This is a genomic window from Streptomyces sp. NPDC044003 (assembly GCF_056435185.1).
In genome coordinates this window covers 337,111-557,795 of record NZ_JBWKFA010000006.1, presented here as the reverse complement: position 1 = coordinate 557,795, position 220,685 = coordinate 337,111, and the positions used below count along the sequence as shown (strand labels likewise).

General features: G+C 72.6%; 210 protein-coding genes, 2 tRNA genes and 2 pseudogenes (1 of these 214 running past the window's edge). 76 read left to right on the top strand and 138 right to left on the bottom strand.

Translation table 11 applies throughout. The features are described 5' to 3' along the window. Window positions 1-460: 460 nt before the first annotated feature. A complete protein-coding gene (locus AC07AW_RS26050; RefSeq protein WP_478817848.1) occupies window positions 461-1,507 on the bottom strand; it encodes a GlxA family transcriptional regulator in 1,047 nt (348 codons plus the stop codon). Between the two features lie 45 nt (window positions 1,508-1,552). On the opposite strand from AC07AW_RS26050, the gene AC07AW_RS26045 reads away from it, so the two are divergent. Next, a complete protein-coding gene (locus AC07AW_RS26045) occupies window positions 1,553-2,140 on the top strand; it encodes a cysteine hydrolase family protein (RefSeq protein ID WP_478817847.1) in 588 nt (195 codons plus the stop codon). A 1-nt stretch (window position 2,141) separates the two neighbouring features. Here the strand turns inward: AC07AW_RS26045 and proC are convergent, their stop codons facing one another. The 5 genes from proC to AC07AW_RS26020 all read right to left on the bottom strand — a co-directional run bounded on the left by proC (window position 2,142) and on the right by AC07AW_RS26020 (window position 5,709). Continuing rightward, window positions 2,142-2,951 carry a pyrroline-5-carboxylate reductase gene (gene proC, locus AC07AW_RS26040; RefSeq protein ID WP_478817846.1) on the bottom strand — a complete coding sequence of 270 codons (810 nt, stop codon included), beginning with the start codon at window positions 2,949-2,951 and terminating at the stop codon, window positions 2,142-2,144. An 84-nt stretch (window positions 2,952-3,035) separates the two neighbouring features. Beyond that, entirely contained in the window at window positions 3,036-3,773 is a 738-nt protein-coding gene (locus AC07AW_RS26035) for an ABC transporter permease (RefSeq protein WP_478817845.1), read from the bottom strand. Then, the gene (locus AC07AW_RS26030; RefSeq protein WP_478817869.1) at window positions 3,770-4,627 is read right to left on the bottom strand and encodes an ABC transporter ATP-binding protein; all 858 of its coding nucleotides are present in this window, start codon (window positions 4,625-4,627) and stop codon (window positions 3,770-3,772) included. Before AC07AW_RS26030 ends, AC07AW_RS26035 begins: the two co-directional genes overlap by 4 nt. Before the next feature lie 202 nt (window positions 4,628-4,829). Further along, the gene (locus tag AC07AW_RS26025) at window positions 4,830-5,330 is read right to left on the bottom strand and encodes a hypothetical protein (protein WP_478817844.1); all 501 of its coding nucleotides are present in this window, start codon (window positions 5,328-5,330) and stop codon (window positions 4,830-4,832) included. Window positions 5,331-5,364: 34 nt separating this feature from the next. Next, complete coding sequence (locus AC07AW_RS26020; protein ID WP_478817868.1) at window positions 5,365-5,709, bottom strand: SH3 domain-containing protein; 345 nt, start codon at window positions 5,707-5,709, stop codon at window positions 5,365-5,367. Between the two features lie 76 nt (window positions 5,710-5,785). Between AC07AW_RS26020 and AC07AW_RS26015 the strand changes: the two genes are divergently transcribed. Continuing rightward, window positions 5,786-7,957, top strand: a complete 2,172-nt coding sequence (locus AC07AW_RS26015) for a protein kinase domain-containing protein (protein WP_478817843.1) — start codon at window positions 5,786-5,788, stop codon at window positions 7,955-7,957. A gap of 77 nt (window positions 7,958-8,034) precedes the next feature. On the opposite strand, the gene ilvD is transcribed toward AC07AW_RS26015, so the two are convergent. From ilvD to AC07AW_RS25995, 4 genes are all read right to left on the bottom strand, one after another. After that, on the bottom strand, window positions 8,035-9,888 hold the full coding sequence (gene ilvD / locus AC07AW_RS26010) for a dihydroxy-acid dehydratase (protein WP_478817842.1): 1,854 nt from the start codon (window positions 9,886-9,888) through the stop codon (window positions 8,035-8,037). 145 nt (window positions 9,889-10,033) lie between these two features. After that, entirely contained in the window at window positions 10,034-10,645 is a 612-nt protein-coding gene (locus tag AC07AW_RS26005) for a TetR/AcrR family transcriptional regulator (protein WP_478817841.1), read from the bottom strand. Further along, the gene (locus AC07AW_RS26000) at window positions 10,642-11,481 is read right to left on the bottom strand and encodes a sugar phosphate isomerase/epimerase family protein (protein WP_478817840.1); all 840 of its coding nucleotides are present in this window, start codon (window positions 11,479-11,481) and stop codon (window positions 10,642-10,644) included. Before AC07AW_RS26000 ends, AC07AW_RS26005 begins: the two co-directional genes overlap by 4 nt. A gap of 77 nt (window positions 11,482-11,558) precedes the next feature. Beyond that, on the bottom strand, window positions 11,559-12,491 hold the full coding sequence (locus AC07AW_RS25995) for a Ppx/GppA family phosphatase (RefSeq protein WP_478817839.1): 933 nt from the start codon (window positions 12,489-12,491) through the stop codon (window positions 11,559-11,561). Window positions 12,492-12,668: 177 nt separating this feature from the next. Here AC07AW_RS25995 and AC07AW_RS25990 point away from each other — a divergent pair, with 177 nt between their 5' ends. Together AC07AW_RS25990 and AC07AW_RS25985 are read left to right on the top strand one after the other, a co-directional pair. Then, entirely contained in the window at window positions 12,669-13,886 is a 1,218-nt protein-coding gene (locus AC07AW_RS25990) for an RNA-guided endonuclease InsQ/TnpB family protein (protein WP_478817838.1), read from the top strand. Window positions 13,887-14,018: 132 nt separating this feature from the next. After that, the gene (locus AC07AW_RS25985) at window positions 14,019-14,822 is read left to right on the top strand and encodes a DUF3109 family protein (protein ID WP_478817867.1); all 804 of its coding nucleotides are present in this window, start codon (window positions 14,019-14,021) and stop codon (window positions 14,820-14,822) included. Here the strand turns inward: AC07AW_RS25985 and AC07AW_RS25980 are convergent. Beyond that, a complete protein-coding gene (locus tag AC07AW_RS25980) occupies window positions 14,819-16,597 on the bottom strand; it encodes a hypothetical protein (protein WP_478817837.1) in 1,779 nt (592 codons plus the stop codon). The genes AC07AW_RS25985 and AC07AW_RS25980 overlap by 4 nt on opposite strands. A gap of 172 nt (window positions 16,598-16,769) precedes the next feature. Between AC07AW_RS25980 and radA the strand changes: the two genes are divergently transcribed. Then, the gene (gene radA / locus AC07AW_RS25975; RefSeq protein WP_478817836.1) at window positions 16,770-18,176 is read left to right on the top strand and encodes a DNA repair protein RadA; all 1,407 of its coding nucleotides are present in this window, start codon (window positions 16,770-16,772) and stop codon (window positions 18,174-18,176) included. Window positions 18,177-18,405: 229 nt separating this feature from the next. Further along, window positions 18,406-19,464: a DNA integrity scanning diadenylate cyclase DisA gene (disA, locus tag AC07AW_RS25970; RefSeq protein ID WP_478817866.1), complete on the top strand. Its 1,059-nt coding sequence runs from the start codon at window positions 18,406-18,408 to the stop codon at window positions 19,462-19,464. Between the two features lie 120 nt (window positions 19,465-19,584). Here the strand turns inward: disA and AC07AW_RS25965 are convergent, their stop codons facing one another. After that, a complete protein-coding gene (locus AC07AW_RS25965; protein ID WP_478817835.1) occupies window positions 19,585-20,427 on the bottom strand; it encodes a hypothetical protein in 843 nt (280 codons plus the stop codon). Window positions 20,428-20,651: 224 nt separating this feature from the next. Here AC07AW_RS25965 and AC07AW_RS25960 point away from each other — a divergent pair, with 224 nt between their 5' ends. The 6 genes from AC07AW_RS25960 to cseC all read left to right on the top strand — a co-directional run bounded on the left by AC07AW_RS25960 (window position 20,652) and on the right by cseC (window position 25,917). Continuing rightward, the gene (locus AC07AW_RS25960) at window positions 20,652-21,335 is read left to right on the top strand and encodes a phosphatase PAP2 family protein (protein WP_478817834.1); all 684 of its coding nucleotides are present in this window, start codon (window positions 20,652-20,654) and stop codon (window positions 21,333-21,335) included. A 33-nt stretch (window positions 21,336-21,368) separates the two neighbouring features. Beyond that, window positions 21,369-22,295 (top strand): HhH-GPD family protein, encoded by a 927-nt coding sequence (locus tag AC07AW_RS25955; RefSeq protein ID WP_392160277.1) that lies wholly within the window; start codon window positions 21,369-21,371, stop codon window positions 22,293-22,295. A 175-nt stretch (window positions 22,296-22,470) separates the two neighbouring features. Then, window positions 22,471-23,043, top strand: coding sequence for a SigE family RNA polymerase sigma factor (locus tag AC07AW_RS25950; protein ID WP_369144891.1), 573 nt, complete (start codon window positions 22,471-22,473; stop codon window positions 23,041-23,043). After that, window positions 23,031-23,771, top strand: coding sequence for a hypothetical protein (locus AC07AW_RS25945; protein WP_478817833.1), 741 nt, complete (start codon window positions 23,031-23,033; stop codon window positions 23,769-23,771). Before AC07AW_RS25950 ends, AC07AW_RS25945 begins: the two co-directional genes overlap by 13 nt. A 115-nt stretch (window positions 23,772-23,886) precedes the next feature. After that, window positions 23,887-24,588 (top strand): two-component system response regulator CseB, encoded by a 702-nt coding sequence (cseB, locus tag AC07AW_RS25940; protein WP_478817832.1) that lies wholly within the window; start codon window positions 23,887-23,889, stop codon window positions 24,586-24,588. Window positions 24,589-24,600: 12 nt separating this feature from the next. After that, the gene (gene cseC / locus AC07AW_RS25935; RefSeq protein WP_478817831.1) at window positions 24,601-25,917 is read left to right on the top strand and encodes a two-component system sensor histidine kinase CseC; all 1,317 of its coding nucleotides are present in this window, start codon (window positions 24,601-24,603) and stop codon (window positions 25,915-25,917) included. A 183-nt stretch (window positions 25,918-26,100) separates the two neighbouring features. Here cseC and AC07AW_RS25930 read toward each other — a convergent pair whose 3' ends face one another. Beyond that, window positions 26,101-27,687, bottom strand: a complete 1,587-nt coding sequence (locus AC07AW_RS25930; RefSeq protein ID WP_478817830.1) for an MDR family MFS transporter — start codon at window positions 27,685-27,687, stop codon at window positions 26,101-26,103. 101 nt (window positions 27,688-27,788) lie between these two features. Here AC07AW_RS25930 and AC07AW_RS25925 point away from each other — a divergent pair, with 101 nt between their 5' ends. After that, complete coding sequence (locus tag AC07AW_RS25925; protein WP_478817829.1) at window positions 27,789-28,346, top strand: TetR/AcrR family transcriptional regulator; 558 nt, start codon at window positions 27,789-27,791, stop codon at window positions 28,344-28,346. Between the two features lie 10 nt (window positions 28,347-28,356). Here AC07AW_RS25925 and AC07AW_RS25920 read toward each other — a convergent pair whose 3' ends face one another. Further along, a complete protein-coding gene (locus AC07AW_RS25920) occupies window positions 28,357-29,070 on the bottom strand; it encodes a M23 family metallopeptidase (RefSeq protein WP_478817828.1) in 714 nt (237 codons plus the stop codon). A 475-nt stretch (window positions 29,071-29,545) separates the two neighbouring features. Between AC07AW_RS25920 and AC07AW_RS25915 the strand changes: the two genes are divergently transcribed. Next, the gene (locus AC07AW_RS25915) at window positions 29,546-32,662 is read left to right on the top strand and encodes an NACHT domain-containing protein (protein ID WP_478817827.1); all 3,117 of its coding nucleotides are present in this window, start codon (window positions 29,546-29,548) and stop codon (window positions 32,660-32,662) included. 75 nt (window positions 32,663-32,737) lie between these two features. On the opposite strand, the gene AC07AW_RS25910 is transcribed toward AC07AW_RS25915, so the two are convergent. Next, window positions 32,738-35,260: an ATP-dependent Clp protease ATP-binding subunit gene (locus AC07AW_RS25910; protein ID WP_392160293.1), complete on the bottom strand. Its 2,523-nt coding sequence runs from the start codon at window positions 35,258-35,260 to the stop codon at window positions 32,738-32,740. Between the two features lie 460 nt (window positions 35,261-35,720). On the opposite strand from AC07AW_RS25910, the gene AC07AW_RS25905 reads away from it, so the two are divergent. Further along, entirely contained in the window at window positions 35,721-36,308 is a 588-nt protein-coding gene (locus AC07AW_RS25905; protein WP_478817826.1) for an SCO3374 family protein, read from the top strand. Here AC07AW_RS25905 and AC07AW_RS25900 read toward each other — a convergent pair. The 11 genes from AC07AW_RS25900 to AC07AW_RS25850 form a co-directional block, all read right to left on the bottom strand. Next, window positions 36,287-36,622, bottom strand: a complete 336-nt coding sequence (locus AC07AW_RS25900) for a histone-like nucleoid-structuring protein Lsr2 (protein WP_365224095.1) — start codon at window positions 36,620-36,622, stop codon at window positions 36,287-36,289. The two genes, AC07AW_RS25905 and AC07AW_RS25900, sit on opposite strands and share 22 nt — an antisense overlap. Before the next feature lie 154 nt (window positions 36,623-36,776). Further along, entirely contained in the window at window positions 36,777-37,292 is a 516-nt protein-coding gene (locus AC07AW_RS25895) for an amino-acid N-acetyltransferase (protein ID WP_478817825.1), read from the bottom strand. A gap of 15 nt (window positions 37,293-37,307) precedes the next feature. Then, on the bottom strand, window positions 37,308-37,727 hold the full coding sequence (locus AC07AW_RS25890; RefSeq protein WP_478817824.1) for a BlaI/MecI/CopY family transcriptional regulator: 420 nt from the start codon (window positions 37,725-37,727) through the stop codon (window positions 37,308-37,310). A gap of 115 nt (window positions 37,728-37,842) precedes the next feature. Further along, a complete protein-coding gene (locus AC07AW_RS25885) occupies window positions 37,843-38,013 on the bottom strand; it encodes a hypothetical protein (RefSeq protein ID WP_478817823.1) in 171 nt (56 codons plus the stop codon). A 14-nt stretch (window positions 38,014-38,027) separates the two neighbouring features. Next, entirely contained in the window at window positions 38,028-38,600 is a 573-nt protein-coding gene (locus AC07AW_RS25880; protein ID WP_478817865.1) for a hypothetical protein, read from the bottom strand. A gap of 253 nt (window positions 38,601-38,853) precedes the next feature. After that, window positions 38,854-40,182 carry a hypothetical protein gene (locus AC07AW_RS25875; protein ID WP_478817822.1) on the bottom strand — a complete coding sequence of 443 codons (1,329 nt, stop codon included), beginning with the start codon at window positions 40,180-40,182 and terminating at the stop codon, window positions 38,854-38,856. 71 nt (window positions 40,183-40,253) lie between these two features. After that, on the bottom strand, window positions 40,254-41,060 hold the full coding sequence (locus AC07AW_RS25870; protein WP_392160302.1) for a type III pantothenate kinase: 807 nt from the start codon (window positions 41,058-41,060) through the stop codon (window positions 40,254-40,256). Further along, complete coding sequence (gene nadC, locus AC07AW_RS25865; protein ID WP_478817821.1) at window positions 41,060-42,079, bottom strand: carboxylating nicotinate-nucleotide diphosphorylase; 1,020 nt, start codon at window positions 42,077-42,079, stop codon at window positions 41,060-41,062. Before nadC ends, AC07AW_RS25870 begins: the two co-directional genes overlap by 1 nt. Next, on the bottom strand, window positions 42,080-43,774 hold the full coding sequence (locus AC07AW_RS25860) for an L-aspartate oxidase (protein ID WP_478817820.1): 1,695 nt from the start codon (window positions 43,772-43,774) through the stop codon (window positions 42,080-42,082). It lies immediately after the preceding gene. Next, window positions 43,771-44,841 (bottom strand): pantoate--beta-alanine ligase, encoded by a 1,071-nt coding sequence (panC, locus tag AC07AW_RS25855; RefSeq protein ID WP_478817819.1) that lies wholly within the window; start codon window positions 44,839-44,841, stop codon window positions 43,771-43,773. Before panC ends, AC07AW_RS25860 begins: the two co-directional genes overlap by 4 nt. Beyond that, entirely contained in the window at window positions 44,838-45,818 is a 981-nt protein-coding gene (locus AC07AW_RS25850) for a Rossmann-like and DUF2520 domain-containing protein (RefSeq protein ID WP_478817818.1), read from the bottom strand. The genes panC and AC07AW_RS25850 overlap by 4 nt, the downstream gene beginning before the upstream one ends. A gap of 126 nt (window positions 45,819-45,944) precedes the next feature. On the opposite strand from AC07AW_RS25850, the gene AC07AW_RS25845 reads away from it, so the two are divergent. Continuing rightward, complete coding sequence (locus AC07AW_RS25845) at window positions 45,945-47,117, top strand: threonine aldolase family protein (protein ID WP_478817817.1); 1,173 nt, start codon at window positions 45,945-45,947, stop codon at window positions 47,115-47,117. Window positions 47,118-47,234: 117 nt separating this feature from the next. Here AC07AW_RS25845 and AC07AW_RS25840 read toward each other — a convergent pair whose 3' ends face one another. Next, window positions 47,235-47,441 (bottom strand): hypothetical protein, encoded by a 207-nt coding sequence (locus AC07AW_RS25840; protein WP_478817816.1) that lies wholly within the window; start codon window positions 47,439-47,441, stop codon window positions 47,235-47,237. A gap of 132 nt (window positions 47,442-47,573) precedes the next feature. On the opposite strand from AC07AW_RS25840, the gene AC07AW_RS25835 reads away from it, so the two are divergent. Continuing rightward, the gene (locus AC07AW_RS25835; RefSeq protein WP_478817815.1) at window positions 47,574-48,662 is read left to right on the top strand and encodes a DUF5937 family protein; all 1,089 of its coding nucleotides are present in this window, start codon (window positions 47,574-47,576) and stop codon (window positions 48,660-48,662) included. A 10-nt stretch (window positions 48,663-48,672) separates the two neighbouring features. Here AC07AW_RS25835 and AC07AW_RS25830 read toward each other — a convergent pair whose 3' ends face one another. Continuing rightward, a complete protein-coding gene (locus tag AC07AW_RS25830; protein ID WP_478817814.1) occupies window positions 48,673-49,347 on the bottom strand; it encodes a response regulator transcription factor in 675 nt (224 codons plus the stop codon). A gap of 22 nt (window positions 49,348-49,369) precedes the next feature. Beyond that, window positions 49,370-50,572 carry a sensor histidine kinase gene (locus AC07AW_RS25825; protein ID WP_478817813.1) on the bottom strand — a complete coding sequence of 401 codons (1,203 nt, stop codon included), beginning with the start codon at window positions 50,570-50,572 and terminating at the stop codon, window positions 49,370-49,372. A gap of 97 nt (window positions 50,573-50,669) precedes the next feature. On the opposite strand from AC07AW_RS25825, the gene AC07AW_RS25820 reads away from it, so the two are divergent. After that, window positions 50,670-51,650, top strand: a complete 981-nt coding sequence (locus tag AC07AW_RS25820; RefSeq protein ID WP_478817812.1) for an SAM-dependent methyltransferase — start codon at window positions 50,670-50,672, stop codon at window positions 51,648-51,650. A 391-nt stretch (window positions 51,651-52,041) separates the two neighbouring features. Continuing rightward, window positions 52,042-53,184, top strand: a complete 1,143-nt coding sequence (locus AC07AW_RS25815) for an NADH-quinone oxidoreductase subunit D (RefSeq protein WP_478817811.1) — start codon at window positions 52,042-52,044, stop codon at window positions 53,182-53,184. A 21-nt stretch (window positions 53,185-53,205) separates the two neighbouring features. Here the strand turns inward: AC07AW_RS25815 and AC07AW_RS25810 are convergent, their stop codons facing one another. The 4 genes from AC07AW_RS25810 to AC07AW_RS25795 form a co-directional block, all read right to left on the bottom strand. Continuing rightward, window positions 53,206-54,222 (bottom strand): hypothetical protein, encoded by a 1,017-nt coding sequence (locus AC07AW_RS25810; protein ID WP_478817810.1) that lies wholly within the window; start codon window positions 54,220-54,222, stop codon window positions 53,206-53,208. Between the two features lie 130 nt (window positions 54,223-54,352). Continuing rightward, window positions 54,353-55,351: an ABC transporter substrate-binding protein gene (locus AC07AW_RS25805; protein WP_478817809.1), complete on the bottom strand. Its 999-nt coding sequence runs from the start codon at window positions 55,349-55,351 to the stop codon at window positions 54,353-54,355. A 5-nt stretch (window positions 55,352-55,356) separates the two neighbouring features. Beyond that, complete coding sequence (locus AC07AW_RS25800) at window positions 55,357-56,031, bottom strand: ABC transporter permease (RefSeq protein ID WP_478817808.1); 675 nt, start codon at window positions 56,029-56,031, stop codon at window positions 55,357-55,359. 1 nt (window position 56,032) lies between these two features. After that, entirely contained in the window at window positions 56,033-56,719 is a 687-nt protein-coding gene (locus AC07AW_RS25795) for an ABC transporter permease (RefSeq protein ID WP_478817807.1), read from the bottom strand. Window positions 56,720-56,862: 143 nt separating this feature from the next. Between AC07AW_RS25795 and AC07AW_RS25790 the strand changes: the two genes are divergently transcribed. Continuing rightward, window positions 56,863-57,858 carry an ABC transporter ATP-binding protein gene (locus tag AC07AW_RS25790; RefSeq protein WP_478817806.1) on the top strand — a complete coding sequence of 332 codons (996 nt, stop codon included), beginning with the start codon at window positions 56,863-56,865 and terminating at the stop codon, window positions 57,856-57,858. Here AC07AW_RS25790 and AC07AW_RS25785 read toward each other — a convergent pair. Then, window positions 57,855-58,967, bottom strand: coding sequence for an alpha/beta hydrolase (locus AC07AW_RS25785; protein WP_478817805.1), 1,113 nt, complete (start codon window positions 58,965-58,967; stop codon window positions 57,855-57,857). The two genes, AC07AW_RS25790 and AC07AW_RS25785, sit on opposite strands and share 4 nt — an antisense overlap. 165 nt (window positions 58,968-59,132) lie before the next feature. Between AC07AW_RS25785 and AC07AW_RS25780 the strand changes: the two genes are divergently transcribed. The 6 genes from AC07AW_RS25780 (at window position 59,133) to AC07AW_RS25755 (ending at window position 63,951) form a co-directional block, all read left to right on the top strand. Further along, on the top strand, window positions 59,133-60,968 hold the full coding sequence (locus tag AC07AW_RS25780; RefSeq protein ID WP_478817804.1) for a phosphatidylglycerol lysyltransferase domain-containing protein: 1,836 nt from the start codon (window positions 59,133-59,135) through the stop codon (window positions 60,966-60,968). 28 nt (window positions 60,969-60,996) lie between these two features. Continuing rightward, window positions 60,997-61,857, top strand: a complete 861-nt coding sequence (gene folP / locus AC07AW_RS25775; RefSeq protein WP_478817803.1) for a dihydropteroate synthase — start codon at window positions 60,997-60,999, stop codon at window positions 61,855-61,857. Continuing rightward, window positions 61,854-62,342, top strand: a complete 489-nt coding sequence (locus tag AC07AW_RS25770; RefSeq protein ID WP_478817802.1) for a nuclear transport factor 2 family protein — start codon at window positions 61,854-61,856, stop codon at window positions 62,340-62,342. The genes folP and AC07AW_RS25770 overlap by 4 nt, the downstream gene beginning before the upstream one ends. A 121-nt stretch (window positions 62,343-62,463) precedes the next feature. Further along, complete coding sequence (gene folB, locus AC07AW_RS25765; RefSeq protein ID WP_478817801.1) at window positions 62,464-62,823, top strand: dihydroneopterin aldolase; 360 nt, start codon at window positions 62,464-62,466, stop codon at window positions 62,821-62,823. After that, window positions 62,820-63,419, top strand: a complete 600-nt coding sequence (gene folK / locus AC07AW_RS25760; RefSeq protein WP_478817800.1) for a 2-amino-4-hydroxy-6-hydroxymethyldihydropteridine diphosphokinase — start codon at window positions 62,820-62,822, stop codon at window positions 63,417-63,419. The genes folB and folK overlap by 4 nt, the downstream gene beginning before the upstream one ends. Window positions 63,420-63,468: 49 nt before the next feature. After that, window positions 63,469-63,951, top strand: coding sequence for a DUF3180 domain-containing protein (locus AC07AW_RS25755; protein WP_478817799.1), 483 nt, complete (start codon window positions 63,469-63,471; stop codon window positions 63,949-63,951). Between the two features lie 15 nt (window positions 63,952-63,966). Here the strand turns inward: AC07AW_RS25755 and AC07AW_RS25750 are convergent, their stop codons facing one another. The 7 genes from AC07AW_RS25750 to dacB form a co-directional block, all read right to left on the bottom strand. Then, window positions 63,967-64,494 carry an SMI1/KNR4 family protein gene (locus AC07AW_RS25750; RefSeq protein ID WP_478817798.1) on the bottom strand — a complete coding sequence of 176 codons (528 nt, stop codon included), beginning with the start codon at window positions 64,492-64,494 and terminating at the stop codon, window positions 63,967-63,969. 47 nt (window positions 64,495-64,541) lie between these two features. Continuing rightward, the gene (folE, locus tag AC07AW_RS25745) at window positions 64,542-65,147 is read right to left on the bottom strand and encodes a GTP cyclohydrolase I FolE (RefSeq protein WP_478817797.1); all 606 of its coding nucleotides are present in this window, start codon (window positions 65,145-65,147) and stop codon (window positions 64,542-64,544) included. Between the two features lie 102 nt (window positions 65,148-65,249). Further along, window positions 65,250-67,268: an ATP-dependent zinc metalloprotease FtsH gene (gene ftsH / locus AC07AW_RS25740; protein WP_478817796.1), complete on the bottom strand. Its 2,019-nt coding sequence runs from the start codon at window positions 67,266-67,268 to the stop codon at window positions 65,250-65,252. Between the two features lie 172 nt (window positions 67,269-67,440). Then, a complete protein-coding gene (gene hpt / locus AC07AW_RS25735) occupies window positions 67,441-67,980 on the bottom strand; it encodes a hypoxanthine phosphoribosyltransferase (protein WP_030219931.1) in 540 nt (179 codons plus the stop codon). A 41-nt stretch (window positions 67,981-68,021) separates the two neighbouring features. Further along, window positions 68,022-69,020: a tRNA lysidine(34) synthetase TilS gene (tilS, locus tag AC07AW_RS25730; RefSeq protein WP_478817795.1), complete on the bottom strand. Its 999-nt coding sequence runs from the start codon at window positions 69,018-69,020 to the stop codon at window positions 68,022-68,024. Window positions 69,021-69,228: 208 nt separating this feature from the next. After that, window positions 69,229-70,368 carry a zinc-dependent metalloprotease gene (locus tag AC07AW_RS25725; protein ID WP_478817794.1) on the bottom strand — a complete coding sequence of 380 codons (1,140 nt, stop codon included), beginning with the start codon at window positions 70,366-70,368 and terminating at the stop codon, window positions 69,229-69,231. Window positions 70,369-70,427: 59 nt separating this feature from the next. Further along, entirely contained in the window at window positions 70,428-71,825 is a 1,398-nt protein-coding gene (gene dacB / locus AC07AW_RS25720; protein WP_478817793.1) for a D-alanyl-D-alanine carboxypeptidase/D-alanyl-D-alanine endopeptidase, read from the bottom strand. Window positions 71,826-71,927: 102 nt separating this feature from the next. On the opposite strand from dacB, the gene AC07AW_RS25715 reads away from it, so the two are divergent. Together AC07AW_RS25715 and AC07AW_RS25710 are read left to right on the top strand one after the other, a co-directional pair. Then, window positions 71,928-72,419 carry an inorganic diphosphatase gene (locus tag AC07AW_RS25715; protein ID WP_015034462.1) on the top strand — a complete coding sequence of 164 codons (492 nt, stop codon included), beginning with the start codon at window positions 71,928-71,930 and terminating at the stop codon, window positions 72,417-72,419. Window positions 72,420-72,551: 132 nt separating this feature from the next. Next, a complete protein-coding gene (locus AC07AW_RS25710) occupies window positions 72,552-74,204 on the top strand; it encodes a threonine/serine exporter family protein (protein ID WP_478817792.1) in 1,653 nt (550 codons plus the stop codon). Between the two features lie 9 nt (window positions 74,205-74,213). On the opposite strand, the gene AC07AW_RS25705 is transcribed toward AC07AW_RS25710, so the two are convergent. Then, entirely contained in the window at window positions 74,214-74,915 is a 702-nt protein-coding gene (locus AC07AW_RS25705) for a DedA family protein (RefSeq protein WP_478817791.1), read from the bottom strand. A gap of 152 nt (window positions 74,916-75,067) precedes the next feature. On the opposite strand from AC07AW_RS25705, the gene AC07AW_RS25700 reads away from it, so the two are divergent. Beyond that, window positions 75,068-75,436 carry a YbjQ family protein gene (locus AC07AW_RS25700; RefSeq protein ID WP_478817790.1) on the top strand — a complete coding sequence of 123 codons (369 nt, stop codon included), beginning with the start codon at window positions 75,068-75,070 and terminating at the stop codon, window positions 75,434-75,436. 17 nt (window positions 75,437-75,453) lie between these two features. Here AC07AW_RS25700 and AC07AW_RS25695 read toward each other — a convergent pair whose 3' ends face one another. Beyond that, the gene (locus AC07AW_RS25695; protein WP_478817789.1) at window positions 75,454-76,215 is read right to left on the bottom strand and encodes a MerR family transcriptional regulator; all 762 of its coding nucleotides are present in this window, start codon (window positions 76,213-76,215) and stop codon (window positions 75,454-75,456) included. Between the two features lie 137 nt (window positions 76,216-76,352). Between AC07AW_RS25695 and AC07AW_RS25690 the strand changes: the two genes are divergently transcribed. After that, window positions 76,353-77,639 (top strand): ion channel protein, encoded by a 1,287-nt coding sequence (locus AC07AW_RS25690; RefSeq protein ID WP_478817788.1) that lies wholly within the window; start codon window positions 76,353-76,355, stop codon window positions 77,637-77,639. Between the two features lie 24 nt (window positions 77,640-77,663). On the opposite strand, the gene AC07AW_RS25685 is transcribed toward AC07AW_RS25690, so the two are convergent. The 6 genes and pseudogenes from AC07AW_RS25685 to AC07AW_RS25660 form a co-directional block, all read right to left on the bottom strand. Then, a complete protein-coding gene (locus tag AC07AW_RS25685) occupies window positions 77,664-78,725 on the bottom strand; it encodes a beta propeller repeat protein (RefSeq protein ID WP_478817787.1) in 1,062 nt (353 codons plus the stop codon). Window positions 78,726-78,975: 250 nt separating this feature from the next. After that, window positions 78,976-79,109, bottom strand: a pseudogene (locus AC07AW_RS25680) (ABC transporter permease); the annotation flags it as partial. After that, the gene (locus AC07AW_RS25675; RefSeq protein WP_478817786.1) at window positions 79,109-79,723 is read right to left on the bottom strand and encodes a PadR family transcriptional regulator; all 615 of its coding nucleotides are present in this window, start codon (window positions 79,721-79,723) and stop codon (window positions 79,109-79,111) included. The pseudogene AC07AW_RS25680 and the gene AC07AW_RS25675, both read right to left, overlap by 1 nt. A gap of 23 nt (window positions 79,724-79,746) precedes the next feature. Further along, on the bottom strand, window positions 79,747-80,289 hold the full coding sequence (locus tag AC07AW_RS25670) for a DinB family protein (RefSeq protein ID WP_478817785.1): 543 nt from the start codon (window positions 80,287-80,289) through the stop codon (window positions 79,747-79,749). 105 nt (window positions 80,290-80,394) lie between these two features. Beyond that, entirely contained in the window at window positions 80,395-81,852 is a 1,458-nt protein-coding gene (locus AC07AW_RS25665; RefSeq protein ID WP_478817784.1) for an aldehyde dehydrogenase family protein, read from the bottom strand. Between the two features lie 62 nt (window positions 81,853-81,914). After that, window positions 81,915-82,787, bottom strand: a complete 873-nt coding sequence (locus AC07AW_RS25660; protein ID WP_478817783.1) for a helix-turn-helix domain-containing protein — start codon at window positions 82,785-82,787, stop codon at window positions 81,915-81,917. A 340-nt stretch (window positions 82,788-83,127) separates the two neighbouring features. On the opposite strand from AC07AW_RS25660, the gene AC07AW_RS25655 reads away from it, so the two are divergent. Beyond that, on the top strand, window positions 83,128-83,628 hold the full coding sequence (locus AC07AW_RS25655; RefSeq protein WP_478817782.1) for an ATP-binding protein: 501 nt from the start codon (window positions 83,128-83,130) through the stop codon (window positions 83,626-83,628). Window positions 83,629-83,739: 111 nt separating this feature from the next. Here AC07AW_RS25655 and AC07AW_RS25650 read toward each other — a convergent pair whose 3' ends face one another. The 4 genes from AC07AW_RS25650 to rpmG all read right to left on the bottom strand — a co-directional run bounded on the left by AC07AW_RS25650 (window position 83,740) and on the right by rpmG (window position 85,718). Next, window positions 83,740-83,952: a DUF397 domain-containing protein gene (locus AC07AW_RS25650; RefSeq protein WP_063992029.1), complete on the bottom strand. Its 213-nt coding sequence runs from the start codon at window positions 83,950-83,952 to the stop codon at window positions 83,740-83,742. A gap of 208 nt (window positions 83,953-84,160) precedes the next feature. Then, window positions 84,161-85,291 (bottom strand): CobW family GTP-binding protein, encoded by a 1,131-nt coding sequence (locus AC07AW_RS25645; protein WP_478817781.1) that lies wholly within the window; start codon window positions 85,289-85,291, stop codon window positions 84,161-84,163. Then, a complete protein-coding gene (locus AC07AW_RS25640) occupies window positions 85,291-85,545 on the bottom strand; it encodes a type B 50S ribosomal protein L31 (RefSeq protein ID WP_478817780.1) in 255 nt (84 codons plus the stop codon). The genes AC07AW_RS25645 and AC07AW_RS25640 overlap by 1 nt, the downstream gene beginning before the upstream one ends. Window positions 85,546-85,553: 8 nt before the next feature. After that, entirely contained in the window at window positions 85,554-85,718 is a 165-nt protein-coding gene (gene rpmG, locus AC07AW_RS25635) for a 50S ribosomal protein L33 (RefSeq protein ID WP_478817779.1), read from the bottom strand. A 74-nt stretch (window positions 85,719-85,792) separates the two neighbouring features. On the opposite strand from rpmG, the gene rpmB reads away from it, so the two are divergent. Both rpmB and rpsN read left to right on the top strand, forming a co-directional pair. Continuing rightward, window positions 85,793-86,029 (top strand): 50S ribosomal protein L28, encoded by a 237-nt coding sequence (rpmB, locus tag AC07AW_RS25630; protein WP_478817778.1) that lies wholly within the window; start codon window positions 85,793-85,795, stop codon window positions 86,027-86,029. After that, a complete protein-coding gene (gene rpsN, locus AC07AW_RS25625; protein ID WP_478817777.1) occupies window positions 86,029-86,334 on the top strand; it encodes a 30S ribosomal protein S14 in 306 nt (101 codons plus the stop codon). Before rpmB ends, rpsN begins: the two co-directional genes overlap by 1 nt. 403 nt (window positions 86,335-86,737) lie before the next feature. Here rpsN and AC07AW_RS25620 read toward each other — a convergent pair whose 3' ends face one another. Together AC07AW_RS25620 and AC07AW_RS25615 are read right to left on the bottom strand one after the other, a co-directional pair. Beyond that, window positions 86,738-88,804 (bottom strand): FUSC family protein, encoded by a 2,067-nt coding sequence (locus tag AC07AW_RS25620; RefSeq protein WP_478817776.1) that lies wholly within the window; start codon window positions 88,802-88,804, stop codon window positions 86,738-86,740. 336 nt (window positions 88,805-89,140) lie between these two features. Further along, window positions 89,141-90,256 (bottom strand): DUF2786 domain-containing protein, encoded by a 1,116-nt coding sequence (locus AC07AW_RS25615; protein WP_478817775.1) that lies wholly within the window; start codon window positions 90,254-90,256, stop codon window positions 89,141-89,143. Between the two features lie 158 nt (window positions 90,257-90,414). Between AC07AW_RS25615 and AC07AW_RS25610 the strand changes: the two genes are divergently transcribed. Beyond that, window positions 90,415-91,227, top strand: coding sequence for an ABC transporter ATP-binding protein (locus AC07AW_RS25610; protein WP_478817774.1), 813 nt, complete (start codon window positions 90,415-90,417; stop codon window positions 91,225-91,227). After that, a complete protein-coding gene (locus tag AC07AW_RS25605) occupies window positions 91,221-93,320 on the top strand; it encodes an ABC transporter permease (protein WP_478817773.1) in 2,100 nt (699 codons plus the stop codon). The genes AC07AW_RS25610 and AC07AW_RS25605 overlap by 7 nt, the downstream gene beginning before the upstream one ends. Window positions 93,321-93,677: 357 nt before the next feature. Here AC07AW_RS25605 and AC07AW_RS25600 read toward each other — a convergent pair whose 3' ends face one another. Further along, window positions 93,678-94,238 carry a GNAT family N-acetyltransferase gene (locus AC07AW_RS25600; protein ID WP_478817864.1) on the bottom strand — a complete coding sequence of 187 codons (561 nt, stop codon included), beginning with the start codon at window positions 94,236-94,238 and terminating at the stop codon, window positions 93,678-93,680. 21 nt (window positions 94,239-94,259) lie between these two features. Further along, a complete protein-coding gene (locus tag AC07AW_RS25595) occupies window positions 94,260-95,186 on the bottom strand; it encodes an NADP-dependent oxidoreductase (protein ID WP_478817772.1) in 927 nt (308 codons plus the stop codon). A gap of 170 nt (window positions 95,187-95,356) precedes the next feature. Between AC07AW_RS25595 and AC07AW_RS25590 the strand changes: the two genes are divergently transcribed. Together AC07AW_RS25590 and AC07AW_RS25585 are read left to right on the top strand one after the other, a co-directional pair. Beyond that, window positions 95,357-96,601: a helix-turn-helix transcriptional regulator gene (locus AC07AW_RS25590; protein WP_478817771.1), complete on the top strand. Its 1,245-nt coding sequence runs from the start codon at window positions 95,357-95,359 to the stop codon at window positions 96,599-96,601. A gap of 124 nt (window positions 96,602-96,725) precedes the next feature. Further along, a complete protein-coding gene (locus AC07AW_RS25585; RefSeq protein WP_478817770.1) occupies window positions 96,726-98,417 on the top strand; it encodes a bifunctional 3'-5' exonuclease/DNA polymerase in 1,692 nt (563 codons plus the stop codon). Between the two features lie 122 nt (window positions 98,418-98,539). Here AC07AW_RS25585 and AC07AW_RS25580 read toward each other — a convergent pair whose 3' ends face one another. After that, window positions 98,540-99,823: a hypothetical protein gene (locus tag AC07AW_RS25580; RefSeq protein WP_478817769.1), complete on the bottom strand. Its 1,284-nt coding sequence runs from the start codon at window positions 99,821-99,823 to the stop codon at window positions 98,540-98,542. 40 nt (window positions 99,824-99,863) lie between these two features. Further along, complete coding sequence (locus AC07AW_RS25575; RefSeq protein ID WP_478817768.1) at window positions 99,864-100,373, bottom strand: SigE family RNA polymerase sigma factor; 510 nt, start codon at window positions 100,371-100,373, stop codon at window positions 99,864-99,866. Between the two features lie 141 nt (window positions 100,374-100,514). Here AC07AW_RS25575 and AC07AW_RS25570 point away from each other — a divergent pair, with 141 nt between their 5' ends. After that, window positions 100,515-100,895, top strand: a complete 381-nt coding sequence (locus AC07AW_RS25570) for a DUF6479 family protein (RefSeq protein ID WP_478817767.1) — start codon at window positions 100,515-100,517, stop codon at window positions 100,893-100,895. A gap of 146 nt (window positions 100,896-101,041) precedes the next feature. Here the strand turns inward: AC07AW_RS25570 and AC07AW_RS25565 are convergent, their stop codons facing one another. The 8 genes from AC07AW_RS25565 to AC07AW_RS25530 form a co-directional block, all read right to left on the bottom strand. After that, a complete protein-coding gene (locus AC07AW_RS25565) occupies window positions 101,042-101,758 on the bottom strand; it encodes a pyridoxamine 5'-phosphate oxidase family protein (protein WP_478817766.1) in 717 nt (238 codons plus the stop codon). 43 nt (window positions 101,759-101,801) lie between these two features. Next, a complete protein-coding gene (locus AC07AW_RS25560; protein WP_478817765.1) occupies window positions 101,802-103,139 on the bottom strand; it encodes a lysine N(6)-hydroxylase/L-ornithine N(5)-oxygenase family protein in 1,338 nt (445 codons plus the stop codon). Between the two features lie 27 nt (window positions 103,140-103,166). Continuing rightward, window positions 103,167-104,393, bottom strand: coding sequence for an APC family permease (locus AC07AW_RS25555; protein WP_478817764.1), 1,227 nt, complete (start codon window positions 104,391-104,393; stop codon window positions 103,167-103,169). A 369-nt stretch (window positions 104,394-104,762) separates the two neighbouring features. Further along, window positions 104,763-106,880, bottom strand: a complete 2,118-nt coding sequence (locus AC07AW_RS25550; protein WP_478817763.1) for an FAD-dependent oxidoreductase — start codon at window positions 106,878-106,880, stop codon at window positions 104,763-104,765. 1 nt (window position 106,881) lies between these two features. Then, window positions 106,882-108,486, bottom strand: coding sequence for a class I tRNA ligase family protein (locus AC07AW_RS25545; RefSeq protein ID WP_478817762.1), 1,605 nt, complete (start codon window positions 108,484-108,486; stop codon window positions 106,882-106,884). After that, window positions 108,483-109,022, bottom strand: coding sequence for a cupin domain-containing protein (locus tag AC07AW_RS25540; protein ID WP_478817761.1), 540 nt, complete (start codon window positions 109,020-109,022; stop codon window positions 108,483-108,485). Before AC07AW_RS25540 ends, AC07AW_RS25545 begins: the two co-directional genes overlap by 4 nt. Window positions 109,023-109,098: 76 nt before the next feature. After that, entirely contained in the window at window positions 109,099-109,983 is an 885-nt protein-coding gene (locus AC07AW_RS25535) for a beta/alpha barrel domain-containing protein (RefSeq protein WP_478817760.1), read from the bottom strand. A gap of 5 nt (window positions 109,984-109,988) precedes the next feature. Further along, on the bottom strand, window positions 109,989-110,186 hold the full coding sequence (locus AC07AW_RS25530; RefSeq protein WP_392159311.1) for a hypothetical protein: 198 nt from the start codon (window positions 110,184-110,186) through the stop codon (window positions 109,989-109,991). A gap of 208 nt (window positions 110,187-110,394) precedes the next feature. On the opposite strand from AC07AW_RS25530, the gene AC07AW_RS25525 reads away from it, so the two are divergent. The 4 genes from AC07AW_RS25525 (at window position 110,395) to AC07AW_RS25510 (ending at window position 114,984) form a co-directional block, all read left to right on the top strand. Continuing rightward, window positions 110,395-111,648 carry a LuxR C-terminal-related transcriptional regulator gene (locus tag AC07AW_RS25525; protein ID WP_478817759.1) on the top strand — a complete coding sequence of 418 codons (1,254 nt, stop codon included), beginning with the start codon at window positions 110,395-110,397 and terminating at the stop codon, window positions 111,646-111,648. 122 nt (window positions 111,649-111,770) lie between these two features. Further along, window positions 111,771-112,532, top strand: coding sequence for a signal peptidase I (lepB, locus tag AC07AW_RS25520; protein ID WP_478817758.1), 762 nt, complete (start codon window positions 111,771-111,773; stop codon window positions 112,530-112,532). Between the two features lie 89 nt (window positions 112,533-112,621). Then, window positions 112,622-113,548: a hypothetical protein gene (locus AC07AW_RS25515; RefSeq protein WP_478817757.1), complete on the top strand. Its 927-nt coding sequence runs from the start codon at window positions 112,622-112,624 to the stop codon at window positions 113,546-113,548. Continuing rightward, window positions 113,545-114,984 carry a hypothetical protein gene (locus AC07AW_RS25510; RefSeq protein WP_478817756.1) on the top strand — a complete coding sequence of 480 codons (1,440 nt, stop codon included), beginning with the start codon at window positions 113,545-113,547 and terminating at the stop codon, window positions 114,982-114,984. The genes AC07AW_RS25515 and AC07AW_RS25510 overlap by 4 nt, the downstream gene beginning before the upstream one ends. 86 nt (window positions 114,985-115,070) lie before the next feature. On the opposite strand, the gene AC07AW_RS25505 is transcribed toward AC07AW_RS25510, so the two are convergent. The 6 genes from AC07AW_RS25505 to AC07AW_RS25480 form a co-directional block, all read right to left on the bottom strand. Beyond that, entirely contained in the window at window positions 115,071-115,874 is an 804-nt protein-coding gene (locus tag AC07AW_RS25505) for a phosphatidate cytidylyltransferase (protein WP_478817755.1), read from the bottom strand. Next, window positions 115,871-117,634, bottom strand: coding sequence for an aminotransferase class I/II-fold pyridoxal phosphate-dependent enzyme (locus tag AC07AW_RS25500; protein WP_478817754.1), 1,764 nt, complete (start codon window positions 117,632-117,634; stop codon window positions 115,871-115,873). Before AC07AW_RS25500 ends, AC07AW_RS25505 begins: the two co-directional genes overlap by 4 nt. Before the next feature lie 163 nt (window positions 117,635-117,797). Beyond that, a tRNA-Thr gene (locus AC07AW_RS25495) sits at window positions 117,798-117,871 on the bottom strand. Between the two features lie 80 nt (window positions 117,872-117,951). Continuing rightward, window positions 117,952-119,502, bottom strand: coding sequence for an alpha/beta hydrolase (locus AC07AW_RS25490; RefSeq protein WP_478817753.1), 1,551 nt, complete (start codon window positions 119,500-119,502; stop codon window positions 117,952-117,954). Window positions 119,503-119,564: 62 nt separating this feature from the next. Then, window positions 119,565-120,767, bottom strand: a complete 1,203-nt coding sequence (locus AC07AW_RS25485; RefSeq protein WP_478817752.1) for a DNA polymerase III subunit delta' — start codon at window positions 120,765-120,767, stop codon at window positions 119,565-119,567. Between the two features lie 81 nt (window positions 120,768-120,848). Then, a complete protein-coding gene (locus tag AC07AW_RS25480) occupies window positions 120,849-121,022 on the bottom strand; it encodes a hypothetical protein (RefSeq protein WP_478817751.1) in 174 nt (57 codons plus the stop codon). Between the two features lie 170 nt (window positions 121,023-121,192). On the opposite strand from AC07AW_RS25480, the gene AC07AW_RS25475 reads away from it, so the two are divergent. Further along, on the top strand, window positions 121,193-122,377 hold the full coding sequence (locus tag AC07AW_RS25475; protein WP_478817750.1) for a sensor histidine kinase: 1,185 nt from the start codon (window positions 121,193-121,195) through the stop codon (window positions 122,375-122,377). After that, entirely contained in the window at window positions 122,365-123,009 is a 645-nt protein-coding gene (locus AC07AW_RS25470; RefSeq protein WP_478817749.1) for a LuxR C-terminal-related transcriptional regulator, read from the top strand. The genes AC07AW_RS25475 and AC07AW_RS25470 overlap by 13 nt, the downstream gene beginning before the upstream one ends. 104 nt (window positions 123,010-123,113) lie before the next feature. On the opposite strand, the gene AC07AW_RS25465 is transcribed toward AC07AW_RS25470, so the two are convergent. The 14 genes from AC07AW_RS25465 to AC07AW_RS25400 form a co-directional block, all read right to left on the bottom strand. Then, window positions 123,114-125,540, bottom strand: coding sequence for an FtsX-like permease family protein (locus tag AC07AW_RS25465; RefSeq protein WP_478817748.1), 2,427 nt, complete (start codon window positions 125,538-125,540; stop codon window positions 123,114-123,116). Continuing rightward, complete coding sequence (locus AC07AW_RS25460) at window positions 125,537-126,313, bottom strand: ABC transporter ATP-binding protein (RefSeq protein WP_478817747.1); 777 nt, start codon at window positions 126,311-126,313, stop codon at window positions 125,537-125,539. Before AC07AW_RS25460 ends, AC07AW_RS25465 begins: the two co-directional genes overlap by 4 nt. An 85-nt stretch (window positions 126,314-126,398) precedes the next feature. Then, window positions 126,399-129,686 (bottom strand): dTMP kinase, encoded by a 3,288-nt coding sequence (gene tmk, locus AC07AW_RS25455; protein WP_478817746.1) that lies wholly within the window; start codon window positions 129,684-129,686, stop codon window positions 126,399-126,401. A gap of 173 nt (window positions 129,687-129,859) precedes the next feature. Beyond that, the gene (topA, locus tag AC07AW_RS25450; protein ID WP_478817745.1) at window positions 129,860-132,703 is read right to left on the bottom strand and encodes a type I DNA topoisomerase; all 2,844 of its coding nucleotides are present in this window, start codon (window positions 132,701-132,703) and stop codon (window positions 129,860-129,862) included. 261 nt (window positions 132,704-132,964) lie between these two features. Then, entirely contained in the window at window positions 132,965-133,162 is a 198-nt protein-coding gene (locus AC07AW_RS25445) for a hypothetical protein (RefSeq protein ID WP_351177238.1), read from the bottom strand. A 198-nt stretch (window positions 133,163-133,360) separates the two neighbouring features. Then, window positions 133,361-134,179 carry an ABC transporter permease gene (locus tag AC07AW_RS25440; protein WP_478817744.1) on the bottom strand — a complete coding sequence of 273 codons (819 nt, stop codon included), beginning with the start codon at window positions 134,177-134,179 and terminating at the stop codon, window positions 133,361-133,363. Window positions 134,180-134,193: 14 nt separating this feature from the next. Further along, on the bottom strand, window positions 134,194-134,979 hold the full coding sequence (locus AC07AW_RS25435) for an ABC transporter permease (protein WP_478817743.1): 786 nt from the start codon (window positions 134,977-134,979) through the stop codon (window positions 134,194-134,196). Beyond that, window positions 134,976-135,992, bottom strand: coding sequence for an ABC transporter ATP-binding protein (locus tag AC07AW_RS25430; RefSeq protein ID WP_478817742.1), 1,017 nt, complete (start codon window positions 135,990-135,992; stop codon window positions 134,976-134,978). The genes AC07AW_RS25435 and AC07AW_RS25430 overlap by 4 nt, the downstream gene beginning before the upstream one ends. Before the next feature lie 207 nt (window positions 135,993-136,199). Continuing rightward, window positions 136,200-137,204 (bottom strand): ArsR/SmtB family transcription factor, encoded by a 1,005-nt coding sequence (locus AC07AW_RS25425; RefSeq protein WP_478817741.1) that lies wholly within the window; start codon window positions 137,202-137,204, stop codon window positions 136,200-136,202. Continuing rightward, entirely contained in the window at window positions 137,201-138,766 is a 1,566-nt protein-coding gene (locus AC07AW_RS25420; protein WP_478817740.1) for a DUF7059 domain-containing protein, read from the bottom strand. The genes AC07AW_RS25425 and AC07AW_RS25420 overlap by 4 nt, the downstream gene beginning before the upstream one ends. Before the next feature lie 96 nt (window positions 138,767-138,862). Continuing rightward, window positions 138,863-139,537 carry a small secreted protein gene (locus AC07AW_RS25415; RefSeq protein ID WP_478817739.1) on the bottom strand — a complete coding sequence of 225 codons (675 nt, stop codon included), beginning with the start codon at window positions 139,535-139,537 and terminating at the stop codon, window positions 138,863-138,865. A 151-nt stretch (window positions 139,538-139,688) separates the two neighbouring features. Beyond that, window positions 139,689-142,010: a sodium-translocating pyrophosphatase gene (locus AC07AW_RS25410; protein ID WP_478817738.1), complete on the bottom strand. Its 2,322-nt coding sequence runs from the start codon at window positions 142,008-142,010 to the stop codon at window positions 139,689-139,691. Between the two features lie 318 nt (window positions 142,011-142,328). Further along, complete coding sequence (locus AC07AW_RS25405) at window positions 142,329-142,787, bottom strand: ATP-binding protein (RefSeq protein WP_392159333.1); 459 nt, start codon at window positions 142,785-142,787, stop codon at window positions 142,329-142,331. 15 nt (window positions 142,788-142,802) lie between these two features. Beyond that, on the bottom strand, window positions 142,803-143,156 hold the full coding sequence (locus tag AC07AW_RS25400) for an STAS domain-containing protein (RefSeq protein ID WP_015034520.1): 354 nt from the start codon (window positions 143,154-143,156) through the stop codon (window positions 142,803-142,805). 80 nt (window positions 143,157-143,236) lie between these two features. Between AC07AW_RS25400 and AC07AW_RS25395 the strand changes: the two genes are divergently transcribed. Further along, window positions 143,237-145,870: a DEAD/DEAH box helicase gene (locus AC07AW_RS25395; RefSeq protein ID WP_478817737.1), complete on the top strand. Its 2,634-nt coding sequence runs from the start codon at window positions 143,237-143,239 to the stop codon at window positions 145,868-145,870. A gap of 43 nt (window positions 145,871-145,913) precedes the next feature. On the opposite strand, the pseudogene AC07AW_RS25390 reads toward AC07AW_RS25395, so the two are convergent. The 7 genes and pseudogenes from AC07AW_RS25390 to ssd all read right to left on the bottom strand — a co-directional run. Continuing rightward, window positions 145,914-146,198, bottom strand: a pseudogene (locus tag AC07AW_RS25390) (Rv3654c family TadE-like protein); the annotation flags it as partial. Beyond that, window positions 146,195-146,527, bottom strand: coding sequence for a TadE family type IV pilus minor pilin (locus AC07AW_RS25385; RefSeq protein WP_478817736.1), 333 nt, complete (start codon window positions 146,525-146,527; stop codon window positions 146,195-146,197). The gene AC07AW_RS25385 and the pseudogene AC07AW_RS25390, both read right to left, overlap by 4 nt. A gap of 10 nt (window positions 146,528-146,537) precedes the next feature. Next, window positions 146,538-146,801, bottom strand: coding sequence for a DUF4244 domain-containing protein (locus AC07AW_RS25380; RefSeq protein WP_478817735.1), 264 nt, complete (start codon window positions 146,799-146,801; stop codon window positions 146,538-146,540). Between the two features lie 50 nt (window positions 146,802-146,851). After that, window positions 146,852-147,619 carry a type II secretion system F family protein gene (locus AC07AW_RS25375; protein WP_478817734.1) on the bottom strand — a complete coding sequence of 256 codons (768 nt, stop codon included), beginning with the start codon at window positions 147,617-147,619 and terminating at the stop codon, window positions 146,852-146,854. Beyond that, window positions 147,616-148,488 (bottom strand): type II secretion system F family protein, encoded by an 873-nt coding sequence (locus AC07AW_RS25370; RefSeq protein WP_478817863.1) that lies wholly within the window; start codon window positions 148,486-148,488, stop codon window positions 147,616-147,618. Before AC07AW_RS25370 ends, AC07AW_RS25375 begins: the two co-directional genes overlap by 4 nt. A 2-nt stretch (window positions 148,489-148,490) precedes the next feature. Continuing rightward, window positions 148,491-149,678, bottom strand: a complete 1,188-nt coding sequence (locus AC07AW_RS25365) for a TadA family conjugal transfer-associated ATPase (RefSeq protein ID WP_478817733.1) — start codon at window positions 149,676-149,678, stop codon at window positions 148,491-148,493. Then, the gene (ssd, locus tag AC07AW_RS25360; RefSeq protein WP_478817732.1) at window positions 149,675-150,748 is read right to left on the bottom strand and encodes a septum site-determining protein Ssd; all 1,074 of its coding nucleotides are present in this window, start codon (window positions 150,746-150,748) and stop codon (window positions 149,675-149,677) included. The genes AC07AW_RS25365 and ssd overlap by 4 nt, the downstream gene beginning before the upstream one ends. Before the next feature lie 576 nt (window positions 150,749-151,324). Here ssd and AC07AW_RS25355 point away from each other — a divergent pair. Next, window positions 151,325-152,191 carry an HAD family hydrolase gene (locus AC07AW_RS25355; RefSeq protein WP_478817731.1) on the top strand — a complete coding sequence of 289 codons (867 nt, stop codon included), beginning with the start codon at window positions 151,325-151,327 and terminating at the stop codon, window positions 152,189-152,191. 490 nt (window positions 152,192-152,681) lie between these two features. On the opposite strand, the gene AC07AW_RS25350 is transcribed toward AC07AW_RS25355, so the two are convergent. Beyond that, window positions 152,682-153,524, bottom strand: coding sequence for a Fic family protein (locus AC07AW_RS25350; RefSeq protein ID WP_478817730.1), 843 nt, complete (start codon window positions 153,522-153,524; stop codon window positions 152,682-152,684). 102 nt (window positions 153,525-153,626) lie between these two features. On the opposite strand from AC07AW_RS25350, the gene AC07AW_RS25345 reads away from it, so the two are divergent. After that, complete coding sequence (locus tag AC07AW_RS25345; RefSeq protein ID WP_478817729.1) at window positions 153,627-154,613, top strand: ATP-binding protein; 987 nt, start codon at window positions 153,627-153,629, stop codon at window positions 154,611-154,613. A 91-nt stretch (window positions 154,614-154,704) separates the two neighbouring features. On the opposite strand, the gene AC07AW_RS25340 is transcribed toward AC07AW_RS25345, so the two are convergent. Further along, window positions 154,705-156,009 (bottom strand): polysaccharide deacetylase family protein, encoded by a 1,305-nt coding sequence (locus AC07AW_RS25340; protein ID WP_478817728.1) that lies wholly within the window; start codon window positions 156,007-156,009, stop codon window positions 154,705-154,707. A gap of 301 nt (window positions 156,010-156,310) precedes the next feature. Here AC07AW_RS25340 and AC07AW_RS25335 point away from each other — a divergent pair, with 301 nt between their 5' ends. The 6 genes from AC07AW_RS25335 (at window position 156,311) to AC07AW_RS25310 (ending at window position 164,386) form a co-directional block, all read left to right on the top strand. Further along, on the top strand, window positions 156,311-158,785 hold the full coding sequence (locus tag AC07AW_RS25335; protein WP_478817727.1) for a SulP family inorganic anion transporter: 2,475 nt from the start codon (window positions 156,311-156,313) through the stop codon (window positions 158,783-158,785). A 193-nt stretch (window positions 158,786-158,978) separates the two neighbouring features. Beyond that, a complete protein-coding gene (acs, locus tag AC07AW_RS25330) occupies window positions 158,979-160,934 on the top strand; it encodes an acetate--CoA ligase (RefSeq protein WP_478817726.1) in 1,956 nt (651 codons plus the stop codon). 233 nt (window positions 160,935-161,167) lie between these two features. Next, complete coding sequence (gene nhaA / locus AC07AW_RS25325) at window positions 161,168-162,556, top strand: Na+/H+ antiporter NhaA (RefSeq protein WP_478817725.1); 1,389 nt, start codon at window positions 161,168-161,170, stop codon at window positions 162,554-162,556. A gap of 75 nt (window positions 162,557-162,631) precedes the next feature. After that, window positions 162,632-163,117: a phage holin family protein gene (locus AC07AW_RS25320; protein ID WP_478817724.1), complete on the top strand. Its 486-nt coding sequence runs from the start codon at window positions 162,632-162,634 to the stop codon at window positions 163,115-163,117. Beyond that, window positions 163,114-164,049 carry an alpha/beta fold hydrolase gene (locus tag AC07AW_RS25315; protein ID WP_478817723.1) on the top strand — a complete coding sequence of 312 codons (936 nt, stop codon included), beginning with the start codon at window positions 163,114-163,116 and terminating at the stop codon, window positions 164,047-164,049. The genes AC07AW_RS25320 and AC07AW_RS25315 overlap by 4 nt, the downstream gene beginning before the upstream one ends. Window positions 164,050-164,194: 145 nt before the next feature. Further along, the gene (locus tag AC07AW_RS25310; RefSeq protein ID WP_369145012.1) at window positions 164,195-164,386 is read left to right on the top strand and encodes a hypothetical protein; all 192 of its coding nucleotides are present in this window, start codon (window positions 164,195-164,197) and stop codon (window positions 164,384-164,386) included. A gap of 17 nt (window positions 164,387-164,403) precedes the next feature. Here AC07AW_RS25310 and AC07AW_RS25305 read toward each other — a convergent pair whose 3' ends face one another. From AC07AW_RS25305 to nth, 3 genes are all read right to left on the bottom strand, one after another. Then, complete coding sequence (locus AC07AW_RS25305; RefSeq protein ID WP_478817722.1) at window positions 164,404-165,603, bottom strand: MarP family serine protease; 1,200 nt, start codon at window positions 165,601-165,603, stop codon at window positions 164,404-164,406. A 79-nt stretch (window positions 165,604-165,682) separates the two neighbouring features. Continuing rightward, window positions 165,683-166,387, bottom strand: a complete 705-nt coding sequence (locus AC07AW_RS25300; RefSeq protein WP_478817721.1) for an NUDIX hydrolase — start codon at window positions 166,385-166,387, stop codon at window positions 165,683-165,685. A gap of 107 nt (window positions 166,388-166,494) precedes the next feature. After that, window positions 166,495-167,367, bottom strand: coding sequence for an endonuclease III (nth, locus tag AC07AW_RS25295; RefSeq protein WP_478817720.1), 873 nt, complete (start codon window positions 167,365-167,367; stop codon window positions 166,495-166,497). A gap of 305 nt (window positions 167,368-167,672) precedes the next feature. On the opposite strand from nth, the gene AC07AW_RS25290 reads away from it, so the two are divergent. Further along, complete coding sequence (locus AC07AW_RS25290) at window positions 167,673-168,347, top strand: Crp/Fnr family transcriptional regulator (protein ID WP_015034542.1); 675 nt, start codon at window positions 167,673-167,675, stop codon at window positions 168,345-168,347. Between the two features lie 71 nt (window positions 168,348-168,418). Here the strand turns inward: AC07AW_RS25290 and AC07AW_RS25285 are convergent, their stop codons facing one another. The 5 genes from AC07AW_RS25285 to AC07AW_RS25265 all read right to left on the bottom strand — a co-directional run bounded on the left by AC07AW_RS25285 (window position 168,419) and on the right by AC07AW_RS25265 (window position 171,911). Then, window positions 168,419-169,303 carry a prohibitin family protein gene (locus tag AC07AW_RS25285; RefSeq protein ID WP_478817719.1) on the bottom strand — a complete coding sequence of 295 codons (885 nt, stop codon included), beginning with the start codon at window positions 169,301-169,303 and terminating at the stop codon, window positions 168,419-168,421. Window positions 169,304-169,456: 153 nt separating this feature from the next. Then, entirely contained in the window at window positions 169,457-170,287 is an 831-nt protein-coding gene (locus tag AC07AW_RS25280) for an MBL fold metallo-hydrolase (RefSeq protein WP_478817718.1), read from the bottom strand. Further along, on the bottom strand, window positions 170,284-171,189 hold the full coding sequence (locus AC07AW_RS25275) for an NUDIX hydrolase (protein WP_478817717.1): 906 nt from the start codon (window positions 171,187-171,189) through the stop codon (window positions 170,284-170,286). Before AC07AW_RS25275 ends, AC07AW_RS25280 begins: the two co-directional genes overlap by 4 nt. 96 nt (window positions 171,190-171,285) lie before the next feature. Next, window positions 171,286-171,756, bottom strand: coding sequence for a RidA family protein (locus tag AC07AW_RS25270; protein ID WP_478817716.1), 471 nt, complete (start codon window positions 171,754-171,756; stop codon window positions 171,286-171,288). Further along, on the bottom strand, window positions 171,753-171,911 hold the full coding sequence (locus AC07AW_RS25265) for a Sp36 family protein (protein WP_015034547.1): 159 nt from the start codon (window positions 171,909-171,911) through the stop codon (window positions 171,753-171,755). The genes AC07AW_RS25270 and AC07AW_RS25265 overlap by 4 nt, the downstream gene beginning before the upstream one ends. A gap of 122 nt (window positions 171,912-172,033) precedes the next feature. Between AC07AW_RS25265 and bagA the strand changes: the two genes are divergently transcribed. Beyond that, a complete protein-coding gene (gene bagA / locus AC07AW_RS25260; protein ID WP_478817715.1) occupies window positions 172,034-172,996 on the top strand; it encodes an ATPase BagA in 963 nt (320 codons plus the stop codon). Then, entirely contained in the window at window positions 172,993-174,339 is a 1,347-nt protein-coding gene (gene bagB / locus AC07AW_RS25255) for an ATPase BagB (RefSeq protein ID WP_478817714.1), read from the top strand. Before bagA ends, bagB begins: the two co-directional genes overlap by 4 nt. A gap of 78 nt (window positions 174,340-174,417) precedes the next feature. On the opposite strand, the gene AC07AW_RS25250 is transcribed toward bagB, so the two are convergent. Beyond that, window positions 174,418-174,762 carry a WhiB family transcriptional regulator gene (locus AC07AW_RS25250; protein WP_015034550.1) on the bottom strand — a complete coding sequence of 115 codons (345 nt, stop codon included), beginning with the start codon at window positions 174,760-174,762 and terminating at the stop codon, window positions 174,418-174,420. Window positions 174,763-175,177: 415 nt separating this feature from the next. Between AC07AW_RS25250 and AC07AW_RS25245 the strand changes: the two genes are divergently transcribed. Further along, window positions 175,178-177,409 carry a transglycosylase domain-containing protein gene (locus AC07AW_RS25245; protein ID WP_478817713.1) on the top strand — a complete coding sequence of 744 codons (2,232 nt, stop codon included), beginning with the start codon at window positions 175,178-175,180 and terminating at the stop codon, window positions 177,407-177,409. A gap of 177 nt (window positions 177,410-177,586) precedes the next feature. On the opposite strand, the gene AC07AW_RS25240 is transcribed toward AC07AW_RS25245, so the two are convergent. Then, window positions 177,587-178,051, bottom strand: a complete 465-nt coding sequence (locus AC07AW_RS25240) for a GatB/YqeY domain-containing protein (protein ID WP_478817712.1) — start codon at window positions 178,049-178,051, stop codon at window positions 177,587-177,589. 74 nt (window positions 178,052-178,125) lie between these two features. On the opposite strand from AC07AW_RS25240, the gene AC07AW_RS25235 reads away from it, so the two are divergent. From AC07AW_RS25235 to AC07AW_RS25220, 4 genes are all read left to right on the top strand, one after another. Then, the gene (locus tag AC07AW_RS25235; RefSeq protein WP_478817711.1) at window positions 178,126-179,064 is read left to right on the top strand and encodes a metallophosphoesterase; all 939 of its coding nucleotides are present in this window, start codon (window positions 178,126-178,128) and stop codon (window positions 179,062-179,064) included. An 18-nt stretch (window positions 179,065-179,082) separates the two neighbouring features. Then, window positions 179,083-179,820: a Pr6Pr family membrane protein gene (locus AC07AW_RS25230; protein ID WP_478817710.1), complete on the top strand. Its 738-nt coding sequence runs from the start codon at window positions 179,083-179,085 to the stop codon at window positions 179,818-179,820. Window positions 179,821-179,858: 38 nt separating this feature from the next. After that, a tRNA-Pro gene (locus tag AC07AW_RS25225) sits at window positions 179,859-179,932 on the top strand. Between the two features lie 167 nt (window positions 179,933-180,099). Beyond that, window positions 180,100-180,891, top strand: coding sequence for a hypothetical protein (locus AC07AW_RS25220; RefSeq protein ID WP_478817709.1), 792 nt, complete (start codon window positions 180,100-180,102; stop codon window positions 180,889-180,891). A gap of 29 nt (window positions 180,892-180,920) precedes the next feature. Here the strand turns inward: AC07AW_RS25220 and AC07AW_RS25215 are convergent, their stop codons facing one another. The 12 genes from AC07AW_RS25215 to AC07AW_RS25160 all read right to left on the bottom strand — a co-directional run bounded on the left by AC07AW_RS25215 (window position 180,921) and on the right by AC07AW_RS25160 (window position 187,901). After that, window positions 180,921-182,084 carry a site-specific integrase gene (locus tag AC07AW_RS25215; RefSeq protein ID WP_478817708.1) on the bottom strand — a complete coding sequence of 388 codons (1,164 nt, stop codon included), beginning with the start codon at window positions 182,082-182,084 and terminating at the stop codon, window positions 180,921-180,923. Beyond that, window positions 182,084-182,263 carry a helix-turn-helix domain-containing protein gene (locus AC07AW_RS25210; protein ID WP_478817707.1) on the bottom strand — a complete coding sequence of 60 codons (180 nt, stop codon included), beginning with the start codon at window positions 182,261-182,263 and terminating at the stop codon, window positions 182,084-182,086. The genes AC07AW_RS25215 and AC07AW_RS25210 overlap by 1 nt, the downstream gene beginning before the upstream one ends. Before the next feature lies 1 nt (window position 182,264). Next, entirely contained in the window at window positions 182,265-183,662 is a 1,398-nt protein-coding gene (repSA, locus tag AC07AW_RS25205) for a replication initiator protein RepSA (RefSeq protein WP_478817706.1), read from the bottom strand. Between the two features lie 5 nt (window positions 183,663-183,667). Then, window positions 183,668-183,850: a hypothetical protein gene (locus tag AC07AW_RS25200; protein WP_478817705.1), complete on the bottom strand. Its 183-nt coding sequence runs from the start codon at window positions 183,848-183,850 to the stop codon at window positions 183,668-183,670. A 92-nt stretch (window positions 183,851-183,942) separates the two neighbouring features. Beyond that, the gene (locus tag AC07AW_RS25195) at window positions 183,943-184,491 is read right to left on the bottom strand and encodes a GGDEF domain-containing protein (RefSeq protein WP_478817704.1); all 549 of its coding nucleotides are present in this window, start codon (window positions 184,489-184,491) and stop codon (window positions 183,943-183,945) included. Between the two features lie 4 nt (window positions 184,492-184,495). Next, window positions 184,496-184,735 (bottom strand): hypothetical protein, encoded by a 240-nt coding sequence (locus AC07AW_RS25190; protein ID WP_478817703.1) that lies wholly within the window; start codon window positions 184,733-184,735, stop codon window positions 184,496-184,498. A 1-nt stretch (window position 184,736) separates the two neighbouring features. Beyond that, window positions 184,737-185,051 (bottom strand): SpdD-like protein, encoded by a 315-nt coding sequence (locus AC07AW_RS25185; RefSeq protein WP_478817702.1) that lies wholly within the window; start codon window positions 185,049-185,051, stop codon window positions 184,737-184,739. An 11-nt stretch (window positions 185,052-185,062) separates the two neighbouring features. Continuing rightward, entirely contained in the window at window positions 185,063-185,218 is a 156-nt protein-coding gene (locus AC07AW_RS25180) for a hypothetical protein (RefSeq protein ID WP_093874849.1), read from the bottom strand. A 20-nt stretch (window positions 185,219-185,238) separates the two neighbouring features. Next, window positions 185,239-185,427 carry a mobile element transfer protein gene (locus AC07AW_RS25175; protein WP_478817701.1) on the bottom strand — a complete coding sequence of 63 codons (189 nt, stop codon included), beginning with the start codon at window positions 185,425-185,427 and terminating at the stop codon, window positions 185,239-185,241. Window positions 185,428-185,446: 19 nt separating this feature from the next. Beyond that, window positions 185,447-186,133 carry a DUF2637 domain-containing protein gene (locus tag AC07AW_RS25170; protein WP_478817700.1) on the bottom strand — a complete coding sequence of 229 codons (687 nt, stop codon included), beginning with the start codon at window positions 186,131-186,133 and terminating at the stop codon, window positions 185,447-185,449. A gap of 80 nt (window positions 186,134-186,213) precedes the next feature. Continuing rightward, window positions 186,214-187,566: an FtsK/SpoIIIE domain-containing protein gene (locus AC07AW_RS25165; protein ID WP_478817699.1), complete on the bottom strand. Its 1,353-nt coding sequence runs from the start codon at window positions 187,564-187,566 to the stop codon at window positions 186,214-186,216. Between the two features lie 2 nt (window positions 187,567-187,568). Further along, window positions 187,569-187,901 (bottom strand): SCO3933 family regulatory protein, encoded by a 333-nt coding sequence (locus AC07AW_RS25160; RefSeq protein WP_478817698.1) that lies wholly within the window; start codon window positions 187,899-187,901, stop codon window positions 187,569-187,571. Window positions 187,902-188,054: 153 nt separating this feature from the next. Between AC07AW_RS25160 and AC07AW_RS25155 the strand changes: the two genes are divergently transcribed. Both AC07AW_RS25155 and AC07AW_RS25150 read left to right on the top strand, forming a co-directional pair. Continuing rightward, a complete protein-coding gene (locus tag AC07AW_RS25155) occupies window positions 188,055-188,921 on the top strand; it encodes a GntR family transcriptional regulator (RefSeq protein WP_478817697.1) in 867 nt (288 codons plus the stop codon). Further along, entirely contained in the window at window positions 188,908-189,600 is a 693-nt protein-coding gene (locus tag AC07AW_RS25150; RefSeq protein ID WP_478817696.1) for an HAD family hydrolase, read from the top strand. Before AC07AW_RS25155 ends, AC07AW_RS25150 begins: the two co-directional genes overlap by 14 nt. A 531-nt stretch (window positions 189,601-190,131) precedes the next feature. Here the strand turns inward: AC07AW_RS25150 and AC07AW_RS25145 are convergent. Beyond that, a complete protein-coding gene (locus AC07AW_RS25145) occupies window positions 190,132-190,635 on the bottom strand; it encodes a hypothetical protein (protein WP_478817695.1) in 504 nt (167 codons plus the stop codon). A 618-nt stretch (window positions 190,636-191,253) separates the two neighbouring features. Then, the gene (locus AC07AW_RS25140; RefSeq protein WP_478817694.1) at window positions 191,254-192,132 is read right to left on the bottom strand and encodes a glycosyltransferase family 2 protein; all 879 of its coding nucleotides are present in this window, start codon (window positions 192,130-192,132) and stop codon (window positions 191,254-191,256) included. A 210-nt stretch (window positions 192,133-192,342) separates the two neighbouring features. On the opposite strand from AC07AW_RS25140, the gene AC07AW_RS25135 reads away from it, so the two are divergent. Further along, entirely contained in the window at window positions 192,343-193,461 is a 1,119-nt protein-coding gene (locus AC07AW_RS25135; protein WP_478817693.1) for a serine/threonine-protein kinase, read from the top strand. A 180-nt stretch (window positions 193,462-193,641) separates the two neighbouring features. On the opposite strand, the gene AC07AW_RS25130 is transcribed toward AC07AW_RS25135, so the two are convergent. Beyond that, the gene (locus AC07AW_RS25130) at window positions 193,642-193,923 is read right to left on the bottom strand and encodes a hypothetical protein (protein WP_478817692.1); all 282 of its coding nucleotides are present in this window, start codon (window positions 193,921-193,923) and stop codon (window positions 193,642-193,644) included. A 170-nt stretch (window positions 193,924-194,093) separates the two neighbouring features. On the opposite strand from AC07AW_RS25130, the gene AC07AW_RS25125 reads away from it, so the two are divergent. Then, the gene (locus AC07AW_RS25125; RefSeq protein WP_478817691.1) at window positions 194,094-195,932 is read left to right on the top strand and encodes an alkyl/aryl-sulfatase; all 1,839 of its coding nucleotides are present in this window, start codon (window positions 194,094-194,096) and stop codon (window positions 195,930-195,932) included. Window positions 195,933-195,953: 21 nt separating this feature from the next. Next, complete coding sequence (locus AC07AW_RS25120) at window positions 195,954-196,088, top strand: hypothetical protein (protein ID WP_478817690.1); 135 nt, start codon at window positions 195,954-195,956, stop codon at window positions 196,086-196,088. 49 nt (window positions 196,089-196,137) lie between these two features. Here AC07AW_RS25120 and AC07AW_RS25115 read toward each other — a convergent pair whose 3' ends face one another. Further along, window positions 196,138-197,574 carry a tetratricopeptide repeat protein gene (locus tag AC07AW_RS25115; protein ID WP_478817689.1) on the bottom strand — a complete coding sequence of 479 codons (1,437 nt, stop codon included), beginning with the start codon at window positions 197,572-197,574 and terminating at the stop codon, window positions 196,138-196,140. Between the two features lie 116 nt (window positions 197,575-197,690). Between AC07AW_RS25115 and AC07AW_RS25110 the strand changes: the two genes are divergently transcribed. Both AC07AW_RS25110 and AC07AW_RS25105 read left to right on the top strand, forming a co-directional pair. Then, window positions 197,691-198,725: an Lrp/AsnC family transcriptional regulator gene (locus AC07AW_RS25110; RefSeq protein WP_478817688.1), complete on the top strand. Its 1,035-nt coding sequence runs from the start codon at window positions 197,691-197,693 to the stop codon at window positions 198,723-198,725. Between the two features lie 32 nt (window positions 198,726-198,757). Continuing rightward, complete coding sequence (locus tag AC07AW_RS25105; RefSeq protein WP_478817687.1) at window positions 198,758-199,045, top strand: DUF6191 domain-containing protein; 288 nt, start codon at window positions 198,758-198,760, stop codon at window positions 199,043-199,045. Window positions 199,046-199,051: 6 nt separating this feature from the next. Here AC07AW_RS25105 and AC07AW_RS25100 read toward each other — a convergent pair whose 3' ends face one another. Further along, window positions 199,052-199,882, bottom strand: coding sequence for a class I SAM-dependent methyltransferase (locus tag AC07AW_RS25100; protein ID WP_478817686.1), 831 nt, complete (start codon window positions 199,880-199,882; stop codon window positions 199,052-199,054). Window positions 199,883-199,944: 62 nt separating this feature from the next. On the opposite strand from AC07AW_RS25100, the gene AC07AW_RS25095 reads away from it, so the two are divergent. Further along, complete coding sequence (locus tag AC07AW_RS25095; protein ID WP_478817685.1) at window positions 199,945-201,771, top strand: S9 family peptidase; 1,827 nt, start codon at window positions 199,945-199,947, stop codon at window positions 201,769-201,771. A 24-nt stretch (window positions 201,772-201,795) separates the two neighbouring features. Continuing rightward, window positions 201,796-202,536: an SURF1 family protein gene (locus AC07AW_RS25090; RefSeq protein WP_478817684.1), complete on the top strand. Its 741-nt coding sequence runs from the start codon at window positions 201,796-201,798 to the stop codon at window positions 202,534-202,536. 205 nt (window positions 202,537-202,741) lie between these two features. On the opposite strand, the gene AC07AW_RS25085 is transcribed toward AC07AW_RS25090, so the two are convergent. The 4 genes from AC07AW_RS25085 to AC07AW_RS25070 all read right to left on the bottom strand — a co-directional run bounded on the left by AC07AW_RS25085 (window position 202,742) and on the right by AC07AW_RS25070 (window position 207,299). After that, a complete protein-coding gene (locus tag AC07AW_RS25085) occupies window positions 202,742-203,986 on the bottom strand; it encodes a hypothetical protein (protein WP_478817683.1) in 1,245 nt (414 codons plus the stop codon). Then, a complete protein-coding gene (locus AC07AW_RS25080; protein WP_478817682.1) occupies window positions 203,983-204,711 on the bottom strand; it encodes a SigE family RNA polymerase sigma factor in 729 nt (242 codons plus the stop codon). The genes AC07AW_RS25085 and AC07AW_RS25080 overlap by 4 nt, the downstream gene beginning before the upstream one ends. Window positions 204,712-204,963: 252 nt before the next feature. Next, window positions 204,964-206,031, bottom strand: a complete 1,068-nt coding sequence (locus AC07AW_RS25075; RefSeq protein WP_478817681.1) for an aspartate-semialdehyde dehydrogenase — start codon at window positions 206,029-206,031, stop codon at window positions 204,964-204,966. After that, on the bottom strand, window positions 206,028-207,299 hold the full coding sequence (locus AC07AW_RS25070) for an aspartate kinase (protein WP_478817680.1): 1,272 nt from the start codon (window positions 207,297-207,299) through the stop codon (window positions 206,028-206,030). The genes AC07AW_RS25075 and AC07AW_RS25070 overlap by 4 nt, the downstream gene beginning before the upstream one ends. 333 nt (window positions 207,300-207,632) lie before the next feature. Here AC07AW_RS25070 and AC07AW_RS25065 point away from each other — a divergent pair, with 333 nt between their 5' ends. Then, entirely contained in the window at window positions 207,633-208,031 is a 399-nt protein-coding gene (locus tag AC07AW_RS25065) for a hypothetical protein (RefSeq protein WP_478817679.1), read from the top strand. On the opposite strand, the gene AC07AW_RS25060 is transcribed toward AC07AW_RS25065, so the two are convergent. The 3 genes from AC07AW_RS25060 to AC07AW_RS25050 form a co-directional block, all read right to left on the bottom strand. Beyond that, complete coding sequence (locus AC07AW_RS25060) at window positions 208,021-208,689, bottom strand: DUF5063 domain-containing protein (protein ID WP_478817678.1); 669 nt, start codon at window positions 208,687-208,689, stop codon at window positions 208,021-208,023. The two genes, AC07AW_RS25065 and AC07AW_RS25060, sit on opposite strands and share 11 nt — an antisense overlap. Before the next feature lie 35 nt (window positions 208,690-208,724). Then, window positions 208,725-209,324, bottom strand: coding sequence for a recombination mediator RecR (gene recR / locus AC07AW_RS25055; protein WP_132915978.1), 600 nt, complete (start codon window positions 209,322-209,324; stop codon window positions 208,725-208,727). Between the two features lie 66 nt (window positions 209,325-209,390). Further along, entirely contained in the window at window positions 209,391-209,726 is a 336-nt protein-coding gene (locus tag AC07AW_RS25050) for a YbaB/EbfC family nucleoid-associated protein (RefSeq protein WP_086825272.1), read from the bottom strand. Between the two features lie 281 nt (window positions 209,727-210,007). On the opposite strand from AC07AW_RS25050, the gene AC07AW_RS25045 reads away from it, so the two are divergent. Further along, the gene (locus AC07AW_RS25045) at window positions 210,008-210,712 is read left to right on the top strand and encodes an SLATT domain-containing protein (RefSeq protein WP_478817862.1); all 705 of its coding nucleotides are present in this window, start codon (window positions 210,008-210,010) and stop codon (window positions 210,710-210,712) included. A gap of 75 nt (window positions 210,713-210,787) precedes the next feature. On the opposite strand, the gene AC07AW_RS25040 is transcribed toward AC07AW_RS25045, so the two are convergent. The 3 genes from AC07AW_RS25040 to AC07AW_RS25030 form a co-directional block, all read right to left on the bottom strand. Continuing rightward, window positions 210,788-211,438 (bottom strand): hypothetical protein, encoded by a 651-nt coding sequence (locus AC07AW_RS25040; protein ID WP_478817677.1) that lies wholly within the window; start codon window positions 211,436-211,438, stop codon window positions 210,788-210,790. 115 nt (window positions 211,439-211,553) lie between these two features. Beyond that, window positions 211,554-212,249, bottom strand: a complete 696-nt coding sequence (locus tag AC07AW_RS25035) for a GntR family transcriptional regulator (protein WP_478817676.1) — start codon at window positions 212,247-212,249, stop codon at window positions 211,554-211,556. 68 nt (window positions 212,250-212,317) lie between these two features. Next, window positions 212,318-213,679, bottom strand: a complete 1,362-nt coding sequence (locus tag AC07AW_RS25030; protein ID WP_478817675.1) for an aminotransferase class III-fold pyridoxal phosphate-dependent enzyme — start codon at window positions 213,677-213,679, stop codon at window positions 212,318-212,320. A gap of 36 nt (window positions 213,680-213,715) precedes the next feature. Between AC07AW_RS25030 and AC07AW_RS25025 the strand changes: the two genes are divergently transcribed. Further along, window positions 213,716-214,699: a hypothetical protein gene (locus AC07AW_RS25025; RefSeq protein WP_478817674.1), complete on the top strand. Its 984-nt coding sequence runs from the start codon at window positions 213,716-213,718 to the stop codon at window positions 214,697-214,699. 5 nt (window positions 214,700-214,704) lie between these two features. On the opposite strand, the gene AC07AW_RS25020 is transcribed toward AC07AW_RS25025, so the two are convergent. Continuing rightward, on the bottom strand, window positions 214,705-215,499 hold the full coding sequence (locus tag AC07AW_RS25020; RefSeq protein WP_478817673.1) for a DUF2785 domain-containing protein: 795 nt from the start codon (window positions 215,497-215,499) through the stop codon (window positions 214,705-214,707). A 45-nt stretch (window positions 215,500-215,544) separates the two neighbouring features. Continuing rightward, window positions 215,545-215,958: a hypothetical protein gene (locus tag AC07AW_RS25015; RefSeq protein WP_478817672.1), complete on the bottom strand. Its 414-nt coding sequence runs from the start codon at window positions 215,956-215,958 to the stop codon at window positions 215,545-215,547. Between the two features lie 157 nt (window positions 215,959-216,115). On the opposite strand from AC07AW_RS25015, the gene AC07AW_RS25010 reads away from it, so the two are divergent. Together AC07AW_RS25010 and AC07AW_RS25005 are read left to right on the top strand one after the other, a co-directional pair. After that, a complete protein-coding gene (locus AC07AW_RS25010; RefSeq protein WP_478817671.1) occupies window positions 216,116-216,952 on the top strand; it encodes a helix-turn-helix domain-containing protein in 837 nt (278 codons plus the stop codon). Further along, complete coding sequence (locus AC07AW_RS25005) at window positions 216,949-217,125, top strand: DUF397 domain-containing protein (protein ID WP_478817670.1); 177 nt, start codon at window positions 216,949-216,951, stop codon at window positions 217,123-217,125. The genes AC07AW_RS25010 and AC07AW_RS25005 overlap by 4 nt, the downstream gene beginning before the upstream one ends. Before the next feature lie 6 nt (window positions 217,126-217,131). Here AC07AW_RS25005 and AC07AW_RS25000 read toward each other — a convergent pair whose 3' ends face one another. The 3 genes from AC07AW_RS25000 to AC07AW_RS24990 form a co-directional block, all read right to left on the bottom strand. Next, window positions 217,132-218,022: a glycoside hydrolase family 19 protein gene (locus AC07AW_RS25000; protein WP_478817669.1), complete on the bottom strand. Its 891-nt coding sequence runs from the start codon at window positions 218,020-218,022 to the stop codon at window positions 217,132-217,134. Between the two features lie 139 nt (window positions 218,023-218,161). Further along, window positions 218,162-218,785 (bottom strand): FMN-dependent NADH-azoreductase, encoded by a 624-nt coding sequence (locus AC07AW_RS24995; RefSeq protein WP_478817668.1) that lies wholly within the window; start codon window positions 218,783-218,785, stop codon window positions 218,162-218,164. Between the two features lie 99 nt (window positions 218,786-218,884). Continuing rightward, complete coding sequence (locus AC07AW_RS24990) at window positions 218,885-219,826, bottom strand: NADP-dependent oxidoreductase (RefSeq protein ID WP_478817667.1); 942 nt, start codon at window positions 219,824-219,826, stop codon at window positions 218,885-218,887. A 170-nt stretch (window positions 219,827-219,996) separates the two neighbouring features. Between AC07AW_RS24990 and AC07AW_RS24985 the strand changes: the two genes are divergently transcribed. Then, a protein-coding gene (locus tag AC07AW_RS24985) for a substrate-binding domain-containing protein (protein WP_478817666.1) crosses the window boundary here: on the top strand, window positions 219,997-220,685 show its beginning. 838 nt of this gene lie beyond the right edge of the window; only the first 689 of its 1,527 coding nucleotides appear in the window; the start codon lies at window positions 219,997-219,999; its stop codon lies off the right edge, out of view.

The window sequence follows — 220,685 nt, the reverse complement described above, 5'->3', positions numbered from 1 at the left end:
GCACGCTGTTGAGTTCTCAAGGTGCGGACGCTTCCTTCGTTCCTGTTTCCAGGCCCTCCGGGCGCTTCCTTCGTTTCCGACTCTATCAGATCTTTTCGATCCGATTTCCTCGGTGCTTTCCGGTCCCTTTCGCTTTCGCTCCGGGCCCTTCCGGCGTTTCCGACTCTATCAGATCCTTTCGGCGTCTGATTCCCAGTCAGCGGGGTTTGTCTTTCCGGCTGTTGGGCCGTTCCGACGAGTGAGACTTTAGCGGATTCCTTGCCCCCGACGCTAATCGGGCGGCCTGCGCTCAAACCTTCGAACGCGGATTCCTCATTTCGCAAAAACGCACGGAAAGCACGACGGCGCGACAAAGCATCGTCAGCTTCAGTGGATCTTGCGGAATGGCTGTCCGGGGCCGACCGGAGTCGGTGCTCACGTCGGACAACTCGGAGAACCTTACGGATCGGGGGGATCCGTGTCAACCCTGGTCCGCGGGCGTTCCTCTGCCCGGGTGACGGAAGGCGTGGCGGTAGTCGCGGGGGCTGGTGCCCAGGTGGGAGGCGAAGTGCTGGCGCATCGTGACCTCGCTGCCGAAGCCCGCGCGGCGGGCCACCTCGGGGAGGGGGTGGTCGGTCCGTTCGAGGAGCTTCTGGGCGGCCGCGACGCGCTGGGTGATGAGCCAGTGGAGGGGGGTGGTGCCCGTCGTGGCGTGGAAGTGGCGGGCGAAGGAGCGGGGGGACATCCCGGCGTGCGCGGCCAGGCTCGCGACCGTGTGGGGTTCGGCGAGGTGGGCCAGGGCGTGGGCACGTACGGCAGCGAGTGCGTCGGCGTCCCGGTCGGCGCGGGGCGTGGGGTGTTCGATGAACTGGGCCTGGGTCCCCGTACGGAAGGGGGCGGTGACCATCGAGCGGGCGACCGTGGCGGCCGCTTCGGCGCCGTGGGCGGTGCGGACGAGGTGCAGGCAGAGGTCGATGCCCGCGGCGGTGCCGGCCGAGGTCCAGATGCCGGTGTCCTCGACGAAGAGGGCGTCCGGTTCGACCTGGACGGCCGGGTGGAGGGCGGCCAGGGTGCTCGCCAGGTGCCAGTGGGTGACGGCTCGGCGGCCGTCGAGGAGGCCCGCGCGGGCGAGGACGAAGGCGCCGGCGCAGAGCGAGGCGACCGGGATGCCGGCGGTGTGGGCGCGGCGGAGGGCGTCGAGGACGGGGGCCGGGAGGTCGGCGTAGGGGTCCTCGATGCCGGGGACGACGACCAGGTCGGTGGGGGTGAGGTCGTCGAGCCAGGTGAGCGGGCGGTCGGGGGTGAGGGTGAGGCCGCCGCGCAGGGGGATGGGGGTGTGCGGGTCGGCGGCGGTGCGGCGGAGTTCGAAGGGCGGGACGCCGCGGAGGGTGCGGTCGCTGTCCCAGACCTCGGTGATGACGGAGATGTCGAAGGCCCGGACTCCGGGGAAGGAGACGAGGGCGATGCGCTGGGGGCGGGGCGTGGGCTTCCTTGGCACGTCTGGCAGTAAAGCATCGATCGCTGGCATTCGTACCCCTGGGAGTCCGGGGTCTGCGGCGGGAGGATCGTTGTCATGGAGATCAACGAGAACGCAGCGCTGGTGGTCATCGACGTGCAGAAGGGCTTCGAGCAGGAGTTCTGGGGGCGCCGGAACAATCCTGAGGCCGAGGCGAACATCGCGGCTCTGATCGACGCCTGGCAGGAGACGGGGCGGCCGGTCGTCTTCGTACGGCACGACTCGCCGCGGGCGGGGTCGCCGCTGGAGCCGGGGACCGAGGGGAACGAGTTCAAGGACTTCGTGGAGGAGCGGCGGGGGAAGGGGGCCGGTCCCGAGCTGTTCGTCACGAAGTCCGTGAACTCGGCGTTCTACGGGGAGCCCGATCTGGATGCCTGGCTGAAGGGGGCCGGCGTCGAGCAGTTCGTCGTCGTGGGGATCCAGACCAACATGTGCAACGAGACCACCGCCCGGATGGGCGGGAACCTCGGGTACGACGTGCTGTTCCCGCTGGACGCGATGCACACCTTCGACCTGGCCGGGCCGTTCGGGTGGACGCAGAGCGCCGAGGAGCTGACCCGGGCGACGGCTGTGTCGCTGCACGGTGGGCGGTTCGCCCGGGTCGTGAGCACGGAGGACGTGCTGAAGGCCGCCGGGGCCGTGTGACTCAGCTGTTGCCGGAGGCGAGCTCGCGGCTGCGGTCGCGGGCCGCTTCCAGGGCGGCGATCAGGGCGGCCCGTACGCCGTGGTTCTCCAGCTCGCGGATGGCGCTGATGGTGGTGCCGGCCGGCGAGGTGACGGCCTCGCGGAGCTTGACCGGGTGCTCGCCGCTGTCGCGGAGCATCACGGCGGCGCCGATGGCGGCCTGGACGATGAGGTCGTGGGCCTGGGCGCGGGGCAGGCCGAGGAGGATGCCGGCGTCGGTCATGGCCTCGACGAGGAAGTAGAAGTACGCGGGTCCCGAGCCGGAGAGGGCGGTGGCGGCGTCCTGCTGGGACTCGGGGACGCGGAGGGTCTTGCCGACGCCTCCGAAGATCTCCTCGGTGTGGGCGAGGTGCTCGGGGGTGGCGTGGCTGCCGGCCGAGATGACGGACATGCCCTCGTCGACGAGGACGGGGGTGTTCGGCATGACGCGGACGACGGGGGTGCCGGCGGTGAGGCGCTCCTCGATGAAGGAGGTGGGGATGCCCGCCGCGGCGCTGATGACCAGGCGGTCGGCGGTGACGTGCGGGGCGAGCTCGTCGAGGAGGCGGCCCATGTCCTGCGGCTTGACGGCCAGGATGAGGGTGTCGGCGCGCTTGGCGGCCTCGGCGTTGGTGACGGTCTCGACGCCGTAGCGGGTGCGGAGTTCCTCGGCGCGTTCGGCGCGGCGGGCGGTGACCAGGAGGTTCGCGGGGCGCCAGCCGGCACGGATCATGCCGCTGAGGAGTGCTTCACCGATCTTGCCGGTGCCGAGGACTGCGACGGTCTGGGTCATGGGTCTGTTCACCTCGCCGGAGGGGGCCTTTTCGACATCCTTTCACCGGTGGGGCCCGGGGTGCGTGGTGTGTCCGAGGGGCGGTCAGGCGGTGCGGCGGCGGAGGGTGGCGGCGCCGAGGCCGAGGACCAGGACGGCGCAGCCCGCGACGACGAGGGCGTCGCGGACGAAGGCGCCGGTGACGTCGGGGTGGTGGAGGACCTGGTTCATGCCGTCGACGGCGTACGACATGGGGAGGACGTTCGAGATCGCCTCCAGGGCGGGGGCCATGCGGTCGCGCGGGGTGAACAGGCCGCAGAGCAGGAGCTGGGGGAAGATCACGGCCGGCATGAACTGGACGGCCTGGAACTCGGACGCGGCGAACGCGGAGACGAAGAGGCCGAGGGCGGTGCCGAGGAGGGCGTCGAGGAGGGCCACCAGGAGGAGGAGCCAGGGGGAGCCGATGACGTCGAGGCCGAGGAACCAGAGGGCGAGGCCGGTGGCCAGGAGGGACTGGAGGACGGCGACGAGCCCGAAGGCGAGGGCGTAGCCGGCGATGAGGTCGGCCTTGCCGAGGGGCATGGCGAGGAGGCGTTCCAGGGTGCCGGAGGTGCGTTCCCTGAGGGTGGCGATGGAGGTCACCAGGAACATCGTGATGAGCGGGAAGATGCCGAGGAGCGAGGCGCCGATGCTGTCGAAGGTCCCCGGGCTGCCGTCGAAGACGTAGCGGAGCAGGAAGAGCATCAGGCAGGGGACGAGGAGCATCAGGGCGATCGAGCGCGGGTCGTGGCGCAGCTGGCGCAGGACGCGGGCGGAGGTGGCGAGGGTGCGGTTCGCGTTCACGGTCGCTCCTGGGGGGTGGCGTCTGCGGCTCGGGTGGCGTCTGCGGCTTGGGCGGCGTCTGCGGCTTGAGCGGCGTCTGCGGCTCGGGCGGCTCGGGTGTCGGCCGCGTCCACGAGGTGGAGGAAGGCCTCTTCGACGGTGGCCGTGTCGTTGCGGCGGCGGAGGTCGTCGGGGGTGTCCTCGGCGAGGATCTCGCCCTCGCGCATGAGGAGCAGCCGGTGGCAGCGCTCGGCCTCGTCCATCACGTGGGAGGAGACGAGGAGGGTGGTGCCCCGGTCGGCGGCGAGGCGGTGGAAGAGGTTCCACAGGTCGCGGCGGAGGACGGGGTCGAGGCCGACGGTGGGTTCGTCGAGGACGAGGAGTTCCGGGGTGCCGAGGAGGGCGACGGCGAGGGAGACGCGGCTGCGCTGGCCGCCGGAGAGCCGGCCGGCGAGGGAGTCGGTGTGGTCGGCGAGGTCGACGTCCTCGATGGCCCGGTCGACGGCGGTGCGGCGGTCGTGGCGGTGGGCGCGGCCGGGGAGCAGGACGGCGGCGAAGTAGTCGAGGTTCTGGCGGACGGTGAGGTCGTCGTAGACGGACGGGTCCTGGGTGACGTAGCCGATGCGGGAGCGGAGGGTGGGGTCGCCGGCGGGGCGGCCGAGGACCTGGAGGGTGCCGGCGACCTTGGCCTGGGTGCCGACGATGGCGCGCATGAGGGTGGTCTTGCCGCAGCCGGAGGGGCCGAGGAGGCCGGTGACGCGGCCTGACGGGACGGTGAAGTCGAGGTCCCGCAGGGCGGTGCGGGTGCCGCGGACGACGGTGAGGTGGTGGGCGGTGATGGCTGCGTCTCCGGGCCCGCCCGCCGGATTATTCATCATGTGATGAATATTGGGCATGGGGGTGCCGGCCGTCAAGGACCTGGGCGAGGCTGACGGCGCCGCGCTGGTGGTGCGGGTCAGGGCGCGGAACGCGGAGGCGCCGCTGAAGGGCGCCGCCCCGTGTGCCCACCCGTCCCGCCCCAGCGGGACGATTGCCCACACGGGGGGGGTGGGTGGGGGCACCGCCCAGCCGGGCGTCTTACTTGCGCTTCGGCTTCTTGCGGGTGGACGGGTTGCCCGTGCGGGAGGAGCGGCGCTTCTCGTACTGCTGCACCGCCGTCTCGTGTTCCGTGCGGTGCAGTTTCTCGCCCGGGGCCTCCACGAAGCAGCGGGCCGCGTAGGCGAGGAGGGAGCCGATGAAGCCGATCGCCTTCAGGCTGCGGAGGGACTCCTCGCGGGCCGGGTCGGCCGGGCGGCGGACGAAGCCCTCCCAGGTCTTGGCGAAGGCGATGGCGCTGCAGATCGCGAACATGAGGACGACCAGCGTGTTGACGATGCCGCCGACGTCGGCGATCTGCAGGCCCTCGTAGGCGAAGCGCAGCACGAAGCAGGCCGCGACGGCGGCGGCGAGCGCGCCGGCGGCAAGGCCGGCGCGGCGCAGCGCGTAGTGGCCGCTGTGGTCGACCCAGGTCGTGCCGAAGAAGCGGATCTCCTCCGGCTGCGGGCCGGTCCTGGTGGGGGGCTGCTCTTCGTCGCTCACAGGGTCGATTATCCCCGGGGCGACGGTGACGAGGTCAGGAGCAGCGCGGTGCGACCATCTCGTCGCTGCCCGTGTGCACGTACGCGTCGGCGATGTACTCGCCCGGCGCTATGTTGTCCCAGATGTTCGTCGTGCCGTACGGGCCGCTGATCCACTCGCCGTACTTCTGGCAGTAGATCGCGACGGTGGCGCCCAGCGACAGCACCCGGACGATCGGGTACTTGGTGCTCGGTCCCGAGCGCACGTTGACCCGGTAGCCCGGTGCGACCTCGTAGCGTGTGGTCATGATGTCCTCCCCCTGTGGCACGAACGGTGGCGCAAAAGCGCTCCGCCGAGTTTCACTCTCCGCGACGCGCAGGCTAGCAAGCCCCACCGACATCGCGGGCACCATGGACTAGGCTCCGTGCGTCGCGCACGTGCGCGCGATGTGACGGGGACTCACACGGGGGTGGGCGATGCCACCGTTGCGCGGCACCGGAGCCGAACGGTTTGCGGAGGAGCCCGAGTACGCGGGCGACTACCGCCTCCAGGCATGTCTGGGGGCCGGCGGCATGGGCGTCGTGCACCTCGCGGCCTCCGCCTCCGGGCTGCGGCTCGCGGTCAAGGTCGTGCACGCACGGTATGCGGAGGACCCCGAGTTCAGGGCGCGTTTCCGCCAGGAGGTCGCGGCCGCCCGCCGGGTCAGCGGGGCCTTCACCGCGCCGGTCGTGGACGCCGACCCCGATGCCGTGCGCCCCTGGATGGCGACCCTCTACGTGCCCGGCCCCACCCTCGCCGACCAGGTGAAGCGGAACGGCCCGCTGTCCCCGGCCGAACTGCGCCGGCTCACCGCCGGACTCGCGGAGGCGCTGCGGGACATCCACCGGGCCGGAGTCGTCCACCGGGACCTCAAGCCCAGCAACGTCCTGCTGAGCGACACCGGCCCGAAGGTCATCGACTTCGGGATCTCCCGGCCGGTCGACAGCGATCTGCACACGGAGACGGGCAAGCTCATCGGCTCGCCGCCGTTCATGGCGCCCGAGCAGTTCCAGCGGCCGAAGGAGGTCGGGCCGGCGGCGGACGTCTTCGCGCTGGGCTCCGTGCTCGTGCACGCGGCCACCGGGCACGGCCCGTTCGACTCGGACAGCCCGTACATCGTGGCGTACCAGGTCGTCCACGACGAGCCGGACCTGACGGGGGTGCCGACGGACCTGGCGCCGCTCGTCGCCCGCTGCCTCGCCAAGCAGCCGGCCGACCGGCCGACCCCGGCCGAGATCATGCAGGCGCTGCTGCCTCCCTCGTACGCGGCCGACGCCTTCATACCGGCACAGCGGCGACGGCCCACCCTGCCGGAGGGCGACAGCCCCGCGCCCGCGTGGGACGCGGACACGCCCGTAAGGGCCGCCGCACCGGCCCCCTCCCGCCGCGGGCCGCGCTTCGGCGGGCGGATCCGGCCGCGCCCGACGATCGCCGTCGCCGCCGCGCTCGCACTGACCGCGGCGGGCCTGTACGCGGCGCTCAGCCGGCCGGCGCACGACGGGCCCGCGGCTCCCACGCGCCCGGAGGAGGTGGCCACCGCCTTCGCCGGCTGGCACACCGCGCTCCAGAAGCACGGGCAGGCGGCCGCGCCCGCCTGCACCCACGACGCGGGCGCGCTGTACTGCGCGGCCCGGGGCGTCGGCATGGCCCGGCTCGACCCGGTGACCGGGCAGGTCCTCTGGTCGCGGACGGCGCCCGTCGAACAGGGGCCCCAGGACGCCCCCGTACTCCTCGCGGACGGCCTGGTCGGGGCCGCCGCTCCGACGGCTCCCCTGCAGGCGTACGCGGCCGGGGACGGCGCCCCCGGCTGGACCGCCGGGACGGAGCTCCCCGAGGCGTACCGGCCGGCCGGCTCCGCCGTCGTCCTCTCCGACGGCGCCGGCGGCATCCGGGCGGTCGACGCCCGGAGCGGCAAGGAGCTGTGGCGGCACGGCCTGACCGGCTTCGGGGTGCCGCGCCCCGGACCGTACGACGCGCCCTCCGGGCTGCTCACGGTCTCCGAGGCCTCGGGGGACGCGGCGCACACCCGGGTCGGCGCGGTCCGGCCCGCCACCGGCGAGGTGGTCCGGCAGTGGAACCTGGACGGCAACCTCGCCCCGCTGGGCCGCACAGGGGACGGCACGCTGGTCCTCGGGGCGCTCTACGGCGCGGACGCGACGCTGGTCGACGCCCTCGTCCTCCTGGGACCGGGCGGCGACGACAGCGCCGTCCGCAGGCTCTCCCTGCCCTACCGGATGGACCTGCGGGGCATCGCCGTGAGCGGCGCCGTCGTCCATCTGCTCGACGCGGTCGGACATCTCACCGCCTTCGACACCGCCGCGCCGAAGGGCCGGGTGCTGTGGGAGCTGGAGACGGCCGCGGGCAATGTCTCCGCGCCGGTCCTCGGACCGGGCGACCGGCTGTACTTCTCCGTGCAGGACGGCCGACTGCTCGCCGTCGACGCCGCGCGCGGGGCGATGATCGGCCAGACCAGGCCGCGGATGCAGAACGGCCGCCTCGGGTACGCGCCCCTGGTCCCCGCGCCCGTCGTCGCCGGGGACCGGGTGTTCGGGACGGCGCCGGACGGCTCCGTGTTCGCGGTGGACGCGCGCGATCCGGCGTCCTGGTGAGCGCCTGAGGCGTACGTACGAGTGAGGGGAGCGGGTTCGAGAACCCGCTCCCCTTCGTCGTAGGTACTCCGCCGGGCTCAGCCCAGCTTCGTCACGTCCCGGACCGCGCCCTTGTCGGCGCTCGTCGCCATCGCCGCGTACGCCCGCAGCGCCGCCGACACCTTGCGCTCCCGGTTCTTCGGCGCGTACACGCCGCCGAGGGCCTCGCGGCGGGCCGCGAGGGTGGCGTCGTCCACGAGCAGCTCGATCGAGCGGTTCGGGATGTCGATGCGGATGCGGTCGCCGTCCTCGACGAGCGCGATCGTGCCGCCCGAGGCCGCCTCCGGCGAGGCGTGGCCGATGGAGAGGCCTGAGGTGCCGCCCGAGAAGCGGCCGTCCGTGACGAGGGCGCAGGTCTTGCCCAGGCCCCGGCCCTTGAGGAAGGAGGTCGGGTAGAGCATCTCCTGCATGCCGGGGCCGCCGCGCGGGCCCTCGTAGCGGATGACGACGACGTCGCCGTCCTTGACCTGCTTGTTCAGGATCTTCTCGACGGCCTCCTCCTGCGACTCGCAGACGACGGCCGGGCCCTCGAAGGTCCAGATCGACTCGTCGACGCCGGCGGTCTTCACGACGCAGCCGTCGACGGCGAGGTTGCCGTGCAGGACGGCGAGGCCGCCGTCCTTCGAGTAGGCGTGGGCCGCATCGCGGATGCAGCCGTTCGCGGCGTCCGTGTCGAGGGTGTCCCAGCGCTCCGACTGGGAGAAGGCGGTCGCCGAGCGGACGCAGCCGGGGGCCGCGTGCCACAGCTCGACGGCCTCGTCCGAGGGGGAGCCGCCGCGCACGTCCCAGGCCTCCAGCCACTCCTTGACGGAGGGCGAGTGGACGGTGCGGACGTCCTCGTTCAGCAGGCCCGCGCGGTAGAGCTCGCCGAGGATGGCGGGGATGCCGCCGGCCCGGTGCACGTCCTCCATGTAGTACGTGCGGTCCTTGGCGACGTTCGGGGCGACCTTGGCCAGGCAGGGCACCCGGCGCGAGACCTCGTCCATGTCCGGCAGGCCGTAGTCGAGCTCGGCCTCCTGGGCGGCGGCGAGCAGGTGCAGGATCGTGTTGGTGGAGCCGCCCATGGCGATGTCGAGCGCCATCGCGTTCTCGAAGGCCCCGCGGGTCGCGATCGAGCGCGGCAGGACGGAGTCGTCGTCCTCGTCGTAGTAGCGACGGGTGATGTCGACGACCGTGCGGGCCGCGTTCTCGTACAGCGCCCTGCGGGCGGTGTGGGTGGCGAGGACCGTGCCGTTGCCGGGGAGGGAGAGGCCGATGGCCTCGGTCAGGCAGTTCATCGAGTTGGCGGTGAACATGCCGGAACAGGAACCGCAGGTCGGGCAGGCGTTCTCCTCGATGCGGGAGATGTCCTCGTCCGAGATCTTCGGGTTCACGGCGTCGGAGATCGCGTCGACCAGGTCGAGCGTGCGGACCGAGCCGTCGACGAGCGTGGCGCGGCCGGACTCCATCGGGCCGCCGGAGACGAAGACCGTCGGGATGTTGAGGCGCAGGGCCGCCATCAGCATGCCGGGGGTGATCTTGTCGCAGTTGGAGATGCAGATCAGGGCGTCGGCGCAGTGCGCCTCGACCATGTACTCCACGCTGTCCGCGATCAGGTCGCGGGAGGGCAGGGAGTAGAGCATGCCGCCGTGGCCCATGGCGATGCCGTCGTCGACGGCGATCGTGTTGAACTCGCGGGCGATGCCGCCGGCGGCGGTGATGGCCTCGGAGACGATCCGGCCGACCGGCTGGAGGTGGGTGTGGCCCGGGACGAACTCCGTGAAGGAGTTGGCGACGGCGATGATCGGCTTCCGGCCGATGTCCGCGCCGGGTACACCGGAGGCGCGCATAAGGGCGCGTGCGCCCGCCATGTTGCGGCCGTGGGTGACAGTGCGGGACCTCAGCTCGGGCATCGTCGCTCGCTCCTCGTGATGGGTGTGCTTGCTTTCGAGCGTACGGCCTCGCTCCAAGATCTGGACAGGCCGTCCGGAATGCGGGACGCGTGTTCAGGTCGCGGACGGTCCGGCCCGCTGCCGTCAGGCTTCCGGCCCGCTTCCGTCAGGCCTCCGTCAGGTACCGCTGGAGGGTCGGGGCCACCTGTTCGACGATCCGCTCCGGGTCCGCCGAGGCCAGCGGCTCGACCTGGATCACGTACCGCATGATCACGATCCCGATCATGTGGGAGGCGGCCAGCTCCGCGCGGAAGCCCGGGTCCGGCACGTCCAGCTCGGCCGCGATCCGCTCCAGGAGCCGGCGCAGCACGAAGGTCCGCAGCACCTTGGCCGCCGCCTCGTGGGTGAGCGCGGAGCGCACGATCGCGAGGAGCGGGGCGCGGGAGACCGGGTTCTCCCAGACGCCGATGAAGAAGCGCGCGAGCCGTTCGCCGATGGCCTCGCGGGGGCCGCCGAGGATCGCCGGGAGGACGGCCGCGGGCTCGAAGGAGACCTCGATCGCCGCGGCGAAGACCTCGTCCTTCGTCCCGAAGTAGTGGTGGACGAGCGCCGGGTCCACCCCGGCGGCCTTGGCGATGCCGCGCACCGAGGCCTTGTCGTAGCCGCGCTCGGCGAACTGGGCGCGGGCCGCCTCCAGGATGCGTGTCCGCGCGTCCGGACCGCTCTCCTCCTCGGTACGGGACGGGCGGCCGCGCCGGCGCGGGGCCGGGTCGGTCATGGGCGGGGGGCCCGTTCGGTCGGGCGAGCGGCGGCTGAGGCGAGGTGGAGACGGGTGAAGGCGAGGGCCTCCGCGAGATCGGCCTCGCGTTCGGCGGCTGACATCGCGCGCCGGGTGTTGACCTCGATGACGACGTGCCCGTCGAAGCCGGTGAGCGCGAGCCGCTCCAGGAGCTCGGCGCAGGGCTGGGTGCCGCGCCCCGGGACGAGGTGCTCGTCCTTGGCGGAGCCCTTGCCGTCCGCGAGGTGGACGTGGCCGAGCCGGTCGCCCATGCGGTCGATCATCGCGAGGGCGTCGGTGCGGGCGGTCGCGGTGTGCGAGAGGTCGACGGTGAAGTGTCGGTAGTCGTCCTTGGTGACGTCCCACTCGGGGGCGTACGCGAGCATCTCGCGGTCCTTGTACCGCCACGGGTACATGTTCTCGACGGCGAACCGGACGTCCGTCTCGTCCGCCATCCGCCAGATGCCGGTCACGAAGTCCTTGGCGTACTGGCGCTGCCAGCGGAACGGCGGGTGGACGACGACCGTCGACGCGCCGAGCCGCTCGGCGGCCGCCTGCGCGCGCTGCAGCTTGACCCACGGGTCGGTGGACCAGACGCGCTGCGTGATGAGGAGGCAGGGGGCGTGCACGGCCAGGATCGGGACCTGGTGGTAGTCGGAGAGCCGGCGCAGTGCCTCGATGTCCTGGCTGACCGGATCGGTCCACACCATGACCTCGACGCCGTCGTAGCCGAGGCGCGCGGCGACCTCGAAGGCCGTCGCCGTGGACTCCGGATAGACCGAGGCCGTCGACAGGGCGACCTTCGCATCCGGGATGCGCACCACTGGTTCTGCCACGGGGAACAGCGTACGGGGCGGGCCGGGGGGCCGGAGGGTGGTTCCGGTCACGCCCGACCCCTTCCTCGTACGGCCCGTCAGTGCTCCGGCAGGTGGTCCAGGCGGCGCAGGATGACGCCCTCGCGCAGGGCCCAGGGGCAGATCTCCAGCTCCTCGACGCCGAGCAGGTCCATCGCCCCCTCCGCGACGAGCGCGCCCGCGAGGACCTGTCCGGCGCGGCCCTCCGAGACGCCGGGCAGGGCGGCCCGCTCGGGCACGCTCATCGCGGCGAGGCGCGGGACCCACTCCTCCAGGGCCTTGCGGGACAGGATCCGCTGGACGTAGAGGCCCTCCCCCGAGCCGGGCGCGCCCGCGATCCTGGCGAGCTGCTTGAAGGTCTTGGAGGTGGCGACGACGTGGTCGGGGCGGCCGAAGCGGCTGAACTCGCCGACCGTACGGGCGATCTGCGCGCGGACATGGCGGCGCAGGGCCTTCACGTCGTCGGTGTCGGCCGGGTCGCCGGGCAGCCAGCCCGCCGTGAGGCGGCCGGCGCCGAGGGGCAGGGAGACCGCCGTGTCCGGGTCCTCGTCGATGCCGAAGGCGACTTCGAGGGAGCCGCCGCCGATGTCGAGGAGGAGGAGCTTGCCCGCGGACCAGCCGAACCAGCGGCGGGCGGCGAGGAAGGTGAGCCGGGCCTCCTCCTCGCCGGTGAGGACCTGGAGGTCGACCCCGGTCTCGTCCTTCACGCGCGCGAGGACCGCGTCGGCGTTGCTGGCCTCGCGCACCGCGGAGGTCGCGAAGGGCAGCACCTCCTCGCAGCCCTTGTCCTCGGCGGCCAGGAGCGCGTCCCGCACGGTCGCGATGAGCCGCTCGACACCGCCGGGCGCGATCGCGCCCCGCTCGTCGAGCAGCTCGGCGAGCCGCAGCTCCGCCTTGTGCGAGTGGGCGGGCAGCGGCCGGGCGCCGGGGTGGGCGTCCACCACGAGCAGGTGCACTGTGTTCGAACCGACGTCGAGGACTCCGAGTCTCATGGGCGGAACGCTACCCATGACTTGGCCGGTTCTGTTGCCGCATGAACCGCCGGATTCGAGTGCACTTACACAGCACAGGACGGTGCTGCCACACGAGCGATTCGGGTCTCTGTGAGCTGCTTCACAGCACCGAAGTGCTATCCACAGAGCACACTCACGACTACTTACAGTGATTCCGTGCAGCTTCGGTACTCATTCCGCTTGTACCCGACCGCTGGCCAGCGCGAGGCGCTGGCGAGGGCGTTCGGGTGCGCGCGGGTGGTCTACAACGACGCTCTCCGGGCCCGTGAGACCGCCCGCGCCGAGGGGGCGCCGTTCCCGAAGATCGGGGACCTGTCGAAACTGCTGGTCACCGAGGCGAAGAAGACCGCTGGACGTGATTGGCTCGGTGAAGTGTCCGCCGTAATCCTCCAGCAGTCGTTGCGGGATCTGGACACCGCGTACCGGAACTTCTTCGACGGGCTGAAAGGGAAGCGCGCGAGGATGGGCGCGCCCCGGTTCAAGTCACGGAAGGACAGCCGACAGGCGATCCGGTTCACCGCGAATGCGCGGTGGAAGATCACGTCGGGCGGGAAGCTGCGTCTGCCGAAGATCGGGGATATGCGGGTCAAGTGGTCGCGAGCCCTGCCGTCCGCGCCGTCGACCGTGACGGTGATCAGGGATGCGGCCGGGCGGTACTACGCCTCGTTCGTCGTCGAGACCGACCCCGTCCCGCATCCCGAGGTGGAGCCGGTAGTCGGTATCGATCTGGGGTTGGGGCACTTCGCGGTCCTCTCGGACGGGACGAAGATCGACGCTCCGCGTTTCCTGCGCCGGGCGGAGAAAAAGCTCAAGAAAGCCCAGCGGAACCTGAGCCGCAAGGCGAAGGGGTCGAAGAACCGGGACAGGGCCAGGATCAAGGTCGCCCGTGCGCATGCGCGGGTGGCCGACGCGCGGCGCGAGTTCCACCACCAGCTCTCCACACGGATCATCCGCGAGAACCAAGCGGTGGCGGTGGAGGACCTGGCGGTGAAAGGACTCGCCCGTACACGGCTGGCCAAGTCCGTCCACGACGCGGGATGGGCTGCGTTCGTCGCACTGCTGGAGTACAAAGCCGCCCTGTACGGACGGACCTTCATCAGAATCGGACGCTACGAACCCACCAGCCGGCTTTGCTGCGTCTGCGGGACCCAGGACGGCCCCAAACCCCTGCACCTCCGCGTCTGGGAGTGCCAGGGCTGCGGGACGGTCCTGGACCGGGACATCAACGCGGCGATCAACATCGCCAGGGCCGCCGGACTGGCGGTGTCAGCCTGTGGAGCGCAGGTAAGACCGGTACGTGTACCGGCACAGTGCGGCGAAGCAGGAACCCACCGAGACGGTCAGCCGACCGTGGCAGGAACCCTCACCCGATAGGGCAGAGGCGGAGGTCAATGCGCCGACCCGCATACGCTTGGTGTTGTGCCAAAGACGAAGAAGGCGAAGCCGGGCAAAGAGAGCGACGGCTCGCGTGTGAAGGACGCCAGGACCGCGCATGCGGCGAAGGCCGTGAAGGCGGTCAAGGTCGGGAAGCAGAACCGGGGCAAGGCCGAGGAGCCCGACGAGAAGGGCCTCGACTTCGCGCGCGCGTGGGTCGAGTTTCCCGATCCGGCCGACGAGGAGCAGGTCTTCCGCTGTGACCTGACCTGGCTGACCTCCCGCTGGACCTGCATCTTCGGCAACGGCTGCCAGGGCATCCAGGAGGGGCGCGCCGACGACGGCTGCTGCACGCTGGGCGCGCACTTCTCCGACGAGGACGACGAGAAGCGGGTCGCCGGGCACGTGGCGCGGCTGACGCCCGAGCTGTGGCAGTTCCACGACGTCGGTACCGAGTCGGGCTGGGTGCAACTCGACGAGGACGGCGACCGGCAGACCCGCCGCTGGGAGGGGTCCTGCATCTTCCAGAACCGGCCGGGCTTCGCGGGCGGCGCGGGCTGCTCGCTGCACATCCTGGCCATGAAGGAGGGTCGGGAGCCGCTGGAGACGAAGCCGGACGTGTGCTGGCAGCTGCCGGTGCGGCGGACGTACGACTGGATCGACCGGCCCGACGACACCAAGGTGCTCCAGGTGTCGATCGGCGAGTACGACCGGCGTGGCTGGGGTCCGGGCGGTCACGACCTGCACTGGTACTGCACGACGGCGTCGTCGGCGCACGTCGGCGGTGAGCCGGTCTACGTCTCGTACCGGCCGGAGCTGGTCGAGATGATGGGCGAGGAGGCGTACGGGGTCCTGGCGGGGCTGTGCGAGGCGCGGCTCGCCTCGCAGCTGCCGCTGGTGGCTCCGCATCCGGCGGATCCGCCGGGCAGGCCCTAGGAGGGCGACGGGGGCGGTTCCTCCGTCGACGACGGGGGTGTGCCCGGGTCCGAGGTCGTGGGCGGTGGTTCCTCGGTCGTCGGCGGCGGGGTGGTCGGTTCCGTCGTCGGCTCCGTGGTCGGCGGCGGGGTCGTGGGCTCGGTCGTCGGCGGCGTCGTCGGTTCCGTCGTGGGCGGGCTCGTGGGCGGCGTCGTCGGTTCGGTGGTGGGCGGGCTGGTCGGCGGGGTCGTCGGTTCCGTCGTCGTGACCGGCGGGGGCGTGATGACCCGGCCGGTCGGCGGCTTGGCCTGGCGGTAGCCGTCGATCCGCACCTCCGCGCCCGAGGGGTTCACCCCCACGCGCGCGCTCCAGGAGCCGAAGGGTTCGCGGGCGTGGTCGACGCGGACGGCGATCGTGATCTTCTCGCCGGGGCGGAGTGTGCCGGAGGCCCGGCTCACGTACAGCCAGGGGGCGTCCGTCCACAGCGCCCAGTCGACGGGCGAGCCGCCGGAGGCGGTGAGCGTGAGCAGGGTGAGGTCGCCGCGGCCTGTGGCGGTGACCGTGATCCAGCCGGCGGCGGGTTCGCCGGGCCGGGCCGTTTCGGTGGGGCCGCCGGGGCTGACGACCTCGACGGAGACGTCGGGGGCGCGGCTGCCCTGGGTGAACCGGGGCTCGGGGGTGGTGCGGGCGTTCCCCGCGTTCTCGTAGCGGTCGCCGTCCGGGTCCACCGGTTCGTCCGCCTCGCGCGCGCTGATCCTGGCCCCCTCGTGGCCGGCGGTGTCGGCGTCCGGGGTGCCCCGGTAGGAGGTCCACAGGGCCAGGACGGGGGCGGCGACGACGGCGGCGACGACGGTGGTGGTCACCGCGCGGGCCCGCATCCGGTCGCGGCGGGCGACATGGTCCTTGGGGTCCATGGGAAAGCCGGTCGGCGCGAAGCGGGGGGCGCCGGCACGCGCGCGCGGGACGTGCAGCATCGCCATGTACGCGGCGGCCCTGGGTGCCTCGACGAGCGGCAGCCGGTCCGCGGGGAGGGCCGAGGCGCCGGGCCAGGGGCCCGCGGCGCCGACGCGTTCGGCGGCGCGGCGGCAGCGGGGGCAGTCGTCGACGTGCCGGACGAGTTCGGCGCGCAGGGCGGCCGAGAGGAGCACCTGGTGGTCGCCGGTGAGCCGGGCGACGGTGGGGCAGCTGCCGGTGTCGACGACGGCGAGGGCGGCGCGGGTGCGCTCGACCTCGCAGCCGGCGGTGGCGAGGAGTTCGCGGGCGGCGAGCGGGTCGAGGGAGAGCACGGCGGCGACCTGGCGGTGGCTGAGGCCGTGCCGCACGGCGAGCTCCAGGGCCTCGCGCTGCTCGGGCGTGGTGCCGGCGGCCTCGGGCCAGGCGAGCAGGGCGAGCTCGGCGCGGCGGCGCTCGGCGGTCTCCTCGGAGACCCGGGGCGGCTCGGGGGCGGTGACGGCCGGGCGGCCGGTGTGGGCGCCCTGGCGCTTGCGGCGCTGCTCGCCGAGGCTGCGCAGGCAGGCCCAGCGGGCGAGGGCGTACAGCCAGGCGGTGCGTCCGTCCTCGTCGGAGGGGCAGCGGCCGTGGTGGCGCTCGGCGACGGCGAGGACGTCGCCGAGGACGGCGGTGGCCGTGTCGTGGTCGCAGAGCACGGAGAGGCAGTACGTGAAGAGGCCGTCGAGGGCGGCCTCGTAACGGGCGGGGGGACGCCGGCCGAGCGTGCGCGGTCCCTGGTCCGTGGCGCGGTGCGCCCGGTGTGCGCCGGTGGTGCGTCCGTGGGATTCCAGCCTGCTGCTCGTCACTGGGCGACCGTAGGCAGGGCGGTGGGCACTCTCGTGCCGGTTGCCCCATTCTCATTCTTACGGGTGAAGGTATCGCTCGAAAGGGGACAGGAGCCCGGCGTTCCGGTGCCGTGGGGCCGCCCCTGTGGACGATCCCGGCCCGTTGTCGGTGGCGGCGGATACGGTGTCGCTCATGGCTGCCCGTACGAAAACCGCCAAGGACCGACCGTCCTACCGCTGCACCGAGTGCGGCTGGCAGACGGCCAAGTGGCTCGGCCGCTGCCCCGAATGCCAGGCCTGGGGGACGGTCGAGGAGTACGGCGCGCCCGCCGTCCGGACGACCGCGGCGGGGCGCGTCTCCAGCGCCGCGCTGCCCATCGGCCAGGTCGACGGCCGGCAGGCGACCGCCCGCTCGACCGGCGTCGACGAGCTGGACCGGGTCCTCGGCGGGGGCCTGGTGCCCGGCGCCGTCGTGCTGCTCGCGGGCGAGCCCGGCGTCGGCAAGTCCACGCTTCTGCTCGACGTGGCGGCCAAGGCGGCCAGCGACGAGCACCGCACGCTGTACGTGACGGGCGAGGAGTCCGCGAGCCAGGTCCGGCTGCGCGCCGACCGGATCAACGCGCTCAGCGACCATCTGTACCTGGCGGCCGAGACCGATCTGTCCGCCGTCCTCGGGCACCTCGACGCCGTGAAGCCCTCCCTGCTGATCCTGGACTCGGTGCAGACCGTCGCCTCCCCCGAGATCGACGGCGCGCCCGGCGGCATGGCCCAGGTCCGCGAGGTCGCGGGAGCCCTCATCCGCGCCTCCAAGGAGCGCGGCATGGCGACGCTCCTCGTCGGCCACGTCACCAAGGAAGGGGCCATCGCGGGCCCCCGGCTCCTGGAGCACCTGGTGGACGTCGTCCTGAGCTTCGAGGGCGACCGGCACGCGCGGCTGCGCCTGGTCCGGGGCGTGAAGAACCGGTACGGGGCGACCGACGAGGTCGGCTGCTTCGAGCTGCACGACGAGGGCATCACGGGGCTCGCCGACCCCTCCGGGCTCTTCCTGACCCGGCGTGACGTGGCGGTGCCCGGCACCTGTCTGACGGTCACCCTGGAGGGCAAGCGGCCGCTGGTCGCCGAGGTGCAGGCGCTGACGGTCGACTCGCAGATCCCCTCGCCGCGGCGGACGACCTCGGGCCTGGAGACCTCCCGGGTCTCGATGATGCTGGCGGTCCTGGAGCAGCGCGGCCGGATCAGCGCGCTGGGCAAGCGGGACATCTACAGCGCGACCGTCGGCGGCGTGAAGCTCACCGAGCCCGCCGCCGACCTGGCGATCGCGCTCGCGCTGGCGTCGGCCGCGAGCGACACCCCGCTGCCGAAGAACCTGGTCGCGATCGGCGAGGTCGGGCTCGCGGGCGAGGTGCGGCGGGTGACGGGCGTGCAGCGGCGGCTCGCCGAGGCGCACCGGCTCGGCTTCACGCACGCACTGGTCCCTTCGGACCCGGGGAAGGTGCCGGCCGGGATGAAGGTGACGGAGGTGGCGGACGTGGGGGACGCGCTGCGGGTGCTGCCGCGGAGCCGGCGCGCGAAGGGCGCGGAGGAGGCGCCGAGCCGCTGATCGAGGGGGGTCGTCGGGGGCTCCGTACAGGCGTCGGAGCCGCCTCCGCGGGGGTGTGCCCACCTGTCCCGCCCGGGGGTCCGCCGGGCGGAGTCCGGGGGAGGAACGTATGCCCACACCGCAGTAGCAAACGCCCTCCGGGGTGGTGTCGCTAGACTTTGCCCTGGTCTCGCCCATCCGTACGAGCCGGAGGAGTGCAGTGGCAGCCAAGGACGGGAACGAAGCGCTGATGCGCGCGGCCCTCAGCGCGGTCGCTCCCGGCACCGCGCTGCGCGACGGCCTGGAGCGGATCCTCCGGGGAAACACGGGCGGTCTCATCGTGCTCGGCCTGGACAAGACGGTCGACTCGATGTGCACCGGCGGCTTCGAACTGAACGTCGAGTTCACCGCCACGCGCCTGCGTGAGCTGTGCAAGCTCGACGGCGCGCTCGTCCTCGACAAGGACATCACCAAGATCCACCGCGCGGGTGTGCAGCTGGTCCCGGACGCCTCCATCCCCACCGAGGAGACCGGAACCCGCCACCGCACCGCGGACCGGGTCTCCAAGCAGTGCAAGTTCCCGGTCGTCTCCGTCTCCCAGTCGATGCGTCTGATCGCGCTGTACGTGGACGGTGAGCGCCGGGTCCTGGAGGAGTCGGCCGCGATCCTGTCCCGCGCCAACCAGGCGCTCGCGACCCTGGAGCGGTACAAGCTGCGGCTCGACGAGGTGGCCGGCACGCTCTCCGCGCTGGAGATCGAGGACCTGGTCACGGTCCGGGACGTCACCGCGGTCGCGCAGCGCCTGGAGATGGTCCGCCGGATCGCCACCGAGATCGCCGAGTACGTGGTCGAGCTCGGCACCGACGGACGGCTCCTCTCGCTCCAGCTCGACGAGCTGATCGCGGGCGTGGAGCCGGAGCGCGAGCTGGTGATCCGGGACTACGTGCCGGAGCCGACGGCGAAGCGTTCGCGGACGGTCGCCGAGGCGCTCACCGAGCTGGACGCACTCACCCACACCGAGCTCCTCGAACTTCCGGTCGTGGCGCGGGCCCTCGGGTACAGCGGTTCGCCCGAGACCCTCGACTCGGCGGTCTCGCCGCGGGGCTACCGGCTGCTGGCGAAGGTGCCGCGGCTGCCCGGCGCGATCATCGAGCGTCTGGTGGAGCACTTCGGCGGGCTGCAGAAGCTGCTCGCGGCGAGCGTGGACGACCTCCAGACCGTCGACGGCGTCGGCGAGGCCCGTGCCCGCAGCGTCCGCGAGGGCCTGTCGCGGCTCGCGGAGTCCTCGATCCTGGAGCGGTACGTCTAGGTCCTGTCCGACCATCCCGGTCGGATCGGGCCGGGGCGTCCGGTGCGTGCCGTCGGATCAGGCCCCAGCAGCCGTACGTCTCAGGCCCCAGCCGTACGGATCAGGCCCCAGCCGTACGGATCAGTCCTTCGCCAGCCGGAACGAGGCCGGGGGCACCTTCGCGCCCGGCATCGTGGCCTCCACGAGGTACGTGCCGGGGCCGGCCTGGCCCGCCGGGGCGCTCGCGCACTGCGGGGCGCTGCGGCCGCGGTCCCACTCCACGGTGTGGGTGATGGTGGTGTGCGCGGGGACGCGCAGCAGGACCGGGTTGCCGGGACTCGGGCAGTCGGCGGTGGACCAGACCTCGTCGTCCCGGTCGTCGCTGATCGTCAGAACCGCGCTGCGGGGCCCGAAGTCGGCCTTGCATGCGGTGTTCGAGGTGTTCTTGGCGACGAGGTGGAAGCGGGGCTTCTCCCCCGTCTCGTAGGCGAGCTTGCTGGTGCGGAGCGTCAACTGCAGTGCCCCCGCAGGGCAGTTCGGGAGCGGGGAGTCGGCCGGGACCTGCTGGCCCGCGCCGGCGCCCGCCGAGCCGGCTCCGTCGGTGTCGCCGTTCTTGCCGATGCCTCCGGTTCCGGAGCCGCCGCCCGCGTCCGTACCGGCGTCGGTTCCGGCGTCGCCGCCCGCGCCCTCGTCCGTACCGGGGCCCGCGGAACCGCCGTCGTCGCCGGAGTCGCCCGACTCGTCGCGTCCGCCGGGCTGTTGGCTGATCGCCGGGCCGGTACCGGAGGGGCCCGGGGTGATCGAGGGCGGGGTCGGCGAGGAGCCGTTGGCCCCGTCGTTCGTCTTCTTCCCGCCGCCGTCACCGGAGGTGAAGGCCCAGGCGGCGAGCAGCGCGAGAAGCGCCACCAGGCACAGCGCAACCGCCCTCCGTCGCCAATAGATGGTGGAGGGAAGCGGCCCGACCGGATTGCGCAAAGATCCCACGACCCGAACCTTACGAGAGATCCGGCCCAACTCCCGCCCCACCCGCCGCCCGAGACCTCAAGTTTTGCCGATGATCACATCCGTCGGTTCCGGGAACTTTTCCCGGAACCCCGCCGGAAACCGTAGAGAACCGGCGCGAATCGCAGCCCCCCACTTTCGTCAGGGGTCGCTCTGGCCGTTGGCCCGGGGCGGCGGACTCCGGATTCCGGTTAGCGTCATGCACCATGAACACCCTCCTCGACCTCTCCGACCGTCTGTATCTCGACGTCGCCGACTTCGCCCACTCCACGCCCCACTGGTTCCAGTGGCTCGCCGAGGTGTGGACGGAGCTCGGGCTGCTGCTCTTCGGTGTGCTGTTCCTCGCCGGCTGGTGGCGCTCCCGGGAGGGGTCGAGCCGGGCGATGGCGCTCGCGCTGCTCGCCCCGGTCGCCACCGGTTTCGGCTATGTGGTGAGCGAGGCCCTGAAGTCGCTGGTCGACGAGGAACGTCCGTGCCGCGCGGTCGCCGGAGCGCCCGTCTCGCTCGTCGCCTGCCCGCCGCACGGCGACTGGTCCTTCCCCAGCAACCACTCGGCCATCGCGGGCGCCGCCGCGATCGCGCTCGCCCTGTCCTGGCGCGGGATCGTCTGGCTGACCGTGCCGATGGCGCTGCTCATGGCCTTCTCCCGGGTCTTCGTCGGGGTCCACTACCCGCACGACGTGACCGTCGGCCTGCTGGTCGGCGCCCTGGTCGCCTTCCTCGTGATGCGGGTGGCGGAGCGGCCCGTACGGGCCCTCGTGGAGACGGCACGGTCGAGCCGTAACTCGTCCGTGGTGTGGTGCGCGGGGCGCGGGCCGAGTGCGCACGCCTCCGCGCACGCCCCCGCGCACTCCGAGCGGCGCTCGCGGGCACGCCACGGCGCGTACTGATCCCGCCGGGGACGTGCCAGGATCGGAGGTGCCATGACTTCCATCGACACTCCCCCGACATCCGAGGCCCCCGTCCCCCCGGCGCTCCCCGCCGAGCTGCACGGGCCCGTCCTCGCCTGGTTCGACCGGCACGCCCGTGACCTGCCCTGGCGCCGCCCCGAGGCCGGTGCCTGGGGCGTCATGGTCAGCGAGTTCATGCTCCAGCAGACCCCGGTCGTCCGGGTCCTCCCGGTGTACGAGCAGTGGCTGGCGCGCTGGCCGCGCCCGGCCGACCTGGCGGCCGAGGCCCCCGGCGAGGCGGTCCGCGCCTGGGGCCGGCTCGGCTATCCGCGCCGGGCCCTGCGGCTGCACGCGGCGGCCGTCGCCATAACGGAGCGGCACCACGGCGACGTCCCCCGCGACCACGGTCAGCTGCTCGCGCTGCCCGGCATCGGCGAGTACACGGCGGCGGCGGTGGCCTCCTTCGCGTACGGGCAGCGGCACGCCGTCCTGGACACCAATGTGCGCCGGGTCTTCGCGCGGGCGGCGACCGGCGTCCAGTACCCGCCGAACGCGACCACGGCCGCCGAGCGGCGGCTCGCCCGCGCGCTGCTGCCGGAGGACGAGTCGACGGCATCCCGGTGGGCGGCCGCCTCCATGGAGCTGGGCGCCCTGGTGTGCACGGCGAAGAACGAGGACTGCGGGCGCTGCCCGATCGCCGAACGGTGCGCCTGGCGGCTCTCGGGGAAGCCGGCGCACGACGGTCCGCCGCGGCGGGGCCAGACGTACGCCGGGACCGACCGGCAGGTGCGCGGCCGGCTCCTCGCCGTGCTGCGGGAGTCGGCGGAGCCCGTGGGGCAGGCGGCCCTGGACGCGGTCTGGGACGAACCGGTCCAGCGGGCCAGGGCCCTGGACGGCCTGGTCGCGGACGGTCTCGTCGAGCCGCTGGACGGCGGCCGGTACCGGCTCCCGCTGTCCTGAGGCCCGCTCTCCCCGGAACCGAGCGCCGAAACCTTCTCCTCCCCCGCTGTTACACAACCGATGGGTAGCCGTGCGCCGACCGACGGCTGCCCCGCACAGCCCCGTGACAACCGCTCCGTAGCGTCGTCGACGACACGAGGAACGAAGCAGGTCACGGGGATCGGAGGCGGTTCGGATGAGGCACGGCGAGGTGCTCGACTTCGAGGAGTACGTACGCACGCGGCAGGACGCGCTGCTGCGCAGTGCCCGCCGTCTCGTGGCCGACCCCGTCGACGCCCAGGACCTCCTCCAGACGGCCCTGGCCCGGACGTACGGCCGCTGGGACGGCATCGCCGACAAGTCCCTCGCCGACGCCTACCTGCGCCGGGTCATGATCAACACCCGGACCGAGTGGTGGCGCTCCCGCCGGCTCGAAGAGGTGCCGACCGAGCAGCTGCCCGACGCGAGCATCGACGACCCGACCGAGCAGCACGCCGACCGCGCCCTTCTCATGGACGTCCTGAAGGTCCTCGCGCCCAAGCAGCGCAGCGTCGTCGTCCTGCGGCACTGGGAGCAGATGAGCACGGAGGAGACGGCGGCGGCGCTCGGCATGTCGACCGGTACGGTGAAGTCGACGCTCCATCGTGCGCTCGCCCGGCTCCGCCAGGAGCTGGAGAGCCGTGACCTCGACGCCCGTGCACTGGGGCGGACCGGGGAGCGGGCGACCGTACGAGGTGACGAAGGGGGGCGGGAGCGGTGCGCGGCCTAGACGGCGAACCCGACGGCAGACCACACGAAGACCACCACGGTGTGAGCGGCGGCGACGACCGGTACGAGACCGGACGCCGCCGCCCGCGCCGTACCGTCAAGGCGGCGAGCGTCACGGCGACGGCCGGGCTCGTCGCCGTCGGGCTGTCCCTGGCCGCCTGCTCCACCGGCGGCACCGGTTCCCGCGACGAGGGCGCGGCTCGCACCGACGAGATCACCGCCGCGGCGCCCACCCCCTCCGTCTCCGCCACCGCCGGTCCGCAGTCGGCCGAGCGGGTGGATCCGATCGCGCTCCTGAAGGCCGATCCGAAGATCGGCGAGCGGTTCAAGAGCGATCTGAAGCCGTGCGTCGCCGACTCCTACCCGGTGGACGCCTCCTACGGCAGCATCACGAACTCCACCGCCCCCGACGTCGTCGTCAACGTGATGACCTGCGGTGACGCCGTCGGCATCGGCACCTACGTCTACCGCAAGCAGAGCGACCGGTACGAGAACGTGTTCATGACCGAGGACGCGGCGGTCTACGCCACGATCGACCGGGGCGATCTCGTCGTCACCAAGCAGGTGTACGCGAAGGGCGACCCGGTCGCATACCCCTCGGGCGAGGACGTGATCACCTACCGCTGGTCGGGGAACAGGTTCACCCAGCACGACTGGGTGCACAACGACTACAGCCAGGCCGTCGGCGACGGCGCGGAGCCCGTGCCGAGCGCGTCCCCCGCCGACTGAACCGTGGACCGAGAGGCCCGACCGGGCCTCGATCAAGTAGTCCGACCCAGCCTCGACCGAGTGGCCCACCGCGCCGTGGACCGAGAGAACGCACCGACCCCGAAGGGCACGCACGATGGCCGAAACCCATGTCCTGTTCGTCGAGGACGACGACGTCATCCGTGAGGCCACCCAGCTCGCCCTGGAGCGGGACGGCTTCCGGGTGACCGCCATGCCCGACGGGCTCTCCGGCCTGGACGCCTTCCGGGCGCAGCGGCCCGACATCGCCCTCCTCGACGTGATGCTGCCGGGCATGGACGGCGTCAGCCTCTGCCGCCGCATCCGCGACGAGTCGACGGTGCCCGTCATCATGCTCTCGGCGCGCGCCGACTCGATCGACGTCGTGCTCGGCCTGGAGGCCGGGGCCGACGACTACGTCACCAAGCCCTTCGACGGCTCCGTCCTGATGGCCCGCATCCGGGCCGTGCTGCGCCGCTTCGGGCACGCGGGCGGGGCCGGCGCCGGTGAGAGCGAGGAGCCGGCGGACGGCGGCGGGCTGCTCTCCTTCGGCGACCTGGAGGTCGACACCGACGGCATGGAGGTCCGCAAGGGCGGGACGCCGGTGGCACTGACCCCGACCGAGATGCGGCTGCTCCTGGAGTTCTCGTCGGCGCCGGGCACCGTACTGTCCCGGGACAAGCTCCTGGAGCGGGTCTGGGACTACGGCTGGGGCGGGGACACCCGGGTCGTGGACGTCCATGTGCAGCGGCTGCGCGCCAAGATCGGCCAGGACCGGATCGAGACCGTGCGCGGCTTCGGCTACAAGCTCAAGAACTAGGTCAGTGAGCCGGTGAATTTTCTGCCCTTGCGGACCGGGGTCCGCTGGAAGATCGCCGTCGCCATCGCGGCGGTCGGCGCCCTCATCGCGGTCACCCTGAGCATCGTCGTGCACAACGCCGCCCGCATCTCGATGCTCGACAACGCGCGGGAGGTGCAGAAGGAGCGGCTGCTCTTCGCCCAGCGGATGTACGAGACGTCCAAGCCCAAGGAGCCCCGCTTCGGCACGAAGATCAACGACCCGGCGCTGCCGCCGCAGCTCGACCAGCTGATGCGGGACCATCGGCGCGGGACGTATGTGCAGGAGCACCGGCGCGGCGGGCCGCCGGACGTGTGGGCGGCCGTGCCGCTCGCCAACGGCGACGTGCTGTCGCTGCACATCCCCTTCGCCGACCGCAGCGCGACGATCATGAACGACCTGGACCGGGCCCTCGTCATCGGCTCGGTGTCGGTGGTCTTCGGCGGCTGCGCGCTCGGCGTGCTCATCGGCGGCGGGCTCTCGCGGCGGCTGCGGAAGGCCGCCGTCGCGGCCGGCCGGGTGGCCCAGGGCAATACGGACGTACGGGTGCGGGACGCCGTCGGCGGAGTCGTACGGGACGAGACGGACGACCTGGCGTGGGCGGTGGACGCCCTGACCGACGCCCTGAACGAGCGGATCGAGGCCGAGCGCCGGGTCACCGCCGACATCGCGCACGAGCTCCGCACCCCCGTCACGGGGCTGCTCACGGCGGCCGAGCTGCTGCCGCCGGGGCGTCCGACCGAGCTCGTACGGGACCGGGCGCAGGCCATGCGGACGCTGGTCGAGGACGTCCTGGAGGTGGCCAGGCTCGACAGCGCCTCGGAGCGGGCCGAGCTCCAGGAGATCGCCCTCGGCGAGTTCGTGGAGCGGCGGGTGCGGGCCCTGGACCCGGAGATCGAGGTCCGGGTCGTGCACGAGTCCTGGGTGAACACCGACCCGCGCCGCCTGGAACGGGTCCTGGGCAATCTCCTCGCCAACGCGGCCAAGCACGGAAAGCCGCCGGTCGAGGTCACCGTCGAGGGCCGGGTGGTCCGGGTCCGCGACCACGGCCCCGGCTTCCCCGAGGCGCTCCTCAAGGAGGGCCCGAGCCGGTTCCGTACGGGGACGAGCGACCGCGCGGGCCAGGGCCACGGCCTCGGCCTGACGATCGCGGCGGGCCAGGCCCGGGTCCTCGGCGCCCGGCTGACCTTCCGGAACGTGGCCGCGGAGGGGTCTCCGGACGGGGTGGGCGGCGCGATCGCGGTGCTCTGGCTGCCGGACCACGCGCCGACGAGCACGGGCAGCTTCCCGATCCTGCGGCTGCCGGAGTAATCCAGCGGCAGCCGGAGTGAATCCTGCGGCTGCCGGAGTGAATCCTGCGGCTGCTGGAGTGAACCTGCGGCAGCCGGAGTGAACCCTGCGGCTGCTGGAGCGCATCCCGCGGCTGCCGGAGTGAGGGGTACGACGGAGGGGCCGGGTCCATGCATGGACCCGGCCCCTTTTTCGTACGCCTGATCAGACCGTCTCGGCGACCTTCGGCGCGTCGTCGCCGGACTCCGCCTTCGGGGCCGCGGCCGGTCCGGCGCCGCGGAGCGCCACCTCCTTGACGAAGAAGGCGAGGACGAAGCCGAGGACGGCGACGGCCGAGGCGACGAGGAAGGCGCCGTGGGTGCCGGTGGCGACCGCGTGCTGGTAGGCCTCGCGGAGCGCGGCCGGCAGCTTGGCGAGGCTCGCCGCGTCGAGCTGTGCGGTCCGCTCGGTGAGCCCGCCCCCGCCGCGGGACGCCATCTCGTCCTGGACGCGGCTGGTGAAGAGCGCACCCATGATCGCGACGCCGAAGGAGGAGCCGAGCGTCCGGAAGAGGGTGGTGGAGGAGGAGGCGACGCCCATGTCCTTCATCTCCACGCTGTTCTGGGCGACCAGCATGGTGATCTGCATCAGGAAGCCCATGCCGGCGCCGAGGACGGCCATCCAGATCCCCGAGACGAGGCGCGAGGTGCCGGTGTCCATCGTGGAGAGGAGGAAGAGACCGGCCACCATGAGCGCGCTGCCCACGATGGGGAAGACCTTGTACTTGCCGGTGCTGGTGGTGAAGCGGCCGACGAGCAGCGAGACGACCATCATCGACAGCAGCATCGGCAGGAGCAGCAGGCCGGAGTTGGTGGCCGAGGCGCCCTGGACGGACTGCTGGAAGATCGGCAGGTAGAGGACCGCGCCGAACATCACGAAGCCGGTGATGAAGCCGATCAGGGACATCACGGTGAAGTTGCGGCTGCGGAAGATGTGCAGCGGCATGATCGGGTCGCTCGCCCGGGTCTCGACGAAGAGGAAGGCGGCGAGTGCGGCGGCGCCGCCGATCGTGAGGCCGACGATGGTGGCCGAGCCCCAGGCGTACTCCGTGCCGCCCCAGGTGGTGACGAGGACGATCGCGGTGATGCCGACGGTCAGCAGCGCGGCGCCGAGGAAGTCGATCCGGGTGCCCGTGGCGCGCTGCTTCTTGGGCAGGTGCAGGACGGCGGTGAGCATGGCGAGGGCGACGACGCCGAGCGGCAGGTTGATGTAGAAGGACCAGCGCCAGCCCCAGTGGTCGGTGATGGTGCCGCCGACGAGGGGGCCGCCGATCATGGCGAGGGCCATGATTCCGGCCATCATGCCCTGGTACTTGCCGCGCTCGCGGGGCGGGATCAGGTCGCCGATGATCGCCATGACGCCGACCATGAGGCCGCCGGCGCCGAGGCCCTGGATGGTGCGGAAGCCGATGAGCTGGCCCATGTCCTGGGCCATGCCGCTGAGCGCCGAGCCGATCAGGAAGATCACGATCGAGGTGAGGAAGACGCCCTTGCGGCCGAACATGTCGCCGACCTTGCCCCAGAGGGGGGTGGAGGCGGCGGTGGCCAGGGTGTAGGCGGTGACGACCCAGGAGAGGTGCTCAAGACCGCCGAGCTCACCGACGATCGTCGGCATCGCGGTACCGATGATCATGTTGTCGAGCATCGCGAGGAGCATCGCGATCATGAGGGCGAGGAGAACGACGCGTACGCTGCGCGGCTGCGGGTCCGCGGCCTCCCCCTGTACTGCTTGAACGTTCTGTTTCGTCGCCATGCCCATCCCTTACTTGCCGCCCGGCTAGTTACTACACTGAGGACGGTAGGCCGGTAACTAGCCGGGCGTCAAGTAAGTTTTCTGGAAACCGGAGACCCGTCATGGCCCGAGGCAACACCCGCCAGCGCATCCAGGACGTGGCTCTCGAACTCTTCGCCGAGCAGGGCTACGAGAAGACCTCGCTGCGGGAGATCGCGGAACGCCTGGACGTCACGAAGGCGGCGCTCTACTACCACTTCAGGACCAAGGAAGACATCATCATCGGGATCTTCCAGGACCTGACGCGCCCCATCGACGAGCTGGTCGCCTGGGCGGGCGAACAGCCGCGCACCCTGGAGACCAAGCGGGAGATCCTGCGCCGCTACCAGAAGGCCCTGCTCGCCGCGGCCCCACTGTTCCGCTTCATGCACGAGAACCAGGCGACCGTGCGCGACCTGAGCATCGGACTCACCTTCAAGGAGCGCTTCATCGCGCTCAACGACTTCATCCAGGAGCCCGACGCCCCGATGAAGGACAGGGTCCGCGCCGTGAGCGCGGTCTTCACGCTGCACGCCGGGACCTTCTTCATGGAGAACGCCGAAGGCGACCCCGAGGAGAAGCACGAAGCCGTCCTCGAGGTCGCCCTCGATCTCATCGACCAGGCCCAGAAGGACCGATAGCCGGCAGGCGTCAGACGCCGACGCCGTGGGCCCGGAGGAACGCCATCGGGTTGACGGCGGAGCCGTAGTTCGGGGTCGTACGGATCTCGAAGTGCAGGTGGGGGCCGGAGGAGTTGCCGGTGTTGCCCGAGAGGGCGATCTGCTGGCCGGCGGCGACCTTCTGGCCGATGTAGACCTTGATCTTCGACAGGTGGGCGTACTGCGAGTACGTGCCGTTGGCGTGCCTGACGACGATCGCGTTGCCGTACGCGGGGCCGTCGCCGCCGCCGTTCGGGCCGGCCTTCACGACGGTGCCCGCACCCGCGGCCTTGACCGGGGTGCCGACCGGGACGGCGAAGTCCTGGCCGGAGTGCTTGTGGGCCCACATGGCGCCGCCCTGATTGAAGCTGGCGCTGAGGGTGTACGAGGTGACCGGCTTGACCCAGGCCGGGGCCGCCTTCTTGACGGCCTTCACGGGGGTGGCCTTCGCGACGGCGGCCTTCACGGCGGCAGCCTTGGCGGCAGCGGCCTTCGCGGCGGCGGCCTTCACCTGGGCGGCGGCGTGAGCCTGGGCGTCGGCCTGAGCGGCGACGGCGGCGGACGCGGTCAGTGCGACCGGGGCGGCGGCCTTGCCCTCGGCGGCGAAGGCGGACCCTGCTCCGGCCACCAGCGACGCTCCCAGACCCGCGGTGACGAGAGCAACGGCGGTGATACGGGCGGCGGGGTTCATGACGCGCTTCGACATACGGGGGAAAACCTCCGGGACGTACGGGACCCGACGCGGACGGTCGCTGCGTCGGGCTTGCTCATCCTTGGTAACCCGGACCCCCAGCCATCCCAAAACACCCCATCTACGACATGACGTCGTAGCGATCTCCCGGGAAGTTCACCCCTTGACGACCCCGGAGAGGGTGCGCGAAATCGGACATACCGACACAAGAGATTCGGTTTATGCGCACGTCGCGGGGGCCCGGAACCGCCCGAAACGCCGCCCGGCGCCCGGTTCGGGACCCCCGGGGACCTAGGTCCCGGTGGTTCACACCTGAACGTCCCGAATCGACACCAAAGGTCGCCACTATTCCGGTTAGTACCCCTCGAAACGCCTGTGCGCCTTGTCACCAGCGCCCCGCCCCGAATGGGACCTGGGTCACGCAACCGAGCCGCCCGGAACCCCGTCCCGCACTACGCTGACCGCTTCGGGAATCCACGGGGAGACACACATGGAACCGGCACTCATCGGCACCCGCCTCGCCTCGGCCGCGATCGGCCCTCTGCTGAAGAAACTGCTGGTCAGCGATGGTCCAGGGGCGGGCCTCACCGGGTCTTCGAAGGTCCGGCTCTCCGCCCTGGTCTCCTTCCGGGGCGAGAAGCGCACGCTCACGGAGAAGGACGTCCGGAAGCTCGCCGCCACCCTCGTCGGACGCTCGACGGGCGGCCCCGGCGAAGCCCCCTTCCCCGCCGACGAGACCGAGGCCGTCACCGACACCCTCGCCACGACCCTCCTCTCCCTCGGCGACCTCGACATGGACGACGTCCAGGCCGTCCGCCTCGGCCACCGCGACCTCGCCCGCCGCCTGCGGGCGGCGGCCCCGGCCCCCGACGGCCTCTCCACGGACTCGGTCCTCTACCTGGAGTCCCTCACCGAGTGGGCCTGCCTCCACCTCCTGGAGTTCTTCACCCAGCGCTCGACGTTCATCGCCCGCAGCCTCGTGGAACAGGCCCGGGCCCAGGCCGAGCTCATCGCGAAGGTCGACGAGATCGTCCGCCGGACGCCACGGGCGGACGGTCGGGACGCGGAGTTCGAGCGCCGGTACCTGGAGCACCTCGCCAAGAAGCACGGCCGCCTCACCATCTACGGCATCGACCTGCACCACTCCCCGGACCGGTGGCCGCTGGACCTCGCCTATCTGTCCCTGGAGGCGACCGGCGAGACCCCCGGGCCCGGCATGCCCGACGAGGCGGAACACCTCGCCCCGCACCAGCGGGAACAGGCCGTCCGCGCCGACCTCGCCCTCGCCCGCCACGACAGGGTCCTGCTGCGCGGCCTCGCCGGCTCCGGCAAGACGACCCTGGTCCAGTGGCTGACGGTCTCGGCGGCGACCGAGGGGCGCGCGGGCCTTACGGCGACCGAGGGACGCGCGCACGACACGACCACCGGGGAGCGCACGGACCGCACGACCACCGAGGGGCGCACGGGCCGTACGGCGACCGAGGGGCGCGGGGACGGCATGGCGTACCTCCGGGGCCGCATCCCCTTCGTCCTGCCCCTGCGCGCCCTCACCCGCCACGGCGAGCGGCTCCCGGCCCCCGACCGCTTCCTGCCCGCCGCCGGCTGCCCGCTCACCCCGCCCGACGGCTGGGCCGACCGGGTCCTCGCCGCCGGCCGTGGCGTCGTCCTCGTCGACGGCATCGACGAGATCCCCGAGGCGGAACGCGGCCGGGCCCGCGAGTGGCTCCGTGCCCTCCTGGACACGTACGAGGGCAACCGCTGGCTCGTCACCTCACGCCCCACCGCCGTACGCGACGAATGGCTGGCCGGCGACGGCTTCACCGAGCTGACCCTCTCCCCCATGACCCGCGCCGAGGTCGCCACCTTCGTCCGCCGCTGGCACCGGGCCGCCGGGCCGGAGGCGGAGCCGTACGAGCAGCCGCTCCTCGACGCGCTGCGCACCGCCGAGCACGTGGCCCAGCTCGCCACCAACCCCCTGATGTGCGGGCTCATCTGCGCCCTCCACCGCGACCGGCGCGGCTTCCTGCCCCGCGGCCGCAAGGCCCTCTACGAGGCCGCCCTGTCGATGCTCCTCGCGCGCCGCGACCGCGAGCGGGACATGGGGGCCCCGTCGGGCATCGCCCTCGACGAGGCCCCGCAGATCCAGCTGATCCAGCGGCTCGCGTACTGGCTGACGCTCAACGGCCGCACCCAGCTGGACCGGGCCCGCGCGGAGTCGCTCGTCCGGGAGGCGGTGCCGGCGGTCCAGGAGGCCGCCCAGTATCCGCCGGAGACGGTCTTCACCCACCTCCTCCACCGCAGCGGCCTGCTGCGCGAGCCGACGGAGGACACCGTCGACTTCGTCCACCGCACCTTCCAGGACTACCTGGCCGCCAAGGCCCTGGTGGACCACTGGGACATCGGCGTCCTGGTGCGGCATGCCGCGGACGACCAGTGGGAGGACGTCATCCGCATGGCGGTGGGCCACGCGCGCCCGCACGAATGCGCGGAGATCCTCCGCGAGCTCCTGAAGGCGGCGGACGCGGCCGAGGACCGCTCGGTCCGGCTCCGCCTGGTGCTGCTGGCGGCGACGGCCCTGGACCACGCGACGGAGGTCTCCCCGGAGGTCCGGGAGGAGGTGCTGCGCCGCACGTCGGAGGTGATCCCGCCCCGGACGACGGCCGAGGCCAGGGCGCTGGCCGTGGCCGGAAGGATGATCTTCGACCTGCTGCCCGGCCCGGACGGCCTGGACGACGACGCGGCCCGCCTGGCGGTGGTGGCCGCCTCCCACGTCCAGGACGACGCCGCCGTCCTCTACCTGTCCCGGTTCGTGTCCCATCCCCTGCTCGCCGTCCGGTCCCAGATGATCTGGGCCTGGCACCGGTACGAGACGCGCTCCTACGCCGAGGAGATCGTGGCGCGGCTCGACCCGACCGGCCTCTACTACAGCGTCCAGGACGACACCCAGGCCCACGAGCTCATCCGGCTCGGCCTGCGGCCCCGGCTGCTGCAGGTCCACGGGGAGGTGTCCCCCGGGGCGCGGGACGCGCTCCTCGGGCACGGCGACCCCCGCCGACTCACCCTGGAGGTGTTCGAGTCGCGGCCGGACCTCGCCCCGCTGACCCGCCTGACCCGGCTGAACCGGCTCTCGCTCGCTCTCCCCCGGGACGCCGACTGGTCGTCCGCCGACCTTCCCGCGTCGCCTCTCCGCCAGCTCTCGATCACTCCCCTCCCCCGGGACGGGCTTGAGCCGCTGTCCCGGCTCCGGCACCTGCGCGAGCTGCACCTGTGGGCGGCGGAGCCCCTCTCCCCCTCGCTCTGGCAGGAGCTCACCGCGCTGCCCGGCATCGAGACCCTCGCCCTCACCGGTACGGACCTGGACCGCTGCCCCGCCGGGACCGTCCTCCCCGGAGTCACCTCGCTCCACCTGGCGGCCCAGGCCGACACGGCGGGCCTTCGGCGGCTCGTGGAGATCTTCCCGTCCGTGCGCCGCCTCCACCTCGCCCCCGGCAGCCACGACCTGACCCCCCTCGCGGCACTCACCGAGCTCGTGTCGGTCCGCGCGATCGGGCGGCGGATCACCGGCACCGAACACCTCGCCGCCGACGTGGAGATCCTCCCCACCTGACCGAGCGAAAGGGGCGGCCCCGGAACCATCAGGTTCCGGGGCCGCCCCTTCGTCGCTACAGGCTCAGCGCCTGCGTCACGCGTCCTTCGACAGGTTCGGGCCCGTGCCGCCCGTCGCCTCGATCGGCGGGGCGTCCGGCAGGGCCGTCTTCTCCTCGCCGCGGAAGGTGAACTTGCGCTCCTCGCCCTCGCCCTCCGTGTCCACGACCACGATGTGACCGGGGCGCAGCTCGCCGAAGAGGATCTTCTCCGAGAGCGTGTCCTCGATCTCGCGCTGGATCGTCCGGCGCAGCGGCCGGGCACCCATCACCGGGTCGTAACCCTTCTTGGCGAGCAGCTCCTTCGCGGACTGGGAGAGCTCGATGCCCATGTCCCGGTCCTTGAGGCGCTCGTCGACGCGGCTGATCATCAGGTCGACGATCTGGAGGATGTCCTCCTGCGTCAGCTGCGGGAAGACGATGATGTCGTCCACACGGTTGAGGAACTCCGGGCGGAAGTGCTGCTTCAGCTCGTCGCTGACCTTCGCCTTCATCCGCTCGTAGTTGGACTTCGTGTCGCCCTGGGCGGCGAAGCCCAGGTTGAAGCCCTTCGAGATGTCCCTGGTCCCGAGGTTGGTGGTCATGATGATGACCGTGTTCTTGAAGTCCACGACCCGGCCCTGGGAGTCGGTCAGGCGACCGTCCTCCAGGATCTGGAGAAGGGAATTGAAGATATCGGGGTGGGCCTTCTCGACCTCGTCGAAGAGGACGACGGAGAACGGCTTGCGGCGCACCTTCTCGGTGAGCTGGCCGCCCTCTTCGTAGCCGACGTATCCGGGCGGCGAACCGAAGAGGCGGGAAACCGTGTGCTTCTCGCTGAACTCCGACATGTCGAGGGAGATCATCGCGTCCTCGTCGCCGAAGAGGAATTCGGCGAGCGCCTTCGAAAGCTCGGTCTTACCGACACCGGACGGGCCGGCGAAGATGAACGAGCCACCGGGGCGCTTCGGGTCCTTCAGACCCGCACGGGTACGGCGGATGGCCCGCGAGAGGCCGATGACGGCGTCCTTCTGGCCGATGACGCGCTTGTGGAGCTCGTCCTCCATGCGGAGCAGACGCGAGGACTCCTCCTCGGTCAGCTTGAAGACCGGGATGCCGGTGGCGGTCGCGAGGACCTCGGCGATGAGCTCGCCGTCGACCTCGGCGACGACGTCCATGTCGCCGGCCTTCCACTCCTTCTCGCGCTTGGTCTTCGCGGCGAGGAGCTGCTTCTCCTTGTCGCGCAGGGACGCGGCCTTCTCGAAGTCCTGCGAGTCGATCGCGGACTCCTTGTCGCGGCGGACGCCGGCGATCTTCTCGTCGAACTCGCGGAGGTCCGGCGGCGCGGTCATCCGGCGGATGCGCATCCGGGAGCCGGCCTCGTCGATCAGGTCGATCGCCTTGTCCGGGAGGAAGCGGTCCGAGATGTACCGGTCGGCCAGGGTCGCGGCCTGGACGAGGGCCTCGTCGGTGATGGAGACCCGGTGGTGGGCCTCGTACCGGTCACGCAGACCCTTGAGGATCTCGATGGTGTGCGGCAGCGACGGCTCGGCGACCTGGATGGGCTGGAAGCGGCGCTCCAGGGCCGCGTCCTTCTCCAGGTACTTGCGGTACTCGTCGAGCGTGGTGGCGCCGATGGTCTGGAGCTCACCGCGGGCCAGCATCGGCTTGAGGATGCTGGCGGCGTCGATCGCGCCCTCGGCGGCGCCCGCACCCACGAGGGTGTGGAGCTCGTCGATGAACAGGATGATGTCGCCGCGGGTGCGGATCTCCTTGAGGACCTTCTTCAGGCGCTCCTCGAAGTCACCGCGGTAGCGGGAGCCGGCGACCAGCGCGCCGAGGTCCAGGGTGTAGAGGTGCTTGTCCTTGAGGGTCTCGGGCACCTCGCCCTTGACGATGGCCTGCGCCAGGCCCTCGACGACGGCGGTCTTGCCGACGCCGGGCTCGCCGATGAGGACCGGGTTGTTCTTGGTGCGGCGGGACAGCACCTGCATGACCCGCTCGATCTCCTTCTCGCGCCCGATGACCGGGTCGAGCTTGGATTCGCGGGCCGCCTGGGTGAGGTTCCGGCCGAACTGGTCGAGGACCAGGGACGTCGAGGGGGTGCCCTCGGCAGGACCGCCGGCCGTGGCGGCTTCCTTGCCCTGGTAGCCGGAGAGCAGCTGGATGACCTGCTGCCGCACCCGGTTGAGGTCGGCGCCCAGCTTCACGAGGACCTGGGCGGCGACGCCCTCGCCCTCGCGGATCAGGCCGAGCAGGATGTGCTCGGTGCCGATGTAGTTGTGGCCGAGCTGGAGGGCCTCCCGGAGCGACAGCTCCAGGACCTTCTTGGCACGAGGGGTGAAGGGGATGTGCCCGGACGGGGCCTGCTGGCCCTGGCCGATGATCTCCTCCACCTGCTGGCGGACCGCCTCGAGCGAAATCCCGAGGCTCTCCAGGGCCTTAGCGGCGACACCCTCACCCTCGTGGATAAGGCCCAGAAGGATGTGCTCGGTGCCGATGTAGTTGTGGTTGAGCATCCGGGCTTCTTCCTGAGCCAGGACGACAACCCGCCGCGCGCGGTCGGTGAACCTCTCGAACATCGTTAATCGCTCCTCAGAGCGGTCAGTCAGTTAGGGGTCGATCCCCTCCCTGTCCTTCCGCAGCTTAGTCCCGCAAGCGGGGACCGCTCATTCCAACTGCCGACATCCGTCCGGATCACCCCCTCTTCAGCGGGGAGACTGCTGCCGAACAGCCGACAAATGCTCCAACCCGATGGTGCGAGACGATGTTCCCGCAGGCCAAGTAGTTACCCGCGCCATCAGTACGCCGATGGCGAACGTGAGACGCCGAAGCCCGCGAGTCGCCCCTCTCCACTAGGAATGTCTTACCCGTAAGCACTGACACTCCATGCGGCGCACCCCGGTTCCCTCCGCTACCAGCGAACACCCTTGCGCTGCCGAATGCACGCTTACGCCCCATCCCGGACACCTTGCGCGTTCACCGGGGGACGGTGTGTCACCGCGGGCGTAACCAATGGGCCCCCGCGGGAGTTCCCCGGACATGGCTTTCACCGTCCCGCTCCCCCGCACGCCGTCCGACGGCGGGATCGCGCGGTGGTACGAGGACGAGCTCGGCTGGGCCGCGGTGGTGGGCCCGCCGGCGGAGCTGGTCACGGGGCTGCGCTTCGACGTCCTGGAACTGCCCGCCGCGGCCGGCCGGGGTGTGCTGCGCCGGATGGGCGCGACGACGGGGCCGGTGGCCCTGATGGGGCGCCGGATGGGGCTGCTCGTGGCCGCGGGGAGCGCGGAGGAGCTACCGGGACTGCTCGACTGGCTGGAGTGGGGCGGGATCTCTCTGGATCTCGCGATCCGCGGTGCCGGCGGCCGGACGACCGCACCCCTTCCCCCGGGGTGGAGCGGTTCCGGCGCGCCGGGCGCCACGGTGTGGCTGCGGGCGCCCGCACCGGGTCGCGAGGTCGAGTCCTCGCTGCCGGCGCTGCGGTCCGCACCCTGGGGCGTTGCGGACGCCCCCTGCCTGGTGCGTCTCGTGGCCGCCGCCGCGGCGGAGTGCCACCGGGTGCGGCTGCTGAGTGCCCGTACCCGTGGGGCGGCTCAGCAGCTGTCGCCTCAGCGGTTCGCGTCCTCGTAGGCGGCCTTGATGTCGGCGGGGACACGGCCGCGGTCGTTGACGTTCATGCCGTTCTCCTTGGCCCACGCGCGGATCTTCGCGGTGTCCTGGCTGCCCGTCGCCACGGCGCGGCCCTTGCCGCGTCCGCCGGTGGTGCGGCCGCCGGTGCGACGGCCACCAGCGGTGTACGGCTCGAGCAGGCCACGGAGCTTTTCCGCGTTGGCGGTGGTGAGGTCGATCTCGTAGGTCTTGCCGTCCAGCGCGAACGTCACGGTCTCGTCCGCCTCGACGCCGTCGAGGTCGTCGACAAGAAGGACCTGAACCTTCTGTGCCACCGGATTTCCTTTCATCGAAAATGCAGTACGCGGAAAGGAAACCGCTTTTCCCGGAAAAACACAAACCCCTGGGAGAGGTTCAGAACCCCGGCAACGCGGGAAACGTGCGCGATTCGGACATAGGGTTCCGTGAGAGGATCGCCGGGCTTCCCTGTCACAGGTGCAGAAGCATCCGACTGTTGCCCAAGGTGTTCGGCTTCACTCGTTCGAGACCGAGGAACTCGGCGACTCCCTCGTCATAGGAACGCAGGAGCTCGCTGTAGACATCTCCGTCGACCGGGGTCTCGCCGATCTCGACGAAGCCGTGCTTCGCGAAGAAGTCGACTTCGAAGGTCAGGCAGAATACCCGCCGCACCCCGAGCCATCGGGCGGTGTGCAACAACTTGTCCAGCACCTGATGTCCGACGCCGGCCCCCTTGAAGTCGGGATCGACGGCGAGAGTGCGGACTTCGGCGAGGTCTTCCCACATGACGTGGAGTGCGCCGCAGCCGACGACGACGGCGTCCTCGTCGCGTTCCGCGACCCAGAACTCCTGGATGGACTCGTAAAGCGTCACGGTCGCCTTGTCGAGCAGGATGCCGCGCTGCACGAAAGGATCGACGAGACGGCGGACCGCGGGCACATCGCTGGTGCGGGCCCTGCGTACGGTGACGGCTTTGGGGGTCGACATGGGGGGACGCTATCGCTACGGGCGGGGCGTCCCCTCGTCACCCTCGGCCTCCCGCGGGGCGGCGGGAAGGGGGTTGTCGCGCTGGACGATCCGGATCGCGTCGTTCAGCGACTCCCGCTGTTCCGGCGACATCATGCCGAAGAAGGCGACGAGTGCGGCGGCGGGGTTGTCGCTCTGCGCCCAGGCCTCGTTCATCAGCGCGGCAGAGTAGGCGGCGCGGGTGGAGACCGCCGTATATCGATAGGCGCGGCCTTCGACCTCCCGGCGGACCCAGCCCTTCTGATGGAGATTGTCCATGACGGTCATGACGGTGGTGTAGGCGATGGACCGTTCCTGCTGAAGGTCCTCCAGGACTTCCCGGACGGTGACCGCTCGGTTCCATTGCCAGACGCGCGTCATGACGGCGTCTTCGAGTTCTCCCAAGGGGCGGGGCACAATGCCACACTAGTGGGAGAAACGCCAATAAACGTCTATTGCCGCCCATGAAGGACGAAAAGGGTGCACGACCGGAAGCGGTCGCACACCCTTGGCGCTGCTGTACGGGGCGGGATCAGTCGCCGTCCGCCTGACGGGCGGCCTCGGCGCGGGCGAGGGCGGCGTCCACGACCGCGTCCTCCTTGGCCTTGTTCGGGCCGCCCTGGCTCTTGACGATCACGGTGACGAGGGCGATGAAGAACGCGGCCATCACCACGGGAGGCAGGAGCGCGGATACGTAGTCCATGCCGTCCAGAGTAGCTATCCGGCGACCCGCTCCTCGGGCGGGGGCGGCGGAACGGGCCGCCGGCGTGGCGGGAAGACCTCGGAGGGCTTGGGCACCGGGCGCTCGACGGGGGCGGGCGGCTTCGGCTTGGGCTCGTCGGCCGCCGCGCGCCCGCCGGGCAGGGCGAGCAGCCGGGCCCGGGGGGCGGAGGGCGCGGTCGAGACGGTGGCCTGGGAGACCCGGGCCAGGCGCGCGCGTACGGAGCGCTCGGCGAGGACCTGGCAGCGGGCGAGGAGCTCGGCGGCGGCCTGGTTGCGGCGCAGCGCGCGCAGGGCGGCGAGGTCGTCGGCGCCGGGGTCGTAGCCGGCGGCCAGCGCGTCCCGGAGCAGCTCCAGATAGCCGCCGAGGGACCCGGGCAGCGCCTCGCGGTACCGGGCCAGGTCGTCGAGGAGGAAGGTACGCAGCCGGCCGGCCTCGCGTACCGCCTCGTCCACGGATTCGGCCAGGCGCAGGCAGTCCTGGACGTCCTCGTCCTGAAGGGGGGCAGGGTGGAGGGCGATGGCAAGGGCGCGACGGAGCACACGCAGCTCGTCCGCGCTGAACGCCATGCCGCCGCGGGATCCGTATGGCGTGGGCATGGGGCGACGATACGCGCTAATCGGACAATTTTCTCTTAGCGATCATCCTCGGCGCGGCGTGGATCCCCCGCGCCGATCATGCCCACGGCCCCTGTCGTCGCAGTTCAGGCCGACCGGGCCCACCCCCGCCTCCTCCGCCGCCACCGGAGGCCGAGCCGGAGGAGCCGGACGCTCCCGGGGTGCCGGACGAGCCCGAGGAGCCCGAGCCGCCGGAGGTGCCGGACTAGCCCGACGTGCCGCCGGTGGAGGCGTCGGCGGTGATGTCCGTCTTGATCGGCGCGGTGTCGTTCTCCGGGTTGGGGTCGACCACCCCCACGGTGGGAAAGACGGTGACGGTGCCCTCGGCGCCGTCGACCTTCCGGTCGATGTGGGCCCGCAGGAAGCCCCAGTCCGCCGCGGCGCAGATGATCTCCTGGCCGCGGAGACCGCAGGGCGACCCCTCCGAGGCGAAGGAGCCCGGTTCCGCCTCCACCAGCGAGATGCCCTCCGGAAGCTTCAGCCTCACCTGCCCGCCGTAGCCGAGGCGGACGTCGACGTCCACGGTCTGGCCGACCTTGCCGCGGATCGTGAAGCCGTCGGCAGCCCGGTCCGGGACGGTGCGCTTCACCCCGAAGGCGAGGGAGCCCGTCCCGGTGAGGGTGGACAGCTCGACCGGCTTCAGACCGAGCGGCCGACCGTCGCCCTTCCTGAAGGAACGGTCGTTCCGGTAGTCCGTCCCCTCCGGGTGGAAGGTGTCGGTGCTCCCGACCGAGTAGGAGTAGGAGGCGCCGCCGGCCTCCGAGTTTGCCGCCAGGGAGGCCCGGAGCGGCCCGTCCGTCTCGAACGCCTGCCCCGGCTTGAGACCGCCGGGAAACTCGCAGAACGCGTCCTTGTCGTCCGACGCGTAGGAGCAGTTGCTGTAGCGGACGCCGTCGAGCCAGGCCCCGGAGACGGACAGGTGGAGGACGGTGTCGCCCCCGAGCGCCAGGGGGCCCGTGTTGCCGAAGGCCGGGAAGATCGGCGGTGCGCTTCCGCCCTCGGCCTCCGGGATGACGTACGGCTCGTGGGCACCCAGCCGGATCCCGGCCTCACCGATGAGGATCTTCGTGGACGCCGTGGCGGCCGTCGCGTCGGTACTGGTGGCCTTCATCCGGATCGTGCCGGCCTCGCCGAGCGCGGCACCCTTCACCGGGGTCAGGCGGAAGGCGAGATGCGGCTCCCTGCCCATGACCGTGTCCGCCGGGCAGGTGACGACGTAGTCCTTCCGCGTGCACCGGTATGCCGGCTGCGAAAGGGTGACCTTGCCCTTGAGGGAGGAGGCGTCGTAGACCACCGAGACGTTGTCGGCCTGTGCGGAACGGGCATCCCCGGTGGTCGCCTCGACGGCGACGAGGAACTTCCCCCGGCCGTAGTCCTCCGGGTGCGCCGGCGAGACGAACTGGGACGCGCTCGCCCGCAGGGTCAGCCTCACCTCGTCCGCGTCGTCCGCCACGTTCGCCGGTCCGGACGACGCCAGGGCGAGGAGCGCCGTCGCCGTCACGGCAGCGGACGCCAGAGCCGCTGTGCGTCTCATCGGTGAACCTCGTCTCCGTCGCGGAAGGCGTACGGAACGGAGACTTCCGAGACGGGCCGAGGGTTGCGCTCCTACATGCGCGCGACGTTCCGCTCGTACACCAGCCGCAGGCCGATCAGGGTCAGCCACGGCTCGTGCTCGTCGATCTCCTTCGAGTCGGCGAGGACCATCGGAGCCAGGCCGCCGGTCGCGATGACCGTGACGTCGGAGGGGTCGCCCTTCGGGCCGACGAGTTCCCGCTTCATCCGGGCCACCACGCCGTCGACCTGGCCCGCGTACCCGAAGACGATGCCCGACTGCATGGCCTCGACCGTGTTCTTGCCGATCACGCTGCGCGGGCGGGCCAGCTCGATCTTGCGGAGCATGGCGCCCTTGACGCCCAGGGCCTCCACCGAGATCTCGATGCCCGGCGCGATCGCCCCGCCCGCGTACTCGCCGCGCGCGGTGATCGCGTCGTACGTCGTCGCCGTGCCGAAGTCCACGACGATCGCCGGACCGCCGTACAGCTCGACCGCCGCGACCGCGTTGATGATGCGGTCGGCGCCGACCTCCTTGGGGTTGTCCGTCAGGATCGGCACCCCCGTCTTGACGCCCGGCTCCACGAGGACCGCCGGCACGTCCCCGTAGTACCGGCGGGTCACCTCGCGCAGCTCGTGCAGCACCGAGGGGACCGTCGCGCAGATGGCGATCCCCTCGATGCCGTCGCTCAGCTCGACGCCGAGCAGCGGGTGCATGCCCATGAGGCCCTGGAGCAGGACCGCCATCTCGTCGGCGGTACGGCTCGGGTCCGTGGAGATCCGCCAGTGCTCGATGATCTCCTCGCCGTCGAAGAGACCGAGCACCGTGTGCGTGTTGCCGACGTCGATGGTGAGCAGCATCAGGAGCGCACCTCGCGCAGGTCGAGGCCGATGTCGAGGATCGGGGAGGAGTGGGTGAGGCCGCCGACCGCCAGGTAGTCGACGCCGGTCGACGCGTACGCCGCCGCGTTCTCCAGGGTCAGCCGGCCCGAGGACTCCAGGACGGCGCGGCCCGCGACCAGGGCGACGGCCTCCTCGGTCTCGATCGGGGTGAAGTTGTCGAGCAGGATCAGGTCGGCGCCCGCGTCCAGGACCTCGCGGACCTGGTGCATCGTGTCGACCTCGACCTCGATCGGCACCTCCGGGAACAGCTCGCGGACGGCCTTGAACGCCTGGGCGACGCCGCCGGCCGCCACCACGTGGTTGTCCTTCACCAGGGCGGCGTCGGAGAGCGACATGCGGTGGTTGACGCCGCCGCCGCAGCGGACCGCGTACTTTTCCAGGGCGCGCAGGCCCGGCGTCGTCTTGCGGGTGTCGCGGACCCTGGCCTTCGTGCCCGCCAGAGCGTCCGCCCACGCGCGCGTGGCGGTGGCGATGCCGGAGAGGCGGCACAGGATGTTGAGCGCGCTGCGCTCGCCGGTGAGCAGGTCGCGGGTGCGGGCGGTGACGCTGAGCAGCACCTGCCCGGCCTCGACGCGCTCGCCGTCCTCGACGTGCCGCTCGACCTCGAACTCGTCCGTGCAGACGATCGACAGGACGGCCTCGGCGACCCGCAGACCGGCCACGACACCGGCCTCGCGGGCGGTGAAGTCGGCCGTGGCGACGGCGTCCTCGGGGACGGTCGCCACGGTCGTGACGTCCACTCCGCCGTCGAGGTCCTCGGCGATCGCGAGGTGGGCGATGTCCTCGACCTGGACGGGGTCGAGACCGGCGTCGGCGAGCAGCTGCGCGAGGGCGGGGTCGAGCCCGCACTCGAACTCCTCGCCGTCGCCGCAGCCGCAGCCGTCGCCGCAGCCGCCGGCCTCCTCGGAGGAGACCGTGTTGATCTGGATGAGAGGGACGTCCACGGGCTCGGGACGGGCTTCCTCGGGCGTGCTCACTTACGGCTCCCTGGGGGCGTCGAGGGTGGGGGGAAAGTCAAAGGTGTCGGTGGTGCGGAGGTCGAGGCTCCGCTCCGGGGTCAGCTGGACGACGAGGTGCCTGCGCCAGTCCGCGTCGTCCCGTTCGGGGTGGTCCTCGCGCCAGTGGCAGCCGCGGGTCTCCTCGCGGCGGCGGGCCGCGGCGACCAGGACCCGGGCGACGCACAGCAGGTTCGTGGTCTCCCAGGAGTCCACGCCCGGCTCGCCCGCCTTGCTGTCGTCGTCGCCTCCCGCCACGGCGTCGCTGTGCAGCGCTTCGAGGGCCTGGGCGGCCTCCCGCAGGGTGGCCTCCGAGCGGAGCACGCCCGCGCCGGCCGTCATGATCCGCTGGATACGGGTCCGGGCGCCGGACACCGGCAGCGGCAGGGTCACCGGGGCCGGGTGCGGCACCGGGGCGCCCGGCACGCGCGGGGCGGCGGCCGTGATCTCCTCGGCGATCCGCTCGGCGAAGACCAGGCCCTCCAGGAGCGAGTTCGAGGCGAGCCGGTTGGCGCCGTGGACGCCCGTGCAGGCGACCTCCCCGCACGCGTACAGGCCCGGCACGGTGGTCCGGCCGCGCAGGTCCGTGCGGACGCCGCCGGAGGCGTAGTGGGCGGCGGGGGCGACCGGGATCGGCTCCGTCACCGGGTCGATGCCGTGGGCGCGGCAGGCCGCCAGGATCGTCGGGAAGCGCTCCGCCCACATCTCGGCGCCGAAGTGGCGGGCGTCGAGGTACATGTGCTCGGTGCCCTGCTCCAGCATCCGGCGGGTGATCGCCTTGGCGACGATGTCCCGGGGCGCGAGCTCGGCCAGCTCGTGCTGCCCGAGCATGAAGCGGACCCCGTCGGCGTCGACGAGATGGGCGCCCTCGCCGCGCACCGCCTCGGAGACCAGCGGCTGCTGGCCCTCGGAGCCGGCCCCGAGGAAGAGCACCGTGGGGTGGAACTGGACGAACTCCAGGTCGGAGACCTCGGCCCCGGCACGCAGCGCGAGCGCGACGCCGTCGCCGGTGGAGACACCCGGGTTGGTGGTGGCCGAGAAGACCTGGCCCATGCCCCCGGTGGCGAGGACCACCGCGGGCGCGTGGACGGCGCCGACGCCGTCGTGCTGCCCCTCGCCCATGACGTGCAGGGTCACGCCCGCCGTGCGGCCCTCGGCGTCCGTCAGGAGGTCCAGGACGAGGGCGTGCTCGATGAAGCGCACGCCCCGGTCCCGTATCGCCTCGACCAGGGCGCGGGAGATCTCGGCGCCGGTCGCGTCCCCGCCCGCGTGGGCGATCCGGCGGCGGTGGTGGCCGCCCTCCCGGGTCAGCGCGATCTCGCCGTCGGAGGTCTTGTCGAAGTCGGCGCCGGTCGAGATCAGCCGGCGGACGGCGTCCGGGCCCTCCGTGACCAGGGCCCGCACGGCCCGCTCGTCGCACAGCCCGGCACCGGCGACGAGGGTGTCGTCGAGGTGCTGCTCGGGGGTGTCGCCCTCGCCGAGCGCGGCCGCGATGCCGCCCTGGGCCCAGCGGGTGGAGCCGTCGTCGAGCCGCGCCTTGGTGACGACGACCGTACGGAGCCCGGCGGCGGTGCACCTCAGGGCGGCGGTGAGGCCCGCGACCCCGGAGCCGACCACGACGACGTCGGCGTCGATGGCCCAGCCCGGCGCGGGCGCGTGCAGCCGTATTCCGGTCACTTGGCGGCTCCGAAGGTCAGGGGGATGTTGTCGATGAGCCGCGTGCTCCCCACGCGCGCGGCGACGGCGAGGACCGCCTCCCCGTCGTGGTCGTCGGCGACGTCGGTGAAGTCGGCCGGGTCCACGAGGGCCAGGTAGTCCAGAGTGAGCGGCGGCTCGGACTTGGCCGCCTCGTCCAGGACGGAGCGGGCCGCGGCCCGTACGGCATCGGCGCAGCCGCCCTCGGCGGCCTGCGCGACCGCGTGGGCGTCGGCGGCGGCCCGGGCCTCGCCGATCCGCGACAGCGCCTCGGCACGGTTCTCGGCCCGGCCCTGGGCGCCGGGCAGCGAGGCGGCACGCGCGCGCAGCGCCTCCTGCGCGGCGAGCCGCTCGCGGGCCGCGAACAGCGCGCGGGACAGCGACAGGGCCGTCCGCCGCTCCCCTGCCGACAGGTAGCGGTTGCGGCTGGACAGGGCCAGGCCGTCGGTCTCGCGGACGGTCTCCACGCCGACGATCTCGACGGGGAAGTTCAGATCGCGGACCATGCGGCGGATCAGGGCCAGCTGCTGGGCGTCCTTCTGGCCGAAGAAGGCCAGGTCGGGCGCGGTGAGGTGGAGCAGCTTGGCGACGACCGTCAGCATGCCGTCGAAGTGGCCGGGCCGGGAGGCGCCTTCGAGCCGCTCGCCCATGGGCCCGGCGGTGATCCGGACCTGGGGCTCTCCGCCCGGGTAGACCTCGTCGACGGAGGGCGCGAAGACGGCGCTCGCGCCCGCCTCGAAGGCCAGCTCCAGGTCGGCGTCGAGGGTGCGCGGGTAGCGGTCGAGGTCCTCGCCCGCACCGAACTGCAGCGGGTTGACGAAGACGGTGACGACGACGAAGCCCTTGGCACCCACGCGCTCGCGTGCGGCCCGGATCAGCGTGGCGTGGCCCTCGTGGAGGGCGCCCATGGTCATGACGACGGCGTTGCGACCGGGGGCACCGAAGTGGGCGACGGCGTCCTCGAGGTCCTCGGCCGTACGGAAGAGCTCGGCCGGCTGGTGGCGGACGGTCCGGCCGTCCTTGGCGCGGTCACGGGCGAACGGGCTCATCGGTCGTCTCCTTGCGGCCCGTCGGTGGGGTCGGCGGGGCGGGCGTCTCCGCTCACCGGCTCGGCGAGCACGCCCAGCAGGTCCTCGGCCAGCTCGGGCTTGAGCAGACCGTGCGCGAGCGCCCGGTCGGCGGTCGTGCGGGCCATCGCCAGATAGCCGGCGACGGTGCCGGGCGCGTGCTTGCGCAGCTCGGCGACGTGGGCGGCGACCGTACCGGCGTCACCGCGCGCGACGGGACCGGTGAGGGCCGCGTCCCCGGACCGCAGGGCGTTGTCCAGGGCGGCGCCCAGGAGCGGGCCCAGCATGCGGTCGGGGGCGGCGACACCGGCCTTGTGGAGCAGCTCCATGGACTGGGCCACCAGGGTGACCAGGTGGTTCGCGCCGAGGGCCAGGGCCGCGTGGTACAGCGGCCGGGCCTCCTCGGCGATCCACTCGGGCTCACCGCCCATCTCGATCACCAGCGCCTCGGCGGCGAGCCGCAGCTCCTCGGGCGCGGTCACCCCGAAGGAGCAGCCGGCGAGCCGCTGGACGTCGACGGCGGTGCCCGTGAAGGTCATGGCGGGGTGCAGGGCGAGCGGCAGGGCGCCGGCCCGGCGGGCGGGGTCGAGCACCCGCGCCCCGTACCGCCCGGAGGTGTGCACGAGCAGCTGTCCCGGCCGTACGGCTCCGGTGTCGGCGAGGCCCTCGACCAGGCCCGGCAGCGCGTCGTCCGGCACGGTCAGGAGGACCAGGTCGGCGAGGGCCAGGACACGGGCGGGCTCGACGACGGGGACGTCGGGCAGGAGCTCGGCGGCGCGCCGCCGGGAGGCGTCGGAGACCGCCGAGACGGCGACGGGGCGGTGCCCGGCGAGCCGGAGCGAGGCGGCGAGGGCGGGGCCGACCCGGCCCGCGCCGACGACTCCGACGCTGAGCCGGGCGGGTCGGTCCTCGGCCCGGGGTTCGGGGCCCCGGGGCTCTGGCGCTGCTGGTGCGTTCACGGTGGGGACGGCCTTCCGTTCCAGTCCTCGGCGGGTACCGGACGATTTCTGGTCATGCTACGCCAGCGTTTCGCGGCGCTCCGTGGCCTGTCCACAGGGTGTGGGCGGTGGTGTGATGATCGGCCCATGAAACCTGTGACTCCTGCGGAGACTCCTGTGGACGAGGAAGCGGCCCGGCTCCACCGGGCGAAGGTGTGGGGCGGCGCCGAGCGCCGTCTGTGGGACACCTCGGTCGACGGCACCGTCGGCTCGCGGCTGCGCGAACTGGCCGCCTGGGCGGCGGCCGCGGGCCACGAGGAGGCCCCGCTCGACACGTACGGCAACGGGCTCGTGGAGGAGCTGGAGCGACGCGTCGCCGAGGAGCTCGGCCTCCCCGCCGCCGTCTTCTTCCCGACCGGCACCATGGCCCAGCAGGTGGCGCTGCGCTGCTGGGCGGGGCGCACCGGCAGCCCCGTCGTCGCCCTCCACCCGCTCGCCCACCCCGAGGTCCACGAGAACGGGGCGTTCGGGGCCGTCTCCGGGCTCCGTACGGTCCACCCGACCGACGCGCCCCGGCTGCCGACCGCCGAGGAGGTACGGGACCACCCGGAGCCCTTCGGGACGCTGATGCTGGAGCTGCCGCTGCGGGACGCCGGCTTCGTGCTGCCGTCCTGGGAGGAGCTGACCGAGGTCGTGGAGGCGGCCCGGGAACGGGACGCGGTGGTCCACTTCGACGGGGCCCGGCTGTGGGAGACCACGACGCACTTCGGCCGCGGGCTCGCGGAGATCGCGGGGCTCGCCGACAGCGTGTACGTCTCCTTCTACAAGTCCCTCGGCGGCATGTCCGGGGCCGTGCTCGCCGGCCCCGACGACGTCATGGAGGAGGCCAGGATCTGGCGGCACCGGTACGGCGGGATGCTCTTCCAGCAGTACCCGGCGGCGCTCTCCGCGCTCCGGGGCCTGGACGTCGAGCTGCCCCGGCTGCCCTCGTACGTGGCGCACGCGCGCGTGGTGGCCGACGCGATCCGGGAGGCGTTCGCGGAGGCCGGCGTCGGCTGGTCCCGGGTCCACCCCGAGACCCCGCACACCCATCAGTTCCAGGTCTGGCTGCCGTACGCCCCGGACGTCCTGACGGCGGCGGCCCTCGCCCAGACCGAGGACACCGGCACCGCCTTCTTCCGCCGCTGGTTCGCCCCGGGCGCGGGCGGCCCGCCGGGGGTGGCGGCCACCGAGCTGACGGTCACGGCGCCCGGCCTGGAGTGGACGGCGGAGGACGTGAAGAAGGCGGTACGGGACTTCCTGGCGCGCGTGGAGGGCTGACGCACGGGGATCCGGGCCGGGCCGGCAGCCGGGCGTCAGGTCCGCCGCGGGCGCAGGGCGGCAGTCGGCCGGGGGGGGCAGGAACGCCGCCCGCGCAGGGCGGCAGTCGCCCGGGCGTCAGGTCCGCCGCGCGCGCAGGGCCGCACGGAGTCGGCGGAGCGGTCCGCCGCCGGCCCTGCGGCCCGCCGTCGCCCGCTCCAAGCGGCGGCGGTCGCGGACGGCCCGGAACACGGCGACGTCCTGGGTGCCGGGCGCCGGCGGCATCGGTTCGCCGAGTTGGGCGGCGCGGTAGGTGTCGAAGAGGTACTGGTGCAGCGCGTTCATGGCGTCACCGTGCGCCGCGCCGCCGCGGCGAGGCCCCCGGATTGACGACCCCCGTCAATCCGGGGCCCGCCGATTGACGACCCCCGTCAAACGGGACGACAACTCCCCCGCCCCACCCCGCACCATGGACGGGTGAGCGTGACCATCGACATCACCGGACTGCCGCACGAGCGGATCACCTTCTGCCCCTCGCCGCTGGCCGAGCTGGGCGCCGCCCTGCACGCCCTCGCCGAGCCCACGCACCACCCCCGGCTGCACGCCTGGACCACCACGACGACCGCGGCCCTGAAGCCGGAGCTCGCGGACCGGCTCCACGAGGCCGACTTCATGTGGAACTCCACCCGCTCGGACATCCTGCTGCCGGCGCACCCCCGGGAGACCCTCGCGGAGGAGCTGGACGACCTCGACCGCATGGACGACGAGAAGTTCGTCGGCTCCGCCCTGGAGATCTCCTGCAACAGCCACTACACGGACGGCGCCCCCTCCCCCCTCGTCGACGAGCGGATGCGCCGCCGCGCCCAGGACCTGGCGGCCGCGCGCGGCCCGCGCCAGGCCGCGTTCGTGGAACGGATGCTGACCGACCCGCCCGGCACGCGCGCGTGGATCCGGCGGCTCATGGAGGACTGCGACGAGGCCTTCTTCGCGGACACCTGGGGCCGCGTCCGGATCCAGCTCGCCGCCGACGCCCGCCACAAGACGGAGCTGATGCGCCACAAGGGGCTGGCCGAGGCCGTCGCCGACGCCTCCGCCGCGATGAGCCTGGAGGAGGACGAGAAGGGCTCCCGGATCGTCGTCGACAAGCTGATCCAGGGCCGGACCAGCGCCGAGGGCTCCGCCCTGACGCTCCTGCCGACGGCCTTCGGCTGGCCGCACCTCTTCGCCCTGTACACCCCCGGCTGGCAGCCCGTCATCCAGTACCCGATCCCCGCCCGCGACCTCGGCGGCGCGGCCTCCGTCGAGGCGGTCAAGCTGCGCCTGGAGGCCGTCGCCCATCCCATGCGGATGCGGCTCTGCCGCAGCCTGGCGCGCGGCGCCAGCACGACGAGCGAGCTGGCCGACGCGTACAACATCACGGCCCCCGAGGTCTCCCGCCACCTCGCGGTCCTGAAGAAGGCCGGGCTGATCGTCACCCAGCGCCGCGGCCGGTACGTGCTCCACCAGCTCGACGTGGCCGTCGTCGCCCGGCTCGGCAGCGACTTCCTGGAGTCGGTGCTCCGCTAGGACCGGAGCTCTACAGCGCGCCGCCGCCCGCCCGGACCAGGCCCGTCTCGTACGCCAGGACCACGACCTGGACCCGGTCGCGCAGACCCAGCTTGGTCAGGATGCGGCCCACGTGCGTCTTCACCGTCGCCTCGGAGAGGACGAGCCGGGCGGCGATCTCGCCGTTCGACAGGCCCTGCGCGACCAGCATCATCACCTCGCGCTCCCGGTCCGTCAGCCGCCCCAGCCCCTTGTGCTCGGGGTCCTTGCCCGAGGACGGCAGCATCGGCGAGAAGCGGTCCAGGAGCCGGCGCGTGGTCGACGGCGCCACCACCGCGTCGCCGCTGTGCACCGAGCGGATCGCGCCGAGCAGCTCCGCCGGCGGCACGTCCTTCAGCATGAAGCCGCTCGCACCCGCCTTGAGACCCGAGAACGCGTACTCGTCGAGGTCGAACGTCGTCAGGATCAGCACCTTCGGCGCGTCCGGCTCCGAGCAGATCCGCCGGGTCGTCTCCACCCCGTCCAGCTTCGGCATGCGCACGTCCATCAGGACGACGTCGACCGGTGTGGAACGCAGCACCTCCAGGGCCTCGACCCCGTCGCCCGCCTCCGCCACGACCTCCATGTCCGGCTGGGCGGCGAGCACCATGCGGAAACCGGTCCGCAGCAGCACCTGGTCGTCGACGAGCATCACGCGGATGGACATCAGGTCAGTTCCTTAGGGGTCGTCAGTGAGCGGGCTTGAGAGGGAGCAGGGCGCTGATCCGGAAACCGCCGCCTGGACGCGGCCCCGCGTCCAGGGTGCCGCCCACCATGCCGACCCGCTCCCGCATGCCGATCAGACCGTGGCCCCGCCCGTCGGCGCCCCCGTCCTCGTACATCTCCTGCGGAGCGCCCCGGCCGTCGTCCTCGACGAGCAGCCCGAGACCGTCGTCGAAGTAGACGAGCCGCACGCTGGCGCCGACGTCCGGCCCGCCGTGCTTGCGCGTGTTGGTGAGGGCCTCCTGCACGATCCGGTACGCGGTGAGCTCGACGCCGCTGGGCAGCGGGCGGGGGCTCCCCTCGATCGCGAAGTCGACGGTGAGGCCGGCGCCCCGCACCTGCTCCACCAGGTCCTCGATCTGCTGGACGTCGGGCTGCGGCACGTACTCCCCGGCCTCCTGGTGCTCGCCGGTGCGCAGGATCCCCAGGAGTCTGCGCATCTCGGCGAGCGCCTGCCGGCCCGTGGTGGAGATCGTCTCCAGGGCCTGCCTGGCGGTCTCCGGGGAGGAGTCCATGACATAGGCGGCGCCGTCGGCCTGGACCACCATCACCGACACGTTGTGCGCGACGACGTCGTGCAGCTCGCGGGCGATCCGGGCGCGTTCGGCGGCGACCGCGACCTTGGCCTGGGCCTCGCGCTCCTGCTCCAGGCGGGAGGCCCGCTCCTCCAGCTGCGCGAAATAGGCGCGGCGGGTGCGGAGCGAGTCGCCCAGGACCCAGGCGAGGGCGAACGGCACGGTCATGATGATCGTGAAGAAGACCTGGGCGGCTCCGGAGCTCTGGGCCTCCAGGGGCCATCTGAGCTGGGAGAGCGTGGAGGCGCTCAGTCCGCCGATGAGCGCGAGCCGGGACGCCCAGCGGGGGCCGTCGTGCGCCGCGACCGTGAAGATGATCACGAGCATGGCGAAGTCGGCCATGAACGGCATCAGGCCGAGGGCGAGCTGGGTCAGCCCCAGCCCGACCGCGAGCAGCAGCATCTTCTCCGGCGCCCGTCGCCGCAGGGCCACGACCAGGGAGAGGAGCAGGGCGACGAGGACGTACCCGAGGGCGCTGCCGCTCGCCGCGCCCGCCGACACCACCCACAGCAGGGAGAACCCGAGGAGGACGACGGCCCAGAAGGTGTCGACGCCCGTCGGGTGTCTGCGGATGAAGTCGTAGAGGCTCTGCACGTCACCCAGAGTAGGGAAGACCGATAGGTGCAGGGATCAACCGTGGGGTCGATCCTTGGCGCGGGACCCGTACTCCCCGAGGTGGAGACTGGGGCACGTGACGGATGAGACGTGTCAGTGGCAGGGGTGGCGGGAGGCCACGGAGCGGGCGCTGTACGGCCCCGGGGGCTTCTATCTGCGCCCCGAGGGCCCGGCGGGGCACTTCCGCACCTCGGTACACGCCTCCCCGCTCTTCGCGGGGGCCGTGGCCCGGCTGCTCGGCGAGGTCGCGGAGGAGCTGGGGACGGGCGAGGTCGACCTGGTGGACGTGGGCGCGGGCCGCGGTGAGCTCCTGACGGCGGTGCTCGCGGCCGTCGGGTCCTCGCTCTCGGTACGGGCGTACGCGGTCGAGCGCGCGGCCCGCCCGGACGGGCTCGACCCACGGGTGGAGTGGACGGACCGGGTGCCGGAGGGCGCGCGGGGGCTGCTCTTCGCGAACGAGTGGCTCGACAACGTGCCGGTGGACGTCGCCGAGGCGGACGCGGCGGGCACGGTCCGGTACGTGGAGGTCGCCCCGGACGGCACCGAACGGCTCGGCGCCCCCGTCTCCGGGCCGGACGCCGACTGGCTGGCCCGCTGGTGGCCGCTGCGGGAACCGGGCACGCGGGCCGAGATCGGGCGGCCCCGCGACGAGGCCTGGGCGGCCGCGGTCGGCTGCCTCGCGGCGGGGCGCGCGGTGGCCGTGGACTACGCGCACGTACGGGCCTCCCGGCCGCCCTTCGGTTCCCTGACCGGCTTCCGCGCGGGCCGCGAGGTCCCGCCGGTCCCGGACGGAAGCTGCGACGTGACGTCCCATGTGGCGCTCGACGCGGTCGGCGGTCTCCCGGCGGGCCTCCCCGCGGCCGAGCTGGTCACGCAGCGGGAGGCCTTGCGGCGGCTCGGGGTGTCCGGGGAGCGGCCGCCGCTCGGGCTCGCCTCTACGGATCCGGCCGGGTATGTCCGGGCGCTTGCCTCGGCGGGCGAGGCGGCGGAGCTCACCGCGCGGGGCGGTCTCGGCGACTTCCTGTGGCTGACCCAACGAGTCCCGCCCACGGACTGACCGGCCCACCCCCGGTGCGGGCCGCGCCCGCCACCCACCCCCCGTGTGGCCGCGCGCCTGCGGGGCGGTGCCCTTCGCCCACCCCCGTGTGGGCAATCGTCCCGCAGGGCGGGACGGGTGGGCACACGGGACGGCGCCCCTCGGCGGCGCCTCCGCCTTCCGCGCCTGGACCCGCACCCCAAGCGGCGGCGCACAACGCGGTGCGGGTCAGGGCACTGAAGCCTCGGGCGCCGGCAGGGCGCGGGTCCGTTGTGCCCACCCGTTCCGCCCCAGCGGAACGATTGCCCACAACGGGGTGGGGGTGGGCACCGCCCTGGCGGAAGGCATTGCCCACAACGGGGGTGGGTACCGCCCCGGCGGAACGTCTGCCACAACGGGGGATACTGGCCGCATGACGGAGACGACGGTCGGAATCGGTGGCGCGGCGGAGAGCACCGACATGGTGCTGAACATCGGCCCGCAGCACCCCTCGACCCACGGCGTGCTCCGGCTCCGGCTCGTGCTCGACGGCGAGGTCGTCCGGCACGCCGAGCCGGTGATCGGCTACATGCACCGGGGCGCCGAGAAGCTCTTCGAGGCGCGGGACTACCGGCAGATCATCATGCTGGCCAACCGCCACGACTGGCTGTCCGCCTTCTCGAACGAGCTCGGCGTCGTCATGGCCGTCGAGCGGATGCTCGGCATGGAGGTCCCGGAGCGGGCCGTGTGGACGCGGACGCTCCTCGCCGAGCTGAACCGGGTCCTCAATCACCTGATGTTCCTCGGCTCGTACCCGCTGGAACTGGGCGGGATCACGCCCGTCTTCCACGCCTTCCGGGAGCGCGAGGAGCTCCAGGCGGTGATGGAGGAGGTCTCCGGCGGCCGGATGCACTACATGTTCAACCGGGTCGGCGGCCTCAAGGAGGACCTGCCCGCCGGCTGGCTCGGGCGGGCGCGGCAGGCCGTCGCGGACGTGCGGTCGCGGATGGACGTGTACGACCGGCTGGTCCTCGGCAACGAGATCTTCCGGGGCCGTACGCGCGGGGTCGGCGTCCTGAGCCCGGAGACCGTCCACGCGTACGGGGTGTCGGGGCCCATCGCCCGCGCCTCGGGTGTCGACTTCGACCTGCGCCGCGACGAGCCGTACCTCGCGTACGGGGAGCTCCAGGACACGTTGAAGGTCGCCTTGCGGCAGGAGGGCGACTGTCTCGCCCGGTTCGAGTGCCTGCTCGACCAGACGCACAACTCCCTGGACCTGGCGGACGCCTGCCTGGACCGGATGGCCGAGCTGCCGCCGGGGCCGATCAACCAGCGGCTGCCGAAGGTGCTCAAGGCGCCGGAGGGGCACACGTACGCCTGGACCGAGAACCCGCTCGGCGTCAACGGCTACTACCTGGTGTCCAAGGGCGAGAAGACCCCGTACCGGCTGAAGCTGCGCTCGGCGTCGTTCAACAACATCCAGGCGCTGGTGGAACTGCTGCCGGGGACGCTGGTCGCCGACATGGTGGCGATCCTGGGCTCGCTGTTCTTCGTCGTCGGCGACATCGACAAGTAGCCCACACGGGCGCGGGCGACGTCAGGAGCTGACCGCGCCCCGGAGTTCCGCCACGTCCAGCTGTTCCGTCTCGTCGTGGGCCGTCAGGTCGATGACCTGGCCGATCGCCCGGCGCGCCACCGGGGTGAGCAGGGGTGCCGCGGAGGCCAGGACCTCCTCGCCCACGACGTCGGCGAGGTCGGAGTTCTGCACGGCCTCGATGACCGCCGCCTCCTTCTGCGTACCGAAGAAGTCGAAGCCGCCCTCGGGCCGCGGGACGGGCCTGCGCGCCGCGTACGGCACGATCGCGGACGCGACCGGCACCGCCGGCAGCGCGGTGGAGGCGGGCGGGAGCGCGGGAGCGGTGGCGGCCGTACGGGTGTGCTGCTCGGTTCCGGCGGCCGCCGCGTGCTTCCCCTGCGGCTCCTCCGTCTCCCTGGCGCGCTCGGCGAGGTCGCGGGCGCGGGCCGCCTCGGCCGTACGGCGGGCCTGCTGGGCCGCGGCGTTGCGCGGGAGGTCGCGCAGCGCCCGGGCGGCGCGGCGGTAGGCCTCCGGGGTGGGCGTGGAGCCGGCGGCCGGCAGCGCCTTCGCGTCGCCGGCGGCGCTCGTCTCCAGGGCGAGGACGCGGCGGCCCTCCAGGGCGCTGGCCCGCTCGGTCTCCGCGGTGGCGTACCGGCGGAGCAGGTCGGCGTGCTCGCCGCGCAGCCCGGCCAGCTCCACGCGCTTGGCGCGGAGTTTGGCGTCGAGCCGGGCGCGGAGCGCGCGGGACTCCTCCAGGTCGGACTCCAGCTCGGCGGTCCGCTCCTCGGCCTTCCACTGGTCGGCGGTGCGCGCCCGGTCGAGCTCGGCGACCTTCAGACCGGCGCTCCGGTCCCAACTGCGCATGAGGACGGCACCGGTGACGGCGGCGGCCGCCGCCGCGGCCGCGAGCAGCCGCGCGATCACCGGGTCGCCGGGCAGCCAGGCGGCCGCGGCGCACACGACCGCGGCGCCGGCGACCGCGGAGGGCGGCAGCAGCTTGTGCAGAGGCGGGGAATGGCGGTGGCGTCCACGTGGCATGGCCTGAAATTTACCGTGCGTAGGCGCCATGTGGGGCGTCGGCCCGGCAATCTCTTGGCCACTTCTCGCCATCAGAAGTGGATATCGATGGTTCCGGTTCCGTTTCGGGCCGACTCCCCTCCCCCGCCGCCTACTTCTTGAGCAGCCCCTTCGTCTCCAGATACTCCTTGGCGACGTCCTCCGGCTTCGCCCGCTCGGCGTCCACCTTGCGGTTGAGTTCGGCGAGATCCGCTGTGGTCAGCACCTTGGTGATCTTGTCGAGCGCGGCGGCTATCTCGGGAGAGCCGGCGTCCTTGGCGTTGACCACGGGCACCACGTTGTCGGCGTTCTGCAGATGCTTGTCGTCCGTGAGGAAGACGAGGCCGTACGTGTCGATCGTGGCGTCCGTGGTCGTGGTCAGGACCAGCTGGTCCACGCCGTCCTTCACCGCCTGCTTGGCCTGCGGCGTACCGACGCCCTTGGGGTCGATCCCGGCCACGTCGATCCCGTACGTCTTCTTCAGACCGGGCGCGCAGAAGGGGCGCACCGCGCATTCGTCACCGGCGGCGATCTTCACCTTCAGCTTCGCGCGGCCCAGATCGGAAAGCGTCGTCAGCTTGTTCTTCTCGGCGAATTCCTTCGTCACCGCGAAGGCGTTCTGATCGACGGCCTCTCCGGCCGCGAGCACCTTCAGACCGCGCGGTTCGGCGAGCTTCCGCAGCGCTTCGACGGTGGCCGTCGCGTCGCCCGAGGCGACCGGCTTGTCCTCGGGCGCCTTCGGCCCGTTCACCTTCGCGTTGAGGAATTCCGCGATCGTCGCCGCGTATTCCGGGACGACATCGATCTCGCCGTTCTCGAGGGAGGGTTCGTACAGCTCGCGATTCTTCACCGTGGTGATGGACACCGAGTATCCGGCGGCCCTCAGCGACTGCGCGTACAGCTCGGCGAGGACCTTGGCCTCCGTGAAGGCGGCCGCGCCGACCACCAGCGAGCCCTTCTCCCCGCCCCCGGAGCCGCCGGAGCTCCCGGAGTCCTTCTTCTTGCCTTCCTCCAGGCTGTCACCGCCGCACGCGGCGAGGGCGACGGTCAGCGCCGCCGTCCCCAGCAGCGCGCCCGCGATACGCGAGACCTTGTTCACCAGATCACCCATCCCAGTCAGCGTTCGGTAAGTCTTCTGTTCCGTGCGAAAAGGCGGTCCGCGGCCACCAGGACGCCCTCCACCAGGAGGGCGAGCAGCGCCACGAGCACGGCGCCCGCGACGACCTGCGCGGTGTCGTACGTGGCGAAGCCGGCCGTGATGATCCGGCCCAGGCCGCCCTGTCCGACCATCGCGGCGACCGTCGCCGTGGCGACCACCTGCACCGCGGCCGAGCGGACCCCGGTCATCACCACCGGCCGGGCCAGCGGGAGTTCGACCCGCAGGAAGAGCTGACCGCCCGTCATCCCCATGCCCCGCGCGGCCCGCACCGCGGCCCGGTCCACCTCCCGCACCCCCACGTACGCGTTGGTGAGGAGCGGGGGTATCGCGAAGAGCACGAGGGCCACCACCGTCGGCACATAGCCGGCGTTCCGCAGGGGCGACACCATGAACAGGGCCAGCACCGCGAAGACGGGGATCGCCCGCCCCACGTTCGACACGTTCACCGCGAGCGCCCCGCCCCGGCCGAGGTGGCCGAGCCACAGGCCCAGCGGCAGCGCGAGCGCCGCCGCGATCAGGAGCGCGGCCCCGCTCACGTACACGTGCTCGGCGAGCCGCTGCCCGATGCCGTCCTCGCCCGTCCAGTGCGCGCCGGTGGTGAGCCAGCCCCAGGCGTCCGTCACGATGCCCATCTCACCCACCTCCCGGCGCGGTCCGTATCCGGGTCCACGGCGTCAGCAGCCGCTGGAGGCCCAGGAGCAGCAGGTCGGCGGTGACGGCGAGCAGCACGCACAGCACCGAGGCGGCGAGCATCTGCGCCTTGAAGAAGGTCGGCAGCGCGTCCTCGATGAGATTGCCGAGGCCTCCGCGGCCGACGACCGAGCCGACCGTCGTCAGCGCGATCGTGGAGACCGTCGCCATCCGCACGCCGGCCATCAGCACCGGCAGCGCCAGCGGGAGTTCGACCTGCCAGAGCATCCGCAGCGAGCCGTACCCCATGCCCCGGGCGGCCTCCCGCGTCTCGGCCGGCACGGCGGCGAGCCCCGCGAGGGTGTTCCGCACGAGGATCGTCAGCGCGTACAGCACGAGGCCGGTCACGACGAGCGCCACCGAAAGCCCGAAGAGGGGGAGCAGCAGCGAGAACATCGCGAGCGACGGCACCGTGTAGAGCAGGGTGGTCAGACCGAGGACCGGTCCGGCGAACCGGGGCCGGGCGCGGACGAGCAGCGCGAGGGGCACCGCGACGGCGAGCGCGATCAGCACGGACGCGACGGTGATTCCCACATGCTGGAGCAGCGCGTCCGTCAACTCCTCGCCGCGCGTGCGCAGATACTCACCGCAGATCCAGTCGTTCGTGACCAGACAGTTCGGCGCGCTCATCGTCCCTCCCCCCGGCTCGTCCGCCCTCCCGAACGCTTGTGTGACGACCCTAACCCCCGCCACCGACAATCCCCGAGACCCGCCACAATGCGGCAACACGCCCTTCACACGCCCCCGGTGCCCAGGGGACAGAATGGGGAACCATGATCCGGTTCGAGCACGTGACCAAGCGGTACGACGACGGCACGACGGCGGTGGACGACCTCTCCTTCGAGGTCGCCGAGGGCGAACTCGTCACCCTGGTCGGCCCGTCCGGCTGCGGCAAGACGACCACGATGATGATGGTCAACCGGCTCGTCGAGCCGACCTCCGGCCGTGTCCTCGTCGACGGGAAGGACATCGCCGACGTCGACCCGGTCGCCCTGCGCCGCAAGATCGGCTACGTCATCCAGCAGGTCGGGCTCTTCCCCCACCGCACGGTCCTCGACAACACCGCGACCGTCCCCGCCCTGCTCGGCTGGAAGAAGGCCGCCGCACGCGCGCGTGCCGCCGAACTCCTCGACCTCGTCGGCCTCGACCCGGCCGTGTACGGCTCCCGCTACCCCGCCCAGCTCTCCGGCGGCCAGCGCCAGCGCGTCGGTGTCGCCCGCGCCCTCGCCGCCGACCCGCCCGTCCTCCTCATGGACGAGCCCTTCGGCGCCGTCGACCCGGTCGTCCGCGAGCGTCTCCAGAACGAGTTCCTCGCGCTCCAGGCCACCGTCCGCAAGACCGTCCTCCTCGTCACCCACGACATCGAGGAGGCCGTCCGCATGGGCGACCGCATGGCCGTCTACGGACACGGGCGCATCGAACAGTTCGACACGCCCGCCACCGTCCTCGGCTCCCCCGCCACCCCGTACGTCGCGGACTTCGTCGGCAGCGACCGCGGCCTCAAGCGGCTCGCGGTCACCCCCGTCACCGAGGCCGACCTCGACATCTGGAAGGGAAGCCGCGAAGGGTACGCCGGCGGCCCCGAGGAAGACGAGGACGGCACCCGTGTACCCCTCGGGACCTCCCTCAAGGACGCCCTCGCCGAGCTCCTCCAGCACGACACCGGCCGCCTCACCGTCACCGGCGACGACGGCCGGCCGCTCGGCGTCCTCACCCCCGCCGGCGTCCACCGCGCCCTGCGCCGCGCCTCCGCCCCCGAAGCCGGTTAGTTCGCGCTGAGCCGCTCACCCATCCAGACCAGGCCCGGCGCGATCTCCCGGTTCCACGTGTTGAAGTTGTGGCCGCCGCTGTCCAGGACGATCGACGAGACCTGCGCCGGGCTCTTCACCTTCCGGATGAACTCCCGCGTGCTCTTCAGGTTCCCCTCGCCCTTCTTCGACGTCGTCACCAGGAACGACGTACTCCCCAACTGCCCGTGGTCCAGGCTCCACAGCAGGTCGCCCCGCCGGCGCAGCGCGGTGTCCCCGTGGAACAGGTCCCCGGTCGTGACGTCCTCCGCCGCCTTGTAGTACGCGGAGAGGCCCGCCCCCGCCGCGAACCGGTCCGGGTGGTGGAGGGCGATCTTCAGCGCACAGTAACCGCCCGTCGAGTTCCCCATGAACCCCCAGTTCCGGGCCTTCGTCCCCACCCGGTACATCCCCGAGACCGCCTTCGGCAGGTCCTCCGCGAAAAACGTTTCCGCCTGCGGGCCCCCGGGGATGTCCACGCACTCGGTGTCCCGCGGCGGCGCCACCGTCGGACGCAGCATCACCAGGATCATCGGCTGCATCCGCCCCGCCCTCGCCTGGGCGTACGCCTTCCCCGGATAGTCGAGCGCCTTGATCAGGTTCTCCGCCGTCCCCGGATACCCCGTCAGCACCACCGTCGCCGGGAACTTCCGCTTCGCGTACCGCGCCTGGAAGTACTCCGGCGGCAGATACACATAGGCCGGCGAGGCGATCCCCGACCGCTCCCCCTCCACCACGACCTTCTGCACCTGCCCGCCGACCGACGGACGGCTGCCGCCCGGCACGTCGAGCGCCTGCGTCCCCACCACCCGCACGTCCTTCGAGCCGGCCGCGTGGTCGACGACCACCCCCAGCTCCTGCTCCTGACCGAACAGGTCGGCCCACGAGCCGTAGAAGAGGAACGACCGGTTCGCCCCCAGGCCCACCGCCGCGAACAGCGCCAGCTGCGTCACGAGCAGCAGCCCCACCCGCCCCGTGACCGGCCGCCAGCCACGCCGCGAGAGCCTCGGCCACAGCCAGACCGTGGCCCCGAACAGCACCACGGCCAGCACCACGGCCGACACGAGGACTTTGTCACTGGTGAGACCCATGAGACGACCGAGCCTTCTTTCCGAGATTTTCCTGTGCACGAATGAACCCGACCCCGTACACCTCCGTCATAGAAGGCGCACCAGCCGGAACGGCCCGCCGAACGCGCCGCAGGGCCCGACCGGAGTCAAAGACCCTGCGCAGGACCACGGGAAGTACGGGAAGCCATGTCTGTCACGGTAGATGGGGACAAATCGGGATTGGTTCCGGTTCGGGTGCGGCGGATTCTCCGCGGCCCCCGTCCCGAGAAGGTCCCGGCCCTCGTCGGCACGGCCTGCACCCTCATCGGCCTCATCGACATCGCCGCCGGGGTCTTCCCCCGCTTCCGCGCCAGCCGCATGCACGCGGTCGCCGAAGTCCTCCCCGGCACCCTCGGCCCGCTCTCCGCCGCCCTCTCCCTGAGCGCCGGCGTCCTCCTCCTGCTCCTCGCCCACGGCCTCAAACGGAACAAGCGCCGCGCCTGGCGCGCCGCCGTCGTCCTCCTCCCCCTCGGCGCCGCCGCCCAGTTCGTCTGGCGGCACTCCGTCCTAGGCGCCGTCCTCTCCCTCGTACTCCTCGCCCTCCTCGTACGCCACCGGGGCGAGTTCGCCGCCCTCCCCGACCCCCGCAGCCGCTGGCGGGCCCTCGCCAACTTCGTCGTCATGGGCGCCGGATCCATCGCCCTCGGCCTCGTCATCGTCAGCGCCCACCCCCGCCGCGTCGTCGGCAGCCCCAGCCTCGCCGACCGCCTCGAACACGTCCTCTACGGACTCCTCGGCATCGAAGGCCCCGTCGCCTACACCAAGGGCGTCGACTGGACCGTCGGCTACTCCCTCGGCGCCCTCGGCATGCTCACCGCCCTCACCACCATCTACCTGGCCTTCCGCCCCGAACACCCCGCCGCCCGCCTCACCGACGAGGACGAGATCCGGCTCCGCGCCCTCCTCGACCAGCACGGCGGCCGCGACTCCCTCGGCCACTTCGCACTCCGCAGCGACAAGGGCGTCGTCTTCTCCCCCAGCGGCAAGGCCGCCGTCTGCTACCGCGTCGTCTCCGGCGTCATGCTCGCCAGCGGCGACCCCATCGGCGACGTCGAAGCCTGGCCCGGCGCCATCGAACGCTTCATGGACGAGGCCAAAGCCCACTCCTGGACCCCCGCCGTCATGGGCTGCTCCGAGACCGGCGGCCAGGTCTGGACCCGCGAGACCGGCCTCGACGCCCTCGAACTCGGCGACGAGGCGGTGGTCGACGTCGCGGATTTCTCCCTCTCCGGCCGGGCCATGCGCAACGTCCGCCAGATGGTCAAACGCATCGAGCGCAACGGCTACACCACCCAGGTCCGCCGGGTCCGTGACCTCGACGACGAGGAACTCGAACGCGTCCGCCGCGCCGCCGCCGACTGGCGCGGCACCGACACCGAACGCGGCTTCTCCATGGCCCTCGGCCGCATCGGCGCCCCCGGCGACGGCGACGCCGTCATAGCGACCGCCCACAAGGACGACGACACCTCGCCCTACGGCGACCTCAAGGCGATCATCCACTTCGTGCCCTGGGGCCCCGACGGCATGTCCCTCGAACTCATGCGCCGCGACCGCTCCGCCGACCCCGGCATGAACGAGCTCCTCATCGTCGCCGCCCTCCAGGCCTCCCCCGACCTCGGCATCGCGCGCGTGTCCCTCAACTTCGCCATGTTCCGCGCCGCCCTCGCCCGCGGCGAGAAGATCGGCGCGGGACCCGTCCTGCGCGTCTGGCGCGGCCTCCTCGTCTTCCTCTCCCGCTGGTTCCAGATCGAGTCGCTCTACAAGTTCAACGCCAAGTTCCGGCCACGCTGGGAACCCCGCTTCGTCGTCTACCGCAAGAGCCGCGACCTCCCCCGCATCGGCTTCGCCGCCATGCAGGCCGAAGGCTTCGTGAACCTCTCCCTGCCCCGCCCCTTCACCCACCGGCGCCCCGCCCCGGCCCCCCGCCCCTGCGCCCACATCGTCCCCGCCCAGACGGCCGACCGAGAGGTCCGCGCGGCCTGATATCACCCCTGGGCCCTACGCTGGACACATGAGTACGACGATCGACCGGGGCACGGCCCAGGGCCTGCCGGAGTGGGACCGCTGCGCGGTCATGGGCGTGGTCAACGTGACCCCCGACTCCTTCTCCGACGGCGGCCGCTGGTTCGACACCACGGCCGCCGTCAAACACGGCCTCGACCTGGTCGCCGAGGGCGCCGACCTCGTCGACGTCGGCGGCGAGTCCACCCGCCCCGGCGCCACCCGCGTCGACGAGGACGAAGAGCTCCGCCGGGTCATCCCCGTCGTCCGCGGCCTCGCCGCCGAAGGCGTCACCGTCTCCGTCGACACCATGCGCGCCGCCGTCGCCGCCCGCGCCGTCGAAGCCGGCGCCGTCCTCGTCAACGACGTCAGCGGCGGCCTCGCCGACCCCGGCATGATCCCCGCCGTCGCCGCCGCCGAAGTCCCCTTCGTCGTCATGCACTGGCGCGGCTTCAGCGAGAACATGAACAGCCTCGCCGTGTACGACGACGTCGTCGGCGAGGTCGTCGCCGAACTCCGCACCCGCATGGAGGCCGTCGTCGACGGCGGCATCGCCCCCGAACGGATCGTCATCGACCCCGGCCTCGGCTTCGCCAAACTCGCCCCCCACGACCTGGCCCTCGTCGCCCACCTCCCCGAACTCCGCGCCCTCGGCCGCCCCCTCCTCGTCGCCGCCTCCCGCAAGCGGTTCCTCGGCCACGTCCTCACCCGCGAGGGCGCCACGCCGCCCCCCGCCCGCGAGCGCGACGCCGCCACCGCCGCCGTCTCCGCCATCGCCGCCCACACGGGCGCGTGGGCCGTCCGCGTCCACGAGGTACGGGCCACCGCCGACGCCGTACGGGTCGCCCGAGCCGTCGAGGGAGCCGCGTGAGCCGCACGGACCGCGGCACCGACGAGGCAGCCGTCGAAGCCGCCAACACCGCCTTCTACGAGGCCATGGAGACCGGCGACTTCGAGAGCCTCTCCGGACTCTGGCTCGACGACGGAGCCACCCCCATCACCTGCGTCCACCCCGGCTGGCCCGTCCTCACCGGCCGCGGCGAGGTGCTCCGCTCGTACGCCCTGATCATGGCGAACACCGACTACATCCAGTTCTTCCTCACCGACCTGCGGATCTCCCTGGCCGGCGACACCGCCCTCGTCACCTGCACCGAGAACATCCTCAGCGGCGGCCCCGCCGAGGACGGAGCCGAGCTCGGCCCCCTCGTCGGCCAGCTCGTCGTCGCCACCAATGTGTTCCGCCGCACACCCGGAGGCTGGCGGATCTGGTCCCACCACGCCTCTCCCGTCCTCGGCGACACCGAGGAGACAAGCGGCCCCGAAGACGGCGCCGAGCCTTCGGAACCACCCTCCTGACCCGCCCACGGCCCCCCAAGGGCAAGCGCTGTCGGTCCCCGCAGGTAGATTCGAAGTGGACACCCGGCCGTCCGCACCCGGCTGCGTGGCCACCCGAACTACGACAGCAGGAGTGATTCGCGTGGATCGTGTCGCGCTGCGCGGCCTCAAGGCCCGAGGCCACCACGGCGTCTTCCCCAAGGAGCGCGAGGAGGGCCAGACCTTCATCGTGGACCTGGTTCTCAGCCTGGACACCCGCCCGGCGGCCGCCGAGGACGACCTCACGAAGACCGTGCACTACGGCATCGTCGCCGAAGAGGTCGTCGACGTCGTCCAGGGCGAGCCCGTCGACCTCATCGAAACCCTCGCCGAGCGCATCGCCCAGCAGTGCCTCAGCCACGCCGGGGTACAAGAGGTGGAGGTCGTCGTCCACAAGCCGGACGCGCCCATCACCGTGCCCTTCGACGACGTGACCATCACGATCACCCGGAGCCGACGATGAAGCCGATGCAGAGCGACCCCACCGTCCAGCCCGTGCCGGCCTCCGTCGTCGAGACCGTCGACGCCGCCGACACCACCCTCTCCAACCCCCGCTGGGCCGTCATCGCCCTCGGCGCCAACCTCGGCAACCGCCTGGAGACCCTCCAGGGCGCCGTGGACGCCCTCGGCGACACCCCCGGCCTCCGCGTCAAAGCCGTCTCCCCCGTCTACGAGACGGCCCCCTGGGGCGTCGAGCCCGGCAGCCAGCCCTCGTACCTCAACGCCGTCGCCCTCGTGAAGACGACGCTGCCGCCCTCCTCCCTCCTGGAGCGGGCCCACGCCGTCGAGGAGGCCTTCCACCGCGTCCGCGAGGAGCGCTGGGGCGCCCGCACCATCGACGTCGACATCGTCGCCTACGCGGACGTGGTCTCCGAGGACCCCGTCCTCACCCTCCCGCACCCCCGCGCCCACCAGCGCGCCTTCGTCCTCGCCCCCTGGCACGACGTGGACCCCGACGCCCAGCTCCCCGGCCACGGCCCGGTCGCCGACCTCCTCGCCGCCCTCGGCCGCGAAGGCGTCACTCCCCGTGTCGACCTGGAACTCCGTCTCCCGGAGTAGTCGTTACGCTCGTGCCAGACCGCCCCAGCGACGACCCGAAGGACACCCGGTGAAACAACTGCGGCTGAAAGTACTCACCGGACTGTTCCTGGTCGCCGGCATCCTCTCCTGGGGCGCCGCCCGGCTCTGGGACGCGTTCGGCACCCTCCCCAGCGTGCCGCTCGCCGCGCCCATCGTCCTCGCCGTGATCGCCGTCGTCCTCACCGCGACCGCCCTCTCGATCCGCGCCCGCCTCAAGGCCCAGCGCGAGCGCCGCCCCGGCGCCAAGGGCGTCGAACCCCTGATGGCGGCCCGCGCGGTGGTCTTCGGCCAGGCGAGCGCCCTGGTCGCCGCCCTCGTCGCCGGCATGTACGGCGGCACGGGCGTCTTCCTCCTCGGCTCCCTCGACGTCCCCGCCCGCCGCGACCAGGCCCTCTACGCGGCCTTCTCGGTCGCGGCGGGCATCGCCGTCATCGCGGCCGCCCTCTTCCTGGAGCGCGTGTGCAAGCTCCCGGAGGACGACGACGAAGGCCCGGGCAAGGCCCGGGTCTAGGTCTGCGGGCGGGGCTCAGCGGCAGAGCTCGTCGAGGTCCTCGGAGAAGCCGGCGAACTCGGCCTGCGCCTCGGTGACGATCTCCCGGGCAGCCCGGCGCGGCGTGGTGGCGTGCCGCTCGGCGAGCTCGGCCAGGGCGGCGTCCGGGCGCGCCGCCCGCTCCCTGTACAGCGCGGCCTCCATCGGCCCGAAGCCGTCGGCCAGCACCCACAGGAAGTCGGACAGGTTTCCGGCGACCACCCCGCGCTCGCCCTCCGAGCCCATGAAGACCACGGGCTGCGCGGCGAGCGGCAGCCCCGGCCGCGCGCACCAGATCGCCGCGAGCCCACCGGCCCCGTCCTGCCCGAAGACGCGGTAGGCGTCCCCGTCGAGTTCGTGGTTGCCGGTCCAGTGCCGGATCCAGTCCGTGGTCTCCGCGGCGGTCTCGAAGTCCTCGTACGGCTCGAAGTCGACGCCCGCGCCCTCGGCGTAGTCGAACGCGGCGCGGGCGACAGCGGCCAGCGCGGGCGGGAAGCGGCGGTCTTCGCAGGTCGTCTCGATCATCCGCGCAGGCTAACCGCTCCCACCGACATCGCCCCGGTACCGGCGGACTAGCGAGCCAGTATCAGGGACATGGCCTCGGCACGGGTGGTGGCGTCACGGAGCTGGCCGCGCACCGCCGAGGTCGTCGTCTTCGCGCCCGGCTTGCGGACTCCGCGGAGAGCCATGCACATGTGCTCCGCCTCGATGACGACGATCGCGCCGCGCGCCTCAAGGATCCTCATGAGCGAGTCGGCGATCTGCGTCGTCAGACGCTCCTGCACCTGCGGGCGCCGGGCATAGACGTCGACCAGACGGGCCAGCTTCGACAGACCGGTAATCTTGCCCGTTTCCGCCGGAATGTAACCAATGTGAGCTACGCCATGAAATGGCAGCAAATGATGTTCACACTGACTAGTCAGTTCAATGTCCTTCACCAGGACCATCTCGTCGTGTCCCAGGTCGAACGTCGTCGTCAGAACGTCCTCGGGCTTCTGCCACAGCCCCGCGAACAGCTCCCTGTACGCCCGCGCCACCCGCGCCGGCGTCTCCTTCAGCCCCTCGCGGTCCGGGTCCTCGCCGACCGCGATGAGGAGCTCCCGTACGGCGTTCTCGGCGCGCTTCTCGTCGAACTCGCCGATCGTGCCCTCGCCGTCCAGCGTCACCGGGTCGGTCATCCTGTGCCTCGTTCCGTCTGACTGTGTGCGCGCGAAATAGCCGCGCCCCCACAGGCTAGAACCTGTGGGGGCGCGGCTTCCATTCCGGGGGTGCCGGGACGGTCAGTCCTCGGGGGCGTCCACCGGGGCGATGTCGATGCCCTTGGTGGTGTCCACCGCCGTGGTCGCCGTGCCGTTCGCGCTGTTCGTCAGGGCCAGCTCCTTGGGGGAGAGGACCGGCGGACGCGTGGACGGGGTGCGGCGGGCCGAGCCCGTCCAGGCCGGGCGGGCCGGGCGCTTGACGATGGGGGCGAAGATCTCGGCGATCTCCTCCTTGCCCAGCGTCTCCTTCTCGAGGAGGGCGAGGACCAGGTTGTCGAGGACGTCACGGTTCTCGACGAGGATCTCCCAGGCCTCGTTGTGCGCGGTCTCGATGAGCTTCTTGACCTCTTCGTCGACCAGCGCCGCGACCTCTTCCGAGTAGTCGCGCTGGTGCGCCATCTCACGGCCGAGGAAGGGCTCGGTGTTGTCGCCGCCGAACTTGATCGCGCCGAGCCGCTCGGTCATGCCGTACTGCGTGACCATGGCGCGTGCCGTGCCCGTGGCCTTCTCGATGTCGTTCGCGGCGCCCGTGGTCGGGTCGTGGAAGACGAGCTCCTCGGCCGCGCGCCCGCCCAGCATGTACGCCAGCTGGTCGAGCATCTCGTTGCGCGTGGTCGAGTACTTGTCCTCTTCCGGGAGCACCATCGTGTAGCCCAGGGCGCGGCCGCGGGACAGGATGGTGATCTTGTGGACGGGGTCGGCGTTCGGCGAGGCCGCCGCGACGAGGGCGTGGCCGCCCTCGTGGTACGCGGTGATCTTCTTCTCCTTGTCCGACATGATCCGGGTCCGCTTCTGCGGGCCCGCGACCACACGGTCGATCGCCTCGTCCAGAGCCGTGTTGTCGATCAGCTTCTGGTCGCCGCGAGCGGTGAGGAGCGCCGCCTCGTTGAGGACGTTGGAGAGGTCTGCACCGGTGAAGCCGGGGGTGCGACGGGCGACGGCGCCGAGGTCGACGTCCGGGGCGACCGGCTTGCCCTTCTGGTGGACCTTGAGGATCTCCAGGCGGCCCTGCATGTCCGGGCGGTCGACGGCGATCTGCCGGTCGAAGCGGCCGGGGCGCAGGAGCGCGGGGTCGAGGATGTCGGGGCGGTTCGTGGCGGCGATCAGGATGACGCCGCCCTTGACGTCGAAGCCGTCCATCTCGACGAGGAGCTGGTTGAGGGTCTGCTCGCGCTCGTCGTGGCCGCCGCCGAGGCCGGCGCCGCGGTGGCGTCCGACGGCGTCGATCTCGTCGACGAAGACGATCGCGGGAGCGTTGGCCTTGGCCTGCTCGAAGAGGTCGCGGACCCGGGAGGCGCCGACGCCGACGAACATCTCGACGAAGTCGGAGCCGGAGATCGAGTAGAACGGCACGCCGGCCTCGCCGGCGACGGCGCGCGCGAGGAGCGTCTTGCCGGTTCCGGGCGGGCCGTAGAGCAGGACGCCCTTGGGGATCTTGGCGCCGACGGCCTGGAACTTCGCGGGCTCCTGGAGGAATTCCTTGATCTCGTGGAGTTCCTCGACGGCCTCGTCCGAGCCGGCGACGTCGGCGAACGTGGTCTTCGGCGTGTCCTTGGTGATGAGCTTCGCCTTGGACTTGCCGAACTGCATGACGCGGGAGCCGCCGCCCTGCATCTGGTTCATCAGGAAGAGGAAGACGACCACGATGAGGACGAAGGGGAGGAGCGAGAGCAGGATCGAGACGAAGGGCGACTGCTTCGTCGGGGAGACGGTGTAGCCCTTCTCGATCTGCCCGGCCTCGAACTTGTCCTGGAGCTTGTCGGCGAGGTCCGCGCCCTGGGTGCCGATGTAGCTGGCCTGGACCTTGCTGCTCTTGTCGATCTTCTGGCCGTCGATGAGCTCGATCTTGATGATCTGCTCGTCACCGGTGGTGAGCTTTGCCTGCTTGACCTGGTTCTTGTCGATCGCCTGGACGACCTGGCCGGTGTCCACCGTCTTGTAGCCCTCGGACGAGCCGACGACCTGCATCAGCACGACCACGGCGAGGACGGCCAGCACGATCCACATGACCGGCCCACGGAAGTATCGCTTCACGTCCATCCATACGGAGCGAGTACGCCCCGTCCCTCCTGCCCGTAGGAAAATGCTGCTGTGAGAGCTGCTGTGTGAAAAAGCTGTTCTTCGGACGGTACCTCAGCATCGTCGCCCGCGACCGCCTTCCCACGGTTCAACGGGGGGAAGGCGGTGCGGGTTCCCCGTACGGGGGCGGGGTTCAGCCGCCGTAGACGTGCGGAGCGAGCGTGCCGACGAACGGAAGGTTCCGGTACTTCTCGGCGTAGTCGAGGCCGTAGCCGACGACGAACTCGTTGGGGATGTCGAAGCCGATCCACTTGACGTCGATGGCGACCTTCGCGGCCTCCGGCTTGCGCAGGAGGGTGCACACCTCGAGGGAGGCGGGCTCGCGGGAGCCGAGGTTCGACAGCAGCCAGGACAGGGTCAGGCCGGAGTCGATGATGTCCTCGACGATCAGGACGTGCTTGCCCTTGATGTCGGTGTCGAGGTCCTTGAGGATCCGGACGACGCCGGAGGACTGGGTGCCGGCGCCGTAGGAGGAGACGGCCATCCAGTCCATGGTGACGGGGGTGGACAGGGCGCGAGCCAGATCCGCCATGACCATCACCGCGCCCTTGAGGACACCGACGATGAGCAGGTCCTTGCCCGCGTATTCCGCGTCGATCTTCGCGGCCAGCTCTGCCAGCTTGGCGTCGATCTCTTCCTTGGTGATGAGCACCGACTGGAGGTCGGTGCCCATGTCCTTCTCGTTCACCCGGGTCACTTTCGTTGCAGCGTGCGTCAGCCTTGCCGGATGACCAGTCTGCCACCCTGACGGCGCGCTTCGACTCGGCCGGGCAGGTTGATGGCCCCTTGGCCGCGCCATCCGGTGATGAGCCGGTCGACTTCTTCGATGTGGCGGGCGAAGAGGGAGCCGGCGGGAGCGCCCTCGGCGATCACGGCGCGGCGCAGGACTCGGCGGCGTACGGCGGGGGGCAGCCCGAAGAGCTTGGCGCATTCGAGGGCGCCCGCCTCGTCGCGTACGGCGGTCTCTGCGTCGGCGGCCCAGGTGTCGAGGGCGTCGGCGTCGTCGCGGGAGAGCTGGGCCGTTCGGGCGAGGGCTTCGACGACGCCCTTGCCGAGGGCCTTCTCGAGGGCGGGGAGGCCCTCGTGGCGGAGCCGGGAGCGGGTGTAGGCGGGGTCGCTGTTGTGCGGGTCGTCCCAGACGGCGAGTTCCTGGGCGATGCAGGCCTTGCGGACGGTCTGGCGGTCGAGCTGGAGGAACGGGCGCCGGTAGCGGCCGGAGGCGCCGGAGACGGCGGCCATGCCGGAGAGCGAGCGGATGCCGGAGCCTCGGGCGAGGCCGAGGAGGACGGTCTCGGCCTGGTCGTCGCGCGTGTGGCCGAGGAGGATCGCGGCGGCGCCGTGGCGCTCGGCGGCGGCGTCGAGGGCGGCGTACCGGGCGTCGCGGGCCGCGGCCTCGGGGCCTCCTTCCCGGCCGACGGTGACCGTGTGGGACTCGACAGGGGTGAGTCCGAGGGCGGTCATGCGTCCGGCGACCTCGGCGGCCCGGGTGTCGGAGCCGTCCTGGAGGCCGTGGTCGACGGTGATGCCGCCGGCGCGCACGGGAAGTTTGCGGGCCTCGAAGGCGAGGGCGGAGGCGAGCGCCATGGAGTCGGCGCCTCCGGAGCAGGCGACGAGCACCAGCGGTTCGTCGCCGGTGGTGTGGTCGGTGAGGACGTCGTGGAGTACGCGGCGGACCGCCAGGCGTATCGCCGCGACCGCAGGATGGGGACCCATGTCCGGTGCCCTTCGTGATGGGAGTGGGGTGCCTCGGTCGGAGTCTTAACGGTCGGAAAGGGGGGTTCGGTCACTCAGAGTGCGTCGATGGTGACAGAAACCCGGCCGTTACCCGAGCATTGCACGCCTCACCCCATGCCCAGGGTCCCTCGGATGGGTGATTGGTGGGGCGTTTCGACGTGTTCCTGTGTCGTGTGCCGCTCCTGTCTCAGGAGTCTGCCTTACGGTGCACCCTCGCGATCCAGTCGGTGGGGGCGGCGATCTCGGTCTTGGTGGGGAGCGTGTTGGGCGAGGTCCAGACGCGGTTGAAGCCGTCCATGCCGACCTGGTCGACGACGGCGCGGACGAAGCGCTCTCCGTCGCGGTACTGGCGGAGCTTGGCGTCGAGGCCGAGGAGCCTGCGCAGGGCGAGGTCGAGGCGGGAGGCGCCGCGGGCGCGGCGGGCCTGGAACTTCTCGCGGATCTCGGCGACGGAGGGGACGACCTGGGGGCCGACGCCGTCCATGACGTAGTCGGCGTGGCCTTCGAGGAGCGACATGACGGCGGTGAGACGGCCGAGGATCTCGCGCTGTTCGGGGGTCTGGACGAGTTCGACGAGGGAGGGGGCGGGTTCGCCCTCCTCGCCTTCGGGGCGGCCGCCGGCGAGGGTCTGGGCGGCTTCGCGGAGGCGTTCGACGACGGTGCCGGGGTCGACGTCGGTGGCGGCGAGGAACGACTGGATTTCGCCCTGGAGGTGGTCGCGGAGCCAGGGGACGGCGGTGAACTGGGTGCGGTGGGTCTCCTCGTGGAGGCAGACCCAGAGCCGGAAGTCGTGCGGGGAGACGTCGAGTTCGCGTTCGACGTGGACGATGTTGGGGGCGACGAGGAGGAGGCGTCCGCCGCCGTTCGCCCCGGTGGGGAGGTCGCGGCTTGCGGGGGCGAAGGTCTCGTACTGGCCGAGGATGCGGGAGGCGAGGAAGGACAGCAGCATCCCGAGTTCGACGCCGGTGACCTTGCCGCCGACGCTGCCGAGGACGGCGCTTCCGGCGTTGCCGGAGCGGCGTTCCTGCATCTTGCCGAGGAGCGGGGTGAGGAGTTCGCGGAAGCCGGCGACGTTGGCCTTGATCCAGCCGGCCCGGTCGACGACGAGGACGGGCGTGTCGCGTGGTTCGGTGCCCTCGGGGATCATCCGGGTGTAGGCGCGGACGTGTTCCTCGGACGCCTTGGCGTGCCTGCGGAGTTCGGCGACGACCTCACGGGCCTCGTCGCGGCTGACTTCGGGTCCGGGCCGCACGAGGCGGGTCGCGGTCGCGACCGCGAGGTTCCAGTCGACCATCCCGGATGTGCCTGCGCCACCGATGCTCGTCATGCGTCAACCGTACGGGCTCGACGCCTGTTCGGTGAGGGTTCGAAGGGGCGCGCGTGGGGTCACTTCAGGCCGGCGAGGGCGGCGGAGAGCCGGTCGAGGGCGGGCTGTGCCTCGTACGGGGAGAGGGTGCGGCCGGCGAGGAACGCGAAGGCGAGGAGACGCCCGTCGGGGGTGACGACGGTCCCGGCGAGCGTGTTGACGCCCGTGAGGGTGCCGGTCTTGGCGCGGACGAGTCCGGCGCCGGCGGGGGCGGCTCCGAAGCGGCCGGTGAGGGTCCCGGTGAAGCCGCCGACGGGCAGTCCGGTGAGGACGGGGCGCAGGGCGGGGCGGGCGGGGTCGGCCGCCCGGGTGAGGAGTCCGGTGAGGAGGGCGGCGGAGACGCGGTCGCGGCGGTCGAGTCCGCTGCCGTCGGCGAAGCGGGCGCCGGCGACGGGGGCGCCGAGCCGGGCGAGCTCGTCGCGTACGGCCTTCTCGGCGCCCTGGAAGCTCGCGGGCTGCCGGCGGGCGAGGGCGGTCTGCCGGGCGAGTGCCTCGGCGAGGTCGTTGTCGCTGTTCGTGAGGGTGCGCTCGACGAGGTCGGCGAGGGGGGCGGAGTCCGTACGGGCGAGGGGGGCGGCCTTGGGGGTGCGGCCGGGCGCGGGGTCGCCGGTGATCCTGACGCCGGCCTCGGTGAGGAGGTCCGCGAAGGCGGCGGCGGTGTCGCCGGCCGGGTCGGCGGTGCGGGGGGCGGGGCCGCTGCGGCTGTCGTCGAGGCGTCCTTCGCGGGTCATGAGGGCGACGACGGGCGCGAGGTTCTCGTTGGGGCCGATGGGGTGGAGGGCGGGGCCCCGGTAGAGACTCGTGTCGTAGGCGAGGCGTACGGAGGTGTGGCCGCGGGCCTTGAGGGCGCGGGCGGTGTCGGCGGCGAGGGCCTTGAGGCGGGCCGGGTCGAGGGTGGGGTCGCCGCCGCCGGTGAGGGTGACGCTGCTGCCGTCGGGGGCTGCGGTGACGGTGGTGGGGATGCGGTGGTCGGGGCCGAGGGCGGAGAGCGCGGCGGCGGCGGTGGCGATCTTGACGGTGGAGGCGGGCGTCATGGGGGTGCCCGCGGCCTCGCCGTAGAGCTGTTTCCCGGTGGTGGTGTCGACGACGGAGGCGGTACGGAGCGGGCCGAGGCCGGGGTCGGCGAGGAGCGGGACGAGGAGGGCGGCGAGGTCGGCGGCGCGACCCTGGGGGGCCGGGGCGTGCAGGGCGGTGAGGACGCTCGGGGCGCTGGGGGCGGGCGCGGGGCGGCGGGGCGCGGCGGGGGCCGGGGGCGGGGCGTGATGCGTGCCACCCGTCGCGGGGGCGGCGGCGCGGGCCCGCTCGGCCGTACGCTGGCCTCCGTCCCATGGTCCGGCCGCGGTGACCGCCGCGGCGGCCAGGACGAGACCGAGGGCGGCGGAGCCCGCCGTGAACTGCCACGTCCTCGGCTCCGGCATTGCTGACCAGCCCCTTTCGCGATCACACACGTGCGTGAGGGACACTTAATCACCGCGCGTCGTCGCGAGCATTCACTTGTGTTGATTCAGGAGGAGCCACCCGTGGAGTTCGACGTTCTCATCGAGATCCCGAAGGGATCGCGGAACAAGTACGAGGTCGACCACGAGACCGGTCGCATCCGCCTGGACCGTCGCCTCTTCACGTCGACGGCCTACCCGACCGACTACGGCTACGTCGAGAACACCCTCGGCGAGGACGGCGACCCGCTGGACGCGCTCGTGATTCTCGACGAGCCGACCTTCCCGGGCTGCCTGATCAAGTGCCGCGCCATCGGCATGTTCCGCATGACGGACGAGGCCGGCGGCGACGACAAGCTGCTGTGCGTGCCGGCGACGGACCCGCGCATGGAGCACCTGCGCGACATCCACCACGTGGCCGAGTTCGACCGCCTGGAGATCCAGCACTTCTTCGAGGTCTACAAGGACCTGGAGCCGGGCAAGTCCGTCGAGGGCGCCGACTGGGTCGGCCGCGCCGAGGCCGAGGCCGAGATCGAGAAGTCGTACGCGCGCGCCAAGGAGCAGGGCGGTCACTGAGCCCCTGCCCCTCCGATCGCGTGAGGGCTTGATCGACTGAAGGCGGTGCACCTCTTGGGGTGCACCGCCTTTCGCGCATCCGTCACACCTTCATACTGGAATCCACGATTCCCTGGGGATGAGGCGGAGAGAGTGGTGGCGGAGCCGGAGGACGGTGCTCCTGAGGACCGGAAGCCGCAGTCGGACGAGGCGCGGAGCGCGTTCGTGGCGCCGGCCGGGGTGGAGCAGCCCGCGCCGCCCGAGGAGGAGCATCCGACCTCGGAGTTCGCTCTTCCCCCGGGGACGACGACGGAGCCGCCGGCGGAGCAGGAGGGTTCTGCGTTCGCGACGCCCGCGACGTACTCGGCCAAGACCTCGCCGCCCGCGTTCACCCCGGCGTACGGGGTGCCGCTGGTGCGGCTCCCGCAGGACGCTCCGTGGCAGGACCGGATGCGGACGATGCTGCGGCTGCCGGTGGGTGAGCGGCCGGTGCCGGAGGCGCCGCGCAAGGAGGACGAGTCCGGGCCCTCGGTGCCGCGTGTGCTCGACCTGACCCTCCGGATCGGTGAGCTGCTGCTCGCGGGCGGGGAGGGCGCGGAGGACGTCGAGGCGGCGATGTTCGCGATCTGCCGCTCGTACGGTCTGGACCGGGTCGAGCCGACGGTGACGTTCACCCTGTTGTCCGTCACCTATCAGCCTTCGCTGGTGGACGACCCGATCACGGCGAACCGGACGGTACGGCGCCGGGGTACGGACTACACGCGGCTCGCGGCCGTGTACCAGCTGCTTTCGGACATCAACGCGCAGGCGCACGAGGTGACGCCCGAGGAGGCGTACCGGCGGCTCGCGGAGATCCGGCGGAACCGGCACCCGTACCCGGGCTGGGTTCTGACGGCGGCGGCGGGTGTCCTGGCCGGTGCGGCCTCGGTGCTGCTCGGCGGCGGTCCGACGGTCTTCTTCGTGGCGGCGCTCGGCGCGGTCCTCGGCGACCGGCTCGCGTGGCTGTTCGCGGGGCGCGGGATGCCGGAGTTCTACCAGTTCCTGGTGGCGGCGATGCCGCCGGCGGCGATGGGCGTGCTCCTGACGATGCTGCACGCGGACCTGCGTCCGTCGGCGGTGATCACCGGTGGCCTGTTCGCGCTGATTCCGGGGCGGGCGCTGGTCGCGGCCGTGCAGGACGGTCTGACCGGTTTCTACATCACGGCCTCGGCGCGGCTCCTGGAGGTCGCGTACTTCTTCGTCGCGATCGTGGTGGGCGTGCTGTCGGTGCTGTACATCGCGGTGCAGTTCGACGCGCAGCTGAACCCGGAGGGGGCGCTGCGGGCGGTGGAGCGGCCGGTGACGCAGATCCTGGCGTCGATGGTGCTGTGCGCGACCTTCGCGATCCTGCTGCAGCAGTCGCGGGGGACGGTGCTGTTCGCGACGCTGAACGGCGGGGTGGCGTGGGTGGTCTACGCGTCGATCTCGGTGACCGCCGGGGGTTCGGCGGTGATGGCGACGGCGGTGGCGGCCGGTCTGGTGGGCCTCTTCGGGCAGCTGATCGCCCGCTATCACCACACCTCGTCGCTGCCGTACGTGACGGCGGCGATCGGGCCGCTGCTGCCCGGTTCCGCGACGTACTTCGGGGTGCTCGCGATCGCCCAGAACAACCTGGACCAGGGCTTCGCCTCGCTCGCGAAGGCGGCGGCGCTCGCCCTGGCGATCGCGATCGGCGTGAACCTGGGAAGCGAGCTGGCCCGCCTCTTCATGCAGGCCCCGGGCGCGGCGGCGGCGCGGCGCGCGGCGAAGCGCACCCGGGGTTTCTAGCTCCGGGTCCTACCGCTTGGCGTGGCGGCCGCGGGAGGACTGCGGGTTCACGGTGCCGGGGGCGTCGTGGTCGCTCTGCGCCGGGTTCTTCTTCGACTGGGAACGCGCCCGGAGGAGCTCGATCACGACCGGGATCACGGAGATCAGGACGATCCCGACGAGGATCATCTCGATGTGCTTGTGGACGAACTCGACCTTGCCGAGGGAGGCGCCGAGCAGGGTCACGCCCGCGCCCCAGAGCACGCCGCCGATGACGTTGAACGTGATGAACGAGCGGTAGTTCATCCTGCTGACGCCCGCGATGATCGGCGTGAACGTCCGGATGATCGGGACGAAGCGGGCCAGGATCAGCGACTTCGGGCCGTGCTTCTCGAAGAACTCGTGCGCCTTCTCGACGTTCTCCTGCTTGAAGAGCTTGGAGTCGGGGCGCTTGAAGAGGGACGGGCCGACCTTGCGGCCGAAGAGGTAGCCGACCTGGTCGCCGATGATGGCGGCGGCGGCCACCAGGGTGCACACCAGCCACAGCGGCGTGTCCAGCTTGTTCGTGGTCACGAGCAGGCCGGTGGTGAAGAGCAGCGAGTCGCCGGGCAGGAAGAACCCGATGAGGAGGCCGGACTCGGCGAAGACGATGGCCAGGACACCGATCAGACCAAAGGTCTGGATCAGATAGTCCGGGTCCAGCCAGCTCGGTCCGAGGGCAAGCGTGTTCACGGGGTTCCGGGCTCCTGCGGTCGGTGGGGGCTTGGGGGACGGCTGGCCCCAAGCTATCAACGCGGTCCAGAGGCGCCCGGTTCCACCCGGCTCCCACGGGATGCGGACCCGGCCCGCCGGCCCGAGGCTTGGGGGTCAGGAGGTGCATGCCGATGGGCATCGACGAGTACGGGGGCGGCCAGGGGCCGCACCCCGAGGTGCTGGTCGTGACGACGAACGACGTGCCGGGCTACGAGGTCCGGCAGGTGATCGGTGAGGTCTTCGGGCTCACCGTCCGCTCCCGCCATCTGGGCAGCCAGATCGGCGCCGGCCTGAAGTCGATGATCGGCGGCGAGCTGAAGGGCCTGACGAAGACCCTCGTGGAGACCCGCAACCAGGCGATGGAACGCCTGGTGGAGCAGGCCAAGGCGCGCGGCGCGAACGCCGTGCTCATGTTCCGCTTCGATGTGACGGAAGCGGCGGACGTGGGCACGGAGGTGTGCGCCTACGGCACGGCGGTGGTGATCGGACCGCGCGCCTGAGGCCGCGCGCCTGGGGCTCAGGCCGCCCGGCGTGCGGCGTTCGCCCGGACCGCCTCCCGCAGGTGCTCGGGGAGGCCCGGGTGGATCGACTCGTAGAACGCGTGGAAGTTCTCGTCGGCGACGTACATCTCGGCGAGCTCCACATGGGTCCTGGGGTGGCAGTCGAAGAACCAGGTGGTGAGGTGGCGGCGGTGGGCCTCGGCGAGGTCCATGGCCGCCTCGGACCCGGGGTCCGCGCCCGCGGCCATCAGGGCGGCGTAGGCCGCGCCCCAGGCGTCCACCTCGTCCTTCATCCGCTGCCACTCCTCCTTGCCGTACCCGGCGGCGCGCGCCTGGGCCTGCTCGTGGGAGTGGGAGCCGCCCCAGCGTCGGGCGGTCTCCTCCGCGAACCGTTCGGGGTCCTTGTCCCCGAAGACCTCGAACTTCTCCTCGGGGGTGAGGTTGATTCCCATCTTCTTCGCCTCCATGGCGTGCTCGACGGCCGCCGCCATCCTCCGGAGCTCGCCGATCCGCGCGGTCAGCAGCGTGTGCTGCCGCCGCAGGTGCTCCTGCGGATCGGCGTGCGGGTCGTCGAGGAGGACGGCGACCTCTTCGAGGGGGAAGCCGAGCTCCCGGTAGAACAGGATCTGCTGGAGCCGGTCGAGGTCCGCGTCGTCGTAGCGGCGGTGCCCCGCCGTACTGCGGCCGCCCGGCGAGAGCAGCCCGATCGCGTCGTAGTGGTGCAGGGTGCGCACCGTGACCCCGGCGAAGCCGGCCACCTGTCCCACGGAGTAGCCCATCGGCCGTCCGCCCTTTCTCTGTCGGTACGCCGTTCAGCCTGGGTCCTGACGCGACGTGAGGTGCAAGTGCCGACCCGGGCGTTGCCGTTCGCGCTTTTCGGGGTGTTGTGTTCCTTTTGCTCACATATGGTGGGTCGGTGGCCACCGATCATGCTCCGCCTCCCGCCGCTCCCCCGGAGGCGTCCGCCCGGCTCCTGCTCCCGCAGATCCTGCCCGCGATCGTCGTCGGCGTGGGGGCGAGCCTGCTCTTCCTCGGGATCAGCGCCCTCGCGGAGGAGTTCCAGCATGTGCTCTGGAACAACCTGCCGGACGCGCTCGGCATCGGGAACTACTCCTCCCTCTGGATGATCGTCATGCTCACGGCGACAGGCATCGCCGTGGGTCTCGTCGTGTGGAAGTTCCCCGGACACGCCGGGCCCGACCCGGCCTCCGAAGGGCTCGGCGGACCACCGCACACCCCCGGGATGGTGCCGGGGCTGCTGCTCGCGAGCACCCTCGCACTGGCGGGCGGCGTCAGCCTCGGCCCCGAGAACCCGATCATCGCGTCCAGCATCGCCCTCACCTACTGGCTCGGCCGCAAGGTGGCGCCCTCCGCGCCGGGCGCGGCCTGGATCGCGCTCGCCTCGGCCGCCACCATCGGAGCCCTCTTCGGCACACCGGTGGCGGCCGCCCTCGTGCTCTCCGAGGCCCTCACCGGCCAGCCCGGCCGCGGCTCCCTCTGGGACCGGCTCTTCGCCCCGCTCGTCGCCGCCGGCACCGGCGCGCTGACCACCCAGCTGATCTCCGACCCCAGCTTCGACATCGGGCTTCCGCCGCTGACCGACCCCGGCTTCGACGACATCCTCGCCGCGCTGGTGATCGCCTCCCTCGCGGCCGTTCTCGGCCTCGTCGCCTGCTACCTCTTCCCCTACGTCCACAACGTCTTCCGGCGGCTGCGGCACCCCATGGTGATGCTGCCCCTCGGCGGCCTCACCCTCGGCCTCCTGGGCGCCCTCGGCGGGCATCTGACGCTCTTCAAGGGCCTGGCCGAGACCAAGGAGCTCGCCAGTTCGATCGGCAGCTGGTCCTCGGGCGAGCTGATGAAGATGGCCGTCGTCAAACTCGTCGCCCTCCTCGTCGCCTCCGCCTGCGGCTTCCGCGGAGGCCGGATCTTCCCCGCCGTCTTCATCGGCGCCGCCTTCGGTCTGTCCGCCCAGGCCCTCGTCCCCGAGATCCACCCGGCCGTCGCCGTCTCCGCCGCCGTCCTCGGCGTCCTGCTCGCCACCACCCGGCAGGGCTGGATCAGCCTCTTCACCGGTGCCGTCCTCGCCTCCTCCTCCCCCTCGATGCTCGCCATCCTCTGCCTCGCCTCCCTCCCGGCCTGGCTGATCGTCACCGGCCGCCCCCAGCTCGAACTCGACCACGAGGGCCACTCCCTGCACTGACCCCGCCCGGCCGCGCCCGCTCGCTCAGGGCTCCTCGTCCCCGCAGGCGAGCCGGAACTCCGACCACCTCACCCCGTCCGCCGTCAGCGCGTACCGGCAGCGGGACCCCTCGCTCAGCAGGCCCAGCGGGGTGCGGCGGACGAAACGGGTGCCGTCCTTCAGATCCGCGAAGGAACGACCGCCGTCCACGCTCCCGTACCCCGACAGCTCCCCGGGGATCTCCACCCGGCCGCCGGGCCCCGGCACCGGCAGCCCCATCAGACTGCGGGGCTCCCCGACCGGCCCCGTGGTCCACACCCGGCGCCAGCTCCGGCCCCCGTCCACCGAACGGTGCAGCGCCCGCATCCCGTTCTTCACGGGATCACCGCCCGTCAGCTCCCCCATCTCCGCCGCGTACACCGCGTCCTGACCCACCGCCACCGCCGTGTACCGCCCGGGCCCCTTCGCCACGCTCGGCAGCCGGGCCACCGTCCAGCCACGGCCCCCGTCCCGGGAGACGGCGACCGCCGGCCCACCGGACAGCGGGTCCGTGCCCGAGACCCACCAGGACCCGTCGGGCTCCGACTGCTCCGCCGGCCGGGGATGCGCCCCGAGCAGCGGCCCCCGGACGAGGACCCGGCGCCGCCCGTCCTGCGGCGAGACCACCACGAGCCGCTCCCGCTCGCACACGTCGGGCAGGGCCCCCGCCGGGGCGGCGCAGTCGGTGGTGAGCACCGCCCCCGCGGGTATCTCCGGGACCCTGCCGACCGTGCGCCGGTCGCCCGCGCGCCAACTCCGGCCGCCGTCCCGGGTGAACCAGGTCCGCCCGCCCGGCCCGGCCGCGCCCTCCTCCACCAGTGCCCGGCCCGGTCCGAGCACCAGCAGATTCGCCGAGACGCCCTCGTCCGCCGGTATCTCGGGCAGCGGGGAGCGCCGCAGCACCCACTCCTCCGCCCCGGCGTCCCGCACCGCCACGTGCTGCCGGCAGAAGCCGCTCCCCGGCGCCGCCGGCTCGCTCACGCACGCGGCGAGCAGCGCGAACCCGCTGCCGTCCCGCGCGAACCCCAGACCGTGCACCCCGCCGGGCAGCCCCGGCCCGGACGGCATCCGGGGCGGCGCCCCGAACACACCCGAGGACCCCCGGCCTTCCGGGACGGCCGCCCGGGAAGGCCCCGGCGCCCCCGACGACCCCGTCCCCGTACACCCGCTCAGTACCGCCCACACCAGCGCCACGACGGCGCCGGCCGCTCCCGCGAGCCTGCGCATCGCTCGATCCCCCTTGCCCCTCGGGCGGTCCGCGGTGAACCGCTGCTATCGATACACCGCTCGCCACCCCCGGGTTCCCACCTCCGCGCCACTACTTGCCGAGCCGCCCGAACTTCCGTACCGCCAGCGGGAAGAACACCCCGGCAGCACCAGCGGCCACACCTCCGCCGCCGCGAGGTGCCCCGGCTCGCCGCCCGGGTCGCCGCGGAGCTCACGCACCGCCGTCACGTCGCGTACGGGTTCTCCTGGCCCTCCGCCAGCACCCCCACGAACGGGTCGCCCTCACCCGCGAACACGTACGCCCCGCCCTCGATCCGCTCGATCAGGCCGAGCGTCCACTCCTTGCCCGCGTCCGCCGAGTGGACCCACATGTGCATGATCTCGCCGATGTGCCCGAGCTGCTCCGGGCCGCCCTCCGGCGTGTAGTACTCCGTGACCGACGCCCGCCACTCGTCGAGCGCCGACACCCTCCGGCGCAGCAGCTCCGCGGCCTCCTCGCGGGGCAGGTCCACCATGAAGCCGATCGCCGCCGACAGGACGTCCGTCTTCTGGTCGTACGTGGTCAGCGCCTCGCGCAGCAGCGCGAAGTACTCCTCCGTACCGCGCTCCGTCAGCTCGTACTCCACCCGCGGCGGCCCGCCCACCGTGCTCGGCGCGACCTCGTGCGCGTGCAGCATTCCCTGCTTCGCCATCTGCTTCAGCGCGTGGTAGATCGAGCCGGGCTTCGCGTGGGACCACTCGTGGGCGCCCCAGTACTCCAGGTCGTTGCGCACCTGGTAGCCGTGGGCGCGGCCGTGCTGCTTGACCGCGCCCAGGACGAGGAGTCGGATCGCTGACATGCCTCGATGTTAGTCAACCTTGACTAGGCGGCGCCGTTCTCCAGCGCGATCAGGTCGAAGGATCCCTTGCCGTCCAGCGACTCGCGGATCACGTCCGCGTGGCCGGCGTGGCGGCCCATCTCCTGGACCAGGTGCAGCAGCATCCAGCGCACCGACACCCGCCCGTCCTTCGGGAACCAGGGCGCCTCGGGCAGCGGGAAGGTGTCGTCCAGGCTCGGCACGGAGCGGATGAACTCCTCGGTCTGCTTCGCCACGTCCGCCCAGAACTCGATGACGTCGGGGATCGTCTCGTCGTCCACGAGCCGGAAGGCCTCGCCCCAGGTCTCCTCGGTGCGCTGCCGCTCGTTCGGCCGCTGCTGAGCCAGCCGCAGCCAGTTGAGCTCGACCTCGGCGACATGCTTGACGAGCCCGGAGAGGCTGAGCTCGCTGGCACTGGGGCGGCTCGCCGCCTGCTCCTCGGTCAGGCCGAGGAGCGAGCGGCGGAGCGCGGCGCGCTGGGCGTCGACGAAGTTGAGGAACGCGCCGCGCTCGTCGCCGGGGGTCTCCGAGGGAACAAGGGCAACCATGATCTCCGCCTTACTTAGCTGTGGCTTTCTTCGACACAGATCACGCTACGGACCCTTGCGGACAACTTCTGTCCTCAAGGGTCCGCGGACGGGAAGGGAGGGCGATCAGAACGGGAACCGGCTCCGGCCGTGCTGGATCGAGATCCACTTCTGGGTGGTGAAGGACTCCACCATCGCCTCGCCGTTGAGCCGCCCCACGCCCGAGTGCTTCTCGCCGCCGAAGGGCACGATCGGCTCGTCGTGCACGGTGCCGTCGTTGATGTGGATCATGCCGGTGTGGATGCGCTTGGCGACCCGTACACCCCGCTCGACGTCCCCGGTGTGGACGGCGCCGCTGAGCCCGTACGGGGTGTCGTTGGCGATCCGTACGGCCTCCTCCTCGCCGTCGAAGGGGACGATCAGCGCGACCGGGCCGAAGATCTCCTGGCTCAGGACCGGGGCGTCGGCGGAGATGCCGGTGAGGACGGACGGGGAGACGAGGTTGCCCTCGACCGTGCCGTGCAGCAGCGCCGTCGCGCCGGCCGCCACCGTCTGGTCGACGACCGCCGAGACGGCCTCCGCCTGCTGGGAGTTGATGAGGGGACCGATGTGGGTGGCGGGGTCGGCGGGGTCGCCGACGCGCAGGGTCTTCACCTTCGCCACGAACTTCTCGGTGAACTCCTCCTCCAGGGTGCGGTCCACCAGGATGCGGTTGGCGGCCATGCAGACCTGGCCCTGGTGCACGAAGCGGCTGAAGACGGCCGCGTCCACCGCGTAGTCGACGTCGGCGTCGTCGAGGACGATCAGGGCGCTGTTGCCGCCGAGTTCGAGGACGGCGTGCTTGAAGTTCTGCGCGCAGACCGTGGCGACGTGACGGCCGACCTTGTCGGAGCCGGTGAAGGAGATGACCTTCGGGACCGGGTGGGTCAGGAGCGCATCGCCGATCTCGGCGATGTCGGTGACGACGACGTTCAGCAGGCCGGCCGGCAGACCGGCCTCCTCCAGGACCTTCGCGACCAGCGTGCCGCCGCAGATCGGGGTGTTCTGGTGCGGCTTGAGGACGACGGCGTTGCCGAGCGCGAGCGCGGGCGCCACCGACTTGATCGAGAGGAGGAAGGGGAAGTTGAAGGGGGAGATGACGCCGACGACGCCGACCGGCACGCGGTAGACGCGGTTCTCCTTGCCGTCGACCGGGGAGGGCAGGATGCGGCCCTCGGGGCGCAGCGCCAGCTGGATCGCCTCGCGCAGGAACTCCTTGGCGAGGTGCAGTTCGAAGGCCGCCTTGAGACGGGTGCCGCCGAGCTCGGCGACGATCGTCTCGGCGATCTCCTCCTCGCGGTCCTCGATGATCCGCAGCGCGCGCTCGAAGACGAGCCGGCGCGTGTACGGGTTGGTCTCGGCCCAGGCGGTCTGGGCGCGCTCGGCGGCGCGGTAGGCGCGGTCGACCTCATCGGCGGTGGCGACGGTGATCGACGCCAGCTTCTCCCCGGTGTACGGGTTGAAGTCGATGATGTCCCACGAACCGCTGCCGGGCTTCCACTCGCCGTCGATGTACTGGTGGGCCAGGTCGGTGAAGTGCGACATGGTTGAGACCCCTCTACCCGCTACCTGCAGTGCGACTGATGTGGCGTCATCGTACTGATGTATCAGGAGAGTTGAAGGAGACCTCGGAGAAGGTCCCGGCTTTCGGCCGGATCCGGACCGTCCTTCTGCAACTTCTCCATCACCCGCTGGTACTGGGCGACTTCCTCGCGCTTGTCGAGGTAGAGGGCGCTGGTGAGCTGTTCGAGGTAGACGATGTCGGAGAGGTCGGACTCGGGGAAGCTCAGCATCGTGAAGGCGCCGCTCTCGCCGGCGTGGCCGCCGAAGCTGAAGGGCATGACCTGGAGCGTGACGCCCGGGTGTTCGGAGATCTCGATGAGATGCCTCAACTGCCCCTGCATGACCGACCGGTCGCCGTAGGGGCGGCGCAGCGCGGCCTCGTCGAGGACGGCGTGGAACTGCGGGGCGCGCTCGGAGACGAGGATCTTCTGGCGCTCCAGACGGAGGGCGACGCGGCGGTCGATCTCGGCGCTCGGGGCGTCGGGCATGCCCCGGGTGACGACGGCCTGGGCGTACGCCTCGGTCTGCAACAGGCCGTGGACGAACTGGACTTCGTAGACGCGGATGAGGGAGGCGGCGCCTTCCAGGCCGATGTACGTCTGGAACCAGCCGGGCAGGACGTCGCCGAAGCTGTGCCACCAGCCGGCGACATTGGCCTCACGGGCGAGTCCGAGGAGCGCGCCGCGCTCGGTCTCGTCCCCGACCCCGTAGAGGGTGAGCAGATCCTCGACGTCCCTGGCCTTGAAGCTCACCCGTCCCAACTCCATACGGCTGATCTTGGATTCGGACGCACGGATCGAATATCCGGCAGCCTCACGGGTGATCCCACGCGACTCGCGCAGCCGCCTCAGCTGGGAGCCCAGCAGGATGCGCCGCACCACGCTCCCGCTCGCTCCGCTCGATTCGCCTGCGGTCACGGCTCTTCGCCTCCCCTTTACGGTGTCGAGCCCCCGTCGAGCCCCGGATTCTGCCATCAAACGCTTCAGCGCGTACACATTCGATTACGGAAAGGCGGCGAGTTCCGGGCATCGACGCGCACATCACGGGCACAGTGCGTGCGGATCCGGGGAAGTTCCCCTCATCGTGTGGACGACTTATGCACAGATTCGGCACGTGGGCGGACAGGTCCGGCGCGTGCACGTGCATCTGCCCTTGCATCCAGTGGACGCATTCGGAACCATGGAGCCCGCGCAGCCGCGTACTCGTTCGTGTTGTCGTGTTGTCGCACCACAGTCGCGATTCCCGGGAGTGCCTCGCATGGGGACGAATGGATCGACCGTGCTCGAGCCGTTACGGCAGGGCCTTCCGCCGATCGATCCCGGCGCCGTCTCCACCTCCGCCTCCTGCGCCCTGCCCGCCCGGTACGAAGCCGTGCGCGGGGCCCGCAAGTTCACCAGCACCACGCTCGACCGCTGGGAACTGACGGAGCGCTTCGACGACGTGGCCCTGGTCGTCTCCGAGCTCGTCACCAACGCGCTGCGTCACGCGGTGCCCGCCGACGCGCCTCAGGAGGACGGCCAGAACCCGCCGGTCCGGCTGCACCTGATGCGCTGGGCCTCGCGCCTGGTGTGCGCCGTGCGGGACCCCAGCCGGGAGAGCCCGGAGGCGCGCGGCGGCGAGGAGGACTTCGCCGCCGAGTCGGGGCGCGGTCTGTTCCTGGTGGACTCCTTCAGCGACAGCTGGGGCTGGCACCCGCTCGCCGGCACGCTCCAGGGCAAGGTGGTGTGGGCGCTGTTCCGGATCGGACCGGAGCAGTGACCGGAGCGGTACGAGACACACCGGAGTAGTACGGGAGACACCGGAGTAGTTCGAGACATGAGAAGGGCCCCGACGGCAACCGTCGGGGCCCTTCTCGCGTCTCATCCACCGTCACACCAGGTGATCGAACTCCCCGTCCTTGACACCCAGCAGGAGAGCCTCGATCTCCGCGGGCGTGTAGACGAGCGCGGGCCCGTCGGGGTGGCGCGAGTTGCGTACGGCGACGTCGCCTCCCGGCAGCTTGGCGAACTCCACACAGGATCCCTGGGAGTTGCTGTGCCGGCTCTTCTGCCACACGACTCCTCGCAGCTCCGTTGCCGCCATGCCGTTGTACGCGTGATGCGCATGATGCACTGGTAGCTCCCCGAGTTGCTTGTTGCAGGTGTCAACTTCCTCGGATCATAGCTGTGTTCATATGCCGATGCATGAGCAGATGCACGTGCACAAGGGGTGGCGTAGCGACTACGCGACAGAGCGTGCCACCACCGGGTACGGCCCGCCCCGACCACGCCTGACACGCCATCAGTGGAGGTCAGGCATCCAGGAACGTGTCGAAGGCCGAAGCGAGCCCCTTCCAGGAGTCACGGCCCGCCGCGTACTCGGCGTCCGTCAGGAGGCAGGAGTCGAGCAGCTCGGCGAGGCCGTCACGGTCCAGGCCGGGCGAGGTGAAGACCAGGTGCTGGCAGCGGTCGCCGTGCTCCGGGTGCCAGTCGAGGGCCGCCGCCGCCCTCCGTACCGGCAGAAGCGTCTCCCAGGCCGCGTCGGGCAGCGAGGCCAGCCAGGGCCCCGCGCTCTCGACGCAGAGCGCACCGCCCGCCGCGTCCCAGGCGAGCAGGGTGTCGGGCCGGTCGGCCAGGTAGAAGCGGCCGCGGCTGCGGGCCGCGGCGCAGGTGAGACCCTCCAGGGCGGCGTACAGCCGGCCGGGGTGGAAGGGCCGGTGGTGATGCCAGACGTAGGTGGCGACCCCGTGTTCGTCCGCCTCCTGCGGCAGCAGCGCGCAGGCCGGGTGCTGGGCGGCGGCCGCGGCCTCCACGTCGAAGCCGGCGAAGACCGCCCGCGCGAGGGCCGCGCCGTCCTCGACGGGGACGCGCAGGGCGGTGGGGTGGAGCTGGGCGAGCAGCGCCCGGTCCTCGGCGTCGGCCTCCGGGGACTCGGCGACGGCGAGCACGGGCGCGTACTCCAGCTGGCGCGCCCAGGTGTCGGCGATCGTGCGCCGGTCGGTGGCGGCCGCGGCGAGGCCGGCGTCGGCGAGGTCGTCGCCGTTGCCCAGGTACGGCAGGAGGAGCGCCGGGTCGACGGCCGTGACGACGGCGCCGATCCGGAACCCCGCGGCCGCCACGACCTCGGCCATCGCCTTGGGCTCGACGGAGTCCCAGAGCTCGACGACGGCGAGCCGGGTCAGCCCGGCGGCGCGGAGCCGTTCGAGCTCGGGCACGAGGTCCTCGCGCAGGGCGCAGCAGGCGCAGTCGTCGACGAGCGGGGCCTCGCCGGCGGAGAGGAGGCCGGTGGCGTCGCGGACGGTACGGGCGACGGTCCCGGTCTCCGGGGCCGTCGCGAGGTCGTGGTGGAGCGCCACGCTGCCGGGGACGACGGCCAGGAGCCGGTCCACGGCAGCGTGGCGGGCGTCGGAGTGCAGGCCTCCGACGAGGGCGACGGAGAACATCAGGGCGCCTCGCGCCGTCCGTAGCGCTTCTCGAAGCGCTCGACGCGGCCTGCGGTGTCGAGCACGCGCGCGGTGCCGGTGTAGAAGGGGTGGCTCGCCGAGGAGATCTCGACGTCGACGACGGGGTAGGTGCGGCCGTCCTCCCACTCCACGGTCTTCTCACTGGTGAGCGTGGATCGGGTGAGGAAGGCGAAGCCGCCGGCCTTGTCGCGGAAGACGACGGGCGCGTACGTGGGGTGGATGCCGGGCTTCATGGGGTGGTTCAGCGCTCCTCTCGGAAGTCGACGTGCTGGCCGGCGACCGGGTCGAACTTGCGCAGGGTGAGCCGGTCGGGGTCGTTGCGGCGGTTCTTGCGGGTGACGTAGGTGAATCCGGTTCCGGCGGTGGAGCGGAGCTTGACCACGGGGCGGAGTTCGTTGCGTGCCATGGTGTGTAGAGTAAATGAAAATGAATCCCATTGCCAACAACTCTGGGACGACCCCGACGAGAGGTAGGTCACCCTTGTCCGCCCACTGCCAGCTGACCGGAGCGCAGCCCGGATTCGGCAACCGGATCTCGCACTCCCACCGGCGCACCTCGCGCCGCTTCGACCCGAACGTCCAGAGCAAGCGGTACTGGCTGGCGAGCGAGCGCCGGTACGTACGCCTGACGCTGAGCGCCCGGGCGATCAGGACCGTCGACACCATCGGCGTCGAGGCCGCCGTGGCCCGCATCCGCGCGCGCGGAGGGAAGGTCTGATGGCCAAGCGCAGCAAGATCGCCCGCAACGAACGACGGAAGACGGTCGTGGCGCGGTACGCCGAGCGGCGGGCCGAGCTGAAGGAGATCATCCGGCGCCCCGCCACGCCGGCGGCCGAGCGCGAGGCGGCGGTACGCGAACTGGCCCGCCAGCCCCGGGACGCGAGCGCGACCCGCCTCCGCAACCGGGACGCGGTGGACGGCCGCCCCCGAGGCCACCTGCGGAAGTTCGGCCTGTCCCGGGTACGCGTGCGGCAGCAGGCACACGCGGGGTTCCTGCCGGGGGTACGGAAGGCGTCCTGGTAGCAGGCGCGGGGGGGGGGGGGGGGGGGGGGGGGGGGGCGTCCTGGTGGCACGCGAGGTTCCCGCCGGGGTACGGAAGGCGTCCTCGTAGCACGCGCACGGGGGGCCCGCCGGGGCGCGGAAGGCGTCCTGGTGGCACGCGCACGCGAGGTTCCCGCCGGGGCAGGGAGGACGTCCCGGTGGCAGGACGCCCTCGTCAGCCCGGGAACTGGGCGAGGAGCTTGCCCGCGCGGTCGTAGAGCGTGACCCCGGCCCCCCCCGTCCCCGGGGCCGGTGCGCGCGAACCAGACACCCCAGCCGGGGCGGCCCGGCAGTTCGAGCAGGGTGGCGAGGACTGTGCGGCCCCCGGCACCGGTGAGCTCGACACGGCCCGGCCCGTCCGCCCCTGGATGACACGCCGTCGAAATCAGTGGCCGCGTCTCGACTCCGTCAGGGCCGTCGTCAGCTCCTCCAGGGTCTCCAGGAGCAGGACGGCGCCCTTGTCGAGCAGGAAGTGGTCCGGGGGTTCGGCGGACCAGGCGGTGACCGTCTCGCGCAGGTCGTCCCAGTGCGGCTCCCTGCGCTCCCGTACCTGCTTCGCGCCCCGCTCCGTCGACCGGTGCAGGGACTCCGCGAGGGTCGCGGCGGCGGGTACGGGCGGGGCGCCGCGCTCCGGCAGGTGTGCCTCCAGGAGCATCGCCACCCGGCCGAACTCCGCGAGCGCGTGCTCGGACTGTTCCACCGCCGCGTGCGAGAGGCCCCGGTGCCGGACCGGTTCATGGGTCGCCCGGGCCACCGCCTCCTGCCAGGCGACGCGGGCGGCGCGGGTCTTCAGGAGCGCTTCCCGTACGTCGGGGCTGGCCGGCCCTGCCGGGTCGGCGTACCGCGCGGCGACGACGGCCGCGTACGCACCGACCGACGCCAGCCAGTCCGCGAGCCGGCCGCGCAGCCGGGGCGTCTCCCAGGCCGGGTAGACGGCGTACGACAGCATCGCGAGGACCCCGCCGAGGAGGGTCAGCAGGACCCTTTCCCGTACGGTCTGGGTCAGGCCCGCGCCGTCCATGCCGAGCAGGAAGACGACGTACGCCGAGACGAAGACCTGGCCCGCCGCGTACCCCGTCCGCATCAGCAGGTACATCCCGAACGCGCAGACCACCGCCAGCGCGGCGGACAGATACATGCCCGGGTGCGCCGACTGCACCACCGCCGTCGCCAGGGCCACGCCGACGAGGGTGCCGCCGAAGCGGGCCACCGAGCGCGCGTACGTCTGCGAGAAGTCCGGGCGCATCACCATGACCGAGGCCATCGGGGCCCAGTAGCCGTGGCCGAAGGGAAGCCAGCTCCCCAGCAGGTAGCCGGCGGCCGTGACCACCGAGACGCGGACCGCGTGCCGCAGGACCGGGGAGTCGGGGCGCAGTTCGGCGCGCACCTTCGCGAGGACGAGGGGGGCGAGGCGGGGCAGGGTCGGGCGGGTGCGGGCCCCTTGGGCGTAGGGCTCCGACGTCTCCGTACGCGGCTCCGCCGTCTCGACGACGTCGCCGAGCAGCGCCGCCAGGCGGAGCGCCGCCCGGCGGGACGGGCCCTTGAGGATCGCGCCGGTGTCCGGGGTGCGGAGGACGGAGAGCGCGGGCGGGGGCAGGGTGACCGGTTCGCCGTGCCGGATCGCGTGCGCGGCGGCGTCCAGGACCTCGGCCGCCGCGCCGAGCAGCTCCCGCACCCGGGCCCGCTCCGGCCCCTCCTCCGGCACGCCGACCGCCGGGTCCGCGAGCGAGGCCAGGACCGGACGGATCCGCTCCGCGAGGCCCCGCGCCCCGTGCAGCTCCGCCGGGCGGGTACGGGCCTGGCGGGGCGTCACGGCGGCGGCGTTGCGGGCCGTCATGAGCGGTACGGGGTCGAACGGGGCGACCGGGTCGTGGCGGAGCCGGCGGGCGTAGTCCGCCTCGGCAGCGAGCGCGTCCGCGAGGGCGTCGCGCTGGGCGCCCCAGCGGCGGACCGGGAGAAGGACCACCAGGGCCGCCTGCACGACACCGCCCGCGAAGATCATGACGGCGTGGCCGGCGGCGGTGGCGACGGAGGTCGGGAGGGTGACCGTCACCAGCATGATCGCCACGTTGGAGGAGGCGATGATGCCGGCGGTCGGTCCCGCGGCCCAGGCGAGTCCCGAGAGGAACGTCCAGAGGAGGAGCAGGGCGAGGAAGAGGGCCGTGTGGGCGCCGGTGAGATAGCCGAGGAAGGTGGACACGGCGAGGCTGGCGCCGGAGGCGAGGGCGAGGGTGGGGCGGGGACGCCAGGAACGCTGGAAGGTGGCGATGGCCGCCTGGAAGGCGCCGAAGGCGGAGGAGGCGGCGACGGCGGGGCCGAAGAGGGCGAGCGAGAATCCGACGACGAGGGCGAGGCCCAGGGCGCCGCGGGCCGCGACGGCGGGTTCGAGGCGTCGCCGCTCTACGGTGAGCCCGGAACGGGCGGTCTCCTTCAGCGCCCGGAGCCAGCTCATGCGGAGAGCGTATCCGCGAACCTGTCTCAACCGGGCATTTCCCCCCACCGCCCCCCGTTGTGGGCATGCGTTCCGCTGGGCGGTGCCCACCCACCCCGTTGTGGGCAATCGTTCCGCTGGGGCGGAACGGGTGGGCACAACGGACCCGCGCCCTGCCGGCGCCCGAGGCTCCCGTGCCCTGACCCGCACCACGACGTGCGCCGCCACTTGGAGTGCGGGTCCAGGCTCGGAAGGCGGGGGCGCGGCCAAGCGCGCCGTCCCGTGTGCCCACCCGTCCCGCCCCAGCGGGACGATTGCCCACACGGCGGTGGGCGGGGGCGCCGCCCCGTCGGGGTGCTACGGCAAGCGGGGGCGGTTCGGGTGGAGGCCCGCCTGGTCGGCGGCCGTTGCGCCGTGGGTCCAGCCCGCTTCGTCCCAGGCCGCCCGGACCCGTGTCGTGCGGGTCTCCGGGAAGAGTTCGTCCGTGCGGGCGGTGACCGCCACCTCGCGCGAGGCGAGCGCGGGCAGCAGCGTCGGGGCCTCGGCCGTCACCCGGCGGGACGTCGCCGCGAGCCGGGCGCCGAGCCGGTTCGCGTACGCCAGGAGGAAGGACTGCCGGAAGGACTTCGTGCGCTTGCGTCCGCCCGCCCGCTGCTCCGCCTCCGCCCGCGTCATCGCCGCCGTCCCCTGCACCAGCAGCGAGGTGTACAGCAGCTCCACCGGGTCCAGGTCCGCCTCGAAGCCGACCACCGTCGAGAAGCCGTACGCCTCGTTCCACACCGCCCGGCAGTGGTTCGCCGTCGCCACCGCGTCGAGCAGGATCGCCTTCGCCTGCTCGTACGGCGGCTCCACCCCGATCCGGATCGCGCCCGGCGTCTCCGGGGACGGCGCGCCCGCCGCGAGCATCGCCTCGTCCATGCTGTGCCGGGCCATCAGCTCCTGGGCCTTGGCCGTCAGCGCCTCCGCCTCCTCCGGGTACCCCGTCGCCTCCGCCTTCGCGAGCAGCGCCCTGATCCGGGTCAGCATCCGGGGCTCGCCCGCCACCGCCGGCGGCAGGGCCTCCCCCGGCACCGGGCCGACCGCGTCCAGGCGCGGCAGCCGGACCAGCAGCCGGTACAGCTCCAGGACGGTCGTCGCCCGCGAGAAGCGGTCCGTCGGGCGCCCCTCCTCCGTGTCCAGTTCGTCGAGCTGCGCCTGCCAGCGGTGCGGGAGCCGCCCGTAGGCCGCCGTCTCCGTCCTGATCAGGCCGGCGAGGAGCCGTACGTGATCGTCGGCGAGCTCGCGCCGGGCCGTGCGGGCCAGGTCCGCCGGCTGCCAGCCTCGCGTCCACAGCGTCCGTACGAACTCCTCGCCCCGCCGTGCCAGTTCGGCGTCCGCGCCCGGGGCGGCGGCCAGCAGTGAGGCCGCCATGTCGAGGGAGCCGTCGTCGCTCGCGTACAGCGCCTCGAAGGCCTTGTCGATGGTGGTGCTCACGCCGTACCCCTCGCGTCCCGTTCCTCGCCCTGGTCTCGATGGTCTCAGCCGTCACGCCCCCTGGGGGAATCCATGCTGCTCGGGGTAGGGCCAGGCCTACCTTCGGGACGCCCGGTGGTGGTCGTGATCGGCGCGGGCCGAAACGGTTCGCTTGAGCCATGACCTCGACAGCCGCCGTACGACTCCGCCACCTGACCCGGCACCACCGTGACGTCCGCGCCCTCGACGGCGTCGACCTCGACTTCGCCGCCGGGACCTTCACCGCCGTCATGGGGCCGTCCGGCTCCGGCAAGTCCACGCTCCTCCAGTGCGCCGCCGGACTCGACCGGCCCACCTCCGGGACCGTGGAGGTCGGCGGCACGGCCCTGGAGGGGCTGAGCGAGCGGCGCCTCACGCTGCTGCGGCGGGACCGGATCGGGTTCGTCTTCCAGTCCTTCAACCTGCTGCCCTCCCTGACCGCCGCGCAGAACGTGGCCCTGCCGCTGCGACTCGCCGGCCGCCGCCCGTCCCGTACGGACGTACGGGAGGCACTCGCGCGCGTGGGGCTCGCCGGCCGGGAACGGCACCGGCCCGGCGAGCTGTCCGGCGGCCAGCAGCAACGGGTCGCGATCGCCCGGGCGTTGATCACCCGGCCCGCCGTCCTCTTCGGCGACGAACCGACCGGCGCGCTCGACTCGACCACGAGCCGCGAGGTGCTCGACATGCTGCGGGACCTGGTCGACCGCGACGGCCAGACGATCGTCATGGTCACCCACGACCCGGTGGCGGCGTCCCGCGCGGACCGGGTGGTCTTCCTGGTCGACGGCCGGGTCACCGCCGAACTGACGGACCCGACGGTGGAGACGGTCGCGGCGCGGATGACGGCGCTGGAGACGGGCGGGCGCGGGGGTCGCCCTGCGGGCGACCGCCCTGCAGGCGGCCGCGCCGCCGGTGCCGGTGCCCGCGTCTCCGCCGGGAGGTCCTCGTGCTGATCGTCGTCCTCTCCGGGCTCCGGGACCGCTGGGCCTCCTTCCTCGGCGGGTTCGTCGCGCTCGCACTCGGTGTCGGGCTGCTCGCCACCATGGGGCTCGGCCTCTCCGCGACTTTTCACGCGCCCGAGCGTTCTCCCCAGCGGTTCGCCTCCTCGCCCGTCGTCGTCCAGGGCCAGGACCGGCTCACGCTCGACGTGCGGCGCGGGCCCGACACCGTACCGGTGGAGCAGCGGCTCGACCGTCCACAGCCTGTGGACGACGGACTGCTCCGCGAGCTCCGCGCCCGCTGGACCGTCACCGCCTCCGGCGGCCCCGACGCCGTCGGCGTCGACGCGCCCGCCGCCGAGGTCCGGGCGCTCGTCGGCGACCGCGCCCGGGTCCTCACCGGGGGCGAGCGCACCCAGGCCGACCCCGACCCCGAGCGGGACGCCCGCGCCCTCGTCGGCCTCAACGCCCTCCTCGGCACCTCCGGCGGCGTCACCGCCTTCGTCTCCGTCTTCGTCGTCGCCTCCACCTTCGCCTTCGCCGTCGCCCTGCGCCGACGCGAGTTCGGGCTGCTCCGGACCGCCGGGGCCACCCCCGGCCAGATCCGGCGGCTCCTGCTCGCCGAGGCCGCGGCGCTCGGCGTGCTCGCCTCCGCCGCCGGGTGCGCGCTCGGCGCCCTCGGCGCGCCCCTCCTCGCCCGGACGCTCGTCGACGGCGGCCTCGCGCCCGCGTGGTTCACGATCGGCGGACCGTCCTGGCCCTATCACGCGGCCTTCTGGACGGGGGTGACGGTGGCTCTCGCCGGGGCCGTCGCCGCGTCCCGGCGGGCCGGGAAGGTCGGTCCGACGGCGGCGCTGCGGGAGGCGGACGTCGACGCCGACGTCCTGCCCCTCGGCCGGGCCGTCCTCGGCACGGGCCTGCTCGTGGCCGGGCTCGGACTCCTCGTCTGGACCTGCGTCACCGAGCCGTCCGCGCTCCTCAAGCGGAAGACGTACACGACCCTGCCGATGCTCCTGATCACCGGCGTCGCGCTGCTCTCCCCGCTCCTCGTCCGGCCTGTCACCCGTCTCCTTCGGGCGCGCGGGGCGGTGGGGACGCTCGTACGGGAGAACAGCGCCGCCGCCGTCCGCCGTACCGCCGCCGTCGCCGCGCCCGTCCTCGTGACCGTGGCGCTCGCCGGGACCCTGTTCGGCTCGGCGACGAGCGTCACGCGCGCGAAGGAGGTCGAGGCGCGGGAGCAGACGGCCGCGGAGTACGTGGCGGGCGGCGAGGACCTGCGGCCGGTGACGGCTCCGCCCGGGGCCGTGGTGTCCGCCACCGGGGCGACGTCCGTCTTCGTACGGGACGGGGACGAGGCCGTCGTGAAGTACGGGGCGCGGGCGGTCGCCGACCCTGCGGCCTTCGCGGAGCTGGCCCGGCTGCCGGTGACCGCCGGGGACCTGCGGGACCTGGACGACCGGTCGATCGTCGTGAGCGAGGAGTTCGAGCGGCACCGGGTCGGCGAGACGGTGGAGGTGTGGCGGGCGGACGGGAGCGGTCCGGTACGGCTCCGGGTCGCGGCCGTCCTCGCACTCGGGACCGGCGACAACGGGCCGTACGTCACCCGGGCGAACGCGCCGGGCGCCGCCCTCGACCGGATCGACGCGCGCGGGGGCGGGGCGGGGACGGTGCGAGCTCTTGAGGCGAGCGGGGGAACGGTCCGGTCCGCTCCCGAGCGGCAGGCGGCGGGGAACCCCCAGAACCGCCTGGGCATCGCCCTGGTCCTGGGCATCGCCCTCGTCTACACGACGATCGGCCTCGCCAACACCCTGCTGATGGCGACGTCGGTACGAGGCGGGGAACTGGCCTCGCTCCGGCTCGCCGGAGCGACCCGGACCCAGATCCTGCGGGTCGTGACCGGCGAGGCGACGCTGGCCGTCGCGATCGGGGCGCTGCTCGGGCTCGTGGTGACGGCGGTCGTCCTGGGCGCCCTGGGAGCGGGCCTGGCGGCCCTCTCCGCCCCCGTGGCCCTGGTGCTGCCGTGGGCGCCGGTCGGCGCGGCGGCGGGCGTGTGCGGGGTGGTCGCGGTCGCCGCGTCGGGGGTCCCCGCGTGGCGGCTCACGCGCTGAGCGGCGATGGTGGGACGACGGGGCGGTGACCGGGGTCGGAGCCGGGTCACCGCCCCGTCCGTTGCCGCGGAGCGGTGCCGGCCCACCCCCGTGCGACCGGCACCGCTCCGCGCCCCCCGTTGTGGGCATGCGTTCCGCTGGGGCGGAACGGGTGGGCACAACGGACCCGCGCCCTGCCGGCGCCAGAGGCTTCCGTGCCCTGACCCCGCACCGACTCGTGCGACGCCGCTTGGGGTGCGGGTCCAGGCACGGAAGGCGGAGGCGCCGCTAGAGGGCGCCGTCCCGTGTGCCCACCCGTCCCGCCCCAGCGGGACGATTGCCCACACGGCGGCGGGCGCGGGCCCACACGGGCGGGGCTCAGGCTCCGGTCGCCGGGGCGTGCCAGTCGTGGGACAGGATCGACCAGATCTCCTCGTCGTGGCGCCTGTCCCGGTAGTGGTAGCTCTCCCGGAGCACGCCGTCCCTCGTCATGCCCAGCCGCCGCGCCACCGAGATGCTCGGTTCGTTGTCCGAGGAGACCACCCACTCCACCCGGTGGATGCCCCGCACCGAGATCGCCCAGTCGATCAGTGCCCGCGCCGCCCGTGTCACCAGGCCCTTGCCGACGCCCGCCGGCTCCAGCCAGCAGCCCGCCTCGGCCGTGCCGTCCGTCGGGTCGAACTTCCGGAGGATCACCGCGCCGACGAGCGTGCCCTCGGACCAGATGCCGTGGATGCGTCCGGTGTCGGCCGCCGCCCTCTCCGCGTACGCCCGGAGGAAGGCCCGGCTCGACTCCAGGTCCGTGACGACGTCGGGGAGCCCGTTCCGCGCGCCGATGAACTCCCGTCCCCGGTCCATGTGCGCGAGGAACTCCTCGGCCTGCCACGGTTCGAGCGGGCGCAGCTCCGCGCCGTCGTCACCCAGGGACATCGCGTACATCGGCATCGCCTTCCTTCAGCGCTACGGGATCAGGACGATCTTCCCCCGCACATGGCCCGACTCGCTCAGTTCCTGCGCCCTCGCCGCCTCCTTCAGCGGCAGGGTCTCCGCCAGGCGGACCGTGAGCGCGCCCTCCGCCGCCAGGCGGGCCTGGGCCGTGAGCCCCGCCCGTACCGCCTCCGGCTCTCCCGTGACGCCCGAGAAGACGATGCCGTGCTCCTCCGCGTCCGTCGCCGCGATCGTCACGATCCGCTCCTTCGCCGCGTCACCCCCGCCGAGCAGCTCGATCGCGACCGGCAGGACGCCGTGCCCGGCCGCGTCGAAGACCGCGTCGACGCCCTCCGGGGCGGCGGCGCGGACCCGGTCGGCCAGTCCGTCCCCGTACGCGACGGGGATCGCGCCGAGTTCGCGCAGGTAGGCGTGGTTGGACTCGGAGGCGCTGCCGATCACCGTGATCCCGGCCGCGACCGCGAGCTGGACGGCGACCGAGCCGACGACGCCCGCCGCGCCGTGCAGGAACAGCGTCTCGCCCTCCCGGACCCGGAGCAGGTCCAGGACGCGCTGGGCGGTCTCGCCGGCCACCGGGAGGCTCGCGGCGGCCTCCCAGGAGAGCCCGGCGGGCTTGGGGGCGACGGTGCCGGCGATGGCGTACTCGGCGTAGGCGCCGGTCTCCGTCCAGCCGAGGACCTCGTCGCCGACGGCCAGGCCGGTGACGCCCTCGCCGAGCGCGTCGACGGTGCCGGCGAACTCCAGGCCCGGGACGGCGGGGAAGGTGGTCGGGTAGAACGCCTCGACCCAGCCGTAACGCCGCTTCCAGTCCACCGGGTTGACCCCGACCGCCGCCACCTTGACCCGTACCCCGCCGGGGCCCGGTTCCGGCTTCGCGACGCCGCTCTCGTGGCGCAGCACCTCGGGGCCGCCGAACTCCTCGTACACGATCGCTTCCATCTCAGCCTCCGCCGCTGCCTGTTCGCTCTTCGATCACGTCGATCACATCGATCGCTTCGACGTGCTCAAGCCTGCGCCTCCCGACCCCGTCCCCCCGCCCTCCCAACGGCCAGTCCCACCTGGCCGAAAGACGGGCCGTCACCTGACCGGCCCTGACTAGGCTGAGCCGCATGGACGCGCTCACCCTGACCACCGCGTACGAGATCATCCGGCAGCCGCTCGGGGAGATCCTCCCCAAGGTCTCCGCCGCCCTCGAACCCCTGGTCCCGCACGTGGACGCGGCCGAACTCTCCACCCACTGCGCCCACTCCCCCTTCAAGACACTCGGCGGTACGGAGCTGATGACCGCCGCCGAACTGACCCCGCTGCTCGCGGCCGGCGTCCCCGGCGAACCCTGGCAGGGCCGCGCGACGATCGGCGGCCGGGAGCGCGAGGTCGTCGCCGTCACCAGCCACGCGACCCGCCGCGGGGCGGTCCTCGTGCTCGTACGGGAGGACGACGCCGCCCCGGCCGACGCGACCGCGCTCACCGTGGCGCAGGCGCTGTGGGACCTGGTCGCCGCCCACTTCGACCGGTTCGCGACGGAGGCGATGCCGGGCGCGCTGGCCCGTTCACGGGCGGCGGCGGACACACGCGCCCGCGTGATCGCCGAACTCACCGGCGCGCACGCGGCTGCGTTCTCCGGGGTCCTCGGAGTGCTGCGCAGCCGGGCCCTCGACGACACGACGGCCCGGACCACCGCCACCGACCTGGCCGCGTCCGCGCTGATCGAGATGCGGGCCGAACAGCGGCGGGACCGGGCGCTCGCGGAGGAGCCCGCGGAGGACGCCTTCGAGCGGCTCGCGGGCGAACTGCGGCCGATGCTCCGGCACAGCAAGGTCCGGCTCGACCTGGGGGCGCCCGACTCGACGCGCTCGCTCGCGGCCGACGTCGCGCACAGTGCGCGGGCCATCGTCCGCTCGCTGCTCCTCATCGTCCTGGAGCAGGACTCCGTCGACCGGGTCCACGTCGGCTGGCAGCTGACCGAACACGAACTGCGGGCCTCGGTGCGCGACGACGGCGCGGGCGCGCTCGCCCCCTGCGACCTGGGCGCCGGCACGATCCGCGACCGGCTCGACGTGCTCGGCGGGCGGCTCGACATGGACGCCGTCCCCGGCTGGGGCACGACGATCACGGCCGTCATCCCCCTGGCCACCCCGGAGGCCCCGGTCGAGGCGGCCCACCCGCTGACCGGGCTCGGCGAACGGGAGGTGGAGGTCCTGCGGCACCTGGCGCTCGGGCACCGGAACCGGCGGATCGCGGAGGAGCTGCACATCAGCGAGTCGACGGTGAAGTTCCACGTCGCGAACATCCTGAACAAACTGGGCGTCGACTCCCGCGGCGAGGCCGCGGCCCTCTTCCACGCGGCCGCGTAGGAGTCGAGCGCTGTGCCGCGTGGGAGTCGCATGAGGTGCCGCGCAGGAGTCACGCGGGAGTCACGTAGGAGTCGCCTGATGTCGTGACACGGCACTGTCAGTGCCGGGTGTCAGACTCGCGCACATGAGCGAGAGGTGGGCCCTGGCGGCCGAGGCGGAGGGGGACGGTGCGCAGCTCGTGCCCCTCGGGCCCGACGGACAGCCCGCCGGGCCCGTGCGGCGCGAGCCGGACCTCGTGGCGGCCGTGCGGGCGCGGCCCGAGGTGGCCCGCTGGGTGTGGCGGTCGACGGCCGAGGTCTATCCGCGCCTCCTCGCCGCCGGCGTCCGCGTCGAGCGCTGCTACGACATCGAGGACGCCGAGCAGCTCCTCCTCGGTCACGAGGGCCGGCTCGGCGAGCCGCGCAGCGCCGCAGCCGCCTGGGCGCGCCTGCGGAACGCCCCCGTGCCGCCGGACCCGCCGCAGCGCGCCGCGGAGCCCGGTTCCCAGGACTCGCTCTTCGAGCCCCGCCCCACCGCCTCCGTGCCCTTCGAAGGGCTCCTCGCGGTCTACGCGGAGCAGCTGCGCCGCCACGACCGGGCCGAGCACCCCGGCCGGATGCGGCTGCTCACCGCCGCCGAGTCGGCCGGGATGCTGGTGGCCGCCGAGATGCACCGGGCCGGGCTGCCGTGGCGGGCGGACGTGCACCGGGAACTGCTGAACGAGCTGCTCGGCGAGCGGTACGCGGGCGGCGGCGAGCCCCGCCGGCTCGCGGAGCTCGCGGACGAGGTGTCGGCGGCGTTCGGCCGCCGGGTCCGGCCGGATCTGCCCGCGGACGTGGTGAAGGCCTTCGCACAGGCCGGGATCCGGGTCAGATCCACGCGCCGCTGGGAGCTCGCCGAGATCGACCACCCGGCGGTGGAGCCGCTCATCGCGTACAAGAAGCTGTACCGGATCTGGACGGCCCACGGCTGGTCCTGGCTGGCCGACTGGGTGCGCGACGGCCGCTTCCGGCCCGAGTACCTGCCCGGGGGCACCGTCAGCGGGCGCTGGACGACCAACGGCGGCGGCGCCCTGCAGATCCCGAAGGTGATCCGGCGGGCGGTGGTCGCCGACGAGGGCTGGCGGCTCGTGGTCGCCGACGCCGACCAGATGGAACCGCGCGTGCTTGCGGCGATCTCCCGCGACCCGGGTCTGATGGAGGTCGCGGGGCACCCCGACGACCTCTACACCCGGCTGTCCGACCGCGCCTTCTCCGGCGACCGCGACCACGCCAAGCTCGCGCTGCTCGGCGCGATCTACGGGCAGACCAGCGGCGACGGCCTGAAGAACCTCGCGGCGCTGCGCCGCCGCTTCCCGCGCGCGGTGGCCTATGTCGACGAGGCGGCGAAGGCGGGCGAGGAGGGCCGGCTCGTACGGACCTGGCTGGGCCGGACCAGCCCGCGGGCGGTCGGCTCGGGCGAGGACGAGGAGGCGGGCCTGCCGCAGGAGAGCGGCGAACCGGAGCCGGAGAGCGGCGAGTTCGTCCCCGGGTACGCCTCGGGGAACGCCCGGGCACGCGGCCGGTTCACCCGCAACTTCGTCGTCCAGGGCAGCGCCGCCGACTGGGCGCTCCTGATGCTGGCGGCGCTGCGCCGCTCCCTCTCGGGGATGCGGGCGGAGCTGGTGTTCTTCCAGCACGACGAGGTGATCGTGCACTGCCCCGCGGAGGAGGCGGAGGCGGTGACGGAGGCGATCCGGGCGGCCGGGGACGAGGCGGGGCGGATCGCGTTCGGGGAGACCCCGGTCCGGTTCCCGTTCACGACGGCGACGGTCGAGCGGTACGCGGACGCGAAGTAGGACCTGCGGTACGGGCCCCCCGCCCGTACCGAAAGCAGGGCCTGCGGTACGGGCCCCCTGCCCGTAGCGAAACAGTGCCTGCGGCACGGGTCCCCCCGCCCGTACCGCAAGCCCACTCGTCCCTACTTCGGCGGCAGCGTCTTCCACCTCAGGCTCAGCGCGAGCGTCTTCATCTGCTCCATGGTCAGCGCGGGCTCGGCGCGCGTGGCGGCCTCGTGCTGCGCGCCCGAGTTGAAGGCGGAGACGACGACCCGGAAGCCCTGCGGGGTCAGGGTGTCGACGCTCCACCAGACGACCCCGGCGCCACCCTTCTCACCGGCCTGCTGTGTGGACCTGACCTTGGTGCCGTCGGGCAGGGTGACGACGTCGCCGCCGGTGAAGAGGTCGGCGACAGCCTTCCCGGCCTTGGGCTGGACGTCGACGCCGACGAGGCTCGCGCCCTTGCCGTCGTCGACGACGACGTAGCCGTGGCCGTCCCCACCGCCGTGGGACGTCACGGTGAGGCCCTGGGGCAGGAGGCCGCGCAGGGTGGCCTGGACGGCGGCGGCGCTCGGCACGGCGGGCAGGTGCGCCTCGCCCGTGGCGGGCTTCGTCGGGAGCTGGGGCAGCTGGGCGATCAGCGGCCGCCAGGCCTCGGCCGTCACGAGGGCCTTGAGCTGGGCAGGGCTGAAGGGCGGGTTCTCGCGGCTGATCGGGGCGCCCTTCTCGGCGGCGGCGTTGTACTCGCTCGCGTCGATGACGATCCCTTCCTTGGTGAGCAGGACCGCCCGCCAGTTCTTGGTCTCCTCGCGCTTGTCGGGGTACTCGTACCCCTGGATGACCATGAACCGGTCGCCGCCCGGCAGCCGCCCGCTGATGCACCTGTCGTAGGGGACGAGGGCCTTGTCGGGGCAGGTGACCTGATCCACCCCGGCCTCGGCGGTCCGGCCGGCGCGGAAGAGGCCGACGCCGACGGCCGCCTTGCCGTGGCCGTCGTCGTAGATGCCGCCGGCGGACTGGCCCACGCCGTCGAGGTTGTCGAACTGCCACTGGCCGGCCGGGGTGTTGGCCTTCAGGACGGCGACGATGTCCTTCACCGGGATCGTCGCCTCGCCCGGCGCCACCTTGCCGGGCTGGGCCTGGCCGTTGCCCTGCCGGGGCTGCGGGGGCGCCGCGACGGAGGTCTTCGTCGCGTCCCCCGCGGGGCCGAGCAGCGAGCCGCCGTACACGCCGCCGATGCCGACGGCGGCGAGCGCGAGGACGCCGCCGCTCACCGCGAGGCGGCGGCGCACCAGGCGGCGCCGGCCGCGCTGGAGCCCGCCGTCGATCAGCTCACGCCGGTCGTCGGCGGCGAAGCCGTCACCGGTGCTGCGCAGGACCGCGCCGAGCTCCTCCTCGAAGCGCTGGGTTTCTTCGTTCTGGGGCATGCCGAGATCACCGTCTCAGGTCGGTAGGGAACGTACGGGGTCAGCGGGTGGCGAACGCGGCGACGCTGCCGCCGAGTCGTACCCGCAGCTTCGCCAGCGCCCGCACCGAGCGGGTGCGCACGGCGGCGGAGCTGACGTGCAGGGCGTCGGCGGTCTCCTCGATGCTGCGGTCCTCCCAGTACCGCAGGACGACGACCGCCCGGTCCTTCGGCGCGAGGCCGGCGAGCGCGTCGAGCAGCGCGATCCGCAGGGCCGGGTCCTCGCCGTGCTCGGGGGCGCGGTCGGGCAGCTCGCCGAGGGGGCGCTCGGTGGCGGAGCGGCGCCGCTGGTGGCTGAGGAAGGTGCGTACGAGCACGGTCTGGGCGTACGCGGCGGGGTTCCCGATCCGGGCCATGCGGCCCCAGTGGGCGTACATCCGGCCGAGGGTCTCCTGGGTGAGGTCCTCGGCGAGATGCGTGTCACCGCTGGTCAGCAGGCATGCCGAGCGGAACAGATGTCCTGTTCGTGCCGAGGCGAACTCCAGGAACTCGTCCGCGCGGGACTTTCTCATGCCCCTCCTTTACCTCGCGGTCACGTGGTGTGGTCGGCGTACACCTCATTGACGCGACGGGGGCGCGGAAATGTTTCAAACGAATCGGAGAGATTCCCGCTCGACGTATCCGAAGAAGCGGAATCGGGTAATCCTGTTGGTATGAACACTCTCAGCGCAGCAGAGAACCTGGCCGCTGGGGTTTGGCAGTCAGGTATGGCCCAGGTCGTCGGCGGGCTCGTCGTCGTCTTCGTACTCATCGGCGCCGTCTGGCTGGGCTTCCGGCTCAGCGACCGCGAGTCCAAGAAGCCCGATCCGGAGGAACAGCCGCACCGGCCCGACACCGGCGCGCTGCCCGGCGAGATGGAGGAGTACCGCAAGCCGTCCGAGATGCCGCAGACCGACGGCGAGCACCGGCTCATGCCCTACCAGCTCAAGAACGCCGGAGAGGCCTCGACCGATCCGCCCTCCGAGGAGAAGCGCAAGTGGGGCGGCATCTCCAGCGGCGGCTTCGGCAGCGGAGGCACGGGCCACGGCGACTGACTGCTGACGCCTGACGCCTGACCCCGGCCCCGGCACCGGCCCCCGGAACCAGAAAGCCCAGCCGCACTCGGCTGGGCTTGGTCCGGCTCCGGTTCCGGTTCCGGCTCCGGTTCCGGTTCCGGCTCCGGTTCCGGCTCGCGCTCCGGCTACACCTCGGCGGCGGCAGCCACCGCGTCGCCGCCCAGGATCCGGCCCGCTCGCGAGGCGATGTGCGCCGGCGGGGCGAAGTCCGCCGGGAGGATCGGGTCGGTGACCGGCTCACCGAAGGTGGTCACCACCGGCAGCACCCCCGCCCACAGGCCGAGCGCCGCGTCCTCGGACTCGCCGTCGTCCGGCGGCCCGTCGGCGGTCTTCACCGAAGCCTCGGTCAGGTCGAGCGCGAGGAGCGCGGTCGCGGCCAGCTCCTTGCGGCTCGGCTGCCGCGCGTACTCCCACTGGCCCGGCGAGCTCTGCTCGGTGAGGGCCCGCAGGCCGCGGAGCTTCTCCTCCGGGTCGGTGACGATCTCGGGGACGCCGTAGACCATCGCGCAGCGGTAGTTGACCCCGTGCTCGAAGACGGAGCGGGCGAGGACGAGGCCGTCGACGTGCGTGACCGTGACGCAGACGGTGGTGTCGGGGGCCTGGACCAGGCTGCGGCTGGCGACCGAGCCGTGCAGATAGAGCCGGTCGCCGTCCACGCCGTACGCGGTGGGCACCACCATCGTCGTGCCGTCGACGGTCACGCCGAGGTGGCAGAGGAAGCCGGCGGCGAGCACGGCGTCCAGGTCGGCGCGCCGGTGGCTGCCCTTGTGGCGCATCCGGCGCAGCCGGGTCCGCTCGGTGACGGCCGGCTCGTCGCCGAGCTCTGTGGTGGTGCTGCTCATGAGGACCTCTCGTTCCGTGCGGGTGTACGTGTTGTACGGGGGATCAGCCCGTCACCGCCACCGACTTCCGCCTGTCGGAACGGCGGTGGTCGTGCCGGCTCGCCACCAGGGAGTCGCAGATCTCGCCGGCCCGGACGGCGGCCATCGACAGCAGGTTGGCCGTGATGCCGTGCGAGTGCTCGGTGCCGCCCATCAGGTAGATCCCGGCCGCCACCTCGGGCGCGGTCTCCACCCGGTAGTCGCGGCGGACCCGCAGCCTGCCGTCCTCGTCGCGTGCGCAGGAGGCGTCGAGCTCGCCCAGCAGCCGGCCCGGGTCGGGCTCGGAGTAGCCGGTGGCGTAGACGACGGCGTCCGCCTCCATCGTCTCCGTCTCGCCGGTGGCCAGGTTCCGGACCTGGACGCGGACGCCGTCGGAGCCCTCCTGGACCTCGGTGAGCCGGGTGACGCCGAGGATCCGCAGCCGCTGCTCGCCGCGGACCTTCTCCTGGTACGAGCGGCGGTAGAGCTCCTCGATGAGGTCCAGGTCGACGACGCCGTAGTTGGTGTTGCGGTGGTAGTCCATGAGCGTCCGGCGGACGGACGGCTCGGCCCCGTGGTAGAGGTCGACGGCCTCCGGGTCGAAGATCCGGTTCGCGTACGGGCTGTCGTCGGCCGGGCTGTAGCCGTACCGGGTGTGGACGGCGACGACCTCGGCCCCCTCGTACGTCCGGTGGAGGTGGTCGGCGATCTCGGCGGCGCTCTGCCCGGCCCCGGCGACGACGAACCGGCGCGGGTTCTCGGTGGGCAGGGCGGCGAGGCGGTGCAGGAACTCGCTGCTGTGCCAGAGGCGTTCGGAGGAGGCGATGCCCTCGGGGAGCCGGGGCACGAGGCCGGTGCCGATGACGAGGTTCCGCGCCCGGTACGTGGCGGCCTCGGCCTCTCCGACGGCGGCGACGTCGACCTCGACGACGGGTCCCGCCGCGCCGGCTGTTCCCGCCGGGCGGATGGCGGTGACCTCCAGGCCGTAACGGACCATGTGGTCCACGCCGTTGGCGGCCCACTGGAGGTAGTCGTGGAACTCCTCACGGGTCGGGAACAGCATCTTGTGGTTGATGAAGTCGACCAGCCGGCCCCGGTCGTGGAGGTACGGCACGAAACCGAAGCGGCTGCGCGGATTGCGCATCGTCGCCAGGTCCTTCAGGAACGAGACCTGCATGGTGGCGTCCGGCAGGAGCATCCCCCGGTGCCAGCCGAAGTTCGGCTGCTTCTCCAGGAAGACGGCCGTGAGCCGCTCGCCGGGCGCGGCCTGCTCGTTGTACTCCTCGATGGCGATCGCGAGGGCGAGGTTGGCGGGCCCGAAGCCGACGCCGACGATGTCGTAGACGGGAGTGGTCTCGTTCATGGCGAAGTGCCTTTCGGTGGAGGGGGTTCAGTCGTTTCGGGCGCCGGTGAGGGCGGCGCAGCCGGCGGCGAGGAGCAGGGCGAGCAGCAGCCCCGTACCGGCGAAGGAGAGGAAGACGGCCGCGATCAGCAGGGTCACGACGGCGGTCGTGCGCAGGGCACGACCGGTGCCGCGGGCCCGCAGGGCGGCCGCGGCGGCGGCCACGTACAGGAGCAGGAAGGCGCTGCTGGTGACGACGAGCACCAGTTCCTCACCGGTGCCGGTGAGGGTCAGGGTGCCCAGCACCGCCGCGTACGCGAGGGCGAGGGCGACGGTCGCGGGCACCGGGCGGTCGGCCAGGGCACGCGGCAGGATCCGCTCACGGGCGGCGGCCCGGACGACCCGGGTGGCGCCGAGGACCCAGGCGTTGGTCGCGACCACCGCGAGCCCGAGGGCGAGGAGATCCCCGGCGATCGCCCCGCCGTCACCGAGCGAGGCGCCGAGGAGGGCGGTGATGACGACCGGCTCGTCGCCGGGGACGGCCAGGTAGGCGGCCGTCACCGCCGCGTAGAGCAGCCCGACGATCGGCACCGCCCAGCGGATGGCCTGCCGGTAGCTGCGGGCCGGGTCGTCGACCTGCTCGGCGAGGGTGGAGACGTTCTCCCAGCCGAGGAACGAGAAGAAGGCGGTGACGACGGCGATGCCGACGCCGCCCCAGCCGTGCGTGAGGAACGGGGTGTACTCCCCCGCGTCGAACCGCGGCACCGCGAGCACCACGGCCCCGCCGAGGCCGAGCAGCAGCACGACCAGGGCCGCGGCCTGCACCCGGGCGCCGGCCGTGAGGCCGAGCAGGGTGAACGCGGCGGACAGCGCCATGAAACCGATCGCGATCGGGTACACGGGGCCGTCGGGCTGCCCTATCAGTCCCAGCAGACAGCGGGCCGACACGATGCCCATCACCGGATTCCCGATGACGTACGTGGCGACGAGCAGCAGCGCCGCCGCGCGGCCCGGGCGGCGGCCGAACCCGGCCTCCACCATCGCGGCGAGCCCGGCGGCGTCGGGACGCCAGGCCGACATCTCCGCGAAGAAACGGGCGAAGGGGTACGAGCTGAGCGCGAGCGCCAGCCACGCGAGCAGCGCGGCGGGCCCGGCCTGCCGCTCGGTCAGCCCCGGCACCAGAAGGATGCCGGTCCCGACGAGGCTGCTGACGTAGAACACGACGAGCGCGCGGACGCCGAGGGCGGCGGGGGGCCGCTGCAGCAGATCGGTCATGGGTGTCACCTCCAGTGACGAGTTATGGGCGATGCCCACCCCGTTGTGGGCATGCGTTCCGCCGGGGCGGAACGGGTGGGCACAACGGAACGGCGCCCTTGCCGGCGCCAGAGGCTCCCGCGCCCTGACCCGCACCGACTCCTGCGCCGCCGCTGGGGTGCGGGTCCAGGCGCGGAAGGCGGGGGCGCGGCCAAGCGCGCCGTCCCGTGTGCCCACCCGTCCCGCCCTGCGGGACGATTGCCCACACGGGGGTGGGCGGGGGCACCGCATGGCGCGGGGGCACCCCACGGCGGGTGGGCACCGCACGGCGCGGGGGCGCGGTCCGCACGGGCGGGGGCGGGGGCGCGGGCCCGCACGGGTCCAGGTCCCTCACGCACCCTCCAGTACGTCCAGCGCCTCCGCCGCCGCCAGTTCCGCCGCCGCCGGTGCCGTCTTGAAGCCCGCGCCCGACCATCCCGTCGCGAGGACGATCCGGCTGCCGGCGCGTTCGCGGCCGAGGTGCGGCCGGGACCCGGGGGCGTAGAGGTCGACGCCCTGGCGGCCGCCGAGGAAGCGGGTCGCCGGGTCGGCGAGCCAGGGCCACCGCGCGGCCGCCCCCTGGCGGATGTACGCCACGTGCTCGTCGGTCAGCGTGGCGAGCCCGCCCGGGGGTACGTCCCACTCGTCGACCGGCCGCCCCGCCATGTAGCCCCCCGCCGCCTCTCCGGTGAGCTGCGGCCGCCCCCACACACCGCTCACCATGTCGACGACGGTCGGCAGACCGGCCGTGGCGGGGTGGTGGAAGAAGCCGTACCGGATGGACTTGGTCCGTCCGGCGTCCGCGCCGCTCAGCCGGTGCCCGGCGATCTCCCCGGTGCCGCCGCCGGCCGCGAGGACGACCGCGAAGGCCTCGACGGGCCCGCCCGGTTCGAGGAGGACACGGACCCGGTCGGCCCCGGGCGGGGCGTCGAGTTCCCGGACCCGGGCGGGCAGCAGCCGGGCCCCGTGGGCGAGGGCGCGGTCGCGGTAGACCCGCGCGGTGCGGGGCGGGTCGGCGTAACCGGCCTCGGGTTCCCACACGGCGGCGGTGATGCCGTCGACGGAGAGCCCGGGGAACCGGGCCCCGAGCACGCCCGGATCCAGCAACTCGGCCGGCACTCCGGCCCCGTTGAGCTCGGCGACGCCCTTCTCGGCCTGTTCCAGGTCCGCGTCGCCGCAGAGGACGAGCGACCCGGTGGTCATGAACCCGTACGGTCCGGGCGCGAGTGCGGCGGGCCCCCAGGCGAGGTGGTGGCTGCGGAGGGCGAGCCCCCGCAGGTACGGGTCGGCCTCGAAGGACCGGACGAGCCCTCCGGACCAGGCGGTGGCATGGTCCTGGCTCCCGTCCATGGGCGCGACGAGCGCGACCCGCGCGCCGTGCCGGGCGAGTACGGACGCGGTGGCCGCGCCGACGACGCCGGCGCCGACGACGATGACGTCGTAGGCTCGCCCGTGCCGTCCGGCGGTACGGGTCCGGGGCGCGGCGGCCTCCGGCACCGGCGGCACCGGCGGCACCGGCACGAAGTCCCAGCCCACGCTCCCGGCCTCGGGTTCGCCGAGCGCGGTGAACCCCCGGTCTGCGTGGGCCCGCACGGCGGCGAGGAAGGTGCGTCCGGTGCGCCCGGGGTCCTCGGAGAGCGCGGCGGTGGCGGCCGCGAAGGCCGCGTCCACGTGCGCCTCGGGTCCGCCGCGCATCCGGGCCACGGAGGCGGAGCCGGCAGGCGGGCCGAGCAGTTCGGCGAACTCGTCCACCGCGCAGTCGTCGGTGAACCAGAACGCCCCCTCGAACCCGGCCGCCCGCCACTCCCGGCCCACCCGTGCGGCGCCGACGTGGGTCCCGCAGACGACGAGCGCGGTGAGCGCGGTGACGTCCCGTTCTCCGGGCCCGTCGAGGACGTCGAGCAGAGGAGCTTCGGCCAGGGCGGCCGGCACGGGCACCGCGCCCGTCGCGGGCCCGCTCCCGTCGGAGACCACGGCCCCCGACGGGACGGCGGACCGCGCGAGCGACGAGCCCTCCCGTACGAGCAGCGCGAGCCGCTCCCCGTACGCGCTGCCGTCGTGCGTCACGGCGACCCGGGTGTGGCCCGCCTCCCGTACGGCCGCGAGCAGGTCCACCGCCTGGGCCCGGTCGTCCGGGCACCAGCGCAGCAGCGTGCCGGCGCTGTCGGCGAGAAGGTCCGGCGTCGTGGCCAGCGGGAGGAGGACGGGGAGTCCGGCCGCCCGGTAGACGGGGAGGGCCGCCGCCGCGCCGGCGCTGTTGAAGTGCCCGACGACCAGCGCGTGCCGGCCCTCGGCGACGACCGCCTCGGCGATCTGCCGGGCCGTCTCGGCCTCGCCCCGGTCGTCGTACAGCTCCCAGTTCACGGCCGTCCCGTACCGCTCGACGGCCCGCTCCAGGTGCTCGCCCCAGACGGCCCGGGGCCCCGAGAAGGGCCCGACGACGGCACCCCGCGGCAGGACCTCGGGCACCTCAGGCACTAAAGACCGCCCCGGGCCAGGCCGCCACCGGCGTCCCCGCGGCGAGCGGCGCGAGGGCCTCCGCGTCGACCCGGCGCGGTTCCGGCGCGAGGCCGAGGAGCGCGGCGAGCCGGGCGGAGCCGTACGGCAGGGCGGGCGCGGCCCAGGCGGACAGGGCGGCGGCGACGGCGAGCTGCGCGGAGAGCGCCGAGCGGTACGCGGGGGCGCCGTCCGGCCGCTCGCCCTCGAAGCCGTTCACGTACCCGAAGTCCTCGGCGAGGCACACCACTTCGTCGAGCAGCGCGATCGCGCGCCGCGCGTCGTACCCCTCGATCCCGTACGCCTCCCGCAGCTGTCCGACGGTCTCGGTGAGCCGACCGCGCAGCCGCTCCCAGGCCGGACCCTGCGGCGTCTCGGCGGGCACGGTCCCGTCCGTGGACTCGGCGACGGCGGTGAGGAGCCGGCCGAGCCAGCCGTCCCAGCGCTCGGCGAGCCGTTCCCGGCTGATCGCGAGGGCGGCCGAACTGAAGCTGGTCTGGCGGCCGTTGGGGCGGTCGGACAGGACGTGGTAGCGCAGGACGTCCGCGCCGGTCCGGGCGAGTTCCTCGTGCGCCCAGATGGCGTGGCGCCGGCTGGTGGAGAACTTGAGCCCTTCGAGCCGGTAGAACTCGTTGACGACGAAGGCCCGGGGCAGCGCGATCTCGGGGTCGTACGCCCGGAAGGCGGCGGGGAACAGCAGGGCGTGGAAGTAGCCGTTGTCGAAGCCGAAGAACTGGACGGGCGCGGGGGCTGGTCCGGTCTCGCCGGCGCCGGTCCACTCCAGGAGGTAGCCGGAGGCCATCTCGAACCAGACGTAGATCCGCTGGTCGGTGAAGCCGGCGACGGGCACCGGCACGCCCCACTCGGAGGGGTGGCTGACGGCGATCTCGGGGAGCCCGTCGGCGCGCATCCGCTCGCAGAGGGAGCGCAGGTGCGGCGGCATGTCGACCCGGTCCCAGAAGGCGGCGAGTTCCTGCTCCCAGGGGGCGAGGGGGAAGTAGAGCCGCTCGCAGTCGCGGAGTTCGGGGGTGGCGCCGCAGCCGGTGCAGACGGGGTCGGTCAGGTCGGCGCAGTCGTTGGGGCGGCCGCAGGGCTCGCAGGCGTTGCCGTTGGAGCCGGAGCCGCAGTGCGGGCAGTCGCCCTTGAGGTAGGCCTCGTACAGCCAGCGCTCGCAGCCGGTGCAGTACGGCAGCGGGCGCGTCCGGGCGACGATGTGCCCGGCGTCGTACAGGCGGCTGAAGAAGTCCTGGACGGCCGACCGGTAGCCGACGTCGCGGCGCGGGCGGACGATCGCGTCGAAGTCGGCGCCGGCCTGTCGCCACACGGATTCGATGGAGGCGCCGTAGCCGTCGGCGACCTCGTCGCCCTTGCGGCCGCCGTCGTTGAGGCCGCGGACGGGGACGTAACTCTGGTGGTCGTCGAGGCCGGTGGTGTAGCGGACGGAACCGGTGCCCTCGGCGGCGAGGAAGCGGCGCAGGACGTCGCCGGCGAGGTAGGGCCCGGCGAGGTGGCCGATGTGGAGGTCGCCGTTGGGGGTGGGCGGGGTGGCGGTGATCCAGTGGGCGGTGGTGTCGCTCATGCCGCGACCTCCTCGTTCTCGGTCTCGTTCGCGGTCTCGGTCTCGGGCTCGTTAGCGGTCTCGTTCGCGGTCTCGTTCGCGGTACGGATGGCGGGCTCGCGCAGCGGCCAGTAGAGGGAGACCCAGCTCAGCTCGGTGTCGCCGGTGTTGTGGACGACGTGCTCCTGGTTCTTGGGCAGCACGACGATGTCGCCCGCGCGGAACGGCGGCTCCAGGCGGCCGTCGAGGGTCACGTTCCCGGCCCCGGCGAGGATGATCATGACCTCGTCCTGGTTGTGGCAGTCGGGGTCGGAGTCCCCTCCGGGCTTCAGGAAGCAGGCCATCGCGCCGACGGGCGGCTCGGCGTCCCCGCCGGGCCACGGGATGAGCCGCTGGCAGGCGAGCCCGAACTCCTCGGTGGCGGCACTGCGGTCGATACGGAGGCGGCGATCGGCCATGGGGGCGGCTCCGGGGGTCGGATGCGGGGGGATGTCGCGGTACGGAGTGGGGGCGAGGGCCGGTTCTCCCGGCGGGAGGATGGGCGAGGTGAAGGGCATACGGGTCTCCTGGGGCGGTGGGCGCGGTCGAGGCGGCCCCGGGCGCGACGGGACCTGAGGGTGTTCGGGGTTCCGGCTACCGGGGGCCGAGGCCCTGCACCGACGTGACCGGGATGCGGGCGAGGCCGGCCATGACCTGGCGGGGGCCCGCCCCCCACCCGTACCGCCGCTTGAGCGGCGCGACGTGGGTGGCGATGAGCGCGAGGAGCGGCGCGAGGTCGGTGGGTGTGGCGCCGAGGAGGGCGAGCAGCTGCTCGGTACGGGTCAGGCCGGCGCCCGGGCCGATCCCGTGCACGGCGGCGTCCTGCCAGGTGGCGCCGGCGCTCCCGGCGACGACGGTGTTGTGCAGGGCGAAGCCCTGGTTGTCACGGGCGTGGATGCCGACGGGGGCGGACACGGCGGCGCGGGTGGACTGGACGAGTTCGATGACGCGCTCGGGGCGGAGCGAGCCGAGGGAGTCGACGAGGAAGACGGCGTCGAGCGGGCCGAGTGCCGCGCTCTCGCCGAGGCAGCGGTCGAGTTCCGGGTAGGAGGCGAGGTCGATGTGGGTGAGGAACAGACAGACGCCGAAGCCGGCGTCCCGCAGGCGGTGCAGCGGCGCGGCGGCGCGGGCCACCCGGTCGTACCGGACGGCGAGGCGGACGAGGCCGACGGACACGGGGCCGGTGGCCAGGGCGTCGGCGATCCGCCCGGCGGAGGCCGTGGCGGCGGCGTCCGTGGCGGGCAGGTCCGCGGTGTCGAGGAGGACGGAGAAGCGGGGGCCGTAGCGCTCGGGGAGCGGGACCGGCAGCAGCGCGCCGCGCGGGGCGGAGCGGTCGGCGGGGTCGTGGACGCTGCCCAGCTCGATGACGTCGATGCCGAGCCGCGCGCAGACCGCGAGGTAGTCGGCGGCCAGCGCGGGGGGTACGGATCCGCCGGTGAGCCGTCCGCCGGTGCGCAGGGTGCAGTCGAGCAGGGTCATCGGGGTCACCCCCAGCCGGTGTCGTTCGTGCCCGTGCCGGCGGCCGGGGCGCCCCAGCCGGTGTCGTAGGTGCCGGTGAGGACGGCCGCGCCCCAGCCGGTGTCGTCGGTGCCGGTGGCGATCCGGTCGGTGGTGACGGTGGCGAGGCCGGCGAGGCCGACGACGAGGGTGGTGAGGAGGGTGCTGCGGATCCGCCGCTTCATGTCGTGTGCTCTCTTTCCGCTTCCGCGAGGAGTAAGTCGTGGGTTTCCGTGGTGGATTGCGAGCTTCGCGGGCTGTGCGAGCTTGGTGCGCTTCGACCTTGTGGGCGGTGATACGAACGTAGCGAGGGCTGCATGGCTATGGGGCCGACCGCATGGCTCATTAGGCTGCATGGCAGCAAGAGGACGCCGTCACAAAACGGGGGAAAAGGTGGCGATACACGACACAGGGCAGGCCCAGAGCGACACCGAGAGGCCGGGAGCCGGCACGGCGGCTGCGACCACAGCAAGGCCAGAAGCCGCCACGGCGGCCGCGACCGCAGCGAGGCCGGAAGCCACCACGGCGGCCGAACCCGCGGCAAGGCCGGAAGCCACCGCCCTGGCCGCGATCGCGGCGGCGGCCCCGCCGGTCCCCGCGCCGCCCTCGGAGGCCACCGGGCACACCGGGCAGACCGGGGACTCCGACTCCCCCGGCGACCCGCTGACCCGCGTCTACACCACCCTGCTGGCCCGGGACCCGGCCCTCCCGCCCGCGCACCCCGCCGACCTCGCGGGGGAACTGGACCTGCCGCCCGCCCGGGTCGAGTCGGCCGTCTCGGCCCTCCTGGACATGGGCCTGCTGCGCCGGACCCCGGAGCGGGCCGTGCTCCCGGTGGCGCCGGACGAGGCCGTCCAGCGCACCCTTGGCCCGCTGGAACGGGAGATGCGCGCCCGCCGCCAGCACATGGAGCGCACCCGCGAACAGCTGATGGCCTTCATGCCGCTGTACGAGTCCCACCTGCTCCGCCTGACGCACCTGCGGCAGGCGGAGTACGTGGAGCTGCTCACCGACCTGCGTGCCGTACGGGAGGCCATCACCGAACTGGGCCGGACCTGCGAGCGCGAGGTCATGACGGCGCAGCCGGGCGGCGGGCGGCGCGCCGAGGTCCTGGAGGAGGCGGTGGCCCGCGACGAGGAACTGCTGCGCCGCGGGGTCCGGATGCGCGTCCTCTACCAGCACACGGCGCGTTTCTCCTCGGGGACGTGCGCCTATGTGGAGCGGGTCGGCCGGCTCGGCGCCCAGGTCCGCACCCTGGACGACGAGTTCCCGCGGATGCTGGTCTTCGACCGGGCGACGGCGGTCATCCCGGTCCCGGACGACCCGCACGCGGCGGTCCTCATCCGCGAGCCGCACGTGGTCGCGTTCATGGTGGGCGCGTACGAGCGGCTGTGGCTGGAGGCGCTGCCGTTCGAGACGGAGTGGGACCGGCAGACCATCATGGACATCTCCGACGAGCTGAAGCAGACGATCGTGCGTCTGCTCACGGAGGGCCTGACGGACGCGGCGATCGCCCGCCGCCTGGGCCTGTCGGTCCGCAGCTGCCGGCGTCATGTCGCCGACGTGATGGCCGCGCTCGGCGCCGAGAGCCGTTTCCAGGCGGGCTACCTGCTGGCGCAGCAGGACCGCGAGCAGCCGAGCCCCTGACGGGCCAGGAGGTCACCCGTACGGGGTGAAGAGCGGTCGCGGTCATCTTCCGGACACCGGCGGGGCATAGGGTCCGTGCAGACGACACAGGTCAACGGCGACACGACGAAGTCAGGGTGGACATGAGCGACTTGGCGACCGGGGAGCGATCCGACCGGGACGACCCGGAGGGAAGCCTTCCGGGCGAGGCGGAACCGGCATCCGGCGGCACTCAGAAGCGGCGCCGGCCGTTCTGGGTCGAGCTGCCGATGCTCGCCGGGGTCGCGCTGGTGCTGGCCTTCCTGATCAAGACGTTCCTGCTCCAGGCGTTCCTGATCCCCTCGGGCTCGATGCAGAACACCCTGCAGGTGGACGACCGGGTCCTGGTCGACAAGCTCACCCCGTGGTTCGGCTCGGAACCGGACCGGGGCGAGGTCGTGGTCTTCCGCGACCCCGGCGACTGGCTGGCGGGACAGCCGGTGAAGCGGCCCACGACGGCCCAGAAGGCCCTGGGCTTCGTCGGCCTGATGCCCGCGGCGGACGAGAAGCACCTGATCAAGCGGGTCATCGGGGTGGCGGGCGACACGGTGGAGTGCGCGGGCGAGGGCCCCCTGAAGGTGAACGGCAAGCCGCTGACGGAGCCGTACGTCTTCGCGGGGAACACGGCCTGCAGCACGGACCCGAGCGGCCAGTTCAAGGTGACCGTGCCCGCCGGCAGCCTCTGGGTGATGGGCGACCACCGGCAGGCCTCGCAGGACTCCCGCTACCACCAGGACGACTCCCGGGGCGGCATGGTGCCGGTGGACGACGTGGTGGGCCGCGCCGTCGTCGTCGCCTGGCCGATCGCCCACTGGTCGACCCTGCCCGTGCCGGACACCTTCGAGCAGCCGGGTCTCGCCCACTGACCGGGATCCGGACAACAGCCCTGACGGGCACCCGATCGGCGATAGCCTGACGGTCGGTCAGTTCGACCGGTCCAGGGGAGGGGTGCCGCATGGCCGTGGCCATGTACCAGGCGGTCATGCTCGCGCGGAAGAACGAGCAGCGGTACGAGAAGCTGCGCGCCCGCCGCGCGAAGCTCGACCGGCACATCGTCCAGGAGAGCACCGCACAGGACCGGCAGCGGCAGGCCGTCTACGACCGGGCCCTCGTCCCCTTCCGGGACGCCTTCGGGCGACTCAAGCGGGTGGATCTGGCCGAACTGGCCCCGGTGGAAGCGGCCGGGCACGCCACGGCCGACGTCGAACTGCGGGAGATCCAGCAGCTCGCCGTGTCCGCGATCGGGTCGATCGTCGGCGGCGGAGCCACCGGAGCGGGCGTCGGCGCGGCCACCTACATGGCGGTCGGCGCCTTCGCCACCGCCTCCACCGGCACCGCCATCTCCGGGCTCTCCGGGGCGGCCGCGAGCAGCGCCACCCTGGCCTGGCTGGGCGGCGGTTCGCTCGCGGCGGGCGGCGGCGGAGTGGCCGCCGGGACGATGGTCCTGGCCGCGGCGGTCGCCGTCCCCGCGCTCCTCGCGACCGGCGTCCTCCTCGAATGGCGGGGCCGCTCGGCCCGCGAGGACCAGCAGAAGCTCGCCGGGGAACTGGAAGAGACGGAGTCCGAACTGGCCGAGGCCCGCCGGACCCTGTCCGAGGTGTTCCGGCGCAGCCGGGAGATCCGTCTCGTGCTCAAGGACCTCTGCGCGGCCATGGAGGAGCGGCTGCCGGCCTTCGCGGAACTGGTCGCCGAGCACGACGACTACGGCGCGTACGACGCGCGGCAGCGCGCCCGGGTCAAGGAGATCTTCGACCTCGCCTGCACGACGGTCACGGTGATGGGAGCCCCGCCGGCCGGAGAGGACAGCCGGGTCACCGAGCTGTCCGGCCGCGTCGTCGCGGAAGCCCGGGCCCACCTGGCCGAACTGGCCCCCGCCGCATGAGCCGTACGGTCCTGCCCGGCGCCGCCGACCAGGCCGCCTGGACGGTCGCGGACGCCGCCACCCGCAGGCTGGCCGAGGCCACCGTCGAGACGCTGCGCACCCGGGAGACGGTGGAGCGGCTGGCGCGCCGGTACGTCAACATCGGCAACGCCCAGCGCGCCGGACACCTCTTCGAAGTGCGGCACGCGCTCTCCTTCAACCAGAACGCGATCCGCGCCGGCGCCTCGGTCCGCGCCGTGGTCACGGAGTGGGCCGAAGGCGGCTCGCAGACGGCCCCGGCCGACGTCCGGCTCCTCGACCGGGGCCGGCTCGTGGGCCAGGCGCAGGCCAAGCTGATGGACAGCGTCCCGAAGACCGCGCACCAGGTGGCCCGGCCGGAGTACGACGGGATGACGCGGCTGGTGGCGGGCGACCGGGTCGCCGCCGTGGACAGCCTCCTTGAACGCCGGCTCACCATGTCCCCCGAAGGGGTGCGGTTCGCCGACTACGCCGACGCCCACGCGCACCTGAGCGACCGGCTGCAGCACGGGACGGTGACCTCCGACCCGATCGACCTGGCCGACGCGCACCGCTCGGCCCTCGACCCGGGGCGCTGGGCGCGCGGTGAGGCGGTACGGGCGGCGGGCCGGGAGGCTGCGGCCGCGGCGGGGACGGCGGCGGCGGTCGGCGGACTGGTCACCGGGGCCGTGTCCGCCGCCGGGCAGCTGGCCCGGGTGCGGGCGGGCGAGACCTCGGCCGCGTCGGCCGCCCTCACGGCGGCCGCGTCGGCGGCCCAGGGCGCGGCGCGGTCCGGGGCCGTCGCGGGGCTCGGCTCGGTGATCCGTACGGCGGCACGGGCCGGGCGTCTGCCCGCGGTGCTGGGCGGCGGGGACCTGGCGTTCGCGACGGCCGGAGCCGCGTACGCGGTGGCGGAGGCCGGTGTGGCCCTGGCGCAAGGGCGGATCGACGCGGGCGAGTTCGCGGCCCGCAGCGCGCAGGCCACCCTGCAGACCGGTCTGGGCTGGGCCTGCGGGGCGGTGGGACAGACGGTGATCCCGGTGCCGGTGGTCGGGGCCCTGGTGGGCGGCCTGGTGGGCCAGGCGGCCGGCACCCTGATCACACAGGGCCTGCAGGCCGCCCTGGTGGCCGTCCGCGGCACCGGCGGCCCGGGCGCGGAGCTCCTTGAGCGGGAACTGCTCACGGCGTCCCTGACCTCGGGCCTCCTCGCCTCGGCGGCAGCCGCCCTGGGCCCGGCGACCCACGCGTCGGCCGTCGTACTCCCCGGCCTGGAAGCCGTACGGGAACGGCTCGCGGGCACCGACCCGGCGGCCGCGCTGTCCGGCCTGGCGACACTGACGGCCGCGGAGGCCGGCCGTCCCGTCTTCCTGACCCCGGAGGAATTCGACGCCTGGATGACCACCGAGGACGCCCCGCTGACCCTCGACCCCAACTGGTGAACGGTCGGGCAACGGAAAAGGCCGGGTCGGAAGCTGTCCGACCCGGCCTTCTTCACCCCGCCCCGTGACTCACCCCGCCCCGTGACTCACTGCAGCACCAGGAACACCGCCAGGGCGACGAGGAGGGAGTCGATCCGGTCGAGGAGGCCGCCGGAGCCCGCCAGCCACCGGCCGGCGTCCTTGGCGCGGGCGCCCCGCTTGACCATCGACTCCAGCAGGTCCCCGAGCGGGCCGCCGACCGCCACGGCCACCGCCGTCTGCCACGTCAGGGAGGACAGCACGGTCAGCGTGAGGAGACTGGCCGCGGCCCCGGCGAGCGTGCCGCTCCACCGCTTGGCGGGCGACAGCGGGGAGAGCCGGGGGCCGCCGAGACGGGGACCCGCCGCGTACGCGACGATGTCGGCGATCGACACGGCCACGAACAGGACGAGGCCGAGGGCGCCGGACGGTACGAGGCCGGCCAGGACGCCCAGCCACACGAGCCCCAGCAAGCCCGCCCCCAGGCGGCGGAGCCCGTGCTCCGCGTCGCCCGAGAGCAGCGGCACCCCGGCGATCGCGAGCGCCCCGGCCGCCGCCACCCGGAGCACCTCCCCGGGGGCCAGCCAGACGGTCAGGACGAGTCCGACGACCGCCGCGCCCAGCACCGCCCGGTCCACCGGCCCCAGCCGGAGAAGCCCGCCGAACTCCGCCACCGCGACCACACCGACCACGGCCGCGAGCACCGCGATCCCCGGCGGACCGAGCCAGAACGCGGCGGTCACCAGGGGCACTCCGAGGGCCCACACGCACCAGCGGACCATCAGCTCACGACGCCGGGTCGCCGCCACCGCGACGCCCCCGACCGCCAGTGCCCCGCCGAGGTACGGCACGAGACCTGCGACCGTCGTCACCGGGCGGCTCGCCCCGGCGCGCCCGCCACCACCGCGGCCGGCGCGCGCAGTGCGTCCAGGGCGCTCCGGCAGGCCGCCACGATCCGCGCGTTCTCCGCGGTGTCGCGGACGGCGATCCGGACGGTCCGTCCCTCGTAGACCGGGGACATCGGCGACAGGTCACGCAGGAACACGTCGTGCCGCCGGCACTCGCGCACCAGCCGCGCCGCGCTCGGTCCGTCCGTCGGCAGGGTCACCGTGAGGAAGTTCGCCACGCCCTCGTCGACCGAGGAGAACCCGTCCAACCCCCCGAGGGCGTACGCCAGTTCCCGGCGCAGCACATGGGTGCGGGCCCAGCGCTCCGCGTAGTACGCGGGGTCGCGCAGCGCCGTCACGGCAGCCAGCTGGGCCGGCAGGCTCACGGGCCACGGCGGCGTCCAGCGGCGCAGCTCCCCGGCCGTCTCCGGATCGGCCACCAGGTACGCGGCCCGCATCCCCGACAGCGCGTACATCTTCGACAGCGAGGTGCAGACCACGACCCGGCCGTCGGCCGAGGCGAGCCCGGCAAGCGAGTCCGCCGGATCGACATAGCCCAGGTACGCCTCGTCGATCCACCACCGGGTCCGCGCGGGGGAGGCCTCGATCACCGCGCGCAGCGCGTCGGCCGGGGCGTGACGGCCGGTCGGGTTGTTCGGGTTGACCACCACCACGAGGTCGTACCGTCCGTCGCCGGTCGCGGCGGCGAGCCGGGCCGGGTCGAGCAGCCAGCCGTCCTCCCGGCGCAGCTGGAGCCGGTCGACCCGGCAGCCGATCACCCGCTCGGTGACATGGGCGTACTCCCCGTAGCCCGGATCGAGCAGGAGCACCCGGCTGCCCGGCGTCAGCCACCGGCCGAACGCCCGGAAGATCAGATCGGACGAGCCCGCACCGACGACCAGCGACTCCACCGGCAGCCCGCGGACCCGGGCGATCTCCGCGAGCAGTCCCTCCGCGCCCGTCGGCGGCGAGGTCCGGGCCGCCCAGCCCGGATCCTCCGAGAGGACCGCGCGGACCGCCGGGGACGGCGGGAACCAGGCGTCCAATACATCTGCCGCGACCACCTCGTGACGGCGGGTCAGCGTCCGGAAGTCGGTGCCGATCGCCGAGAAGAACGCCCCGCCGTGCTCGCAGCCGTCCTCGCGCGGCGCGAAGGGCACGTCGAGCCGCCAGTCGAGGCCCGTCCGCAGCCGCTCCAGGGTCCGGCCGTGGCGCTCCGCGACCGTCCTCGTCAGCTCGGCCACGGAGCCGGTGAGGACCTCGAACGAGACCGCGCCCGAGCGGATCGTGCGCCCCACCGGCCGCAGTCCGGCGGCGAGATACATGTCGAGCAGCTCGGTGCGCCCCATCGCCACCACCCGGCGGCCGCCCCGCGCCGCGACCCAGCGCAGCGCCGCGTACATGAGGAGCGGGGCCGCCGCGGTGGACCGCCACTGCTCCTCGACGGTCAGGACGCGGATCTCGAACGGCGCCTCCTCGTTCAGGACCGGCAGCTCCTCGCGCGTCAGGTACTTGTCGAGGGAGTAGCGGCCCACCCACGGCGGGGTGAGGCTGACGAAGCCGATCCGCGTCTCGCCGCGCGCGGCCACGAGATAGACGTTGTCGCCGTCGAGTCCGTCGCTCAGCCTTCCCGATGGATCCACCGGATGCTGGCCGAGCTCCTCCGCGTACACCCGGTGGCGCAGTTCGTGGATCCAGTCGTGATCCCGAGGCGTGGCAGTGCGCAGCTGAAGGGCGTGCTCCATGCGTGGGTCCCCCCTGAGACGGTCCGGCGTTCGGGCCCCAGCATGGAGGAGTCCGGCGCACGGCACCTGAGTACGCGTACTCAACGGCACAACTCGGCGGCACCGGCGCATCCACTGAACCAGAAAGCCCAGGTCAGACAATGTCTGACCTGGGCTTGATCTGAGCCGCCTTCGGGATTCGAACCCGAGACCTACGCATTACGAGTGCGTTGCTCTGGCCAACTGAGCTAAGGCGGCACCGCTGTGCGTTCCCATGGTGGGTGCAGCAGCGTCGCCAAGTCTACACAGTTTCCGGAGGTGCTCCGACCACCCCCGGATCAGGCCTGCGAGCAGCGCTTTCCGTCCGCCGGAGGGGTGCCTTCGAGGAGGTACGTGTTGATCGCGGTGTCGATGCAGTCACTGCCCCGGCCGTACGCCGTGTGGCCGTCGCCCTCATAGGTCAGCAGCGTGCCGGAGGACAGCTGCTCGGCGAGCGACTGGGCCCAGTGGTACGGGGTGGCCGGGTCGCGGGTGGTGCCGACGACGAGGATCGGGGCGGCGCCCTCCGCGGTGATGCGGTGCGGGCGGCCGGTGGGCGGGGTGGGCCAGTAGGTGCAGTTGAGGGCGGCCCAGGCGAGGCCCGCGCCGAAGACCGGGGAGGCCTTCTCGAAGGACGGGACGGCCTTCGCGGCCTCTGCCGGGCCGCTGTAGGCGGGCGGCAGGTCCAGGCAGTTCACGGCGGCGTTCGCGGACATCAGGTTGGCGTACGTGCCGTCCGACTCGCGCTCGTAGTAGCTGTCGGCCAGGGTGAGGAGGCCGGAGCCGTCGCCGGCCTTCGCCTTGGTGAGGGCCTCGCGCAGCTGGGGCCAGGCGCCCTCGTCGTACATGGCGGCGATCACACCGGTGGTGGCGAGGGACTCGCCGAGCTCCCGGCTCTCCCCCGTGGGCACGGGCTTGGCGTCCAGGTCGCGGAAGAACTTCTTCATCGCCTCCCCGGCCGCGGCGACGGACTCGGTGCCCAGGGGGCAGTCCGACGTACGGATGCAGTCGGCGGCGAAGGCCTTGAACGCGGTCTCGAAGCCGCCGGTCTGGTCCCGGTTGAGGTCGAGCGCCGAGAGCGAGGGGTCCATCGCCCCGTCGAGGACGAGCCGGCCGACCCGGTCGGGGAACAGCTCGGCGTACGTGGCGCCGAGGAAGGTGCCGTACGACGCCCCCACATAGGTGAGCTTCGCGTCGCCGAGCACCGCCCGCAGGATGTCCATGTCGCGGGCCGTCTCGACGGTGGAGACATGGGGCAGGACCTGCCCCGACTTCTTCGCGCAGCCCGCCGCGAAGTCCTTGAACGCCGCGCTCAGCGCGTTGGTCTCCGCCATGTCGTCGGGGGTCTGGTCGACCTGCGTGTACGCGTCCATCTGCGGGCCCGTCAGACACTCGACGGGCTCGCTGCGGGCCACTCCGCGCGGGTCGACGGCCACCATGTCGTAGCGGGCGCGGACCGGCGCCGGGTAGCCGATGCCCGCGTACCCCTGGAGGTAGCCGACGGCGGAGCCGCCGGGGCCGCCCGGGTTGACCAGGAGCGAGCCGAGCCGCTTGCCGGGGCCGGTGGCCTTGACCCGGGAGACCGCGAGCTCGACCTCCTCCCCGTCCGGCTTCGCGTAGTCGAGCGGGGCGCGCAGGGTGGCGCACTGGAAACCCTCGACGCCGCAGTCGCGCCACTTCAGCTTCTGCTCGTAGAACTTCTTCAGCTTCGGCGCCTGGGACGGCGAGGACGGCGCCGGCGCGGCCGTCCGGGGCGCGGCGGCGTCGCTCCCGCCCGAGCAGCCGGAGAGGATCAGTCCGGCTGCCGCGAGGGCCGTGGCGGACGTACGGAGCAAGCGCCTGGAATCCATCCCCGGAGCGTATCCGGACCGGTACGGACCGTGTCCAATCGCCCGGAGCCGGCCCACCGGGATCAGCCCCGCAGCGCCATCGTCATCGCCTCCACCGCCAGCAGCGGAGCCACGTTCCGGTCGAGGGCCTCGCGGCAGGCGAGGACCGCCTCGATGCGGCGGAGGGTCCGCTCCGGGGTGCTGTCGCGGGCGATCCGCTCCAGGGCGTCCCGCACGTCCGTGTTCGCCAGGGCCGAGCGAGAGCGGAGCTGGAGCGCCAGGACGTCGCGGTAGAAGCCGGTCAGGTCGGTGAGCGCGAGGTCCAGGCTGTCGCGCTGCGTGCGCGTCCTGCGCCGCTTCTGCCGGTCCTCCAGCTCCTTCATCGCCCCGGCCGTGCCGCGCGGCATCCGCCCGCCCTGCGCCGCGCCGAGGGCCGCCTTCAGCTCCTCGGTCTCCTTGACGTCGATCTCCTCCGCGACCTGCTTCGCGTCCTCCGCGGCCGCGTCGACCAGCTCCTGCGCGGCCTTGAGGCAGCCGCCGACGTCCTCGACCCGCAGCGGCAGCTTCAGGACGACGGACCGGCGCGCGCGGGCCCGCTCGTCCGTGGCCAGCCGCCGGGCCCGGTCGATGTGCCCCTGGGTGGCGCGGGCGGCGGCCTGCGCCACCTCCGGCTCGATGCCGTCGCGCCGCACCAGCACGTCGGCGACGGCCTCCACCGGCGGGGTGCGCAGGGTCAGGTGGCGGCAGCGGGAGCGGATCGTGGGCAGCACGTCCTCCAGGGAGGGCGCGCACAGCAGCCAGACCGTGCGGGGCGCGGGCTCCTCGACGGCCTTCAGAAGCACGTTCCCCGCGCCCTCGGTGAGCCGGTCGGCGTCCTCCAGGACGATGACCTGCCAGCGGCCGCCCGCCGGGGACAGCTGGGCGCGCCGGACGAGGTCGCGGGTCTCCTTCACGCCGATGGACAGCAGGTCCGTACGGACGATCTCGACGTCCGCGTGCGTGCCGACGAGGGTCGTGTGGCAGCCGTCGCAGAAGCCGCAGCCGGGGGCCCCGCCGAGCGCGCGGTCGGGGCTCACGCACTGCAGCGCGGCGGCGAAGGCGCGCGCCGCGGTCGCACGCCCGGACCCGGGAGGACCGGTGAAGAGCCAGGCGTGGGTCATCTTGGAGGCCTCGGGGACCGGCTCGCCGGCGGCGTGGGCGGTCACGAACGTGTCGGCGTCACGCGCGGCGGCGGCGAGCTGCTCCTCGACCCGGGTCTGTCCGACCAGGTCGTCCCATACGGCCATGTCTGCCCCTCCTCAGGTACGTCCTCCATTGTGGGGCAGCCCTCCGACAACCCCCGCCGACCTGTGGAGAACCTCCTCCGCTCAGACCCCGCTGCGGGGCCGGGTCAGCCACAGGCCGACCGCGGAGCCGAGCAGGACCGCTCCGGTGCAGACGCTTCCGGCGATCTGGAGGCCTCCGCTCCAGCCGGCGAAGGTGCTGATGAAGACGTTGGCCAGGACGCTCGCGGCGAGCAGCAGCCAGAGAAGGGCGCGCATGGGTGCCTCCGTGGAGTGGGTTTCGGGTGGGAATCCGGGCTCGCCGGGTCGTTCCCGGCGACTCTTCGATCCTGGTCTCCGCCGCCTCCGCGCACAGCGGTGCCCGCTCCCGAAGCGATGGTGTAGCCCGCTCCACCGTCTCCCCCGGCACCGCCGCCTACGCTGGCCCCATGCGCGAGGCGATCAAGGAAGCGGCACGGGCGTGGCTCCACCTCACGATCGGGGCCGCGATCTCCCTCCTCTGCTATCTGATGGCGGGCATCGCCCTCTTCACCACCGTCCTCACCCTCACGGTCATCGGCGCCGGTGTGCTCCCCGAGAGCGTGCTGCTGCTGCGCCGCCTCGCCGGCTGGGAGCGGCGCCGTGCGGCCGCGTGGACCGGGACGCCCGTCCCCGAGGCGTACCTGCCGCTCGAAGGGCCCCTCCCCGCGCGCGTACGGACCGCGGTCACCGATCCCGGCACCCGGCACGACCTGGTCTGGGCCGCCGCGCAGCTGCTCTACGGCTCGGTCCTCTGGTACCTCTCGCTGATCGTCTGGGTGCCCGGGCTGCTGGTCGACGGCGTGTGGACCGGGCTCGCGGGGCGGCGGCCGGTGGCCCTGCCACTGATCGGCCGGCTCGCCGGCCTGGCGGCCGACTGGTCGCGCGCGCTGCTCACGCCGGCCCCGTCGGCCGTCCGGGACGCCGCCCTCGCCGCCCGTATCGAGCAGCTCACGGCCACCCGTGCGGGCGCGGTCGCCGCGCACGGCGCCGAGCTGCGCCGCATCGAGCGCGACCTCCACGACGGCGCGCAGGCCCGCCTGGTGGCGCTGTCCATGCGGATCGGGCTCGCCCGGCGTGCGTACGACTCCGATCCCGCGACCGCCCGCCGGCTCCTCGACGACGCCCAGACGCAGGCCGAGGAGGCCCTCGCCGAGCTGCGGCACGTGGTGCGCGGCATCCACCCGCCGATCCTCACCGACCGCGGCCTGACCGGAGCCGTCCGGGCCCTCGCCGCGAGCAGCGGACTTGAGACGGCTGTCGCGGTGACCGGCCTCGGCGATCACACGCAGGACGGCCCCCGCGCCCCGGCCGCCGTCGAGGCCGCCGCGTACTTCGTGGTCGCCGAGGCGCTGACCAACGCCGCCAAGCACAGCGGCGCCGACCGTGCCTCCGTCTCCCTGACCCGTGAACCGACCGCCCTGCGCGTGCGCGTGCGGGACGAGGGCCGCGGCGGGGCCGAGGCCGGCGAGAGTGGCGGCTCCGGCCTGACGGGCATGCGCCGCCGGGTCGCCGCGCTCGACGGCACCGTACGACTGACCAGCCCCGTGGGGGGCCCGACCGTGATCGAAGTGGAGCTTCCGTGCGTGTGGTGATCGCCGAGGACAACGCCCTCCTCAGAGAGGGCCTGGTGCTGCTGCTCACCTCGTCGGGGCACGAGGTCGCCGGGGTCGCGGCCACCGGCCCCGAGATCCTGCCGCTGCTCCTGGAGCTCCGGCCCGACGTGGCCGTCCTCGACGTGCGGCTCCCGCCGGGCTTCCGCGACGAGGGGCTGCGGGCGGCGCTCGCGGCCCGCGAGCAGCTCCCGGAGCTGCCGGTGCTCGTGCTCTCGCAGTACGTGGAGGAGACGTACGCGGCGGAGCTCCTCGGCGGCGGCGCGCAGGGCGTCGGCTACCTCCTGAAGGACCGAGTGGGCCGGGTGGACGAGTTCCTGGACGCCCTGGAACGGGTCGCGGCCGGCGGCACGGCCCTGGACCCGGAGGTCGTCACCGAACTGATGGCCCGCCGCCGCGACGACCCGCTGGACTCCCTCACGCCCCGCGAGCGCGAGGTCCTGGCGCTGATGGCGCAGGGCCACGACAACGGCACGATCGCCCGCTCGCTGGTGGTCACCGAGCGGGCCGTGCACAAGCACATCGGGAACGTCTTCCTGAAGCTCGGCCTGCCGCCGAGCGACAGCGGCGGCCACCGCCGGGTCCTCGCCGTCCTCGCGTACCTCAACGCCTAGAAGCCGTCTGGCCGACCTCAACGCCTAGAGGCCGTCCCAACCGACCTCAACGCCTGGAAACCGTCCCGACCGACCTCAACGCCTGGAAACCGTCCCGACCGACCTCAACGCCTGAGCGTCACCCGGGACGGCCCGAACACGCCCGCCACCACCGTGACGAGGACGGTGCCCGTGATCAGGGCGGCCTGCGCGGGCGGCAGGTACGGCAGGCCGCCGGTGAGCGCCCAGGCGAACGCCGTCAGCGGCAGCGCGCCCACGACGAGCCCGACGAGGAGGCCCGTCGCGGTCAGGAACCCCGCCTCCAGGCCGAGCATCCTGCGCAGCTGGCCCGCCGAGGCGCCGACCTGACGCAGCAGCTCCAGCTCGCCGCGGCGCCCGGCGCCGATCAGCGCGAGGGTGCTCAGGACGGAGAGCAGGGTGAGCCCGCCGATCGCCGCGACGATCCCGCCGGAGACGAGCCCGTTCAGCTCGGCCCCGGGGGACGTCACCACCTCGGGGGCGACGGGGGCGGTTCCGTGGACTCCGGCCGCCAGTACGCGCGCGGGGTACGGATCGCTCATGTGCGGGGCCAGTTCGGCCTTGGGCAGGAGGAACTCGCCGAGGGCGAGGGAGCGTTCGTAGACCGCGACCACCCGCAGCCTCTTCGGGGTCCCGTCGCCGAGCCGGAGCTCCACCGTCGAACCGGGCTTCGCCTCAAGGGAGTCGGCCATGTCCGCGCCGACCGCGACCGTGCCCGCCCGGGCGAGTCCCTCGAGGTCGCCGGCGACGACGCCCGGGTCGAGCGTCCCCGCGAGGCCCTCGGCGTCCACGCCGAGGACCGGGAGCCGGTCGAGGCGCGGCGAGCCGGCCTCCGTGCGGGCCAGGACCACCGACGCCCGCAGGACGTCCGTGGCCGACGCAACGCCGGGGAGCCCGCGCACCCGCTCCGCCGTCGTGCCGGAGTACGCGAGGTCGGCGGTGGTCGCGGCCCGCGCCTGCGCGGCCGCGGCCCGCTCCATGGTGGCGCCCGCCGACAGCTGCACGAGCGCGAAGGCGGTGACGAGGACGACGGGGACGAGCGCGGCCCCGAGCCGGCGCGAGTGCACGGCGGCACCGGCGGCCGTGAGCCGTCCAGGCGCGCCGCCGAACCGCCGGAACGGCCGGTCGAGGACCGTCATCGCGACCCCCGCGATCCACGGCCCGAGCAGCGCGCACCCGGCGACCAGCGTCACCGTGGCCGCACCGGCAGCGGCGGCGGCCGCGTCGCCGCCCTGGAGCGTGGCCGTCCCGGCCGAGCCCGCGCCGAGCACGAGCAGCACGAGCCCGGTGACACGGCGGGCGCCGCCCTTCCCCGGCCGTCCCGGCCGGCGGGCGGCGAAGAGGACCACGAGCCGGGCGATGCCCACCGCGAGGGCGGCGGCGACGAGGACGGCGGTGAACAGCCACGGCGGGGTGGGGAGTTCGAGGCCCTCCGGTACGACTCCGGTACGGGCCCGCAGCGCCGACCACAGCGCCAGGAACACCGGTACGGACGCGAGTGCGCCGAGCAGCGCCGCCGCACCCGCCACCCGGACCACCTCCCGGCCCGCCGCGCCCCGCACCTGACGGGGCGTCGCTCCGACGGCGAGGAGCAGTTCCCGTTCCCCGGCGCGCTGGTGGAGGGCCTGGGCGACGAGCGAGGCGAGGACGAGGACGGCGACCAGGACGACGTTCGCGGCGACGGCGGCGAGGAGCTGGAGGAGCTCCGCGCGCGCGGGCGGCGCGCCGAGGTGCTCGGCGCCTCCCCTGCCGTCCCCGGTCAGCGCCCGCAGCGGCTGTCCGGCGGCCGTGTCCTTGAGCCCGGCGGTGTCGAGGGCGGCCCGTACGCGCGCGTGGAGGGTGTCCACGGGGACGCCGGGCTCGGCGAGGACCCCGACGGCGTCCACGGCACCGGGATGCCCGGCGAGCCGCCGCGCCTCCCCCGCCGTGACGTACAGCGCGGCCGGCCCGTCGGCCACGCCGACGACCCGGCGCCCGGCCACGGTGTCCCCGACGGCGGCGCCGAGGCCCGCGCCGACGACGGCCTCCCCGGCCCGCCGGGGCTCCCGCCCGTCGGTCAGCCGGTACGGGGCGAGCCGGGCCGCCTCCCAGGAACGCCCGGGGTACGCGCGCGTGCCGTCCGGCTCCCGTACGACGAACGTGGCGTCCGGGACCGCTTCCCGTACCCCAGGAACGGCCCGCAGCACGTCGACGGCCGCCTCGGGGACCCGTACCCGCTCGGTCAGACCCACGGTCTCGGTCCTCGGCTCGCTGCCCCAGGGCTTCACCGTCCAGCGGACCTCCTGGTCACCGGCGACGACGACAGGCGCGGCGGCGTACCGCTCCACGCGCGCGTGGCCGAGGCCGGCGGAGCCGAGCGCGAGGGCCAGGGCGCCGAGCAGCGCGGAGGTGACGGCGACGGCCGCGAACACGGCGGCCCACGCCTTGCGGTGGGCCCGCAGCGACCGCGCGGCGAGCAGCCGCACGGCGGGGTTCCCGACCCGGCGCGCAGACGGCTGCGCGGAGCCGCTCATCGGGCCACCGCCAGGTGCCGCCCCGCCGCCGCGTGGGCGCCGAGGGCAGCCCGTACGCGCGCCTCGTCCGGGCGGTCGAGGCGGCCGGCGATCCGGCCCCGCTCCAGGAACACGGCCTCGTCCGCCCAGGTGGCGGCCACCGGGTCGTGGGTGACGAGGACGACCGTGCGTCCCCGCTCGTCGACGGCCCGCCGCAGCAGGGCGAGGACCTCCGACGCGGTGACCGGGTCGAGAGCGGCGGTCGGCTCGTCGGCGAAGACGACCTCGGGCTCGTTGACCAGGGCGCGGGCGATCGCCACCCGCTGCTGCTGGCCGCCGGAGAGGCTCTCGGGCCGGTCCTCGGCCCGGTCGGCGAGCCCCACGGCGTCGAGACCGGCCAGGGCGCGGGCGTCGAGCGCCGGGCCCTCGGAGGCCCCGGCGAGGAGCAGCGGCAGGGTGACGTTCTCCCGCACGTTCAGGGCGGAGACGAGGTTGAGCGACTGGAACACGAAGCCGATCCGGTCGCGTCGGAGCCGGGTCAGCCGGGCCGTCTTCAGGGTGGCGAGGTCGGTGCCCCCGATCCGTACCCGCCCGGCCGTCGGCCGTTCGAGCCCGGCCGCGCAGCGCAGCAGGGTGGACTTGCCGGAGCCCGACCGGCCCATCACGGCCACGAGGCGCCCGCGCGGCACGACCAGGTCGACCCCGTCGAGCGCGGGCGCCCCGCGTCCGTACGTTCGGCTCACCCCGTCCAGGGCCAGGGCGGCGCCGTTCTCCGTCACTGCTGTCGTCGTCATACCGGCAACGCTAGAAAAGCGCAGGTCACAGCGGTATGGAGCAGGCTTCCGGAGTGGGGGTGGAGCCAGCTACACCCCACCGGTCTCAGCGGCGCCGGCGCGGGCCCTCGTCCTCGTCCCCGTGCGGGCCGAACAGCTCGTCCGCGAGGGTCGGGAGATCGTCGAGCGGGGTCTCCTCCGCCCAGTCGGAGCGGCGGCGGGGACGGCCGTTCTCGTCGAGCTGCGGCAGCTCCCGGGTCCGGTCGTTCGCACCGTGCGGCTCGTCGCGGAAGATGCCCTGCGGCACCCGATCGGCGGGGTCGGACGCCCTGGCCGCGTCCCGTACGGGAGGCAGCACGGCGGTCTCGTCGGCGCCCCGCACGGGAGGCAGCACGGCGGTCTCGTCGACCTCCCGCGGGTCACGGATCTGCGGCAGGACAGTGGTCTCCGCCTCGGGCCTGCCGGCCGTCTCCGGCCGCACGATCGGCGTCTCGACGGTGACCTCCTCCGGCGAGACGGACGGCGCGTCCGGCTTCACGACCGGGGTCGCCACGGTGACCTCGTTCGCCGACACCTCCGTGGCCCTGGCGGCCCGCTCGGCGGCGGCCGTCCGCTCGGCGGCGGCCTTCTCCGCCGCCGCCCGCTCCCTGGCGGCCTTCTCCCGGGCCACCTTCGCGGCCTCGGCCCGCTCGGCCGCGGCCAGCTCCGCCGCGGCGCGCTCGGCGGCCGCACGCTCCCGGGCCGCCTTCGCGGCGGCCTCGGCGGCGAGCTTCTCCGCGGCGGCCTTCGCCGCTGCCTCCTCCGCGGCCTTCGCGGCCGCGGCGGCCTCGGCCATCCGGCGGGCCTCCTCGGCACGCAGCAGGGCCTCCTCGGCCTTGCGCTGCTTCTCCAGGCGGCGCTCCTCGGCCTCGGCCCGCAGCCGGGCCTCCTCCTCGGCCTCCTTGCGGAGCCGCTCCGCCTCCTCCTGGCGGGCCTTCTCCTCGGCGGCGAGGCGACGGGCCTCCTCCTCGGCCGCGAGCCGCTCCTCCTCGGCCCTGCGGCGGGCCTCCTCCGCCTGCCGTTCGGCCTCCAAGCGGCGCGCCTCTTCCTCCTCGCGCCGCTTGCGCTCCTCCTCCTCGGCGCGGAGCTTGGCGAGCTGCTCCTGCCGCTCGCGCTCCAGGCGCTCCTCCTCGGCCTTGCGCGCGGCCTCTTCCTCGGCGAGGCGCCGGGCCTCCTCCTCGGCCTTCCGGCGGGCCTCCTCCGCGGCCTTCACCTCGGCCTCGGAGAGCGGCAGCATCCGGTCGAGCCGGTGGCGTACGACGGTGGTGACGGCCTCCGGCTCCTGGCCGGCGTCGACGACGAGGTAGCGGCTGGGGTCGGCGGCCGCGAGCGCGAGGAAACCGGCCCGTACGCGCGCGTGGAACTCCGGCGGCTCGGACTCCAGCCGGTCGGGCGCCTCGGTGAACCGTTCCCTCGCGGTCTCCGGGGAGACGTCGAGGACCACGGTCAGGTTCGGCACGAGACCGTCGGTCGCCCAGCGCGAGATGCGGGCGATCTCGGTCGGGGACAGGTCACGGCCCGCGCCCTGGTAGGCCACGGACGAGTCGATGTACCGGTCGGAGAGGACGATCGCGCCCCGCTCCAGGGCCGGGCGGACCAGGGAGTCGACGTGCTCGGCGCGGTCCGCCGCGTACAGCAGGGCCTCGGCGCGGTTCGAGAGTCCCGCCGACGACACGTCGAGGAGGATCGAGCGGAGCCGCTTGCCGATCGGGGTGGCACCCGGCTCGCGGGTGACGACGACCTCGTGGCCCTTGGCGCGGATCCACTCGGCGAGCGCCTGGACCTGCGTGGACTTCCCGGCGCCGTCGCCGCCCTCCAGGGCGATGAAGAAACCGGTCGGGGACGGCGCCTGGACCGGGTCGGAGCCGCGCAGCGCGTCGCGCAGGTCGCGGCGGAGCGGGACGCCCGCCCGGTCGTCGGTCTTCGCGAGGACCAGCGCGGCGACCGGAAGCAGCAGGGCGCCGGCGAGGACGAGCGTGAAGGCGGCACCGCCGTGCGCGAAGACGAAGTCCCCGGAGGCGAGCCGGTGCGGCCCGATCGCGGCGGCGAGCAGCGGCGCGGCGAGCGCGCCGAGGCCCATGGCGACGCGCGCGGTGGCCTGGAGGTGCTCGGTGGTCCGGGCCCGGCGGGGCTCCTCGGTCTCCTGGTCGATCAGGGTGTGGCCGGTGTTCGCGGCGACCCCGGCGGCGTACCCGGCGAGGACGGCGAGGAACAGCACGGTCGCCGTGTCCGGGACCAGGCCCATCGCGATCAGGGCGACGCCGGTGACGGCGGTCGCGAGGGCCAGCAGCCGGCGCCGGGACAGCACCGGCAGGACGGAGCCCGCCGTGCGGATGCCGACGGCGGTGGCGCCGCTCAGCGCCAGGATCAGCAGGGCGTACGTGACGGGCCCGCCGCCCAGGTCGTACGCGTGGAGCACGGCGAGCGACGCGGCCGCGGCGATCGCCCCGGCGACGGTGGCGGAGGCGAGGACGAGCAGCGGCAGGGCGCCGGTGCGGCCCTTGCCCTCGCCCGAACCCTTGGCGGACGGCCGGCGCAGGCCCTCCAGGGGCGAACGGGGCCGGGGCGTCTCCCCGCCGGGCAGCGCCATCGCGTACAGGACGGTGACGGAGGCGGCGAACAGACCGGCCGCGACGTACGAGCCGAGGGCCGCCTGGTGCAGCGAGAACCAGTCGATCCCGACACCCAGCAGGTTGCCGACGAGGGTGGCGACGAGCAGCACGGCCGCCGCGGCGGGGACGGCGAGGAAGCCGGTCCGCTGGGACAGCCGGCGCAGCGCGCCGAGGTGGTCGGGCAGCGGGCGCACGGCGTCGCCCTCCGGCGGCGGCGCGGGCAGCAGCGCGGGCGCGGCGCCCTCCCGGCCGATGGTCCACAGGCGCTCGGCCGCACCGGTGACGAAGACGGTGCCCAGCAGGTACCAGAGGGCACTGTCCGGGATCCAGTCGATCCACAGCGGGGCGATGACGAGCAGCGCGATCCGCACCCCGTCGGCGCCGATCATGGTCCAGCGCCGGTCGAGCGGGCCGGACGGCCCGGTGAGCGCGGTCAGCGGACCGAGGAGGACGGCCCCGAAGAGGACCGAGGCGAGCAGACGGGCGCCCACGACGGCCGCCACGGCGAACGCGGCTCCCCGGTAGCCACCCCCGAGCGCACCCTCGGCGACGGCCGCCTGGAGACCCAGGAGGACGAGGACGAGAAGGGCGAGGGCGTCGCCGGTGCTGCCGACCAGGTGGGCGCTCCACAGCCGGCGCAGCGGCTGATGGCGCAAGAGGGCGCGTACGGCGCGCTCCCGGGAATCCGCGACGAGTGCGGCGTCGGAATCGCCCAGGCGGTCTGGCTGCTCTGCTCGCGTCATCCGTCCACCCTATCCGGACGGCCCAGCTCCCCGCGGCCCGCGCCCGAACAAACGTGGGAGGGCGGGAGCAGCCGAACGCAGGAGGGTGGAGCAGCCGAACGCGAGAGGGCGGAGCCGGCGAACGCAGGAGGGCGGGAGCACCGCTCCCGCCCTCCTGCGCACCGCTTCGGGTACTACTCCGGCTTGGCCGCCGCCGTCTTCTTGGCGGCGGTCTTCTTCGCCGTGGCCGTCTTCGCCGTCGTGGTCTTCTTCGCGGCGGTCTTCTTGGCGGCGGTGGTCTTCTTCGCCGCCGTCTTCGTGGCCGTCTTCTTCGCCGCGACCTTCTTCGCCGGGGCCTTCTTGGCGGCCTTCTTCGCCGGACCCTTGGCCCGCTTCTCGGCGAGCAGCTCGTAGCCGCGCTCGGGCGTGATCGTCTCCACGCTGTCGCCGGTGCGCAGGGTGGCGTTGGTCTCGCCGTCCGTCACGTACGGGCCGAACCGCCCGTCCTTGACGACCACGGGCTTCTCGCTGACCGGGTCGGTGCCCAGCTCCTTCAGCGGCGGCTTGGCCGCGGCCCGGCCCCGCTGCTTCGGCTGCGCGTAGATCGCGAGCGCCTCTTCGAGGGTGATCGTGAAGAGCTGCTCCTCGTCCGTCAGTGACCGCGAGTCCGTGCCCTTCTTGAGGTACGGGCCGTAGCGGCCGTTCTGCGCGGTGATCTCCACGCCCTCGGCGTCGGCGCCGACGACCCGCGGCAGGGACATCAGCCGGAGCGCGTCCTCCAGGGTGACGGTGTCGAGGGCCATCGACTTGAAGAGGGAGGCCGTGCGCGGCTTCACTGCGTTCTTGCCGGTCTTCGGCGTGCCCTCGGGAAGGATCTCCGTCACGTACGGGCCGTAACGGCCGTCCTTGGCGACGATCTGGTTCCCGCTGACCGGGTCGGTGCCCAGCTCGAAGTCGCCGCTCGGCCGGGCGAGCAGCTCCTCGGCGTGCTCGACGGTCAGCTCGTCGGGCGCGAGGTCGTCGGGCACGTCGGCCCGCTGGTGGCCTTCCTGCTCCTTCTCGCCGCGCTCGACGTACGGGCCGTAGCGGCCGACGCGCAGCACGATGCCGTTGCCGACGGGGAAGGAGGAGATCTCGCGCGCGTCGATCGCGCCGAGGTCGGTGACGAGCTCCTTGAGGCCACCGAGGTGGTCGCCGTCGCCGTTCCCGGCGTCCGCCGCGCCGCCCGCTCCGCCGGACTCGCCCTCACCGAAGTAGAAACGCTTCAGCCACGGCACGGACTGGGCCTCGCCGCGGGCGATGCGGTCGAGGTCGTCCTCCATCTTCGCGGTGAAGTCGTAGTCGACGAGCCGCCCGAAGTGCTTCTCCAGGAGGTTGACGACGGCGAAGCTCAGGAAGGACGGGACGAGCGCCGTGCCCTTCTTGAAGACGTAGCCGCGGTCGAGGATGGTGCCGATGATCGAGGCGTACGTCGACGGGCGGCCGATCTCGCGCTCTTCCAGCTCCTTGACCAGCGAGGCCTCGGTGTAGCGGGCCGGCGGCTTGGTCGCGTGGCCGTCCGCCGTGATCTCCTCGGCGGTCAGCGCGTCGCCCTGGGCGACCTGCGGCAGGCGCCGCTCGCGGTCGTCGAGCTCCGCGTTCGGGTCGTCGGCCCCCTCCACGTACGCCTTCATGAAGCCGTGGAAGGTGATCGTCTTGCCGGACGCGCTGAACTCGGCGTCGCGGCCGTCGGCCGCCCGGCCGCCGATCTTCACGGTGACCGAGTTGCCGGTCGCGTCCTTCATCTGGGAGGCGACGGTCCGCTTCCAGATCAGCTCGTACAGCTTGAACTGGTCACCGGTGAGGCCGGTCTCCGCCGGGGTGCGGAAACGATCACCCGAAGGCCGGATCGCCTCGTGGGCCTCCTGCGCGTTCTTGACCTTGCCCGCGTAGACGCGGGGCTTCTCCGGCAGGTAGTCCGCGCCGTACAGCTGCGTGACCTGCGCCCGCGCCGCCGCGACGGCGGTGTCGGAGAGGATCGTGGAGTCCGTACGCATGTAGGTGATGAAGCCGTTCTCGTACAGCTTCTGCGCCACCTGCATGGTCGCCTTCGCACCGAAGCCCAGCTTGCGGCTCGCCTCCTGCTGGAGGGTGGTGGTCCGGAAGGGGGCGTACGGGGAGCGGCGGTACGGCTTCGACTCGACCGAGCGCACCGAGAACGCCGTGTCGGCGAGCGCGGCGGCGAGCGCCCGAGCGTTCGCCTCGTCCAGGTGGAGCACGCTCTCGGTCTTCAGCCGGCCGTCGGCGCCGAAGTCACGGCCCTGCGCGACGCGCTTGCCGTCGACCGTCGCGAGGCGCGCGACCAGCGAGGACGGGTCGGAGGCGTCACCGGAGCGGCCGGTGCCGAAGGTGCCGGTGAGGTCCCAGTACTCGGCGGAGCGGAAGGCGATGCGCTCGCGCTCCCGCTCGACGACGAGACGGGTGGCGACGGACTGCACACGGCCGGCGGAGAGCCGCGGCATGACCTTCTTCCACAGGACCGGCGAGACCTCGTAGCCGTAGAGACGGTCGAGGATGCGGCGGGTCTCCTGGGCGTCGACCATGCGCTGGTTCAGCTCGCGCGGGTTGGCGACGGCCTCGCGGATCGCGTCCTTGGTGATCTCGTGGAAGACCATCCGGTGGACCGGGACCTTGGGCTTCAGGACTTCCTGGAGGTGCCACGCGATGGCCTCGCCCTCGCGGTCCTCATCGGTGGCGAGGAAGAGTTCGTCGGACTCGGCCAGCAGCTCCTTGAGCTTCCTGACCTGCGCCTTCTTGTCGGCGTTGACGACGTAGATGGGCTGGAAGTCATGCTCGACGTCGACCCCGAGGCGGCGCACCTCACCGGTGTACTTCTCCGGCACCTCGGCGGCGCCGGAGGGCAGGTCGCGGATGTGCCCGACGCTCGCCTCGACGACGTAGCCGGGGCCGAGGTAGCCCTTGATCGTCTTCGCCTTGGCAGGCGACTCGACGATGACGAGTCGGCGGCCGCCGTGTGCGGTCTCGCTGGTCGGGGACAACTTCGCTCTTCTCTCCGGATCGACACTCTCTGGCACGTACGGCACTGGCACGCACGGCAGCGGCACGGACGGTGACGCTCCCGTCGCTGCGGAGTGTGACGGTACAACCCGCCCCCGTGTCAAACGGCAAAAGCCCGCAACGGCCACTCGAACGGTAACCCGAGTCCTGGCATTCCTGCCGCCCGGACTCCCGGTCGGGCGGGGCGGGGGGTGTGAGCCGGAGAGATCGAAAAGAGACCGGACGCCGAAGCGGAACCGGATTCAGAGCCGGCCGAAGCACCAGAGGCCGAGGGCCAGGAAGGCGGCGCCGGAGAGACTGGTCAGCGCGACCGCGGTGCGCGGGGCGACCCCGTGCGCGACGGGCTCACGGTGCAGTGCCCGCACGGTGGTCCACAGCAGCAGCGCGCCTCCGAACAGCGTGAACGCCGCCCCCGCGAAGATCGCCGGCCCGCTCTCCATGCCCGTACCCCGTTCCGTTCACGTGCGGTGTTCGCCTCTCGCCGCCGAGGCTGGCACCTCCGGGCATCGGGGGCGCGAACTCCGGGTGAACGGCGTGGGCCGACTCGCACGGGTTCACGAAGATGGCCGGTAGTGATCCCGCTCCAAAGGGCCCCTCCCCCACCCCACCCCTCCCCCTGCTCTCCCCTTCCCCTCGCGTCACATCGTGTCGAGCGTGGCCCGGCGTCGGCTGCCGCGCTCGAAGACGGCGAGGAGGACGACGGCGAGCAGCCCCCACCCCGCTCCGACCGCGAGCTCGGCCCCGAGCAGGTGCCCGTCCAGACCGCCGCCGGCGGTCAGCCCGCGCGCCGCGTCAGCCGCGTGCGTGAGCGGCAGCAGCTCACCGGCGACGCGCATCCAGTCGGGCAGCGTCTCCCGCGGCACGGCGGCGCCGGTCAGGAGCAGCAGCACCGAACTGGCCACGTTCGACACGAGGAACACATCACGGAACCGCAGCCCGAGCGCCCCGAGCGCGAGCCCGAAGGCCGAACAGGCGGCCGCCGCGACGAGCAGCACCAGACCGAGCCCGGGCAACGCCCCGGCGGGCACGGGCAGCCCGAGGACGAGCGCGGCGGCGGTGAGCACGAAGGCACTGACGAACAGCCCGTTGAGGACGTACGGGAGGGCTCGTCCGAGCCACAGCGGAACCCGGCGGCGGGGCGAGAGCAGGACGGCCCCGAGGGTGCCGTACCGGCGCTCGTTGGCGACGGCCATCGTGCCGCCGTACACGCAGGAGGCGGAAGCTGCGAGGACGGCGTTGCCCACGAGGTGGAAACGATCGTCGGCGACACCGAGTTCCCTGCCCAGGAAGACGAAGAAGAACACCTGGAGGAGCGGCCCGACCAGCAGTGTTCCGATGAACATGGGCGGGGTCGTCCAGTTGAACAGGGCGCGGTACGAGATCGCCCCGCCGACCACGAGCAGCCGGGAGGTGGCGTGGAAGCGGAAGCCGAGGAGTCGGCTGCGGAAGCGGAACATCCGACGGTGGCCTTTCAGGCGAGGGCGAGGGTGGCGGCGGCGCGGGCCCGGCGCTCCACCCGGCCGAGGACGAGGACGGCGGCGAGGGCGTAGCCGGCGCCGAGCGCGAGGGCGACGAGGAGCGGGGTGAGGACCTCCCCGGTGGAGGGTCCGCCGGAGGTCGCCGCGTGCACGGCCCGCGCGCCCCAGGTGGTGGGCAGCGCCCAGGAGAGCGGGTGGGTCCAGGCGGGCAGCACGGTGACGGGGACGAGCAGCCCGGACAGCAGCCAGACAGGCGTGTCGAGGGGGTTCGCGAGGGCGTTGGCGTTGCGCAGCAGGACGAAGGTCGCGGCGAGCAGCAGCCCCATCATGCCGAGCGAGAGGACGCACACCGGGACGGCGACGAGGAAGAGCAGGGGGTGCGCGAAGTCGAGCGGCACGCCGTAGAGCAGGACGCCCCACAGGACGGTCGCGCCCATCGCGTACGTGCCGATGACGGCGGTCGCGAGGGTGATCGGCAGGAGGACGAGCGCGAGCGGGGTCGGCGCCACGACGAGGGTCTCCAGGGTGCCGAGCCAGCGCTGGTTCTGCACCGCGCCGCCCGAGCCGAAGAGGACCGAGCCCCAGATGCCCATGAGTCCGGCGCCGACGGAGGCGGTGAGCAGCCGGTCGGGGTCGCCCGCGGCGCGGAACAGGTAGACGGCGAGGGTCGCGTAGACGAGGGGGACGAGGACGGCGAAGGTGATTTCGATCGGGGAGCGCGACATGTACGAGACGTGGGTGCGGACCCCGACGCCGATCAGGCGCAGGACGCGGATCACGCGGGCACCCCGTCCGGCTCGGCGGCGGGAGCCCCGGTGGACCCCGTCGCCTCCTCCACGATCGCGATGTAGGCGTCCTCCAGGGACGGTTCGCGGCTGACGACCCGTCCGATGCGGACGCCGTCGAGGGCGGCGAGGACGGGCGCGTGGAGCTCGGCGCCGCGGTCCGTCTGCACGCTCACGGTCTGGACCGTGCCCCGGTCCTCGGCGGACACTCCCCGTACGCCGGGGACCCGCCGCACCCGGTCGAGGGCCTCCTCGCCCGCCCCGTACGCCTCGATGTCGAGGACGTCCCGGTCGCCGACGCGGGACTTGAGGCTGTCGGGGGTGCCGAGGGCGCGGATCCGGCCGCCGGCGATGACGGCGATCCGGTCGCAGAGCTCGTCGGCCTCGGCCATGTAGTGGGTGGTGAGGAGGACGGTCGTGCCGGCGGCAGCCAGGTCGGCGACGGTGCGGCGCAGGTCGCGGGCGGCGACGGGGTCGACGCCGATGGACGGTTCGTCGAGGAAGAGGACGTCGGGGCCGTGGAGCAGTCCGCGGGCGATGTGGAGGCGCTGCCGCATACCGCGCGAGTACCCCTCGACGCGTTCCTTCTCCCGGCCCAGCAGGCCGACGAGGTCGAGGAGTTCCGCGATGCGCCGCTTCTGGTCGCGGGCGGGGACGCCGTACAGCTCGGCGAAGTAGCGGAGGTTGTCGAGCGCGGAGAGCCGGTCGTACAGGCCCCGGTCGCCGCCGAAGACGTACCCGATCCTGCGGCGTACGGCGACGGGGTCGCGGGCCACGTCGTGGCCGAACACCCGGGCCGTGCCGGAGGTCGGCAGCAGCAGGGTGTTGAGCATCTTGATCGTGGTGGTCTTGCCGGCGCCGTTGGGCCCGAGCAGGCCGAACAGCTCTCCCGGCGCCACCTCGAAGGTGACCCCGCGGACGGCCTCGGTCTCGGTCCGCCGGGACCGCGGCCACCCGGTCCTGCTGGTGTAGGTGCGGCGCAGCGCGTCCGCCTCGATTGCGAGCATGAGGCGGACGGTAGGAGCGGGCGGGAGGGCCGGGCCATCGATTCGGGAGGCCCCGAATCGTCGGCCCACGGCCTCGGATCGCTAGGCCACGGCCCCGAGTCGTCGGCCCGCGGACTCGGATCGCTACGCCACGGCCCCGAATCGTCGGCCCACGGCCTCGGATCGCTACGCCACAGCCCCGAACAGCTGCGTCACGGCCCCGAATCGTCAGGCCACGGCCCTGAGGATGTCCTCCCCGGCGAGCAGCGCGAGCAGCGAGCGGCCCGTGTCCGTGAGCTGGTAGTACACCGAGCGCCCGACGCGGTGGCGGGTCACGACCCCGGCTTCGGAGAGGACCGACAGGTGCTCCGAGACCGTGCTGGGGGCGAGGCCGAGCCGGTCGGCGAGTCCGGCCGTGGTCAGGGGCCCGCCCAGCTCGCGCAGGACGGCCGCCCGGCCCCGGCCGAGCATCAGCCCGAGCCGGTCCTCGGCGACGGGCTCGGCCGGTTCGCGCAGGGCGGCGGCGCCCCGGGCCTGGAAGCTGAGCGCGAAGACCTCGGGGTCGTCGGTGGAGTAGAGCCGGCAGCCCTCGGCGAAGACCAGGGGCACGAGGACGAGCCGCCGCTCCCCGGGCGCGTACTCGGCGTCGATGTGCTTGGTCAGTTCGAGTACGGGGGGCTGCCAGCTGCCGCGGGCCTCCAGGCCCGCGAACAGCGCGTCGACGCCCTCCGTCGCGAATGTCCTGGCCCGGACGAGGACTTCGTCCTCGACGAGCCGGCGCATCGTCGGCCAGTACGGCTCGATCGCGCCCTCCCAGTAGGCGGCGTACGCGTCGGCGAGCGCCGCGCAGGCGGCCTCCGGATCCTTCAGGTACGGCTGCAGGAAGGGCGCGTCCTCCATGCCGGGGTAGCAGACCGCCGCCTGTTCGCGGACGAACTCCGGGGCGGTGCCCCGCAGCGCGGCGAGCTCCTCGTGGACGTGGACCGTGCCGAAGGGCCGGGGCAGCAGGAAGTCGGAGTTCTCGCGCCGGCCCACCGAGAACAGCTCCCACAGGGGGCGGAGCCGGTCGTCCTCGCGCCACACCTCGCGCGCCTGCCCGAGCCACGCCTGGTACGGCCAGGAGGGGTGGCGGTGGGGCAGCGCGAGGTGCATCGCGCAGAACGCGTCGCGGAGCGGGCTGATCGCGATCCGGGTCGCCCCGAGCGAGGCCTCGTCCAGCTCGATCCGTATCAAGCGCCGCTCCCTTCGGTCCCGGACGGCTCCGTGCCCGGCAGCAGCGAGTCGGGGATCAGGAAGCCTTCCTCGACGAGGAGCCGGATGGCCTGCGGGGTGCGGTCCCGCAGCATGACCGGGTCCTCGCCCATGAGCTGCCCGATGGCGTCGAGGATGCGGCCCGCGCTGAGCGTGCCGTCGCAGACGCCGGCGAACCCGGCGCCGACGTGGTCGACCTTGGTGGCGCGGCGCATGCCCCGGTTCTGCCGGAGCACCACGTGCTCGGGGTCCTCGGCGCCCGGCAGTCCGACCTGCTCCTGCACCACCTCGTGCGCGAGGGTGAAGCGGTCGGCGAGGAGCGCGGCGTCGTCGTTGCCGCGCAGGTAGTCCTGGCGCTCGAAGTGGGCGCGGACGGTGGGGCCGAGGGGCTGCTCGACGGGGTGCGGCCACTCCTCGACCACGATCGAGGGCTCGACCGCGCCCGAGGCCACGGCCTCGTTCCGCCGGATCGTGATCCAGCCGAAGCCGATCGCGCGGGTCTTGCTCGCCTCGAACTCGTCGAGCCAGCGGTCGTAGGCCGCCCGGTAGGCGTCCGGGTCGCCGCGGTGGTCGCCACTGTCCCGCAGCCACAGCTCGGTGTACTGGGTGATGTCCTGGACCTCGCGCTGCACGATCCAGGCGTCGCAGCCGCGCGGCACCCAGGACCGCAGCCGCTCCTGCCACTCCTCGCCCTCGACGTGCTGCCAGTTGGCGAGGAACTGGGCGTACCCGCCGTCGTTGAGCCGCTCCCCGGCCTGCTGCACGAGCGTGCGGCACAGGTCGTCGCCGCTCATCCCCCCGTCCCGGTAGGTGAGGCCGGCGCCGGGGGAGATCACGAACGGCGGGTTGGAGACGATCAGGTCGTACGTGTCGCCGTCGACGGGCTCGAAGAGCGAGCCGGTCAGCAGCTCGGCCTCCCGGGCCCCGGAGAGGGCGAGGGTGAGCCGGGTGAAGTCCAGGGCGCGCGGGTTGAGGTCGGTGGCGGTGACCAGGGTGGCGTGCTGGGCGGCGTGCAGGGCCTGGATGCCGGAGCCGGTGCCGAGGTCGAGCGCGGAGGAGACCGGCGTACGGATCGTGATGCCGGCGAGGGTGGTGGAGGCGCCGCCGACGCCGAGGACGACGCCTTCGTCCTTCTTGCCGATGCCTCCGGCGCCGCCGACCGCGCAGCCCAGGTCGGAGACGATGAACCAGTCCTCGCCGTCCGGGCCGCCGTACGGCCGGACGTCGACCGTGGCGAGCACGGTGCCGTCCTCGCGGACCAGCCAGCCGTCGGCGAGGGCCTCGTCGAGCGGGAGCGCGGCGGCGGCCCGGTCGGCGGCGACGGGCTCCTGGAGCAGGAAGAGCCGGACGAGGGTCTCCAGCGGGGAGCCGCCGCGGGTGGCGCGCAGGGCGGGCACGGTCTCGCTGCGGGCGAGCGCCGCGTACGCCGGGGCGCCGAGCAGGTCGAGCAGACCGTCGGCGGTGAAGTCGGCGGCGAGCAGTGCCTCGCGCAGACGGGTGGCGTGCGCGGGCACCGGGAGGCGGGAAGGCAGGGTCGTACTCACCGCTCCATTGTGACGGCCGCCACCGACATCCGGGCGGCCGACCCGGCGGCGTGCGGCCGATCGCCGCCCGCGCCGGGCCGATCGGCCCTGGTTCCCCTACTCGCTCTTGGCGGCCGTGGGCTTCTTGGTCGGCGTGGCGGACGCCTTCTCGGTCGGCTTCGTGGAACCGGAGTCCGAGTCGGAGCCGGCGCCGGAGTTCGGGGAGGCGGTGGTCTTCGGCGGGACCGAGGCCGTGGGCTTCTGGCAGCCGGGCTGCTTGGCCATCGCCTGGCCCAGCTCGCCCTCCTCCAGCTTGGACAGGGCGTTCTGGTCCATCTTCTCGATCTTGGTCAGGCCGTCGGCGACGCCCTGGAGGCCGTCCGCGAACTTCTGCTGGTTCGTCGGGTCCAGCGCGTCGACCTGCTTCTTGAGCCCCTCGTAGGCCACCGCGGTGGCGTTGAGCTCCTTGATCGCGTCCTGCTGGATCTTCTCGCCGTTCTCGACGGGCGGGGCCCCGGCGGCCTCGACGGCCTTGGCGAGGGCGCGGTCGGCGTTCGCGATGTCCTGGAACGCCTTCGAGTCGGCGGCCTGGATCTCGGCCGGCTTGCTGTCGGCCGCGGTCGAGATGATGATCTGGTGGGCGTCGGCCCGCTTCTGGATCTGGGGCTTCGCCTGGTCGCAGAAGGTCTTCGCCCAGTCACCCACCTTGTCGCCCTCGTCACTGCTGCAACCGGACAGCGCGAGCACCAGTACCGCGCCGCCGGACAGTGCGGCCGCAAGCTTCTTGTTCAACGGATCGGTCCCTTCCAAGGCTCTCGGCCCCGGAACATACACGCCGAACGGGCTACTTCCACCTTTCGTGCGACGGATTCCTCCCCTATTGCAGTCTTTTGAACCAAGGGGTGACCCCCCTGATCATCCGGCAAATGAGACGGACGCCACGTCAGGAGACGGCCACCGAACGCCTCTTGGAGGCCCGGACCGCGCCGACCACGACGAGGAGCGCGACCGCCGCGACCGCGGCTCGCAGTCCGGCGCTCGCGTCGCTGCCGTAGCTGAACCGCACGACCGCCGGGGCGATCAGCAGCGCGACCAGGTTCATCACCTTCAGGAGCGGGTTGATCGCCGGGCCCGCCGTGTCCTTGAACGGGTCGCCGACCGTGTCCCCGATGACGGTCGCCGCGTGCGCCTCGCTGCCCTTGCCGCCGTGGTTCCCGTCCTCGACCAGCTTCTTCGCGTTGTCCCAGGCGCCACCGGAGTTGGCGAGGAAGACCGCCATCAGCGCGCCCGCCCCGATCGCCCCGGCGAGGTACGCGCCGAGCGGGCCGACGCCGAGCGTGAAGCCGACCGCGATCGGGGCCATCACGGCGAGCAGTCCGGGCGTGGCGAGTTCGCGGAGCGCGTCCTTGGTGCAGATGTCGACGACCCGCCCGTACTCAGGCTTCTCGGTGAAGTTCATGATCCCGGGGTGTTCGAGGAACTGCCGCCGCACCTCGTAGACGACCGATCCGGCCGAGCGGGAGACCGCGCTGATCGCGAGCCCGGAGAAGAGGAAGACGACCGCGGCGCCGAGGATCAGCCCGAAGAGGTTGTTGGGCTGTGAGATGTCCAACGAGAGTGTCACCTCGCCGAGCAGCCCGGCCTTCGACTCCCCGACGTCGGCGATCGCGGTCGCGATGGCGTCCCGGTACGAGCCGAAGAGCGCCGAGGCCGCCAGGACGGCGGTGGCGATGGCGATGCCCTTGGTGATGGCCTTCGTGGTGTTGCCGACGGCGTCGAGGTCGGTGAGGACCTGCGCGCCGGCCCCGGTGACGTCCCCGGACATCTCCGCGATGCCCTGGGCGTTGTCGGCGACCGGGCCGAAGGTGTCCATGGCGACGATCACGCCGACGGTGGTGAGCAGTCCCGTCCCGGCGAGGGCCACCGCGAACAGCGCCAGCATGATCGAGGTGCCGCCGAGCAGGAACGCCCCGTAGACGGTGAGCCCGATCAGCAGGGCCGTGTAGACGGCGGACTCCATGCCGAGTGCCACGCCCGCGAGGACGACGGTGGCGGGGCCGGTGAGCGAGGACCTGCCGATGTCCCTGACCGGCCGCCGGCTCGTCTCGGTGAAGTAGCCGGTGAGCTGCTGGATCAGCGCGGCGAGGACGATGCCGAGGGCGACCGCGACCAGGGCGAGGACCCGCGGATCACCGTCGTGGGCGCGGATGCCGGGCTCGGTGACGCCTTCGAGCTCGGCGTACGAGGACGGCAGGTACGCGAAGGAGACGACGGCGACGAGCGCCAGCGAGATCACCGCCGAGACCAGGAATCCGCGGTTGATCGCGCTCATCCCGCCGCGGTCGGCGCGGCGCGGGGCGACCGTGAGGATGCCGATCACGGCGGTGACCACGCCGATCGCGGGCACCATCAGGGGGAACGCGAGTCCGTGGTCGCCGAAGGCGGCCTTGCCGAGGATGAGCGCGGCGACCAGGGTCACGGCGTACGACTCGAAGAGGTCGGCCGCCATGCCGGCGCAGTCTCCGACGTTGTCGCCCACGTTGTCGGCGATGGTGGCGGCGTTGCGCGGGTCGTCCTCGGGGATGCCCTGCTCGACCTTGCCGACGAGGTCGGCGCCGACGTCGGCGGCCTTGGTGAAGATGCCGCCGCCCACGCGCATGAACATGGCGATGAGCGCGGCGCCGAGGCCGAATCCCTCCAGGACCTTGGGCGCGTCGGCGGCGTAGACCAGGACGACGCAGGAGGCCCCGAGCAGGCCGAGGCCGACCGTGCACATGCCGACGACCCCGCCCGTACGGAACGCGATCCGCATGGCCCGGTGGGCGACCTCGTTCAGGTCCTTCTCGGGTTCGCCCGGCGCCGGGGTGGCCTCCCTGGCCGCGGCGGCGACCCGCACGTTGGCCCGGACGGCGAGCCGCATGCCGATGTAGCCGGTGACCGCCGAGAAGAGCGCCCCGACCAGGAAGAACAGGGAACGCCCGGCACGCTGCGACCAGCTGTCGGCGGGCAGCAGCATCAGCAGGAAGAACACGGCGGCCGCGAAGACGGCGAGGGTCCGCAGCTGCCGCGCGAGGTAGGCGTTGGCGCCCTCCTGCACGGCGGCGGCGATCTCTTTCATCTTCTCGGTGCCCTCACCGGCCGCGAGCACCTGGCGGACGAGGAGCCGGGCGACGACCAGCGCGGCGAGGGCGACGGCCGCGACGACGACCACGATCGTCCGGTTCCCGCTCGTGAGCACCGCCGCGGCGAGAGATGTGGGGTACATGGGGACGGATCATAGGGAGATAAACCGGTACGGGCCGGGATGCACCAATTCGTGGGCGATGACACCCGGCTTCGTGGGCGATGACACCCGGCTTCGTGGGCGAGGACGCCCGGCTTGGGGGCCGAGGACGCCCGGCTTGGGGGCCGAGGACGCCCGGCTTCGCGGGCGAGGCGCCCGGCTTGGCGGTCGGGACGCCCGGTTTCGTGGGCGAGGACGCGCGGCTTCGCGGGCGAGGCGCCCGGCAAAAGCGAAGAGGCCCCGCGACACGGGGCCTCTTCGTTTTTGTACGTGTACGTGCACTATGTGCACGCGTACGGGTCAGGACAAGACGTCCGCCGAGCTCACCGGCCAGCTCATCCGGATGGTGCCGCCATCCTCGCCGGCACTGACCTCGACGTCGTCGACGAGCCCGCGGATCACCGCGAGCCCCATCTCGTCCTCGCCGTCGGCGTCGTCGAAGTCCTCGGCCGGGGCCGCGGCCCGCGCGCCGGGGACACCGGCGGCATCGGCCGCCGCCACCCCCGCACCCGGCACCTCGTCGCCGACCTCGATGGAGAACGTCTTCTCCTCCTCGGTCAGGACGACCCGGATGGGGGTCGTGACGTCGTTGCTCCGGTGCAGCCCGACCGCGCGCGAACAGGCCTCACCCACAGCGAGACGCACCTCGTCGAGGACCGCCTCGTCCACACCCGCCCGGCGCGCGACCGCGGCCGCCACCAGACGGGCCGTGCGGACGTGCTCGGGCTGAGCACTGAAGCGGAGTTCAACGGTGGCCATACGAACCCCCTGGGCTCAGTCGACGGCGTTGACGGCCTCGTCGACCGAGGTGTGGATCGGGAACACCTTGGTGAGACCCGTGATCCGGAAAATCTTGAGAATGCGCTCCTGGTTGCAGACCAGACGCAGCGAGCCCTCGTGCGCGCGAACGCGCTTCAGGCCGCCGACGAGCACACCGAGGCCGGTGGAGTCGAGGAAGTCCACGCCCTCCATGTCGACGACCAGGTGGTAGCTGCCGTCGTTCACCAACTCGACCAACTGCTCGCGCAGCTTGGGCGCGGTATACACATCAATCTCGCCACCGACCTCGACGACCGTACGGTCACCACCAGCGCCGGACACATTGCGAGTCGACAGGGACAGGTCCACGGATCCTCCAGCACCTTGCTATCGGGCGATCGTCCCCTCGGGTCTCCGGGGCGGAGCCGAGGAACGGAACGCCAGCCGCGATGGCATTCAATCACTTACCAGCAGCCATGCACGACGCCTTGGAAGCATTGTCCGTCATGGCAGTGACACACTCGGTGCCGATGGCCAAGAATCACCGCCCCCGTCGTCCGGCCGGGGAAACGGGCAGCCGCCCCTCTCCCGGCATGGTCCTCGACCGGCTCTCCTCGGGCGAGAGCCGGGCCGCGCGCATCACTCATACGGAGCACATGCCCGCCCGGGAGGGCCGCCATGCCGTCTGGCCGCACCGCATCCGTCCGGAGGTGATCGCGGCGATCCGGACGGCGGGGATCGAGCACCCCTGGGCGCACCAGGCGGAGGCCGCCGAGCACGCTCTGGACGGCGAGTCCGTGGTGATCGCCACGGGCACCGCCTCGGGCAAGTCGCTCGCCTACCTCGCCCCGGTCCTCAGCACCCTCCTGGACGGCTCGGAGGCCCCGAACGGACGCGGCACCACCGCCCTCTACCTGGCGCCCACCAAGGCCCTCGCCGCCGACCAGCGGCGCGCCGTGCGGGAACTGGCCGCCCCGCTCGGCAACCGGATCCGTCCCGCCGTCTACGACGGCGACACGCCGGTCGAGGAGCGCGAGTGGGTCCGCCAGTACGCGAACTACGTGCTGACCAACCCCGACATGCTCCACATGGGCATACTCCCCTCCCACCCCAGGTGGTCCTCCTTCCTCCGCTCCCTGCGCTACGTCGTGATCGACGAGTGCCACACCTACCGGGGCGTCTTCGGCTCCCACGTCGCCCAGGTGCTGCGCCGTCTGCGCCGTGTCTGCGCCCGGTACGGCTCCGAACCGGTCTTCCTCCTCGCCTCGGCCACCTCCGCCGAACCGGCGCTGGCCGCCGGCCGCCTCACCGGCCTGCCGGTCACCGAGGTCTCCGACGACGCCTCCCCGCGCGGCGAGCTGGTCTTCGCCCTCTGGGAGCCGCCGCTGACCGAGCTGCACGGCGAGCGCGGCGCGCCCGTGCGCCGCACCGCCACGGCCGAGACCGCCGACCTGCTGACCGACCTGACCCGGCAGGGCGTCCGCTCGGTCGCCTTCGTCCGCTCCCGGCGCGGCGCCGAGCTGATCTCGGTGATCGCCCAGGAACGGCTGGCCGAGACCGACCGCGCGCTCGCCCGCCGCGTCGCCGCCTACCGGGGCGGCTATCTGCCCGAGGAGCGCCGCGCCCTGGAGCGGGCCCTGCACTCCGGCGAGCTCCTCGGCCTGGCCGCCACGACCGCCCTGGAGCTGGGCGTGGACGTCTCCGGCCTGGACGCCGTCGTGATCGCCGGCTACCCGGGCACCCGGGCCTCCCTGTGGCAGCAGGCGGGCCGCGCCGGCCGTTCGGGTGAGGGCGCCCTCGCGATCCTGGTCGCCCGGGACGACCCGCTGGACACCTTCCTCGTCCACCACCCGGAGGCGATCTTCGAGCAGCCGGTCGAGACGACCGTCCTGGACCCCGACAACCCCTACGTCCTCGCCCCCCATCTGTGCGCCGCCGCCGCGGAGCTCCCGCTGACCGAACCCGACCTGGCGCTCTTCGGCCCGGCCGCGCCCGGCCTGATGCCCCAGCTGGAGGGCGCCGGCCTGCTGCGCCGCCGCTCCACCGGCTGGTACTGGACCCGCCGTGAGCGGGCGGCCGACCTGGCCGACATCCGGGGCGGCGGCGGCAGCCCCGTCCGGATCGTGGAGGCCGGCACCGGCCGCCTCCTCGGCACGGTCGACGAGGCCGCCTCCCACACCGCCGTCCACGAGGGCGCCGTCCACCTCCACCAGGGCCGCACCTATCTGGTGCGGGAGCTCGACCTCAAGGACTCCGTCGCCCTCGTCGAGGAGGCCGTCCCCCCGTACTCCACCACCGCCCGCGACACCACCTCCATCACCGTCCTCGAGACCGACACCGAGATCCCCTGGGGAGCCGGCCGCCTCTGCTACGGCTCCGTCGAGGTCACCAACCAGGTCGTCTCCTTCCTCCGCCGCCGCCTGATCACCGGCGAGGTGCTCGGCGAGACCAAGCTCGACCTGCCGCCCCGCACCCTGCGCACCCGGGCCGTGTGGTGGACGGTCACCGAGGACCAGCTCGACGCCGCCCGGATCAACCCGGAGATCCTCGGCGGCGCCCTGCACGCCGCCGAGCACGCCTCCATCGGCATGCTGCCGCTCTTCGCCACCTGCGACCGCTGGGACATCGGCGGCGTCTCCGTACCGCTCCATCCCGACACCCTGCTGCCCACCGTCTTCGTGTACGACGGGCACCCGGGCGGCGCGGGCTTCGCCGAGCGCGCCTTCCACACCGCCCGCGCCTGGCTGACAGCCACCCGGGAGGCCATCGCCTCCTGCGAGTGCGAGGCGGGCTGCCCCTCCTGCATCCAGTCCCCGAAGTGCGGCAACGGCAACGATCCGCTCCACAAACGCGGAGCCGTCCGCCTCCTCACGGAACTCCTCCGCGCGGCCCCGGAGCCGCCTCAGGAGCCCATGCGGGAGGCGGGCCAGCCGTCTCAGGAGCCGAAGCCGGAAGCGGGGCGGTCTCAGGAGCCCAATCGGGAGGCGGGCCAGCCGTCTCAGGAGCCGAAGCCGGAAGCGGGGCCGTCTCAGGGGTCCCCGCCGGCGGCGGAGCCTGACCCGGAGGGCCCGCCCGCGACCTGACCTCCGGCCGGTACGGGCCGCGCACGACCCGGGCGGTCACGTCCGAGACCCCGTCCCGGACCGCGCACCGCGCCAGCTCGGCGCCCTGCGTGACGGCCACCCGCGAGGCGGCGGCGCACGCCTCGGCCTCGCCCCACAGGGCCCGGTCGGCGGCGGCGAGGGCGGCCAGGTCGGCGGCCCCGCCAGCCCGGTGCCGGGCCGCCACCGCCTGCCCGAGCGCGAGCACCACCCCGAACACCACGCACAACGCACACGCCGCGAACGCGGCCCACACGGTCGCCGCCCCACGGTCCGTACCCCTGGCGCCCCGGGCCTCGGCGCCCGTCATGGCGTTCCCCCGCCGACCGTGTCCTCCGCGAGGGCCGCCGCGTCGGCTCGGAGGGTGACCCCCATGCCGCCGGGGCCCGGGGCCGCCGCCTCCACCGCCACCCGCCACAGCTCGCCCTCCCTCGCCACCGACACCCGGGCCCCCTCGGGCGCGGCGGCCCGGGCGGCCGCCTCGGCGGAGGCCACCGGTTCCGAGCGGGCCGCCGCCCTCGCCCCCGCCCGCGCCGCGTCCACGCACCGGATCTGCGCGGCGGCCGCGGCCAGCGCCCAGAGCAGGGTCACCGTGAACAGCGCGAGGACAGGCAGGACCAGCGCCGCTTCGACGGTCACGAAACCCCGGTCAGAACGGCGCATCGAGGGCCTTCCCGATCACCGACTCCAGCACCCCCGAGACCGCCCCGCTGGTCACGATCTTGTAGAGCACGGCGGCGAACGCCGCAGCGGCGATCGTCCCCACCGCGTACTCCGACGTGGTCATTCCCTCGTCACGGCGCGCCGCCGCCCGCCAGGCCCGCCACCAGCCACGCAGCCGCTCCCTGACCGCCGTGCCGGCCTCCTCGTCCCGTCCCGCCTCGCCCTGCCCTGCCTCGCCGTGCTGTGCCATGTCCTCGCTCCTCGTTCGCTTCTCGTTCGTTTCTCGTCGTGTCGTCGTGTTCATCCGTCCAGCAGCCCCGTCGCGAGGCCGATCACCACCGGAGCCACGCCCACCGCCAGGAAGGCGGGCAGGAAGCAGAGCCCCACGGGGGCGCTGATCAGCACCTGTGCCCGGCGTGCCCCGGCCGCCGCCTTGCGGGCCCGGCCGGCGCGCAGGGCGGCCGCGTGCCGGGCGACCGCCTCCGCCGCCGGCGCTCCCGAGGAACCGGCCCGCTCCATGCAGCGGGCCAGCCCTTCGGCGCCCGGTATCGCACCGAACCTCCCCCACACCTCTGCCGGTTCGCCGCCGAGCCGGAGCTCCGCGGCCGTGCGGGTCAGGCGCCCGCCGAGCGGACCGCCCAGTGACCGGCCCACCGCCTCCGCCGCCTCACCGGGCCCGGCTCCCGAGGCGGCGCAGGCCGCCAACAGATCGGCGGCGAGCGGCAGATGCCGCACCGTCTCCTCGTCACCGGCCGGAGGCTCGGCGCGTCTCGCGGCCCTCCGCCGCACCCCGGCCGCCACGAGGGCACCGCCGCAGAGGCCGCCGACCGCACCGAAAAGCGCCCAGCCGATGCCGGCCCCCGCAAGGGGTGGCAGCCAGCGCCCCACCCACGAGGGCGGCCCGCCGCGGGCCTTCCGGGGTCGCGGCTCCATGCTCACGAGGAGGACCCCGGCCCGCCGCCGTGTCCGGCGTGCCCGCAGCCCGCGCAGCACCTCCAGGACGCCCTGCGCGCACAGAACCACCGCCAGGGCCAGGAGGCCCGCCGCCCGAACGACGTCCGGTGTCATGCCCGCTCCCCTCCCCGGACGATCCGCGCGGCCCACCACAGTCCGGCCGCCTCCAGCGCCCCGCCCACGACCAGGCAGCCCAGGCCGGCCGGCGTGTGCAGCAGCACCCGCAGCGGGTCGGCGCCCAGGGCGGCACCGAGGGCGAGTCCGGCCGCCGGGAGCAGCGCGAGGACCGTCACCGTGGCCCAGGCACCGGCCAGTTCGGCCCGCAGACGGTCGCGCTGCTCCCGGCGCTCCCGGAGGGCGGCCTCCAGCCGGTCGAGCCCGGCGGCCAGGCCCGCGCCGCCGTCCACGGCCACCTGCCAGCAGGCCGCCATGCCGGCGAGCCCGTCGGCACCGTCCTGCCGGGCCGCCCACCGCAGCGCCTCCGGCACATCCCCGCCGAACCGGGCCGCCGCGAGGACCGGTGCCTCCGCCTCGCCGAGCGCGCCCGTCTCCCGGGCCGCGAAAGACAGGGCCTGCGCGGGCTGCCATCCGGCCCTCAACTCGCCGACGACCGCGGCGCACAGGGCCACCACCCGCTCGGCCCGCGCCTCCCGTTCCTTCCGGCGCCCCGCGGCCCGCAGCCGCCGCTCCACCAGGGGCACCGCGACCGTCCCGGCGACCAGCGGCAGCGGCGACTCGCCGAGAAGGGCGACGACTCCCGCCACAGGCAGGCACAGCCACGCACGCCGGCCCCGTAGCGCGGTCCACCATCGCGCGGCGACCGCAGGCCATTCCCGGCCGTCGGCCCCCTTGGGGACTCCGCCCGCGAGCACCACCCTCGCCCGGCCCGCACCGCGCCGTCGCTCGACCGCCCACCACAGGGCGAGCACCGTGCAGAGCGCCGCCGCGCCATGCGCCGCGCCTCGCACGGGCACCAGTTCCATCGTCACCGCGATCCCCCTCCGATCAGCGAGTTCAGTCGCTCCCAGCCCCGCTCCCGCTCGAACCCGCCCGCGCCCCACCGCAGCGCCGGCACCGTCCGGACCAGGCCGTCCCGGTCCCGCTCCAGGACGTGCACCTCGGCGATCCGCCGACGCCCGTCCCGGTCCCGCACGACGTGCAGCACGACCGACAGGCCCGCGCCCAGCTGGCTGTGCAGGGCGGCCCGGTCGAGCCCGGCCGCCGTCCCCAGGGCTTCGAGCCGTGCCGGAACATCCGCCGCCGTGTTGGCATGGACCGTCCCGCATCCGCCTTCGTGTCCCGTGTTGAGGGCGGCGAGCAGGTCGACCGCCTCACCGCCTCTGACCTCGCCGACCACCAGCCGGTCGGGGCGCATCCGCAGCGCCTGGCGGACCAGGTCCCGCAGGGTGACGAGCCCGGCGCCCTCCTGGTTCGCGGGCCGCGCCTCCAGACGCACCACGTGCGGGTGGTCGGGCCGCAGCTCCGCCGAGTCCTCGGCGAGCACGATCCGCTCCCGCTCCCCCACGAGTCCCAGGAGCGAGGCGAGGAGCGTGGTCTTGCCCGTCCCCGTGCCGCCGCTGACGAGGTAGGACACGCGCGCGTCGATCAGGGCCCGCAGGATCGGGGCGCCGCCCGGCGGCACGGTGCCCGCAGCGACCAGCTCCTCGAGGGAGAAGGCGCGAGGACGGACCACCCGCAGCGACAGGCAGGTCGAGCCGACCGCGACCGGCGGCAGTACCGCGTGCATCCGGGTGCCGTCGGGGAGCCGCGCGTCGACCCAGGGCCGGGCGTCGTCGAGCCTGCGCCCGGCGACCGCCGCGAGCCGTTGCGCGAGCCGGCGGACGGCGGCGGCGTCGGGGAAGGACACCGGAGCCTGTTCGAGACCGGTGCCCCGGTCCACCCACACCCGGTCGGGTGCGGAGACCAGGACGTCGGTGACGTCCGGGTCGGCGAGGAGCGGCTCCAGCGGGCCGGTGCCGATCAACTCGCACCTCAGCTCCTCGGCCGCGCCGAGCACTTCCGCGTCTCCGAGCAGCCTCCCCTGGGCCCGCAGCGCCGCCGCCACGCGCGCCGGGGTGGGCTCGGCCCCGCTCGCCGCGAGCCGCTGCCGCACGGCGTCGAGGAGCCCCGTGCCGTCACCCGCGCCCCGGGCCACCGCCCCCGCCCCGGTCATGCCGCACCTCCGGGCAGGAGAGCGTGCTCCCAGAAGGCGGTACAGAACCGGCCGAGGGGCCCACGGGGCTCGGCGCCGGGCGGCACTCCCGCGTCCTGGTCGCCCACGATCCCCGGGTCGTAAGGGAGTTCACCGGCGAGCGGCAGTCGGAGCGCGTCGGCGACCCATCGCTCGTCGAGCCCCACCGCGTACGGTCCGCGGACCACGGCCCGCAGGTCGCGCACGGCCGGCCCGATCGCCGCGACCATCCGGTGGGCGGCCGCGACGGCCCTCAACTCCGCGGGGACGACGAGCAGTCCGAGGTCCAGCTGGGCCAGTGCCTCCGCGGCCGCCGGGTCGCTCGCGCGCGGCAGATCGACCACGACGGCCCCGCCCCGGCGCCGCGCGGCGGCGAGCACGGACCGCACGGCCTCGGGCGGCACCGGCGCCGCCGCGTCCCTGCCCCAGCTGAGCACCCGGACCCCGCGCACCGACGGCAGGGACTCCTCCAGGGCACCGCCGGCCAGACGGCCCTTCGAAGCGGCGAAGTCGGCCCATCGTCTGCCCTCCTCGCGCTCGCCGCCGAGCAACACGTCGAGCCCTCCGCCCAGCGGGTCACCGTCGACGAGCAGCGTGCGCCGCCCGGCCCTCGCGGCGGCCAGCGCGAGGCCGCAGGCCAGGGTGGAGGCACCCGCGCCGCCCCGCCCGCCGACGACGCCGACGGTCAGCGCCGCCCTGCCCGCCCCCTCGGCCGCGTCCGCGAGGCGGTCGACGAGGAGGCTCTCGGCGCCCGGCAGGCTCAGCACGCACTCGGCGCCGATCTCCACCGCCAGCCGCCACAGCCCCGGATCGTCCGGGTCACGGCCGACGAGGAGGGTCCCCGGCCGGCGCACGGCTCCCCGGCAGCGGGCCGCGGCGTCGTCGCCGACCAGGACGAGCGGCGGGTCCGACCAGCTCGCCCGCCGCTCCGGCACCCGGTGGTGCACCTCGGGCTCGACCCCGGCGGCGGCGCACAGCCGCAGGAGGTCGTCGAGCAGTCCCAGGTCCTCGGTGACGATCAGCGGCCCGGCCCGGCGCGCCCCTTCCGCCACCGGTCCGTCCGCTCCCGGCGATCCCGCTCCCCGCGACTCCGGCCCCCACGGATCCCGCCCCCTCGACGCCGAACCGCGTGCCGTACCCCTGACCCTGGAAGTCCTGGAAGTCCTGGATGTCTCCACGGCGCACACCCCTCTCGTGATTCCTGCCGTCCGCGAACTTCGCGACAGGAATCACCGTGGGGCCGTCCAGGAAATCGTGCCGATCTCGCCGAAAAACTGTGGATAAGCGAGGAGCTGTGAATAACTTCGCCACCCCTCCGGGGACTGTCCGGAACGCAGCCCGACGATTACTGTGAGTGATGGATCGAGGGCCGGGCGGGGCCCCGGTCGACTCACGACCGAAGAACGGAAGGAAGGGAGCAGGCGATGGCACACAGGGCCGAAATGGCTCCGGACATGCGACGACCCCCGCCGGGGGGGAGAGCGGGGGTCGTCTCTCCGGCCGACTCGGGGGGGGAGGAGCCGGACCGGGTTAGCACGGTCGCGAACGATCCGTGACTTCCATGGTGTACCCGACAGCCTTCTCAGGCAAACCCACGCGCCCGAGCGTACGCCGAATGGCGGGCACCTATGCTCGGGCTTGTGGAAAACCACTCCTTGCCGCGCACAGCCGCCTTCTTTGACCTGGACAAGACGGTCATTGCGAAGTCATCGACACTGACCTTCAGCAAGTCCTTCTACCGGGGCGGACTGATCAGCCGCCGCGCCGCCCTGCGGACGGCCTACATCCAGTTCGTCTTCCTGGCGGGCGGAGCAGATCACGACCAGATGGAGCGGATGCGTGAATATCTTTCCGCGCTCTGCAAAGGCTGGAACGTCGCCCAGGTGAAGGAGCTCGTCGCCGAGACTCTTCACGATCTGATCGACCCGATCATCTACGACGAAGCGGCCTCCCTCATCGAGGAACACCACGCCGCCGGCCGCGACGTCGTGATCGTCTCGACCTCCGGCGCCGAGGTGGTCGAGCCGATCGGCGAGATGCTCGGCGCCGACCGGGTCGTCGCCACCCGGATGGTGGTCGGCGAGGACGGATGCTTCACCGGGGAGGTGGAGTACTACGCCTACGGGCCGACGAAGGCGGATGCGGTCCGGGAGCTCGCGGAGTCGGAGGGCTACGACCTCTCGCGCTGCTACGCGTACAGCGATTCGGCGACCGACATCCCCATGCTGGAGGCCGTCGGCCACCCGTACGCGGTCAATCCCGACCGGACGCTGCGCCGCGAGGCGGTGGCCCGGGAATGGCCGGTTCTCGCCTTCGACAAGCCGGTGCGGCTCAAGCAGCGGCTGCCCGAATTCCGGATGCCGCCCCGCCCCACGCTCGTCGCCGCGGCGGCGGTGGGAGCGGCAGCCGTCGGGGCCGGGCTCGTCTGGTACGCGGCGCGGCGCCGGCAGGCGGCCCTCGCCCAGCGGCTCGCCGGTGACTTTGCCCGCCTTTGAGCAATCGACCCTGGGAGCGGAGCCAGCACTTTCGCTTCCACCCGGACAGGAGTAGAAAGGAATCAGGCCCGCGAGACCGAGGACATCCGAGAGGATCACCTGTTGAGCATGAAGGCCCCACGGACCTAGCACCGACACCGGGCACCCACGCGACGTCGACCCGTCGATTACGGGCCAGCCGCACCAGGCCACGGGCAAAGTTCCCGGCCTGATGGGCACATATCGAGGACGCTTGGTAACTGGGTGGACGTGCCAGCGGCGGTACCAGGACTGGTGCCGCCGCAACCCATTTCCGGGCCCGGGGCCACGCGCCCCCGAGAGCCCGATCCCCACCAGACCGGGCTCCGGTGCCGGTCACTCCCTCACGAGACCGGGCTCCGGCGACGGCCGCCCCCTCACGAGACCAGGCTCCGGTGACGGCCGCCCCCTCACGAGGGCCAGGACCCGTCGAGAGCCGGGCCCCAGTGCCCGTCCCCCGAAGGCCAGAGCCTCAGGCCGCGCCGCGCTGGAGCGCCTCGCAGACGGCCGTCGATTCGCGGACTCCCAGTTCGACCGAGCGGCCGCAGTGGGCGATCCAGGCGCCGACGCCCTCAGGGGTGCCCGAGAGGTACCCCTCGAAGGCGGCGAGGTAGGCGGCCCGGCCCTGTTCCGCGTGGCCGACCTCGGCCGGGCAGATCGCCTTGGGGTCGAGGCCGCTGCCGACCAGGGCGATCCGCTCCGCCGCCCGGGCGACCAGGCCGTTGTACGAGGTGAAGGGGCGCAGCGCGAGCAGCTCGCCGTGCACCACGGCGGCCGTGACGAGCGCGGGGGCCTCGCTGCCCACGACGATCAGTTCGGCGAGGCCGTCGAGCCGCCCCGCGACCTCGGCAGGCGTCGGCAGCGGGGCACCGATCAGCGGTTCATCGACCGTCTCGCCGTCCAGCCGGGGCCGGCCCACGGAGTCGGCGACGCCGGCACCGCCCGGGACGCCCGTGTCCCCCGCGGCGACCAGGTGGAGCCGGGCGAGGACGCGCAGCGGCGACTGGCGCCAGATGGAGAGCAGCTGCCCGGCCTCGGCGCCCAGGCGCAGGGCGGCGCCGACCGTTCGGGCCTCGGCGTCGGCGCTGAAGTCGGTGCGCCGGCGGACCTCCTCCAGGGCCCAGTCGGCCCCGGACAGGGCGGCCGAGCCGCGGGCGCCGCGCAGGGCCGCCTCGGAGGAGATCTCGTTGCTGCGGCGGCGCATCACGCGGTGGCCGTAGACCCGGTCGACGGCCTTGCGTACGGAGTCCACCGCTTCGGCGACGCCCGGCAGGGAGCCGAGGGCGGCCAAGGGGTCAGAGGCGTGCGTACTCATAAGTAGGGAGGCTACGCGCCCCGGGGGCCCGCCCCACGTTGGAGTGGTCTTCTTCACGCAGCTTGACCACGGGCCGCGATCGTGCGGCTACCCTAGGTGAACATGAAGATCGCTTTCGTGGGGAAGGGCGGCAGCGGCAAGACCACGCTGTCCTCGCTCTTCATCCGCCACCTCGCCGCCAACGAAGCGCCGGTCGTCGCCGTCGACGCCGACATCAACCAGCACCTGGGCGCCGCGCTCGGCCTGCCCGAGGCGGAGGCCGCCGCGCTGCCCGCGATGGGCGCGCATCTGCCGCTCATCAAGGAGTACCTGCGGGGCAGCAACCCGCGGATCGCCTCCGCCGACACGATGATCAAGACGACGCCGCCCGGGGAGGGTTCGCGGCTGCTGCGGGTCCGCGAGGACAACCCGGTGTACGAGGCGTGCGCGCGTGCGGTGCGGCTCGACGACGGGGAGATCCGGCTGATGGCGACCGGGCCGTTCACGGAGTCGGACCTCGGGGTCTCCTGCTACCACTCGAAGGTCGGGGCGGTGGAGCTCTGCCTCAACCATCTGGTCGACGGGGCGGACGAGTACGTGGTCGTCGACATGACGGCGGGTTCGGACTCGTTCGCCTCCGGTCTGTTCACCCGCTTCGACATGACCTTCCTGGTCGCCGAGCCGACCCGCAAGGGCGTCTCGGTGTACCGCCAGTACAAGGAGTACGCGCGGGACTTCGGCGTGGCGCTCAAGGTCGTCGGCAACAAGGTGCAGGGCCAGGACGACCTCGACTTCCTGCGCGAGGAGGTCGGCGAGGACCTGCTGGTGACAGTGGGGCACTCGGACTGGGTCCGCGCGATGGAGAAGGGCCGCCCGCCGCGCTTCGAACTCCTGGAGGCGGAGAACCGCATGTCGCTCCAGGCCCTCCAGGGCGCGGCGGACGACTCGTACACGCACCGCGACTGGGAGCGCTACACGCGCCAGATGGTCCACTTCCACCTGCGCAACGCGGAGAGCTGGGGCAACGCCAAGACGGGGGCCGACCTGGCGGCGCAGGTCGACCCCGGGTTCGTGCTGGACGAAGGGCTCAGTGCCGTGCAGCCCGCGTAGTGGCGGACAGCCGTCTCGGCGCTGTGCGGTCCGCGTAGCGGCGGACAGCTGTCTCGGCGCTGTGCGGTCCGCGTAGTGGCGGACAGCTGTCTCAGCGCCGTGCGGCCGGCTTGGTAGCGGGTGCGCCTGCCGGGGCGGCGGGCGGCTGGGCCGAGAGGAAGGTCTGCCAGCCGCCCTGCGGCGCCTCGCCCACCTTCAGGGTGCGCATCTTGGCGATGACCTCGGGGTCCTGGGCGTCGAGCCAGTCCGCGAGCTGGCGGAAGGAGACGCACTTGACGTCCTTCTGCACGCAGACGGTGGCGATGGTCTCCTCGATGGCACGCATGTACGTGCCGCCGTTCCAGGACTCGAAGTGGTTGCCGATGATCAGCGGCGCGCGGTTGCCCCGGTAGGAGCGCTCGAAGGCCTGCACCAGACCGTCGCGCATCTGGTTGCCCCAGTACTCGCGCCGGGACGGGTCGCCCTGGGTCGTGCCGGGGGACTGGTTCACCAGGAAGTTGTAGTCCATGGAGAGCGTCTGGAAGGCGCGGCCGGGGACGGGCACGAGCTGCATCGACAGGTCCCAGAGGCCCAGGTCCTTCTTGGGCCAGATCTGGTCGTTGACGCCGCTGGTGTCGTAGCGGAAGCCCATCTGCGACGCCGCCTGGACGAAGTTCTTCCGGCCCTCCAGGCAGGGGGTGCGGGCGCCGACGAGCTCCTTGTCGTAGTCGAAGGGCAGCGGCTGCTCGGCGCGCAGGCCGGCGTTGGTCTTCCAGTGCTTGACGAAGGACCTGGCCTGGTTGATCTCGCTCTTCCACTCCTCGACGGACCAGGTCCCGACACCGCCGTCGGCGCCGCAGAAGTGGCCGTTGAAGTGGGTGCCGACCTCGTTGCCCTCCTGCCAGGCGCCGCGCAGTTCGCGGACGGTGGCGCGGATGCCCTCGACGTCGTTGAAGCCGATGTCGGAGCGGCCCGGACTGTGCTGCGGCGGGTCGTAGAGCTCCTTCTTCTCCTCCGGCAGCAGGTACACGCCGCTGAGGAAGTACGTCATGGTGGCGTCGTACTTCTTGCCCACCGCGCGGAAGTGGGAGAACAGCTTCTGGCTGTCCTCACCCGCGCCGTCCCACGAGAAGACCACGAACTGCGGCGGCGTCTCGCCCGGCTTGAGCTTCTGCCAGACCGGCTGGTGGGGCTGGGCGCCGGTGAAGGCGGTCGAACCGTCGCCGATCAGCCGGGGTGCCTGCGGGGCCGCGGCCGGGCCCTTCTTGGCACCCGCGGCCATGCCGCCCGGCGCGCCCTTCGGGGTGGTGCCGCCGGAGCCCGAGCAGCCGGCGAGGCCGGTGGCGAGAGCGAGGGTGAGAGCGCCGACGGTGAGCGCCTTCCTCCGGACAGTGGTCGTTCTGCGGGCGACTGACATCCGCGCACCTCTCCTCAGATCCTCGGATTTCCGTACAAGGGATTTCCGTACAAGCGGCGTCAAGGTCGCACCACGGGGACCGGGAGGCGTCAACGACAAGCGGCGTGCGCACGTTCTGTCACCGGAACCGGTGAATCATTGCCCTGTTTGCCCCGAAAATAATGCCGCAGTCTTTACTCTCCATTACGATCCATTTACTGAGCGTTGATCCTCCGTACGGATACTCCGGAGGCTCTCGCCGCCATCCCGCCGCTGCACCCCGCACGAGCCGCGACCGCGCTGCCCCGGAGGAGACGGGACCATGACCCTCTGCACCCCTGCCCGCACGACCAACCGGCCCCGGATCCAGCGGCCTCACAGCCCGCCGGAGGGGCCCCGCCGCTTCCGCGTCGCCGGCGCCGACCTCTCCGCGTCCGTCGCCGTCTTCCTGATCGCGCTGCCCCTCTCACTCGGCATCGCGCTCGCCACCGGAGCCCCGCTCCAGTCCGGCCTGGTGGCCGCCGCCGTCGGCGGCCTCGTCGCCGGCCGGTTCGGCGGCTCCCCGCTCCAGGTGAGCGGCCCCGCCGCCGGGCTCACCGTCGTGACCGCCGAGCTCATCCAGCGGTACGGCTGGCGCACCACCTGCGCCATCACCGTCCTCGCCGGCCTCACCCAACTCGCCCTGTCCGCCCTGCGCGTGGCCCGCTCGGCGCTCGCCGTCTCGCCCGCGATCGTGCACGGCATGCTGGCCGGCATCGGCGTCACCATCGCCCTCGCGCAGCTCCACATCGTGCTCGGCGGCACCCCGCAGAGCTCCGCCGTCGACAACGTCCTCGGCCTGCCCGCCCAGTTGGCGCACGCCCAACCGGCCGCGCTCGCCATCAGCACCCTCACCGTGACCGTGCTGCTGTGCTGGTCGCGGCTGCCCGGCCGGGCCGGGCGGCTCGCGCGGAAGGTCCCGGCCGCGCTCGTCGCGGTGGCCGGTGCGACGGCCCTGGCCGTCTTCGCCGGACTCGCCGTGCCCCGCGTGGACCTGCCGTCCTGGAGCAGCCACGCGCTGCCCGGCCTGCCCGAGGGACCGGTCCTCGGGATCGCGGCCGGCGTGCTCACGATCACCCTGGTCACCAGCGTGCAGTCGCTGCTCTCGGCCGTCGCGGTCGACAAGCTGGTCGCCTCCCGCGCGGACCGCGGCCGGGGCGTCCCCCGCTCGGACCTCGACCGCGAGCTCGCCGGACAGGGCGCGGCCAACGTGATCTCCGGGGCGCTCGGCGGCCTCCCGGTCGCCGGGGTCGCGGTCCGCAGCGTCGCCAACGTCTCGGCGGGCGCGATGAGTCGCGCCTCGACCATGCTGCACGGCCTGTGGATCGTGCTCGCGGCCCTGCTGCTCGTGCCGGTGCTCGACCTGATCCCGCTGCCCGCGCTCGCCGCGCTCGTCATGGTGGTCGGCATCCAGATGGTGAGCATCACCCACATCCGTACGGTCACGCGCCACCGTGAGGTCGTCGTCTACGCGGTGACGCTGACCGGCGTCGTCCTCGTCGGCATCCTGGAGGGCGTCGCCCTCGGCATCGCCGTGGCCATCGCGGTCGCCCTGCACCGGCTCGCCCGCACCCGGATCACCCGGGAGGAGCGGGACGGGCGCCAGCTGCTGCATGTCCGGGGCCAGCTGACCTTCCTCGCCGTGCCCCGGCTCAGCCGGGCCCTGCACCAACTGCCGCAGGGATCCGACGTGGTGGTCGAGCTCGACGGGTCCTTCATGGACCACGCCGCCTACGAGACGCTGAGCGACTGGACCGCCGGGCACCTCGCCCACGGCGGGACGGTCGAGACGACCGGCCCCTCAGGGGCCCGGATCGCCGAGCCGGCCCCCGTCACCGCGTCCGCCGCGCACCCCTGCTGCCGCCCCTGGACGCCCTGGCACAACCACCAGTGCGGGGAGAATCCCACCGAGACCACCGAGACATCCAGAACCGGGACCGAGTCCGACGGGACCGGGACCGGGACCAGGAGCACCGGACCCGGGACCACCGGCACCACCGGCACGACGGGGACCACCGGCACCACGGGGACCACCGCCACCACCGAACCCCCACGGAACACGGGTCTGCACCTGGCGAGCGGCATCGGCAAGTTCCAGCGGAACACCGCCCCGCTCGTGCGGGACGAGCTCGCGCGGCTCGCCCGGGAGGGGCAGCGTCCCTCGCAGCTCTTCCTGACCTGCGCCGACTCCCGCCTCGTCACCAGCATGATCACCTCAAGCGGCCCCGGTGACCTCTTCACCGTGCGCAACGTCGGCAACCTCGTCCCGCTCCCCGGCGAGGAGAGCGGCGACGACTCGGTCGCGGCGGCGATCGAGTACGCGGTGGAGGTGCTGCGGGTCTCGTCGATCACCGTCTGCGGCCACTCGGGCTGCGGCGCGATGCAGGCCCTGCTGGGCGGCAGCCCGGACGACCCGCCGACCCCGCTCCGCCGCTGGCTGCGCCACGGCAGACCCAGTCTGGAGCGGATGGCGAGCCGGCGGCACGCCTGGGCCCGCATCTCCGGGCGGCTTCCGGCCGACGCGGTCGAGCAGCTCTGTCTGACGAACGTGGTGCAGCAGCTGGAGCACCTGCGGGCGTACGAGTCGGTGGCGCGCCGGCTGGCCGAGGGCACGCTCTCGCTGCACGGCGTGTACTTCCACGTGGGCGAGGCGCAGGCGTACCTCCTCTCGGGGACGGACGAGGTGCACAGCTACGACGACGTCTTCACCCAGGTCATGCCGACCGGCCACCTCGCCGGGGCGGCGCGCGCGTCCTGAACCTTCCGGCCGCCGCGGCCGTGAGACTGTGTGGCCCCTTCTCCCACCGCTCGGGAAGAAGGGGCCACCGCACGTCAAGCCACTCACAGGTCTAAACCAATTCCCTGGAGGCTCTTGTCACCCGGGCCTTCGACTGGTGAGCTATGACGCGGGACACATACGCACAGAGGACGCCCTGGGAAAGGGAGATGTCGTGAGCAACGAATCCTTGGCCAACCTGCTCAAGGAAGAGCGGCGGTTCGCGCCGCCCACCGAGCTGGCCGCGGACGCCAATGTGACGGCGGAGGCGTACGAGCAGGCCAAGGCGGACAGGCTGGGCTTCTGGGCCGAGCAGGCCAGGCGCCTCAGCTGGGCCACCGAGCCGACCGAGACCCTCGACTGGTCGAACCCGCCGTTCGCCAAGTGGTTCGCCGACGGCGAGCTGAACGTGGCGTACAACTGCGTCGACCGGCACGTCGAGGCCGGCCACGGCGACCGGGTCGCCATCCACTTCGAGGGCGAGCCCGGCGACAGCCGCGCGATCACCTACGCCGAGCTCAAGGACGAGGTCTCCAAGGCCGCCAACGCCCTGACCGAGCTGGGTGTCCGCAAGGGCGACCGGGTCGCCGTCTACCTGCCGATGATCCCCGAGGCGGCCATCACGATGCTGGCCTGCGCCCGTGTCGGCGCCGCCCACTCGGTGGTCTTCGGCGGCTTCTCGGCCGACGCCGTCGCCTCCCGCATCCAGGACGCCGACGCCAAGCTGGTCGTCACCGCCGACGGCGGCTACCGCCGCGGCAAGCCGAGCGCCCTCAAGCCGGCCATCGACGAGGCCGTCGCCAAGTGCCCGCAGGTCGAGCACGTCCTCGTGGTCCGCCGTACGGGCCAGGACACCGACTTCACCGAGGGCCGGGACGTCTGGTGGGACGACATCGTCGCCCGTCAGTCCACCGAGCACACCCCGGAGGCGTTCCCGGCGGAGCACCCGCTCTTCATCCTGTACACCTCCGGCACCACGGGGAAGCCGAAGGGCATCCTGCACACCTCGGGCGGCTACCTCACCCAGGCCGCCTACACCCACCACGCCGTCTTCGACCTCAAGCCGGAGAGCGACGTCTTCTGGTGCACCGCCGACATCGGCTGGGTCACAGGGCACTCGTACATCGTCTACGGCCCGCTGGCCAACGGCGCGACGCAGGTCATGTACGAGGGCACCCCGGACACCCCGCACCAGGGCCGGTTCTGGGAGATCGTGCAGAAGTACGGCGTCACCATCCTCTACACGGCGCCGACCGCGATCCGCACGTTCATGAAGTGGGGAGACGACATCCCCGCGAAGTTCGACCTGTCCAGCCTCCGTGTGCTCGGCTCGGTCGGCGAGCCGATCAACCCGGAGGCCTGGGTCTGGTACCGCGAGCACATCGGCGCCAACAAGACCCCGATCGTGGACACCTGGTGGCAGACCGAGACCGGCGCGATGATGATCTCGCCGCTGCCGGGCGTCACCGAGACCAAGCCGGGCTCGGCCCAGCGCCCGCTGCCGGGCATCTCCGCCACCGTCGTGGACGACGAGGCGAACGAGGTCCCGAACGGCGGCGGCGGTTACCTGGTCCTCACCGAGCCGTGGCCGTCGATGCTCCGCACCATCTGGGGCGACGACCAGCGCTACATCGACACGTACTGGTCCCGCTTCGAGGGCAAGTACTTCGCCGGCGACGGCGCCAAGAAGGACGAGGACGGCGACATCTGGCTGCTCGGCCGGGTCGACGACGTCATGCTCGTCTCGGGCCACAACATCTCGACGACCGAGGTCGAGTCGGCCCTCGTCTCGCACCCGTCCGTCGCCGAGGCGGCCGTCGTCGGCGCCGCCGACGAGACGACCGGTCAGGCCATCGTCGCCTTCGTCATCCTGCGCGGTACGGCGAGCGAGGACGAGGGTCTCGTCGCCGACCTGCGCAACCACGTCGGCGCCACCCTCGGCCCGATCGCCAAGCCGAAGCGGATCCTGCCCGTCGCGGAGCTGCCGAAGACCCGCTCGGGCAAGATCATGCGCCGTCTGCTGCGGGACGTCGCGGAGAACCGTGAGCTGGGTGACGTGACGACCCTGACCGACTCCTCGGTCATGTCGCTGATCCAGACCCAGCTGCCGGCCACGTCCAGCGAGGACTGACCGACCCGTACGGCCCGAACGCCCGCCCCGGACACCCCGGGGCGGGCGTTTCCCATGCCCACCCCCAACGGGACGTACGGAACAAATCTCCCTAAAGTGAATCCCGCCGGACACAACTCGGGCTCGTTAGGTAAAGTAAGGATCGCGTCAGGAACGCGACAGAAAGACCTAGGTGAGCCGGGAAGTCTGGTCGGCATGTGCTTCGCCCTGCCTGCCCGACGGAGGTCTCCCCCGTGTCCGTGCCCACCGACCGCAAGTTCCTCGGCCGGCTCTCCCTGCCCGAGCGCCGGTACATCGCCGACGCCCTGCGCGCCGAGACCGTCGGCGGCGTCCTCCTGCTCCTCGCCGCCGTCGCCGCCCTCATCTGGGCCAACACCCTCGGTGCGAGCTACGAGTCCGTACAGAACTTCCACATAGGCCCCGCCGCCCTCGGCCTCGACCTGTCGATCCAGCACTGGGCCGCCGACGGCCTCCTCGCGATCTTCTTCTTCGTCGCCGGCATCGAGCTCAAGCGCGAGCTCGTCGCGGGCGAGCTGCGCGACCCCAAGGCCGCCATGCTCCCCGTCGTCGCCGCGCTCTGCGGCATGGCGGCCCCCGCCCTCGTCTACACCCTGGTCAACACGCTCGGCAACGGCTCGATGGACGGCTGGGCCGTGCCCACCGCGACCGACATCGCCTTCGCGCTCGCCGTCCTGGCCGTCATCGGCACCTCGCTGCCCTCCGCGCTGCGCGCCTTCCTGCTCACCCTCGCCGTCGTCGACGACCTCTTCGCGATCCTGATCATCGCGATCTTCTTCACCAGCGACCTGAACTTCGCCGCCCTCGGCGGCGCCGTCGTCGGACTCGTCGTCTTCTGGCTGCTGCTCCGCAAGGGCGTCCGCGGCTGGTACGTGTACGTGCCGCTGGCCCTGGTCATCTGGGGCCTGATGTACAACAGCGGCGTCCACGCCACCATCGCCGGCGTCGCCATGGGCCTGATGCTCCGCTGCACCACCCGGGAGGGCCAGGAGCACTCCCCCGGCGAGCGCATCGAGCACCTGGTCCGGCCGATCTCGGCCGGGCTCGCCGTGCCCCTCTTCGCACTGTTCTCCGCAGGCGTGAGCATCTCCGGCGGCGCGATCCACGACGTCTTCACCCAGCCGGTCACCCTCGGCGTGGTCCTCGGTCTCGTCGTCGGCAAGGCGATCGGCATCTTCGGCGGCACCTGGCTCGCCGCCCGCTTCACCCGGGCGGAGCTCAACCCGGACCTGGCCTGGCCGGACGTGTTCGCCGTCGCCACCCTCGCGGGGATCGGCTTCACCGTCTCGCTCCTCATCGGCGAACTCGCCTTCGCCGGGGACGCCGTCCTCACCGACGAGGTGAAGGCCGCCGTCCTGATCGGCTCGCTCATCGCGGCCGTCCTCGCCTCCGTCCTGCTGAAGCTGCGGGTCCGGAAGTACCAGGCCCTCGTCTCCGACGAGGAGCGCGACGAGGACGAGGACGGCATCCCCGACATCTACGAGCAGGACAACCCGGAGTACCACCTGCGGATGGCCGAGATCTACGAGAAGAAGGCCGCGGAACACCGGGAGCGCGCCCAACTGGCGGGGGCATCGCGCGACGGGGCCGACCGTCCGGCATGATCTGATTCGGACCGTAGAAGAGGACTCGCACCGTAGAAGAGGACCTCGGACCGCAGAAGAGAAGAGGGAGCAGCGATGAGCGACCCGTTCGACGGAACCGAGCGCAGCCTCGGCCAGCTGGTCGCCTCGGCGACCGCCGAGATGTCCGCGCTGGTGCACGACGAGATCGCCCTGGCCAAGGCCGAACTGCGGCAGGACGTGAAGCGCGGTGCGCTCGGCAGCATCATGGGAATCGGCGCCCTCGTAGTGCTGCTGTTCTCGTTGCCGATGCTGAGCTTCGCGCTCGCGTACGCCATCAACACCTGGACCGGCGGGCACAACGGCAACGGGGGCTGGAACCTCGCCTGGTGCTTCCTGCTGTCCTTCGCCTTCAACGTGCTGCTCGCGGGCCTCCTCGGCCTGATCGCGTACTCCAAGTTCAAGAAGGTCAAGCCGCCGGAGAAGTCCATCGCCTCCGCCAAGCAGACGGCGGCCATCATGCAGAACGCGAAGCCGCACCCCCGTCCGGAGCAGCGTCCGGCCCTGGAGAAGGCCTCTGCTGTGGGACGCTCGTCCGTATGACCCTCCCCGAGAGCAGCAGCGGCAACGGCGGGCCCGTACGGCTCGACGGGCCGTGGACCCACCGTGACGTGGCCGCCAACGGCGCCCGCTTCCACATCGCCGAGATGGGCGACGGCCCGCTGGTGCTGCTCCTGCACGGCTTCCCGCAGTTCTGGTGGACCTGGCGGCACCAGCTGCCCGCCCTGGCCGAGGCCGGGTTCCGGGCGGTCGCGATGGACCTGCGCGGGGTGGGCGGCAGCGACCGTACGCCGCGGGGTTACGACCCGGCCAACCTGGCCCTCGACATCACCGGGGTCGTCCGCTCGCTCGGCGAGCCGGACGCGGCGCTCGTCGGGCACGACCTGGGCGGCTACCTCGCCTGGACGGCGGCCGTGATGCGGCCGAAGCTGGTGCGCCGGCTCGTGGTCTCCTCGATGCCGCACCCGCGCCGCTGGCGCTCGGCGATGCTCTCCGACTTCGCCCAGTCGCGGGCCGGCTCGCACGTGTGGGGCTTCCAGCGGCCGTGGCTGCCGGAGCGTCAGCTCGTCGCGGACGACGGGGCGCTCGTGGGCGAGCTGATCCGGGACTGGTCGGGCCCGAAGCCGGTCGACGAGCAGGCCGTCGAGGTGTACCGGCGGGCGATGTGCGTCCCGTCGACGGCGCACTGCTCGATCGAGCCGTACCGGTGGATGGTGCGGTCGCTGGCCCGCCCGGACGGCATCCAGTTCAACCGGCGCATGAAGCGGCCGGTGCGGGTGCCGACGCTCCATCTGCACGGTTCCCTGGACCCGGTGATGCGGACCCGCAGCGCCGCGGGGTCCGGCGAGTACGTGGAGGCGCCGTACCGCTGGCGGCTCTTCGACGGGCTCGGGCACTTCCCGCACGAGGAGGACCCGGTGGCCTTCACCACGGAGCTCGTCAACTGGCTGAAGGACCCCGAGCCCGACCGCTGAGCCGCCGTCAGCTCCGTCCCGACGTACAGGCCGACGTACAGGCCGACGTACAGGCGTCCTTCGAACGGCCATGTGCCCCGCGCATACTCCAATTGGCGGCCCCGGGGGCGGTTACCGACCTTGGCCCCCGGGCAGACGTCGAGGTATGGGCTGGACGCACGACTACGGTGACACGACAGCACGCGACCGCCGCACGGCCACGGGGCCGGGCTCCCGCGAGAGGGGTGGCCCGCCGGACCAGGGCCCCGCGGCGCAAGGGGTGGGGATCTCGCGCATCCTGCGCCGCCGGGCCCGCTGGGTCTCGGCCCGGCTCCGGCACCCCAGAGACACCGCGTAGGCCGCTCGGGCCGGGGCTCAGAGGGCGCAGGCCTGGGTGTCGACCTGCTGGTCGGCGGTCCGGCCGCGCTCGATGTCCTCGCGGATCTCGTCGGCCGTCAGGGCGTATCCGGTGTTCGCGTCGTCGAGGGAGCGGGCGAAGATCACGCCGTACACCTCGCCGTCCTCGGTGAGGAGCGGACCGCCGGAGTTGCCCTGGCGGACCGTCGCGTACAGCGAGTACACGTCCCTGCGCACCTCGTCGCGGTGGTAGATGTCGGGGCCCTTGGCGCTGATGCGGCCCCGCACGCGGGCGGAGCGCACGTCGTACGAGCCGTTCTCCGGGAATCCGGCGACGATCGCGTTGTCGCCGCTGCGGGCGTCCTCGTCGGTGAAGGCCAGCGGCGTGGCCCTCAGGTCCGGCACGTCCAGGACGGCGATGTCGCGCTGCCAGTCGTAGAGGACGACCTTGGCGTCGTAGAGCTTGCCCTCGCCGCCTATCTGGACGGTCGGCTCGTCGACGCCTCCGACGACGTGGGCGTTGGTCATGACGCGGCGGTCGGCGAAGACGAAGCCGGTGCCTTCGAGGACCTTGCCACAGCTCTGCGCGGTGCCGACGACCTTCACGATGGAGCGCTGCGCGCGGTCGGCGACCGGGCTGTCGGCGAGCGCCGGGTCGGGCGGGGTGACCGGGGTGATCGGCTCGTTCGCGAAGGGGCTGAAGACCTGGGGGAAGCCGCTGCGGGCCAGGGTGGAGCTGAAGTCGTCGAACCAGCCGGAGGCCTGATCCGGCATCACCCGCTCCACGCCGAGCAGCACCTTGGAGTTCCGTACCTCCTTGCCCAGGGTGGGCAGCGAGGTGCGGGCGAGGGCGGAGCCGATCAGCCAGGCCACGAGCAGCATCGCGACGACGTTGACGAGGGCGCCGCCGGTGGCGTCCAGGGCGCGGGCCGGCGACCAGGTGATGTGGCGGCGCAGCTTGTTGCCGAGGTGGGTGGTGAAGGCCTGGCCGACGGAGGCGCAGACGATGACCACCATCACGAAGACGACGGTGGCGGTGGTCGAGACCTCGCTGTTGTCGGTCAGCTGGTCCCAGAGGATCGGGAGCAGCAGAACGGCGACGAGACCGCCGCCGAGGAAGCCGATCACGGAGAGGATGCCGACCACGAATCCCTGGCGGTAACCGATGATCGCGAACCACACGGCGGCGAGCAGCAACAAGATGTCCAGCACGTTCACCGTCAATAGCCTCGCAGATTCGTTTCCGGTCGCCCGGGGCCGGTCGGCCCGAAGGCCGGCCCGCCCGGAGGTCAGCCTGTCATGAGCGCCAGTCGAGCGGGACCTGCTTGGACCGGTCCCAGGGGCGCTCCCAGTCCGCGTAGTGGAGCAGCCGGTCGATGACCCCGGCCGTAAAACCCCAGACCAGGGCGGATTCGACGAGGAACGCGGGGCCCTGGTGGCCGCTGGGGTGGACGGTGGTCGCGCGGTTCGCGGGGTCCGTGAGATCCGCCACGGGGACGGTGAAGACACGGGCGGTCTCGCCGGGGTCGACGACGCCGACCGGGGTGGGCTCGCGCCACCAGCCGAGGACGGGGGTGACGACGAAGCCGCTGACCGGGATGTAGAGCCGGGGCAGTACGCCGAAGAGCTGGACGCCCCGCGGGTCGAGGCCGGTCTCCTCCTGGGCCTCGCGCAGGGCGGCGCGCAGCAGTCCGCCGGCCTCCGGGTCGCCGTCCTCGGGGTCGAGGGCGCCGCCGGGGAAGGAGAGCTGTCCGGCGTGCGAGCGGAGGCTGCCGGAGCGCTCCATGAGCAGCAGCTCGGGTCCGCGCTCGCCCTCGCCGAAGAGGACGAGGACGGCGGACTGGCGGCCGGCGCCGCTCTCGGGCGGCAGGAAGCGGCTCAGCTGCTCGGGCCGGACCGTGCGGGCGACCCGGTCGACGGGGCCGAGCCAGTCGGGCAGTCCGTCCCGGCTGAGCAGGCCGGCCGTGCCGGGTCCGTGGATCTCTTCGTCAGTGCGCGTCATAGGCACCCCCGTGATTCACAACGCGATCGATGGACGGGTTCGTTCCCGGCGGTCCCGCCGCCGGGCTCCTGCTGCGGTCCTGCCGCCCCGGGCTCCCGCGGGCGGGTTCAAGCGTCGCCGCCCAGCGGGGGCGCCGGGCGGCCCGGGTAGCCGGCCGGCGGGTTGAGCCGCTGGCCGGGGAGGCCGCCCATCTCGTACTTGAGCAGCTTCCGCGCCTTCTCGGGGTCCGTCTCGCCCTCTCCGTACGAGGGGCAGAGGTGGGTGATCGGGCAGGCGCCGCAGGCGGGCTTGCGGGCGTGGCAGATCCGGCGGCCGTGGAAGATCACCCGGTGCGAGAGCATCGTCCACTCGCTCTTCGGGAAGATCGCGGCGACCTCGGCCTCGATCTTCACCGGGTCGTCGGACTCGGTCCACCGCCAGCGGCGGGCGAGGCGCATGAAGTGGGTGTCGACGGTGATGCCGGGGACCCCGAAGGCGTTGCCGAGGACGACGAAGGCGGTCTTGCGGCCGACGCCGGGGAGCTTGACGAGGTCCTCCAGGCGGCCGGGGACCTCGCCGCCGAAGTCGTCCCTGAGGGCGGCGGCGAGGCCCATGATCGACTTGGTCTTGGCGCGGAAGAAGCCGGTGGGCCGGATCAGCTCCTCGACCTCCTCGGGCACGGCCGCGGCGAGGTCCTCGGGCGTGGGGTACTTCGCGAAGAGGGCGGGGGTGGTCTGGTTGACCCGCAGGTCGGTGGTCTGGGCCGAGAGGACCGTGGCGACGAGCAGCTCGAAGGGGTTGCGGAAGTCGAGCTCCGGATGGGCGTACGGGTAGACCTCGGCCAGCTCGCGATTGATCCGGCGCGCCCGGCGGACCATCGCGAGCCGCGACTCGGGCTTGGCGGGCTTCGAGGGCTTGGCGGACTCCGAGGGCTTGGCGGACTCCGAGGTCCTGGCGGGCTTCGAGGGCTTGGCGGGCGCGACGGCCTCGGCAGGCTTCACGGGCTCCCCTTTTGCACCCTTTGCCCGTTTCGACACGCCGTGTTCGCCCACAGCGGAATTACCTTCGGCCGACACTCTTTCAGCCCCCTTGGCCTGCGCTCTCACCGGCGAGTTGGACACCCGGCCAGCCTAGGCGCCGCCGCCGACATCCGCCCCGGGCGTGGCCGATCGGAGCCCAATCGGGCCCCTGACGTACGGACGGGCGGCTCGGTACGTCAAACTTGTTGTGATTGATCGCACTGTTTTGTGCGTCCGGCATCATGGGACCCAGGTCCTTTGAGCAGGTCGACAGTAGGAGAGAACTCGTGGACGACGTTCTGCGGCGCGCCCCGCTCTTCGCGGCGCTCGATGACGAGCAGGCTGCCGAGCTGCGCGCCTCGATGAGTGAGGCGACGCTCGCCCGTGGCGACGCGCTCTTCCACGAGGGCGACCCCGGCGACCGCCTGTACGTGGTGACCGAGGGCAAGGTGAAGCTGCACCGCACCTCCCCCGACGGCCGCGAGAACATGCTGGCCGTCCTCGGCCCCGGCGAGCTCATCGGCGAGCTGTCCCTCTTCGACCCGGGCCCGCGCACCGCCACCGCGACCGCGCTGACCGAGGTCAAGCTGCTCGGCCTGGGCCACGGCGACCTCCAGCCCTGGCTGAACGCCCGCCCCGAGGTGGCCACCGCGCTGCTCCGCGCCGTCGCCCGCCGGCTGCGCAAGACCAACGACCAGATGTCCGACCTGGTCTTCTCGGACGTCCCGGGCCGCGTCGCCCGCGCGCTCCTCGACCTGTCGCGCCGCTTCGGCGTGCAGTCGGAGGAGGGCATCCACGTCGTCCACGACCTCACCCAGGAGGAGCTGGCCCAGCTGGTCGGCGCCTCCCGCGAGACGGTCAACAAGGCGCTCGCCGACTTCGCCCAGCGCGGCTGGCTGCGCCTGGAGGCCCGCGCCGTGATCCTGCTGGACGTGGAGCGCCTCGCGAAGCGCTCGCGGTAAGCACCCCCGTACACACGGAAAGGCCGCCCCGGTCCGATGACCGGGGCGGCCTTCCGCGTACCGCGGGACGGTCAGCGCTTCGAGCCGTCCACGATCACCGGGGCGGAGCCGCCGCTCCCGCAGGGCACCGCGTAGACCGGGTTCTTCGCCGCGGCCTCCTTGTACGCGTCGATGCACTGGTTCATCAGGACCTTGTCCGTCAGCGAGTCGTTGAGGATCTTGTTGGCGCGGGCGATGCCCTCCGCCTCGATACGGCGCCGGTCGGCCTCGGCCTTGGCGGTACGGGAGGCCTCGGTGGCCCGCTCCGTGGCCTGCTGCTGCTGGATCTTGCGGTCGATCTGGCCCTGGAGGGCGTCCGAGGGCTTCACGTTGCGCAGGTTGACCGTGGTCACGTCGATGCCGCGCGGGGCCAGGCGCTCCTTGATCAGGGCGTTGATCTCGGCGCTGATCCCCTCACGGTCGGAGGCGTAGCCCTCCTCGCTGGTGTGGCGGGCGAAGACGTTGCGGACGATCTCACGGCTGTCCGGGTAGACCAGCCGCTGCTGGATGGCGTCCTCGCTGCCCGCGAGCTTGTACAGCTCGACGGCCTTGGCCTGGTCGACGGACCACTTCACCGTGACCTCGGCGTACATGACGCCGCCCTGCGAGGAGCGGACCTCGACCACGTCCTTGTCGGAGAGGTTGAGGTCGACCGGGCGGGTCGAGAAGGTCGTGACGTCGGTGAACGGCGACTTCATGTGCATGCCCGAGGTCATCGGCGAGCCGACCTTGCCGAAGGCGACCGGCACACCGACCTCGTACGCGCTGATCACGTACGTCATGCTCGCGACCAGCGAGAAGAGACCGGCCAGGAGCGCGCCGACGGCGCCGAACTTCAGGCCCGTGGAGTCGTTGGAGCGGCCGACGAAGAAGAGCACCACTGCGGCTATGACCAGCAGGATGGCGATGACGAACACGGGTTTCCCCCCGAGAGCTACGGCCAGATGTAAGCGGAGCGTAAGACACGGGGGAAGGCCCGAAGGTTCCCGGGGTACGTCAGCGGGCCGCGGACACCCGGGGCCGCTGCCCGCCCCGGCGGCCTCACGGCCCGTCGCGCGGCACCGGGGCGCTCAGACCAGGCCGTGGTCCCTCAGGTACTCCAGCTGCGCCCGTACGGACAGCTCGGCCGCCGGCCACAGGGAGCGGTCCACGTCCGCGTACACATGGGCGACGACCTCCGCCGCCGTCCGGTGCCCGGCCTCGACCGCCGTCTCGACCTGGGCGAGCCGGTTCGCCCGGTGCGCGAGATAGAACTCCACCGCCCCCTGGGCGTCCTCCAGGACCGGTCCGTGCCCCGGCAGGACCGTGCGCACCCCGTCGTCGACGGTCAGCGAACGCAGCCGCCGCAGCGAGTCCAGATAGTCCCCCAGCCGCCCGTCCGGGTGCGCGACCATCGTCGTCCCGCGCCCCAGGATCGTGTCGCCCGTGAGCACCGCCCGGTCGGCCGGCAGGTGGAAGGAGAGCGAGTCCGAGGTGTGCCCGGGCGTCGGGACGACCCGCAGCTCCAGGCCGCCGACCGTCACCACGTCCCCCGCGCCCAGGCCCTCGTCGCCCAGACGCAGCGCCGGATCGAGGGCCCGCACGGCCGTGCCGGTCAGCTCCGCGAAACGGCCCGCGCCCTCCGCGTGGTCCGGGTGGCCGTGGGTCAGCAGGGTCAGCGCGACCCTCTTGCCGAGCTTCTCGGCGGTGTCGATCACATGGCGCAGATGGCCCTCGTCGAGCGGCCCGGGGTCGACGACGACGGCGAGGCCGGAGCCCGGCTCGGAGAGCAGCCAGGTGTTGGTGCCGTCGAGGGTCATCGCGGACGGGTTGGGCGCCAGGACGTTCACGGCGCGGTCGGTCGCGGGCCCGGACTCCACGAGCCCGCGCGGCTGGCCGGGCAGGGCGGCGGCGTCGCTCATCGCTCACCCCCGGCGGGGATGACCTTGGTGAACTCCTCGTGCCCCGGCCAGCTGAGGACCAGCTCCTCGCCCTCCAGGCGCGCCTGCGCGAGCACGGGGGCCATGTCCTGCTCCCCCCCCGCCGCGAGCGCCTCGGCGGCCGTCCCGTAGGGCTCCAGGGTGCGCAGGGTCGAGATCGTCGGCGGCATCATCGTCAGCTCGCCCCGGTCGTAGCCGGCGGCGGCCTCCGCCGGGCGGATCCACACCGTGCGGTCCGCCTCCCCGGAGACGTCACGGGTGCGCTGACCGGCCGGCAGGGCCGCCACGAAGAACCAGGTGTCGTACCGCCGCTGCTCGAACTCCGGGGTGATCCAGCGGGCCCAGGCGCCCAGCAGGTCCGAGCGCAGGACGAGCCCGCGCCGGTCCAGGAAGTCGGCGAAGGACAGCTCCCGGGCGACGAGCGCCTCCCGGTCCCGCTCCCAGTCCTCGCCGGTCGTGTCGCCGACGATGCCGTCCTCGGTCTCCCCGGCGAGCAGCACGCCCGCCTCCTCGAACGTCTCGCGCACGGCGGCGCAGACCACGGCCTGGGCCTGCGCCGGGTCGTCGAGGCCGAGCCGGGCCGCCCACGTCTCCAGGGACGGGCCCGCCCAGCGCACCGGCTGCTCGTCGCGCGGGTCGACGCCGCCGCCCGGGTAGGCGTACGCACCGCCCGCGAAGGCCATCGAGGTGCGGCGGCGCAGCATGTGGACGTCGGGCCCGGCGGCCCCGTCCCGCAGGAGCAGCACGGTGGCGGCGCGCCGGGGCGTCACCGGGGTGAGCTCACCGGCGGCGAGGGCGCGGATGCGGTCGGGCCACTCCGGCGGGTACCACTGACCGTTCGACCGCTTAGCCTGCTTCGCCTGCTTCGGCTGACCATTCGACATGGCCGGATGCTATGCGCAAGCATCGGAATGCACGAGAGCCGGTTTCCCGGGGCTGTGGAAAACCGGCTCTGGACGTGCCTTCGGTGTCAGGCGGTGTCAGGCCTCGACGAGCTCGACCTGGACCTCGACCTCGACGGGCGCGTCGAGCGGCAGCACGGCGACGCCGACGGCGCTGCGCGCGTGCACGCCCTTCTCCCCGAGGATCTCGCCGAGCAGCTCGCTGGCGCCGTTGATGACGGCGGGCTGACCGGTGAAGTCGGCGGCGGAGGCGACGAAGCCGACGACCTTCACGACGCGCTTGATGCGGTCGAGGTCACCGGCGACCGACTTCACGGCCGCGAGCGCGTTGAGCGCGCAGGTGGCGGCGAGCTGCTTGGCCTCCTCCGGCGTGACCTCGGCGCCGACCTTGCCGGTCAGCGGAAGCTTGCCCGCCACCATCGGGAGCTGGCCCGAGGTGTACACGTACACGCCGGACTGCACGGCCGGCTGGTAGGACGCGATCGGCGGCACGACCTCGGGCAGGGTCAGGCCGAGTTCGGCGATCCGCGCCTCGACGGCCCCGCTCACGACTTGGCCCGCTTCAGGTAGGCCACGAGCTGCTCGGGGTTGTTCGGCCCGGGCACGACCTGGACGAGCTCCCAGCCGTCCTCGCCCCAGGTGTCCAGAATCTGCTTGGTCGCGTGCACCAGAAGCGGCACCGTGACGTACTCCCACTTGGTCATGGGCCCGACTGTATCCGCTGCCGCGGGGCTCCTCTCCGAGGCGGCCCCCACAGGCCCCCTAGGGGGCTTCTCCGGGGCGGCCTCCTGATTGCGCGCGGCCGCCAGTGGTTAGGCTCGACTGCGTGAGCAGGCTCCAGGTCGTCAGCGGCAAGGGCGGTACCGGTAAGACGACGGTCGCCGCCGCCCTCGCCCTCGCCCTCGCGACGGAGGGGAAGCGGACCCTCCTCGTCGAGGTCGAAGGCAGACAGGGCATCGCACAACTCTTCGAGACGGAAGCCCTTCCGTACGAGGAGCGCAAGATCGCCGTCGCCCCGGGCGGCGGCGAGGTGTACGCGCTGGCGATCGACGCCGAGCGCGCGCTCCTCGACTACCTCCAGATGTTCTACAAACTGGGCAGTGCGGGGCGGGCCCTGAAGAAGCTCGGCGCGATCGACTTCGCGACGACGATAGCGCCGGGCGTCCGGGACGTGCTGCTGACCGGCAAGGCGTGCGAGGCGGTGCGGCGGCGGGAGAAGGACGGCCGTCCCGTCTACGACCACGTGGTCATGGACGCGCCGCCCACCGGCCGCATCACCCGCTTCCTCAACGTGAACGACGAGGTGGCGGGCCTGGCCAGGATCGGTCCGATACACAACCAGGCGCAGGCCGTCATGCGGGTCCTCAAGTCCCCCGAGACGGCGGTGCATCTGGTGACCCTCCTGGAGGAGATGCCCGTCCAGGAGACCGCGGACGGCATCGCGGAGCTGAGGGACGCCGAACTGCCGGTAGGCAGGGTCGTGGTGAACATGGTCCGCCCGCACGTCCTCGACGAGGCGGCGGTACGGGCCGCTTCCGGCGACCACCGGGACGCGATCGCGCGGACCCTGGCCGCCGCGGGCGTGACCGGCGGCACGCGCCTGGTCGAGCCGCTCCTCGACCAGGCGGCCGAGCACGCGCGGCGGGTGGAGCTGGAGCGGACGCAGCGCACGGTCCTGGACGGCGTCGGCGTCCCCTCGTACGAACTGCCCTTCCTCGGGGACGGGGCGGACATCGCCGGCCTCTACCGGCTGGCGAAGGAACTGCGGAAGCAAGGGGTGGGCGCGTGACGGAGAAGGCAGGCGCCGAGGCGAACGCCGAGGCCCCCGGGCTCGACCGCGCCCCCGTTCTGGATCTCGACCCGCTGCTCGACGACCGGGGGACCCGCATCATCGTCTGCTGCGGCGCGGGCGGGGTCGGGAAGACGACCACCGCGGCGGCCCTCGGTGTGCGGGCGGCGGAGCGTGGCCGGCGGGTCGTCGTGCTCACCATCGACCCGGCGCGCCGGCTCGCCCAGTCCATGGGCATCGACTCCCTCGACAACACCCCGCGCAAGGTCGACGGCATCAAAGGGTCCGACGGCGGCGAACTGCACGCCATGATGCTGGACATGAAGCGGACCTTCGACGAGATCGTCGAGGCGCACGCGGACCCCGAGCGGGCGCGGGCGATCCTGGAGAACCCCTTCTACCAGTCCCTGTCGGCCGGATTCGCCGGTACGCAGGAGTACATGGCGATGGAGAAGCTGGGCCAGCTCCGGGCCCGCGACGAGTGGGACCTGATCGTCGTCGACACCCCGCCGTCCCGGTCCGCGCTCGACTTCCTGGACGCGCCGAAGCGGCTCGGGTCCTTCCTCGACGGGAAGTTCATCAAGCTGCTGATGGCCCCGGCGAAGGTGGGCGGCCGGGCCGGGATGAAGTTCCTCAACGTCGGCATGTCGATGATGACGGGGACCCTGGGGAAGCTGCTCGGGGGTCAGTTCCTCAAGGACGTGCAGACGTTCGTGGCGGCGATGGACACGATGTTCGGCGGTTTCCGGACCCGCGCGGACGCCACGTACAGACTGCTCCAGGCCCCGGGCACGGCCTTCCTCGTGGTCGCGACGCCGGAGCGGGACGCGCTGCGCGAGGCCGCGTACTTCGTGGAGCGGCTGGCCGCCGAGGAGATGCCGCTCGCGGGTCTCGTCCTCAACCGCGTCCACGGCAGCGGCGCCGCCCGGCTGTCGGCCGAGCGGGCGCGGGCGGCCGCGGAAAATCTTGAGGAGGGGCGCATTGTGGATCAGGGGGGCGGGAAGGCTGGACTGCGTGGCTCCCCGGCCACCGCGCCCGAACCCGAGCACGAGCCGAACGATCTCGCCACCGCCGCCGCATCTTCCGTACCCGAGGCTGCCCCCACAGCCGAACCGGCAGCACAGGAAACAGACGTACGTCATCTCACCGCGGGACTTCTGCGCCTGCATGCCGAGCGCATGCGGGTGCTCGCGCGTGAGCAGCGCACACGCGACCGCTTCACCGCGCTCCACCCCGAGGTGGCGGTGACCGAAGTGGCCGCCCTGCCCGGCGATGTGCACGACCTCGCCGGGCTGCGGGCCATCGGTGACCGGCTCACGGCGGGGCGGATGCCCTCGGCCTGAGCCGTCTCGCGTACGAGTACCCGTATCCGTACTCGTACCCGTCCTCGTTCTCCTACCCGTGTCTCGTACGGGTCGGGGCTAGCCGACCGCGGCGTACGCCTCGTACGTCGCGTCGTCCTCGATCGCCACGGGCAGCAGGCCCGCTCCCCGCTCGTACTCCGTGCGCGCGGTCTCCAGGAGCCGGCGCCACGAGGTGACGGTCGGCCTCCTGCGCAGCAGTGCACGGCGCTCGCGCTCCGTCATGCCGCCCCACACACCGAACTCCACGCGGTTGTCGAGGGCGTCGGCGAGGCACTCGGTCCGCACCGGGCATCCGGTGCACACCGCCTTTGCCCTGTTCTGTGCCGCTCCCTGCACGAAAAGTTCATCCGGATCGGTAGTGCGGCAGGCCGCCTGCGCACTCCAGTCAGCTACCCAGCCCATACCGGCGCCGTCCTCTCCCGAATCGAGGCTCCCCCACGGCGGCAGCGGCATATTCACCGCTGCCAGTTGGGACGTTACGGAAGGTGGGCACAGCGCAACACCCCCTTCGGGCCCAATCTTGAATGGCCCGAACGGACTATGCGTGCGCGTCAGATCACCCAGGGGAGTGATCGATGGACATGCGTGTCATAGCGGACATACCTCGCAGATATGCCCTTCTTCGGCGGGGCCACTTCGGGCACCGTGTGACGCATGAGCCGGAATCGGACACGAGCTTCCCGTGTTTCGGGTCACGGGAATTCATACCGATGTCACGCACGGGTCTTGATGCGGGACCACACTGCTGTGACAGTTGGGAGCAGCTTAGGCCAAGGCATATACGTGTGTCCGGCGAATGAGAACGTAGGCTGCCCCCATGGCAAAGAAGCGCTCGGGCGGTGGTCTGACCGGGACCCAGCAGGCCGCCAAGTTCCTCGGTGTCAGTGTGCTCGCCGGAGCCGTGCTGGCGGGCATCGCCCTGCCCGCGGCCGGGGCACTCGGGCTGGCCGCGAAGGGCACGGTGGAGGGGTTCGACGAGATCCCCTCCAACCTGAAGACCCCACCGCTGAGTCAGCGCACCACCATCCTGGACGCCGAGGGCGGTCTCATCGCCACGGTGTACTCGCGCGACCGGAAGGTCGTGCCGATCGACAAGATCTCCCCGTACATGCAGAAGGCGATCGTCGCGATCGAGGACGGGCGCTTCTACGAGCACGGGGCGATCGACCTCAAGGGCGTGCTGCGCGCCATCAACCGCAACGCGCAGTCGGGCGGGGTCGCGCAGGGCGCGTCCACGCTGACCCAGCAGTACGTGAAGAACGTCTTCGTCGAGGAGGCCGGTGACGACCCCGAGAAGGTCGCGCAGGCCACCCAGCAGACCATCGGCCGCAAGGTCCGCGAGCTGAAGTTCGCGATCCAGGTCGAGGAGGAGCTGGGCAAGAAGAAGATCCTGGAGAACTACCTCAACATCACGTTCTTCGGGCAGCAGGCCTACGGCATCGAGGCCGCCTCCCAGCGCTACTTCTCCAAGCACGCCGCCGACCTGGACCTGGGCGAGGCGGCGATGATGGCCGGTCTCGTCCAGTCGCCGAGCCGCTACGACCCGATCAACGACATCCAGGAAGCCACCAAGCGCCGCAACACGGTCCTCCAGCGGATGGCCGACGTGAAGGACATCAGCCAGGCCGAGGCGGACGCCGCCAAGGCCAAGCCGATCAAGCTGAGGGTCAAGACGCCGAAGAACGGCTGCATCACCGCCGTCGACGGCGCCGGCTTCTTCTGCGACTACGTCCGCAAGACGATCCTCAACGACCCGACCTTCGGCAAGACGGCCGAGGAGCGGCAGAAGCTGTGGAACCTGGGTGGCCTCACCATCCGGACCACGCTCGACCCGCGCGCGCAGGCCGCCGCCAACGAGGCCGCCATCGCCAAGGTCAACAAGGACGACCCGGTCGCCGCCTCGGTGGTGCAGGTCCAGCCCAAGACCGGCCGCATCCTCTCGATGGGCCAGTCCCGCCCGTACGGCCTGGACCAGAAGCAGCACCAGACGACGCTGAACCTCGCCGTCGGCAGCAAGATGGGCGGCACGACGTACGGCTTCCAGGTCGGCTCGACCTTCAAGCCGATCACGGCCGCCGCGGCGCTGGAGAAGGGCATCAGCCCGGCGACGAGCTTCAACGACCCGGCGCAGATCAACATCAACGAGAGCGACTACACCCGTTGCGACGGCAAGCCGGCCGGTTACGCCAACTGGGAGGTCAACAACGAGATGAAGTCGGAGAAGGGCGTCTTCGACATGACCAGCGCCCTCGGCAAGTCCATCAACACGTACTTCGCCAAGCTGGAGCAGATGGCCGGCCTCTGCGAGACGCTGACGATGGCGAAGAACGTCGGCTACGAGCGCGAGCTGGGTAAGCCCATCAAGCAGAGCCCCTCCGTCACCCTCGGCAGTATCGAGAGCACCCCGCTCGACATGGCGTCCGTCTACGCGACCTTCGCCAACCGCGGCATCTACTGCACCCCGATCGCCATCGAGTCGATCAAGGCCGCCAACGGCGACAAGCTGAACGTGCCTCAGACCAAGTGCACGCGGGCCATGACCGACCGGACCGCCGACACCGTCAACCAGATGCTGAAGGGCGTCGTCGAGGACGGCACCGGTACGCGGGCCGGTCTCAGCGACCGCGACAACGCGGGCAAGACCGGTACGACCAACGACCGCAAGGACGCCTGGTTCGTCGGCTACACCCCGAACCTGTCCACCGCCGTCTGGGTCGGTGACGACGTCGGCGAGAAGAAGTCGATGTACGACATCACCATCGGCGGCGAGTACTACGACAAGGTCTGCGGTGGCTGCCTCCCGGGCCCGATCTGGAAGATCGCGATGACGGGCGCGCTGAACGCCGGCGAGACCCCGAGCTTCGTCCCCGTCTCCGTGCCGCGGGCCGAGAAGCCCAAGGACCCGGAGAAGGAGGGCGACGAGGGCCCGAACAAGCCCCGGAAGCCCAGCGACAAGCCCGGCGACACCCAGCCGAGCCCCGGGTTCACGTTCCCGACGGACCTGATCGGCGGCGTGGACGGTCGCGGCGGCGGCAAGCCCGGCCGCTGACGTACGGACCGATACGAGAAGGACCGATACGAGGAAGGGCGCCCCACCGGTCCGGTGGGGCGCCCTTCCTCGTACCTACGGCGCGGATCAGCCCGCGTCGCGTACGTACTCCCGCGATCAGCCCGCGTCGCGTACGTACTCCCGCGATCAGCCCGCGTCGCGTACGTACTCCCTCGATCAGCCCGCGAGCAGCTTCTTCACCACGGCGGCGACGCGGCCGCCCTCGGCCTGGCCGGCCACCTTCGGGTTCACGATCTTCATGACGGCGCCCATGGCACGCGGCCCCTCGGCGCCCGCCGCCTTCGCCTCCTCGACGGCCGCCGCGACGATGGAGTCGAGCTCCTCGTCGCTGAGCTGCTTCGGCAGGTACGCGTCGAGGAGGACGCCCTCGGCCTTCTCGCGCTCGGCGGACTCGGGGCGACCGCCCTTGGCGAAGGCGTCCGCGGCCTCGCGGCGCTTCTTCGCCTCCTTCGCGATCACCTTCAGCACCTCGTCGTCGGAGAGTTCGCGCTTCGTCGTGCCCGCGACCTCCTCCTTCGTGATCGCGGTGATGGTGAGCCGCAGGGTCGAGGAGCGCAGTTCGTCGCGCTCCCGGATCGCGGCGTTGAGGTCGTCCTTGAGCTTCGCCTTGAGCGTGGTCATGGGGTCAAGTGTGGCAGGTGACCCACCCGTACCGCCCGCGCATTTCGGCTCGGCGGGTCTGCGACGATGGGGGGATGCGCGCACGGTACGGTCTCCCCCTGAAGATCACGGCAGGACTCACGGCGACGGCTGCGGCCGGACTCGTCTACGCGGCCGGCTTCGAGGCCCGCTCCTTCCGGCTCCGCCGGGTCACCATCCCCGTCCTCCCGCGCGGCATGCGCGACCTGCGGGTCCTCCAGGTCTCCGACATCCACATGGTGAGCGGCCAGCGCAAGAAGCGCGTCTGGCTGCAGTCGCTCGCGGGCCTCCGCCCCGACTTCGTCGTCAACACCGGCGACAACCTCTCCGACACCGAGGCCGTGCCGGAACTCCTCGACGCGCTCGGGCCGCTGATGGAGTTCCCCGGGGTGTACGTCTTCGGTTCCAACGACTACTACGGGCCCCGGCTGAGCAACCCCGCCCGCTACCTCAAGGAGAAGGCCCAGGGCCGGCACGGCCTCAACGGCAACAAGCCGGTCGTCGGCGCCGTCCACAACCCCTGGGAGGGGATGCGGGACGCCTTCGACGCGGCGGGCTGGGTGAACCTCACCAACACCCGCGGCCGCCTCAAGCTGCCGCAGGCCGACCTCGCCTTCACCGGCCTGGACGACCCGCACATCAAGCGGGACCGGTACGAGCGGGTCGCCGGCGGCCCCGACGCGTCGGCCGACTTCACGGTGGGCGTCGTCCACGCCCCGTACCTGCGCTCGCTCGACTCCTTCACGGCCGACGGCTACGAACTGATCCTCGCCGGCCACACCCACGGCGGGCAGCTGTGCATCCCCTTCTACGGGGCGCTCGTCACCAACTGCGACCTCGACACGGACCGGGTCAAGGGGCTCTCCCGGCACACGGTCGCCGACCGGACCTCGTATCTGCACGTCTCGGCGGGCTGCGGCACCAACCGGTACACCCCGGTCCGCTTCGCCTGCCCGCCCGAGGCCACCCTGCTCACCCTGACGGCGCGCGCCTGAGCGCTTACGGTGGGGGCCATGATCACGCCCCGCGCCGCGGCCGTGCCGGCCTCCGCCGTCGTCCCGCCCACCCACCGCCGCCCCTGGGCGGCGGCCTTCCGGGCGCTGATCGCCCTGGCCGCGGCGACGGGCATCGTCATCGAGTGCGCCTACGGGGACGTCCTCGTCGTCCTGAGCTTCTTCACCGTCTGGTCCAACATCCTGGTCGCCGTCGTCCTCGGCCTGGGCGCCCTCCGCGCCTGGACCCGCCGCCCGCCGCTGCCCGCGCTGTGGACCGGCGGGGCGCTGCTCTGCATCTCCGTCGTCGGCCTCGTCTTCCACCTGGTCCTCGACAACGAGGCGAGCGAGTTCAACCAGGCCGCCGAGATCGCCCGGCTCACCGGCGCGAGGGCCGTCGCCAACCAGCTGCTGCACACCGTGACCCCGATCGGCACGGCCCTCGACTTCCTCCTGCTCACGGCCCCCGGGGCGCTCCGGTGGCGCCACGCGGCCCAGTGGCTGGCGGCCCCGGGCCTCTACTTCGCCTTCGCCCTGGTCCGCGGCGAACTGATCTCCCCCGACGCGCCGACCCGCTACACGTACCCGTTCCTCGACGTGACCGTCCACGGCTACGCGGGCGTCCTCGTCAACGCCGTCGTCCTCGGCGCGGCCTTCTACGTCCTCGGTCTCGCGATCGTCGGTCTGGACCGCATCCGACCTGCGCCGTGGTCCCCCGAATACCGGATTTCGTCTGAGCGCGCGCGTGGGCTAAAGTAATCGATGTCGCCGCGACGAGAAGAACAAAGCAGCGACATCGGGGTGTAGCGCAGCTTGGCAGCGCGCTTCGTTCGGGACGAAGAGGTCGTGGGTTCAAATCCCGCCACCCCGACAGCCGAAGTAGCAGGTGAGGCCGGTACTGATCTCAGTACCGGCCTCACCTGTTTCTGTCTGCGTGTCTATCTGAGTGACTACGGAAGCCAGGGAGCCCTCGACGCTTGGTCGCACCTGGGCAGAAACCTGGCGCGCGCCAGATACAACGGTGGAAGACTCCGGACTATGGACTACGTCCCGGACCACGTACTGCGCACACTCTGGTACATCGACCTCATGGCCAGGTATGGCAACCCGCTGCCGTGGGAGGACATCGATCGGTACGCGCAGCGGGCAGTACCCAGAGACGCACAACGAAAGAGTCCCTTCGGCGGCGGCCTTGAAGCGATCTTTGGCAGGGAAGGGCTCGTACTCCATCGACCCGACCCTGTGGCTGGCTACCTCAAAGGGGTCGGGTGGGTCAGGGAGGACTCTGGAGTCGCTAAGCTCACGAGCGCTGGACGTACAGTCTTGACTGCTTGCGGTGAGGCTGCGGGTGAGCTTGCAGCGGAGGACCCGGAAGTCGCCGATGTGGCGCTGGACCCGCAGGATCCCCTTGTCTACGTTCAACTCACACGTCGACTCCAGAAGGCTGGCGCCGGCCTGCTTGTCGACGCCTACTTCAAGGCAGATTCGCTGGTCTGGCTCATTGAATCAACCAACCTTCGACGCGTCCTGATCTCATCTCGCCAACCACGAGCCGAGCGGGACCGGCAGACCATCGCGGTAGCTCTCGCCACCGTGCCCAACGGCTCTGACGTCGAGGTGCGCCACACAGCCGACCCCTCGCTTCACGATCGCTGCGTCATCGGCGAGAACAGAGAAGTGCAGCTGCTGGGCTCCTCCGTGAACGGTGTAGGTAAGCACCTAACTGCCGTAATCACTCCCTCAAGCGACATCTCTCAGGTCTACCGAAAGAAGTATGAAGCTCTATGGAACGGGGCCACCGTCGTAGAGCCTCGACCGATGCAGGCCTGAGTCGTAGGGGGTGGCAGTGGTCCCACCCTCTACAACCTTGAGTCGCTGAAGATGTGGTCCATGACGACCGCCCCTGTCTGGATCACGGGCCGGATCTGCTTCCGGTAGACCTCCTCGGTCACGGCCGTCCCCGAGTGTCCGACGAGCCGGGAGATCACTTCCAGCGGAACGCCACGGTCGGAGAGCAGGGACACGAAGCTGTGCCGGAGCTCCCGAGGCGTCCACTCGTCGGGATTGATCCCGTCGATGCCCTTGAGCGCCTGACGGAAGGCACGGCGGACATTGGCCGCGTCGAGCGGCTTGCCCACGGCCGAGGAGAAGACGAGCCCGTGCTCCTCCCACTTCTCGTCGGCGGCGAGCCGGTCCCACCCCTGATCTTCGAACTGCTGCCAGAGAGCTTCGACGCAGCGCGCCGGCAGGGCGAGCGTCCGCCGGGACTTCCGGGTCTTGGTGTCTCCGCCACGCCGGACCGAACGCCACACCGCGATGTGCGGAGGCTGGGGAGGGTCGGCGTCCGGGATGCCCTTGAGGAAGACGTGGTCCCAGGTGAGCGCCCGCAGCTCCTCGGTACGGGCGCCGGTCAGCAGGGCGACGACGATGTAGGTGTACATCGAGGTCCCCTCGGCGCCCTTGAGCACGGCTTCGGCCTGGGCGAAGGTGAGCGCCTTGGAGGGGCGCCCTGCCTGCCCCTGAGGCACCGAGCACAGCTCGACGACGTTGCGCTTCACTTTGTCCCGGGCCATGGCGCGCTTGACCGAGCGATTCAGGCAGGAGTGGATCGCCTGGAGAGTGCGGGTGCTGAGCATCTTCGCCTTGGCAGCCAGCCAGCGGTCGACGTCCTCCGCGCTCAGGTCACGGAGCTTGCGGGCACCTAGGGACGGGATGACGTGCGTCCGGGTCAGGGTCGTGCAGGTCTCGGCCGTGCTCGGGTCGATGCCCACCAGGCCGTACGTAAGCCAGTCCGTCACCGCGTCCTTGACCGTGTAGTTGGTGGGCGCGATCGCGAGACCGTCCTCGTGATCCCGCAGCACTTCCTTGAGCTTGTTCTTGGCCTCCGTCTTGGTCTTGCCACTCCCCCGCTTGACGATCCGTTTGCCGCTGGGGTCGAAGCCGAGGTTCGCCGTGGCGATCCACCGCTGCCGCTTCTCGTCCCAGTGCAGGCCACCGTCACCACGACTCCGACGCATGGTCATCAGGCCGCACGCTCCATCTGCCCCGCAATGAACTCACCCAGGGCAGAGGCAGGGATGCGCCGGCAGCCGTCCACCTTGATGGAGACCAGGCGGCGGGTGCGGATCAGGTCGTACACCTTGGTGCGTCCGACCTTGAGCCGGGTCACGACCTCCGCGACGGTCAACAGTTCTTCAGCCATCTCAGTCCCCCATGTCGTCGTAGTCGGGAAGGTCCCTCAGGGCTTCCCGTGCGGTCTCTCGATTGGTGCGGATGTCGCGGGCGATGTTGGCGGCGAGCCAGGACTCGCCAGGCGTGTGGCCGTGGCCGGCGTAGGCCCAGTGGGCCACGACGAGGAGGGTGGACTCCGGGTGTTCGTCGGGGTCGGGCAGGCCGAGGGCGGTGCGTTGCTGGGCGGCGCGGTAGTCGGCGCGGACCTGGCGTAAGGCGCCGAGGGTGGTGGAGTAGCGGCGGGATTTGGTGGAGAAGTGGCCGCGGAAGCCGAGCATGTGAGCCCAGGCACGAAGGCGCCGGTCCGGATAGGCGGCGTCGAGGTCCATGCAGGCTTGGATGAGGCGCCGGGGATGGTCGGGGACGCCGAGGAGGATGAGGGCTTCCTTGTTGCCGACCGGGCGGTCGACGGTGCCGGTGGTCTCGGCGGCTTTGGTGGCGTACTTGGCCACGTAGGCGGCGACGGCCTGCTCGGTGAGCTCTTCGCCGTGGCCGAAGGCGCCGATGGGCTGGACGTCGATCTGGGTACCCCACTTCAGGACCCAGTCGTCGACGAACCCGTATTCCTCGTTGGCGGGGACGACGACGCAGACGCGGGCGGCGGCGGCCCGGATCGCGTCGGTGAGCAGGTCGAGGCTGGCCCAGGCCGGGGGCGGGGTGTCGGGGCCATCCGGTCCGTCGAAGCGGATGACGGCGTGGAAGTGGACGGCGCCGCGCTTCTGGTACTCGGCGACCTTTCCGAAGGAGACGCGGGACTGTTCGCGGGCGGCTTTCTGGGTGAGGCCGGCGCGGGCGGCGATCTCGCGGCGCAGGTAGATCGTGAAGTAGCGCCACAGCTCGGAGGCGTGGTTGTTCCACAGCACCGCCCCGGCGTAGTCGTACGCGGCCGGATCGAGTGGGGTGCCCAGTTCCGGGGCGTCTTCGGCGTGACGGGTGCCGCAGCGGCAGGGCCGGGTGCCGGGCCGGTTGTGCACCGGGCCGAAGGACGGGGCGGTCAGCGTGGCGAAGACCCGGGGATGATCCCGGATCGTCTCCGGGGTGCCCTTGTCGCCGACGAGGCCGGCGCGGATCAGGTGGTAGGTGTCTCCCGCGTAGGTCCAGGCGCAGGAGGGGCACCGGGAGGCCCGCCGGTTGCCGCAGGCGACGCGGAGGACGCCGCCGGGTTCGGCGTCGGTGTTGTAGGCGTGGAGGACGGTCTTGGTGGCGGGGTCGAGGGTCTTGGTGCCGCCGGTGAGGCGGATGGGGACGGTGCAGCCGCCGGTGCGGCGGAGTTGTTCGGTGAGGCGGTCGAAGCCGGGGGACCCGGCCATCCGGAGCAGGTCGCTCAGGGTGGCCGGGTCCAGGCCCGCCTGGAGGGCGGCGTCGGTCAAGACGGTCACTTCCCCGCGCGGACGAGGGCGACCGGGGCGGTGCGGGTGCCCGTGCCCTGGCAGACGGGGCAGGCGGCGGCGAGGGTGCGGCGCTGTCCGTCGGGGGTGAGGCTGCCGGTGGTGATGTGGACGACGGGGAAGCCGTCGCAGTGGGAGCAGACGCGGGCTGTCGGGGTCTGGGGCATCATGAGGTTTCCCTTTCGGGTCCGTTGGATCTGGGAGGGGTTGAAGGCGCCCGGGGCGGCGGAAGTTTGGCGACCGAGGCCGTCCCGGGGGCCGCTCAGTGTGTGTTGCGCCTGCCGTGGCCCTTGGCCGCGTACATCGAGGCGTCGGCGGTCGAGAGGGCGTCGGTGAGGCTGGGGACCGGCAGGTGTTCGCGGTGGCAGTGGCCGACCGAGGCCGAGACCCGCAGGACGTGATCGTGATGGGTGACCGGCTCGTCGAGGGTGACGCGGAGGGCGAAGAGGCCGGCGGTGTGGGCGGGGTCGGTGACGATGGCGGCGAACTCGTCTCCGCCGAGCCGGGCGGCGATCCCGTGCCGTCCGCACCAGCCGGTGAGTCGGTCGGCGGTGGCGGTGAGGACCGCGTCGCCGGCGGCGTGGCCGTGGGTGTCGTTGACGGCCTTGAAGTCGTCCAGGTCGACCAGGAGCACGAGCGCGTTGGCGTGCTTGCTCATGAGGTGGTCGGCGCGGGTGGTCCATCCGGCGCGGGTGTGCAGGCCGGTCAGCGGGTCGCGGCGGGCGGTGGCGAGACGGCGCAGGAGGAGTCCGCCGTGCAGGGCCCAGCCGATGGCGGGTAACCCAGCGGCGGCGAGGGTCTGGGTGTCCATGGGGTCACCGGCCCTTGCGGCGGTTGCGGGTGGGCTTGATGGGCGGGATGGCGTCGTAGGCGTCACGGCCCTGCTCGAACGAGATCACGTCGGTCTCGCTGGCGCCGGAGGTGCCGAGCTGGCGGTTGATGCGGCCCATGGCCTTGCGGTCGCCGTGGCGCCTGGCGATGGCGTACTCGCGGCCCAGTTCCGCCATCTGCGGGTTGGCCGGGGTGTCGTTGGACTTGCGGCTGAACAGGCCCATTTCAGTGCTTCCTTTCCTGGTTGAGCAGGGACTTGAGGACTACGGCGCACACGGCGACGGAGACGCCGGTGATGGCGACGGCGAGAAGCATGGAGACCAGGACCGTGCCGACGACCAGGACCACGGCCCCACCGCCGGCGGCGAGGGCGAGCGCACTGCCCGGGGTGAGCTGGACCGAGGTGCGTGCCGGGGCGACCGGCACCGGGGCCGGGGCGGTGGGGGTGGTGGGCTCGGTGTCGGCGACGGGGGTCAGCTGGGCGAGCGGGGTGACGATGCCGGTCGGGAGTGGGTTGACCGGGACGTGCGGTCGGAGCATGACGGTTCTCCCTACTTGGTGATCGGGTCGATGAGCGGGGCGAAGAGGCTGTCGGCGAGGAGGTAGCCGCCGAGGAGGATCACGGCGACGAGCCACCAGGGCGGGCGGATGAGCTTGATGCCGAGGCCGCCGACGACGATCAGGGCGAGCCAGAGGGGGACGTCCATGGCGCAGAACTCCTCAAGGGTCAGCGGGGGTTGCAGCGGTGGGTGCGGGCGGCGAGTTCGGCGGAGGCGCGGGTGTTGTAGTCGGCGGAGAAGTCGCAGCCGGGGGCCGTGCACACGGCGGTGTGCTTGGTCCGGCCCCGGCCGTCGCGGTGGGTGCCGACCTGCACCGGGCCGATACGGATCACGTTGTGGAAGCGGTTCGGACGCACAGGTCTTACTCCTTCCTGATCAGGCGAGTTGGAGCGCGATGGAGTCCGCGAGAGCGGCGGGCATGCCGTGTCGGGTGCGGAGGGTTTCCGCGTCGATCGGCGCACCGGTCTGGGCCCGGTGGGCGTCCGCGATCTTCTGGGCGTGAGCCAGCAGCGCGGGCGGCACGGGCACGGCGGGCACCGAGGGCGCAGACTCCGCCAGCTCTTCCTGCGGAGCGGGTTCCGGCAGAACCTCAACAGGGGCGGGTTCGGCCGGCGGCAGCTCGGGTGCCGGTTCCGGGTTCCGCTCGACGACGAGGTCGATCGCGGCTTCGGGCTCCGGAACGGGGACGGGTTCGGGTGTGGGGTGGGGTGTGTGGGCGAGGAGGGTGCCGCCGAGGAAGGCCAGTGCGGGCCATCCGGCGACGAGGATGCGCAGCCAGTCCGGGACGTCGCTCATGTCGAGGAGACCAGCGGTGGCGACGTTGGCACCCAGCGACGCGATGAGGGCAATGGCGAACCACAGCCAGGCGTCGCGGTTGCCGGTGTCGGTGCGCATCCGGCGCCAGGCGGCGACCAGGAGCAGATCGACGCTGACCGGGTAGGCCCACGCCTTCCAGCCGTCCTGGCCGGCCGCGGCCGCCAGGTCGTGCAGGTGGGCGAAGGACAGAGCACCAGCGATGACGGCCTGGATCAGTACGGCGTCGAGGCGGAGGGTTCGGAACACGAGGGTCACCTCCTTTCGGGCATGGGTCGGGTAAGGACCGGGCGTGAGACGGTCACGCCGACCGAGGGGGGACAGGAGGGCTACGCCGTCGCCGGGGTCGGCTTGACCAGCGGCACGGACTCCGGCTCCCCGACGCTTGCCGGGGTGACCGGGCGGTAGGCGGCGACGGCGGGCAGGTCCGGGGTGAGGTGCGCGTGCGCGGCACAGATCGCGGCAGCTTCGGCGGCGGTGAGGGCGGGGGTGCGGATGCGGGACCAGCCGCCGGAGGTGTCACCGGCCACCGCGACACCGGGCTGGTCCGGCGGGATCGTCAGCACCGTGACCACGGCGTCCGGGGCGATGTCGCCGACTCCCATTTCGGCGGTCTGCTTGTCGTTGACGCGGTGCACGGCGCGGCCGGTGAGCTGGGCGCGCAGGGCGGTGGCGCCCTTGCCGAGGTCGGAGCCGAACCGCTGCCCGCACACCTCCAGGAAGATGCCGGCCGCGCGGGCCATCTGACCGAGGCGGATCAGCTGGGTAACCATCCGGTCCCGGCGTTCCTCGTCCTTCTTCGTCGCCACGAGGAAGAGCTCCGCGACCTCATCGACCAGGACCACGACCGGGACCGGCCGCATGTACTCGGGGAGAGCCCAGATGTCGGCGACGCCATGGTCACTGAGCAGGTCGAAGCGCTCTTCCATCTCCCCGACCAGCCCGTCCAGCAGGCCGTCCGCCTCCTCCGGGGTGATCGCGAGGGCGGACAGGCGGGGCGCGTAGCCGCGGTGCTCTACGCCGCGCTTGCAGTCGATCCCGACGAGAGCCACCGGCAGCCGGGCCAGCCCGGCGATCAGGTTGCGCTGATACATGGACTTGCCCGACTGGTTCGCGCCGAGGGTCAGCGCGTGCGGGACCTTCAGGTAGTCCCGGACGAACACGGTCCCGTCCTCCCGGAGAGCAACCGGAACCGTCATCGGCCCGGAAGGCACCCGGCGGCGGGGCATCCGCACCCGTTTGAGTACGTCGTAGCCGGTCATCCGCAGTTCCACGAACCCCGGCTTGGTCTCCACCACGTTGACCGAGTGGACGCCCCAGGCGTGCCGCAACCGCTCGGAGGCCGCCATCACGTCGGCGGGCTCCAGACCGGCCGGGAGCCGCAGGGTGACCCGCAGGCCGGTCGAGGTGCCCCGGACCCGGCGGACCTTCGGGGGCACGGGCTGAACGTCGGGGCGGCGAGCGAGGTTGCGGACCATGAACGCCCGCAGGCGGGACGGCTGCACCGTCAGCCCGCACACGTCCATCGTCGAGCGGTACGACACCGCGAACCGCACCCGGGCGACCGGCAGACCCACTAGCGACCAGAAGACGCGCGGCGCGCGGACCTTCGCGTAACCGAGACCACCGGCGGTTCCGGCGAGCGGGAGGCCGACCTCCCATAACGTCGCCATGTCCGTCATGGTCAGGCCCCCATCTGGGTGACCGCGACGGCGCGGAACGAGATGCCGTGCCGGGTCTGGCCGTTGAACGTGTTCTCCCAGTCGCGGGCCTTGAGGCCGATGACCGACACCGGCATGCCCGGCGCCAGTCCCTCGGGGAGCCCGGTCTCCGGGATGGTCACCTGGTAGAGGTTGCCCTCCCCCTCGTCCGAGATCAGCAGCCCCACCGTGGAAAGGCCGGCGCCGGTCTCCCGGTCCATGGCGCGCTCACCGGTCTGCTTACTCACGAGCTTCGGGACGGGGGCCGTGGCCACGAACACCACGGCGGTCGACGTGTCCACCTTGAACGACGGCATGGATTTCTCCTTCGAGAGAGCAGGAAGGGCCTAGATGACCAACTTGGCTAACCCGGTTGGTCACATCTCGAAGTTAGAAGAGATGGCTAGCCATGTCAACAACATGACTGCCATGACTGTCCTGCTTGGGGTGAGTCGCCTACCATCGGCTTCATGACCTTTGTCCCCGAGCCCCTCGACCCCGACGACGACCGAGCCCCGTACGAGCAGGTAGCCAGCAGCCTTGGAGCAGCGATCCGCACCAGGCGCCTGGCGCCGGGCGAGAAGCTGCCGTCACACAAGGAGCTGACGGAGCGCTACGGGTTCGCGCGGGCGACGATTCAGCGCGCGCTGCGGGACCTCGAAGACGAAGGGCTCGTGGTCTCCCGCAAAGGCAGCGGCGTCTACGTCCGCAACCGGACAGAGCGGCCGGCGGGCCTCCGCCCGTACGTCGAGCAGGCTTTCGCGAAGGATCACGTCACGATCGATTTCGCGGGGTTCTCCAGCGAGACCCTGCACGGCGCGCTTCAAGAGCCACTCGACAAGATCCGCATCGGCAGGCTGACCCCGTCGAGCATCACCATGCGGATACTCGTCCCCGACATGGCCGTGCCGCAGGCCGCGCCCGTGCGGATGTCGGACGGGGCCGACGACAAGCGGCTCCGCGACCGCATGCACGACATCATGGTTGGCTACACGCGCAGCATCCGGGACGCGATCACCGAGCTGGAGCACCTGGGGCTAGTCGCAGAGACCCGCATCAGCGTGCGCGTCCACAGCGGTACGCAGTTCTTCAAGCTGTACGTAATCAACAACGAGGACGCGTTCTTCGGGTACTACCCGATCCGTCCCAACAAGGTCGTCGCCCAGGGCGAGACGATCGAGATCTACGACCTGGTGGGCAAGGACACGACGCTCTTCCACCACTCAGTCAACGACGGCGAGTCGTCCAGCGGAGCGCAGCAGGTCCAGCAGGCCCGGATGTGGTTCGACAGCGTCTGGGAGACGATCGGAAGGGACTTCGACCTTGACGCACGCTGACCCGCTCACCGAGACCCTGGCCAACGCCCGAGTCATCCTCTTCGACTTCGACGGGCCCGTGTGCGACGTGTTCGCCGGACTGCCGGCGCCCGAGGTCGCGGGGGAACTGACCGCACTCCTCTCCGCCGAGAACGAAGCCGCGGGCGCGAAGGCCGCCCAGACGGACGACCCCATCGAGGTACTGCGCATCGCGCACGAGGCCGACACCGAGCTTGGCCAGAAGATTGAGCGGGCGCTGACAGCCGCCGAGGTCCGAGCCGTCGCGGTAGCTGGGCAGCCGACAGCAGGTGCGGCGGAAGCACTCCGGGCGGCACGTACCGCCGGCCGTGGCGTATCGGTGGTGAGCAACAACTCCGCCGAGTGCGTACGGGTGTTCCTTGAGCTGCACGGGCTGGACGAGTACGTCGCCAAGATCGTGGGTCGCCCCTCCGAACAGCCACACCTCATGAAACCGAACCCGTTCCCGCTCATCACGGCAGCCGAGCTGATGCACATCGACGTCACGAGCTGCACGCTGATCGGCGACTCGCTCACCGACATCCAGGCCGCCCACGCAGCCGGGGCAACGGTCATCGGCTTCGCGAACAAGCCCCACAAGTCCGAGGCATTCACCGAAGCGCAGGCCGACGTCGTCACCCAGGACATGCAGTCCATCGCCGATGCGCTCAAGGCGGCGTAGCTGAGGATCAGCGAGAGCTGTTACAGATTTCTCTACCTCATCAAGGCACCCACCGCGCACGGCGCGGTGCGCGCGGCCCGTCGCCCGGGCCTGCGCTCCTGTCTACGCCCCGCTCCAGCCCGGCCGCCGTCCGCACGCCTGACGGCTCGGGTTGATGGGTGACGAACCCACGATGCGGCCGAAGCGGTACGCGAGTGCGGCTCAAGACGATGCCTCCGGCGGGGGCGCTCAGGCTCCGGGATGGAGGGGGCTTCGTGGGCGGGTGCCGGCCGTGGGACGTTGAGGTGGGGGACTCCCATCCCGTCTGCCATCGACCCAGGCAGAGCCGAGCAGACACGGGTCCTGGCGTCCAGGTCGTTCGTACAGTGGCGCGCTCCACCTGGACGCCAGGACCCGCGCCCGCTCCACGGTGTGTGGGTCGACGGCAGACGGGATGGGAGCCGGGGTGAGTGGCGGGCCGAGGCCCATGGACACAGCGGCCCCGGGGGCGAGATCTAACCGTGCGAGACCTGGCGGGCATGGACCCGAGACCTACTCGGGAGGGGCGTAAGGATTCTCGCCGGGTTCCAGTGGACCGCTCCACGATGCCCTCTGTGGCAGCACAGGAGCCCAATCCGGGCCGCGGTGATCCAGCCACCATCTGCCGATGGCGTGGAACTTCTCCTCGAAGGTGCGATCCCAGCTGAGGAACCCCGTGATCGGCGCCCGTAGGCGTGTACGGCGACCGCTCGCTTCGTAGATCACGACGGTTCGGGTTCCGAAGTAGGACTCGATCTGTATGGCCTGTACGTCGGCCCAGGGGATGGTCCGGCGACGCAGGTTGTGCACCACGGCCGCTGACTCCGTGAGAGTGACCCCGAGCGGACGCCACATCGCCAGCAGCACGAATGACAGCACGACTGCCGCGAGTGGGGGACCAACCGGGCTCCCGTCCAACCAGATCAGGAATTGGAAGCCCGTCATGATCACGGCGGGCAGCAGGGGCAGCAAGCTTTGGAGGAGCGTCAAGCGGTAGCGGATGCGCTCCGACGACAAGCTCTTGCTCCGAAGTCGCCCCATCGAGCCTTCCCCCGCCATGCAATGCAGACCAGCTGCGCGTGATCGTCCACGTAGTGTGGCGATCCGGTATCGCGTTGTCTATCCCTCGTAACCCGCTCACGCGAAGGGGCTGACCGCGCACCGTGTACAGCAGCGAAGTACCGCAACAGCAGCAACCCTCTGCGTCCAGTAGCGCCCCCAGGCCCCATAGCGGCAGGCATGACCGTCACTGACCGATCCGGCAAGGGCTACAGATCAAGGTCGCTCTGCCCGGCGCACCACGAGGGCACGGAAGCAGTGAGTGTCTAACTGCGTGACAACGCCGACGAACAGCGGCGGACGAGTGCGGACGTCTGCGGATCGTCAGCGCAGGTGAGAGGCGCACCAGCCCAAGGCAGAGCTCGTGCCCGAGTTGCTTCGGGACGAAGAGGTCGTGGGTTCAAATCCCGCCACCCCGACAGCCGCAAGACCCTCAGGGGCCTGATCCGCGAAAGCGGGTCGGGCCCCTGAGGCGTTTCCGGAGAGGGTTCCGTGGCCGGCCCGGGGCCCTTCCCCGTGGCTGCCCCGGGGGGGCTTTCCCCGGGGGCGCTGCCGACTCCCCCGGGGTGCCGCCTCCTAGATCACCGGCGGGCGGCCCAGGCGGGTCATGTGGAGGACTGTCGTCCAGCGCATCGGGGTGCGGGGGCCGCAGGAGCGGCGGACGCCCTCGGCGAAGCCGCCGAACCAGGCCTTGAGGCCCGGCAGGGAGCGGGTGCGGGCCAGGGTGAGCAGGGTCCACACGCCCAGGTAGACGGGGACGAGGAGGGCCGGCAGGTTGCGCTTGGCCAGCCAGACGCGGTTGCGGGCGGTCATCCGGTAGTAGACGGCGTGCCGGGCCGGGCTGGTCTTCGGGTGCTGGAGCAGCAGCTTCGGCTCGTAGACGACCTTCCAGCCGGCGTCCAGGGCGCGCCAGGCGAGGTCGGTCTCCTCGTGGGTGAAGAAGAAGTCCTCCGGCCAGCCGCCGATCTCGTCGAGCATGTGCATCGACAGGCCGTGGCCGCCGCCGAGGAAGGTGGTGACCTCGCCGCCGCGCAGGGGGTCCTTCGCGCCGAGGCGCGGGATGTGCCGGCGCTGGGTCTCGCCGGTCTCGTCGGCGATGCGGAACGAGACGATGCCGAGCCTCGGGTACGTCTCGTACAGGTCTGCCAGGCGGCGGAACACGTCCTTGTCGACGAGGAGGCCGTCGTCGTCGAGGTCCACGACGATGTCGACGTCGCCGAAGGAGCGCAGCGTCTCGATCGCGACGTTCCGGCCGCCCGAGACGCCGCGGTTCTCGGCGAGTTCGACCCCGGTCACGCCCTCGGGCAGGGCCGGGAGCGAACCGGTGCCGTTGCCGACGACGACGATCCGGGCGGCGGGCTCGTCCTGACCCGCCACGGCGTCGAGCAGCGCCCGCAGCTCGTCCGGGCGCGTGCCCATCGTCAGTACCGCCACACCCACACGAGGTCGTGCCACGACCCACTCCGTTCCCTGTTCACGGTTCACCGGAACTCGCTCCGGGCCGCGATGCTAACCGCCGGGAGACACCTCCCGTTCACCCGGACCACGGGTGTCGTGCACCGGACGGGAGCCCGGAGGGGGGAGCGCGGCGAGGGGCGCCGACGGGCGGCTCTACGCTGGTTCTCTTCCGTCAGGTTGATCGATCGTCGAAAGGGTGGTCTCCAGGTGCTGGTCGCGGACCGATATCGGCTTCATGTGTGTATCGGCCGGGGCGGCATGGGCGAGGTGTGGCAGGCCACCGACGAGGTCCTGGGCCGGGCCGTGGCCGTGAAGCTGATGCTGGCGCAGGCGACCGACCCCTCCGCCGGTGACCGCTTCCGCCTGGAGGCGCAGACCGCCGCGCGACTGAGCCATCCGCACGTGGTGGGCGTCTTCGACTTCGGCACCTGGGACGGAAAGCTCTTCCTGGTCATGGAGTTGGTGGAGGGCGACAGCCTCCAGGGGAACCCGTCCGATCCGCTGATCCTGCCCGCCGAGCGGGTCGCGGTGGTCGCCGCGCACGCCGCCGCCGGACTCGCCGCCGCGCACCGGCAGGGCGTGGTGCACCGGGACATCAAGCCGGGAAACCTGCTCGTCGACGCCGAAGGCACGGTCAAGCTGGCCGACTTCGGCATCGCCCGGTTCGTCGACGACCCCTCGGCCGCGCTCACGACGACGGGCCAGATCGTGGGCACGGGGCTCTACCTCGCACCCGAGCGTGCCCTCGGGCAGCCCGCGTCCCCCGCCTCCGACGTGTACTCGCTCGGCTGCGTGCTCTACCAACTCCTCACCGGCAGACCCCCGTTCCGCGCGGACACCGCGACGGCCCTGCTGTACCAGCACATCGACACCGCGCCGATGCCCCCGAGCCGGCTCGGGGCCGCGCTGCCGCCCGACTTCGAGGCGTACCTGCTGAGCCTGCTCGCCAAGCAGCCGGAGCAGCGGCCCACGGCGCAGGCGATCTCGGACTGGTTCTCCTCCGGCGCCTGGCGCTCCTACCCCGGGGCCGCCCCGGGCCTGCACCTCGCTCCTCATCAGCCGGCGGCACCCCATCAGCCCGCCGGGCCCGCGCACGCGCCCATGCCCATGCCCGCGCCGGTGCACACGCCCGCGCCGACCCCGCCGCCGATGAACCGGCCGCCGGTGACCCGGCCCGCGCCCGCCACCCGGCGGCGCCAGAGCCAGCCGAGCACCGGCGGCGCGCTCGCGGAGCTGTCCCGGCGCCGGCCGCGCAAGACGGCCGCGGTGGCCGGGGCCATCGCCTTCGTGGTCTTCCTGATCATCGGGATGGCCTGGCTGTCCTGAGCGGCCACCGTCATCCCGTCTGTCGGGATGACCTGGCTGCCCTGAGCGGACGCCATCATCCCCTCTGTCGGGATGACCTGGCTGTCCTGAGCGGCCGCTGTCATCCCCTCTGTCGGGATGGCCTGGCCGTCCTGAGCCGGCGCCGTCATGGCCTGGCTGCCCCCAGCGCCGTCGCCCCTCTCAGTACAGTCTCGGCGCCATCACGTGCGGCTCCCCGTCCTCCTCCGCGAGGAGCAGGCAGCGCGGTACGCCGGGCCCCGGGGTGGCTCGTACGGTCACGGGCGTCGGTGGGTCGGTCGGCAGCTCGATCGAGAGGGTGACGGGCCGGTCGTCGCGGGTGGTGGCGTGGCCGGTCTCCTTACCGTCGACGAGAACCTCGACGACCGGGGTGTGCCCGGTCTGCACGGTCGCGGAGACCGAGTGGCCGAGGTAGTCGATGTGGAAGTGGTGGCGTGCCCTCATAAGCCACCTCCGTACCGCGTGAGTGGGCACGTGCCGCGGGGCGGGACGTGTACCTCCAGCCTAGGCACGGTCCGGCGGTCCCGCCCGCTCCGAAGTGCGGTCGTAGTACCCCGGTGTTCAGATGGACCGGTACGCCGATCACCGCCCGCGCGGAACGGAGCACCTGCCCCATGAGCGACGCCCTGCCCTCCTTCGAGGACACGACCGACTTCGACGACGCCGACCGGGGCTTCCTCGGCGCGCTCGTCCCCGGGGTGGTGACGGCCGCGGACGGCCGGGTGATCTGGGACAACGACGCCTACGACTTCCTCAAGGGCGACTGCCCGGACACGGCGCACCCCAGTCTGTGGCGGCAGGGGCAGCTCTCCGCGCGCCAGGGCCTGTACGAGGTCACCGCGGGGATCTACCAGGTCCGCGGCCTGGACATCTCCAACATGACGCTCGTCGAGGGCGAGCGCGGGGTGATCGTCATCGACCCGCTGATCTCCGTGGAGACGGCGGCCGCCGCCCTCGCGCTCTACAAGGAGCACCGTGGCGACCGGCCGGTCACCGGCGTGATCTACACCCATTCGCACGGCGACCACTTCGGCGGGGTCCGCGGCGTCCTCCCGCACGGCACCGAGGAGGGCGTCCCGATCCTCGCCCCCGCCGGTTTCCTGGAGCACGCGGTCAGCGAGAACGTGTACGCGGGCAACGCGATGACCCGCCGGGCGAGCTACATGTACGGCGTCGGCCTCCCGAAGGCCCCCGACGGCCAGATCGGCGTGGGCCTCGGTCAGGGCACCTCCACCGGCACCATCAGCCTGATCCCGCCGACCGTGGACATCACGGAGACCGGGCAGCAGGAGACGGTCGACGGGGTGCGGATCGTCTTCCAGCTGACGCCGGGCACCGAGGCCCCGTCCGAGATGAACTTCCTCTTCCCCGAGCACCGCGCCCTGTGCCTGGCGGAGAACGCCACGCACAACATGCACAACGTGCTCACGCTGCGCGGCGCGGTCGTCCGCGACTCCCGGATCTGGGCCCACTACCTGGACGAGGCGATCGAGTACTTCCACGGGCAGTACGACGTCGGCTTCGCCTCCCACCACTGGCCCACCTGGGGCCACGACAACGTGGTGCGGTTCCTGGCCGAGCAGCGCGACCTCTACGCGTACCTGCACGACCAGACCCTCCGCCTGCTCAACGAGGGCTGGACGGGCGTCGAGATCGCCGAGCGGATCGAGCTGCCGCCCGCCCTGGCGAAGGCCTGGCACGCCCGCGGCTACTACGGCTCCCTCAGCCACAACAGCAAGGCGGTCTACCAGCGCTACCTGGGCTGGTACGACGGCAACCCGGCCCACCTGTGGGAGCACCCGCCGGTGGAGCTCGCGCGGCGGTACGTGGACGTGGCCGGCGGCCCCGCCGAGGCCCTCGCCAAGGCCCGCCGGTACATCGAGGCCGGTGATCCGCGCTTCGCCGCCACCCTCCTCGACCACGTGGTCTTCGCCGACCCCGGGAACGAGGAGGCGAAGCAGGCCCTCGCCGGGGTGTACGAGGAGCTCGGGCACGGCGCCGAGAACGCCACCTGGCGGAACTTCTACCTGCGCGGCGCCCAGGAGCTCCGCCAGGGCATCACGGGCGAGATGGTCGACATGGCCAACCCCGAGATGGCGGCGGCCCTCACCGTCCCCATGCTGATCGACTCGGTCGCCATCGCGATCGACGGGCCGCGCGCCTGGGACGAGGACCTGACGATCGATCTGGTCTTCCTGGACGGCGCCACGGACGCGGGCGAGCGGCGGCGGCTCACCCTGCACAACGGCGCCCTCACCCACCGGGTGGTCGCCGAGCCCCGGACGCCCGCCGGACTCACCCTCACCCTCGGGAAGACCCAGCTGCTCGGCCTCCTCGCCGGGAAGAGCCTCCAGGAGCTCGGGATCGGGGTGGAGGGCGACCCGGCCCTGCTGACCCGCCTCTTCTCGTACGTGACGAAGCCCGACGCCCAGTTCCCGATCGTCACCCCGTAGACCGTCCGTGAGGAGGCCCCGATGGACCGCGCTCAGCGCCCCGTCCACGCCAGGACACCCGGCAGGATCAGCATCAGGAAGATCCCGAGGCTGACCACCTTGTACTGGAGGAGGGCCGCGACGCACTCGCGGATCGCCGCCGAGGCCCAGAAGTAGACGGCGGCCGGTCGGCCGGGCGGCTGCGCACCCTGCGGAGAACCCGGCGTCAGATCTCGCCCGCCAGCGCGAACAGGCCGCGCCTCGCGCCCTCTTCGTACGCGCTCCGCAGCTCCGGGTCGACGAGCAGCGCCCCCAGGGCCTCCTCGCCCCGGGTCCGTGTGACCACGCAGTACTCCGCAGGCCGGTACGAGGAGTCGAAGACCGAGGTCCGCAACAGGTCGACCGCGCCCAGGAGATGGGCCGCCTCGTCGTGCCGGCCCTCCAACGCCCGCATCTGCGCCAGGAGCTCCGCCGCGCAGGCCGCGCCCACCGCGGAACCGAGCCGCAGATGCTCGCGCAGGGCCCGCCTGGCGTACTCCGCGGCGCGCTCCCGCTCCCCGTCCCAGGCGCCGAGTTCGGCCCGCACGTGGTACGCCCAGGCCTCGGCGAACATGTCACGGCCCACCCAGGCCCGCCGGCTCTCGCGGTCCAGGTCCCCCTGGTCCAGCGCCTCCTGCGCGGCCTCCGGGTCGGAGCGGCACAGGGAGAGCGCGAGCCCGACCCAGCAGGCCCGCCGGGTCGGCCCGAACTCCGGGTGCTCCTCCATCAGTGCGAGGGCCTCCCGGAACTCGGCCGCCGCCGCGCGCGTACGCCCCTGGTAGAGCGCGGTCGCGCCGCGCAGATGGGCCAGGAGCGCCAGACAGCGCTCGTCGCCGTCCCGTACGGCCGCCGCCCAGGCCTGGGCGAGGAGCGGGTCGGCGTCCTCGGGGCGGCCGGACTCCAGCTCCAGGAAGGCGGCGAGCCACAGGGCACGGGCGGACGGCGGGCCCGCGTGCAGGCTGAGGGCGTGCCGCAGCCGGGTGCGGCCCTCGGCGATCCGCCCGCAGGCCACCCACAGGAACCACAGGGAGACCGCGATCTCCACGGACGTCTCGGCCTCGGCGTTCGGCGAGAGCGGCGCGGTCGTCGGGTCCATGGCGGCCGCCAGGTCGGGGAGTTCGCGCAGGGCGAGGTCCCGGGCGTCGAGCTGCCGGCCCCGCTGCCACCAGTCGGCGGCCCGCCGGGCGACCTTCACGCACCACCTGCGGTGGTGCAGGAGCACCGCCCAGCGGTCGCCGCGCGCGGTGAGCCGGCGGGCGCCGACGGCCCGCATCGGGTGCGGCATCCAGTACCGGGGCAGGCCGTCCTCGCCGTCGAAGAGGTCGTCGACGGGCAGGAGGGCGAGCGGCGCGAGCCGGTCGAGGACCGCCTGGATCTCCCCCGCGGGCAGCGTGCCGGAGGCGCAGACCTCGCGGACCGCCTCCCGGCCGAAGGCCCCCTCGAAGACGGAAAGCCGCTCCCACAGGAGCTGTTCGGCCGGGCCGCAGCTCGCGTAGCCGCGCTCGGCCGCGGCGATCTGGTCGAGGCCGACCGCTTCGCCCCACAGGCGTTCGGTCTCCGGTGGTTCTCCTGTCCACATGTGGTCCAGCCCCCGTGTCACTTCTCCGCCCTTCTTCTGTGACATAGGACGGATTTAATGGAAATCAGCCGTCGCGGCTTGAATGCATGAGCCCTGGTCCACATCCTGGGGCCTTCCCGTGCCCACACCCAGGGTTTCCCCGGGATCGACCAAGGAGGCACATGCATACCAGGGAATCCGTCCTGGGGGAGGTGGATCTGGCGCTGATCCACGCACTGCAGATAGCGCCCCGCGCCAGCTGGACCCAGCTCTCCGCCGTGCTCACCGTGAGCCCCGACACCCTCGCCAGGCGCTGGGAGACCCTCACCACAGGGGGGTACGCGTGGAGTTCGATGCTCACCGCCCGCCGCGGCACCGACGCCACCCTCTACGCGTGGGTCGAACTGGAGTGCGTGGCCGGCGAATCCGAGGCCACCGCGATCGAGCTCGCGGAGGATCCGTACACCCTCGGCGTCCACCAGGTGACCGGAGACGCCGATCTCATCCTGCTCGTCAACTGCCCCGACCTCCACGCCCTCGACGGCTACCTCGCCGGCCGGGTGCGGCGGCTGACCGGGGTGCTCAGGGCCCGCACCCAGGTCGTCACCCAGCTGCACAACCGCCCGTACCGCTCGCGGATCGAGCAGCTCACCCCGGGGCAGGCGCAGCACCTCGCCGAGATCACCGGCGGCGAACGGCGGGTCAGGACCCCCGCGCGCGCGTACCCGCATGTCACGGAGCTCGACCGGCGGATCGTCGCGGAGCTGGCGGGGGACGCCCGGCGCAGCGCCGCCGAACTGGCCCGGCAGTGCGGCACGAGCGAGTCGACCGTACGCCGCAGGCTGGACGCCCTCGGCGCGGCCGGCGCCTGCCACCACCACTGCCTGCCGGCTCCGCGGTTCTCGGGGCGGCCGGTGTGGGCGCTGGTCACGGCGGACGTACCGCCCCTGGACGTGGCCGAGTCGGTGGCCTCGCTCGGCAGGCTGCGCCAGACGCGCGTGGTCACCTCGGTCACCGGGCGGCACAACCTGGCCCTGGCCATGTGGCTCCGTACGGTCGAGGAACTCCACGACGTGACGGCGGCGCTCGTGCGGGCCGCGCCGGCGCTGCGGATCGCGGGCACCGCGGTGTCCCTGCGCACCCACAAGATCGGCGCGCAGGTCCTCGGCGCGGACGGCCGGCGCACCCACCACATCAGGCCCTCGACCACCCCCTGACAGGGCGCCGGGGGCGTGTTCTGATGGGCGGCATGGAGTTCGCCGTGTTCGTGACGCTGCCCGGACTGGTCATCCTGCTGACCGTGATCGCCTTCGCCGACCAGTTCCTCCGCATGACGGGACGCGGCCGGCGCACCGGGCAGGTCTCCTCGACGGGCTTCGAGCAGCTGCACGCCACGTTCTCGCAGGGCAAGCAGAACGAGCTCAAGGAGCGGCAGAGCGCCCTGGTGCTGCGCGACGACGAGGAGGACGGCGCCCCGCCGCGCCACTCGACGGTGGACCTCGGCGGCGGGCGGGCCGTCATCCGGATCGGGCGGTGACCGGGATCAGGCCGGCCGGGACGCCTTGACCGAGTACATCAGGGGGATGCGGGGGCGGTCCGCCGGGAAGCGGTAGTAGCCGTCCTCGTTCCGCTGGAGGGCGCCGTAGCGGGGGAACAGCGAGGCGTCGTGCTCGTGCAGGAACTCGATGCGCAGGCCCGCCCTCGCGAGCGCCGTGACGACCTCGCCGACCGGGTGCACCCACTCCACGCTGCGGTTGTGGACGGTGACGGCGTCGAGGTCGGCGTACGTCCCCGGGCTGGTGTCCACCCACGGCTCGCGGACGAAGTAGTCGTGCACGACCCGGCTGCCGGTCTCGTCGTCGAGCGAGTCGGTCAGCGGATGGAACTCGACCACGTAGAGGAAGCCGCCCGGGGCGACGAGCGAGGCGGCGGTCTCCGCCCAGCGGTCGAGGTCGGGGAGCCAGCACAGCGCCCCGAGGCCGGTGTAGACGATGTCGTACGAGGCGTCCGGGACGGCCTCGGCCGCGTCGTACACGTCGGCGGCGACGAAGGCGGCCCGCTCCTGGGGGAGGCCCAGGTCGGCGGCGAGCGAGCGGGCGGTCTCGACGGCCGGCTCGGAGAAGTCCAGGCCGACGACCTGGGAGGCGCCGTGCCGGGCCCAGGACAGGGTGTCCAGGCCGATGTGGCACTGCAGGTGCAGCAGGGAGCGGCCCGTGACGTCGCCGACCTCCGCGAGCTCGAAGTCCCGCAGGGCGTCCTTGCCCGCGCGGAAGGCGTCGAGGTCGTAGAACTCGCTGGCGGCATGGATCGGGACGCGCTCGTCCCACTTCGCGCGGTTGGCCTCGAACCAGTCGTCGGGGGTCGGGGAGTACATGTCGGCGAGGTTATCCACAGGCTGCGGACGACGCGACCCGATTGTCGGCGGCGCGGAGCATGATGGGTGCCATGACTACCGAGAGCAAGCACAGCGGCACCCCCGTCTGGGAGCAGCGCTTCCGGGCGCCCCGCGTCTCCCTGCCGGAATGGGCCGAGGAGGCCCCGGACCGCTCACTGTTCGTGTCCAACGCGACCGGGACGTACGAGTTGTACGCCTGGGACCGGGCGAGTGGTGAGCAGCGGCAGGTCACGGACCGGCCGAACGGGACGACGGACGGCACGCTGTCGCCGGACGGCGCCTCGGTCTGGTGGTTCGCGGACACCGACGGGGACGAGTTCGGGGTGTGGATGCGGCAGCCGTTCGGGGGCGGCGCGGACGAGCCGGCCGTGCCCGGTCTCGACGCCTCCTACCCGGCGGGTCTCGCCATCGGCCGGGAGGGCACGCTCGTGGTGGGCCGCTCCACGGACGAGGAGGGCTCGACGGTCCATCTCGTACGGCCGGGGGCCGCCGCCCCGGTCGAGATCTACCGACACCGGGAGTCGGCCGGTGTCGGCGACCTGTCGTACGACGGCTCGCTGATCGCGATCGAGCACACGGAGCACGGGGACGCGATGCACTCCTCGCTGCGGGTGCTGCGCGCCTCGGACGCGGGCGTGGTGGCCGAGCTCGACGACACCAAGGGCGGCACGGAGGAGCTGGGGCTCACCGTCCTCGGCTTCGCGCCGCTCGCCGGGGACACCCGGCTGCTCGTCGGCCACCAGCGGCGGGGCCGCTGGGAGCCGCTGCTGTGGGACGTGGCGACGGGCACCGAGACCGATCTGCGGCTCGATCTGCCGGGCGACGTGTCGGCGGAGTGGTACCCGGACGGTTCGGGGCTGCTGATCGTGCACGGCTTCGAGGCCCGCAGCGAGCTGTGGCGGTACGAGATCGCGACCGGCGCGCTGGTCCGGGTGGAGACCCCGGCCGGTTCGGTGTCGAGCGCGACGGCCCGGCCCGACGGCTCCGTGGAGTACCTGTGGTCCTCGGCCGCCGAGCCGCCGGTGGTGCGGTCCACGGCCGGCGGTGTGGTCCTGGACCCGCCCGGCCCGAAGGCGCCGCCGTCGGTGCCCGTGGAGGACGTGTGGGTGGAGGGGCCCGGCGGCAGGGTCCACGCGCTCGTGCAGCGCCCGGTGGAGGGCGAGGGCCCCTTCCCGACGATCTTCGAGGTGCACGGCGGCCCGGCCTGGCACGACAGCGACGCCTTCGCCTCGGGCCCGGCGGCCTGGGTGGACCACGGGTACGCGGTGGTGCGGGTCAACTACCGGGGCTCCACGGGATACGGCCGGGAGTGGACGGACGCGCTCAAGCACCGGGTCGGTCTGATCGAGCTGGAGGACATCGCGGCGGTCCGCGCCTGGGCGGTGGCGAGCGGCCTCGCCGACCCGGAGCGCCTGGTCCTCGCCGGCGGGTCCTGGGGCGGCTATCTGACGCTGCTCGGTCTGGGCACCCAGCCGGACGACTGGGCGGTCGGTCTCGCGGCGGTGCCCGTCGCGGACTACGTCACGGCGTACGAGGACGAGATGGAGGCCCTCAAGGCGCTGGACCGGACGCTCCTGGGCGGCTCTCCGGAGGAGGTGCCCGAGCGGTACGCGGCCTCGTCGCCGCTGACGTACGTGGACGCGGTGAAGGCCCCGGTGCACGTGTCGGCGGGCGTCAACGACCCGCGCTGCCCGATCCGCCAGATCGACAACTACGTCGACCGGCTCGCGGCCAGGGGCGCGGTCCACGAGGTCTACCGGTACGACGCGGGCCACGGCTCCCTGGTGGTGGAGGAGCGGATCAAGCAGGTCGCCCTGGACCTGGACTTCGCGGCCAGACACCTGGGGACCCGGGCTGCGGGGGCCTGAGGCGGCTTGCGTACCGTGGGGGGCGTGTACCGGTTCCTGAGAACGCCCCGCTGGTGGGGGATCAACGTCTTCGTCCTCCTCGCGATCCCGTTCTGCGTGTTCATGGGGACCTGGCAGCTCGGCAAGTTCGAGGACCGCGTCGACTCCCATCGGGAGGCCGAGCAGCGGCCCGCGGCGGACTCGCTGAAGGCCGAGCCGCTGGACTCGCTGCTGCCGGTCGACAAGGAGACCTCGGGCCGTTCGGCGCAGGCGAGCGGCCGGTTCGGGGAGCAGTTCCTCGTGCCGGACCGCGAGCTGGACGGCCGGACCGGCTCGTACGTCCTGACGCTCCTCAGGACCGACGGCGGCCGCTCGCTGCCGGTGGTCCGGGGCTGGCTCCCCACGGGCGCGAAGGCCCCCGCCCCGCCGTCCGGCGAGGTGACGGTGGTGGGTGCGCTCCAGGCCTCGGAGAACCCGGGCACGAAGGGCGTCCACGCGGCGGGCGGGCTGCCCGAGGGGCAGCTCGGGATGATCAGCGCGGCGTCCCTGGTGAACGTGGTCACGGACGACGTCTACGACGCCTGGATCACCCTCGCGGACTCCCCCACCGGGCTCACGCCGGTGCCGGCGGCGGCCGCGGCGGGCACGAGCCTGGACGCCAAGGCCTTCCAGAACCTCGGCTACACGGCGGAGTGGTTCGTCTTCGCGGGCTTCGTCGTCTTCATGTGGTTCCGCCTCGTCCGCCGCGAGGCGGAGGCCTCCCGCGACGAGGCACTGGGGCTGTAGCGGACCGGGCGGAACCGGGGGGCCTGCAGGACTCCTCAGTCCCCCAGGCCCGGGCCCACAGGGCCAGCTCCGTGCACGCCCGGTTCCACAGGCCCAGCTCCGTGCACGCCGGGCCCACAGGCCCAGCTAGCTCCGTGCACGCCCGGGCCCACAGGGCCCAGCCCCCTGCGGGTGCGGTCCCCTGTGTGCCTGGCTCCGTGCCGGCTCAGGAGCCCGCGAGGACTCCCGTGCGGTAGATCGCGCCCGCGCAGGCGTTCGGGATCAGGGCCGAGGCCGTGGTGCCGCCCGGCTCCGCGGTGTGGCTGACCACGACGCTGCCGTCCGCCGGCGCGCCGTCCTCGTGGAGCAGCTGGGGAGCCATGCCGGCGCCCGTGCCCGCTTCCGTGCCGGTGCCCGGTCCGGCGCCCGCGCCGCCCGAGTCCGTGCCGCCCGCCCCGCTCGTCGGGTCGTCCGTCGGGGTCGGCTGCGTCGGGGTCGGGGTCGGGGTGGGCGGCGGCTCGGTCGGGGTGGTCGGCGTCGGGGTCGGGTCCACACCGCCGCCCGTCGGGCAGGTCTCGCTGGGGATCCAGACGAACTTGACCTCGTAGCTGCCGTTCGGCTTCAGGACGAGCGCGTACGACTCCTGCGAGGGGTCGGGCAGTCCGGTGCCGTCGCCCGAGGTGTGCCGGACGACCGAGATCCGCGTGGGGTCGGCGGCCCCGCGGGCCTCGAAGCCGACGGTGCCCTCGCCGGCGACCAGGCAGGCCTGGTCGGAGACGTTGGCGATGCGGAAGGTGCCGTGGACCTTGCCCTCGGCGTCGGGGCCGTCGGCGCCCTCCTGGCTGACGCCGAGCTGGCCGGAGGTGCACCGGGGGGCGCCGCCGAGGGCCGTGCCCTGGGACGGCCGCGTGCCGTTGGCGCCGGTGCCCGGGCGCTGCGGCCCGCCCGAGGCGCCGTCGCCGCCGGGGCTCTGCGAGACGCTGCTCGCGGGGCCCTTGGTGCTCTTGCCGCCCTCGGTGCCGGTCTCGGAGCCGGTGCCGCCCTGGGCCTGCTCGCCGTGCGCCGCGCTCGCGGCGCCGGCGGCGGAGAGGTCGTCCGAGGCGGCGACGTGCACGAAGGCGGGGATGGCCGTGCCGAGGAGGACGGCGGCGGCCGCGGCGCCGACGACGGCCTGCCGCTTGCGGGCGCGCCGCGCGGGCACGGCCCGGCGCAGGTGCTCCAGCGAGCCGAGCGAGGGCTCCAGGCCGCCGACGGCGTCCTGGAACAGCTTCCGCATCGCGAGTTCGTCGTCGCCCTCGCCGGGTCCGGGCTCGATCTTCACCATGCGCTGTCCACTCGGTTCGTCACGTACATCCTGGGCGTCAGGGTTCTCGGAGGCGGTGCCGTCCGTCTCGGCGGCATGCCTCTTCGGGACGTCGTCGCCGTCACGGTTCTCGTGGGCCACGCCGTCCCCGCCGGGTGCCTCGCTCATGTCGTCGCTCCCATCGCGACGCGCAGCGCCGCGATGCCCCGCGAACCGTACGCCTTCACCGAGCCCAGGGATATTCCGAGCGTCTCGGCGACCTGGACCTCGGTCATGTCGGAGAAGTACCGCAGGGCGAGCACCTCGCGCTGGCGCCGCTGGAGTCCGCGCATGGCCTTGATGAGGTCCTCGCGCTCCAGCTGCTCGTACGCCCCCTCCTCCGCGCTGGCCATGTCCGGCATCGGCTTGGAGAGCAGCTTCAGGCCGAGGATGCGGCGGCGCAGCGCGGACCGGGAGAGGTTCACCACGGTCTGCCGCAGGTAGGCGAGCGTCTTCTCGGGCTCACGGACCCGCTTGCGGGCCGAGTGGACGCGGATGAAGGCCTCCTGGACGACGTCCTCGCAGGAGGCCGTGTCGTCGAGGAGCAGCGCGGCGAGACCGAGCAGCGACCGGTAGTGGGCGCGGTAGGTCTCGGTCAGGTGGTCGACGGTGGTGCCGGCGGTCGGGGCGGCCTCGGTGCTCTTACGAGGCGAGGGGATGCCGTCCACGGCCCCGGTGCGGGATCCGGTGGGCACGGGGGCGATCACCGGCATGCCGCCGAGCGACCGGGGGCGTCTGAGCGGACGCACCGCGGAGCCGCGTACGGGTACGCCGGCGCTGCTCCGCACGGGGAGCAGCGCTGTGCCCCCGCCGCGCAGCGGGGCGATGGTCGCGATGTCGAGTACCTCTGCCACGCCTGTTGGACACGCTTCCCCCCGACAGGGTTGTACGCGTTCGCCACCCTTTTCGACGGCGAGTTCTTCGTCCTCATGCGTAACCGTTCTCCCCCGATGCCCCGCTTTGAGCGTGTCCCGCGCCACACGGTCGTGGGTGCACGCAGAGACGCACCCCGCCCAACTCTGGTTGCAGTACGGGGGAAATGCATCGTCAACCACCACATCACCGCAGTTCAAGAGGTATCTGACGCCTTTTTGCTCACAGGTCGTTCACAGATCCCACAAATCCGTGACAAGCGATTCCGCGATCTGGAGGGCGTTCAGGGCGGCGCCTTTGCGGAGGTTGTCGGCGCAGACGAAGAGGTCGAGCGCGTGCTCGTCGTCGAGGGAGCGCCTGACCCGGCCGACCCAGGCGGGGTCGGTGCCGACGACGTCGGCGGGGGTGGGGAAGTCGCCGGCGGCCGGGTCGTCGTAGAGCACGACTCCGGGCGAGGTCGCCAGGACCTCGTGGGCGCGGCCGACCGGGACGGGGTGTTCGAAGCGGGCGTGCACGGAGACGGAGTGCCCGGTCACGACGGGGACGCGCACGCAGGTGGCGGAGAGCCGGAGGCCGGGGAGGCCGAGGATCCGGCGGGTCTCGTCGCGGACGTGCTCCTCCTCGGAGGAGGCTCCGTCGGCGCCGGGCGTGCCCGACCAGGGCAGGACGTTGAGCGCGAGGGGGCCGGGGAAGGGGCCGGTGTTCTCGCCGACGGCCCGCCGTACGTCGCCGGGGTGGGTGCCCAGGTCGCCGCCGCCGGCGACCAGGCCGAGCTGGGCGCGGAGCGCGTCGACGCCGGCCTGTCCGGCGCCGGCGCCGCTGGCGGCCTGCTGGGCGGTGACGACCAGTTCGGAGAGCCCGAACTCGGCGTGCAGGGAGCCCACGGCGACGATGAGCGCGAGGGTGGTGGAGCCGGGTCCGGCGACGATGCCGCGGGGGCGTACCCGTGCGGCGTGCGCGTTGAGCTCGGGGACGACGAGCGGCACGTCGGGGTCGGCCCGGAAGGCGGCGGAGGTGTCGACGACGACGGCGCCCTTGGAGACGGCGACCGGCGCCCAGCGGGCGGCGATGTCCTCCGGCACCAGGAAGAGCGCCAGGTCGACGCCCTCGAAGACGTCCTCGTCGAGCGCGAGGATCTCGCACTCCGCCCCGCGCACGGCGGCCTTGGAGCCGGCCGAGCGCGGGGAGGAGACGAGGCGGATCTCGCCCCAGACGTCCGCGTGGTGCGTGAGCATCTGGAGCATCACCGAGCCGACCGCCCCGGTCGCTCCCACGACCGCGAGCGTCGGCTTCGGGGTCATCGGCCGGTGCCTCCGTAGACGACGGCCTCGTCCGAGTCGCTGTCCAGACCGAAGGCGGTGTGGACGGCGCGCACGGCCTCGTTGACGTCGTCGGCGCGGGTGACGACCGAGATGCGGATCTCGGAGGTCGAGATGAGCTCGATGTTCACGCCCGCGTCGGACAGCGCCTTGAAGAAGTCGGCGGTGACGCCCGGGTTCGTCTTCATGCCCGCGCCGACCAGGGAGATCTTGCCGATCTGGTCGTCGTAGCGCAGCGAGTCGAAGCCGATCGCGGTCTTCGCCTTCTCCAGCTCGTCGATGGCCTTGCGGCCCTCGGCCTTGGGGAGGGTGAAGGAGATGTCCGTCAGACCGGTGGAGGCGGCGGACACGTTCTGCACGATCATGTCGATGTTGATCTCGGCGTCCGCGACGGCGCGGAAGATGGCCGCTGCCTCGCCCGGCTTGTCCGGCACGCCGACGACGGTGATCTTCGCCTCGGAGGTGTCGTGGGCGACGCCCGAGATGATGGCCTGCTCCACCTTGCGGTCCCCTTGCGGCTCGTTGCTGACCCAGGTGCCCTGCAGCCCCGAGAAGGACGAGCGGACGTGGATCGGGATGTTGTAACGGCGTGCGTACTCGACGCAGCGGTGCAGCAGCACCTTGGAGCCGGAGGCGGCGAGCTCCAGCATGTCCTCGAAGGAGATCCAGTCGATCTTCTTCGCCTTCTTCACGACGCGCGGGTCGGCCGTGAACACACCGTCGACGTCGGTGTAGATCTCGCAGACCTCGGCGTCGAGCGCCGCGGCGAGCGCCACGGCGGTCGTGTCGGACCCGCCACGCCCGAGCGTGGTGATGTCCTTCTTGTCCTGGCTGACGCCCTGGAAGCCGGCGACGATGGCGATGTTGCCCTCGTCGAGGGCGGTGCGGATCCGGCCCGGCGTGACATCGATGATGCGCGCTTTGTTGTGGACCGAGTCGGTGATGACGCCTGCCTGGCTGCCCGTGAACGACTGGGCCTCGTGGCCCAGGTTTTTGATCGCCATGGCCAGCAGGGCCATGGAGATCCGCTCTCCGGCGGTCAGCAGCATGTCGAACTCACGCCCGGCAGGCATCGGGGATACCTGCTCGGCGAGATCGATCAGCTCGTCCGTCGTGTCGCCCATCGCGGAAACCACGACGACCACCTGGTGGCCGTCCTTCTTGGTGTCCACGATCCGCTTGGCGACGCGCTTGATGCCTTCGGCATCGGCAACGGAGGAGCCTCCGTACTTCTGCACGACAAGGCCCACGTGCGCTCCTCGCTCAGTCTGTGCCGCAGCCGGCGCTGCGATCGGCTCAGTCTATCGAGGGACCCGGAAACGCCAGCGTGATATCACATCCTGAGACGCGCGGCTCAGGGAGTGATCATCCGGGCTCGTCGGCGAAAGGTCGGTCATCGGTCGGCGATCTGTCGGTGGGCCCGGCCAGGGTGGAACCGCGGACAGCACAGACCGCACGGACAGCACGGACAGCACGGACAGCACAGCCGACACAGACGGCACAGACGGCACAGACGGCACAGACGGCACAGACGGCACAGACGGCACAGACGGCACAGACCGCACCGAGCAGAGGAGCCGATCATGGACCAGACCCTGGCGGACCGGATGCGCAGCTACCTGGACGCGGGCCTCGCGATGGACGTCGAGGCACTGGACGCGACGTACGACCCCGCCTTCGAGAACGTCCGCTGCGACGAGGAGGGCCGGACCGTGACCCTCACGAAGGACATGTTCATGGGCCGGTTCCGCGCCCTGAAGGCGCGGGGCATGCGCATCGGGGAGTCCGTCGACGACGCGACGTTCCTGGCGACCAGCACGTACGACACGTACGGCTCGATCGTCATGCGCCGCGTGAAGGACGGCCTGCCCGTGCTCTACACCTTCGTCTGGCGGCGCGCCCCCCACGGCGGCTGGGGGACGCTGCTGCGCGAGTTCACGTACGAGAAGGACATCAGCGCCCTTCTGAAGCTCACTTCCTGAGCGGGCGGCCGCGCAGGCCCAGGGGGGTCGCGATCTCCTCCAGCATCACGCGCCCCGCCTCCTCGGCGAGGTCGTCCTCGGTGAGGTCCTCGTCCGTGTCGAGGCCGTCCAGCTCCGCGAGGGGCTGGTCGAGGCGGACGTGGGCGACGAGGGACTGGAGGGCGCGGAGGGTGGCCGAGGCGGTCGGGCCCCAGTTGGAGAAGTACGAGAACTGCCACCACCACAGCGCCTCGCTGATGCGGCCGGCCCGGTAGTGGGCGAGGCCGTGGCGCAGGTCGGTGACGATGTCGGCGAGGTTGTCGGAGATCCGGGCCGGGACCGGGGCCTTGCGCGGCTCGTACGGGTCGAAGACCTCGGAGAAGACGTCGACCGGGTCCAGCATCACCGCGAACCGCTCGCGCAGGTCGTCGACGTCCGGCTCCGGGCCCGTGTCCGGCTCGTACCGCTCGTCCGGGACGATGTCCGCGTGCGCGCCGAGCCGGCCGCCCGCCAGGAGCAGCTGGGAGATCTCCAGGAGCAGGAAGGGCACCGCGCTGTCCGGCTCGTCGCCCTTGGCGACCTCGGTCGTCGCGACGATGAAGCTCTCGATCGAGTCGGCGATCTGGACCGCGAAGTCGTCCGGATCCTGCGTGACGGAGTGCAGTGTGGCGTCAGACATCGAGCAGCCTCCCTGAGAGCGCGCCGGCCCTGTCGTCATACATCTAGCAGCCTCCGCCCCTCGAAGGCACGGCCGAGGGTCACCTCGTCGGCGTACTCCAGGTCGCCGCCGACCGGGAGGCCGCTCGCGAGCCGGGTCACCTTCAGCCCCATGGGCTTGATCATCCGCGCCAGGTACGTCGCGGTGGCCTCGCCCTCCAGGTTCGGGTCGGTCGCGAGGATCAGTTCGGTGACGGTGCCGTCCGCGAGCCGCGCGAGCAGTTCGCGGATGCGCAGGTCGTCCGGGCCGACGCCCTCGATCGGGCTGATCGCGCCGCCGAGGACGTGGTACCGCCCCCGGAACTCGCGGGTCCGCTCGATCGCGACGACGTCCTTGGGCTCCTCGACCACGCAGATGACGGTCAGGTCGCGGCGCGGGTCGCGGCAGATGTTGCACTGCTCCTGCTGTGCCACGTTCCCGCAGACCGCGCAGAACCTGACCTTCTCCTTGACCTCCAGGAGCGCCTGCGCGAGACGGCGGACGTCCGTGGGCTCCGCCTGGAGGACGTGGAAGGCGATCCGCTGCGCGCTCTTGGGACCGACGCCGGGCAGCCTGCCCAGTTCGTCGATGAGGTCCTGAACCACGCCTTCGTACACGCCGGCGCCCTTCTCGGGAGTGCTTGATTCTTACGGTAGTGGCTGGAAGCGAGCGTTAGAAGGGCTTCAGAAGCCCAGGCCCGGCATCCCGCCCATGCCCTGCGCCAGCGGACCGAGCTTGGCCTGCTGGAGCTGCTGCGCGTTGTCGTTGGCGGCCTGGACGGCCGCGACGATCAGGTCGGCGAGGGTCTCGGTGTCCTCCGGGTCGACGGCCTTCGGGTCGATCACCAGGCCGCGGAGCTCGCCGGAGCCGGTGACCGTCGCCTTGACGAGGCCGCCGCCGGCCTGGCCGTCGACCTCGGTCGCGGCGAGCTCCGCCTGCGCCCGGGCGAGGTCCTGCTGCATCTTCTGCGCCTGCTGGAGGAGCTGCTGCATGTTGGGCTGGCCACCACCGGGGATCACGGTCACTCACTCCTGCTGCTCGGAACGTCCTGGTCTTCGGAACGTCGGTATGCCGAGCCTACGTGCTCCTCGACCGGGGTGCCGACGCAACTCTTTCGAGTGAGAAACTGCGTGCTCCTCTACCTGATCAACACCCTCTTGTGGGCGGAAATCCCGGGATTCCGGGCCCATCGCCCACCATTCGGCGGTAGGAAGGGCAGGCACCACGTGCACCGCACGTCACAGAAGGACATGAGCGCTGAGCTGAACAGAGGAGTCCCCCGGTGAGCCAGCAGCCGGAGATGCAGCCACCGGGACCCCCCGGGGGAGACGTCACCCGCGATCTGACCGGTACGCCGTTCCCCCTGGGTGACTGGGGCGAGCCGGCCGAACGGCTCGACGAGCTGTACCGCTGGGTCGAGACGAACGCCCTGCGCACCGCCGAGTGGTACCTCTCCGACCGCGTCTGGAAGCGCCGCGCCGCCCGGATCCTGCGGATCGGCACGGCCCTCGGGGTGATCGCGGGCGCCGCGCTCCCGCTGCTCGACCTGACCGGGGTCGCCGAGGGCACCGCGGGCTGGGGCTATCTGTCGCTGCTGCTCGGCGCCGCCTGCATGGCGTGCGACCGGTACTTCGGGCTCACGTCCGGCTGGATAAGGGACGTGGCGACCGCCCAGGCCGTGCAGCGCCGCCTCCAGGCGCTCCAGTTCGACTGGGCATCGGAGAGCGTCCGGGAGGTGCTCGGCCCCACGGAGGGCACGGCCAGCGAGGCCGCCGAGCGCTGTCTCGGGGTGCTGCGCCGCTTCTCGGAGGACGTGACGGAGCTGGTACGGGCGGAGACCGCGGACTGGATGGTCGAGTTCCGCTCGGGGCCGGCACCGCTGGCGCTCCAGTCGGTCGGCGTGGTCCCGGCCAGGGCGGAGAGCTCCCACCCCTCCGGGCGCTTCCCGCTGCCGCCGGGCACCCGGCCGAACATGCCGCGCCAGCGGCCCCCGGAGGCCCGCTAGGGGGTGTTGCGAGAGTCCCGGGTGCTGTGCGGGACTTTCGCAACACCCCCTGGGGCGGTCCGGGGGCCGAGAGGCTCAGCTCAGGATGATCATCGAGCCCTGGGCGAGGCTCCTGGTCGCCGCCGCGTGCAGCCCCAGCCACACGTGCCGCTCCCGGGCGAAGGGATGGTCCTCGGACGGCACGGCCGCGGCCGGCTCCTCCAGGGTGGTGGGCCGGTCCGGCGGCTCCGGGGCCGCCGGCGGGTTCGCCGGGTCGATGCCGATCGCGGGCGCCACGAACTCCAGCTCCCGCAGCAGCCCGTACGAGGAGCCGAGCGGCCCCCCGCCTTCGAGGAGCTCGTCGCTGGCGAGGGGCACCGGGAACTCCACCGGCACGTACGCGCCCGCGTGGTCGTAGTGCCAGACCAGGTGGGACTGCTGGGCCGTCGCCTCGAACATCTCCAGGAGCTGCTCGTAGTCCCCGCCGAGCTCGCCGACCGGCTCGACCGGCAGCCCGCACATCTGGAGCAGGTAGGCCCGGCGCAGGAAGTGCAGGGCCTCGTAGTCGAATCCGGCGACCGGGGCGACGTCGCCGGAGAGCCCCGGCATGTACGCGTAGACGGGCACCGTCGGCAGGCCCGAGGCGCTCAGCACGGCGTCGTAGGCGGCTATCTCTTCGGCGAAGGGGTTGTCGGGGCTGTGGCACAGCACGTCGACGAGGGGGACCAGCCACAGGTCACAGGCCAAGGGAGGCTCGCTCTCCGTCAGTTGCAGGGACGGCCAGGGTAGTCGGCCGGGCCGACGACGCCCACCCGCTGACCACCTGCCCCCGGAGCCCCTGCCTCAACCCGACCGGGCAGCCTCACCGCGCGCGCCGCTCCAGGCGGTCGGCCCATTCGAGCGAGTGCGTGTTGTAGTCCCGTACGACCTGGACGGCGGCCTCCGCGTCGCCGCGGGTGATCGCGTCGACCAGGTCCACGTGTCCGCTCCACAGCCAGCCGAGGACGTCCCGCTCGGAGCGCAGGTAGGGCACGGAGAAGACCCAGGCCTGGACGCGGAGCCGGTGGAGGAAGTCGGCGATGTAGTCGTTGGCGGAGACCAGCCGCCCCAGCTCGCGCCAGTAGCGGATGTCGTAGCCGATGAGGATGTCCAGGTCGCCGGCGCGGGCGGCACGGGCGGCGGCCTCGCCGCGGCGCCGTACGGAGACGAGCGCGACGCCGATGTGGTGGTCGGGCTCCGGCGGGGTCGTCCCGGGCGCGTGGCGGCGGAAGATGCCGTCGACGACGAGCATCCGGGCCTCGACCATGCCCCGGTAGTCGGCGATCGAGTACTGGTGGACGCGGAAGCCACGGTGCTGGTCGGAGTCGAGGAGGCCCTGCGCGCAGAGGTCGACGAGGGCTTCGCGGACGGGCGTCGCGGAGACGCCGTACTGCTCGGCGATCTGCTTGACGGTGAATTCCTCGCCCGGCTGGAGACGCCCTGCGAGCACTTCGTCACGGAGCGCGTCCGCGATCTGCTGTCGCAAGGTGTTGCGAGTGACAGCTCCGCTCGCGGGCATGGGTCAGGCCCCCTCCGTCCGGTTCCGGACACCCTAGTCCAGACGGAAGGGGCCTCTCCGTTCCGCGGTCAGACGGTGTGTTCGTCGGCCACCGAGAGGGCCGCGTCCAGGGCCGCCAGACCCTCCTTGGCCTCCGCCTCGGAGACGTTGCAGGCGGGAACGGCGTGGGTGCGGTTCATGTTGATGAAGGGCCACAGGCCCTGCTTCTTCGCCGCGGCGCCGAAGGCGGCCATCGGCGCGTTGGCCTCGCCGGCCGCGTTGTACGGGACGAGCGGCTCGCGGGTCTCCTTGTTCTTGACCAGGTCGAGCGCCCAGAAGACGCCCATGCCGCGGACCTCGCCGACGGACGGGTGGCGCTCGGCGAGCTCGCGCAGACCGGGGCCGAGGACGTTCTCGCCGATGTGGGCGGCGTGCTCGACGACCTTCTCGTCGGCCATCACGTTGATGGTGGCGACGGCTGCGGCACAGGCCAGCGGGTGACCGGAGTAGGTCAGGCCGCCGGGGAAGGGCCGCTTGTCGAAGGTGGCGGCGATCTCGGCGCTGATGGCGACGCCGCCGAGCGGCACGTAGCCGGAGTTCACGCCCTTGGCGAAGGTCATCAGGTCGGGCACGACGTCGAAGTGCTCGGCGGCGAACCACTTGCCGGTGCGGCCGAAGCCGGCCATGACCTCGTCCAGGATGAAGACGATGCCGTACTTGTCGCAGATCTCGCGGACGCCGGCGAGGTAGCCGGGCGGCGGGGTCATGATGCCGGCGGTGCCGGGCACGGTCTCCAGGATGATCGCGGCGATCGTCGCCGGACCCTCGAAGGCGATCGTGTCCTCCAGGTGCTGGAGGGCCCGTGCGCTCTCCTCCGCCTCGGTGGTGGCGTAGAAGGGCGAGCGGTAGAGGAACGGCGCCCAGAAGCGCACGACGCCCGCGGAGCCGGTGTCGGAGGCCCAGCGGCGCGGGTCGCCGGTCAGGTTGATCGCGGTGGAGGTCGCGCCGTGGTACGAGCGGAAGGCCGAGAGCACCTTGTGGCGGCCCGTGTGCAGACGGGCCATCCGGACGGCGTTCTCGACGGCCTCGGCGCCGCCGTTGGTGAAGAAGATCTTGTCCAGGTCGCCCGGGGTGCGCTCGGCGATGAGGCGTGCGGCCTCGGAGCGGACGTCCACGGCGAAGGCGGGCGCGAAGGTCGCGAGCTTCCCGGCCTGCTCCTGGATGGCGGCGACGACCTTGGGGTGCTGGTAGCCGATGTTCGTGTAGACGAGGCCGCTGGTGAAGTCGAGGTAGCGGTTGCCGTCGTAGTCCCAGAAGTACGAACCCTCCGCGCCGGCCACGGCGAGCGGGTCGATCAGGCCCTGGGCGGACCAGGAGTGGAACACGTGCGCGCGGTCGGCGGCCTTGACGGCCGCGCCGGCCTGGGGATCGGGTTCGACATGAGGGGTCATGGGACCGAGGGTAAGGAACCGCAGGTGGGACGGGCCATGGCCATCTTGTCCACCGAGACCGTGGTGGACCCGACACCTTGCTGGGCCCTCCCGGACGACTCCGGCGCACCTATGCTGCGCGGCATGTACACGCCCGGTCGTAGCGCCGCCACCACGTTCACCGGCTGGGGGATGGTCCTCAGTGCCGGGGCCGCCCTCTACGTGTCCCTCGCGGGGGTCTCCCCGTACCCGCCGCTCCTCGCGCCGCTGGCGCTCGCCGGCCTCTCCGTCCTCTTCGCCGCCGCCTGGGCCGTCGCCTCGCACAAGGCCGCCTCCCGCTCCCGGGACCCGCTGGCCAAGCCGTCCCGCGGGACCCGCCGGTCGAACCATCTCCTGCGGTACGTGTTCGGCTTCGGCATCCCCTTCGCCACCGCCGCCGCCTTCCTGACGGCCTTCACCACCAGCAGCGACTACGGCCGCGAGACCGAGCGCCTGGAGGCCGCCGGGTACGACGAGTACAAGGTCGGCGTCGTCCGCCTGGCCGGGAAGCCCGAGTTCCACGAGGGCGACGAGGACCACGACCCGTACTACCTCACCGACCTCGTCCTGCGAATCCCGTACGAGTCCGGGCCGCGCGAGGTCACCGTCCGCGGTCTGTACACGCGCGAGGACCGGCCCGTGCCCGGCCGCACCAAGGTCGGGGTGTACTTCGCGCCCCGCGACCCGGAGGTGCCCGTCGTCGAGAACGGCACCCGCGACGGGCGGTCGTACGCCGTCATCGTCTTCGCGATCTGGGGCGGCCCGTGGGTCCTGGTCGCGGGCGGGATCCTGACGGGCTCCATCGACGTCGACGACCTGCACTGGCTGCGCCGCTTCGAGGCGGACGTCCACCTGCCCGCGTTCGGCATCCTCCTGACGGGCCTGGTCCTGCTGCTGCCGATGGCCCTGGAGTTCGAGGTGGCGGGCTACGACCGCGTCCCCGCCTTCCTCGCCGCCCTGACCCCGGCCCTGGCCTTCACCTGGCTGGTCAAGCGGGGCTGAACGGTTCAGCGCGCGACGATCCGGTCGAGGACCTCGGCCAGACGGGTCTTGACCGCCTCGCGGTGGTGCAGGGGTTCCGGGGCCGCGCCCTGGGCCGCCGGCCGTACGCCGCGGTCCGCCAGGACGTACAGCAGGCGGAGCGTGCGTAGGCAGTTGGAGAGCTGCGCGGGCACCGGCGTGACGATCCGGTCCGCGCCGAACTCGGCGTCGATCGCGTCCAGCCATCCCGTCGCGTCCCGCTCGCTCATGTCGGTGCGCGTGAGGACGCGGGCGATCGCCCGCGCGAGCCGGTCGTCCTCCAGCTGGTCCAGGACGTGACCGGTCGGCGCCGTCAGCCGCGCCGCCGCGAGGTCCAGCATCCGCACCGGGTCCACCTCGGTGTGACGCCCGAATCGGTCGAGCAGGTCCGCGCCGTGCGCGACCGCGTGCAGCCAGCCGAGCTTCTCGTCGTACCCGCGCAGGTCCTCCTCCGCCGGGTACCAGCGCGCGAACGCGTCCACCCACTCCGCCCTGAAGTCCCCCTTCGCCACCAGCATGTCGAGCACGAGCGGCGCGAAGGTGCGGGCCTGGATCTCCGGATCCCTGAACCGGTCGGCCATCTCGTCCCCGAGAGCCGACCGCCGTGTCCCGTCGATCACCCCGCGTTCGATCCACGTGGAGAGGACGGAGTACGGCGCCCCGTCGCGAATCAGCGGATCGGGATCCGCAAGGGCGCGGGAGAGCTCCTCGACGAGTTCCCCCAGGTCACGGCCGGCAGGTACGGCGTAGTCGGCGGCTTCGATGCTGGTCCAGTCGGTCACCGTGCGCACGGTAATCGGACACCGTGACCTCACGCCGGGCATTTTTCACCGATCGGCGAGCAGTTCCGCGACCGCGCTCCGCAGGAGCAGCGGGTGGACGAAGCGGTCCGGGCACGTCGGCGGGAAACGCCACGCCAGGGGCCAGGTCCTCCCCGTGAGAGCCGGGACCGGTACGTAACTCACGTGGGCCGGGCCCGCGTTGAAGCGGGTCACCCCGCGCGGCCAGGACTTGTGCGCCGTGGTGCCGGGCGGCACGAGGAAGTACACCCCTCGCCGACCGTTCGCCTCGATGACGACGGGACCGGGGTCTCCCCCCGTCAGCGCCTCCATCCAGTCGGCCAGCCGGCGCCCTTCGTCACCGTCCACTCGAACGGCGTCGAATTGTACGCCCGCCTTACGGAGTTGGAATCCGGAAACAGGAATCCAATCCACATTCACTTCCCGATTCTCTGCATTCACAGGACCATGTTCCCGCGTCGGCGCTAGCGTTTTCCACGACTGCGGCGGGCGCGTCGGCAACCCCTTGACCTGCGCCAACACGCCCCTCGCGCAGTCGAATTCGGCGGGGAGCAGTTGAGACCGGTTGAGATCGGTTGAGTCCGAATGGGGAGCGCGAATGGCGCGAGCGGAGAACAAGGAAACAGTCGGACCTGCGGCCAGGATGGCGGCCGCAGTGGCAAAGAGATTGCGGCAGAAGAAGGGCTGGACGCAGGAGTACGAGGGCGCCCAGATGGGCTTCACGGGAGCGGCGATCAGCGCCATGGAACGCCTCATCCACCCGGTGAGCGACGACATGCTCGTCCAGCTCGAACGCGTCCTGGGCGGCGGCACGGGCATCTTCGAGGAGATGCGGGAGCTCGTACGACTGGAGAAGCTGCCGGAGCAGTTCCGCGGGTACGCGCCGATCGAGCAGAAGGCGGTGGCGTTGTGCCTGTACGCGAACCACGTGGTGCACGGGCTGTTCCAGACGGAGGCGTACGCGCGCGCGTTGATCACGGGAAGCTACCCGGAGCCGACAACGGAGCGGGCCGAGGAGCTGGTCGTCGGCCGGATGGGACGGAAGGCGCTTTTCGATCGGAAGCTGGTGTGCGAGATCGAGCTGGTGCTCGATGAATCGGTGCTACGGCGTGTGATCGGCGACGAGGAGGTCATGCGGGAGCAGTTGGCGTACTTGGCGGAGTGCGCCCGGAGGAGCAACGTGAACCTCCAGGTGCTGCCGATGGACGCCGGCCTGGGAGGCAAGTACGCGGGCGACCGAGGCGACCTGAACGTCGTGGAGACTCCGGAGCACGACCAGGTGACCTACCTTGAGATCCAGGGAGAGAGCCTGCTGATCACCGACCGGACGAAGGTCAGTACCCACCGGCAGCGATATGCGAAGATCCGGGCACAGGCCCTGGATCCGCGCAGGTCGCTGGGCGTCATCGAGGAGTTGGCGGGAGTACGGAGATGAACGAGACCCTGCACTGGTTCAAGTCCAGCTACAGCGACGGCGGTGGCGGCAACTGCGTCGAGGTGGCCACTTGCCCTCACGCCGTCCACCTCCGCGACTCCAAGGTGCAGGACGGCCCCACGTTCGCCGTGGAGCCGTCCTCCTGGACCGCGTTCGTCGCCTGGCAGGGCTGAGGACCGCTAGCAGTACAGGTTCGCCCCCGCGGGCACACCCAGGATCTGGGTGAACTGCTGGTACTTGGTGACCCGGCTCTGGACCTGGGCCGGGTTGCCGCCGTTGCACTCCAGGCTGCCGTTGATCGAGCGGATCGTCTCGCCGAAGCCGGCGCCGTTCACCATCGCGTTGTGGGCGGTCATCGTGCCGGGGCCGTTCTGGGTGTTCCAGTACCAGAGGCCCGTCTGCATCGCGACGGCCGGATCCTGCTCGACCCGCCACGGGTTGTTCAGCAGGTCGATGCCGAGGGCGTCACCGGCGGCCTTGTAGTTGAAGTTCCAGGACAGCTGGATCGGGCCCCGGCCGTAGTACGCGGCCTGGCCGGCCGGGCAGCCGTAGGGCTGGGTCGTGTCGCAGTAGTGGGGGTAGTTGGCCGTGTTCTGCTCGACGATGTAGTAGAGCCCGCCCGTCTCGTGGGAGACGTTCGCGAGGAACGCCGCCGCCTCCTGCTTCTTCACCGTGTCGCTGCCGGTGGTGGCGAAGCCGGGGTACGACTTGAGGGCGGCGGCGAGACCGGCGTACGTGTAGAAGGGGTTCCGGTTCGGGAACATCTGGTTGAACTGGGCCTCGGAGACCACGAATCCGGAGGGGTTCGGGTCCGTGCCGCCTCCGCCGGTGCCGCAGGTGCCCTCGTCGCGCCAGACGTCCGAGGAGCCGGGGCGCTCGTTCTGGGTCCACCACTTGGCGTACCAGTTGTGGCCGTTGTACGAGGCGGTCATGCCGCCCGTGTAGACGCTGGAGGAGTTCCAGGCGGCCACGCAGGCGGGGGCGGCGCCCGCCGAGGCGGTGGGGAGAAGGACCGCGAGGCCGACGGCCGTACAGAGCGCGGCCATCAGGGTGACCAACTTACGCAGCATGGTGCGTACTTCCTTCCGGGTGGGGTCCGGGTGGGGAAGCCACAGCGAAGCGTGATTGGTCTGAACCTGTCAAGGTCTAGACCAGAAAACGACCCCACGGCATCGTGGGGTCGTTCTCGGCCTTACGCGGTCACCGGCCTTACGCGGCCAGCTGCACCGCCAGTTCCTTGGCGAGGGACTCGGCCGCCGCGAGGGACTCGGTACGGGAGGACTCGAAGAGCGGGACGAGCTCGGCCATCGCCGGGACGTACGGGGCCAGCGTCAGCTCGGGGGTGATGAAGCTGACGTCCAGGCCGAACATGTCACCGAGCGCCAGCCGCAGGTAGCTCTCGACGTAGTCGTTGCCGTACTGCGGCGTGCCCTCGCGGTAGGAGCCGCCACGGCTGGTGACGACGACGGCCCGCTTGCCGGCGAGCGAGGGGTTCTCGGTGATCGAGGTGCGGCCCACGAGGAAGACGTGATCGAGCCACGCCTTCAGGGTGGAGGGGATCGTGTAGTTGTACATCGGCGCGCCGAGCAGGATCACGTCCGCCCGCTCGGCCTCCTCGATCAGTTCCGCACGCAGGGCGAAGGCGGGGTCGGTGCCGCCCGCGTAGTAGGCGGCGGCCTCCAGGTGCGGGACCGGTTCCGCCGCGAGGTCGCGGTAGATCACCGTCCCCTCGGGGTGCTCCGCCTCCCAGGCCTTGCGGAAGGCGGCGGTGACGGCGCGGGAGTGGGAGTTCTCGCCGTTGAAGGAGGTGTCGATGTGCAGCAGCGTGGCCATGGGGATCGTCTCCTGGGAGTCACAGGGGCTGGTGAGAGAGATCTTTCTTCCTCAACCAAAGTTGAGGTCCAGCCACCGCCCCTGTGACCCGGATCACCCTCAGATCATCAGGATGATCCGGCCCGGCCTGTGTCCCGCCTCCGCCCTGCGGTGCGCCTCCGCGACCTCCTCCAGGGGCATGACGTCGGCCACCCGGGTGATCAGCTCCCGGTCCGCCACCTTCTGCAGGCTCTCCGCGAGCCGGGGGGCGTCCGGCACGGCCCGTACGGTCTCGACGCGGATGTCCCGCTCGGCGGCCGGCACCCGGTCGGGAGCCAGCGCGGCGAACACACCGCCGTCCTTGACCACCGGGAGCAGCTCGGCGCCGACGAGGGCCCCGTCGAAGACCGCGTCCACCCCGTCCGGGTCGCCCGCGCGCACCTTCGCGACCAGGTCCGCCGGGATGCCGCGCGGGACGACGTGGTCCGCGCCGATGACCCGCAGTTCGGGCTCGTCACCCTCGTGGGCGACGGCCACCACCCGCAGTCCGGCGGCATGGGCGTACTGGACCGCCAGACGGCCCACCACCGCGCTCGCACCGGTCACAAGAAGTGTCGCTCCCGCCGGGAGACCAATCCGTTCGAGGCCCTGCTGGGCGGTGGCCGAGGCCAGCGGCAGGGAGGCGGCCACCGTGAACTCCACGTCGTCCGGGATCGGGGCCAGCCACTCCGGGTCGGCCCAGATGATCTCGGCGTACGTGCCGTCGCCCGTCAGCATCTCGAACCAGGGCACGAAGCCGGCCACCCGCGTGCCGACCGCCATCCCGGGCGCGGGATCGAGCAGCTTGCCCGCGAAGTCCGTCCCCAGGACGAACGGGGGCCTGAGATCGCCGACCGCGTCGGCGTACCGGCCCGCGCGGATCCGCAGGTCGGCCTGGTTCACTCCGGCCGCCTTCAGGGCCACCCGTACCTTGCCCGGGACGGCCCCGGCCTCCGGCTTCGGCCGGCGGGCCATTCGGAGGACCTCGGGTCCGCCGTAGGCGGTCACTTCGACGACGCGCATGGGGTACTCCTCAGACGGAAGGCCCCCTCGTCGCCATTACACCCACGCTCCACACCGCCCAGCAACCTCTGTCCGCCCACCCGGGGAGGTGTCTGAACGAACGGCGAAGTCCAGGTGGCGGCCCGCTACACCGCCCCCGCCCTCGTACAGGCGTGCGTACCGTCCCGGCCATGGAGTGGATAACCGCAGAGAACGTGATCGCCGTGGGAACGGCCCTCGTCGGTGTCCTGGTCACGCTCGCCGTCGTCTGGATCGACCGGTTCTCGCCCCAGCGCAAGCGGCTCGGCTACCGCGTGCAGCTCAACACCCCGCTCCACCGGGAGGAGAACCAGGACAGCGAGGTCACGACGGTGCGGGAGGGCCAGGTCGTGGGGATGGCCGCGCCCGCCAACGGCTCCACGCTCGTCCTCCTCCGCATCGAGAACGACCGCGAGCTCGACATCAGCTCCGAGGACTACGGCGCCTCCGCCGACCCCCACGGGCTGAAGATCACCTTCGGCGAGCGGACCGTCCAGGGCGTCGTCGCCACCATCCCCTCCGCCTGGGACTCCGTACGGGAGGACCTGGAGCGCTCCCCCAAGCTCGGCCGCGACGGCAGCGCCGTCCTCGTCCCCAAGGTGGCCCTCGAACGCGGCCAGTACTTCAAGCTGCTCGTCCAGCTCTCCGGCGGTGTCGCCGACCGGGACATCAAGATCGACGGAAGCCTCCAGGGCGGCTCGATCCGGCGCAACCGGAGCATCACCCCCGACGAGAAACCCGCCAGGTTCAGCCCGACCTCCCGGACCGTCACCGTCGTCCTCACCGCCTGCGTCATGGCCCTCGCCACGATCATCGTCCGCGAGCAGACCCCGCCGCCCAT

What these genes read in the sequence shown, in the direction of transcription:
- AC07AW_RS26050 (WP_478817848.1), bottom strand. Translation starts at nt 1,507, where the DNA reads ATGCCAGCGATCGATGCTTTACTGCCAGACGTGCCAAGGAAGCCCACG.
- AC07AW_RS26045 (WP_478817847.1), top strand. Translation starts at nt 1,553, where the DNA reads ATGGAGATCAACGAGAACGCAGCGCTGGTGGTCATCGACGTGCAGAAG.
- proC (WP_478817846.1), bottom strand. Translation starts at nt 2,951, where the DNA reads ATGACCCAGACCGTCGCAGTCCTCGGCACCGGCAAGATCGGTGAAGCA.
- AC07AW_RS26030 (WP_478817869.1), bottom strand. Translation starts at nt 4,627, where the DNA reads ATGAATAATCCGGCGGGCGGGCCCGGAGACGCAGCCATCACCGCCCAC.
- AC07AW_RS26020 (WP_478817868.1), bottom strand. Translation starts at nt 5,709, where the DNA reads ATGTCGGTGGGGCTTGCTAGCCTGCGCGTCGCGGAGAGTGAAACTCGG.
- AC07AW_RS26015 (WP_478817843.1), top strand. Translation starts at nt 5,786, where the DNA reads ATGCCACCGTTGCGCGGCACCGGAGCCGAACGGTTTGCGGAGGAGCCC.
- ilvD (WP_478817842.1), bottom strand. Translation starts at nt 9,888, where the DNA reads ATGCCCGAGCTGAGGTCCCGCACTGTCACCCACGGCCGCAACATGGCG.
- AC07AW_RS26005 (WP_478817841.1), bottom strand. Translation starts at nt 10,645, where the DNA reads ATGACCGACCCGGCCCCGCGCCGGCGCGGCCGCCCGTCCCGTACCGAG.
- AC07AW_RS25995 (WP_478817839.1), bottom strand. Translation starts at nt 12,491, where the DNA reads ATGAGACTCGGAGTCCTCGACGTCGGTTCGAACACAGTGCACCTGCTC.
- radA (WP_478817836.1), top strand. Translation starts at nt 16,770, where the DNA reads ATGGCTGCCCGTACGAAAACCGCCAAGGACCGACCGTCCTACCGCTGC.
- disA (WP_478817866.1), top strand. Translation starts at nt 18,406, where the DNA reads ATGCGCGCGGCCCTCAGCGCGGTCGCTCCCGGCACCGCGCTGCGCGAC.
- AC07AW_RS25960 (WP_478817834.1), top strand. Translation starts at nt 20,652, where the DNA reads ATGAACACCCTCCTCGACCTCTCCGACCGTCTGTATCTCGACGTCGCC.
- AC07AW_RS25955 (WP_392160277.1), top strand. Translation starts at nt 21,369, where the DNA reads ATGACTTCCATCGACACTCCCCCGACATCCGAGGCCCCCGTCCCCCCG.
- AC07AW_RS25950 (WP_369144891.1), top strand. Translation starts at nt 22,471, where the DNA reads ATGAGGCACGGCGAGGTGCTCGACTTCGAGGAGTACGTACGCACGCGG.
- cseB (WP_478817832.1), top strand. Translation starts at nt 23,887, where the DNA reads ATGGCCGAAACCCATGTCCTGTTCGTCGAGGACGACGACGTCATCCGT.
- AC07AW_RS25930 (WP_478817830.1), bottom strand. Translation starts at nt 27,687, where the DNA reads ATGGCGACGAAACAGAACGTTCAAGCAGTACAGGGGGAGGCCGCGGAC.
- AC07AW_RS25925 (WP_478817829.1), top strand. Translation starts at nt 27,789, where the DNA reads ATGGCCCGAGGCAACACCCGCCAGCGCATCCAGGACGTGGCTCTCGAA.
- AC07AW_RS25920 (WP_478817828.1), bottom strand. Translation starts at nt 29,070, where the DNA reads ATGTCGAAGCGCGTCATGAACCCCGCCGCCCGTATCACCGCCGTTGCT.
- AC07AW_RS25915 (WP_478817827.1), top strand. Translation starts at nt 29,546, where the DNA reads ATGGAACCGGCACTCATCGGCACCCGCCTCGCCTCGGCCGCGATCGGC.
- AC07AW_RS25910 (WP_392160293.1), bottom strand. Translation starts at nt 35,260, where the DNA reads ATGTTCGAGAGGTTCACCGACCGCGCGCGGCGGGTTGTCGTCCTGGCT.
- AC07AW_RS25905 (WP_478817826.1), top strand. Translation starts at nt 35,721, where the DNA reads ATGGCTTTCACCGTCCCGCTCCCCCGCACGCCGTCCGACGGCGGGATC.
- AC07AW_RS25895 (WP_478817825.1), bottom strand. Translation starts at nt 37,292, where the DNA reads ATGTCGACCCCCAAAGCCGTCACCGTACGCAGGGCCCGCACCAGCGAT.
- AC07AW_RS25885 (WP_478817823.1), bottom strand. Translation starts at nt 38,013, where the DNA reads ATGGACTACGTATCCGCGCTCCTGCCTCCCGTGGTGATGGCCGCGTTC.
- AC07AW_RS25880 (WP_478817865.1), bottom strand. Translation starts at nt 38,600, where the DNA reads ATGGCGTTCAGCGCGGACGAGCTGCGTGTGCTCCGTCGCGCCCTTGCC.
- AC07AW_RS25875 (WP_478817822.1), bottom strand. Translation starts at nt 40,182, where the DNA reads ATGAGACGCACAGCGGCTCTGGCGTCCGCTGCCGTGACGGCGACGGCG.
- AC07AW_RS25870 (WP_392160302.1), bottom strand. Translation starts at nt 41,060, where the DNA reads ATGCTGCTCACCATCGACGTCGGCAACACGCACACGGTGCTCGGTCTC.
- panC (WP_478817819.1), bottom strand. Translation starts at nt 44,841, where the DNA reads ATGAGCCCGTTCGCCCGTGACCGCGCCAAGGACGGCCGGACCGTCCGC.
- AC07AW_RS25845 (WP_478817817.1), top strand. Translation starts at nt 45,945, where the DNA reads ATGAAACCTGTGACTCCTGCGGAGACTCCTGTGGACGAGGAAGCGGCC.
- AC07AW_RS25840 (WP_478817816.1), bottom strand. Translation starts at nt 47,441, where the DNA reads ATGAACGCGCTGCACCAGTACCTCTTCGACACCTACCGCGCCGCCCAA.
- AC07AW_RS25830 (WP_478817814.1), bottom strand. Translation starts at nt 49,347, where the DNA reads ATGTCCATCCGCGTGATGCTCGTCGACGACCAGGTGCTGCTGCGGACC.
- AC07AW_RS25815 (WP_478817811.1), top strand. Translation starts at nt 52,042, where the DNA reads ATGACGGAGACGACGGTCGGAATCGGTGGCGCGGCGGAGAGCACCGAC.
- AC07AW_RS25810 (WP_478817810.1), bottom strand. Translation starts at nt 54,222, where the DNA reads ATGCCACGTGGACGCCACCGCCATTCCCCGCCTCTGCACAAGCTGCTG.
- AC07AW_RS25805 (WP_478817809.1), bottom strand. Translation starts at nt 55,351, where the DNA reads ATGGGTGATCTGGTGAACAAGGTCTCGCGTATCGCGGGCGCGCTGCTG.
- AC07AW_RS25800 (WP_478817808.1), bottom strand. Translation starts at nt 56,031, where the DNA reads ATGGGCATCGTGACGGACGCCTGGGGCTGGCTCACCACCGGCGCGCAC.
- AC07AW_RS25795 (WP_478817807.1), bottom strand. Translation starts at nt 56,719, where the DNA reads ATGAGCGCGCCGAACTGTCTGGTCACGAACGACTGGATCTGCGGTGAG.
- AC07AW_RS25790 (WP_478817806.1), top strand. Translation starts at nt 56,863, where the DNA reads ATGATCCGGTTCGAGCACGTGACCAAGCGGTACGACGACGGCACGACG.
- AC07AW_RS25785 (WP_478817805.1), bottom strand. Translation starts at nt 58,967, where the DNA reads ATGGGTCTCACCAGTGACAAAGTCCTCGTGTCGGCCGTGGTGCTGGCC.
- AC07AW_RS25780 (WP_478817804.1), top strand. Translation starts at nt 59,133, where the DNA reads ATGTCTGTCACGGTAGATGGGGACAAATCGGGATTGGTTCCGGTTCGG.
- folP (WP_478817803.1), top strand. Translation starts at nt 60,997, where the DNA reads ATGAGTACGACGATCGACCGGGGCACGGCCCAGGGCCTGCCGGAGTGG.
- folK (WP_478817800.1), top strand. Translation starts at nt 62,820, where the DNA reads ATGAAGCCGATGCAGAGCGACCCCACCGTCCAGCCCGTGCCGGCCTCC.
- AC07AW_RS25750 (WP_478817798.1), bottom strand. Translation starts at nt 64,494, where the DNA reads ATGATCGAGACGACCTGCGAAGACCGCCGCTTCCCGCCCGCGCTGGCC.
- folE (WP_478817797.1), bottom strand. Translation starts at nt 65,147, where the DNA reads ATGACCGACCCGGTGACGCTGGACGGCGAGGGCACGATCGGCGAGTTC.
- ftsH (WP_478817796.1), bottom strand. Translation starts at nt 67,268, where the DNA reads ATGGACGTGAAGCGATACTTCCGTGGGCCGGTCATGTGGATCGTGCTG.
- hpt (WP_030219931.1), bottom strand. Translation starts at nt 67,980, where the DNA reads ATGGGCACCGACCTCCAGTCGGTGCTCATCACCAAGGAAGAGATCGAC.
- tilS (WP_478817795.1), bottom strand. Translation starts at nt 69,020, where the DNA reads ATGGGTCCCCATCCTGCGGTCGCGGCGATACGCCTGGCGGTCCGCCGC.
- AC07AW_RS25725 (WP_478817794.1), bottom strand. Translation starts at nt 70,368, where the DNA reads ATGACGAGCATCGGTGGCGCAGGCACATCCGGGATGGTCGACTGGAAC.
- dacB (WP_478817793.1), bottom strand. Translation starts at nt 71,825, where the DNA reads ATGCCGGAGCCGAGGACGTGGCAGTTCACGGCGGGCTCCGCCGCCCTC.
- AC07AW_RS25700 (WP_478817790.1), top strand. Translation starts at nt 75,068, where the DNA reads ATGGGCATCGACGAGTACGGGGGCGGCCAGGGGCCGCACCCCGAGGTG.
- AC07AW_RS25695 (WP_478817789.1), bottom strand. Translation starts at nt 76,215, where the DNA reads ATGGGCTACTCCGTGGGACAGGTGGCCGGCTTCGCCGGGGTCACGGTG.
- AC07AW_RS25685 (WP_478817787.1), bottom strand. Translation starts at nt 78,725, where the DNA reads ATGCCGTCCGGGCCGGGGCTGCCCGGCGGGGTGCACGGTCTGGGGTTC.
- AC07AW_RS25675 (WP_478817786.1), bottom strand. Translation starts at nt 79,723, where the DNA reads ATGTCAGCGATCCGACTCCTCGTCCTGGGCGCGGTCAAGCAGCACGGC.
- AC07AW_RS25670 (WP_478817785.1), bottom strand. Translation starts at nt 80,289, where the DNA reads ATGGTTGCCCTTGTTCCCTCGGAGACCCCCGGCGACGAGCGCGGCGCG.
- AC07AW_RS25665 (WP_478817784.1), bottom strand. Translation starts at nt 81,852, where the DNA reads ATGTCGCACTTCACCGACCTGGCCCACCAGTACATCGACGGCGAGTGG.
- AC07AW_RS25655 (WP_478817782.1), top strand. Translation starts at nt 83,128, where the DNA reads ATGGGGACGAATGGATCGACCGTGCTCGAGCCGTTACGGCAGGGCCTT.
- AC07AW_RS25650 (WP_063992029.1), bottom strand. Translation starts at nt 83,952, where the DNA reads ATGGCGGCAACGGAGCTGCGAGGAGTCGTGTGGCAGAAGAGCCGGCAC.
- AC07AW_RS25645 (WP_478817781.1), bottom strand. Translation starts at nt 85,291, where the DNA reads ATGTTCTCCGTCGCCCTCGTCGGAGGCCTGCACTCCGACGCCCGCCAC.
- AC07AW_RS25640 (WP_478817780.1), bottom strand. Translation starts at nt 85,545, where the DNA reads ATGAAGCCCGGCATCCACCCCACGTACGCGCCCGTCGTCTTCCGCGAC.
- rpmG (WP_478817779.1), bottom strand. Translation starts at nt 85,718, where the DNA reads ATGGCACGCAACGAACTCCGCCCCGTGGTCAAGCTCCGCTCCACCGCC.
- rpsN (WP_478817777.1), top strand. Translation starts at nt 86,029, where the DNA reads ATGGCCAAGCGCAGCAAGATCGCCCGCAACGAACGACGGAAGACGGTC.
- AC07AW_RS25620 (WP_478817776.1), bottom strand. Translation starts at nt 88,804, where the DNA reads ATGAGCTGGCTCCGGGCGCTGAAGGAGACCGCCCGTTCCGGGCTCACC.
- AC07AW_RS25610 (WP_478817774.1), top strand. Translation starts at nt 90,415, where the DNA reads ATGACCTCGACAGCCGCCGTACGACTCCGCCACCTGACCCGGCACCAC.
- AC07AW_RS25600 (WP_478817864.1), bottom strand. Translation starts at nt 94,238, where the DNA reads ATGTACGCGATGTCCCTGGGTGACGACGGCGCGGAGCTGCGCCCGCTC.
- AC07AW_RS25595 (WP_478817772.1), bottom strand. Translation starts at nt 95,186, where the DNA reads ATGGAAGCGATCGTGTACGAGGAGTTCGGCGGCCCCGAGGTGCTGCGC.
- AC07AW_RS25590 (WP_478817771.1), top strand. Translation starts at nt 95,357, where the DNA reads ATGGACGCGCTCACCCTGACCACCGCGTACGAGATCATCCGGCAGCCG.
- AC07AW_RS25585 (WP_478817770.1), top strand. Translation starts at nt 96,726, where the DNA reads ATGAGCGAGAGGTGGGCCCTGGCGGCCGAGGCGGAGGGGGACGGTGCG.
- AC07AW_RS25580 (WP_478817769.1), bottom strand. Translation starts at nt 99,823, where the DNA reads ATGCCCCAGAACGAAGAAACCCAGCGCTTCGAGGAGGAGCTCGGCGCG.
- AC07AW_RS25575 (WP_478817768.1), bottom strand. Translation starts at nt 100,373, where the DNA reads ATGAGAAAGTCCCGCGCGGACGAGTTCCTGGAGTTCGCCTCGGCACGA.
- AC07AW_RS25570 (WP_478817767.1), top strand. Translation starts at nt 100,515, where the DNA reads ATGAACACTCTCAGCGCAGCAGAGAACCTGGCCGCTGGGGTTTGGCAG.
- AC07AW_RS25565 (WP_478817766.1), bottom strand. Translation starts at nt 101,758, where the DNA reads ATGAGCAGCACCACCACAGAGCTCGGCGACGAGCCGGCCGTCACCGAG.
- AC07AW_RS25560 (WP_478817765.1), bottom strand. Translation starts at nt 103,139, where the DNA reads ATGAACGAGACCACTCCCGTCTACGACATCGTCGGCGTCGGCTTCGGG.
- AC07AW_RS25555 (WP_478817764.1), bottom strand. Translation starts at nt 104,393, where the DNA reads ATGACCGATCTGCTGCAGCGGCCCCCCGCCGCCCTCGGCGTCCGCGCG.
- AC07AW_RS25545 (WP_478817762.1), bottom strand. Translation starts at nt 108,486, where the DNA reads ATGAGCGACACCACCGCCCACTGGATCACCGCCACCCCGCCCACCCCC.
- AC07AW_RS25540 (WP_478817761.1), bottom strand. Translation starts at nt 109,022, where the DNA reads ATGCCCTTCACCTCGCCCATCCTCCCGCCGGGAGAACCGGCCCTCGCC.
- AC07AW_RS25535 (WP_478817760.1), bottom strand. Translation starts at nt 109,983, where the DNA reads ATGACCCTGCTCGACTGCACCCTGCGCACCGGCGGACGGCTCACCGGC.
- AC07AW_RS25530 (WP_392159311.1), bottom strand. Translation starts at nt 110,186, where the DNA reads ATGAAGCGGCGGATCCGCAGCACCCTCCTCACCACCCTCGTCGTCGGC.
- lepB (WP_478817758.1), top strand. Translation starts at nt 111,771, where the DNA reads ATGAGCGACTTGGCGACCGGGGAGCGATCCGACCGGGACGACCCGGAG.
- AC07AW_RS25515 (WP_478817757.1), top strand. Translation starts at nt 112,622, where the DNA reads ATGGCCGTGGCCATGTACCAGGCGGTCATGCTCGCGCGGAAGAACGAG.
- AC07AW_RS25510 (WP_478817756.1), top strand. Translation starts at nt 113,545, where the DNA reads ATGAGCCGTACGGTCCTGCCCGGCGCCGCCGACCAGGCCGCCTGGACG.
- AC07AW_RS25500 (WP_478817754.1), bottom strand. Translation starts at nt 117,634, where the DNA reads ATGGAGCACGCCCTTCAGCTGCGCACTGCCACGCCTCGGGATCACGAC.
- AC07AW_RS25490 (WP_478817753.1), bottom strand. Translation starts at nt 119,502, where the DNA reads ATGGATTCCAGGCGCTTGCTCCGTACGTCCGCCACGGCCCTCGCGGCA.
- AC07AW_RS25485 (WP_478817752.1), bottom strand. Translation starts at nt 120,767, where the DNA reads ATGGCCGTATGGGACGACCTGGTCGGACAGACCCGGGTCGAGGAGCAG.
- AC07AW_RS25480 (WP_478817751.1), bottom strand. Translation starts at nt 121,022, where the DNA reads ATGCGCGCCCTTCTCTGGCTGCTGCTCGCCGCGAGCGTCCTGGCCAAC.
- AC07AW_RS25475 (WP_478817750.1), top strand. Translation starts at nt 121,193, where the DNA reads ATGCGCGAGGCGATCAAGGAAGCGGCACGGGCGTGGCTCCACCTCACG.
- AC07AW_RS25465 (WP_478817748.1), bottom strand. Translation starts at nt 125,540, where the DNA reads ATGAGCGGCTCCGCGCAGCCGTCTGCGCGCCGGGTCGGGAACCCCGCC.
- AC07AW_RS25460 (WP_478817747.1), bottom strand. Translation starts at nt 126,313, where the DNA reads ATGACGACGACAGCAGTGACGGAGAACGGCGCCGCCCTGGCCCTGGAC.
- tmk (WP_478817746.1), bottom strand. Translation starts at nt 129,686, where the DNA reads ATGACGCGAGCAGAGCAGCCAGACCGCCTGGGCGATTCCGACGCCGCA.
- AC07AW_RS25445 (WP_351177238.1), bottom strand. Translation starts at nt 133,162, where the DNA reads ATGGAGAGCGGGCCGGCGATCTTCGCGGGGGCGGCGTTCACGCTGTTC.
- AC07AW_RS25440 (WP_478817744.1), bottom strand. Translation starts at nt 134,179, where the DNA reads ATGTTCCGCTTCCGCAGCCGACTCCTCGGCTTCCGCTTCCACGCCACC.
- AC07AW_RS25430 (WP_478817742.1), bottom strand. Translation starts at nt 135,992, where the DNA reads ATGCTCGCAATCGAGGCGGACGCGCTGCGCCGCACCTACACCAGCAGG.
- AC07AW_RS25410 (WP_478817738.1), bottom strand. Translation starts at nt 142,010, where the DNA reads ATGTACCCCACATCTCTCGCCGCGGCGGTGCTCACGAGCGGGAACCGG.
- AC07AW_RS25405 (WP_392159333.1), bottom strand. Translation starts at nt 142,787, where the DNA reads ATGGCCACCGTTGAACTCCGCTTCAGTGCTCAGCCCGAGCACGTCCGC.
- AC07AW_RS25395 (WP_478817737.1), top strand. Translation starts at nt 143,237, where the DNA reads ATGGCATTCAATCACTTACCAGCAGCCATGCACGACGCCTTGGAAGCA.
- AC07AW_RS25380 (WP_478817735.1), bottom strand. Translation starts at nt 146,801, where the DNA reads ATGGCACAGCACGGCGAGGCAGGGCAGGGCGAGGCGGGACGGGACGAG.
- AC07AW_RS25375 (WP_478817734.1), bottom strand. Translation starts at nt 147,619, where the DNA reads ATGACACCGGACGTCGTTCGGGCGGCGGGCCTCCTGGCCCTGGCGGTG.
- AC07AW_RS25370 (WP_478817863.1), bottom strand. Translation starts at nt 148,488, where the DNA reads ATGGAACTGGTGCCCGTGCGAGGCGCGGCGCATGGCGCGGCGGCGCTC.
- AC07AW_RS25365 (WP_478817733.1), bottom strand. Translation starts at nt 149,678, where the DNA reads ATGACCGGGGCGGGGGCGGTGGCCCGGGGCGCGGGTGACGGCACGGGG.
- AC07AW_RS25355 (WP_478817731.1), top strand. Translation starts at nt 151,325, where the DNA reads ATGCTCGGGCTTGTGGAAAACCACTCCTTGCCGCGCACAGCCGCCTTC.
- AC07AW_RS25350 (WP_478817730.1), bottom strand. Translation starts at nt 153,524, where the DNA reads ATGAGTACGCACGCCTCTGACCCCTTGGCCGCCCTCGGCTCCCTGCCG.
- AC07AW_RS25345 (WP_478817729.1), top strand. Translation starts at nt 153,627, where the DNA reads ATGAAGATCGCTTTCGTGGGGAAGGGCGGCAGCGGCAAGACCACGCTG.
- AC07AW_RS25340 (WP_478817728.1), bottom strand. Translation starts at nt 156,009, where the DNA reads ATGTCAGTCGCCCGCAGAACGACCACTGTCCGGAGGAAGGCGCTCACC.
- AC07AW_RS25335 (WP_478817727.1), top strand. Translation starts at nt 156,311, where the DNA reads ATGACCCTCTGCACCCCTGCCCGCACGACCAACCGGCCCCGGATCCAG.
- AC07AW_RS25320 (WP_478817724.1), top strand. Translation starts at nt 162,632, where the DNA reads ATGAGCGACCCGTTCGACGGAACCGAGCGCAGCCTCGGCCAGCTGGTC.
- AC07AW_RS25315 (WP_478817723.1), top strand. Translation starts at nt 163,114, where the DNA reads ATGACCCTCCCCGAGAGCAGCAGCGGCAACGGCGGGCCCGTACGGCTC.
- AC07AW_RS25310 (WP_369145012.1), top strand. Translation starts at nt 164,195, where the DNA reads ATGGGCTGGACGCACGACTACGGTGACACGACAGCACGCGACCGCCGC.
- AC07AW_RS25300 (WP_478817721.1), bottom strand. Translation starts at nt 166,387, where the DNA reads ATGACGCGCACTGACGAAGAGATCCACGGACCCGGCACGGCCGGCCTG.
- AC07AW_RS25280 (WP_478817718.1), bottom strand. Translation starts at nt 170,287, where the DNA reads ATGAGCGACGCCGCCGCCCTGCCCGGCCAGCCGCGCGGGCTCGTGGAG.
- AC07AW_RS25275 (WP_478817717.1), bottom strand. Translation starts at nt 171,189, where the DNA reads ATGTCGAATGGTCAGCCGAAGCAGGCGAAGCAGGCTAAGCGGTCGAAC.
- AC07AW_RS25265 (WP_015034547.1), bottom strand. Translation starts at nt 171,911, where the DNA reads ATGACCAAGTGGGAGTACGTCACGGTGCCGCTTCTGGTGCACGCGACC.
- AC07AW_RS25250 (WP_015034550.1), bottom strand. Translation starts at nt 174,762, where the DNA reads ATGGGCTGGGTAGCTGACTGGAGTGCGCAGGCGGCCTGCCGCACTACC.
- AC07AW_RS25245 (WP_478817713.1), top strand. Translation starts at nt 175,178, where the DNA reads ATGGCAAAGAAGCGCTCGGGCGGTGGTCTGACCGGGACCCAGCAGGCC.
- AC07AW_RS25240 (WP_478817712.1), bottom strand. Translation starts at nt 178,051, where the DNA reads ATGACCACGCTCAAGGCGAAGCTCAAGGACGACCTCAACGCCGCGATC.
- AC07AW_RS25235 (WP_478817711.1), top strand. Translation starts at nt 178,126, where the DNA reads ATGCGCGCACGGTACGGTCTCCCCCTGAAGATCACGGCAGGACTCACG.
- AC07AW_RS25230 (WP_478817710.1), top strand. Translation starts at nt 179,083, where the DNA reads ATGATCACGCCCCGCGCCGCGGCCGTGCCGGCCTCCGCCGTCGTCCCG.
- AC07AW_RS25220 (WP_478817709.1), top strand. Translation starts at nt 180,100, where the DNA reads ATGGACTACGTCCCGGACCACGTACTGCGCACACTCTGGTACATCGAC.
- AC07AW_RS25215 (WP_478817708.1), bottom strand. Translation starts at nt 182,084, where the DNA reads ATGACCATGCGTCGGAGTCGTGGTGACGGTGGCCTGCACTGGGACGAG.
- AC07AW_RS25210 (WP_478817707.1), bottom strand. Translation starts at nt 182,263, where the DNA reads ATGGCTGAAGAACTGTTGACCGTCGCGGAGGTCGTGACCCGGCTCAAG.
- AC07AW_RS25200 (WP_478817705.1), bottom strand. Translation starts at nt 183,850, where the DNA reads ATGATGCCCCAGACCCCGACAGCCCGCGTCTGCTCCCACTGCGACGGC.
- AC07AW_RS25195 (WP_478817704.1), bottom strand. Translation starts at nt 184,491, where the DNA reads ATGGACACCCAGACCCTCGCCGCCGCTGGGTTACCCGCCATCGGCTGG.
- AC07AW_RS25190 (WP_478817703.1), bottom strand. Translation starts at nt 184,735, where the DNA reads ATGGGCCTGTTCAGCCGCAAGTCCAACGACACCCCGGCCAACCCGCAG.
- AC07AW_RS25185 (WP_478817702.1), bottom strand. Translation starts at nt 185,051, where the DNA reads ATGCTCCGACCGCACGTCCCGGTCAACCCACTCCCGACCGGCATCGTC.
- AC07AW_RS25180 (WP_093874849.1), bottom strand. Translation starts at nt 185,218, where the DNA reads ATGGACGTCCCCCTCTGGCTCGCCCTGATCGTCGTCGGCGGCCTCGGC.
- AC07AW_RS25165 (WP_478817699.1), bottom strand. Translation starts at nt 187,566, where the DNA reads ATGACGGACATGGCGACGTTATGGGAGGTCGGCCTCCCGCTCGCCGGA.
- AC07AW_RS25160 (WP_478817698.1), bottom strand. Translation starts at nt 187,901, where the DNA reads ATGCCGTCGTTCAAGGTGGACACGTCGACCGCCGTGGTGTTCGTGGCC.
- AC07AW_RS25155 (WP_478817697.1), top strand. Translation starts at nt 188,055, where the DNA reads ATGACCTTTGTCCCCGAGCCCCTCGACCCCGACGACGACCGAGCCCCG.
- AC07AW_RS25130 (WP_478817692.1), bottom strand. Translation starts at nt 193,923, where the DNA reads ATGAGGGCACGCCACCACTTCCACATCGACTACCTCGGCCACTCGGTC.
- AC07AW_RS25125 (WP_478817691.1), top strand. Translation starts at nt 194,094, where the DNA reads ATGAGCGACGCCCTGCCCTCCTTCGAGGACACGACCGACTTCGACGAC.
- AC07AW_RS25120 (WP_478817690.1), top strand. Translation starts at nt 195,954, where the DNA reads ATGGACCGCGCTCAGCGCCCCGTCCACGCCAGGACACCCGGCAGGATC.
- AC07AW_RS25115 (WP_478817689.1), bottom strand. Translation starts at nt 197,574, where the DNA reads ATGTCACAGAAGAAGGGCGGAGAAGTGACACGGGGGCTGGACCACATG.
- AC07AW_RS25110 (WP_478817688.1), top strand. Translation starts at nt 197,691, where the DNA reads ATGCATACCAGGGAATCCGTCCTGGGGGAGGTGGATCTGGCGCTGATC.
- AC07AW_RS25105 (WP_478817687.1), top strand. Translation starts at nt 198,758, where the DNA reads ATGGAGTTCGCCGTGTTCGTGACGCTGCCCGGACTGGTCATCCTGCTG.
- AC07AW_RS25100 (WP_478817686.1), bottom strand. Translation starts at nt 199,882, where the DNA reads ATGTACTCCCCGACCCCCGACGACTGGTTCGAGGCCAACCGCGCGAAG.
- AC07AW_RS25095 (WP_478817685.1), top strand. Translation starts at nt 199,945, where the DNA reads ATGGGTGCCATGACTACCGAGAGCAAGCACAGCGGCACCCCCGTCTGG.
- AC07AW_RS25085 (WP_478817683.1), bottom strand. Translation starts at nt 203,986, where the DNA reads ATGAGCGAGGCACCCGGCGGGGACGGCGTGGCCCACGAGAACCGTGAC.
- AC07AW_RS25075 (WP_478817681.1), bottom strand. Translation starts at nt 206,031, where the DNA reads ATGACCCCGAAGCCGACGCTCGCGGTCGTGGGAGCGACCGGGGCGGTC.
- AC07AW_RS25065 (WP_478817679.1), top strand. Translation starts at nt 207,633, where the DNA reads ATGGACCAGACCCTGGCGGACCGGATGCGCAGCTACCTGGACGCGGGC.
- AC07AW_RS25060 (WP_478817678.1), bottom strand. Translation starts at nt 208,689, where the DNA reads ATGTCTGACGCCACACTGCACTCCGTCACGCAGGATCCGGACGACTTC.
- AC07AW_RS25045 (WP_478817862.1), top strand. Translation starts at nt 210,008, where the DNA reads ATGCAGCCACCGGGACCCCCCGGGGGAGACGTCACCCGCGATCTGACC.
- AC07AW_RS25035 (WP_478817676.1), bottom strand. Translation starts at nt 212,249, where the DNA reads ATGCCCGCGAGCGGAGCTGTCACTCGCAACACCTTGCGACAGCAGATC.
- AC07AW_RS25030 (WP_478817675.1), bottom strand. Translation starts at nt 213,679, where the DNA reads ATGACCCCTCATGTCGAACCCGATCCCCAGGCCGGCGCGGCCGTCAAG.
- AC07AW_RS25025 (WP_478817674.1), top strand. Translation starts at nt 213,716, where the DNA reads ATGGCCATCTTGTCCACCGAGACCGTGGTGGACCCGACACCTTGCTGG.
- AC07AW_RS25010 (WP_478817671.1), top strand. Translation starts at nt 216,116, where the DNA reads ATGGCGCGAGCGGAGAACAAGGAAACAGTCGGACCTGCGGCCAGGATG.
- AC07AW_RS25005 (WP_478817670.1), top strand. Translation starts at nt 216,949, where the DNA reads ATGAACGAGACCCTGCACTGGTTCAAGTCCAGCTACAGCGACGGCGGT.
- AC07AW_RS25000 (WP_478817669.1), bottom strand. Translation starts at nt 218,022, where the DNA reads ATGCTGCGTAAGTTGGTCACCCTGATGGCCGCGCTCTGTACGGCCGTC.
- AC07AW_RS24995 (WP_478817668.1), bottom strand. Translation starts at nt 218,785, where the DNA reads ATGGCCACGCTGCTGCACATCGACACCTCCTTCAACGGCGAGAACTCC.
- AC07AW_RS24990 (WP_478817667.1), bottom strand. Translation starts at nt 219,826, where the DNA reads ATGCGCGTCGTCGAAGTGACCGCCTACGGCGGACCCGAGGTCCTCCGA.